We start from the raw sequence: 176,521 nt of genomic DNA, 5'->3' as shown, positions 1-176,521 counted from the left end.
GGTGCGAAACGTTCCTGGTTCAAATGAAATGTGGTCACACAATTTCGGTAAAGGTCAGGCAGTTTTAGGTCTCCTAAAACTGAAGGGTTATATCGAGAAGTCGAATGAGGAGGTAACTCTCTGAAAGGCTTCCCCTGCGTCGAGTAGCACGCAGATTAGTAAGAAAAAGCGTGTTATAAGCTCGGCTAATAGGCGTGAGAATTTACCGTAACAGTCCGGCTGACGAAAGCCTACCCGATGGGGTGGTGTAAATCATGATGCTTGGGTTGAACAGATATGGTGAGAATGCAATGTAAATACAATAAGATACTGTATTGCTGGCGAACCTCTGAATGTACGGGTCTAGACGCGCGTTATATAGAAATGTATTTACTACCAGATGTAGGGTTAGCTGTGGATGAGTAAGAATCAACTATATAAAAATCCATCTTGTGTTACAGGCACATGCAATGCTAACAGGCTCATAGGAGGCACCTAAGTTTGTTCCATAATAGATATAATTCAACGTTGTAAGCTGATAACGTGGAGGGCTTATTCCCGATGAAGCGTTGGAAAGGAAAATAGGCGTGAGAATAGCGACTATATAACTTTCCTTCATATCAGGGAAAGTGGTGGCACAGTACCGTTGAAGCGTGTAATGAACGTGGAGGGATAGCCACTAGACTAATAAAAGATTCATTCAACCATGCAAGACAGTTCTTCAACGATTAATAAGGTTCTTGTAAGACTAATAGAGGTTCAGCTCCGAAGGAGCCACCGACTTGTTAAAACGAAAGAAACTGAGGCACAACGAGTATTATGATATGCAATATCATTTTGATTCTTTATACGCTCAAAGTGCTGATGGTCAAAATTTTTATGGATTACTCGATTTAATGCAATCCGATGAAAACATTCGATTAGCTTATCGTAATATTAAACGAAATACCGGCAGTAGAACGGCTGGATATGATGAATTAACGATTGAGGATATAAGTCAATTGTCCGTAGTGGAAGCTGTATCAACGATACAAAGGATGTTTGAACGTTATACACCCAAAGCCGTTCGTCGGGTTTTTATCCCGAAGGCAAATGGGAAAACACGTCCATTAGGGATTCCGACCATTTGGGATAGATTATTCCAACAGTGTATTCTTCAAGTGCTTGAGCCAATTTGTGAAGCAAAGTTTTACAAACACAGCTATGGTTTTAGGCCGAATCGCAGTACACATCATGCAAAAGCTAGGTTCGAGACGCTCATTAATCGGGCGTGTTTATATCACTGTGTAGACGTCGATATTAAAGGGTTCTTTGACAATGTAAATCATGCCAAACTATTAAAACAAATGTGGTCGCTTGGTATTCGTGATAAGGCACTGCTCTCTATTATCTCGCGTCTTCTAAAAGCTGAAATTATAGGGGAAGGATTCCCAACCAAAGGCACCCCCCAAGGGGGTATATTATCGCCCCTGTTATCTAACATTGTATTAAATGAATTAGATTGGTGGGTTAGTAAACAATGGGAAAGTCTAGAAACACGAAAACCATATAAATCGTATGCTGGCAGATACAATGCATTGAAAAAATCGAACTTGAAACACTGCTATATTGTAAGATACGCAGATGATTTTAAAATTCTTTGTCGCACTCGATCGCAAGCGATAAAAATGCATTATGCAGTGAAAGATTTTCTTCAAACAAGGCTTCACCTTGAAATTAGTGAGGAAAAATCAAAAGTGGTCAACTTAAAGAAAAACTCATCAGAGTTTTTAGGATTTCGTCTTAAGGCACATCGGAAGCAGACGAATAAAAGAACTCTTTACGTTGCACGATCACATATGACCAAAAAGTCACTCGATAATGCACAGATAAATCTTAAACAAGCAATAAAGGTAATTCAGAAACACCAATCACCTGAAAATGTTTGGCGATTCAATACGGTAATAATGGGAATACAGAATTATTATTCCGCAGCATCGCACATCACATTAGACTTAAATAAGCTGAGCGGTCGTCTTAATAAAGCGTTATTCAATCGTTTAAACGAAATGAGGAAAGAAGCAACGTTTCAGGAACTCACAAAAACCTTACGGAAACGGTACAAGGGTTATGAATGTAAACTTTATAAAATAAAAGGAATGGTACTTGTCCCAATCCATGCCCAACGTTGTAAGGTGAATCTTAATTTTTCTCAATCAATCTGTAACTACACTACCGTAGGTAGAAATAAAGTCCACCAAAGTTTGCGGTCGATTAATAAACAAACACTTGCTTATGTGATGAAACAATATATACCAAGTCGTTCCATCGAATACAATGATAATCGGATTAGCCGATTTATTGCGCAATACGGGAAATGTGCCATTACAGGAATTGAATTAGACCAGGGCGATTGGCACTGTCATCATAAAACACCGTTCCATCTCACACAAGACGATTCATACGGAAATCTAATGATATTGCGCCAATCTGTTCATCGTCTCATTCATATGAAAAATCAAGAGAAAATACAAGTGCTTTTAAACGTGCTTAAGTTAAATGAAAAACAACTTAAAAAGGTAAATGATTTGCGTGAGCAATGTCTGAACGAAGCTATCTGATTCTACATTTCATCTTGCATATACATAAAAATACTGAATGAATTGGATTAGTTGGAGCGCCGTATGCTGGGAAACTCGCACGTACGGTGTGAAGTGGGGGAANTGCTTAAGTTAAATGAAAAACAACTTAAAAAGGTAAATGATTTGCGTGAGCAATGTCTGAACGAAGCTATCTGATTCTACATTTCATCTTGCATATACATAAAAATACTGAATGAATTGGATTAGTTGGAGCGCCGTATGCTGGGAAACTCGCACGTACGGTGTGAAGTGGGGGAAAAGCCGGCGATAACGTCAAAAGCTTACCTATCACTATAATAAGGAGCATAAAAATAATCAAACTTTATTAAAAACGATAGCTTTTTATATGCAGTGAAATCAAAAGTTTTAGAGTGATTTATAATCAAACTTTATTCTAAATCAAAATGAGTTGGGTTAATTTTTTGTATTTATATACTTGCAATTTGCAAGTAAGTGAGGTACAACTGATTTATAATGTGTATAAAATTGGAAATGAGATGTGTGAATTTATCTTTATGAGTACACTTTAAAGCATGAGTGCATAGTTTATTATCCGTGTATCGTACATATTTGCTGATTAGATAAATGGTTAATTTTTTATTATTTTTTCTTTTTAATATTTGCAAAATACAAATAATTAGGGGGATAATATGAAAGAGACACTTGATACTATTGTAATTGGTGGGGGCCAGGCTGGGCTTGCTTCGGGTTATCACTTACAGAAGAAGGGACTGAGTTTTTTAATTTTGGAGGCAAGTGATCGGATAGGAGGATCTTGGCCAAGTTATTATGACAGTCTTAAGTTGTTTTCTCCAGCAGGCTATTCCTCAATGCCAGGCCTGAAGTTTTCTGGCAATCAGAATCGTTATCCGTAGCGAGATGAAGTCATTCGATATCTACAGGATTATAAAACAAAGTTTGAATTGCCGGTTTTAATTAATCAGAGAGTAGATTTCATTGAAAAAGATGGGAAAGGATTTGTTATTCGAACAAAGTCAGGAGAAATATTTAGGGCTCTAACTATTATTAATGCTACTGGCTCATTTAACAATCCATTCATTCCAAAAGTAGCAGGAATGGAGGCTTTTCAGGAAGATACACACCCTTCTTCAGAGTATCGAAATTCGAAACCATTTCACAACCAAAGAGTAGTCATTGTAGGCGGTGGTAATTCTGCTGTACAGATTGCAGTTGAATTGGCTGAGGTGAGTCGAACAACTTTAGCTGTGCGCCAACCGATCCAATTTGTGAAACAACGTATATGGGGGCTTGATTTACATTTTTGGCTAAAATTAATTGGTTTTGATACTTTTCCGTTCTGGCGATTCGGGAAAACTGCTCCGAGGTCAAATGCGGTGAATGATACGAATCGATACAAAGAACGAATAACTGCAGGAAATCCAAATCAACAATCAATGTTTACATCCTTTTATGAGAGAGGAGTTATTTGGCCGAACGGGAAAAAGGAACTTGTAGATACTGTAATCTACGCAACAGGCTTCAGACCTAATGCTCCATATCTACAAACGATAGGTGCGCTTGACGAAGAAGGCAGGCCTTTGCATAAGGCAGGCATTAGCAATGTTCCGGGTATTTATTTTGTGGGGTTAGAAGGGCGGCGTTCCTTTGCTTCTGCTACATTAAGGGGAGTAGGGCGGGATGCACAGTTTGTTGTGAAAAAAATAGTGAAACATTTTAAATAGTGATATTCAATCTTTGCCTAGAGTGGGTTTTATGAAACATTTTCTTGTGTGAATGTGTTCTTTAGTTGTTCAACGGTATATCTAGAAAATACGCTGTTGTTCTTGTGTAAAAGGAAAGAATAGGTTAATCGAAAAAAGGTTGCAATTTGCAAGTAATAGTATTATTATATCATTAGCAACTAATCAATGATTGTTGTTCGATTTTTAAATAATACTTGCAAATTGCAAATAAATACATTTATATACTAATTAGTGAGGTGACTATCATGGAACAAAACTTAAGAGAGATTTTTCAAATATTCAGTAGACGTTTTGGCTTTTTAAATAAAAACTGCTGCCAGGCGGGGGGCCATGAGATTTCTCTTGTCCAAAGTCATATTCTGTATGAAATAGATCGCCAACATCATCCATCAATTCAACAAGTGGCTGAAACATTGGGAACAGATATAACTACTTTTAGTAGGCAAGTTCAATCTCTCGTTAAGATAGGTCTTGTTTCGAAAACACCTGATCCTATTGATAGAAGAATCTTCATCTTATCTCTTACTGCAGAAGGAAAAGAAGTAGCAGATAATATTGATAACCAAATGAATCAATTTTTAGAATGCGTATTTTCTAACATGAGCCAAGATGAAAAAGCAACGGTTATTCATGCTATTCACTTGCTGAATAAGAACATGGAGAAAACCAATAAGTGTTGTACTACCCCATTAGGGTAATACAACTTTGATAAATACTTGCAAGTTGCAAATAAATATCAGCGATACTTGCAATTTGCAAATAAATATCGGCAATACTTGCAATTTGCAAGTAAATATCAGTAATACTTGCAAATTGCAAATAATAGAGGAGTGGAAACATGATTAAAGAAATTTTAAGCCAATTTTTTATTATCGCATTAGAACTAACAGCTCTATTTGTTGCTATCTCGTTTGCGGTTAATCTTTTACAATCGATAGTGCCATACGAGAAGATTAATAAATATCTCTCTGGGAAGAATACTTTTTTAGGAGTAGTAGCAGCTTTAGTTTTTGCTTTTGTTACACCTTTCTGTTCATGTTCAACAATACCTGTAGTTGTGAACTTGTTGAATAAAAAAGTACGTTTTGGAATTGTTATGGTGTTCTTATTCTCGTCACCTTTATTAGACCCAACGATTATTACGCTTATGGGTGCGATGCTAGGCGTGAAAGTTGCTGTGACATATACCGTTATTACAGCTATTTTCTCTGCTGTTGTGGGGCTTCTTTTAGAAAAGTTAGGCTTTGAAACAGCTGTTAAAAATGTCAAAATGAGTGGTTATCATGAAGGCGAAATGAAATTTAGTTTTAAGGATGCTGCAAAAGAAACACTCAATCTGATGAAGACGGTGTATCCATACTTACTATTTGGGGCAGCAGTTGGTTCTGTTATTCATGAAGCTGTTCCAACAGAATGGATTACGACTTATCTAGGGGGAGACAAATGGAGGTTCGTACCTATCGCAGCTGTTATTGGTATTCCGTTATATGTTCGTATTGAAACAATGATTCCATTATCAAAAATCTTAATAGCCAAGGGAATGGCATTCCCACCTGTTATGGCTCTTATGATCGGTTCGGTGGGAGCAAGCATTCCAGAGGTAGCATTATTAAATTCGATCTTCCATAAACGCTTAGTAGTTGCTTTTGTAGCTTCTGTAATAACAATGGCTACTCTTTCTGGATTCTTATTCTACATCATTTAAAGGAGGTGAACAAATTCATGTTTAACATTTTCAAGAAATCAAAGAAAGATAATGATTGTTGCAATGTGAAAATTGAAGAAGTAAAAGAAGATAAGAAGTCTTGTTGTAACGTGAAAATTGAAGAAGTAGTGGAATCAGAAGATAACAAAACTTCGAATTTGAAAGCTTCATCTAGCTGCTGTTCCACTAAAACAGAATAAACATGTAAAACCTGAGAACCTACAAAGTAATGTGTTCTCAGGTTTTTTTAAAAGTTAAATGTAGCTTTAGAATAAAGAGTGATTAAAAAAACTCTTCAACCTTTATTTAACAACAAATAGAAAAGCTCTATTTTGAAATAAGATAGATCAAAATTGAGTTTCTCTTATAATGAAGTATAAATTATTTATAAAAAGGTTTGTTATTTAAATACTAGGATGATGATCCTCTTCTTCTGCAGACACTGCATCTGCTTTGGTAGGATGAACTGTACCAAATGGATGGTTAGGAGGAGCATATATCGAGTATAGTTTAAGCGGAATACTACCTGTATTGGTTAGATTATGCCAAGTCCCAGCAGGTATCATTATTGCAGAATCATCGAAGACGTTTCTTTCAAAATTTAAACTATCTTTACTCGCGCCCATTTGAACAATCCCTTGACCTTGTTCAATACGTAAGAATTGGTCGACGTCAGGATGTATTTCTAAACCGATATCTTCGCCAACATTGAGACTCATTAAAGTAACTTGTAAATGTGTTCCTGTCCATAAAGCAGTACGATACGTATTATTTTGCTTCGTTGCTTCATTTATATCAACGACATATGGTTTTGGTCCATAATCTTTTAACATTAATTTACTATCACTATCGGAAAATCGATAAGGTTCAAACTTGCTTGCAAGAGCCACCTCATTAGGATAAGGCCAGTAAAAAGATTGCATTCCATAATTATACATAGGTACCGTAGGATAATTAGAGTGAGGGTATTGATACATATAAGGAACAAAGTACATTTTTCTAAACCCCTTTACAGTTTTTTAGATTATCCTATGCAACTTGCTAAGGGAATGTACTAATATTCAAATGGATACAATTTCAAAAGAGAGCGCTGTTAGCCTAAACATTTATTAAGTCGATTTTGCAGAAAGATTAACAAGCACTCTTAAATTAATCTGCCCCGTAAAATCATCTAAACCCAATTTGAAAATCTGGAGTAACAGAATTCAACCATCTTGCATATAATTATAAATAAGAGTATTCTTATATAAGAGAATAGTTATATAGAAGGAGCGATAATGTGAATTCAATAATTAAAATGGAAAAACAATTAAAGGCTGTTAGTGACATCAATCGTTTAAAGATTTTAGCTTGCTTAAAGCAAGGAGAAGTTTGTGTATGTGATTTTGTCGATGTTTTACAAGTTTCGCAACCGGCAGTAAGTCAACAATTACGCAAGTTGAAAGAGGCAGGAATTATTTTGGAAAGAAAGAAAGGGACTTGGAAACATTACCGATTGAATGAAGAACAAACTACATATATACAAGCTGTACTTGATGAATTAGAGCCTATTTCTTATCAGCATTGTGGACCCGATTGTTCTTCAGAAGTAGGAGTTGATTGAACATGGAGAAGTCACTTACGAAACAGCTTTCAATTTTGGATCGTTATTTAACTGTTTGGATTTTTGTCGCGATGGGTATTGGCGTTGTACTTAGTATCACTATGCCGAATATAGGTGAAGCGCTGGAATCAATGTCTATTGGAACAACATCCATCCCCATAGCTATAGGTTTAATTATCATGATGTATCCACCCCTTGCAAAAGTAAAGTATGAGGAAATGTGGCGAGTATTTAAGGACTGGAAGGTACTTTTGTTATCGTTACTTCAAAACTGGTTACTTGGACCATTCTTAATGTTCTTTTTAGCTATCATCTTTTTGCATGATTATCCCGAATATATGGCTGGGCTGATTATGATTGGTTTGGCACGCTGTATTGCAATGGTCATCGTTTGGAATGATTTAGCAAGAGGAGATCGTGAATATGTAGCAGGACTTGTTGCCTTTAATTCAATTTTTCAAATAGCAACGTATTCAATTTTTGCTTACTTTTTCTTAAATGTATTACCTGGTTGGTTTGGTTTAGAAAACTTTAATGTTTCTATTTCTATGTGGGAAATTACGAAAAGCGTACTTATTTACTTAGGGATTCCATTTGCTGCGGGATTCTTAACACGCTGGCTAGGCATCAAAATAAAAGGTAGAGAGTGGTACGAGGAAAAATTCTTACCGAAGATTTCCCCACTCACTTTAATTGCATTACTTTTCACAATTGTGATGATGTTTGCATTGAAAGGTGAACAATTAGTGGAATTACCTCTCGATGTCTTACGTATAGCGATTCCATTATTTATTTACTTTGTTGTGATGTTTGCAATTTCTTTCTTTTCTTCTCGCAAGGTAGGTGCATCTTATCCTGTCACAGCAGCTCTATCATTTACAGCTGCTAGTAACAACTTCGAGTTAGCGATTGCTGTTACTGTTGGTGTTTTTGGTCTTCACAGTGGTGTTGCTTTTGCTGCGGTTATTGGACCACTTGTCGAAGTACCTGTACTTATTGGTCTTGTATGGGTTGCGCTACGTTGGCAAAAGAAATATTTTAAAACAATTAAACTATAAGGAGCATTTTTTATGACAAATACACTTTATTTCTTATGTACAGGGAATTCATGCCGTAGTCAAATGGCGGAAGGGTGGGCAAGAAAATTGTTGCCTGCCGAATGGACAGTTAAAAGTGCTGGTATTGAAGCGCATGGTGTAAATCCAAATGCCATCAAAGCAATGGCAGAGGTAGGAATCGATATTTCTGACCAAACATCTGACTTAATCGATCTTGAGACATTAAACAATGCAACACTTGTTGTTACACTTTGTGGGGATGCAGCTGATAAATGCCCGATGACGCCACCGCACGTTCGTCGCGAGCATTGGGGATTTGAAGATCCAGCAAAAGCTTCAGGTACGGATGAAGAAAAATGGGCTGTCTTCCAAAACGTACGTGATGCTATTGGAAAACGTATTGAACAATTCGTAGCTGAGGAGCTGAAATAAATTGAAGGAAATTCATATTTACGAGCCAGCCATGTGCTGTTCAACAGGTTTATGTGGACCGACAATTGACCCTGAATTATTGCGTATGTCATTTGTGATGAACAATTTAAAGAAAATAAAAAATAGAAGCCGAACGATTTAATCTTACAAATGAACCGAATGCCTTTGTGGAAAATTAAGCTGTCAATGCATTATTAATGTCAGAAGGTATGGATGCCCTCCCTGCAACTTTTGTTGATTTTGGGCTACTTTGTAAAGGGAAGTACCCTACAAATGAACAATTTTCACACTGGTCAGGACTTTCAGAAGAAGAATTAGTACAAAAACCAAAAGTACGTTTGTCACTAAAGGGAGATCGTAACCATGGAACGCTTTACAAGAAGTCAATTTCCCGATACACCTTTTCTCTTTTTCACAGGGAAAGGGGCGTTGACTTGCAAAAAGATGGATTCCAACCGGAAGTAGTAAACTAAAGTGAAAAACGCTGTGGGATAATCTCACAGCGTTTTTATATGGAAACAGATTATTCTTTCGTAAATCATACCGAGAATTGTTGATATAAGGATAAACAGTTAGTATCTACTTTTATTTTAAGATTCAATTAATATTTGTACATATTGAGCACAATTTCGGTCAAGTGGTTGACATTCATTGGTATCAACAGGTATTCTTGGAAATGGACGTGTTAATTGAGAATGTTTTTCGTTTGAATTAAATATCTTTTCTGGAAAACATCGAGAGTTTAATGTGTTTCACCTATAATATTTTTATGTAATAAATATTTGTAATTTCATAATGAAAAATGGAGAGTGCGGCATATGAAGAAAATAATGATGTTGTTCATGCTAACTAGTATGATCGCATTGAATTTGGCTTTACCACAAGCATCCGCTCAACTTGCTGATGGTGCATATTCTGTTAAGTACCAGGTGAATAAACCAGAGAGTAATTCAGCGTCGATTGCGAATGATTACTTCGTAAAACCAGCAAAAGTAACCGTGGAAAATGGTGTATCTACTATACAAGTTACATTAAAAAATAGCGCATGGATTACTAAATTTCAACCTCCTGGTGGAGCAACAGTTGTAAACGAGGATAAAAGTGCTGATACACGTATTGTACAATTCACAGTAAAAGATTTATCAAAACCAGTTGTTACAGCTATGAAAATTGATATCAATGATATTGATTATCATCATGAATATAGTGTTTCATTAGTATTTGATGCAGCGTCTGTAGGTGGCGAGTCTACAGCTAGCATTAATACAACTTCAAATTCGATAGCTACTTCAGAAAGTCAAGTGTCTAATCCACAAACAAGCGATGCAACACCATACTTATTAATCACGGCTTTAGCTGGATCAGCATTTTTACTTTATAGAAATAAAATTCAACCAAAAACGGAGGATCAATAATGACTAAAAAACGTCAATCACGCGCAACAAAAATCGTACTAGCTTCATTACTAGCGGCATCACTATCAATCCCATCATTTGCATCTGCTGATGTAGGTGGAACAATTAATGTTAATGGGACAGAGGCAACAACTCGTGCTGTAGAAGCACAAGACGGTAAAACAGTAACATTTAAAACGTTTAAACCAGGTACAGAAGAAGCAGGCTATATGGACAAATACTTTGCAGGAACTGGCGTGCTTGTTGAAAAAGATGGTACATATACTGTGAAATTAACGATACCAGCGAACTTTAGTAAAATGATTCCTGGTTTCCAAGTGAAACAAGGAGACAAATATGTTGATGTGATAATTGAAGCACAAGCAGACGGCTCAAGTGTTGTATCATTCCCAGTGGATCCAAAAGTTAAAACAGCTGCAAAAGTACATGTAGTAGTTGCAGCAGCGAGTATGGATAAATGGTATGACTTTGACTTCCAACCTGTTGTAGCTGAAGGCCCTACTGAAGAAGTTGAAACACCTGCAGAAGAAGTAGAAGAAGCAGAAGAAGTAGAAGAAGCGGGTGTAACAGTTTACAAAGATGGCACTAAAGAAGAGTCAATCATGAAAAATTACATTGATTCAACTGTAGATGTATCTGAAAAAGATGGTAAATATGTTGTAGAGATGTTATTCCCTAAAGGTCAGTATATCCAATCATTTAAAGTAGCTGGTAAGGACGCTGTACTAAAAAGCGAAGACAAAGCAACAAACGAACGTATCTACACATTTGAAGTAGAAGATTTAACAGCATTAACAACTGCACAAATTCATATTATCGTTGATGAAGCAGGCGTAAAATATGATTCTAATCACACTGTTCAATTCAGCTTTGATGTAGAAGGTGAAGTTGAAGAAACGCCAGTACCAGAACTACCAGAAGAGAAACCAACTGTTACAAATCCATTTAGCGATATCGACAACAACGAAAACAAAGAAGCAATCTTAAATCTTCTGGCTTTAGATATCGTGAAAGCGGCAGATAAATTCAATCCAAATAACAAACTTACTCGTGCACAATTTGCTTTAATGATTGCACGTACGTTAGAGCTGAAATCGACAACTGATGCTGGCTTCGAAGATGTAAAAGGCTTAGAAGCTGAACGTGTAAACGCAATTAATGCACTTGCTGAAGTAGGAATTGTTGAAAAACGTGAAAAATTCAATCCTAACGCAACATTAACGCGTCAACAAGGTGCTTTAATGATTTATCGTGCAATCGATGCTGTTACTGAAGAAGAATTAGAGATTGAAATTTCATTACCATTCGCTGACGTAGCAACAATCGCTAACGAAGAAGCGAAAAAAGCATTCTCATTATTAAACAAAGCAGGTATTATGACTGGTTCTGTTGCGAAAGATGGTAAAACTTACATCAACGCAAACCAACCATTAACTCGTGCTCAAATGGCAAAACTATTAAATAACTCTTTAGAATTCTTTTATGAAGAAGTAGAAGAAACAACAGAAGCAGTAGAAGAAAAAGCAGTAGAAGAACAAGCAAAATAAGTACTAAAATAGCAACTTCCTCTCTCATCTAGTTGAGGGAGGGAGTTACTATTGTTTCTATAGAAATTGGAGGAAATCGCATGATGTTATTGAATAGAAAAGCCTTTCTTCGGGTGGTTGTTTGCACCATTTTTATGGTATTTACCTCACAATTTTTATGGATAAATGCACAGGCAGAAGAAGGATTCGTCATCAAAAATGGCGATTATCAAGTTGAACTAAGTTTTCCATCACTAGAAGGAGAGCAACAAGAAAGTTTTTTCAATAAAGAGGCTACACTCAGTGTGAAGAACGGGCTCTACCAGTTGTCCTTGCAAATGATTTATCCAGATATCATCACCGATATACAAATCATGCAATTAGAAAAAACATTATCTTACATGTTCGATAAGAATGAAAATTTAGTTCAATTTGATATGAATAATTTAACGCAGCCAATTACGATAAGTGGTTCAGTAATGCTTCCATTTGACGAGGAAGCGATTTCTTTTACGGAACAACTAATGCTAAATATGGATTCGCTCAAATTAATAGAAGAAATACCACCATCCATCTCGGAAGAAGAAACGCCTATAGATCAGGTTGAACGCCCTAAAAAAGAGTGGTCGTTGGACTATTTGTTGTTAGTAGATGGAAAATCGGAACCGTCAACGATGAATACATATGTAAATCCTACTGCGAAAATCATTAAACAAGACGATAAATATTATGCACAAATGACGATCTTAAAATCTGCTTGGATAACAAGTTTTACTGTAGAACAACAGGGCGAGCAGTTGGAACCTAAGTTGATTTCACTTATTGATAATGTCAGGGTCGTACAATTTGAAGTAGCGGACTTTGAAGAGCTACAACGTATATGGGTAAAAGTTGATATTCCTGAACTTGATTATCATCACCAATATTTTGTAGATTTACAATTTGATAAGGAACAAGTCGCAAAGTTTTTAGAAAAGTCATTTGAAGTGGAGAATCCCGAGCAACCAAAAGAAGAGAATACACCAAGGCCTCCAGAGCAAGTTATAGAAAAAGAAATCACAAATGATATGGCGATTGCTGTGAAAAGACCAGCTACTGTATCATCGAATATATCACCGGATTTGGTCTTTAATGGTACGCCTAAAGGTGACACATTAGCATTTGATCGTACATTAGATGAAGGTAAAGAAGAGGCTGTTGAAGAAATAGGTGGGGAAGATATTACAGCAGAAACAAATGTTGAACAGGCGATTACTGATGATACCGAGCAGCAACTTGCTCAATTAGATAAAGTGAAAATCGGTTTACTTGTTGCGATTTGTGTATTATCAGGCTTGATGCTTGTGCGACGAATAAAAAATGCAAAACAAGTGACGAATGATGAGGAATAAGTGGAGGATTATAACATGAAAAAGAAGTGGAAACTATTTTTGTTATTCACGACGCTTGCGGCATTATTTATAATTGCTGGTTGTAGTGGTAGTGATGACAAAGAAAAAGTAGATACAACAGCCGAGAAGAAAGAAACAACTGGCGAAAGCGAAAATCGGATTGTTGCTGGTACGGTCGTGATTGCTGAAGTTTTAGATCAGCTAGAATTAGATGCAATTGCCGTACCACAAACAGAAAAAGAATTATCTGCACGTTTTGATGGTCTACCAACCATTGGAAACGCAATGGAACCAGATATGGAAATCGTGAAATCTTTAAATGCAACAGATGTATTATCAGTTTCAACATTAGAATATGATTTACAAGATAAATTCGAGCAATTAAAAATTCCTGTGAACTTTTTAAATTTCCAAAGTGTAGATGCAATGCTTGAAGAAATACAAACATTAGGTGAACGCTATGACCGTAATGTCCAGGCAGAAGAATTAGTCGCAAGCTTACAAAAAAATATCGACGCTGTACAAACAGTCGCAGCCAATAAAGAAGGTCCTCGCGTGTTAATTTTACTTGGAATTCCTGGTAGTTATTTAGTAGCGACGGAAAACTCTTATGCAGGGGATCTTGTGAAACGTGCTGGCGGTATCAATGTTATGGAAGGGCAAGATGCCGAATATTTAGCTTCGAATACAGAGTATCTACATAATAGTAATCCAGATATTATTTTACGATTATCACACGGCATGCCAGATGAAGTGGTAAAAATGTTCGACGAAGAATTTAAAACAAATGATATTTGGAAACATTTCAGTGCCGTGAAAAATGGTAAAGTGTATGATTTAGAAGAAGAGTTATTTGGTACAACAGCTTCACTACAAGTACCAGAAGCTTTAGGTCAACTTATGGAAATTTTCTATCGTTAATAAAAGGGTGAAATGACGCTTGTGTAGTGGGGGGACCTTGCTATACAGCGCTTTTCTTCTATATTTAGCCTGTTGCGAATTTAATTAATAAAAGGAAGTCAAATATGACAAAAAAAATTGTGAGTTTTACGACAGTAATTGTGTTATTACTTGTGTCAATGATCTATTCAGCATCGACTGGTAGTATTAAGATGGGCTTTTTTGAATTTATAGGCGCATTATTTGACGAAGGAAATAGTCAGATGGAAGCAATACGAGATTTACGCTTCCCACGAATAATTGTGGCATTATTTGCTGGTGCTGCGCTTTCGGTTTCTGGGGTGTTATTGCAATCTGTGATGCGTAACCCACTAGCAGATGCAGGGGTCATTGGTATTTCCTCTGGTGCTGCCTTTGTACAGTTATTTATTATTTCATTTTTCCCAGCATTATTTTTTATGACGCCAGTGCTTGCATTTATGGGGGGAGCTTTTGCCTGTACACTCGTTTTTGTGTTGTCATGGAAATCAGGCTTAAGTCCGTTAAAGTTAATATTAGTAGGGATTGCCATCAATGCGATGTTTACGGGTTTAACTGAGGCATTTATTAGTTTAGGTGGATCATTAAATACATCGGCTTCTAGTGTTGTCGGTTCGAATTTAACGATGCGTACATGGAGTGACGTATTAACGATTGTGACATATGGTTCTGTGGGGCTCATTGGTGCCTTTGCCTTATTTGGTTGGTGTAATCTGCTTGTGTTACAGGATAAAACGGCAAAAAGCTTAGGATTTAATGTAGCGCGTGCAAGATTAATCATTGCCGCTGTTGCGGTATTATTATCAGCAGTTTCGGTAGTAGTAGCGGGGGTCATCTCCTTCGTTGGTTTACTTGTGCCACATATAGCACGTCGCTTTGTTGGCTATGACCATAAGGTGCTGATTCCATTTACTGCGTTAGCAGGCGCATTATTAATATTAGTGGCAGATACGATTGGACGAACAATTGTCGCACCAATAGAAATTCCAGCTTCAACAATTATGGCGATTATCGGAGGTCCATTCTTAATATTCCTACTACGAAAAGAGTGATGACATATGGAAATACAAGATATTATCGTATCGCATGATAATACTCAAAATCATTTAGATGGTGTATCGACTACGATTCAAAAGGGAAAAATTACGACCATCATTGGACCAAATGGCTGTGGGAAATCGACATTACTGAGTGTCATGTCACGTAATAATATACCCAAATCAGGCCATGTTTCCTTAGAAAATAAAGATTTAATACAATATAAGCCAAAGGAATTTGCCAAAAAATTAGCGATCGTCTATCAGCAAAATGATGTACCAAAGGATTTAACGATTGAAAAATTAGTCAGCTTTGGTCGCCTTCCGCATAATACAATGTTAAAAAAAAATCACGAAGAGGATTCAAAGGCGATTAACTGGGCACTTGCTTGTACAAATTTACTAGATAAGCGTCACAATGATTTAGAGGCATTATCAGGAGGAGAACGTCAGCGTGTGTGGATTGCGATGGCACTTGCGCAGCAATCAGAGATCCTGTGTTTAGATGAACCAACAACCTATTTAGATATTTATTATCAAATTGAGTTGTTAGAGCTTGTCAAAACGTTAAATGAAGAACATGGCTTAACAATTGTCATGGTACTACATGATATAAATCAGGCGATTCGTTATAGCGATCATATTATTATGATGAAGACAGGGCAGATTGTTGCTGAGGGGGCTCCTCGCGATGTAATTACGAAGGAAGTTATTAAAGAAGTGTACAGTGTAGATGCGATTTTCAATGAGGATAAAAAACTCGGCCTTTACATGGTGCCTCTTGGTATTTAAGAAGGTGGAAAGATGAAAAAATGGAGATCTAAGCTATTAACTTTGGTGTATTTAGCCGTATTTTTATATTCTGGACTTGCACTTGTAAAGTATTTGTATACATATTATGAGGCGTCAAAATCCTTAAAGGAAGTACAGGAAATTTATGAAACGACATTAGAAACTATTGGCGAAGAACTGGAAGTAGAACCACTTCTGACGGAAGGTTTATTATCGGAATATAAGATTCGTCCGCAATTCGAGGATTTGCAAGCAGTGAATGAACATATTGTTGGTTGGATTTCAGTGGATGGTACGAAACTCAATAATCCAATATTACAAACAGAAAATAATGATTTTTATTTAGATCATAATTTTAGAGATAACTATAGCCGTGCTGGTAGTGTCTTTATGGATTATCGCAATGATGTAACGGACATGAATCGTAATACAATTTTATATGGGCATGCGATGAAAAATGGCACAATGTTTGGTAGCTTGAAAAATTATTTGCAGCAGGAATACGTAGATACACATAACAAAATATATGTAGATACATTATATGAAGGCTATGATATTGAAGTGTTCGCTGCCTATGAAACAACAATCGATTTTTATTATATTGAAACAGAATTTACAACGGATGAAGCGTTTTTAGAATTTATAGAGGAAGTAAAAGAAAAGTCGGTTATTCAGACGGATGTTGAAATCGGATTAGACGATAAAATTGTCACACTTTCTACATGTAAGGACTCGGTTATGAGCGACGATCAACGCTTTGTTGTGCAAGGGAAATTAGTGAAGCGGTAAAAAAGAGAAACAGTCTTATCGGATTATCTTAGAATTAGCACGATTAATAGAGCAAGTTGTCGATGCAAACATTCACTAGGGATTTCTTTGTTTACGAGTAAGGAAATTATTTTTAGAAAAAACAAAATGATTACTTGACGTAATTAATTTATCAATGTATAGTAAGTTACATAAAGTAAGTATTTTTTGTAACTTAAACAGTCATCTTTGAAACTCAACTGAAGTAACTGCAGATGTTTCACTTTTTTACCGAAGGGGAACATAATTAGTGTAGTTACTTCATATTTTAACATATATCTCGAAATCGAGATAAAAAACATTTCAATTGGAGGAATTTACAATGACAAAATGGAATATCGATTTAGGACACTCAGCAATTAACTTTCAAGTAAAACATATGATGGTTTCAAAGGTAAAAGGTGTATTTGAATCTTACACAGCGGACATCGAAGCGGCGGATCTTGCAGATTTATCAACTGCAAATATTAGCTTCAATATTGACACTGCGAGCATCAATACGCGTAGTGAAGATCGTGATAACCACTTAAAATCTGGTGACTTCTTTAATGCAGATGCATACCCAACAATCACATTTACATCAACAAGTATTACGAAAAAGTCAGATGATGAATATGCAGTTACAGGTGATTTAACAATTAAAGACGTAACTAAATCAGTAACATTTGATACTGAATTTAACGGTAAAGGTACAAACCCTTGGGGCCAAGAAGTATACGGCTTTGAAGCGGAAACAAAAATTGATCGTGAAGAATTCGGTTTAACATGGAACGCAGCATTAGAAACAGGTGGCGTACTTGTTGGAAAAGATATTAAAATAACAGTTGAATTAGAAGTTAACCCTGCTTGATTAACTAAAGATTGACTAAAGGAGAGGCGACTAGGCTTCTCCTTTTTCATGCTTGTTTGCATATTTATCTCTAAATTCGCATATAAAACATCATATTGTTTTTGGGGGCGAGAGTATGAATGTTCTAGTGACAGGTGGATATGGTTTTATAGGTAGTGCAGTAGCTCGACGTTTTTATGAAGAAGGCGCTAATATTTTTATTATTGATAATTTAAGCACTGGACATTTACGGAATTTTGAATTTCCGCATAAATCGTATTTATTGAATGTGGAAGATGAAGTTTGCGAGCATTTCTTCAAGGAAGTGACGTTTGATGTGGTAGTTCATTGTGCAGCTCAAACCAGTGTACAGCTATCAATTCAAGAACCAATGAAGGATATTTTAACGAATATTGTAGGGCTTAGTCAGATGCTTTATTTATCGTCTAAATATAAGGTGAAGCATTTTGTATTTGCCTCTTCAGCTGCTGTATACGGTGATAGTCATTATCCACCGCTGGAAGAAACAGATACTAGTGAGCCTGTATCAATGTATGGATTAAATAAAAGTATTGGCGAAACATATTGTGAAAAATGGCGACAAGATTACGGTCTACAAACACTTATTTATCGATTTGCCAATGTGTATGGACCAAAGCAACCAGCAATAGGTGAGGCTGCTGTAATTCCAAGTCTGTTAAAAAGTAGTCTGGAGGAACACCCTTTTACCATTTTTGGGGATGGTCAACAAACAAGAGATTTTATTTATGTGGATGATATAGCCGATGCCATTTTTGCTGGTGTTGAGGTGGGACTCCAGGGCGTATTTAATGTTGCTACAAATGAGGCATGGTCGATTCAACAAGTCATTTTACTTTTACAACATTTAAATTATCCGTTAGAAGTTCAATATGCACCGGCTCGTGAAGGTGATATTGAACATTCTTTTTTATGCAATGATAAGCTGGCAAATGCTATTGGTTGGAAACCCCGTGTATCGTTAGTAGATGGAATTCAACGAACGATTGAGGCTATGGAAAATGAGAGAATCGTAGAGATTTAAAATACTGCAATAGGGTGTATTACAGTAAGTAATATGCCTTTTTTAGTGTGTAAATATTGTATAATATACTATTAAAGGGTGAATTCCTAGTTGAACGGAGGGTATAACATGTTAGTAGATTTTAGAGTAAAAAACTGCCTAAGCTATAAAGAAGAAACACTATTTTCGATGGTAGCTGGCAAACGTATACGAAAATTAAAAGATACACATACAATAAAAATAAAATCACTACGCCTTGTAAAAAGTGCGTTTATTTTTGGACCAAACGGCAGTGGGAAATCGAATTTATTTGCGGCGATTAAAGTGCTACGCACACTCTTGTTTAATTTTGAAAATTTAAATAGTGTGAAGCAGTTACGCCTACCCTATCAGCCGTTTAAACTCGGTGGTGTTAGTGAATCTCCTTCTGAATTTGTAATTTCTTTAATGTTAGATGGATCATTGTATGACTACGAAATACATTACAATGCTGAGAAAGTGCTATATGAGCGTTTAACGAAAATAGATGAAATGCAGGAAGAAAAACTATTTTTGCGTGCGTGGGATGCAAATACGCAAGACTATACCTACGAAACAGCACAGCTTTCGCATCAGGAACTCACAAAATATACACGTAATAATACGGCATTTTTATCGGTCTTAAATGTATTCAATGATGCCGATGCAGCGAAGATTTTCGAGTGGTTTTTACATAAAGTTTTATTCCTCGATGAGGCACATCGATTGTCCAATCATCCGCTAATTCGTAAGTTGGAGGAAGAACCATTTAAACAAGAAGTGATCAAGCTGTTAAAGATTGCAGATTTCTCCATTCAAGATGTGACTGCAAGACGAGTTGATCGCAAAGAGAAAAATATAGTTAGCTATGACTTTGATGGAGAAGATACTGTTATTCAAGAGGTCGATATCGATTTGCATTATTTATCGTTTGATAATGAGGGAACACCGCTTGGCACGGAGACGATTAACTGGACAATGGATTCAAAAGGTACAGTACGCATGCTACATTTAGCGTGTGTCATGGTAGATGCATATAGTAAGGGAAAGACCATATTCATAGATGAATTTGATACAGCTTTCCACGTTTCAATTTGTGAATTTTTAATGGCTGTCATGAACAGTAGACGAAATGAGTGTAATCAATTCATTGTCACAAGTCATGAAATTGATTTACTTGATCAGCCACTACGCTCGGACCAAATTTGGTTTGTGAATAAAAATTTTAAAAACGAATCTGAGCTGTATTCTCTATTTGATTTTGCTGAATTACAAAATAAACGTGGGGACATTTCCTATGCAAAGCGTTATTTAAAGGGAGAATTCGGTGCAACACCGGTCATTAATGAATATTTGTCGAGCGAATATTTAGGTGAAGCGGAGGTACATGAGTAGTGAGAGTTCGTAAAAGAGGGAATTTAGCATTACGTAAAACGATTTTAATTTATTGTGAGGGAGAAACAGAACGCATTTATTTTGAACAAATGAAACTATTAAAGCGCTCCAAAATGGTCAGTGTTAAAATCAAAAACGTAAAGCGCTCTGCGATCAAGTTAGCACAGCACGCGTATCGAGATTCAAGCTACCAACCTTTTGATGAAGTGTGGATTGTGTTTGATAAGGATGATCTAACGGAAAAGCAGTTAGACGAAGTAAATGCTTTTTGTGAGGAAAAAGACATTAAAATTGCGTATACGAATGAAGCGTTTGAACTTTGGCTTTTGTTACATTTTGAAGCAGTAGAAGTGTCAGAACCATATCCCCGTGCGGTGCTCAACAATAAATTGGAGAAGCATCTTGGTGTAACACGCTACTTCCGTCACAAGGGGAATGTGTCGCTCATTTCTCCAATTGCCTTACGTCATGAAGTTGCCATTAAAAACTGTATGGGAATGATGGCACTACGTACTACAGATAGCCGAGAAAACCCGTATTGTAATGTACATGAAATGATTAAATACATATTTTAGCTTTTATTTGTGTGAGCGTTCAATGACCAATGAAAAAACCTTGAAAGGCATATCGCCAATCAAGGTTTTCCTATTTTCTATTTAATGTTGCATAATTTGTGATTTAGCATTTGGTTCTTTTTTATTTAAGAAAAATACAAGAATCCAACCAATCACTGCCATACCAGTCGCGACAACGAACGTTGCTGCGTAGCCTGATATAAGGGCATCAGAGGCAATCGTGCTTTGCATTGTTGCTGGATCTAACCCACTGTACTTTTCCATATCAGGTGTAAAGTTTTTGGCAGTTTGCGACATAATCGTAATTAAAATAGCTGTACCAATCGAAGCACTCACTTGCTGCATCGTATTAGCCATGGCAGAACCATGGGCATTCAAAGTTTGTGGTAGCTGATTCAAGGCATGCGTCATAATCGGCATCATCCCTAATGATAGACCGAACATACGAATAGCGTACATCGTTGTCAGCATTGTCATTGAAGAATCAGAAGAAAGCGTCGTAAAGTAGAATGTTGTGATAATCACGATAAGCATTCCAGGTACAGCCATTTTGCGAGCGCCTAATTTATCAAATAAAATACCTGAAACAGGCGACATAATCCCCATAACAATTGCTCCAGGCAGTAGCATTAAACCAGAATCAATGGCAGATAGACCACGAGCAGTTTGCACATACATCGGTAACAATGTTTCAGCACTGATCATAGCAATGATCACGAATGCACTTATAATGACACCTAATGTGAAGTCCTTATTTTTAAACACGCGGAATTCTAATAAAGGTGTTTCGAGACGAAGCTGTCTCCAAGTAAATAACGCTAAAATAATAAAACCACCTATAATACAAGTTAGCACAAGTGTATCTGTCCATCCACGCGAAGCACCAGAGCTAAATCCGTATAATAATCCACCGAAACCAAATGAAGACATTAAAATAGATAAAACATCGACTTTTGGATTTGTTCGTTCAGTTACATTAGAAATAAAGAAAATTGATAAAATCAGTGTTAAAATCGCAATCGGTAACACTGCGTAAAACAGCATGCGCCAATTAAAATACTCTACCAAGTAACCGGATAGTGTTGGCCCAATGGCAGGTGCAAATGAAATAACGAGTCCCATCATCCCCATTGCCGCTCCGCGTTTATCGATAGGGAACATGGTTAACAGGACAGTCATCATGAGAGGCATCATGACACCAGAGCCCATTGCTTGCACGATACGAGCAATTAATAGAAGTGTGTAAGAGTCTGAAAAAGCAGCCACAGCTGTACCGAATGTAAAGACAGCAATTGCTGAAATAAAGATTTGGCGAGTTGTAAACTTCCCGATGATAAAGGCTGATATTGGGATCATTATGCCGTTTGTCAGTAAGAACGCAGTTGTCAGCCATTGTACCTGCGTTTCATCAATGGAAAAGTGGACCATGATTTCAGGTAATGCTGTTGCCAGTAGCGTTTCATTTAATAATGAAAAGAACGCACCGAACAGCATAACGACCAACATAGGCCCTTTTTTAACATGTGTAAATGGATCATTCGAAGTCATAAAATTTCTCCTTGTCTAAATCGTTGTTCATTTATTTACTAGAGTGAGTCGTTCCAATTTTTTATTTGAAGGTTATCAATATTTACTAGCTTATTAGCGTAGTTTCTATTGTCGCATGTTAAAATAACCTCCACTTTATATTGGTCGGATTTGATAAAACGTATTCTTTGTTTTTCTAGGTAGATTGTTAATATATCATCTTTATCTTCATAATTCTTAAATAAAGCATTCAATATTTTTTTATCCTCTTTTGTTAGTTCTCCATAGATCATTACTTCAGAGATACCGCTAATTTCATTATCTAGACTGTTGGGTACCATATACTTTTTCATATAATTCTTTGTTTTCTCATCATCTAATTGTTGAAGAAAGAATTGGAAAGGTACGCCTTGGAATTCAGGTAAATATAAATTACGCCAAGGCATCGTCTTTTTTAGAAGATTGAAAAACCAACGAAATTCTAATGGTTTTGGAGGAGCAACATCTATATTCTGATGAAGTAGTTTTTGGTAGGATTCATCTATGTCAGTAACTTCTAAACAAAAGCCAATTAGGCCCCTATGCCCATCAAGATACTTCGTAGTCCAATCTTTTAACCAACCTCCACCGCCTTTCGTTTTAATTCTCACAAACTCAAAATATTCATTCCCAATCCATATATTTGAAACCTTAAATCCTTTTGTGCCTTTTCCCTTTTTAGGGTTGTATGGTAAACCAATGGAATGAATTTTTTCAATGATGTCTTTATCCTCGTGAACGGATCTATCTACATTGACAACTAAATGATCAATTTTCAAAGAAGCACCTCACTTTATTAAAATGTATTTTATGTCCATATCATTAAAACAAGCATTGTTTATATTCAAAAGAAACGATTTGGTACTATAGTGAACTATTTATAAAAAAGTGGTTTTAAGAAATGGAAATATTCATCCAATTCTGCTGTGCATTGATTAATTAAAGTATTAAAGACATCAATATCATAATTGGATTCTTTTAATTGTAGGTTATAATGACTGGAAATACCGTCCAAAACCCATTTAATCGTATTCAGTGCATATTTTGTGTCTATTTCTTCTTTGAAAAGTGAATAATCAATATCGGTCAAAAGCTTGTCATAATTATATTCTTCTTTAAGAGATTGTTTTTTTTCAAGCTCAGACGTTACTTCGGGGCTTTTTTCGATGCTTACCATTTTCATAAAGTTGAAGAATGCAGGATTTTGTTGAACTATATTCATTTGCATTGAGATTATTTGCTTATAACGCTGAAAAACATCTGGTTCAGTTAAATCTAATTCAGCAAAAGTTGCTTCAGCATACTTATCCAATACATACTCAAATAAAAAGAGATATAAGTTTTTTTTGTTTCCGAAATAATGAAATAGAAGCCCTTTTGATATGCCAGCTTCCTTCACAATCGCATTTGTTGAGGCATTATCATACGAGTGCTTTGAAAATTCATTTAATGCTGCATTAATAATACTACGTTGCTTTTCTTCGTTTGCTTTTATAAATGATGGATGCAAAATAATCCTCCTCTCGTGATTATTGACCAGTGTGGTCATTTTATCAGGAATTGACTTGTGTGGTCAATGTTTTTATTTTAAAAATCTCCAAGTATGTTTCTATATTAAAAACATATATTGTGTATTGGGCATAGATGAATTGAAAATCGTTAAGTAAGGAAAGGGGATTTCGTGGACAAATCTTGGTCGAATCAGGGAAAAGATGCAAATGGTGATGCTAAGGATCAACAGCTTGAACAGTTTCGTGTAAATAATGATGGTAAAAAGATGACGACCAATCAAGGCATAAAAATTTCAAATGATGAGGATTCTTTAAAGGCGGGAGTACGTGGTCCAACATTAATGGAAGATTTTCACTTTCGGGAGAAAATCACGCACTTTGATCATGAGCGTATACCGGAACGTGTTGTCCATGCAAGAGGGTATGCAGCGCACGGAGAATTTGAGTTATATGAATCCATGCAAGAATATACAAAAGCTGGATTCTTACAAAAGGTAGGTGCAAAAACGCCTGTTTTTTTAAGGTTTTCTAATGTTGTTGGGAGTCTAGGTTCGGTGGATACAGCTCGAGATGTACGAGGATTTGCAGTGAAATTTTATACGGAAGAAGGCAATTATGATTTAGTCGGTAATAATATCCCGGTGTTTTTTATCCAAGATGCCATCAAGTTTCCTGATTTAATCCATGCGGTGAAGCCAGAACCACATAATGAGATGCCACAAGCTGCTTCTGCACACGATACATTTTGGGATTTTGTAGCCAATAATCAGGAAACTGCACATATGATTATGTGGCTTATGTCGGATCGGGCTATTCCAAAAAATTATCGAATGATTGAAGGATTTGGTGTGCATACATTCCGTTTCATAAATGAGAAGGGAAAGTCGAGATTTGTAAAGTTTCATTGGAAACCGATTTTAGGCGTTCATTCTCTTGTTTGGGATGAAGCGCAAATTATTGCTGGGAAAGATGCTGATTTTCAACGAAGAGATTTATGGGAGTCTATTGAAAATGGTGATTTTCCACAGTATGAGCTAGGTATACAAATGATTGAGCAGGAGGAAGAATTTAAATTTGATTTTGATATTCTGGATGCAACAAAAATTTGGCCTGAGGAAATAGTTCCTGTGAAAATTATTGGTAAGATGACATTGAATCGTAATGTTGACAATGTTTTTGCTGAAACAGAACAAGTCGCCTTCCACCCTGGTAATGTTGTGCCCGGCATTGATTTTACAAATGATCCGCTGTTACAAGGTCGTTTATTTTCTTATTTAGATACACAGCTAATTCGATTAGGCGGACCGAATTTTGCTGAAATTCCAATCAACCGACCGATATGCCCAATCCATAACAACCAACGTAATGGCTTTAGTCGGCAAACGATTAACGTAGGGAAAGTAAGTTATCATAAAAATTCACTCGCAAATAATACCCCTTCTTCATCTAGTGCAAGTGAAGGTGGGTTTGTTCATTATGAAGAAAAAGTGGAAGGGCGTGTTACCCGAGCACGAAGTAAATCCTTCGATGACCATTTTTCACAAGCAAGGCTTTTTTGGAACAGTATGTCACCACCGGAAAAACAACATATCATCAATGCTTTTAGTTTCGAGCTAGGGAAAGTGAAAAGTCAATCTGTTCGGCAACAGACTGTTAATATGTTTGGCCATGTAGATAAAGAAATGGCAACAATTATTGCTATCAATGTGGGGGTGAACAAACCAATCGGTGAGCAATCAAACGTTACCGCGTCATCTCCTGCGTTGAGCCAAGAAAATACCATAAAACTTCCACAAACACTTAAAGTCGGTGTGCTGATTGGTGATGGATTCGATGCTACTGAAGTAAGTAATGTGTTAAAAACGTTAACAAAGTATGGTGTTAGATATAGTTTAATTGCTGAGCGATTAGGTGCAATCAAAAGTAAGGAAGGCGTCCAATTAATGGCGACGGAAACCTATCTAACAACAGATTCGGTTTTGTTTGATTCTTTATACGTTGTCGGTGTAAGGGCTGATAATCAAGCAAAATTCAATCAAGATATCCTGATTTTCATCAATCAAGCATTTCGTCACTATAAGCCTATTGGCGTTGCAACAACGGGCTTGCCGTTCTTTAGTGCATCAAACGCGAAACTTGGCCCTGGTGTTGTGGTAGCTACTGGTAATGCTGATTTTGGGAAAAAATTTGTAGATGCGATTGCACAGCAACGTTTTTGGGATAGAAACATCTATTAGACATATAAGACAATCGGGGTGGCTTAAAGGGAATTTTGAGCTACCCTGTTTTCCATTTGTGAGAATGTGTAAAAAGATGACTTTTGCCAATTGGTTCTATGAGTTACTATTACTTTCGTATATAATTAAAGGTAAATATTCCTTGGAAAGGAAAAATAATAATGTGTTTTAGTAAAAAAATTTTTATCTTTGTTTTTCTTCTAAGTTTAATTGTAGTTGTTACTGATGATGCACTAGCTACACAGCCGACGAAATTTTACGAATCTAGTAATGCAAAAGGAATCACGGTCATTAACTACCATTCATTTGGTGACTATCAGGAAATTGCCAATATTAATATCTCTCAGAAACTGTTTCGGGAGCAGTTAATGATGCTAAAAGAAAATGGCTATACGGTGATTTCAGAGCTGCAATTAATTGCTTATTTACAGGGACATGGTCGTATCCCAGAAAAATCAGTGTTTTTGACAATAGATGATGGATACGAGAGTGTATATACCATTGCGTATCCCATTTTAAAAGAAATGGGGATGCAGGCGACATTGTTTGTTATTGTGAAAGATATGGAAACGGGTTCGAGAAAAGGTGTGCCTATGTTGAACTGGCCGCAGCTAAAAGAAATGGCTGATTCAAATGTGATTCACCTAGGAAGTCATACATATGATTTACATTGGAGAGGCAACAATGATTCTCCGAAATATGAAGCGATGATTCTCAATCAAACAAAAGATGGACAACCTTTGACGAATGAACTTCGTCAACAAATGATAGTAGAGGATATCACAAAAGCTCGTATGTTAATTGAACAATATACAGGTAAGAAAACGTCTTCCTTTGCGTATCCATATGGGGCATATGATACGTTTGCTGAGCGAGCAATTAAACAAGCAGGATACTTAATCGATTACTCTACTGAGGAAGGTTATAATACGTTTGGAAGTGGCACGGTTCATATTAAACGTATCGATTCGAGCAATCGTGTAAGTGCCGAGACATTGAAAAAAATATTGGAAAAACAGCAAATATTAGCGGAGCAACAATATAAGAATAGAGATATTCAGGTGGAGGCACATGTTTCACCGACAAATGTTGCAATCAAGGCATGGCTTAAAAGTGATATGAATACTAAAGTGCTACAAGCGAAAGAAGCCCGTTTTGAATTATACAAAACGGTAAAAGGTGAACGCCAACTACAACGGAATTTTGGGCGTTATTGTGTGTTATCTAGCGAGAGTTTACGCGTGATGACGACAGAGGAAAACATAGAAGCTTACGAGGCAGGTAGCTACTCGATCAAAACTATTATCGTAAAGAAAGATGGGAGTAAAGAGGTATATTGGGTTAATTTTAAACGTTAAGGAAACGGGGCACGTCCATGGCGTGTTCCTTTCTTCATAGATATAAGCCGGAAGTCGATAAATTGAGAATGAGTGATGATAAATGCTGAAATGTTTCCGGCAAACGGCAATTGATGGACGATAATGCTTAGAGAATTACTGTTATATATGAAAATATTCCTACCATTGCATTCAAATTTTGTAAATGATAAGGTGGTAGATGAGGTGAATTTTTTGGAAAACTTTGATTTAGCAGTTATTGGCGCTGGTCCGGGAGGATATGTAGCAGCCATACATGCGGCAAAAAATGGTATGAAAGTAGCATTAGTAGAGCGAGGGAAAGTTGGAGGCGCTTGCTATAATGTAGGCTGTATACCTTCGAAAATACTATTAGAGCATAGTAAGCTTGTGCAGGAAATCGAACGCGGCAAAAGTTGGGGTATTGAAACATCTACAGTGAATATTAATTTCCCGCGTCTGATGCAGCGAAAAGATGCTGTGATTGCCGAGTTACTAGCAAATATTGAAGGATTTATTGCCAACAATCAAATCACATTTTATCGTGGGGAAGCATCAATGACACAGGATTTAACAGTTACTGTCGGAACAGCAACATTTACAGCAAAAGATATCATTTTAGCAACAGGCAGTAAGCCATTTGTGCCACCATTTAAAGGTTTAGAAACGGCAACATATTATACAACTGATACGTTTTTTGACATGAAGGAGTTACCAAAGCAGTTAACGATTATTGGTGGCGGCGTAATCGCGGTAGAAATGGCATTTAGCTTAGCTCCACTTGGCACAAAGGTAACGATGCTTAATCATAGCCTAGATGTTTTACAAACAGAAGAGCCAGACGCGCGTCCTATTATTCGTGAAAGAATGACAAAACTAGGGATTGAGCTTGTTACGGACTTCCAGTTTGATTTTTTCAATGGTAGTGAAATTCATACGTCTAAAGGTGTTTATACATACGAAAATTTATTATTTGCGACGGGTCGCCGTCCAAATACCGAAATTGCAGAAAAACTTGGATTAGATTTTGATGGACGTTTAATTGCTGTTAACGAGCATCTTGAAACGAGCCAACCGCATATTTATGCGATTGGAGATTTGGTAGGAGGATATCAACTGGCGCATGCGGCAAGTGCAGAAGGTTTGCATGTTGTTGAACATATTTTAGGTCAGGAGCCGACAACTATTGATCAAACTTTGATTCCTCGATGTGTGTACACACATCCTGAAATAGCAACATTTGGCTTACAGGAAGACCAAATCGATGAAGCTTATATGATGATGAAAATCCCAATTCGTACGAATCCTAAAGCATTAATGGAAGGTAACGTGAACGGCTTTGTGAAGTTGTTAGCTACTAAAGGTGAGGGATGTATTTTAGGTGCTTGCGTTGTAGGAGATGGCGCAACAGAAATACTAAATACCATACTAGCAACGAAAAACGCAGGCGGTACAGCAGCTACATTGGCTCAAATGATTTTCCCACATCCGACTATATCAGAGCATATCGGCGATGTAACAAAAGCGGTATTTGGAAAGGCAATCCATATGTAAGTAAACGAAATCACAGTTCGATATAAAGAACTGTGATTTGTATTTTCTATCATTGCTTTAGTTACTCAATGATAGTGAAATGAATACAGGTTTTAGATACATACTCTAGAATTTTCTGAAAATAAGCCGATATTAATGGTGATACGAGACCATTCGGAGGGAATATTATGTCCATTTTAGATAGTTTAAAGCGCGTGAAAAAAGAGTTATTGGACCAAAAGCATCCATTTGCACTGGAGGATGTTCAATTTCGTCAAACCTATGCAATTGGTTATGCCCTACTGTTATGTGTAAAAGGCTACCCTAGCGAGATGGTAAAGGATGATTTGAAAAAGCTGGTGGCATTATTAGATTTACCTATGGAATTTAAAAAGCAGGCAATTCAAGTTGCACTTCAAGCAGAAGATGAAACTGTACATAAAGTATTGCAGGTTTTAAGTAAACCAATTTATAAATATTTCTTCATGCTAGATCTATATAGTCAAGCACAAAAAGATCATAAAATTACAGAAAAAGAACAAGAAATACTTGTGCTTTTTGAAGAGCTTTTGCAACTAAACTATGCAGAAATCCATTTTATTCGTGGCTTCCGTTTAGCGATGCTGCGTAATGATGTGGAGGTTGGCTTAAAGGTTGTACAAGCTGCATTAGAACAAAATGTGGTTGTACCTATTACATCACTTAGCTACTTCCTACCAAATTTTGTTTACCAAGATCGTATGGCACAAATGACTTTATTAACGGGTCAAAAACGAAAACTTAGTTATGCCACAGTCCTTACTGGCGACGTCATTGTTAGCAAGGGCGCTGAGCTTGATTTAAATGGTATGGAGGTAACTTTCGCAAATAATGCTTCGATTATCGTAGATGGAGGTACATTAAAAGCGGATGGTGCACGCTTTATGGCGTCAATGGACGCAAATAAAACAATGCTATCATTACGAAATATTCCTCAATTGAAAATAGAGAATGCTCAATTCTTCGGTGGCAATATTGTAAGAGCGATGGAAATGAACAATGCACATGTAGAATTGGACAGTTGTTTATTTGAGAAATGCTTCGATGAGGAGCGTGGTGGTGCTGTGTATTTTACAAATAGTGAAAGTTTTATTTTACGTAATTGTGTATTTGCATATAACTCATCACTTGGTAAAGGTGGCAGTATGTATATTGCAGGAACAGAAGCTGCACATATGAAATCACGTAATTTCTTTGGTTTTATTTCAGGTGGTAAAGTGAAAAAAGTAAAACTTATAATGGAAGGCTGTAGTTTTAAAGAGAGTCGCTCGCAAATGAGTGGTGCGTTACATATGTACGATGCTGAAATCATCTTAAAAAATACGGATTTCGAAGTATGTACATCTCAGTCAGGTGGTGCGGCCGTCGATACGCTAAACTGTAAATTTGAAGGTAGTGGCAATACATTTACAAAATGTAAAGCGGCTATCAATGAAGCAGTTGTCGTTTTAGGTAGTGCTAAGCTCGAAAATGAAACAGGCTTTGGAAAATTTGAAACATGTGAGCCCAAAAATATTTTGTATAAATAAATGCTGAAAGCGCATCTTAGGAGTCAATCCCTACGATGCGCTATTTTTAATTTAAATTAAGCGGTTCAACCTTTTTTTGCTCTTCTAGATCTGCTACCGAAAGATATAAAAAAGCCTCGTCCTGCAATAGATGTACTTTTTCTTCATTAATCCCATGAGCAAGTGCACCTGAAAAAATGGATTCCCACCAAGTTTCTGTCATCATCATAAATAATTCCCCCATTCGATTGTATTTATGTAATAGCACATTTCCCTTGAAGTAAATCGTCTAAACATGTTGAATAAAAAGACCTATAATTTTTTTTGTTTTCACCGAACCTTTCCAAAAAGAGGATTTTTAGCAACTAATGTTGTATCGTATAGACAAAGATAGTTTGTTTCGAATGCTAAGATTTATGTATGATATTTTTAAAAAAGGGGTGTTTATTTATGAATTTTACTGAACAAGATGTAGAAAACATGATTGCACAGCAACGTCAATTTTATTTTTCGCGTGCAACAAAAGATGTTAATTTCCGTAAAGAGCAATTAATTAAGTTGAAAGCGACCATTGTAAAATATGAGAAAGAGGTCTTAGATGCATTGTATTTAGATTTACGAAAAAGTGAATTTGAAGCATATGCGACAGAACTAGGTATTGTGCTCGACAGCATTTCGTATATGGTGAAGCATGTAGATGAGTGGATGAAGCCGGAAGTGGTAAAAACACCTATCCATTTACAATTAGGTAAAAGCTCTATTGTGCGTGAACCATATGGTGTAACACTAATAATCGGTCCGTTTAATTATCCATTCCAACTTGTAATGGAGCCACTTATCGGTGCAATTGTTGGTGGCAATACCGCCATTGTAAAGCCGTCGGAAACATCTGTTCATACAGCTGCGATTGTGAAAAAAATTATTGAAGAAACATTTGATGCCTCTTACGTGCGTGTTGTGGAGGGCGAAAAAGATGAAGTCACAGCGCTTATTCATGCGTCGTTTGATTATATTTTCTTTACGGGTAGTGTCGCTGTAGGAAAAGTGGTTGCACGTGCTGCTGCAGAGCGTTTAACTCCGATTGCACTTGAACTTGGTGGGAAAAGCCCAGCAATCGTTGACCAAACAGCCAACTTAGAAGTAGCGGCTAAGCGATTGGCATGGGGTAAATTCACAAATACAGGGCAAACATGTGTTGCACCTGATTATGTACTTGTACATAAAGATGTGTATGAGTCATTTACGAAGATATTAAAGAATACGATTCGATCGTTTTATGGAAGAAATGCGCTGAAGAGTCCTGATTACGGTCGTATAGTAAATGTGAGACAATTTGATCGACTACAGCAAATCTTAGTTGAAGAGCGTGACTCGATTACGTATGGTGGTCGTACTGATCGAGATGATTTGTATATCGAGCCAACCGTTATTGAGCATGCCAATTGGACAAGTCCATCTATGCAGGACGAATTGTTTGGTCCAATTTTACCGATTATGATGTATGACGATTTACGAATCGCTATTCATCAAATCCGCCAATTACCGAAGCCATTAGCAGCGTACTTCTTCTCAGAACACGAAAAGGCAATTAATTACTTTTTAGAAGAATTGCCATTTGGTGGAGGTTGTATTAATGATACAATTACACATGTTGGGAATATGCACTTGCCGTTTGGCGGTGTAGGGCCTTCAGGCGTAAAAGCTTATCATGGTAAGGCAAGCTTTGAAAATTTCACACATGCGAAATCTATTTTGAAGAAATCATCGAAGTTAGAAACTAATGTATTATTTCCACCATATAAACAAAAAGTAAAATTAGTACGTACCATTATGAAATAAGGAAAAAAGCTATCTCCACCGTAACTGGTTGGAGATAGCTTTTTTAAATGGAGGGCAATTGGATTTTGATGGTTGTACCATGTTTTTCTTTGCTATCGATTTCAATCATTCCACCATAATCTCGGATGATTTTATTGGTAATAAGCATACCAAGTCCTGTGCCTGTCGCTTTTGTGGTATAAAAAGGATCGAAAATACGTTCCAAAAGATCTTCTGACATACCAATACCATTATCAGAAATAGCAATATGAATGATATTATGTGTTGCTCGATTAATAGAAAAGTCGATTTTCCCCTCAACATTGTGCATATCAATTGCTTCCATAGCATTTTTTATAATATTAATAAATACTTGCTTTAGTTGATTTTCATTGGCGAGGACCAAATTCTGCACGCTGTTCAGGTTCAATGAGAACGTAATGCCTCGATTTAAAAATTCTAATTGAAAGAAATCACTGATGTTTTTTATCGTTTCATCGATCGAAACATTTTTTAACTGCTTTGCTTGTGGCTTTGATAGTACTAAAAATTCACCGATGATTAAATTAATGCGCTCAATTTCCGATTGAATAGTTTCAGTATAGGAATGATAAGGGGAATCATTATCGCTATTCATCATTTGGACAAAGCCAGAAATAACGGTAAGCGGATTACGAATTTCATGCGCTACGCCTGCAGCGATTTCCCCTGCTAATTTAAGTTTTTCAGATTGAAGTATAAGTTTTTCATTTTCCTTCTCATGTGTAATGTCACGAGAAATAACAGATGTCGCAACCATCTTTCCATCCAAATCATATATAGGTGACAACGAAATTGCGACATCAAAGACAGTGCCATCTTTCCGCATATCTTTTGTTTCTAGCAACTTAATGCTCTTACCTTCTAATAAATTTAGACAACGGTTTTCTGCATCGATCCTATTTTCCGGTGGAACAAAAAGGTTTATTTTGCCGACACATTCAGCGCGCTTCCAACCGTATACTTCTTCAAAAGCAGGATTGACATCAATAATACGGTTATCCAAGTCGAATACAGCTATGCAGTCATTTGCATGCTCAAAAAACAAATGCATATACGCTTTTTGTGAAAATTGTTCCTGCTCTTTTTGTAAATTCATTTGTTCGCGTTTTTGCCAACTAGGCTTTATATATTGCGTTTGAATCCACCAAATTATCGTTAGTAGTAGGATGACAAAAATAAAGGTATTTAAATACTGTGTGTTAATAATTGTTTCTTTAGAAATTTGATGTTGAAAAGAAAGGAAAATAATTTCAATTAAAGTGAAGATACTAATGATAATATTAACTTTTAGAGATTGATAAATAGAAATTAGTATTAGATAGAAAATGAAACCCATGAAATTAATCAAAGAAATATAGTGAATGTTCATATAGAGAATGGTTATATTTCCGCAAGTAATAATAATCCATTGCATGATGACGGGATTAACTTTCAGCATCATCCCAATAGTAGGTGGAATGAAAAATATGAGTAGTGCCAATAGTAGAACATAAAAACTTCCGTTTAAACTGAGCATGGCAAAAATACAATGTGTAAATATGGCTGCCATTAAAGAGAGAAAAACAATTTCATTGCGCATTCGTAACAATACAATCTGTTGCAATCGTAACACCTCAAATTACCAAAGTTACATTAATAATACAACAATAATGAGTGTCGATAAATGACGTATTTTGTTATGATAAGAAAAATATAATACTTTTCAAAAATGGTAGCGTTTACATTGAAAAATCATGTGTTGAGGCATTTCATTTATGAGTCGATAAGTAGTAAAATAAGTTCAATAGATAGTGGGGGTATTCATTATGTCAAATATTGTCGAAAAATCATTAATTAACTTTATTCAGTAAAAGGCTCCTATTTTTATAAATGGTGAGGAGAATACTGGTTTTGACTTTTATGCAGTGGACGTTCAAACGCCGACTGAATAAAGTTAAAGCCTCCGGCAGATGTCACAGATTTTGTACCGAAAGCGTAGCGGCAAGTACAAATACGCCGAGGCGTAATGGATTAAACAACAAAATTTGATAAAGTGAATGTAGAGATTGATTGGAGGACTATGAAATGTATGCAGAGGAATTGTTGAGTGCATTACCTTTGAAAAAAATTATTGGTGAATTACCAGATCAAGTGAGCGATATTGTGGTGGATTCACGTGGCGTACAGCCAAATAGCATGTTTGTTTGTATAAAGGGCTATACGGTAGATGGTCATGAGTATGCGGAGAAGGCAGTAGAGGGTGGCGCAACCATCGTTGTCACAGAGCGCAAACTACCTTTGGCTGATTCTGTTGCACAAGTTATTGTAAAAGATACAGATCGTGCAGTTGGTTTACTCGCTGCGAAGTTTTTTGATTATCCATCAAAGGATATTACGATGATTGGTGTAACAGGTACAAATGGTAAAACATCAGTTACAGGTATTATTCAAAACATCATGCAAGGCATGGGCGAAAAATCTGCGCTGACAGGCACAATTGGCTTTAATTTAAATGGTATTTTATATGAATCTTCGAATACCACAAGTGATGCACTTTCAACGCAACAAATGATATTCCGTGCAAAAATGGAAGGTTGTCGTTTAATGACAATGGAAGTTTCTTCACATGGTTTAGCATTAGGTCGATTAGCTGGTGTCGACTATGATGTAGCAATTTTTACGAATCTCTCACATGACCACCTTGATTTCCACGGTACGATGGAGGAATATGGACACGCAAAAGGTCTTTTGTTTTCTCAACTTGGACAGGATTTAGAAAAAAATAAATTTGTCGTATTAAACGCAGACGATCCTTGGTCAGAGCGGTATGCAGCGATGACACCATTCCCTGTGTGGACTTATGGTTTACAAAGCGAAACAGCTGATTTCCGTGCTGTGAATTGCCAGTATCATGACTATATGACATATTTTGATGTTGAGACAGCAGAAGGAACATACCCAGTGAAAATGCACTTACTTGGTGAGTTTAATGTATACAATGTACTAGCGGCGATGGTGTCATTTTATGGACGTGGTTACTCAATGGAAGCAATCATTGAGCAGGTTGAGCAATTACCACCAGTAAAAGGTCGAATGGAAAAAGTGCCAACTGACTTACCAGTGAAAATTTTTGTCGATTATGCCCATACACCAGATGCTATTGAGAAAGCAATTGCTGCTGCTGAACCGTATAAAAAAGGAAAGCTGATCTTTTTAGTCGGGACGGGTGGAAATCGAGATAAATCGAAACGACCAGCAATGGCGGAAAAAGCGTCTGCTGCAGATTATGTGATTTTAACGACAGATGATCCTCGCTATGAGTCGTATGACAGTATTACGAGTGATCTTGCGAAAGGCATGCTACATGAAAATTACGCTTGTATCGGGGATCGTGCGGAAGCGGTGCGTCATGCCATTTCAATAGCGGAACCAGACGATATGATTATTTTTGCAGGTAAAGGTCATGAAGATTATCAAATTATCGAGAATACAAAATATCCACATAGCGATGCAGAAATTGCTGTGGAGGCAGGTCGTTTGAAATTTGTTTAAATTTAAGTAGTGAAAGTGAATAAAATGGTACAAACTAACAAAAATGGTCTTTGTGAAGTGTTGAAAACCTTTTAGTATATGGCTAAAAGGTTTTCTTTTTGAATTATTAAGTAAAAAGGTTGTGCAGAGGGTAAGCCTTCTTTTATTATTAGTAGGTATGAAAAAAGGAGAATGTGAAAATGACTTCAAATTTAGAACAAGATATATTATCACGTCGTACGTTCGCCATCATCAGTCACCCGGATGCTGGTAAAACGACGATTACAGAAAAACTTTTGCTATTCGGTGGTGCGATTCGTGACGCTGGTACCGTAAAAGGGAAAAAATCAGGCAAATTTGCGACGTCTGACTGGATGGAGATTGAAAAACAACGTGGGATTTCAGTAACATCTTCTGTTATGCAATTTGACTACAATGGCGCTCGTGTGAATATTTTAGATACACCTGGGCACCAAGATTTCTCAGAAGATACGTATCGTACACTAATGGCGGTGGATAGTGCGGTAATGATTATCGATGCAGCGAAAGGGATTGAAGCACAAACGTTAAAGTTATTTAAAGTTTGTAAGATGCGCGGTATTCCAATCTTCACATTCATCAATAAATTAGACCGTCAAGGGAAAGAGCCACTTGAGCTAATTGAAGAATTAGAAGAAGTACTTGGCATTAACGCTTATCCAATGAACTGGCCAATCGGTATGGGGAAAGAATTCCTGGGCATTTACGACCGTTACAATAAACGTATTGAACAATTCCGTACAGATGAAGGCGAACGTTTCTTACCAATTGATGAAAATGGCGAGCTAGCAGTTGATCATCCGATGAAAGTAACTTCTTACTACACGCAAGCGATGGATGATATCATGCTACTGAACGAAGCTGGTAATGATTACTCGGAAGAAAAAATTCGTCGTGGTGAATTAACACCAGTCTTCTTCGGTTCAGCTTTAACAAACTTTGGGGTACAAACATTCCTTGAAACATATTTGAAGTTTGCACCAACACCACAGCCTCGTATTACTGAAGATGAGCAATACATTGATCCCGTGGAGTATGGTGAATTTTCTGGTTTCATTTTCAAAATTCAAGCGAATATGAACCCTGCGCATCGTGACCGTATCGCCTTTGTACGTATTGTATCAGGTAAATTTGAACGTGGTATGAACATTACATTATCTCGTACTGGAAAGTCATTCAAAGTAACGCAATCTACACAATTCCTTGCAGATGATCGTGAAACTGTTGACGAAGCAGTTGCTGGAGATATTATCGGTTTATATGATACTGGGACATATCAAATAGGAGATACAGTCGTCGGTGGTAAGAAAACCTTCCTTTTTGAAAAATTACCACAGTTTACACCGGAGCTATTCGTCCGTGTTACAGCGAAAAATGTTATGAAATCGAAGCAATTCCATAAAGGGATTTTACAATTAGTGCAAGAGGGTGCAATACAATACTATAAAACCCTGCACACTGAAGAAGTTATTCTTGGGGCAGTAGGACAATTACAATTCGAGGTATTCGAGCACCGCATGAAAAACGAATACAATGTTGACGTAAAGATGGAGCCAATCGGTTCTAAAATTGCACGTTGGATTGAAAACGAAGACGATGTCAAAGAGTCGATGTCTTCTAGCCGTTCAATGCTCGTAAAAGACCGCTTTGACAATTATGTATTCTTATTTGAAAACGAATTTGCTATGCGCTGGTTTGCTGACAAAAACGAAAACATCAAATTATATAGCCTTCTATAAAAATGAAACACGAATCGACATTTACGCGATTCGTGTTTTTTTACAAGGAAAAAGGGATAAGAATGTTGAATATATACAGTATCAGGAAATTATCTGTAGAAAATCCTCCTTTTCGGCAATGATGAAAAGAAGTGAAGAAAAAGGAGTTAAATAAATATGCGTATAAGTAATTTTTCCATCAAGAGACCTGTATTTACAATTGTGACAATGTTGCTTGTCATTATATTGGGCGGCGTTTCGCTATTGAAAATACCTGTCACACTCATTCCGGAATTAAATCCCCCGATTGGTGTTGTTGTGACGAGCTATCCTGGTGCGAGTCCGACAGAAGTCAATGAGAAGGTGACAAAGCCTTTAGAGGCAACTCTCGCTACATTGCCAGGCATAAAAAAGGTGCAATCGACGTCGCAAGAAGGTGCAAATTTAATTGTCCTTGAGTTTAATTGGTCGACTAATATTGAGGATGTACAACTTGATATTTTGCAGCGATTAGATATGACACCATTACCAAGTGATGCAGAAAACCCTAGTTTTTTGAAATTTGACCCAGCTCAATTCCCGATAATTCAGCTTTCATTACGTGCGGAAAATAATGATGTCGATGTGCGTGTTTTAGCAGAAGCTCTAGAGAAAGAGCTTCGACGTATAGAGGGCGTAGCGAGTGTAAACGTATCTGGTAAGCTTGTTGAAGAGGTACAAGTGACGCTTGATGAAGCAAAGCTTGTCGATAAGGGCTTAACACAGGCAGACGTCGTGCAAATTATTCAAACGAATAATGTTTCACTGCCAGGTGATCCAGTATCTACTGATGAAGGAAAAATGTTAACAACGCGTATTTTAAGTACATTAACGTCACCAGAGGATATCGCAGATTTAATTGTATCGGTGAATCCTTTAGACGGTAAGACGTTAACTGTTGGTGATGTTGCGATGGTAGAGCGCACAGAACAAGCATCTACCACTGAGACGCGTGCTAACGAGCATCCAGCTGTATTAATGTCAGTACTTCAAGAGTCAGGTACGAATACGGCGGAAGTGTCAGAGGCTTTCCAAAAGGCATTAGACGAGCTATTGAAAAAGGAGCAATTTAGTGGTATTGCGGCTGACATTTTAGTAGATCAAGGCGATTACGTAAATTTAGCGATAAATAATATCGGTACGTCTCTGCTGCTCGGTGGTCTATTTGCTATGATTATCTTATTTGTCTTTTTACGAGGAGTGAAAAGCCCACTTATCATTGGCATCGCGATTCCGTACTCGGTTATTGTGACATTTGTTTTAATGTTTTTTGCAGATTTCACACTCAATATTATGACTCTCGGTGCATTAGCGCTTGGTATTGGGATGCTCGTCGATAATGCAATTGTTGTTATTGAAAATATTGAACGGCAATTAGGGCTTGGCAAGGACCCAATTGAGGCTGCAAAGCTGGGAACAAAGGAAGTGGCGATGGCAATTACTGCGTCAACTATGACGACGATTGCTGTCTTTATTCCAGTCATGTTCATTGAAGGATTGATTGGACAAATATTTACTGAGTTTGCACTAACAATTTCTTTTAGTTTACTTGCTTCTTTATCGGTCGCATTAACTGTTGTGCCTATGATGGCAAGTCGATTGCTCAAAACAAAGTCTGAAAATATTAATGAAATTCGTAGAGAATCGAGGTTCTACAAGGGCTACCAGTCGTCGATTGTTTGGGTATTACACCATCGCTTCCTTGTACTGGCAACGGCTGTTGTACTCTTTGCGGTATCTCTATTTGGTTTACTGAAAATCGGAACAGAATTTTTGCCTGCAACAGATGAAGGATTTGTATCCGTAAGTGTTAATCTTGAAAATGGGGCTGCGGTGACTGAGACAGAAAAAATAGTTGCAACAATCGAAGATAGACTGAAAAAAGAGGCAGAGGTTGATGTCTATGTTAGTTTAATCGGTGGTACGCAACAGTCACAATCACGTGGACAAACAAGTGCAAACCAGGCGGAAATGTATGTGAAATTAGTACCGTTAGAGGAACGGGAACGTTCAATTTTTGAATTTGTAGAAGAGGTTGAACAGGATTTACAATCAGAGATTGGAGAAAAAGCGGAAATTGCATTCAATGTAGCGACGTCTTCAGGTTCTGCTCCGAATACACTAACGTTCCGTTTAACTGATTCGAACGAACAACGTTTACATGAATCGGTTGAAAATGTACAACAGGAGTTACTAAAAATCGACCGGGTAACAGATGTTTCAAATGATTTGGAAAATACGTTGCAGGAAATTCAAATTGAAGTCGATCGTGAAAAAGCCAAGGATTACGGTTTTGTGCCGGCGCAAATTGCTCAAACAGTCAATCAAATGACCAGAGGCCAGTTGACGACACAAATGATTGTTGAGGATGGTACTGTATTATCGGTGTACACGAGCTTCGGACAGTCGTTTAATGAAAGCATCGAGGCACTAAAAGCTATGCAGTTACGCTCGCCAGCAGGTTTATTTGTAAAGTTAAATGACATTGCAGATGTATCTGTACAAGAAGGTCCAGTATCAATAAGACGATCAGATCAAGCGGCCGCGGTTGCATTTTTCGTCGATTATGAAACGAAGGAATCGCTAGGTGGTATTTCAGATTTAGTGGATAAGGCACTTGAGAAAGCGGAACTACCACCAGAAACGCAAGTAGTTTTCAGCGGTGATCGAGAGCTTTATGATAGCGCAATAGATGATATGTTACTTGCTGTGGCACTTGCAATTGTGCTCGTTTATATCGTTATGGCTGCCCAATTTGAGTCCTTTAAATATCCGTTTGTTATTATGTTCACAGTTCCTCTAATGATTATCGGAGTAGCTATCGCACTGTTTGTGACGAATACGCTGTTAGGTGTGACATCCGTTATTGGCATATTAGTGCTCGTCGGTATTGTTGTTAATAATGGTATAGTGCTTGTTGATTATATTAATCAGCAAAAGGTGGAGGGCATATCGACATATGAGGCGATTTTACTTGCCACACAAGATCGATTACGACCAATTTTAATGACAGCATTAACAACGATTTTGGGCTTACTTCCGCTTGCATTGGGGATTGGTGAGGGGACAGAAATGAACCAACCAATGGGGATTGCAGTGATAGGAGGACTTGTCGTATCAACATTGTTGACCTTATATATTGTGCCAATTGTATATAGTTTGATCGATAAAGAAACGAGAAAATTATCGTAATTTGATGTAAGGGGGAATTGGGGATGGGTGTTCATTTTTTTACTGGTTTTCCGGGGTTTATTACGAGCCAAATCATTCGAGAGTTATTTCGGAAAAATAAAACGCAAGAAGTTATTGTGGTTGTTTTACCGGGTGAAATGCTTAAAGCAGATGCTGAAAAGAAGAGAATTTTAGGGGAGTTTCCTGCAGGTGTGATTCGCATTGTAGAAGGGGATATTACACTACCTAATATTGGTTTTGGTAATCAAATTTCACAAGAAATTATACCTCAGATAGAGGTATTATGGCATTTAGCTGCGATTTATGATTTAGCTGTACCACGAGATCTAGCATGGAAAGTTAATGTACACGGAACGGCAATGGTAAATGATTTTGTACGCTCGTTACCCAATTTGAAGCGTTATATGTATTTTAGTACTGCTTATGTAGCAGGGACACGTGAAGGCGTGTTATGTGAAGATGAACTCATTCGTCCTCATGCATTTAAAAACTACTACGAGGAAACGAAGTACGAGGCAGAGCATCGTGTAGAGGATTTAAAAGCTGAAGTGCCCTTGACAATTATTCGACCAGGCATCGTGCGTGGCCATTCTGAAACAGGTGAAACGATTAAATTTGATGGACCCTATTTCTTTTTAAATATGGTGGATCGATTAAAGTGTTTACCATTCATTCCGTATGTAGGACAGTCGAATTCTACCATTAATGTTGTGCCGGTCGATTATATTATAAATGCTGTGACGTTTTTAGCCGATGAACCGAGTGCAGAAGGAAAGACATTGCATTTAACTGATCCGAATCCACATCCCATGCAGGAGGTGTACCGGATGATGGTAAAGTTTTTAACAAATCATTATCCGAAGGGACGATTCCCATTAACACTTGCAAGAAAATCACTACAAGTACCATTTGTGCGAAAAAAATTAGGTGTAGAGCAGGAAACACTAGATTATTTAACGTGGAATGCAGAGTTTGATGCGACAGAAGCAGTGGCCATTTTGCAAAAGGGCGGTATTACTTGTCCAGACTTTTTGCAGACGATGCCAATGATGATTGAGTTTTATCTAGCACATAAAGAAGATGAAAGCTTTCAAATTCAGATTAAATAGTGAGAAGAAATTTTTGTCAATAAATAATGATAGTGATATAATAATGTTGCAAAAGAGATAGATTCCAATGGCGATTTGTCAAAGGAAAGTAATTATCAGATGAGAGCATTGCATCTGGTTTTACATATGCTATTGAGATGTAACATCAACATATTTCATGTACCAAGTGTAAAGTGACAGGTACAGAATACTTTTTGTGCTAGATGCGAAGCCGATAGCCATAATACTTTTATCAAGACTTTTGCCATTTCATAGGCTGAAGTCTTTTTTTTGTTCATTACTATGAAATAAGGTTTAGCAATGAATAAGTAAGAAGCTTCTATTTGGGGTATACAGAGTTTGAAGGAGGGAAATAATATGGAAACAATCTTATTGCAATATGGTTGGGTACTTATTGTACTTATCGTATTAGAAGGTTTACTAGCAGCTGATAATGCAGTCGTTATGGCTGTTATGGTCAAACATTTACCGATGGACCAACAGAAAAAAGCATTATTTTACGGACTTTTTGGGGCGTTAATATTCCGCTTTTCAGCCCTTTTTATCATTACGATTTTAGTGAACTATTGGCAGATTCAAGCGATTGGGGCCGCGTATTTATTGTTCATGTCCGCGAAAAATATTTATGATTTAAAGAAACATAAAAATGAACAAGAGGATGAACTTGTGCAAAAGCCAGTGAAAAAAGGTTCAGGCTTTTGGATGACGGTTATCAAAGTAGAGCTAGCAGATATTGCATTTGCCATTGACTCTATGCTTGCTGCAGTTGCGATCGCCGTCACTTTACCGCATTTAGGAAACTTTGATATTGGTGGTATTAACGGTGGGCAATTCGTTGTTATGTTAATTGGTGGCTTCATAGGAGTTATTATGATGCGTTTTGCGGCACAATGGTTTGTCAAAGTATTAAATGACTATCCTTCTCTTGAAACTGCTGCATTTTTAATTGTTGGATGGGTAGGTGTTAAATTAGTTGTATTAACACTAGCACATGAAAAAGTAGGTATTTTACCAGCAGAATTCCCCCATTCAACTGCCTGGGAATTAACCTTCTGGTGTGTACTTCTAGCCATTGCACTTGGCGGTTATCTAGTAGGTGTTCGCAAAAAAAAATAACCAAATTAGTAATTTGAGGGGCAGTTTATACTGTTCCTCTTTCTTTTTTGAAGCTTTTTTTCTATACTGATATCAAGTCTGACAACTTAAGAAGGAAGGGGATGATGAGGTGCCATGGAAAAAATCAACAAGTAGAATAGCGACACCGTTTCAATTACTCGTCTCCTATTATTTTATAGCAATTGCAATTTCATTCTTACTATTACGTATTCCAGGTGTACATAAGCCTGGAGTAGATGTATCTCTATTAGATAGTTTATTTACGGCGGTGAGTGCCGTCAGTGTAACTGGGTTAACAACGATTACTATTTCGGAAACCTACTCTACATTTGGGCTTGTCATGTTACTTTTGATTTTACAACTTGGGGCAATTGGTATTATGTCACTTGGTACATTTGTTTGGCTACTTGTCGGAAAAAAAATCGGTATGCGTGAACGCCAACTAATTATGATTGATCACAATCAATACAATTTATCCGGTGTCGTTCAACTTATTCGAGAAATCGTGAAAATATTGCTCGTTATTGAATTAGCGGGTGCATTTATTCTTACTATACATTTTATGAACTACTTCGATACATTTGATAAGGCGCTTCTTCATGGTGTGTTTGCAGCGATTTCAGCTACGACAAATGGTGGATTCGATATTACTGGTATGAGCTTGTTACCGTTCCATAACGATTATTTTGTCCAGTTTATTACGATGATATTAATTGTGCTCGGTGCAATTGGATTCCCAGTATTAATCGAAGTGAAAGCATTCTTACGCAACCGGCATGCTAATTTCCGCTTTAGCTTATTTACGAAAATCACAACGTCTACGTATGCCATTTTATTTGTCGTCGGTGCACTTGTTATATTACTGCTCGAATCATTTCAATCATTTAAGTATATGCCGTGGCATGAAGCACTTTTCTCTGCAATGTTTCAATCTGTCTCTACAAGGTCAGGTGGATTAACAACATATGATGTGACGACATTTAGTGAAGCAACTAGTATTTTTATGAGCTTTTTAATGTTCATTGGCTCTTCACCTAGTTCAGTAGGTGGGGGAATACGAACGACTACTTTTGCCATCGCAATTTTGTTCTTAATTACATTCGCACGCGGGAAAGAGCATATTCAAATATTTGGGCGTGAAATTCATTTAATTGATGTATATCGATCGTTTGTCGTAATTTTAGTAGCATGCTTTATGGTATTAATTGCTACAATGATTTTGCTTATCACAGAACCAAATGCAACGCTTACGCAAATTATTTTTGAGATTACCTCGGCGTTCGGAACCTGTGGAATGTCATTAGGGATCACTTCAGATTTATCTGTTGCGGGTAAAGTAATTATCATGATATTAATGTTCATTGGACGTGTTGGTTTAATTTCCTTCCTATATACACTCGGTGGTGGTGGGAGAGGAAAGAAAACAAATTTCCACTATCCTAAGGAACGTGTCATTATCGGCTAAACAAAATGGGCTATCTCAAAGAATTTGGGATAGTTCTTTTTTATGAAAAACATGATGAAAAGTAAAGTGATTTTTCAGGTGTGTTGATTAGAGAAATATTAGGTTGTTATTCAGCTGTAAATTGGTTATCCAACACACCTGGTGGTTTTTAATGTATTAATTAAAGATATACCGATGTATGCATAGTATAGAAAGAAAAGATTGTTGAGGATTTAAAATATTGCGAAATAAACAAAAGAAAACGCTATTCCTCCGTAACAAGAGAGATTAGCGTTTTTTACTTAAATAGAATTAAATGTTGCAAAATATGGAGACTGACCATGACGGAAATAAGTTAATAGATATCCGCTTTTTGGTGTGATTTTTCCTTTTGTGAAATCTTGATAATCCACATTATGAGGAATAACGAGCGTATGTTTGAACAATTCTTTTTCAGAAAGATTGAAGTTGGCAAATTCTTCACCAGCAATTGCAGGATTTTCTCGTAGGGCTGCGTAAATGGCCTTTTGTTGTTCTTCTGATGGTCTTTCTGTCCACCATAGCTTGCGTGGTTGGAATTGCTGAACCATTAAAAAATCAAGCTGCATTAGGCTCTGTACGACTTGTACATCGACGCCTTCGATAGTCGCTAAAAATTCAAGTAAACGTCTGAATAAATCTTCAAGTTGATGGCCAATACGTGACCACCCCTTCGTTTCCCAATACGTACCGAAGTTTTGGAAGAAATCAAAAGGTGATTCAAATACTTCTGTTACCAAGTATTCAATTGTATTGTCCATGCGGTGATCATTCCAATATTTTTCTAATACATCTTCTGCGTGTTTAATGCGTACAATATCATCGAATGTCAGTACATTATTTGAGAAAATTTCATATGGTGATACGTCAACGTACGTATAACCAAATTTCTCTGCCTCTAGACGTAGGCCTGTCCCGCGAAGCAACTTTAAGAAACCAAGTTGTAATTCTTCAGGACGCATGGCAAACACATCATTAAATGTTTGGCGGAAGCTTGCGTAATCTTCTTCGGGTAAGCCAGCGATTAAATCTAAATGCTGGTCTATCTTACCACCCTCTTTGACCATTGTTACTGTGCGTGTTAGTTTTTCAAAGTTTTGTCGACGTTGTACGAGTGTATTTGTTAAATCATTTGTTGATTGGACACCTATTTCAAAACGGAATAAACCTTTTGGTGCATTGTCATTTAAAAATTGAATAACCTCTGGACGCATGATATCTGCTGTAATCTCAAATTGGAATACAACGCCAGGCTTATGTTCATCAATTAGAAATTGGAACATTTCCATCGCATAGCTACGGCTAATATTGAATGTACGATCAACGAATTTAATCGTGCGAGCACCGTTATCCATTAAATAGCGAATGTCTTCTTTAATTTTTTCACGGTTAAAATAGCGAACGCCCACTTCAATAGAAGAAAGACAAAATTGGCAACTAAATGGGCAACCACGACTCGTTTCAATATATTGAATGCGTTTAGCTAAATGTGGTAAATCCTCTTCGTAACGGAATGGGCTAGGCAATTCACGTAAATCCACTTTTGGTGCTTGTGGATGAATTCGTATTTTGCCATCCTCTAAATAACAAATCCCAGGGACATCCTCAAGAGGGATTTCACGGTTGAAATAGCGCAGTATTTGTTTAAAGGAAACTTCACCTTCACCCATCATTAAATAGTCAATTTCGTCGATTCGACGCAGCCAATGATGAACATCATAAGAAACTTCTGGTCCACCTAATAAGATTTTGACATCAGGACAGACAATTTTTAACATTTTAATGACATTTATAGTCTCTTCTATGTTCCAAATGTAACAGCTGAATCCAACGACATCCGGTTTTTTTTGAAATAAATCTGAAACGATATTAAAAGCCGGGTCTTTAATTGTATATTCAGCGAGTGTCGGATTGAACTCGGGAAGAGCTGCCCCCTTTAGATACCGTAATGCTAAATTTGTGTGAATATATTTTGCGTTTAATGTAGCTAATATAATGTTCATGCAATAATCTCCTTTTCAACCTAATTGTATCAGTCAAATAGCTGATAAACAATATAATCCTTTTTACCTATTTTAATTATGAATGTTCTGTGAAATAATTAAAATTATTTAAATTTACAAAATTTTGTAATAAAAGATGCGCACTGTCATAAAGTAAAGTGAAGACTATAGTTAAATTTATAACTAAGTTACTCTCTTGAAAGGCTCGGTGAAAAATTTGGAACAGAATAATATAACTCAATGTTTTGATAACGTATTGAAGAACTCATTATCGCCAATATTTATTCTAAGTAGCTCAAGAAAAATTTTACAAGTAAATGACCTAGCAATTAAACAATTTAATATTAACCTAGCTTATAATGGATTTTTAGTAATGGACGAGCCATCGAATTTGAAGTGGCCACATTTCGTAAAACACTTAAAATATATAAAAGAAGCCGAAGAAACATTTTACATTCGAACGGCTACTAATGAATATAAGCTGGTGCAATTTAAATGCCACTACCATGTTAAAAATGAAGAAATCGTTGCTCATGCTACTATACTTAATCATAATGATGATAGTGCATATGATTTGTATTTTAAGCAAACGAACTATCGATTTACTTTATTTAGCGCCTACGATAAACTTCCTCACGGTATTATTTTAACCAATGCAAACGATACGATTTTTGATTTAAATAACTACGCGGAAATGTATTTGAAAAAAGAAAAAGCTCAGTTATTAGATAATGCCCATAAAAGCATTTTTGAATCATTTAGTTTGAAAAATAGTGATCTCTCTACCTATTTTAGTAATCTCACAGAAGAACAGTTTGCGACTATTCATGTAGTTGATAAATCGCAACCTAATAAGCCCTTGTATTATGAAATTTCTAGTGCTTACGATAATAAAAGAAATTTAATCGTTACAACTATACATGATGAAACGGAAAAAATAGAACTGCAACAAAAGGTAGAACATCAACAGTCCTTAAATGTTGTAGGCCAAATGGCGGCTAGTATTGCACATGAAATTCGTAATCCTTTAACATCATTAAAAGGCTTCACGGATTTATTAAAGGTAGATGCTACAGAGGAAGCGCAAATGTATTTATCGGTGATAGATAGTGAGCTTCAACGTATGGACCAAATATTATCAGAACTATTGATGCTGTCAAAACCCGCCAATAATCGTTTGGAATTATTGGAATTTGATAAGCTTGTACAGCATGTAATTGATTTTATGATGCCAGATGCACTTATGAAAAATGTGATGATACAGTTGGTTTCATCACCTATGAATGTGCTAATTGAAGGAAATGAAAATCGCCTAAAACAAGTAGTTATGAATTTAATAAAAAATGCAATTGAATCTATGTACAACGGTGGAACGGTTCTAGTAGAAATGCGTGTTAATAGTGGTTCACTTTTGGAATTATCTATTACGGATGAAGGTTCAGGGATGACTAGTGACACAATTGAAAATTTATTTCAGCCATTCTATACAACGAAGACAACTGGTACAGGATTGGGTCTACCTTTTGTGAAAAAAGTAATTGAGGAGCATGATGGTGAGATTGTAATAGAAAGTGAATTGAAAAAAGGCACTCGTTTTAGTCTGCATTTACCGATTCATACGTTTGATCCACTAGAGTCGTTGGATTCTAATATCAAGAATTCCAACTATTTAGTGACGTAATCTAATTAGTTTTAAACAGAGAGGGTCACTGGGAGATCAAATGGTTGAGTATGATGCTTTTGACAATTCTTTTCCGAAATCGCTATAATGGCAAGATAACGTAGGAATTGAAAGGACAAGGTCATGACTTCAGAGAATATTAAACAATCTTTAAAATTATATATTGTACTATCCCGTGCACATAAAGCCATTAATGAAACGACTAATCAATTTTTTCAGGAAAATGGATTAAATCCAACAGAATTTGCTGTCTTGGAGTTACTTTATCATAAGGGGCGTCAACCTTTGCAGCAGATAGGTAATAAAATCTTGCTTGCAAGTGGGTCCATTACGTATGTAGTTGATAAGTTAGAAAAAAGAGGATATTTACTTCGCGTTTCCTGCCCGGCTGATCGTCGTGTAACATATGCTGAGATTACAAAAGAGGGAGAGGCATTTATGGCAGAGGTGTTTCCAAACCACGAACAGCATCTTCATGAATTATTAAGTGTTTTAACAAGCGAAGAAAAAGATGAAGCGATTAAGCTACTAAAAAAATTAGGATTGTCCATTAAAGATTTGTCCTATTAAAAAAACCTTACGATGCGTATCGTAAGGTTTTTAATGATGTATTTGTAAGGACCTTCTCGAACTGCCTATCTGGCGTTCAGAGGAGGTTTAACGCTGTTTTTAATTATTTTTGTGTAATTGTTGCTGCCATTGCAAGCATAGCTGCTGTTAAATCTTGTGTATTGTTATCATGAATCGTTAGTTTTACTATTAATCCATCTTTTTCAATAACAACCCCAACTACTTTTTCGGTATCAAAATCAACTACATAGCCTTCAACTTTTTTCGCATCTTTGAAGACGCCTAATTCGTCCGGAGATAATGGAGTTGTATCACCCACAGCGTTCATATAATCTACTAAAGATGACTTCACATTGTCAAAACTAGTGTCAGTAGTAGATACGGATTCGATACGCATAAATACTTCGTCATCTTCATTTGAGACGATTATATCTTTACCAGGTTCTTCTTGTGAAAGTGTAAATCCTGGTAATTGGTGTAATTTATAGCCCTGATCAACACTTTGAGATTCTGTAGCTGTTGCTTTTTTATCAGCACCCTTTTGCACATAAGTTATTTCTTGTTCTTGTGTAGAAGGTGTGTTAGTAGCTGAGCCTGTTTGTTCAGGCGTTTCTTGCGTTTCGTCTACAGATTCACTGTCTGAAGGTGTTTGTTGTGACGCCGAATTTGATGGGTCATTTTGTGAAATGTCAGAATCCTCTGTCTTATCACTTGTGTTACAACCTACAACTAAAATGGCTGTAAGTAATAATGCAAGCATAGACAATAATTTTTTTTGCATGAAAAGCCCTCCCTTTCTTATAGAACGATGTAAGGTGATAAAATGTTTCCAGATTTTAACCTAACTCAGCAAATGTTTTATGTGGCGAAAGTGCAACGTCAGCCACAAATGTTTTATGTAGCGAAAGCGCAGCGTCAGCTACAAATTTTTCATGTGGCGAAAGTTTTGCGCCAGCCACAAAATTTCTCATTTACATAAGTAATAGGCTGAAGACCGTTTTCATACTTAATTTAAAGGGTGCTGAATCAGGTTAAAACATCCGTCGAATGCCACAAAGTATTAGAGGCATTAGTGGAGCAAGCTAGATTAAAATTTGGGCGTAATGTTTTCTGCGACAGACGTAATTACACCTAGCCGTAATTGAATGTTATTATGTTAATGGTAATACTAAAAATAATAATAGTACAAATACGACATGGGCTACAATAATAAGTGGCATACTTTTACGCCATTCATACAAGAAGCCCCATATGATGCTCGTCACGAATGCTGCAATCATACCAAGTATAAAGCCACTTAAAGCAATTGAAAGGGCACATAAGACGGCTGTTACAAGGACGGCAAATACCGGACGCATAAAACGCTTAAGTTGCTGTTGAACGTATCCACGCCAGAATAGTTCTTCACCAATTGCTACGATAAAAATAAGAAACACATAATGCCAAATATTTTGCGGGCCGTAATCTGATAAAAATTTCTGTACAGAGCGCACTAAGCTATCATTAATTAATGGAGCAAGCCAATAGCCAAAACGAATAAAACCATAAGTAATGGTACCGTAGCCTATACCAAAAAGTAAAAATTTCCATGTAGGTAACTGATCTTCGATTGTACCTGCAAGGATTGCGATAGCGATGCATACCAGAAGTGTAAAGGTATATAAATACCAGAATACAGCTTGATTAGCAAAAGTAAATGCGAGCATGCCATAAGTGAATAATAAAGAAAGAAGAAGTAGACTTTTTTGTTTTGAATTTAGTATCATTCATACAACCTCCAATTTCTATATTATCAAAAAAAAAGTCCCTTATCATCAATAAAGACAAATAGGGACTATTCAGACTATTAAGCTTCACTATTATTTAAAATTTTGTATCGCTTATGATTGACAACCGTTTTTTCTTCAATTTCTAGGGAATCGAAGTTTTCCATATATGTTAGATCAACGATTACCGAATTTTCATTTACTTTTTCTACAATACCTTGTAAACCATCTTTAAACTCGATAATATTTCCAACTTCAGCTATTTTCACAGACAGTCAGCTCCTTCATCGACTAATAATATACAGTTTGCAATAAAATAATGAAAACGTAAAGCTTTTTTTGAATAATTCATAATTTTTTACACAAAAATATATACAAGAGAAAGGAAGAAGAAAATGGAAAACTATGAAGAGATGCTTCAACAACTAAAAGAAGGGAAAATTGAAAACATTGAAATCGATAAAGACCAATTTTATGAATTTCGCGAGGTGTTGGTAAAACATCCTCTATTTAAACACTATAGAGGAGATGCAAAACAAAATGGAAAAGTGATTTATACGTACATGGAAGTACCTAGAAGTTAAATGTCGAACATTGTCGTAAGTTAATGGCTGTTGTAAAGTGAGAAGAAATGTATAATAATGGTATGAGTTATTTGTCTTCAGGAGGGTTGTAGAATGGTTAATCTACTCTTAAAACAAATGGAGCAAGCCCGTGAAATGATGATTCGCTCAGGTGTAGAAAAAGGATTGCAGAATGCAAATACTATACGCTTGAGTCGTCAATTAGATCAGTTAATAAATACTTATTATGAAGAACAACTTTTGACAGAGTCAGTTCCGTTAAAATGCATTAAGAGTTTGAGTGAAAATACAAATTTGGCTAGTATAGAAAGTAACGTAGGGGGACATACTTAGTTTGAACACAGTAACATTCTCATTTCCCCCTTTAGAGCAGCGATATCACGTCGTTGCTCTCTTTTTATGTTTACTCGGTATATATGCGAATATCAGTGTTTGTATTACAAAAATAAGAATAATTTGAATTTTTATAACCATTAAATTACACTTGTGACATATATAAATTAAGGAGTTGTTTACTTATGGAAAAAGAGCGTATTGCTTTCGTTGGGACTGGAGTTATGGGCGCCAGTATTGTCAAGCATCTGTTAACTAATGGACATGAAGTAACTGTCTATACACGTACAAGAGAAAAAGCAACACCACTTGTGGCATTAGGTGCTAAATGGGCAAGTTCTCCTGCAGAAGCGTTTGCAGGAAAAGATATAGCATTTACGATGGTCGGATATCCAAGTGATGTAGAAGAAGTGTATTTTGGAGAAAATGGTTTATTTCAATCAGCAAAGGCTGGAAGTGTTGTTATTGACATGACAACTTCAGAGCCGACTTTAGCAAAGAAAATTTATGCACATGGGAAATCTTTAGGAGTAACTGCTTTGGATGCACCTGTTTCTGGCGGTGATATTGGAGCACAAAATGGTACATTATCAATTATGGTTGGTGGCGATGTAGAAACATTTAATAAGGTATCACCAGTATTGCAGCACTTTGGCACGAATATCGTTTACCAAGGTGAGGCTGGTGCGGGACAACATGCAAAAATGTGTAATCAAATTGTGATTGCTTCAGGCATGATTGGTATTTGTGAATCTTTAGCATATGGTTTAAAGGCAGGGCTAGATCTAACAACTGTTCTACAATCAATTTCTTCAGGCGCTGCCGGTTCATGGGCATTGAGTAATTTGGCACCTCGTATGGTAGTCGAAGATTATGCTCCTGGTTTTTACATAAAACACATTGTGAAAGATATAAAAATTGCTTTAGATGAATCAAAAAGAATGGGGATTACTTTACCAGGCTTAGCACTAGCGTATGAAATGTATGACAAGCTCATTGAAGCGGGCTACGGAGAGGAAGGCACACAGGCTTTAATAAAATATTACAAATAATAGGTAGCGTAAAAACAACTTGTCTCATCGTTTTTTGAGACAAGTTGTTTTTAAATATAGGTCTGTAAAGTATTATTTAATTTTTCTAAAAAGGTATTTTTTCGTTAAGTCGGAATTAGTTTAGTAGTGTAGGATAAAAAAGGGGGGATTTTGTGAAACAAAGGCAAGCGGGTGAAGTGCAACATCGAAGTCAGCTAGCATTGTATTTATCTTTACCAATTTTGTCTTGGGCATTTTATGATTTTGCCAATACTATTTTTTCATCCAATATAAATACAGTATTCTTTCCGTTTTACATGGATGAGGTATTAGGCACGAATGAAGTGATGCAGCAAGTAGCAAGTACATTCATTTCTTATGCAAATGCGATTGCAAGCTTTTTCCTCGTCATTTTTTCACCGTTGTTTGGCGTATGGATTGATAATACTGGCTACAAAAAACGTTTTATCGTGTGGTTCGCATCGATTTCTATATTCTTTACATTTATGATGGGTGTGTTGGCAGATCTTCCATTGGCGACGACTATTTCAGGTGTACCTCTCAGTTTATTTTTAGTAGTGGTGAGCTTTGTTATCGCTAAATTTTTCTTTAATTCAAGTCTCGTATTTTATGATTCTATGATGGGAGATTTGGGCACAAAAGAAGAAATGCCACTTATTTCTGGATATGGTGTAGGTATTGGCTATCTAGGGACTATTTTTGGATTACTTGTTTATTTATATGTTGGCGAGTCGGATTTCCATCGAGCCTTTATTCCAACGGCGATTTTGTACTTATTATTTTCATTACCATTATTTTTTATTAATAAGGATACACCAATACCAAAGGCACAGCGTAAGACGACGAAGTTTTTTGATGGCTATAAGGAAATTATTCAGACGTTTAAAGATATGAAACAGCATAAAGCTATTTTCACCTTTATGATTGCGTATTTCTTTTTAAATGATGCAATTGCTACAACGATTGCTATGATGGCTGTCTATGCAACAACTATTGTAGGTTTTTCTTCAGGGCAATTTATCATTCTCTACTTAGTGTCTACAATATCAACCATTATTGGATCAGTTGCTTTTGGGTATATCACAAAAGCAATTGGGGCCAAACGAGCGATAACAATTGTAGCGTTATTAATGATTATTGCATTAGTTTTTGCCGTCTTTGCTACAGAACAATGGATGTTTTGGATTGCTGGTAGTATGTTTGGTATTTCGCTTGGCTCGATGTGGGTAACTTCTAGAACTTATATTATTGAGCTATCTCCAGATGAAAAACGAGGTCAATTTTTTGGCTTGTTTGCATTTTCGGGAAAAGTATCTTCAATTATCGGTCCTGCTGTATATGGAACGGTAACATTATGGATGAAAGATTACGGTACTTTAGCAAGCAGAGTCGCGTTATCGACATTAATTTTGATGACGGTAATTGGCTTGTTTGTTCACTTAAAAGTGCATGATAAAAATGGAAATATCAAGTAGGAGAAATGTATCTGCTATGATACAATTGATTTATATTTTAGAAGTTGAATAGAAAGGAGCGGGCTTGCTTTGGAACATAAAGGCATCTTATTAGAAAGTGGTACAAATGAACTAGAAATCGTTGAATTTGAAGTAGCCAACAATAAATTTGGTATAAACGTAATTAAGGTGAAAGAAATAATTCAACCAATTCAAGTAACATTTATTCCACACGCGCACCCGCATGTAGAGGGAATTATTCAATTACGAGGTGAAGTATTACCAGTAGTTGATATGCTACGAGTATTAGGTATTCAAAATGTAGAACGTAATCCGCAGCAGAAGTATATCGTTGCGGAGTTTAATAAACAACGAGTTGTATTCCATGTAGATAATGTAACGCAAATTCATCGTATTTCATGGAATCAAATCGAAAAACCTTCAGATATGTATCAAGGTGGTACGTCACAAGTAATCGGTGTTATTAAGCAAAATGAACAAATGATTCTATTACTAGACTTTGAGAAAATTATGGTGGACATTAATCCTGATTCTGGTATTAGTGTAGAGTCGGTGAAAAAATTAGGTAAACGAAATCGTTCAGAAAAACGAATTTTAATCGCGGAGGATTCGCCGTTATTACGAAAGCTATTGTTCGATACGATGAATGAAGCAGGCTATGTCAATGTTGAATTTTTCGAAAATGGTCGTGATGCTTACGAATACTTAGAATCATTAGTTAAAAATGGTGGTGATGTGAGTGAGCATATTCAATTAGTCGTTACTGATATTGAAATGCCACAAATGGATGGTCACCATTTAACACGTAAGATTAAAGAGCATCCATTACTGCAAAAACTACCAGTTATTATCTTCTCTAGTTTAATTACCGATGACCTACGTCATAAAGGTGATAAAGTAGGTGCGGAAGACCAAATTAGTAAACCAGAAATCGCAGAACTTGTATTACGTATAGATCAACTTGTTTTGTGATAAATCGTAAAATATAATTCTGTTGAGCTCGTTGAAGTAGGCTAATGTCTCCTGTGAATGTCAAAGATCAAGGCACTAGCCAATGCTCATTGGCATTCATCCGAAAACGGCAAATTAACTCGTATTAGTGAAGCCTAAGTATGATACACAATCAGGACACAATTACGCGGATGCGTAATTGATATAAGTGTACCCTCAATTTAAATAATTGGTATCCTGAAAGAATGTAAATAAGAAAAAAAACCGGATGCCTTTTAGGTTCCGGTTTTTTTGTATAAAAGCCAACGAGCATGGTAAAAGATAGTGTGAATTACTTGCATTCAAAAAAATTGCTATGATTTTCTCACGGAGGAAGTGAACTATTTGGATATTTTGAAAACGGCCATTATCGATATCGGCTCAAATACTATTCGTTTGGTTCTTTATCTTTATGATAAAGAAGAAGGGCTTCGTGAATTAGGAAATATTAAAACAGTGGCACGTCTACGAACGTATATCCTACCTACAGGAGAAATGTCTGAGGAAGGAATACAAGTGCTAACTGAAACATTATTAACGTTCAAAGCAATGCTTGATGATTTTGAAATTGTAGATGTAAAAGCCGCAGCAACCGCCGCTATACGCCAGGCGACTAATCGAGATAGTATTATAGCGCGAATGAAGGAATATACGGGTATCCAAATTGAGTTGTTATCAGGTGAGGAAGAGGCATACTACGGTTATATGGCGGTTGCTTATTCGATGGGGACACCTTCTGCCATAACAATTGATATTGGTGGAGGTAGTACTGAAATTACCTTGTATAAGGATAAGCAGCTTCTAAACACGCATAGCTTCCCTTTTGGAACAGTGTCTTTAAAACAGAACTTTGTAAAAGGAGATATTCCAAATAGTAGTGAAAGAAAGGAACTAATTGACTTTGTGAAAGAACAGTTTCTGTCACTCCCTTGGATTCAAGGTGTTCAGTTACCCATTATTGCAATTGGTGGTAGTGCGAGAAATATTGCACAAATTCATCAGCAAAGGCGTGCGTATCCAATTGCCAGTGTACATGGTTATGAAATCCCAAAGCAAGACATAGATGAACTGAGTAACTATTTAGGCAATATGTCTTTTGATGCATTAAAGCAATTGGACGGGCTTTCAACAGATCGTGCCGATATTATCGTACCTGCATTAGAGGTTTTTTGTGTTCTGATGGAGGTTGTACAGAGTGAAGTGTTTCAGCTAACGAATAAAGGATTACGAGAGGGTCTTATACTCCAGCGGATTTTAAAAAGTGATGAGCAAGCTTTCGACAAATACAAGGTGTTTGAGGGAAACGCTAGGAGGCTAGCAAGACAATATGGTCGTGCCGAGATTGAAATGGATTATTTAAGGGATTTGGTAGATCAGCTATACCGGGAGTGCTGTCATTTAAATTATTTAACTTTCAACGCCCAAGATTTACAGTTAATACGTAAAGCCGCGAAGGTATTTAATATTGGTGAATATATAGAACTAAACTCAGCCAGCCAACATACTTTTTACTTAATTGCCAATCAATCAATTGACGGATTGAATCATAAGGAACGTGTGCAATTAGCTCTTCTAGCCTCTTATAAAAATAAAGATTACTATCAACGTTTTGCCTCACCTTTTACGGGGTGGATAAGTCGAGAGGAATATCGTAAAACGCGTGATTTCGGTGCTATGTTAAAATTTGTTTATGCATTAAATGTTTCGAAACGAAATGTTGTTCATACTATTAAAATGCATAAAGATAATGACTTTGTTAGGTTAGATATTTTAGTCGAAAAAAATGTTGCCGCTGAAAGATATCAAGCGGAGCGTCATAAAAAGCATTTAGAGCGTGTATTAAAAACGGCAATCAAAATAAATTTTATTGAAGAAGGGTGGAAACAAAATGACAACTGAAGTAACGAAAAATAGTATAAATGCAGAAGAGTATTTGCAAGAGCAAATCAATTTATTAGAGGAAATCGCCAAACCACAATACTATAATAACCGTGAACTAAGTTGGCTTGCCTTCAATGAGCGTGTTTTAGAAGAAGCGGAGGATGTAAGTAATCCTCTGCTAGAACGCTTAAAGTTTTTAGCGATATTCAGTTCGAATTTAGACGAATTTTTCATGGTACGAGTAGCAGGCTTGCAAGATCAAATTCGTGCAGGTTTCCATAAAGCTGAAAATAAATCAGGTCTGACTCCGAAAGAACAATTAGCGAAAATCGCAGAGCGTACGCAAGCATTAGTACGTCGTCAAACAGAAGTATATCGTCATTTAATTTATGATTTATTACCTCAACATAATGTACATATTGCAGATATGAAGGATTTGAATAGCACTCAAAAAGCATTTATCAACGAGATGTTTGCGGAGACAATTTTCCCTGTATTAACACCAGTAGCCGTTGATGCATATCGGCCTTTCCCAACGCTAATCGGGAAAACATTGAATATATTGGTATTATTAGAGCAAGATGAAATAGAGTTAGAAAATCGTGAAAAGGTAGCGATTGTACAGGTGCCATCTGTACTTGATCGTTATATTAAAGTACCTTCTGCTGAAGGGGAGACAGTTATCGTTTTACTGGAAGATGTGATTGTTGCTCATATTGAAAAATTATTTTTGGGTTATAGTGTAAAATCTGCTCAGGCCTTCCGTTTAACACGTAATGCAGATTTAACGATTCATGAAGAAGGCGCACGAGACTTACTTGTAGAAATTGAAAAAGAGCTGAAAAAGCGCAAATGGGGCGTAGGAAGTCGCCTTGAAGTTCGTGTAGGTGAAATGAATGATGAAGTATTAGCCTATTTACTCGATGAATTCGAAATCGAAGAAGCGGATGTATTTCACATTGATGGCCCACTGGATTTAACCTTTATGTTCTCCTTTGTCAAAGGCATTTCGGTCGGCCGTGAGCATTTAGAATATGAAAGCTTTATTCCACAACCACCATTAGATTTACAGTCTGATGAAAATATTTTTGAAAAAGCGTTGCTACAAGATATTTTCTTCCATCACCCGTACGAGTCATTTGCACCGATTGTGGACTTTATTACCGAAGCCGCAGTTAATCCGAATGTACTGGCGATTAAGCAAACACTATATCGAGTAAGTGGAAACTCACCTATTATTCAAGCATTAAAGTTAGCTGCTGAAAATGGCAAGCAAGTAACTGTGTTAGTGGAGTTAAAAGCTCGTTTTGACGAGGCAAATAATGTGCATTGGGCGAAGGAACTTGAGCAAGCTGGCTGTCTTGTAATTTACGGCATGAATAATTTGAAAACCCACTCCAAGATCACACTCGTTGTTAGTCGTCGAAACGGCAAAATCGAACGCTTCGTGCATCTTGGTACAGGGAACTATAATGATGCAACAGCAAAAATATATACGGATATGGGGATTATTACATCCGATAAAGAATTTGGGATTGATGCAACAAACTTTTTCAACTTCTTAAGTGGTTATACAGAAAAGCCGAAATTTAATCATTTAGTGGTTGCTCCGTTTGATATCCGTGATGAGTTTATTCTTCTGATTGACGAAGAAATTGCTTGTCATAAACAGTATGGTAACGGATTTATTCGCGCGAAGATGAATTCATTAACCGATAAAGATTTAATGATGAAACTATATGAGGCGTCGATTGCAGGTGTTCAAGTTGAACTAATCATTCGTGGTATTTGCTGTATTCGCCCAGGAATACCGGGCATTAGCGATAATATTACGGTGACAAGTATTGTAGGTCGCTTCCTTGAGCATTCCCGTATTTATTGGTTCCATCATAATGGGGAAAATAAAGTATACCTTTCATCAGCGGATATGATGACTCGAAATATGATCAAACGTGTAGAAATTTTATTCCCAGTGTATGCAAGTGAAGCAAAAAAACGTATTATTGACATAATGAACAAACAACTAGAAGATACAGCGAAAGCACGTATTCAAGACTCGAATGGGAAATATCATTATAAAGAGTTTGACCGTGGTGAAGATCCAATTAATAGCCAAGAAATTTTCTTAAAAGATGCGCTAAAGCCTACAATAGACGAAGAGTAGCTTTCCTTTTACGTAATCGAATATTGTACAGGCTCTGCTTAATGGGGGAAAAGATGGATAAAATAAAAGATAATGTAGGGCAAGATGTATATTATCATCAACTGGCAAAGTTAAATCCATTTGATGCAATTGTCTTTTTAAGACAAAAAGATACCAGGGAATTTGAAGTTGTTTACCGTAACGATAAAGTGGCTTCTTTAATAGAGTTAAATGATGAGCATGCTATTGAAGCAACACAATTTTTTACGGAACTGTGCTGGGAAAAATTATTAACTATCTTTATGCAAGAGTCAGGTAGTATTCAAACAATTAAATTTTTAAAAGGGCAAGAAACGCAAAAACTTGATGTAAGTGTTCAACATTTAGATGGGAATGTATCTGCTATTATTTTTCGTGAAATACGAGATAATACTGTAATGGCTTATGGACAGCCATATTTACAGTTTGTTGAACAACATGTTAATCCTGTGTTAACAACCGATTTACAGGGGCATATAATTTATCAGAATGCAGCAGCAACTTCTTTATTGTTGCATCAACAAGTAAGCATTATTGGGCAAAATATTTTTTCAATATTAGAAAAAAGGTATGTGAGTGAATTTAAGTTATTATTCGAAAAAACATTAGAAGGTTCTGCATTTGGTATGCCGAAGTGTTTATTTAAGGACCAACTACTAAGCGAAGAACCTTTTTTCTTACGTACCCATCCAACATATTTTAATGGTGAAATAGTAGGTATTCATTTATTTATTAAAGAAGCGAAAGCATTTATGAATGATCATGAGACTTTTTATTATTTGGCTTTAATGGATGAGCTGACGGGTATTTGGAATCGAAAAGCGTTCAAGGAGCATTGGCTACAACATCTGAATGATAGTAAAACTAATAAACAACAGGCTGCGCTTATATTAATCGATATTGATCGTTTTAAAAAATTTAATGAGTCACTAGGTGAAAGTCAAGGTGATGAATTAATGCGCATGTTTAGTAATAGACTGAGTGAGTTAAGCCATTCAAAATGCTCAGTATATCGCTATAATAGCGATGAATTTATTTTTCTATTAAAGGATGCAACATTTGAGAAAATTGAAAAAGTAGCGAGTGAACTATTGGAGGCATTAAAACAGCCGTTTATTATAGATGGTCAGGAATATTTTATCAGTGTTTCCATAGGTATATCCCTTAGTCCGGCGGATGGTAATGATTTAGAAACGCTTGTACGTAAAGCCGACCAAGCACTATTTTCAGTAAAAGAGCATGGACGATCCCATTTTCGTTATTTCCGGGATGATATGACAACTGCGTTTCCGAATGAAGCTTTAATGGAGTCACATTTACGCCGTGCCATTGAATTTGATGAGTTAAGTATCCATTTACAACCTCAAATAGACTTAACGACGAATAGAATAGATAGTTTTGAGGCATTATTGCGCTGGAATAACAGAAAATTTGGCTTCGTTTCACCTGCACAGTTTATTCCAATTGCTGAGGCATCAGGCTTAATTATTAATATTGGCGACTGGGTTATAGAGGAAGTATGTCGTTATCAAAAAGAATGGAAAGATCTTGGATATCGGCCTGTTCGCATTGCTGTCAATATATCGCCAAAGCAGTTTAGAAGAGAAGATTTCGCACGAAAAATAAATGATGCTTTGAACAAATATGATGTAGAACCTACGTTATTGGAAGTGGAAATTACAGAGAGTTCGATGACGAATGTGAATGAAACGTTTTCGATTTTATCTGACTTAAAACACTTAGGTGTACATGTATCAGTTGATGATTTTGGCACTGGGTATTCTTCTTTAAGCTATTTAAAGAAATATCCAATCGACACAATTAAAATCGATCAGTCATTCATAGCAGATATAGCGAAAGATGAAAAAAATGAAGCGATTATTAAAGCAATTATTTCAATGTCGCATAATTTAGGGCTAGAAGTCGTGGCTGAAGGCATTGAGGAACTGTTTCAGGTTGCCTTTTTAAAACGTTATCGCTGTCAAAAAGGGCAAGGATATTTATACAATAAGCCTTTGTCGGTAGAAGCGGTAATTGAACAATATTTTGTTAATTGAAAGAAAATGTGATGCATTGTAAATGAGGCACTGAAAAGTCCATAGCGTTTCACATTGTGAGGTATTCGACGATTTAATCGTCGAATACCTCGCTTTTTTTGAGGGCATTGAAAAACGCTATAGTTAAAAAGGCTCTACACCGAAATCTGTACTTGACAGCACATTACACTCCAGACGGACGCTTTCCACGGTGGCCTTGAAATATGAATAAAGCATAGGTAAAGAGATGTTTCAATGTTAGATATCTCTGTGTATTACATAAAAAGATTAAATCAATAATAATGTAAAAACACTAATACAGTTGCATGATCAGCCGCGATAAGTGATTTATATATGAAATGTTTAAGAGTCGACTTCTATGATAATAGGGAATTGGCTTTTTTTATAGTAATAGAAAATTTAAATATATGCTATAAATATATGTTTATTGTAGATAAAATGAGACATTTCCAGTAATTTGTAGTAACATAATGAATAGCAATTCATTTTTAATTTTCGCAAAGGGGGAAATGGTATGTTACAGGGGAAAACAATCATTATTACAGGTGGATCTAGTGGAATGGGTCTTTATATGGCGAAGCAATTTGTTGCTGAGGGTGCCAATGTTGTCATTACAGGACGTAATGAAGAGCGTTTAGCAGAAGCGAAAACATTTATTTCAGAAGCAGGCAATGCAATCGAGACATTCCAAATGGATGTCCGAGTACCAGAACAAGCAGAAGCAATGGTGGCGTTTGCAGTAGAAAAGTTTGGACAAGTAGATGGGCTTGTCAATAACGCAGCGGGGAATTTTATCGTAAGAGCTGAGGAATTGTCTCCAAATGGCTGGAAATCTGTGATTGATATTGTATTAAATGGTACTTTTTACTGTTCATCAGCTGTAGGGAAGTACTGGATTGAACATAAAATTAAAGGCTCTATGATTAATATGGTTGCCACGTATGCATGGAATGCAGGTGCAGGAGTCATTCATTCAGCTGCGGCGAAAGCAGGTGTTTTATCAGTGACAAGAACACTAGCTGTTGAGTGGGGAAAACAGTATGGTATTCGAGTAAATGCGATTGCACCAGGGCCGATTGAACGTACGGGTGGAGCATCTAAGCTTTGGGAATCAGAAGCAGCTGCTGCACGTACATTAGATTCTGTACCGTTAAATCGTATTGGTACACCAGAAGAGATTGCAGATTTAGCGACATTTATGATGTCAGATAAAGCAAGTTATATGAACGGAGAATGTATCACATTGGATGGTGGACAATGGTTAAATCCATACCCGTTTTAATAGAATTTCCTGAATAGAGAGCTACGGGTTTAACGCATACTAATAGGCAAAGAAAGGAGTTTTGCCGATGGGTATGTGGTTAATACCGCTTCTGATCACGGTTACTGTTATTAGTGTCATTTCATTTGTTTCGACGTTACGGATTGCAAAAATGACGTCAGAACGACAATCAGAAATGGATACACCGATTTCTGAAACTGTTGAAGAGTATTCAACGGTGCTGAATCCGGTTGTTTGGGTATATGCACTTTTTTTTGCATTTACAGGTGTAATGATTTTTTATTATTGGAGCCAAGCAGGGTATTGAAATAGAATGTTGTAACGAAAGTATCAAATTTGCGTGAGCGAATTTGGTACTTAATTTTTGCTCGAAACGCTGAAATAATTCGTGGTTATAATAAAATTCTTCTCGGCCTTGTCACGGTCATTAAAGGAAAAATTATGATATGATAAAGGAGAAGCATCCTGTTCTGCATCGTTGGGACAGAAAAGGAGAAGAAGTTCATGATTTCAACTAACAGCAAGGATTTATTAGCAATGCCAATTAGTGATTTTATTATTTCATCCGAAAAGGTTGCACATGTTCAAGTTGGAAATAGTGCAGAGCATGCTCTATTGGTGCTAACGCGTACAGGGTATTCATCAATTCCTGTATTAGATATGAAATACCGTCTTCAAGGTTTACTAAGTATGAAGATGATTACTGAAGCGATTTTAGGACTTGAGCATATTGAATATGAAAAACTACCTGACATTAAAGTAGACACAATTATGGATAAAAATTTGGCCGTATTAAAAACAACAGATACATTCCAACGAGCCTTAGATTTAGTCATTAACCATGCATTTTTATGTGTGGTCGATGAAGAAGGTTTGTTTGCTGGCATTTTGACGAGACGTGTTATTTTAAAGCAATTAAAAAAATATATTTACCAAAAGGAAAACTAGTTTAGGAGGGGCTCAAAGAAAACATTGAGTCCCTTTTCTTATGAGTAGGAGGATACTCTTGTGACGGCAACAGAAGCAGAAATATTGAAAATTTTAGCAGAGGAACGCAATATGCGTAAGGCAGCGGAGCGATTATTTTTATCGCAGCCTGCTCTTTCACAGCGTTTACAATCAATTGAAAAAGAGTGGGGAACACAGCTGTTTATTCGTTCACAAAAAGGGCTGACAGCAACCCCGGCTGGAGAGCTGGTCATTTCTTATGCGAATGAAATGATTGCAAAAAAAGAAGAAATTTTTGAAATGATTCAGTCACTGACAACAAAAGTAAATGGTACATTGAAAATAGCGTGTGCATCGATTGTCGGACAAAACTGGCTACCAAAAGTGTTAAAGGATTTCGTAACAAGATATCCTGAGGCCAAAATTTCACTGATGACAGGCTGGAGCTCCGAAATTGTCAAGGCATTGTATGAAGGCGAGGCGCATGTTGGGATTGTAAGGGGACAAGTCGATTGGCGGGGGGAGAAAATTCACCTATTCCGAGATACGCTGTATTTAGTAGACCAGGAGCTGAAAACGATTGAGGATGTCTTAACGACTGATCGTCCATTTATTCAATTTAAAAGTGATTCGAACTATTATCAAGAAATTCAACAGTGGTGGCAGCGACATTTTGCATCTAATCCTAGTCGACAAATTTTAGTCGATCAAATTGAAACATGTAAACAAATGGCATTAAACGGAATAGGTTATGCGATTTTACCGTCGATTACATTGAATGAAGATGATGGAGTGAATAAAATTGCGCTCATGAACAATGAAAAGGAATTTGGTTTAACACGGGATACATGGTTAATCGGTTATGAATCTTCATTTGAATTGCGGCAGGTAGAAGCATTTGTAGAAGTCGTACAGGATCATGCTCGTTGTTTATTTGATTATACGAAATAAGTGGAAGGACTCTGAGGTTTTTAGAGTCTTTTTCATGTTCACCATCTTTAAATTCTTAAGAGTTTATGAATATTCATGAAGAAAAAATAAGAAATGGAACAAAATGTTTTTAAAAACGTATAATTATGTAAATGTCTTTCAGGACTAGTAGAAAAAAAGGGGTTGAGCTTTTGATAAAAACGAAAATACCAGTACTTGTACTATTATTTATGCTTGTTATGAGTTTAGTGCTACCTGTATCACAGGTGAGTGCGGCACCAAGTTTAGAGGTACAGGCGACAGCTGGTATCAATGGTAAAGCGAAATATCAATCTGTAGTGCCCATAAAAATTACAGTGAAAAATAACGGCACTGATTTTTCAGGGGATATGGCCATTAACGCTCAAAATACCCACGAAATCGGGTCAGCGTTGATATTTTCACTTGATTTAGCCGCAGGAGAAGAAAAAACATTTGAGCTCTATTTGGATGGCCTAGCTGACTATGGTTCTTCAAATGACTCGAAATTATTTGCCTTTTATGAGGGTGGCATTGAAAAGGGAAAAATCGTGTCTTATAAAGGGACGGAACAATTACAAGCAAATTTCCTTGAGCCATCTTCTACGTTTATTTATACGTTAACGGAAAAAAGTGACCGTTTGGCAGCTTACTTACGATTATCACAAGTTACATCATCAAGTAATGTAGAAATATTCAATTTAAATCAGTTAAAGGATTATACATTACCAGATGATGCACAGGGCTATGCGATGGCTAATGTTATAGCAGTCGATGAATTTGCACTGGTAGATTTATCGCAGAAACAACAGGAAGCATTGCTAAAATGGGTGCAAGAGGGAGGTAAGTTATTACTTGGGGCCTCTGATCAAGTAGAAGCAACAGCTGGTATTTTTAAAGAATTTTTACCGTTAACATTGTCACAACAAACGACAACTGTTTCAGTTGAAAGTTTAACGAAGTTGTCTGGAGGCGGTACTTTTACTAGTCCTATTTCAGTTTATACAGCAACTGAAAATTCAGGTAGTACCCGAGTATTAGCGAACGAGGCTACAATTTTGGCTGCTAAGAAAAAAGTAGGTGGTGGTGAAATTATACAGACGACGTTCTCGTTAGGTGACAATCCATTAGCATCAATGGATGGCTATGCTACTTTAACAGCTAAAATGTTAAACATCCAAAATTCAATGCAGCAAGGGGATATGAATGGCAATTCGACGATGGATAGGGTTTCTTATGAGTTGCGTTCAGTAAATGAATTATTCCCTTCTTTTGAAGTATCAGTCACTTATATGCTAGTCGTTATTATTCTATATATTTTAATTATTGGACCACTCCTTTACTTTGTATTGAAAAAAATGGACAAACGTGAGCATGCTTGGTGGATTATTCCTGCTATTTCTATTATGTTATCCGTTGCACTGTTTATTTTTGGGGCGAAGGATCGTCTTATGCAGCCACAAGTACAACAGTCCGCCTTTTATAAAGTAAATGAGGATAAGAGTGTAAGTGGATATTATGTAGAGTCGATTTTAACGAATCGTGGTGGTGATTTTGTTGTAGAGACTGATACAAATACAACAGCAGTCGCGTTCCGAAATCGGAATAATATTGATGGTAGTATGAAAAATCTACATGAATCATCGTATATAAAGGAGCATCCAAATGGCTCGACGTTAACATTACGTGATTTAAGCTATTGGTCTGTTCAATCCTTTACAGGGAAAACAGCTACACAAAATATTGGTAATATGGATATTGATATTACGCTAAAAGATGAAAAACTATCAGGAACGGTAAAAAATAATTTCCCATTCGTTTTAAAAGATGTCACGTTGATATCAGGCATTAAAGAAGTGAAGCTTGGCGATATTGAGCCAAATGAAACACTGCATGTTGATCAAGCGTTAAAAACGACAGTTCTGCAAAAACCAATGACGTATGGTAACAACAGTTATATGTATCCAGCGAAGAAAGAAGAGATAGATCCACTTCGTATTGAGAGTATGAAATCTATGGCACTATCACTCACAGAAAATGATGAATTGCCTGTGTTGACAGCTTGGGCAGATCAAGCGATTGCTGGGGTTGAACTTGATTCAAGTGCTAATATGGCGCCTATTTCTTATTTTGTTCAGCCATTTGAAGGTAAGGTAGAGCTAACAGGACCGTTTACAATGAAGCGTACGAACTTAACATATACCGTGGGTACTCAATCGGCGAATGGATACTTTGAAATGTATGACGAGCAATTGAATACTGGATATATGCAAGAGGGGTCGTATGATGTGAAGATTGCATTGCCAGAGAATTTTATGACTTCAGTCCAATCATTCGATGAGCTAACGGTTTCGAACAAAGATACGAAGCGTATGGAGTTATTTATCTGGAATAATGAAAAGAGCGCATTTGAGGCATTAACCGATACAAACCAAGTATTTACTGAAAACATTAATCACTATTTTGATCAAGAGGATGAAGTTTTACTTCAAATTAAATTTGGGCCAGACCAAACAGGTGAACCAACGACATTACCAGAACTAGAGTTGAAAGGAGTTGCGAAATAATGATAGAAATTCGTGAGTTAACAAAAAAATACGGCTCCTTTACAGCATTAGATCAATTGAATTTATCTCTTGAGGAAGGTATTGTTTTCGGTTTTGTTGGCTCAAATGGTGCTGGGAAATCGACGACGTTTTCTATTTTAGCAACATTACTTTCGCCAACGTCTGGTGATGCGCTTATTAACGGTAAAAGCGTTGTGACAGAGCCGGAAGAAGTGCGTAAGCAAATTGGTTATATGCCAGACTTCTTTGGGGTTTATGACCAATTAAAAGTCGATGAGTATTTAGATTTTTACGGAGCAAGTTATGGTATTCGTGCTGCAGAGCGTAAAGTGTTAATCCCGCAGTTATTGGAACTTGTAAATTTAACAAATAAGCGTTATGACTATGTTGATTTACTGTCACGGGGGATGAAACAGCGTTTATGTTTAGCGCGTGCGCTCATTCATGACCCGAAAGTATTGATTTTAGATGAACCTGCATCTGGGCTTGATCCACGTGCACGAGTAGAAATGCGCGATATTTTACGTGATTTAAAATCGATGGGTAAAACAATTTTAATTTCATCACATATTTTGCCGGAACTTGCGGAGATGTGTGATGAGATTGGTGTAATTGATAACGGTAAACTTATAGCGCACGGTAATGTAGCAACGATCCAAGCACAATTGCAAGGTGAAAAGCGAATTGTAGTGAAGGTAGCCGAGCGTTTACATGAAGTGCGTACATTCTTTGAAGAGGATTCGATGATTTCTGCTATTGATATCGTGGATAATCGCTCAGAAATTGCGTTTAATTACCGGGGTACTGAGGCCGATCAGGTGGCATTACTGAAAAAAGCGATGCTTGCGGATATGCCAATTTATGCGTTAAGTGAAGAAGAAAAAGATTTAGAGGATGTCTTTATGTCGATAACGAAGGGAGCGGACAGTCAATGATGGAACGATTTTATAATCCAGTACTCGTAAAAGAATTGAAGTTGCGCTTCCGTTCTTTTAAAAGCTTTTCGGGTTTAATGTTTTATTTATCCGTTATTAGTATTTTTATAGCGGGTTTTTTACTACTAACGACTGAATTTACAGGTAAAGGTTTCTTTAGTCCGGACATGAGTTTTATGATGTTTGCCGTATTGACTATTGTGCAAATGGCACTTGTCCTGTTCATTACTCCAAGTTTAACAGCGGGAGCCATTAGTAGTGAACGAGAAAAGCAAACCTTGAACATTTTACTGACAACGACACAAAGCTCAACCCAAATTATTATTGGGAAATTATTTTCGTCCGTTGCCTTTTTAGTATTAATGCTAGTGGCAGGACTACCATTGTACAGTTTGGTGTTCTTATTTGGTGGTGTATCACCATCGCAGTTAGTGTCTATCTTTTTATTTTATTTAGTGACAGTGATTGCGATTGGTAGTATTGGTGTGATGTTCTCCACGATTACGAAGAAAACAATTGTTTCAATGATTGCGACGTACGGATCGATTATTTTCTTAGGTGGGATTACGGCGTTTTTCTTCTTTTTAACAATGGCCTTTCACCAAATGGGGAGTGCAACGGGGGCAAGTTCGTCCTTTATGACTTATTTTTGGGCATCCATTAACCCTGGTGCATTAATGTTAACACTTATTTCACCATCAATAGGCGATGCGTTAATCGAGCTAACAGGGATTGAATTGCCTGTCTGGGTGACTTATTTAATTGTTTATGTACTTATTATTGTCTTTAGTTTAACGGTGGCTATAAAAAAATTACGCCCCAATATGAAAAGTAATCGATGAGCTGCAGCCTCTTTGGCCTGAAGCGAAAAATAAAGTAGAATTTCTTAATGCTCTACTTAAGAAGTTGCATTCGTCAGTGAAGGAAGAAGATATGAATGTGGCGCAGTTATTAAAGGAATGAGAAAGCGTTCATAACGAAAAATAATAAAACCGATGGCACATGTTTGAATTTGTGTACCATCGGTTTAAATTATTTTAATTAATAATCAGACCTATCGAAGATCGAATGGAGAATATACAAATAGATTTAGTATTACAATGTTGTGTTAAGTTTTTTTACAAATACAGTTTTTTGTAGACTTTTTACAATAACTACTCCTAGGATTGCACCAATCATACTAGAGGTCAAAAAAGCAGGCATGAAAAAGATGGCAGCTACCGAAGTCCCCATTAATAGGTGAGAATAGGGTACAGCTACGAGAGAAGCGAGTATACCTGTGCCAAACATTTCGCCAGCACCAGCTAACCAGATCTTTCCGCTGTATTTATAGGCTAGAGATGCAAGTAACGCGCCGATGACACTCCCAGGAATAGCTAAGAGGGAGCCTGTGCCTGTTAAAATACGAATGATGGCCGTTACAAAGGCTATCATGACAGCAGGTAAAGGTCCGAGCAAGATGGCGCTGATGACATTAATGGCATGTTGCACGGGATAGGCACGTGCAATCCCTGTTGGAATCGAGATGAACGTTGAGCCTGCCACTGCTATAGCAACTAATAATGCCATGATGGTAAGTTTTCGAATAGACAAATCTTTCACTCCTTTTGAATTCATAAAAAAAAGCCGCTTCCCCATAACGGTAGGAAGCGGCCTTGCATTTTAAATATCACAAAAAGCAAGTGTCGCCACTTTCCTACGCTAGTGTGAACTAGATCAGGTTCAAAGGGTCCGTATATGCAATACACGTCTCAGCCTTAAAAAGACTCCCCTAGTGGTCATGAAGCGATTTGATTTTTCATTAATACTGTACCATATTGCTAAAAATAGTCAATTAACTTTAAGGTTAATTAGAATCGGGCTTCATCAAATGTGGTGCTTTTTTCATTGTCCAAATAAGGGCAAGAAGGAAGCAAGTAAATAAAATGATGGCACCAAAAATGTAAGGACTGTTAATATTCCAATCGAATAATAAACCAGCTAGAGCAGGGCCAATCATATTACCTAGGCTCATATATGCATTGTTGAGCCCGGCGGCAAAGCCTTGTTCGCTGCCAGCTAATTTGGAAATCAGTGTGTTAACGGCTGGTCGAATAAGCGTTGTTGCCGTAGAGAAAATTGTTGCAACAACTAACATTAATGCAAAGCCTGATACAAATAAAATTAAGAAGATGGCTATTGATGCAACCAGTAAATTGACTAATACAACCTTCATCTCACCGAAACGTTTAAATAGAGGTGTAATGATAAACATTTGAACAACGACACCTACTGCACCACCAACTGTTAGTAAGATTGCAATATCCGTTGGTGTGTAGTTAAATTTCTGTGTGACGAATAAAGATAGAGTCGTTTGGAAATTGGCGATTCCGAACGAGAAAACAAGCATAATGAGAAGCATAACAAAGTAGGGCATTTTAACGGAATGCACCATTTGCTTAGCGAGATTATCCTGTTTTTGTGCTTTTTGTGTTGTGCTTGGTTTTGTATTTGGTAACAACACGAATGATAATATTGCCGCAAAAAATGCCGCAGCGCCAGCCATATAAAATGGGAAGTGTAGACTTACTTTAGATAAGAAGCCACCAATACCAGGTCCAATCATAAAGCCAAGAGACATAGCTGCCCCGAGCAACCCCATTCCTTTACCACGTTCTTCATATGTAGTGACATCGGCTACAAATGCCATAATTGGGGGTGCGATGAATGCTGAACCTAAACCTCCTAAAAAGCGTGCGACAAAGAGCATCCATACTTCTGTAGAAAGTCCGAAAGCAATTTGTCCAAGACCTGTAATCACAAGACCGAAAATGATTAGATTTTTACGGCCGTATTTATCTGATAGGTTTCCGGCAATTGGCGAAAATACAAATTGTGCTAATGCAAATGTTGCAATGAGCATGCCGAGCACTTGTCCTGCTGCACCAAAAATCTTCAAATACTCAGGCATGACAGGAATGATGATACCAATAGTTCCCATCGCGATGAACATATTAAACATTAAAATATATAATGCTGCTTTATTTGATGTCTGTTGGGCCATTTTTTAGCCTCCTTTTAGCTTAATCTATTCAAATATACTACAGTCTAACATAATGGGTATTAAGTTACTATTGACTTAAAGTCTGACTTAATGCTTTTAGTCTAAATTGCAAAAAGCTATCACTCCAGTGATTAACTGGGGTGACAGCTCTATTATAAAAGATAAGAAAGTATAAGTATTCATCGATGTCTAGGCATTCGCGCCGCACGCTCGAGGTCGCGGTCTGCTCCCTCGGGCGAAAGTGGTGGAGCGTTTACTTTCGCTTCGGGCTCACAAGCAGCTTGTCGCATGCGGACGGGCGCGAATGCACTTTTCTTAATTTAACGAATACTCATTTTAAATTCTAAAAACAGTTCGTTGTATTTACCTAAATAATCAGGTCCTAAGTTTTTATAGACCTCTAAAGTGTCGCGTTGTTCTTCAGTTGGGTAATAACGTTCATCAGTCACAACTTCTTCGTCCATTAACGCCATTGCTGCAATGTTTGGTGTTGAATAGCCAACAAAATCAGCATTTTGCGCACCTGAATCAGCATCTAACATGAAGTTAATGAAGGCATGTGCACCATCAATATTTTTCGAAGTTTTTGGAATGACCATATTATCAAACCATAAGTTCGAGCCTTCTTCTGGTACCGCAAAGTCTAAATCTTCATTTTCATACATCATATCGGCTGCTTGGCCTGACCAAGTAAGTGCAACTGTCGCCTCGTTATTAATCATTAACGGTGTAATTTCATCTCCAATAATGGCTTTCACGTTTGGCGCAAGCTTAATTAACTTATCCGTTGCAGAACGTAACTCATTGTTATCTAAAGAGTTTAATGAGTAACCTAGGCTGTTTAAACCCATACCGATCACCTCACGAGCACCATCTACTAAAAAGACAGTCCTTTTTAAAGAAGGATCCCATAAATCTTCCCAAGAAGAGAAGTCTAAATCACCGACTAAACTAGGATTATAGACAATCCCAACTGTACCCCAAAAATACGGAACAGAATATTTATTGTTGTCATCAAAAGGTAAATCTAAAAAGTATGGGTCAATATTTTTCATGTTCGGAATTTTTGAATGGTCAAGAGGAATCAGTAAATCTTCCTCTTTCATTTTTTCAATCATATATTCAGAAGGAATCGCAATATCGTAAGCAGTTCCACCTTGTTGAACTTTTGTCATCATAGCTTCATTCGAGTCAAATGTTTCGTAAATAACATGGATCCCTGTTTCTTTTTCAAATTGCTTTAGTAAATCAGGATCGATGTATTCGCCCCAGTTAAAAATGGTTAGCGTATCTTTGCCGCTTTTTCCGCTACCAGCACTCATTGCGTTCCCAGCATACATTAAAAGGGCGGTAACGACAATAATGGCGATTGTTGCTTGAATTAATGACTTCATTAATGTCCCCCCGTTCTTTTACTTGTACGACTTGTCACGAAGTAATAACCGATGACAATTAACACAGTGACGAAGAATACTAAACCAGAAATCGCATTAACGGTTAAGGAAATTCCAGCACGTGCCATCGAGTAAATTTCAACTGACAGCGTACTGAAGCCGTTACCCGTTACGAAAAATGTAACCGCAAAGTCATCTAAAGAATACGTTAAAGCGAGGAAGAATCCTGCGAAAATACCCGGCTTAATATACGGTAAAATGACGCGCATCATGACATCTTTTCTTGTCGCACCTAGGTCAAGTGCCGCATCAATTAAAGACTTGTTCATTTCAAGTAATTTCGGTAATACCATTAAAACAACGATTGGTACACTAAACGCAACGTGCGCTAGTAGTACAGATGCAAAGCCTAACTTAATGCCGACCATTGTGAATAAAATTAAAAAGCTAGCCCCGATAATCACGTCTGGGCTGACGATTAACACATTGTTTAACGATAATAATGTATTGCGCATTTTTGAATCTTTCACAGTCATAATACCGATCGCACCTAGTGTACCGATAATTGTTGAAATTAATGCCGATAGCAATGCTACGATAACAGTATTAATTAAAATAACAAGCAATCGAGTATCCTCGAAAACAGCTTTATAGTGGTCAAACGTGAATGATTCAAAGTTATTCATCGAGCCGCCGCTATTAAAGGAGTAAAAGATTAAGTAAAAAATGGGTGCATACAAGACGATAAAGACAATCGCTAAATACACTTTTGCCGATGTTGTAAGTTTAGTCATCGTACGCGACCTCCTTTATTCTTTTGGCCTGTTATTAACATAATGATGACCATGAATAAAATTAGGAATACAGCGATTGTCGAGCCCATACCCCAATTTTGAGTAACAAGGAACTGTTGCTCAATAGCTGTACCAAGCGTAATCACCCGGTTACCTGCGATTAAACGTGTAATCATAAATAGTGATAATGCTGGGATAAAGACAACTTGAATGCCTGCTTTTACGCCGTCCATTGTTAGTGGTAACACGACACGACGGAATGTAGTAAAGGCAGAAGCTCCTAAATCACGTGCTGCATAAACCAGTGTTGGATTTAAACGATCTAATGAGTTGAAAATCGGTAATATCATAAACGGAATGAAAATATAGACGGATACGAAAACAAAGCTAATATCAGTAAATAGCATTTGCTTCGGATCAAAGCCTAGAACCTCAATAAAAGCGTTAATAGGACCATAGAGACCGAAAATCCCGATAAATGCGTACGTTTTTAATAGTAAGTTAATCCAAGATGGAATAATTATTAGTAGTAACCAAAGTTGCTTATGCTTTGTTTTTGTTAAGAAATAAGCTGTTGGGTAAGAAATTAATAATGTGAAGAATGTAATTAAAAACGCATACCAAAACGAGCTTAATGTCATTTTTAAATAAACCGATGTAAAGAACGCTTTATAGTTTTCGAGCGTGAAATTGCCATGTAAGTCTAGTAGGGAATAGTATACAACAAGGGCAATCGGCGCGATAACGAAAAATGCAATCCATAATACGTATGGAAATAAGGCAGATTTTGAAGCCTTAGTTTGCATCTTCGTCGTCTCCATACGCTTCTAAACGTTTATCGAACTCTTCTTCTGTTTCGTTTAAGCGCATTACATGAATCGCTTCCGGATCGAAGTCTAAGCCGATTTTTGCCCCTACATCTGCTTTCTTTAGTGAATGTACCAACCACTCATTGCCGTCCTCATCATACGTAGAAATTTCGTAGTGAACACCACGGAATAATTGTGTATCAACTGTTACGATTAATTTCCCTTTATCCGCCGTTGTAATTTCTAAATCCTCTGGTCGAATGACAATGTCAATTTTCTCGTTTGCTTTCATCCCTTGGTCAACACACTCAAATACTTTACCCGTAAATTTCACCTTAAAGTCTTCAATCATTTCACCTTGTACGATGTTCGATTCACCGATAAAGTCTGCTACGAAACGGTTAATTGGTTCGTCATAAATATCTACTGGTGTTCCAGATTGTTGAATTTCACCTTCACTTAAAACGAAAATTTCATCACTCATGGCAAGCGCTTCTTCTTGGTCATGTGTAACGAAAACGAAAGTTTTGCCAAGGCGTTGTTGTAACTCACGTAATTCGTATTGCATTTCTGTACGCAGTTTTAAGTCTAGTGCAGAAAGTGGTTCATCGAGTAAAATAACTTCTGGATCATTGACAATGGCACGTGCAATCGCGACACGTTGACGTTGACCACCGGACATCTCAGAAATTTCACGGTTACCATAGCCAGCTAAATTTACAAATTTCAGAGCTTCTGTTACACGTTCTTGTACTTCTTTTTCAGGTTTCTTTTGAATACGTAAACCGAATGCAACATTTTCAAAGACATTTAAATGGGGGAATAGCGCATAGTCTTGGAATACTGTATTTACTTGGCGCTCATTGGCAGGTACTGAGTTGATTTTTTTATCATGAAAGAACACATTTCCTGTTGTTGGCTCAGTGAACCCAGCGATAATACGAAGAATTGTAGTTTTCCCACAACCTGATGGGCCAAGTAATGTATAGAACTTTCCTTTTTCTAGTTCTAAGTTAATGTTTTTTAAGACGACAGTGCCGTCACTATATGATTTTGAAACATTTTCAAAACGAATAATTGTATTCGATGTCATTGATGCGCCTCCTTAAGCTATAAATACGAATCTGTTGCGACGAGTAGAATTTTTGTCTCATCGTCATGAGCATTAACTATTTGATGATGGGCCGCCGCGTCGAAATAAACGGCATTGCCTTCACTTGCGATATATTGTTCTTTCCCTAAAATGAGACGAATGCGTCCTTTGACAACATAAATAAATGTTTCAGATAGTGAAGGTTCGAATTGTTTAAACTCTCCGCTAGCTGCCAGCGTTAAGAATATAGGTTCCATTTCTTTTTCGTTTGATGTTGGAATAAGCCATTGAATCTCATACTTTTTATCTTCGTCAGTGTAAGTCGATTGGTCTTCTTCGGTATAAACGACTTTTTGTTCAGGTGCCTCATCATCGAAAAATTCTTTAGGTGTTGAGCCTAATACTTCTAATAATGAAAAAAGCGTCTCAATAGAAGGTGAATTTAAGTCACGCTCCAATTGTGAAATATAGCCTTTACTTAAATCTGTTCGTTCGCCAAGTTCTTCTTGGGTGAGACCTTTTGTCAAACGAAGTGCTTTGATTTTACTTCCGATTTGCATCTTTTCCCTCCTCGAAGAAGTTTAGCAATTATAAACATCGTATAATAGAAGTTTACTTTAACAAAACTTTTAGTTTACAAAAACATTATTATTATACATAATCCAAAAAAAAATGCAATGGTTTTAGCGCAAAAAGCACAGTTAAAAATTCATACACAATTAGACGAAATTACCATTATTAAAAAATGTATTATTGTAGAAAATAATTGAATAAGCTAGCGAAAATTCAAACCTTATTATCAGAATAATTATATAAGTCTAAGCGTATATAACACTGTTCTTAAAAACGAGTAATACCGTGAAGTGTCGTGCGTTGAAAAAGCTACCTATCTTTGTTATGGTAGAGAATGGATTCGCAACAGTAGCGAATGGACCATTTTACATATTCGAATTTGGAGGGAATTAACATGGCAGAACGCATGGTAGGCAAACAAGCACCAGACTTCACAATGGAAGCAGTACTTGCTGACAAATCTTTCGGTAAAGTATCTTTAGAAGAAATCAAAGGGCAAGACAAATGGACTGTACTTTTCTTCTATCCGATGGACTTCACTTTTGTATGTCCAACAGAAATCACTGCAATGAGCGATCGTTACGATGAGTTCGAAGACTTAGATGCAGAAGTAATCGGTGTTTCAACTGATACAATCCACACGCACTTAGCATGGATTAACACAGACCGAACACAAAATGGTCTTGGGGAGTTAAAATACCCATTAGCAGCTGATACAAATCACAAAGTTGCAAAAGACTATGGCGTTTTAATCGAAGAAGAAGGTATCGCACTTCGCGGTCTATTCATCATCGATCCAGAAGGCGAATTAAAATATCAAACAGTGTTTGACAACAATATTGGCCGTGACGTAGATGAAACTTTACGTGTGCTTCAAGCATTACAAACTGGTGGCCTTTGCCCAGCAAACTGGCGTCCAGGTCAAGCAACACTATAATTTGATCTGTAGCGTTTTAACGCGACAGACAACCTCTGGCGGATGTCACAGATTTTGAATGGAGTTAATTGCGTAAGCGCAATACAAAATCTGGACGCATTGTTTTTCTGCGCGAAAGCGAATTGATAACAAAGCGTCAGCGGCAAATACGCCAAGGCGAATTTGACTAACAATTTGAATCCCCACGGCTTTTGTTGTGGGGATTTTTCAAACGATAAAGGAGGATTTTATTTATGAAACTTCGTGAACAAATGCCTGAACTTACAGGCGCAACAACTTGGTTAAACGGTGAAGTAACAAAAGCTGATTTAGTTGGAGAAAAACCAACACTAATTCACTTTTGGTCTGTAAGTTGCTATTTATGTAAAGAAGCAATGCCGGAGGTTAATAATTTTCGTGACCAATATAAAGATGAGCTAAACGTTATTGCTGTGCATATGCCTCGCTCTGAGGAAGATACTGATTTAGAAACAATTAAAGCAGTGGCTGCTGAGCATGACATTACGCAACCAATCTTTGTTGACAACGAATTGAAATTAACAGACGCATTCGCAAACCAATACGTACCAGCGTATTTTGTGTTCGATAAAGACGGGCAACTTCGTCATATGCAAGCTGGCGGTAGCGGCATGAAAATGCTTGAAAAACGTGTAAACCGTGTACTAGACGAAATGCGTAACGCATCAGCTGAATAAGGTTTTAGGGCGAGGATGATTTGTAAATCCTCGTCTTTTTTATCCCTACGTACGGTTAAGACATTGCTTAATGAATAGCCTACTAAAAAACACAGTATTGTCTTTTGCTTTTTGCGATACATATATCAGTGAATGCGGTACACTTGGAGCAGTAGTAGTATGCGAAGGAGTTTAATTATGATGAAAAAAGAATTTGTCGTTATTGGATTAGGACGTTTTGGGGGCAGTATTGTTCGTGAATTAATGAGTTTAGGTGCGCATGTAATGGCGATAGACAATTCATCAGAACGAGTGGACGAGTTTGCTTCCATTGCCACTCAGGCAGTTATAGCTAATTCAACAGATGAGTCAGTACTTACTTCACTAGGCATTCGTAACTTCGAGCATGTCATAGTAGCAATTGGTGAAGATATTCAGGCAAGTATTTTAACAACCATTATCTTGAAAGAACTAGGTGTAGCGCAAATTACTGTAAAGGCACAAAATGATTATCATGAAAAAGTACTGCGGAAAATTGGTGCAGATGTTGTGGTCCATCCAGAGCGTGATATGGGTATTCGTATTGCCAATAATATGATGTCGAACACTGTACTCGATTATTTAGAGCTGTCTGATGAACACTCCATTATGGAGATAAAAGCCAATGATGCAATTGCTGGTTACTCAGTAATCGATCTGGACATTCGTGCGAAATATGGCATAAACATCGTCGGCATTAAACGGGGCAATGAAATTATTGTTTCTCCGCAGGCCAGCGATAAAATTTTGCTAGGTGATATTATGCTCGTAATTGGTGCAGACGTTGATATTAACCGCTTTGTAAAAAAAGCGTTACATGGATAAGGTGAGTGTATGACAAAGCGAAGATGGCGTCTTTTACTATTTGCAGTCATTTTACTTGTAGGAGCCTTCACGATGCAGTTTCGTGAAAAAAACGAAGAAGAAGCGATTGTAAATATTTTGAATCATGCCAAAGAGCGTGATGCGTTAGAATTACTCCAGAATGGGACAAGGTTAGCACGTGTAGAAGGTGCAGACCTTGAGTCGTATATGGAAAAAAATCCACTAAGCCATGTAAGAGATATTTCAAAAAAAGAACGCAGCTTGTTTGAGGAACTGCCTACCTATCATATTGTGTATGAAGTAGATGGTGAGCCGTTGTATGAGGTCGACATTTTAAAAGTAGCGATACGTTCAGAAATGAGCGAAGAGTTACAAAATATGTTGTTCACGGTGAACGGAAATCAGTATGTAATCTATTGGGCTGATGAGAAAAAGGTACTTGAACAATCGACGAATACTCAGCGCTTACTTGAGCAATACGGCAAGTAAAAAGGGTAGTGGAACAGCACCATGCTGTCACCACTACCCTTTATTTTTTTAGGATGTCACACTTGTTTTACCTTGAAGCGCATTTTCTTGCATACTTACGTCAAATTCTTTTTCTGATTTAGAAATGACAACACATGCTACACCATTACCGATTAAATTCGTTACGGCACGAGCTTCTGACATGAAGCGATCAACCCCGATTAATAGCGCAATTCCCTCAACAGGAATCATTGGGAAGGCTGCAAGAGTAGCGGCTAGTGTGATGAAACCAGAACCTGTTACACCTGCTGCACCTTTTGATGTAATCATTAGGATCCCAAGTAATGTAATGATTTGAATCCACGTTAAGTCCATTCCGTAAGCCTGTGCAATGAATAACGCCGCCATTGATAAGTAAATGGAAGTGCCGTCAAGGTTGAAAGAGTAACCAGTTGGTACGACTAAGCCCACAACTTGTTTTGAACATCCGAAGTTCTCTAATTTACGCATCATGGAAGGTAAAGCAGATTCAGATGATGAAGTCCCGATTACCAAGAATATTTCATTTTTCAGATAGGCGATAAATTTGAAAATATTAAAACCAAAGAATTTTGCAATTGAGCCTAACACGAATACAACGAACAAGAACATTGTAAGGTACACTGATGCCATTAATAATCCTAAATTACTTAATGATTCTAAACCAAAGTTACCAATTGTATAAGCCATGGCACCGAATGCACCGATTGGCGAAATTTTCATGACCATTCCAACGATCTTGAAGAAAATTTCTGCTACTTGTTCAAAGAATGTAATAACTGGTCTTGCAGGTGCGCCGATTGAAGCAGCCGCTAAACCAAATAGTATTGCTGAGAATAATACTGGTAGTAAATCACCATTTGCTAATGCACCCACTACGTTATCTGGAATGATGTTGTAAATGAAGGCACCTAAACCTTTATCAGTTTCTTCAGCTGCTGTTGTATATTTTGAAATGTCTGCATCAGCTGCCCCTGTTGTATCTAGGCCAGTACCAGGGCTTACGATTAATGCCACTGCAATACCGATTGCGAGTGCAATTGTAGATACGATTTCGAAGTAAAGTAATGCTTTCCCTCCGATTTTACCAACCTTTTTCATATCACCCATGCTACCAATACCAATGACAACCGTTAGGAAAATGATTGGTGCAATTAACATTTTAATCAGCTTAATGAATAAGTCTGCTAAGATTTTAAGACTTGCGCCGAATTCCGGGAACATCGCACCAACGATGATACCTAATAGGATGGCTATAATAACTTGAACGGTTAAATTTTTTAGTAATTTCATTTCCGGCACCTCTTATCTAAATATTCTATTTGTTATCGCTTTCAAACTTGCTGACATTATCATAGCGAATATTATTTTAAAAAAGAGGTTTAGAAAATAAGGAACATAACGTTCATTAAGTACATCAAACAGAAAATTAACGAAAATGTAGAGGTTTCAAGTGTTCAAGCTGTTATGGTACGGAGTAAATAATGTAGAATTGTTATAATACAAAAATATTGAGGGTAGTCATTATTAGCTTTTATACTGCTTATTTGTAATATTGTTCATTAAGTTTAGTACTAGTTGTGGTTATACATTTTAGTAGTGGAATTGTAAAAATAATATTTTGACGATAGTCTATTAAGAATATTACTATATTATAGTAGTGATTTGGAAACTCGAAAAGAAAATTTCATGTAACAATCAGATAGATGACACATTGAACAGTAATAAATAAGAAAGGAGGAATTACTAAATGGTGAAAATGCCTGTAAATGGGAAAATACTTTTAGTGACGTTTTTAATTATTTCTTTTTCCTTTTTACTTGGTGGGATTTTTGTGCTTAGTAATCTACTTTCTGAACAGGAAAAGGATTTTGAACAACGTGCAATGCTTGTAGCGCATACTGTTTCGAATATGCCAGAGTTGAGTGCTCATTTGAAAAATACGGATGTTAAAGAAGCAGCTACAAATGTCAACGCGCTTGTCGAGGGAATTCGGATTATAAACAAAGCAGAGTATATTGTCGTAATGAATATGGATCGTGTGAAGCTTTCACATCCGACATCTGAGGAACTAGGTAAGCGCAGTGAATCGACGGATTTAAATGCTGCATTTAGTGAACATTACTATATTTCAAAAGCTCTAGGAGAAGCAGGCATGATGATACGTGCGTTTGTGCCTGTCATTGATGATACGAAAACGCAGGTGGGCATTGTTATCGTCGGTTATCAAGTCCCAACATTCATAAAAATGATTGAAAGTTATGGTCAGGAAATACTTATCACGGTACTGATGTCTCTGATTCTTAGTATTTGGGGCGCTTATACGCTTGGAAAACACATAAAAAAACAAATGTTTGGACTTGAACCACATGAGATTGCCAAAATGTACGTTGAACGAACTGAAACATTTAATGCAATGCATGAAGGTATCATTGCTGTTGATAAGACGATGAACATTACAATTTTTAATGAAAAAGCTGGTGATATTTTAGGTGTAGGGATGGAAACGGAGATTTACATTGGTAAGAAAATATATGATGTATTGCCAGATACACGTCTACCTGAAATTGTGGAAACCGGTACAGCAATTTATAATCAGGAACTATACATTAACTATCATAGTATTTTAAGTAACCGTGTACCGATAAGTGTGAACGGTGAGATTGTTGGTGCGGTTGCAATGTTTAAAGACTTAACTGCGGTGAAGAAGCTCGCTGAAGAGGTAACCGGGGTTAAAGCGTTCGTTCAGGCCCTGAGAGTGCAGACACATGAGCATAAAAATAAATTACATACAATTGCCGGTTTATTGCAGCTAGGCCATACGAAGCAGGCGCTTGAATATGTTACAACGGCGACGGAAAGTGAAGCATCCTTAACAAAATTTTTAAATGAACGCTTCCGTAATGAAAATATTTCAGGCTTGCTATTGAGTAAGGTCAGTTATGGGAAAGAATTAGGCATACAAGTGGAGATTGATCGACAGAGCCATTTCAAAAGTTTTCCCCCGTTATTAGACCATCATGATTTTGTTGTATTATTTGGGAATTTAATCGAAAATGCTTTCGAGGCATTAAACGTTTTATCAAAGGCAGATAAGTATGTATCGATTTCGGTTGATGAGCATGATGGCATTCTCGCTATTGCTGTTTCTGATAATGGTATTGGAATGAGTGAAGAGGTGCGGGTTCGAATGTTCGAAAATGGCTTTTCGACTAAGGGAAGTGAAAATCGAGGCATCGGCTTGCATTTAATTCAAGAAATTGTGAAAAAAGGACATGGAGAAATTGAAGTAAATAGTGAACCCATGGAAGGCACGAGTTTTTTAATAATGTTTGAGTTAGGAGAAAATAATGATGGATACAATACACGTATTACTAATTGAAGATGATCCAATGGTACGAGAGGTGAATAGGCAATTTATCGAGCGTATTGAAGGATTTAAGCTTGTTGGCTATGCAGGTAATGGGATTGAAGGACTTGAAAAAGTTAAGGATTTGAAGCCAGATTTGGTGTTTATGGATATTTTTATGCCGGAGCAGGATGGTATGGTGACGTTAGGGAAAATTCGTGAGGAGCATCTGGTTGTCGATGTTATTGCAGTGACAGCGGCTAATGATATGCCAACTATACAAAGAATTCTGCATCTTGGTGTCTATGATTACATTATGAAGCCTTTTACATTTGAGCGAATTGAGCAAACGTTAAAAAATTATCAAGCATATAAAATTAAAATGAAGGATATGCAAGATTTAACGCAGCATGATCTTGATCATTTAATGCAACAACGATTGCCAGAGCTTCAAACTTCTCCGGTAGCAAGCCAGAAGATTGAAATTGAGGAATTACCGAAAGGTTTTAATCGTGCAACATTAGATAAAGTATTGGCGTATATAGAGGAAAGTAAGAAAGCCGTATCTGCGGAAGACGTAGCGAATTATATTGGAACTGCTCGCGTAACTGCCCGTCGTTATTTAGATTTTTTAGAAAAACAATCAAAGTTAAAGGTAGATATTCAATACGGGAATGTCGGTCGCCCTATTCACCGCTATTATATTTAATACAAAAGGCCCTATAAGATAGACTTGTTCACTTGTCTATTTTATAGGGTGTATTTTTATAAAGCAGCTTGCTCTTGTTTGCATCAAGAGTTGTAGCGCGTATCAGTAGAAGATGTATTTTTAGTTTTCTTTTTATTTTTTTCATCCTTTACTTTCTCGTTTAATTCTTCGACAGGTATTGGATCTACTGTTTTCATGTCTTCATGCATATCAAAAATACTTTCTTTTTCGGTATTTAACACGTCGGGATTATTAGTTTTACGTGTTTTGGCTTGTTGTTTGTTATCCATTCAAAATCACCTCTTACTATTTAATTCACGAATTGCCTAGAACTTAAACATGTTGCTACTCAACTACTAGGTTCTTTTGGATTTGATGCTCCAGCTACTAATAATGTTTTGCTACGGAGTAAGACAAATCCTTGTATACATAATAGTAAACCAGTCCCTATTAGCAACCATTCTATTTGAATAACGTCTGCGATTGGTCCGAATATAAGCATACCTAATGGCATCATAGACGTTGAAATCATTCCTAAAACACCAAATACTCTACCTAGATAATCCCCCTCAACTTTCTCTTGAAGCAAGACTGTTGCGGGTATATTAAAGATTGGTATGGCCAAACCAACTATACCCATGAAAATTAGGTATAGCCAAAAAACAGGGATAATTCCTAGCGAAAATGTAGAACCCCCTATTAAAAGAGCCGCTAATGTCATCGTATGAACCTTGTTTTTAAAGCCTCCCCATGAAGCCATGAAGATTCCACCAATCAACATACCTAATGCAAAAGTTATTTCTATTGCTGTTAGACGCCAAACATCGTTACCGAAGCTACGTGTTACTTGTAGTGGCGTTAAAAAAGAAACGGGGGCTGCTAGGATGAAGAAGAATGCAAAGAACAGAAAAAACTTTTTCAGAAACTCATGATTTTTGATATATGTGAACCCTTGTTGCAAGTCATTAAAATAGCTCGTTGTTTGCTTTTGTAATGCTTTTGCATGTGCTGGGATGTCCAAAAATACAAGTAATGTAAGGATGGCTATAGTTGCAGTAATGACATCTATAAATAGAATAGCTTCAATCGAAGCCATTGTAAGTAGTGCGCCACTGGCCATCGGAGATACGAGCATAACAATTGCTTGAATACTACCATTTGCACTATTTATTTTTGTTAACTTTTCCTCGGGCACAATTTGAGGAAGAATGGCACCAACAGCAGGAGTTTGAATACCTGCTCCAATCGCACGCACGGCAGATATCACAAAGAGCAACCAAAGTGAATCATGGCCCATTAAAAACAAGATAGCTAAAATAAGCGTAGAAATCGCTATCAAACCATCTGACAAGATGATTAATATTTTTCGATTGTATCGATCGGCCCAGACACCCGCAATCGGGGAAAGGAAGAAAGTAGGTACGAATCCGCAAATGATGGAAATTGTCATCATAATGCCAGACTGTGTGTTTAGTGTGATATACCACATGATGGCATACTGTACTAAAGACGATCCAAAAAGCGATATTGTCTGACTTCCTAAAAAGAGAACAATATTTCTTTTCCAATTATCCATTATATGTTCATTTGTTTGTGTCATTTTTACACATCCTTTTCTTTTAATAGAAGTCCAACTAGCAAAACTCAGATTTATAACGTTATGGAAACACAAATATAAAAAGCCTATTTTCTCTAGTGTTATAAGTGAGAAATTAAGCTTTAATTATTTCAGAAAAGGGCGCCTGACTGGTGAATAACAAATTTAACTGTGGTTCAACAATATACGTTTAGAAGGATAAATCAAATCACCTTGAATTGGTTCGAGATTATCTTTAAAACGGATACAGATTGATTTTCCATTCAAATAATTTGGTGAATTCATTACTTGAAAATGCAGATGGGTTTCTGTTGAATTACCTGAGTTCCAATATAAACCAATAACAGGACCTCTGCTTACTCTTTCTCCTTCTTTAACAATGATAGAATGACATTTTAAATGAGCAACCATACTATACTCATTACTTAAGTGTTCAATGATTATACAGTTTCCTTCAGGCTGTTCTACTGGTTTAATGCTTTTTTTAATTCAGGGCTCGCTTTAAATACACCAAAAACCTTTATTGATTTTATCGTTTTACTTGCCAACTCTACATCTATATCTTCTTTTAAAACCAACATGCCTACTACTTTAATATCCAATACTTTATTGTTCTCAGCTACTTGCTCTAGTGTTTTTCGATCATAATACGTTATTCCTATTAGAAATGCTTTATCAGTTATAACTTTTTCAATAACTTTAGAGTGTGAAGTTAATTGATTACGTATCGCTGTTTTAATAAAATCAGTTCGGTTTGAATAAAAACCTTGTTCTACTAATAAATCCACTTGCCCTAGATCTACTACATTCATATTAATTGTGATTTTTTCCGTTTCTGCCATCTAAACATCATCCTTTTACTATTTAATTGATTATTAGTAATATTCTAACATATAAAAATGAGAAAAACATCCATATAACATCTATAGAGATGGTATATGGATGTTTTTTTATTGGCATATAATGTTCAAGAATATGAAAAGAGTACGTTTCTTATTCACGAAAGACGATATCATAACGTGGCACTTCGTTGTTATCAACAGAAGGGAAGGGTGCATCCCTAAAAAAAGCGAGGACAGTTCCAAAAATGGAATGTCCTCGCTTTCGTTATAATTTTAATTCTCTTTTAAATCTTTACGATTTTTCTTGAACATTTTTGATAATACCTCGTATACGATCGGTACGATGACAAGTGTTAGTAATGTAGAACTTGTTAATCCACCAATAACTGTTACAGCAAGGCCTTTTGAAATTAAGCCGCCACCAGCAGCACCGAATAACATCGGTACTAATGCGCCGATTGTTGCGATGGCAGTCATTAAGATAGGTCGTAAACGTGTTGCACCTGCTTCGAGGATTGCATCACGCATTGTCATTCCGTCGCGTTCCATGTGGATAATACGGTCAACGAGTACAATTGCATTCGTGACCACAATACCAATTAACATGAGAAGACCCATCATTACTGATACTGAAATTGTTTCGCCTGCAATAAAGAGACCTACAAATGAACCAATTACAGCGAATGGTAATGAGAATAGAATGGCAAATGGAGCAATCCCTTCACCGAATGTTACGACTAAAATGAAGTAAACAATCGCAATTGCTGCAAGCATTGCTACACCCAATTGTGTAAATGTTTCTTCCATATCAGCTGCTACGCCGGCAACACCAACTGTCACACCTTTTGGTAAATCTAATTTATCAATAGCTGCATCTACTTCAGATGTTGCTTTTGAAATATCTTTATCTAAAATTGTACCAGATACTGTTGCATAGTATTCACCAGCACTACGAGATAAAGTATTGAATGCAGTACCTTCTTCAACTGTTACTAAATCAGAAAGTGGCATTGTTGTACCTAGTGCAGTAGGAATTTGCGTTGCTAGCACGTCATCAATTGATGAGGCAGCTGCAGTTTTTTCTTTTTGTACGACAACTTCAAGTTCATTGCCGTCTGTTTGAAGCGTCGTTAACACTTCTTTTGTAGATGTTGTGTTTAATGCCATGACAATTTGGCCAGTCGTTAAGCCGTATTGCAGCACATTTGCTTGATCTACTTTAAATACATACTCTACGTATGGATCTTCCATACTTGTTGAAACATCTTCAAGGCGTTTATTATCTTTCATAACGTCTTCTACCATTTTTACAGCTTTACTTAGTTTATCTAAATTTTCACTGTAGAATGTGTAGCTAACTTCATTTGAAGACATGGACATTGCCGAGAAGTTCTGGCTCTTCCATTCGCCAGATTGGCCAATATTGAAAACATATTCTTCGATTTCTTCGCGAGCTGCTGGGAAGTCTTTCATATCCGGATCGAAAATTAGATACATTAAGGCACCGCCAGAGCCGCCACCCATCATCATTGATTGCATATCGGCACTGTCACTATCTGTAACAGATAATTGTAAAATGTCGATATCTTCATTTTTCATTAATTCTTTCTCAACGACTTCAATATTTGCTAAAGTCTCATCTTTTAACTCACCTGTAGCTGGTGTGTACGTTAAGTACATCACTTTTTCTTCTTCACTACCCATGAAGCTGAATCCAATTAGAGGTGTTAATGCTAAACTGCCGACTAATAATAAGATTGAGATCACAGATGTAATGATTTTATGGTTTAAAGCTTTTTCTAAAATGCCTTTGTACCAAAGTGCTAGTTTGCCAACTTCTTTATGGTTACTTGCAGTTTTCGTACCATATAATTTCTTCTTAAATAAGAAGTGGGATAGGGCTGGTACAATAGTAATCGCTACAAGGAGGGAAGCCCCAAGTGCGAATGTCATTGTTAATGCGAATGGCATGAATAATTCTCCGACCATACCACCAACGAAAATAAGTGGTGCGAATACCGCAACCGTAACTAACGTTGACGATGCAATCGGTTTAAACATTTCAATGGTTGCTTCTCGGATTAATGCACGACCTGTTAGTTTTTCGTTTTCAAGATGCATACGACGATAAATGTTTTCTACTACAACGATGGAGTCATCGATTACACGACCAATCGCTACCGTAATAGCACCCAAAGTCATAATATTTAATGAAATATCCATCCAGTTTAATAGCAAGAGTGCCATAAACAATGATACTGGTATAGAAATGATTGAAATAATAGTTGATTTAAAATCTCTTAGGAATAGCAGAATAATTAAAACTGCGATTAAACCACCGAATACTGCTTTTTCAATCATTGTGAAAACGGAATCTTCAATTGGTTTTCCTTGGTCAAGCGAAATATCAATGATTAATCCGTCGATATTTTTTTGTTCTTCTTTAATTAAATCTTTTACTTGGTTAACGACATCTACTGTATTGTCTGCTTGACCTTTAATAATTTGAATGGCAATTGCATCTTCGCCATTTGTACGTGATATCGATTGAACTTTACCAACTGTTTCAATTGTAGCGATATCACTCAGTTTTACAAATGGTGATGGGTTTGTTGCGCTAGGTGTGACAGGGATGAGCATTTCTTTCAACTCATCTAATGTTGTGAATTTTCCGTCAACAGCAACCGCTTGCTCGCCTTCTTTAAATTCATATAAGCCTAATGAAATAGCCATATCACTTGCTTGAATCATCTGCTTTACTGAGTCTTCAGTTAGCCCAAGCTCAGCCATTTTTTCTTCGTTATACGTAAAAGCTACTTCTTCAATATGTTGGCCTGTAATGGTAGCAGAGGCAACACCATCGATTTTTTCGATTTCTGGTAAAAGAATATCTTGAACTGTTGATGTCAGCTCAACGATGTCTTCTTTTGAGCTACTAACTGAAAGAGCGATGACTGGCATCATGTTCATACTAATTGCGGTAATCATAGGTGTTTGAGCACCCTCAGGTAAGCTCACATTATCTAATGCCGATTCAAGTTGGCGCTTTTTTTCTTCCATATCGACGCCGTAATCGTATTCCACTTGCAGACTAGCAATATTCGAACTTGAATTCGAATAAATAGCCTTAACGCCATCGAGACCCTCGATCGCTTTTTCAAACGGTATCGATACATCGTCCATTACTTTTTCTGGAGTTGCACCCGGATATACGCCCATAACCATTAAATACGGTATCGAAATATCCGGAATTGTTTCCATTTTCATACGAGTACTTGAATAGATACCCGAGACAGTGATGATAATTGTTAGTAACCATACTGCCAATTTGTTTTTCAATACGAAATTAACTAAACCTTTCACTTTCACACCTACCCTTTATTGACTTACTGGATTCAATTATTTATACTAATGACCAATTAGTCATTTGTCAACGATATGCCCTAGGAGCGATTTATAATTATGATGAAAAAACAATTAATCATGGAAAAAGCATTTGAACTTTTTTCAGAACAAGGCTTTGAAGCTACGTCAGTTCAGCAAATAACAGAACGTTGTGGGATTTCAAAAGGAGCGTTTTATTTATCATTCAAAACAAAAGATGAGCTAATTTTCTCTATGATTGACCACCATATGCAACAATTTGTTGCTGATATTGACCTTGTAGTCAGAAATGTTGTGAATAAGCAGGATTTATTGGTTGAATTTTATAAAAGTATTTTTAAGAACTTCAAAAAGCATTCTAAATCAGCTCGTATTTTTATGAAGGAGCAGGGTTTAACGGCTAATAAGGAGTTGTTTAAGAAGGTAAATTCTTATGAAATAATGATGACGCAATCGATACTTTCTATGGTTGAAGAACTCTATGGAGTAAAATTGCAGGATATCAAGTATGATCTTGTCTATTGCATAAAAGGGTTTGTGAGAAGTTATTCAGAGTTGTTTATGTTTTATGATTTGCCAATACATGTAGATGAATTAGCGTCTTCGTTGGCTGAAAAAACAAATATTTTAGCTCAAAACATGACCAATCCTTTTATTACGAAAGAATTAGCGCAAATCGTGGAAAGTCCATTTGACCAGGAAATTTCTACAGATAAGCTAAAAGAATTACTCGACCAAAATATTCAAGGTTTAGAAGAATCGATTGAACGAGAATCATTGGTGCTTTTGAAAGAACAAATTGAGCAACAAACGCTAAGTAAAACAATTATTAAAGGTCTGATTGAAAATATTCGCCATTTAACAGACTGTAAATGGACGGCTTATGTGCTCATTAAATATTTTGAATTATAGCATCGTTTTTCGTGTGCGAAGTAACAGATAGAATTGTTCACAAGTAAAGCTGAACAATTCTATTTTTTTTTGGTAATGCATGCAATGCTTCTGTAGCACTTTGTAAGGGTTCGTTGATGCATAGCAATCGCTCAAGGTAACACGTGACATCCGCTGGCAGTGAAAGTTCTTCCTGCCAGCTTTTTTCTTTATGTGAAGTCGGTTTGTAAGTCGAGTAAAGTAAAAATAATAAAAAATGCCCGACAAAGTATAAGTCGCTAATATGATTTTCAGCTCGCTTTGGATTACGAATAGAGGCGAAATTGACCTCTTTCATATAGGTAGCGAGCCCGAAGTCGATGATATGGAGATTGCCTTCTACAAGTAGGATATTAGGGATACGTAAATCTCGGTGTACGATGCCTTTGTTATGTAAGGTGATGATATGGGTTAACAACTGTTCCAGAATCGTAAGTGCTTCAGAAGTTGTAAATACTTGCCCATCCTGAAAAATTAGTTGTTCGAAAGTTTGCCCATCTAAATAGGCCATCACAAAAAACGGTATGTTTTGAATTCTACCTGTCATCTTAATAGAAGGGATGAAGGTCATTGCTAATTGTTCGAGCATTTGAATTTCCTGCATAAACTTATGCCTAGTTTTTTTATTGTGAAGGTGCTTAGGGCGTAAACATTTCAATACATACTGATCTTCGGAAGAAGTCTCTTCAATTAAGTAAGTGCGACCATATGAGCCGTAGCCAAGTAAGTTGATAAATGTGAAATCAGTATGCTTTGTAATATAGTGTTGAACTTCCTGATCGAACTTATTTTCACGTGATTTTTGCCACCACATTAGCTGCTGAAGAAGCTGTTTGAGCTAAAGAAGGTACGTGAGCTTTTACGATGGCCGCTTTTATAATGTTTGTGACCATAATGATTATGACGCTTTGAATATTTGCGTCTACTGCTTGATGAATGGCGTCGATGACTTGATGATGTACCTTTTAATAAGGATTTAATGATTTTACCTAGCATAAAGTCGCTCCTTTATTGTGTTTGTATTACTATATACGAAAAAAAAAATAAGAGGTTTCGTTATTTCTAAAATAAAATATAAAAAAGAAGCTACGCGAATTTTGCGTAGCTTCTTCGATTATAGAAGAGTTATACTTCCATAATTATTGGTAAAATCATAGGGCGACGTTTAGTTTTCTCAAATAGATAAGGTCCTAGAACGTCTGTAATTTCATTTTTCAGTTCAGTCCATTGTGGCGTTTTGCCTTGAATTGAACCGTTTAAATGACGATTTAACATTTTTTGCGCTTCGTTAATCATTGTACCTGATTCACGCATGTAGACGAATCCACGTGAAATAATGTCTGGTCCAGAAACCATTTTCTGTTGTTGCGTGTCCACGCTAACGACAACGATTACTAAACCTTCTTCAGAAAGAATGCGGCGATCGCGTAAAACGATATTGCCAATGTCTCCAATACCATTACCGTCAATATATACATCGCCAGAAGGGATGCGACCGGTAACATTTGCTTCATTAGTACTTAAGGCAAGAACGTCCCCATTTTCCATAATGAATGTATTTTCAATTGGTACATCACAATTCTCTGCTAAATGCGTATGCATTTTTAACATACGGTATTCACCATGAATAGGCATGAAAAATTTAGGTTTCATTAGACGTAACATCAGTTTTTGTTCTTCTTGAGAACCATGACCTGAAGTATGGATATTATTGAGTGCACCGTGTATAACCTCAGCGCCTGCACGGAATAATAAGTTGATAATTTTATTTACGCTTACTGTATTACCTGGTACCGGTGAAGATGAGAAGATTACAGTATCGCCAGGTTGGATTTGAATTTGACGATGTGTACCGTTTGCAATACGAGAAAGTGCTGCCATTGGCTCACCTTGAGAACCTGTACATAAAATCATTACTTCATTGGCTGGTAGGCGATTAATGCTTTGTGCATCAATGAATGTATCCTTGGGTGCATTAATATAGCCAAGTTCGCGACCGATGGTAATAGCATTATCCATTGAACGACCAAATATGGCAATTTTACGACCGTATTTTATTGCTGCGTCTGTAGCCTGTTGTAGACGATGGATATTTGACGCAAACGTTGCGAAGATGATACGACCATCCACTTTGCGGAAAATGTCATCAATGCTTTTACCAACAGTTCGTTCAGACATTGTAAAGTTAGGTTTTTCAGCGTTTGTACTATCAGATAGTAAACAAAGTACTCCGTCACGGCCGATTTCAGCCATTTTTGTTAAGTTGGCTGGTTCACCTACAGGCGTAAAGTCGAATTTAAAGTCACCTGTATGCACGATGTTTCCGGGTGGTGTTTTAACCACAACTCCGTAAGCATCTGGAATACTGTGTGTAGTTCTAAAGAAGCTGACAGATGTTTTTCGGAATTTAATAACATCTTCTTCTTTAATTTCAATTAGCTTTGTTGTACGTAGAAGGCCGTGTTCTTCTAGTTTATTACGTAGTAAACCGAGTGCTAGCTTACCACCGTATACTGGAATATTTACTTGGCGTAGTAAGTAAGGAATTCCGCCGATATGATCTTCGTGTCCGTGCGTAATAAATAGCCCTTTGATTTTATCGACATTGCGTACCAAATACGTATAATCTGGAATTACATAGTCGATACCAAGTAAATCGTCTTCTGGGAATTTAATGCCGGCATCAATTAAAATAATTTCGTCTTGAAATTGAACGCCATAAGTATTTTTGCCGATTTCGCCCAGTCCGCCGAGCGCGAAAACAGCTGCTTGGTCATTCTTAACAAACTTCATGTTTGTCAAATTTCCTCCAAGACAAAGTTCGGACTAGCTTGTTCGTAATCTAGGTAGTTACCTTCAAGCAGTTGAATGAACTCAATGTTGTAATCACGGTCTTGTAACTTTTGACGTACTTCGCGCTCTGAAGTAGCTTCAAGATATAGACTTTTAGTGTTTTCGCGAACTGGAATGTCATTTGCTTTTTCTTGATAATAAACTTTGTAAATCATGGTTTACTCTCCTTTATTTGCGTACATTATTATTGCATATTAACCTATTACCACACACGTTCTACAAGAAAAAATCGCGAATTTCTAGTATAATGTTATAGAAATGAGCGTTTGACTTTCTTGTACCTCATTACTTAAATTGTTCAATTCTCAACAATGATAAGTAACGAGACAGTGGTTGCGCATAGGCAAATAAATGCATTTCCTTTATATTATCACGCAGCTACTCTAAAATAAAGAAAAGCCCTTCAAATAATGAAGGGCAAATGTTAGGCAATTGATTTTTTACCGAGTAGGCCGCGAAGTTGCTTTAACAATTTTTGTTTAAGTTTCTTCATCATGGCACATCACTCCTTAGGACCATTATATTGAAAAAAATGTTATTTGTAAAGTAATTATCCTTCATTTTCGAAAATTCGAATGATTCAGAAAGGAATTGTCCAATGAGAAAAATATTATTTTTTGATGTAGATGGAACACTTTATAATAGTTCAAAACAATTACCTGATTCGGCGAAAGCTGCATTACTAGAAGCGCGTAACAATGGATATGAACTGGCAATTGCGACAGGACGTGCACCGTTTATGATTCAATCATTACTTGATGAACTTGACATCAATACGTATGTGACGTTTAACGGGCAGTATGTTGTTTACCAAGGTGAGGTTGTCTACGCTGGTGGCATAGAAAAAGAAATTTTGGGTCAGATTATAGCTTTTGGTGAAGCGCGTAACGAGCCAGTCGTTTTTCTTGATGACAAGCAGATGATTGCTTCTATTGGTGACAATGATAAGGTTGCTGAAAGTTTAAATACGTTAAAATATCCGTACCCTAATCTCGACTCTTCTTATTATATGCAGCATGATGTCTATCAAACACTTATATTTATGGAGGAGAAAGATGAAGAGTTGTATCGTAAAACTTTCCCAGATGTACAATTTGTGCGTTGGCATAAGTATTCTTGTGACATTTTGCCAAAAGGAGGTTCAAAGGCTGCTGGTATCGAGAAGTTACTTGCCAAGATGAACTTGACAATGGATGATGCAATTGCCTTTGGTGATGGCTTGAATGATGTCGAGATGTTAGAGGCGGTTGGTGTCAGTGTAGCTATGGGGAACGGGCACGACAAAGCGAAGGCAGTCGCTACACATATTGCAGATCACGTAGATGCGGATGGCCTTGCGAAAATAATGCGACAGTTAAAAATTATTTAATATAGTAGTTTATGTGAAGTTATATCGGTGTGGAATTTAAAACGCGTTCCTACCCATTTCTTAAATAAAATGAAAAGCCATCATGTATAGTCTGCTATACATGATGGCTTTTTTAGTCGCGATCATATGGTATGGAATTTGGTACTTCAGCATATGGATTTTTCTCGTTTATGCGATCATAGAACATTACACCGTTTAAATGGTCTAATTCATGTTGGAATGCGATAGCGGCTAGTCCTTTTAGGCGCATTTTTTTCTCTTCGCCGTCAACTGTTTTAAATTTAACTGTAATACGCGCATGTCTCGGTACATATCCGGGAACATTACGGTCAACTGAAAGGCATCCTTCACCAGCAGTGAGATATGTGCTTTCAACAGAATGGCTCACAATTTTTGGGTTAATGGCAGTAAAGCTTACTTGTTCGCCGCTATCATCTTTTAAATGTAGTGCAAACATACGGTGCAAGCTATTTACTTGGTTGGCAGCTAAGCCGATACTACCACGTAAATTATATTTTTCAATCATTTCGGGGTCTTGGCTATTTTTTACGTATTGTAGTAAATCCTCAGCTAATTGTTTAGTCTCTTCAGATAAAGGGAATTTTACTTCTACAGCTTTTGTGCGTAACGTCGGATGGCCTTCACGAATAATATCATCCATTAAAATCATTTGTAGATCTTCCTTTCGATCACTCTGTGCGTTTTTTACTAGTATACCTCACTTTTTAAAGCATTCAATGAAAAATGACTTCGATAAATTATTTTCTATTCGTGATAACTTTGGACGATTCGGGGTAATCTACAATTGTATTTTCTGTCCAGAAACGTAATGGTGTTGTGGAGAAAGTGAGTTGTTGTAATACAGATTATATTTACTTATGGTACAGAATGGAACAGTATATGATTAGTTTTTTTAAAGAAAAATGTTTGTTATCATACGTATTATTTGATTGACCGACAATATTTTATTCAGTATACTGAGTGCTAAGAAGTAGTTGTACTATTGAAAAAACGATTTATTTTAATACAGTTGAAAGGGAGATGTGACTTATGAGCAAGAAAAACAATAATATGTTTGATCCAAAACAAACGCTAGTTGAAATTGAAGAAAAATTCGAAATGTTTCAAATACTGAATGAGGACGGAGAAATTGTCAATGAACAAGCTGATCCGAAATTATCGGATGAAGAGTTAGTAGAATTAATGACTCGTATGGTTTATACACGTATCTTAGATCAACGTTCAATCTCTCTGAATCGACAAGGTCGTTTAGGTTTCTATGCACCGACAGCTGGTCAAGAAGCTTCACAATTAGCATCCCATTTTGCTTTAGAAAAAGAAGACTGGATTTTACCAGGTTATCGTGATGTTCCACAAATTGTATGGCATGGACTGCCACTTGAGAAAGCGTTTTTATTCTCACGTGGACATTTCGTTGGAAACCAAGTTCCTGAAGGTGTAAACGTTTTAGCACCACAAATTATTATTGGTGCACAATACATTCAAACAGCTGGGGTGGCACTTGGTCTTCAAAAGCGCGGTAAAAAAGCAGTAGCTGTTACGTATACAGGTGATGGTGGTTCATCACAAGGAGATTTCTACGAAGGTATTAACTTTGCAGGTGCGTTTAAATCACCAGCAATTTTCATCGTACAAAATAACCAGTTTGCGATTTCAACACCACGTGAATCGCAAACAGCAGCAAAAACGCTTGCTCAAAAAGGTGTGGCGGCCGGTATACCGAGTATTTTAGTAGACGGAATGGATGCGCTTGCAGTTTACGTAGCAACACGTGATGCGCGTGAGCGTGCAGTTAACGGTGAAGGTCCAACTTTAATTGAGACAATGTGTTACCGCTATGGCCCACATACAATGGCTGGTGATGATCCGACGCGCTACCGTACATCAGATAAAGATAGTGAATGGGCATTAAAAGACCCGTTAGTCCGCTTCCGTAAATATTTAGAAGCAAAAGGTTTATGGGATGAAGCGAAAGAAGAATCTGTGATTGAGCGTGCTAAAGAAGAGATTAAAGAAGCTATTAAAAAAGCAGATGCAACGCCAAAACAAACAGTAACGCAATTAATGGATAATATGTATAAAGGCGAAATGCCTTCGAACTTAAAAGAACAGTATGAAATCTATAAAGAGAAGGAGTCGAAATAACCTATGGCACAAATGACAATGATTCAAGCAATTACAGATGCACTTCGCGTGGAATTAAAGAACGATGAAAACGTTCTTGTATTCGGAGAAGATATAGGCGTTAATGGCGGGGTATTCCGAGCAACTGAAGGCTTACAAAAAGAATTCGGTGTGGATCGTGTATTCGATACACCGTTAGCTGAATCGGGTATTGGTGGCTTAGCAATCGGTCTTTCTCTACAAGGTTACCGCCCTGTACCTGAAATTCAATTCTTTGGCTTCGTTTATGAAGTGATGGACTCAATTAGTGGTCAATTAGCACGTATGAGCTATCGTAGCGGAGGCGTGTATAATGCACCAGTAACAATTCGTTCACCATTTGGTGGTGGGGTACACACACCAGAAATGCACTCAGATAGCTTAGAGAGCCTAATGACTGCTCAACCTGGTTTAACAGTGGTTGTGCCATCAACACCATATGATGCAAAAGGTTTATTAATTTCATCTATTCGTAATGATAATCCAGTTATTTTCTTAGAGCACTTAAAATTATACCGTTCGTTCCGAGAAGAAGTGCCGGAAGAAGCTTACACAATTCCGCTTGGTAAAGCAGATGTGAAGCGTGAAGGGAAAGACTTAACAATTATCGCGTATGGCTTAATGGTTCATGAAAGTTTAAAAGCGGCGGAAGAATTAGAAAAAGAAGGTCATTCCGTAGAAGTCATTGACTTACGTACAATTCAACCACTTGATATTGAAACAATTATCGCATCTGTCGAAAAAACAGGGCGTGCAATCGTTGTACAAGAAGCACAAAAACAAGCAGGAATTGCAGCGAATGTTGTTGCTGAAATTACAGAGCGTGCCATTTTAAGTTTAGAAGCACCAGTACTACGTGTTGCAGCACCGGATACAGTGTACCCATTCCCACAAGCTGAGGGCGTATGGTTACCGAACTTCAAAGACGTAATGGAAACAGCAAAAAAAGTTTTAACATTCTAAAGGCAAAGAGAAAGGAATGGTTTAAATGGCATTTGAATTCCGATTACCAGATATTGGGGAGGGCATTCATGAAGGAGAAATTGTGAAATGGTTCGTCAAAGCTGGAGACACAGTAAAAGAAGACGACATTCTTTGTGAAGTTCAAAACGATAAAGCAGTGGTAGAAGTTCCGTCTCCGGTAGATGGGAAAGTTGAAGAAATATTAGTAGGCGAAGGTACAGTTGCAATTGTAGGTGATGTCTTGATTCGGTTGGATGCTCCAGGTTACGAGGATTTAAAACTAAAAGGTGATGATCATGCGGCTGCGAAAGCTGAAGCGCAAGTACAAGCACCAGAAGTTGAAAAAGCACCAGTAGCAGAAGCTGCACCTGCACCTGCACCTGTAAAGGAAGAAGATAAAGATACAACTAAACGTGTAATTGCCATGCCTTCAGTTCGTAAATTTGCTCGTGAGCATGATGTCGATATTCACATGGTAGCAGGCACTGGAAAAAATGGTCGTATCTTAAAAGAAGATATCGAGAATTTCCTAAATGGTGGTGGCGTAGCGCAAGACGTTGACGCATCAACTGCAACAGGGGAAATGACGGTAGAACATGAAGCATCAACTGTAGCAGCACCGGTCGTACTTGAAGGTGAATTCCCTGAAACACGTGAGAAGATGTCTGGCATTCGAAAAGCAATTGCAAAAGCAATGGTACACTCGAAACAAACTGCTCCGCATGTTACACTAATGGATGAAGTTGATGTAACAGAACTTGTGGCACATCGCAAAAAATTCAAAGAGATTGCTGCTGAAAAAGGCGTGAAATTAACGTACTTACCATACGTAGTGAAAGCGCTTGTGTCCATGTTACGCGAATTCCCAGAATTTAACCGTTCATTAGATGATGCGACACAAGAAATTATTCAAAAGCATTACTACAATATCGGAATTGCTGCAGATACAGAAAAAGGCTTACTCGTACCAGTTATTAAACATGCAGATCGCAAATCGGTTTTTGCAGTATCTAATGAAATTAATGAACTAGCGACAAAAGCACGTGATGGCAAACTTGCACCACATGAAATGAAGGGTGCATCAATGTCTATTACAAATATCGGTTCAGCAGGAGGACAATGGTTTACACCAGTAATTAATCATCCTGAAGTAGCGATTTTAGGAATTGGCAGAATTTCTGAAAAACCTGTAATAAAAAATGGTGAAATTGTAGCTGCACCTGTGTTAGCATTATCATTGAGCTTTGACCATCGTATGATCGATGGAGCCACTGCACAAAATGCTTTAAATCACTTGAAGCGTTTGTTAAGTGAGCCAGAATTATTATTAATGGAGGCGTAACAAAATGGTAGTAGGAGATTTCCCAATCGAAACAGATACTCTTGTCATTGGTTCAGGTCCTGGAGGATACGTAGCTGCAATTCGTGCAGCTCAAACTGGCCAAAAAGTAACAATCGTCGAAAAAAATGTACTAGGTGGCGTGTGCTTAAACGTAGGTTGTATTCCATCAAAAGCATTAATTTCAGTTGGTCACCGTTTTGAACAAGCTAAACATTCAGATGACATGGGTATTATCGCTTCTGATGTAAAATTAGACTTTTCAAAAGCACAAGCATTCAAAGACAGCGTTGTCAAAAAATTAACTGGCGGTGTTGAAGGCTTACTTAAAGGCAATAAAGTTGAAATCGTACAAGGTGAAGCTTACTTCGTTGATGCTCATTCAGTACGTATCATCAATGGTGAATCTGCTCAAACTTACACGTTCAATAATGTAATTTTAGCAACTGGTTCTCGCCCTGTTGAAATTCCAACATTCAAATTCACTGATCGCGTACTAAGCTCTACAGGTGCACTTTCTTTACAAGAAGTTCCTGGTAAATTAGTCGTTATTGGAGGCGGTTACATAGGTACTGAGTTAGGTTCTGCTTATGCAAACCTAGGTGCTGAAGTAACAATTATTGAAGGCGGAAAAGATATTTTAGCAGGCTTTGAAAAACAAATGACTCAAATCGTGAAAAAAGGCCTTAAAAAGAAAGGCGTTGTAATTGAAGTAAACGCATCTGCTAAAGGCGTTGAAGAAACAGAGAATGGCGTAGTCGTAACGTATGAAGTTGGCGGAGAAGAGAAAAAAGTTGAAGCTGACTACGTATTAGTAACGGTTGGCCGTCGTCCGAATACAGACGAAATGGGCCTTGCTGAAGTTGGTATCGAATTCGGCGAGCGTGGTCTCATTAATGTCGACAAACAATGCCGCACAAATATTCCGAATATTTATGCGATTGGTGATATTGTTGCTGGACCGCAACTTGCACATAAAGCATCTTACGAAGGTAAAATTGCTGCTGAAGCAATTGCTGGCGAAAAATCGATTGTGGATTACTTAGCAATTCCTGCTGTATGCTTCACAGATCCAGAAATGGCAACTGTAGGTTACAATGAAGAACAAGCAAAAGCAGAAGGCATTGAATATACTGCAGCTAAGTTCCCATTTGCTGCAAATGGTCGTGCACTTGCACTTAACCAAACAGATGGCTTTGTGAAGCTTGTTGCACGTAAAGAGGACGGTTTATTAATCGGTGCTCAAATCGTAGGTGCTGGTGCATCCGATATGATCGCTGAAATGGGCTTAGCTATCGAAGCAGGCATGACTGCTGAAGATATCGCTCTGACAATTCACGCACACCCAACTTTAGGTGAAATTACAATGGAAGCTGCTGAAGTATTACTTGGCAACCCAATCCATATCGTAACGAAAAAATAAAAGAATACTTATGTAAGGCTACAAAGCAAAAGTGCTTTGTAGCCTTATTTTTATAGCATCTAAAATTAAAGATTCTTAGGTATTATGTCAATTTTTGAAGCTGTTTTTGGTATGGAGTTCTTCCAATCATTTTAGTAATAGAGGGTAATTGGACCTTAACCAAATTTATCTCCTCTTTTCTTTTTATATGAATGATTGTAGTAAAAATACTAGATAGCATATAAGATAGTATTATAAATATTCTAATAATTCAGTAGGGGTGAAGAGAATGGAATTGGGATTACAAGGTAAAGTAGCGATCATTACAGGTTCAAGCAAAGGGATAGGTTATTATACGGCAATGCAACTTGTGAAAGAAGGGGCGAAAGTTGTTCTTTGTGCACGTGGGGAGAAGCAGTTACAAGTTGCGGCTGCTTGCATTAAAAATGAAACTGGTGAAGATGTATTAATTGTACCAACAGATATTATGAAAGAAAAAGACTGTAAGGAACTGATTGAGCGCACAGTATCACATTTTGGACGGCTTGATATTTTAGTAAATAATGCTGGTACGGCATCAGCGAATCCATTTGAATCTGTTAGCAGTGAGTTATGGCAAGCGGATTTAGATTTGAAAGTGTTTGGTGCAATTCATTGTTCAAAATATGCCGCGCCCCATATGCGTCAAGTTGGTGGGGGTGCGATTGTCAATGTAACGGCTGTAATGGCTAAAACACCGCCAGCAAGTTCATTGCCCACAACAGTTAGTAGGGCTGCGGGACTTGCGTTAACAAAGGCGATGAGTAAAGATTTGGGGAAAGATAATATTCGTGTGAATTCTGTCTGTATCGGGCTTATTCGAAGTGATCAAATCGAGAAAAAGTGGAAATCTGAAGCGCCAGATCTAACTTGGGCAGAGTACTCGCAAAAAGTGGGGCAAAACATTCCTTTAGGGCGAGTTGGAGACACTGAGGAAGCAGCGAATGTCATTACGTTTTTAGTATCAGATGCTGCGAGCTATGTTTCGGGCACAGCTGTTAATATCGATGGTGGTTCAGGCCACGCTTTATAAATACATAAAAGAGTGAAGAGAAATCGGTTCTCTCCACTCTTTTTTATGCTTCTTCGTTGATAAGAACATTTTTACCGCGCATCTTCATGAAAATTGGCACGAGTAACCAAGATACTGCCACAATTAGAAATACCAATGATAATGGTTTAGTTACGAAAATTGAGAAATCACCATTGGAGATCGTTAGTGCACGACGCATATTATTCTCGATCATCGGTCCCAAAACAAGTGCAAGTACTAGGGGGGCTACTGGATAGTCGTTTTTAGCGAAAAGGTAACCAAGTACACCACAAGCAAGTAATAAATACAAATCAAATGTTGTATATTGCACTGCGTAAACACCGAAGAACGATATAGCTATAATAATAGGTAATAAATATTTTTTAGGCGTTTCAATAACTTTTGCAAACACACGCACAAGTGGCATGTTTAATATTAATAACATTAAGTTACCGATAAACATACTTGCGATTAAACCCCAAGCAACCTCAGGATGCTCATCAAATAATAACGGACCTGGCTGAATATTGTACATAATAAGTGCGCCCATTAAAATAGCAGTAGTACCCGAACCAGGAATACCTAATGTTAATAATGGAATCATTGCACCACCTGATGCTGCGTTGTTAGCTGATTCTGGCCCAGCTACACCAGCAATATGGCCTTGACCGAATTTCTCGGGCGTTTTACTGAATTTTTTCTCGGTAATGTAAGAAAAGAATGAAGCAAGTGTTGCTCCTGCACCAGGTAAAACACCGATAAAAAACCCTAAAAACGAGCCACGCGCAATTGGTATCGCACTATCTTTTAAATCTTGTTTTGTTGGTAAAATACGATTAATCTTCGCGATTTGACCGTCATCATCGTCTTTTTCAAGAATGGTTTTGAATACCTCACCTAAGGCAAATAAGCCGACAGCGATTGTCAAAAACTCAATTCCAGAGAACAGCATTGGTTGACCAAATGTAAAACGTTCGATACCAGATACAGCATCGATCCCAACCGTACCAAGCATTAAACCAAGAACTGTCATGATTAACGCTTTTGTAATTGAGCGTCCAGCAAGTCCACTAACTGCTGCAAGTCCTAATAACATTAAAGAAAAGTATTCGGCAGGACCGAATTTAAGTGCAATACTTGATAATGGCTTTGCTAATAGAACAAGACCAAGCAATGAGACGATCCCCGCGCAAAACGAGCCAATCGCCGCAATAGAAAGGGCACTACCAGCACGACCTTGTTTCGCCATTTGATAGCCATCTAGTGTTGTAACAACAGAAGAAGATTCACCTGGCGTGTTTAACAGAATAGAAGTTGTTGAGCCGCCGTACATAGCTCCGTAATATACACCGGCAAGTAAAATGATGGAACTTGCAGCGGCGGCTTCAGTTGGAAGTCCTGACGTCAATGTCGCAGTAACTGGAATGAGCAAAGCAACCCCACTCATGGGACCTATTCCAGGTAGTACCCCAACAGCAGTTCCGATAATAACGCCGACGAAAGCGAATAATAAATTTTGCCACTGAAAGGCAACCGCAAAGCCGTCAGCTAAAAATTGCAATGTTGACATGTTTTCACTCCTTTACATTAAAAAGTTGGGAAACTAGGCAAAGAGCCCCCTAGAATAACTGAAAATAAATAATAAATGCCAACTGAAAAAGCAACTGAAATAATGACTGAAGATATAATTTTTCCTCGTTCCATCGTTTGGAAGCCGATTAATAAAAAGATAAAAGTCGTAATCACGTAACCTACTATTTCTAGGAAGAATACATAGGCAAGTGCGCTCACAAATAATAACAAAAACTTCTTTATTTCAATGGAAGATGTCTTTGAAGGTGTTTCTGGACCTTTTGCTAATCTTGCTTTTACAGCCTGTCTCCAAGTCTCATAAAAGAGACGTAAGCTAAGTAATACCAGTACAATACCCAAAGCTAATGGAAAGGTTTTAGGCCCCACTGCAGATCCATATGCACTATCAGAAATTTGTGTTGCTTGTGCGATAAATAAAATACCAATGATGAATAATACAATACTCGTCATTTTATCGAATGTTTGGCTCAATCGTTTTGCACCTCCTATTGAGAAAAGCGACTATAAAAGTCGCTTTTTTTATTTATTTCTGCATATCTAAAGCTGTTAATAGCTCAACGATTGTTTCATTTTGTTCATCTAAATATTTTGTGAATTCTTCTGCGTTGCGGTACTCACTTTGCCAGCCATTACGCTCTACTTCAGCTTTCCACTCGTCTGTTTCTGACATTGCTTGTAATTTTTCAGACCAGTATGCTACAGCGTCCTCAGACATATTTTTCGGTCCGAAAATACCGCGCCAAATTGTAAACTCTTCATCAATACCCGCTTCTTTAAATGTTGGTACATCAGCTAGTTCACCTTCTAAACGCTCTGAAGAACTTACAGCTAGCACACGTACATCACCTGATTTTACATAAGTAGCAATTGTCGAAGCATCTGTAGCGATTACATCAGCGTTTCCACCTAGAAGTGCAGCAACAGCTTCACCACCGCCATCATAAGAAACATATTTAATCGTTTTTAAATCGATTCCTGATTTAAATGCAGGAATAATTCCTACTAAATGGTCCATAGATCCTGGTGCGGAACCACCAGCTAATGTTACATCTTGTGGTGTTGTTTTCAATGCATTCAACACGTCATCAAGAGTTTTGTAAGGAGAATCATTTTTAACAACGATTGCACCGTAGTCGCGTGTTAATTGTGCTAGAGGAGTCGTATCTTTATACCCAAATTTACTGTTTCCTTCAGCTTTTTCATTATTAATTAAGATTGGTGGTGATTTTACCATTAGCATGTAATCATTATCGGCTTCTTTTGTTGCATAAGTCGCCATAAATACTGCGCCACCGCCACCAGGTTTGTTTTCAACTTGTATTGATTTTTCAATAAGTTTTGTATCATTCATCGTTTTAGCAACTGCACGAGCTGTTAAATCCCAGCCGCCTCCAGCACCAGATGGAGCAACAATTGTTAGATTGTTTTTCGGATAGTCACTTGCTGTTTTTTCTCCCTTGTCCCCAGCATCAGAAGAATCGGATGATGAACAGCCTGCTAAACCAGCTAGTAAAAGTCCAGCTGCTGCAAACTTCGTCAATGTTTTCCACATAAGAAATCCCCCTTATTAAATAAAAATAGTAGCGCTGCATTTGCAAGCGCTACCATAAATTTACCGTATATTTAGACGATAACAATATTATGAGAATAATGTTAATTTGTTTCATTTTGTTCATAAAGTTTATTGGGTGATAAAGTATCGACGTTCTGGACGACCGACTGTTCCATATGTGAGTTCGGTGTGTGCCTGTTTTTGTGTAACGAGAAACTCCAAATATCGTCGAGCTGTTGAGCGGCTGACACCGATGTTTTTACCTAATTCTTCTGCAGTGGTCCCATTCTCGATTATATTTAAATGACTGATTACATGATTCATTGTTGTTGGATCGATGCCTTTTGGTAACAATGGTGACAATTCGATTTTTTCCTTAGATGGTGCTTTAGGCCACAGTTGTTGAATTTTATCCTGTGTGAATTTTTCATTATTTTGTAGTATAGAATGTTTCATGCGGAATTTTCCGATGCTTTCCTTTAACTGCTCGAAAGTAAAGGGTTTTAAAATATAATCCGTTACATTTTTTCGATAAGCGACTTGTACAATATGCGCTTCAGTTGCAGCTGTAATCAATATAATGTTGCTAGATGGTCGCATTTCTTGAATTTTATCAATTAAATCGATGCCGAGTATATCAGGTAAAAATACATCTAATAAAATAAGTTGCGGTGAAAAAGACATGAGCCAGTCAATGGCCTCCTCACCGGTATTTGCACAAGCAATTACATGGAATCCTTCAATTTTTTCTAAAAAGCGACGATGCACGTCAGCAACACGTACATCATCCTCGATAATTAATACTTCTATCGCCTGCATTTTCTACAAATCCCCCTTTGCTAATAGATACAATGAATAAAGCGCCACCTAAATCTCCTTCTCCAAGAGCAAGTGTTCCATTTAAATCGTGAACACTAGAAATAACTTTACGTAAACCATAGCCTCTAAATTTGGAATCTTTTGTCGAAATATTTTCTGAGAAAAGAACTTCCAGTTTTTCTTGTGCCAATCCATTACCTGTATCTTCAACCTCAATTAATATTTCTTCCCCATTATCAAAAATGAAAAGTCTGACTATGGGCGGTCGATCTTTGTTTTTTTCAACTTCTTCAAAAGCATTCGTCAATAAATTTCCCATGATGGAGATAATGAGACTTTTTTCGATGTTTTCAGGTAAAGTTTCTAAATAACTGTCTTCATCGAAAATAAGTTTAACTTTCAATTCACGTGCTCGATTGAAAAAACCAATAATGAGCCCATTTAAAAATGGATCTTTCACATGGTTCCTGATGAACTGAGTTAAAGAAGACTGACCTTGTACCTCTTTATGAATAATAGATAGTGCTTCATCTGAGGCGTTCAATTGAATCAGCCCGGATATGGTATAAAGAATATTGTTAAATTCATGTGTTTGTGCACGTAATGCCTCGGTATATTGCTTTACTTGTGATAATTCAATCGCCAGGTGGTCAATTTCAGATTGCAGTCGAAAACTAGCAACAGCACCAACAATGTTCCCCTTGACCTTCATAGGTACTCGGTTCACTATTACTTCATTCCCATTAATGATCATTGGTTTATCAAGTTGTTTTCTTCCGTCAGTAAGTACTTCAAGAAGGTGCGTGTTTGGAACATGTAGCTCAATACTTTCGCCGATAACCGAATCTTTGTCGGATAAATGTAGAATTTTTGCGGCTGCGTTGTTTAATGTTGTAATCTCACCTTTATGATTGACGGTAATAATTGCTTCTCGTACAGATTCAATCAACGCATTTTTCTCAGTGAAAAGATTTGCGATTTCATTTGGCTCGAGATTGAAAATTTGCCTCTTGATGCTACGAGATAAAAAAATGGAACCAAAAATCCCGATTATTAGTGCAACCATCATAATATAAAAAATATTGTCGAGATATTGCGAAAATAAATTGTCCATCTCACTTGTTAAGTAGCCAATTGACACGACACCGAGAATCGTGCCGTCAGTGTCGAACACGGGCGCTTTTCCTCGGATTGACTCACCTAAGGAGCCTTCCGCAATCGAAATATAAGACTCACCACCTAATAATGCTCGGTCATTGTCGTCACCTACCATTGGTTTGCCAATTCGGTCTGTAACCGGGTGGGAGTAACGAATCCCATCTTCATTACCGATTACTACATATGCCGCTTCAGTTGTGTTCATAATATTTATACTAATTTTTTGAAGTGCTTCAGATGGATTTTCTGTTTTAAATGCAGCTAAAACATCACCGCGATCAGCAGTAGTTTCTGCTAAATAGAGAGCGCGTTTTCCGAGTTGTGTTTGCAAAGCATCGGAAATTGTAAAATAAAATAATATCCCTGCAAAGGTTACAATAATTAGAATAAAAAAACTAATAGAGTAGGAAAATCGCGTTTGTAGTTTTAATGGTTTAATAATAATCTATCATCTCACTTCGTCAATATTGCGAAAATTGTTAATAGTTATTTTCATAGTAACAGTAATTAACTTACATAATCTACGGTAGTTTTAAAAAAATCTGCAATGGGGTGTAAAAGGATTCTCGCTTATAATCCAAGTCGTGGGTTATTTATTTGTTATTGTATTAGGTTGTTTATGAGCATATAGATGTTATTCAAAGAGAATAGCTTCAAAGGATTTATAGATTATGGTGGATTTATCGTTCTTTAAGTGGTGTTTTTGCTATTACTTTTCCAATATTGTAATAGACAGAAAATTTCATCAGATGTAAAATGAACGTGAGGAGGTGAAAAGTGGCAAAAAAATGAACAGGATTTTGCTGCGTTATCAATGAAAATTATTCGTATTATTGTTCAGATTGGTATATTAAATATTTTTTACTACATAGGTGTTGGGATTGTATCATTATTAAACTTACCTCTTCCAGCAAGTGTAATAGGCTTACTACTGCTTGCCATCTCCCTACAATTTAAGATTATTAAAGTAGAGTATATCCAGGATGGTGCTGGCTTTTTAATTGGTGTTTTAACATTGTTTTTCATCCCGGCTACGGTTGGAGTCATCGATTATCCTCAGCTTTGGACGACAACTGGCTTACTCGTAATGCTAGCTGTAACGGTAAGTACATTAATTACGATTTATGTTACAGGTTCAATTAGCCAAGTAATTGAGAAGAAAGAAGCTGCTAAAAAGGAAGCAACTGTAGAAAAAGCGAAAGGGGGAGTCACAGTTGAATGAAATTATCGTAGTACTTGGAACTGTTGGTTTATTTATGCTTTTAACAAAATTTTATCAACGCTTCCCACATCCGTTAACAATTCCGCTAGTAACAACAACTTTAGTAAGTGCATTAACTTTAGTCATTTTTAAAATTCCATACGAAACATATATGGAGGGAGGCGAATGGCTTCAAAAAATGCTAGGACCTGCAGTAGTGGCACTAGCCTATCCTCTATACAATCAACGAACGATTGTTATGAAATATAAGTATTCGATATTGTCAGGGATTTTTATTGCTATGGTGACAGGCTTAATGACCATTTACTTGATGTTGAAATGGATTGGTGCTGATGATAGTTGGATGTTCACAGCGTTACCTAAATCATTAACAACACCTGTTGCTATGCAAGTGAGTGAAACGATTGGTGGAATTGCGCCTTTAACAGCTGTTTTTGTTATGCTAGCAGGTTTTGTTGGTGCCATAATAGGACCTCTTGTTATTAAATATGGCAAGATTGAATCGGCTGTAAGTAGAGGTGTGTCGGTTGGGAGTGCTTCGCATGGTGTAGGGCTTGTGAAATTAAAAGATTACGGAGAACAAGAGTTATCGGTAGGTTCACTTTCGATGGGATTAACGGCTATTGTCGGTGCGTTTCTATGTCCGCTATTTGTATACATATTTATGTAGAAAAAGGAGGTGTCTCAAATGATTATTGAGACACCTCCTTTTAAATTTTCGAATGATAAACCGAATCGTGTGACCAAGAATTTTATGAAGTACTTGTTCACCGTTAAGATTAGTGATTTCAGCTTAACTGAGGCTTCGAGAGTTACTTTAAAGTGAAAATGTCCTTGTTAAATGATTGCTTTACGTTCTTTAATAACACGAATCGTCTGTAAAGTATTATCCTCGGGACCTTGTACAGGGAGCCCAGCTTCAATATTCATTTTAATATATTGAATATTTTCCTCAGTAATTATTTCCCCAGGAATAAATATAGGAATACCTGGCGGATAAACCATGATGAATTCGGCACAAATACAGTTATGCGCTTCGGCAAGTGGTACAACCTCTGTATCTGCATAAAAGGCATCACGTGGTGACATCGCTAGCGCAGGGATTTCTGGTACGGACACATGTGTTTCTTTAATCGCAGCATCCGAGTCGTGCGCCTTTGACATACGTAGTAATGCATTAACGAGTAGGTTCATTTCTTTCTTTGTGTCGCCAAGTGTAACAAGGCATAAAATATTGTATAAATCCGACAGTTCAACCTCGATATTAGCATTATGACGTAACCATTCCTCGGCTTGATGACCTGAAATACCTAAATCTTTTACACTGATAAGTAGCTTTGTCGGATCCATATCAAATGTTGCTGAAGAATGTAATTTCTCTTTACCAACACATGTTAAATGTGGAATTTGATTAATACGTTTACGTGTATCTTTGGATAAGCGGATAGCATCATCGATTAAATCATGGCCATGAATCGCTAGCTGTCGTCGTGCTGTATCTAGTGATGCTAATAATGGATACGACGTGGATGTCGTCGTCAGCATTGAGAAAACAGCTTGTACACGTTTTGCTGAAATACGTCCTTCGCGTAAGTTTAGTATAGAACTTTGTGTCATAGAGCCACCAAGTTTATGGACACTCGTTGCAGCCATATCTGCACCTGCTTGCATCGCTGATAAAGGTAAATCGTCATGGAATTTAATATGTACACCATGGGCTTCGTCTACAACTACAGGAATATTTCGGCTATGTGCAAGTTCGACAATCCGTTTTAAGTCTGCTGCAAAACCGAAGTAAGTTGGATTGATAACAAGTAATGCTTTGGCTTCAGGGTACGCATTCAGCGCTTTTTCTACAGCCTCGGCAGAAATGCCGTGCGAAATTCCGAGCTCACTATCGACTTCTGGGTGAATGAAAATGGGTATTGCGCCAGCAAAAACAATTGCTGACATAATGGATTTATGAACATTCCGTGGTACTAGAATCTTATCACCTGGACCGACGACGGTCAGAATCATCGTCATAATCGCGCCACTAGTACCTTGAACGGAAAAGAATGTATGGTCAGCACCAAAGGCTTCTGCTGCGAGTTCTTGTGCTTCTTTAATCGCACCTTTTGGTGAATGTAAATCGTCTAGTGGAGCAATGTTAATTAAATCGATTGATAAAACGTTGTCGCCGACGAATTCTCGGAAAGCTGGGTCCATTCCACGCCCTTTCTTATGGCCTGGAATATGGAACTGAATTGGATGTCTGTTCCGATGTTTCAATAATACGTCGAACAATGGAGTCTCTAATTGTGACAACGCAGGTACCACCTCACTTTTTTAATATTAAGAAAACAAATGAATTATAGCACCTAACGAGTTGTGTGAATAGACTTATAATTAAAAAATAAAGGAATTTTCTATGAATTTCGAGAAATACTTATTGTAAGAAAGGGGAGATTATATGAATTGGAATACACGAGTGACTGAGTTATTAGGGGTTAAATATCCAATTATTCAAGGAGGATTAGCATATTTAGCGTATGCAGATTTAGCGGCAGCAGTGTCGAATGCAGGAGGACTTGGCCAAATTACAGCAATGAGTTTACGCGATGCAGATTTACTGCGTGCTGAAATTCATAAGGTACGCACACTGACAGATAAGCCATTTGGCGTCAATTTTGCAATTGGTTTACATGGTACAGGCTACGAGGATATGGTGCGTGTTGCAGTAGAGGAAGAAGTGCCTGTTGTCACGATGACAGGTGGCAACCCTGCACCAATTTTCGACATAATGGCAGGGACAAATATAAAAAAATTAGTGCTTGTTGCTGCGCGTAGACAAGCACAAAAGGCTGAAGAGCTTGGTGCCGATGCGGTAATGGTCGTAGGACAAGAAGGTGGCGGTCATCTGGGACGAGATGATGTCGGTACAATGGTACTTGTGCCTCAAGTTGTCGATAGTGTGAAAATACCAGTCATTGCTTCAGGTGGTATTGGTGATGGACGTGGTTGGATGGCAGCGCATGCGTTGGGTGCAGAGGGCATTGAAATGGGTACACGCTTTATTGCAACAAAGGAATGTGTTGATGCTTCGGAGGCTTACAAGGAAGCACTTCTTAAAAGCTCTGAAGCAGACACAACGGTGATAAAACGGTCGATTGGTGCACCAGCTCGGGCAATACGTAGTGAGTTCACCGAGAAAATTTTAGAAATTGAACGTACAACACCGACTTATGAGGCTTTAAAAGATTATATTAGCGGTGAGGCGAATAAGCGGTTTATTTATAATGGAGAGAAGGATGCAGGAATCGGATGGGCAGGACAAGTGACCGGTATGATTCACGATATACCAACGGTGGAAGAGCTTTTAACGCGAATGGTTGCGGAAGCGGAAAGTATCCGGGTAAAATGGAGTCAGTAATGTAAAGGTGGTTTGTCTAAATGGAATATTCATATCCGTTTTCAATTGATTGGTCGACAGAGGAGATTGTTGACGTTATAAAGTTTTTTGAAGGTATCGAGCAAGCTTATGAAAAGGGCATTAAACGTGAAGTGATGATGGCGAAATATCGTCGTTTTAAAGATATCGTTCCCTCTCAAGCAGAAGAAAAAACAATTTTCCGTGAGTTTGAAGAAGCGAGTGGCTATGTGAGCTATCCTGTAATCAAGCAAGCAAAAGAGGCGGCAGATGGTACGACGATTAAGGTTGCTCCAAAGCAGCGTCGTTAAAAAAGTTCTAAAGTTAGTGGTGTTGAGGTTTTTTATGTTCTGTTTAATATCTAAATCTAAGGGAAATGAAAGAAAGTATATATTGAACTAAAGATTCTAGTGAGTAAGCAAGACTGTGGACATTCGAGCTCAGTCGGAACGGAAATAAACCCCAAGTTAAGGTGATGAGCCTGAATATATAATACATACTCATTTATGAGTATGTATTATAAAATTATTATTTTGAATGAGAAGTAGTGCTGTTTTCTAGCACTACTTTTTTTTGCCATTCAAAAAATTATGACAATTTTTAGTCGTATTAATTTTCTCGGATAGGTGTTGTAGGCAGTTTAACGGTCATAGTATGAAAGAAAAGGAAGTTGCATCATCAAGTGATGTGGCAACTTCCTAGGATTTATAAACAATATAAAGGCTTCATTAATTGTAGAGATAGTACCTGTTTTGAAAAATCAAAAAATATTTTTATTTTCCATGTTTGCGGGAATAAAAAAAAGTTAATTACTAAAACTACATAAATATACGCACTTAGTTATTTGTAATAGTGCTGTAAATAGGTAGCAATACATCGAATGTTTCCTCGATCAAACGATGCAAGTCATCAGCAGACAGTTTAATTGCTTGTTCCCGTGGAATATGACGACCCACTAAAAATTCGCCTTTTTTCACATCGCGTAAACGTACAAGTAATTCCTCGAGCTTTTCCTCCTTTGCTTCGCTTAGAGGGATTGCTAAAGGTGACATATGATCACCAGAAACGATGAAATAATTTGGTAATTCATTGAAAAGCGTTTTTTTCGCTAATAATCGTTCCGCAAACATATTTTTTTGAGGAGCTTCATAAATGATTGCTAAAACGATGAATAAATGTGTGCCCCAAAGACCAATCTGAAAATGTGGAAGTGCTTTATAGCCTCTTTTGTAAGGAGCAAAGGCAACCCAACTATCTTTTGGAGGATTGACGGTACGGCGCGCATGCTTTGCTACATGAGCGTGGAATTCTTCCCCTAATTTGCTAGAAAAGTAAGTGGAAAACTCCTCTCCAAGTATATTGAATTTTGGTCGTACTAAGGAAATTAGTGCATCCATTCGTTGTTCTAAGCCATTTATTTGAAAAACATCGAAGTCCTGATTAGTCCATTGTGTTTTTTGCATTTTTAATAATTCCTTTCGGTTTTTAGGTTTATTTTATTAAGTTTTTGGGGAAAAATCTTATTACAGCAACTTTATCGAAAACAATAGGGTTTTGTAAAAAAATAAATTAAAGGAAGTGATTTTTATGAAACAGATCGTAAAAATTATACGTAAAGTTGACATTGAAAAGCAATATAAACACATCTTACAATTAGAGATAGATTATGAATTGTCGTCTTTATTCTCTGCGATGAATGAGCAGAATGAGGGTGAGATTGAAAAAAGTAAAAAGCGACTTGCTGAAATTAGAGAAGAGCTTGAGGGTTTGCACGCTTATGCGTAACGGCAATTATATACCAATTTAAAAATCGCTTGCTGAATATTCCGACAGCAGGTGATTTTTGTCGTTATAAAGAGTAAAATAGAGAATATATCATAATAGATAACGTTATTAGGTATTGGTTCTATTCGAAAGGTGGGTTTTTATGGATTTACAACTTATCGATCAATTTGCGAAAAATATTATTTTTGAAGCTGGAAGACGTATTCGAACAGCATTTACTTACGATTTAGTCGTAGAAACAAAATCAAACGCTAATGACTTAGTGACAAACATTGACCGTGAGACAGAATTATTCTTGATAGAGAAAATTAAATCATTTGATTCGACGCATAAAATAATTGGAGAAGAGGGCATGGGTGAAAAAGTAGATTCATTAGAAGGTGTTGTGTGGATTATTGATCCAATTGATGGAACGATGAATTTTGTGAAGCAACATCGACATTTTATGATTTCGATTGGGATCTTTGTCGACGGTATAGGGAAGCTCGGTTACATATTTGATGTCATGCGTGAAGATTTATTCTATGCAATTGAAGGTGTAGGTGCTTGGTATAATGACTCTCCTTTGCGCAAACTGCAGCCGGTGAAAATTGAAGAGGCAGTGATTGGCATTAATGCAAGTTGGGTAGCGCCCAATCGACATATTCATCATGAAAAAGTCATTGAACTCGTAAGAAAAGTTCGTGGGACACGATCATATGGTTCAGCAGCGATGGAGATAGCTTTTGTCGTGAGTGGGAAGCTAGATGCGTATGTATCTATGCGTTTATCGCCTTGGGATATCGGCGGCGGTACGATCATTGCGAAGGAAGTGGGGGCTATTGCGACAAACCTTCGTGGAGAAGGTTTTGATTTCTTCCATCAAGATACATTTATTATTGCAAATCCGTCTATTCATCAAGAATTACTGGAGAAATATATTGTACAATACGATTAAAAAACGTACCTAGAGAAAGCTACACTTCTCTAGGTACGTTTTTCTTATTTATAAAAGTCCTTGCTCGCGGAATTTACGCTTCATTTTAAATGCTGTCATGAAAACGACACATGTAGCAACAATTCCTGCTAATATACCAAACCAACTACCTAAAGCAACAGAATAACCAATAGCACACATAGCTAAAACAGCCGCCAATGCATAGATGCCCATAACTATTTTCGCACGATTCATAGCTGTGCCCCCTAAATTATTGTTAATTTTCTACTGTAAAAATATATTTTTAGAATGATAGATATTCTATTCAGGACATTATCATCCTTCCTGTGCTATAATATCACAGTTAAACATTCGAAAAAAGAATATGGAGTGGAAAAATGACAAACTTACGTCAAGATCTTCGCAATATCGCAATAATCGCCCACGTCGACCACGGTAAAACTACTTTAGTCGATCAATTATTAAAACAATCAGGTACATTCCGTTCAAACGAACGTGTTGAAGAACGTGCAATGGACTCTAATGATATTGAACGCGAACGCGGTATTACGATTTTAGCTAAAAATACAGCAGTAAACTATGAAGGAACTCGTATCAACATCCTTGATACGCCTGGACACGCTGACTTCGGTGGTGAGGTAGAGCGTATTTTAAAAATGGTTGACGGCGTTGTACTAGTTGTCGATGCGTATGAGGGTTGTATGCCTCAAACACGTTTTGTACTGAAAAAAGCATTAGAACAACGTTTAACACCAATCGTTGTTGTTAACAAAGTAGACAAAGATTCAGCTCGTCCACTAGAAGTAGTAGATGAAGTACTTGAATTATTTATCGAGTTAGGTGCAGATGAAGATCAATTAGACTTCCCTGTTGTCTATGCTTCAGGTGTAAATGGTACAGCTTCTTTAGACGCTGACCCATCGAAACAAGAAGAAGATATGACATGTCTATTCAAAAAAATTATTGAAGCTATTCCAGCACCAATCGATAACTCAGAAGACCCATTACAATTCCAAGTGGCTCTACTTGACTATAATGACTTCGTTGGGCGTATCGGAATTGGTCGTGTATTCCGCGGAACAATTTCAGTAGGTCAACAAGTATCTCTTATGAAGTTAGACGGTACAGTGAAAAACTTCCGTGTAACGAAAATCTTTGGTTTCTTCGGTTTAAAACGTGAAGAGGTAGAGACAGCTAAAGCTGGTGATTTAATCGCCGTATCAGGTATGGAAGACATCAACGTAGGTGAAACAGTTTGCCCAGTTGAGCACCCAGAAGCACTTACTCCTTTACGTATCGATGAGCCAACTTTACAAATGACTTTCTTAGTAAACAATTCTCCATTCGCTGGTCGTGAAGGGAAATGGGTTACTTCTCGTAAAGTAGAAGAGCGTTTACGCGCTCAATTACAAACTGACGTATCTTTACGTGTTGAAGATACTGATTCTCCAGATGCTTGGACAGTTTCAGGTCGTGGAGAGCTTCACTTATCAATCCTTATCGAAAACATGCGTCGTGAAGGCTTCGAATTACAAGTGTCTAAACCACAAGTAATCGTACGTGAAATCGACGGTGTGAAATGTGAGCCATTCGAGCGCGTTCAAATCGATGTTCCTGAAGAAAATGTTGGTTCAATTATTGAATCAATCGGTACACGTAAAGGTGAAATGCTAGATATGGTGAACAATGGCAGTGGCCAAGTTCGTTTAACATTCTTAGTACCAGCGCGTGGATTAATCGGTTATACAACTGAATTCATGTCGATGACAAAAGGTTTTGGTATCATCAACCATACGTTCGATTGCTACCAACCATTAATCCCAGGTAAAATTGGTGGCCGTCACCAAGGTGTACTAGTTTCAATGGAAACTGGTAAAGCAACAACTTATGGTATGATGCAAATTGAAGACCGTGGTACACTATTCTTAGAGCCAGGTACAGAGATTTATGAAGGTATGATCGTTGGTGAAAATACACGTGACGCTGATATCACTGTAAACATCACAAAAATGAAACAAAAAACAAACATCCGTTCAGCCAATAAAGACCAAACGAATGTTATTAAAAAACCACGTATCTTGTCTCTAGAAGAAGCACTTGAATATTTAGGTGATGACGAGTATTTAGAAATCACACCAGAATCTATTCGCCTTCGTAAAAAAATTCTAGATAAAAACGAACGTGAGAAAGCAGCGAAAAGAGTACGTAGCACTGAAGTATAATTTTCCGCTGTCATGAAAGGAAGAGGAGTCTTGGATATGAAGTCCGCTTTAATGGGTGAACTGAATGTTATTCAAGTTGCTGCACCAGCAAATGCAGGAGAAACAGAATTTGTATTTAGCCGTATGGCTGGGATTACTCGTTTTTTATATGAAAACCTGCCGAGCTATAACATGGCTGGATACGCTGTTTTCATTCTTGTATTTTTACTTTCCACGCTTGTCTATAAATTAGGCTTTGCGAAGAAACTGAAAATGTCACAAAATATCGTAATTTACGTATTCCTGTTTGTGGGATGTATTATGCTGACATTTTTAGCGCTATTCCTGCCGATGGTTGAAGGACTAATCGTAGCAGCGTTAATTTTAATTCTGTACAAAACGCGTTTATGGCGTGAGAAAAGAGAAGAGCAACGAGCTGCGAATTAATGATAGTAGCTCGGCTCCTATGAAAGCAGTCTTAGCATAGTAATGTGCTAGGACTGTTTTTATTTTCATTCAACTCACCATCGCTACTGGTGGTGAGTTGAATGAAAATAAAGACTTTGGCGGATGTCACAGATTTTGCTTAAAATGCTAGCACCGAAAATGCTCCGCGTGAATAAGTTAATGTCGATAGGCAATTTCATCAATCAAGGAGGAAAAAAGAATGCGTTGGCTTAAAAAGGGCTTTTTGTTTAGTGTGATAGCTTTGTTACTTCTTTCATTGACAGCATGTAATACAGGAGAGCTTCAAAAAGTAAAAGTTGGAGAAGTAACGCGCTCGATTTTCTATGCACCACAATACGTAGCACTTGAAAAAGGCTTCTTTGAAGATGAAGGACTTTCCGTTGATTTACAAACCATTGCCGGTGGTGATAAAACGATGACAGCATTGTTATCGGATGGTATAGATATTGCTTTAGTCGGCTCAGAGACTTCTATTTATGTAACAGCTCAGGGTACGAATGACCCTATTCAAAATTTTGCACAGCTGACACAAACAGATGGTACATTTTTAGTGGCTCGTGAAAAAATGGAAAATTTCTCTTGGGAAGAATTAAAGGGTTCCGTATTCCTTGGGCAACGAAAAGGTGGTATGCCGCAAATGGCAGGAGAATTTGTCTTGAAGAAACACGGTATTGACCCTTCAAAAGATTTAACATTAATTCAAAACATTGATTTTGCAAATATTTCTACAGCATTTGCATCAGGGACGGGTGATTTTGTACAGTTATTTGAACCAACAGCGAGTGTGTTTGAAAAAGAAGGGAAAGGTTACATCGTTGCTTCGTTCGGCACAGAGTCAGGGCACTTACCTTATACATCGTATATGGCGAAAGATAGTTATTTAAAAGAACAAGATAAAACGGCTCAAAGCTTTACAAATGCCTTAAAAAGAGCGCAAGATTTTGTTCAGGAAAAAAGTGCAGCTGAAGTAGCTGAAATTATCCAGCCATATTTTGAAAATATTGATGTGGCGCTCATTGAAACAGTTGTAGAACGTTATAAATCACAAGGTTCTTATGCAACAGACCCGATACTAGATGAGGAAGAGTGGGAAAACTTGCAGGCGGTTATGGAGGAAGCCGGTGAACTTCCGCAACGCGTAGAATATGAAGAGCTTGTAAATACAACATTTGCTAAAAAGGCTGCAAAGTAATGGACTTTCTACAGCTTGAGAATATTCACCATAGTTATTTTTCAAGCAAAGAGGCAAAAGAAGTTTTATACGATATAAATTTATCCATTCGTGAAGGTGAGTTTGTGTCGTTTATCGGGCCAAGTGGTTGCGGAAAAACAACGTTATTATCTATTATTGCTGGGTTGTTTCCTGCAACGGAAGGTAAAATATTGATTGATGGGGAAGAAATAGCGGAACATAATAAATCACTCATTGGCTATATGCTTCAGCAAGATTATTTATTTCCTTGGAAAACGATCGAAGACAATGTTACCATCGGATTGAAATTAACTGATCGCCAAAATAAGACACATAAAGTAACAGCGAACGCCCTCTTACAAGAAGTCGGCTTACCCAATGTTGGACGTTATTATCCGCGGGAATTATCTGGGGGGATGCGCCAGCGTGTCGCTTTAGCGAGAACATTAGCTGTTAATCCTAAAATTTTACTATTAGATGAACCATTCTCTGCTCTGGACTATCAATCGAAACTGAAGCTTGAAGATTTAGTAGTGGAAACTTTAAAAACTTATCATAAAACAGCAGTCCTTGTTACACATGATATTGGCGAAGCGATTGCAATGAGTGAACGGGTTTTCTTATTTTCAGCAAATCCAGGTAAGTTGCATAAAGTTTTCGATATACCGAAAGAACTCCAAGGACTATCTCCATTTGATGCAAGGCAACATCCATCGTATGGAGGAGTTTTCCAATCGATTTGGAAGGAGCTTGAAAGCCTTGGATAATACATTATTTGAACGGTATCAGAAATCACTAAAAAAAGAACGGCGCTTTGTGAGACTCTATCAATTAGTTATATTGCTACTGTTTTTTGGCGGGTGGGAGTTGTTTTCGAGAAATGATTGGATTGACCGTTTAATCTTTAGCTCGCCGTCTCGTGTTTGGCTAACTTTCGTCGAAAAGGTTAGCGATGGCACATTGATGATACACGTAAGTGTTACGCTGATGGAGACGGTTGTCGGCTTTATCGTCGGAACGTTACTCGGTACATTGCTTGCAATGGTATTATGGTGGTCGCCGATGATATCGAAAGTATTAGATCCGTATTTAGTCATTTTAAATGCAATGCCGAAAGTAGCGCTTGGTCCGATTTTAATTGTTGCACTTGGACCAGGGTATATTTCGATTATGGCGATGGGTGCACTGATTTCAGTCATTATTACAACCATTGTCGTATACACCGCCTTCAAAGGGGTTGACCCGAACTATAGCAAGGTGATGCAAACATTTGGAGCGAAGAGATGGCAAATATTTAAAGAGGTTATTTTGCCCGCTTCTTTTCCAACAATTATCTCGACATTAAAAGTAAATGTAGGGTTATCATGGGTAGGAGTAATTGTAGGAGAATTTTTAGTTTCTTCAAAAGGACTTGGCTATTTAATCATTTACGGCTTCCAAGTGTTTAACTTTAATCTCGTGCTAATGTCGTTACTAATAATCGCGGTTTTTGCGACGATTATGTATCAAGTTGTTGAGTTAATTGAAAAGAAGCTTATTAAAAATCAAGATTAAATCATAAAACAGGGTGTCTCGAATAGGAGACACCCTGTTTTTAAAATTCTTTATCCATTTGTGGAGAAGAACGGTAGAAGCGAAAGTTTCCTGTTTCAATTCTTGCCGTTGTATTTTCTGCAATGCGAGTGTGACATACGTCGCACATATACGTATTAATCGGTCGATTTCGTAATTTTTTTGCTAACGGTAAATCGTCGTCTAATTGGCCAATTGTATCGCAGATGACACATTTTACGCGCATAGTATTTCCTCCCTATTCAGCACGAAAGGCTAAAACGTGCTTGATTGGATTGTCGATATTTGCTCCGTTGCCGAATATTACATGAACAGGACCATCTTCAGTGAGCGGCTTACCATCTTGGCTATATTTTAAAATAAATGTATGAGCTTCTTCAATTGTGAAGGTATACTCTTCGCCATCTTTACATTCAATGACGATTTTTGTCGCTTCAGGTTTAATCTCGGCATTTTTCAAAAAATGGTGTAATTCAATACCAAAAGTACCTGTTTCCATACCTTTACGGTCAAATTTCCGTTCTGATTTTAATGTTGGAGGGAAAGTTGCGCCTTCCATAATTTCACGTGACCAGTGTGCTCCGACTTCGCGCATATATTTTGTATCGGCATCTTCCTCTTCTTCTTTTGGGTTGAAGTGAGTCTTTAAATCTAATTTACGATCATCGAAGATCCATACTGTCGGATCTAATGTAAGTTGGTATGTAACTGCGCCTTTAATAGGAATAATTATTTCCATGTTAGAAGTCCTCCTCAAATCTTGTATATCCAAGAAATAGTATAACGCTAATTACCTGAGATAATAAAGAAATATAAATCGAATTCTCTATTTTATGGTGAAGACACTTGCAATTTTAGCAACTAAAAGATAAACTTTATTAAGATAGAATCGAAGAAATATCAGATAATGGGGGCGTCCTCATGGATACGAAATCACAAACTTCTTTTCAAGAGAAGGCTTTGGAACTTTTAGTTGCTGATGCAGATAAAATTGCTCGCCTCATTCGAGTACAAATGGATCACTTGACAATGCCACAATGCCCTTTATATGAAGAAGTATTAGATACACAAATGTTCGGCCTATCACGTGAAATTGACTTTGCTGTGAAGCTAGGACTTATTGAACGCGAAAAAGGCAAAGGAATTCTCGATTCACTCGAGAAGGAACTTTCTGTACTACATGACGCGTATACAGACAAATAAAAAGAAAAAACTCAAAACGCAATGTGCGATTTGAGTTTTTTTTCTAGAACGAGGTTCTCGCAATGAATAAATATTTAAAACGATATGCTCAAAATTTTGATTATCCATTATTTTTCACGGTATTATTGCTAAGTTTGTTTGGATTAGTAATGATTTATAGCTCTAGTATGATGGTAGCGATTGTGCTAGAAGACGAAGCGCCAGACTACTTTTATGCAAGACAAGTGAAAAATTTAATAGTAGCGTTTTTGGCGTTTGCAGTAGCAGCCTTTTTCCCGTATAAACACTATGCAAACAAAAATATTATGTTATTGCTTACAGTTGTATTAGTTGTGTTATTTACTTGGGTAAAAGTAAAAGGTATTGGCGGGGAGTTAGGTTCACAAAGCTGGATTAAAGTACCTGGATTAGGTAGTTTCCAACCTTCTGAATATGCGAAACTATTTATTATTTTATACTTTTCTGCGGCTTTTTATCGCAAGGCACAAAAATATACATTTGAAAAACTACAGCCAACTGAAATATTTTATCCGATTCTTCTATGGATTTTGGTCGTTGCTTGTGTAGCTTTTGAAACAGATTTAGGAGCCGTAATTATTTTATGTGGAATTGCGATTTCAGTTGTCGCTGCAAGTGGTATACCATTTAAGACATTTTGGAAATTCTTTGGTGTATTAGGTGCGTTTGGTGGTATTATTTTAGCCATACTCTTTACATTAAAAGGCGATATATTAACAGATAGTCGTATCGGGCGAATTAAATCCTATATTAATCCATTCGATTATGAAGATGGGTCGGGGCATCAGGTAGTCAATGGCTATTATGCGATTGGCGGAGGTGGCTTAGAGGGTAGAGGGTTAGGTCAGTCCATACAAAAATTAGGGTATTTGCCAGAACCACAAACGGATTTTATTATGGCGATTATTATGGAGGAGCTCGGTATCTGGGGTGTTCTCATCGTCTTAGGTGGTTTAGGCTTTATAATATATAGAGGTTTTTCTATCGCACTACGTACAAAAGATCCATTAGCACGCATGATTGCGGCTGGTATAGCTAGTTGGATTGGCTTCCAATCATTTATTAATCTTGGCGGTGTAACTGGGTTAATCCCGTTAACCGGTGTCACGCTACCTTTCATTAGTTATGGCGGGACATCTATAATCATGCTATCTTTAGCTATGGGGATATTAGTAAATGTTTCCATGTTTGAAAGGGTAGAAAGAAAAAAAACAATTTCATAAGGAGGATTCCAATGAGTCCAATGGGTCCAATCAACAAGATTCTTGTAGCAAATAGAGGAGAAATCGCAATTCGTATTTTCCGTGCATGTACGGAGCTTAAGATTAACACTGTCGCAATTTATTCCCGTGAGGACAGTGCTGCTTTCCATCGTTTTAAAGCAGATGAAGCATATTTAGTAGGTGCTGGTAAGAAACCGATTGATGCGTATTTAGACATCGAGGGCATCATTGCAATTGCAAAAGATGCTAATGTTGATGCGATTCATCCTGGATATGGTTTTTTATCTGAAAATGTTGATTTTGCACGCCGTTGTGAAGAGGAAGGTATTACGTTCATCGGACCAACGTCCAAACATCTAGACATGTTTGGTGATAAAGTGAAGGCTCGTGAACAAGCTGTTAATGCGGATATTCCAGTAATCCCAGGTACAGATGGACCTGTTTCTTCTGTTGAAGAGGTGCTCGCATTTGGTGATCAACATGGTTTCCCTCTTATGATTAAAGCTGCTTTAGGTGGCGGTGGTCGTGGCATGCGTGTCGTACAAACGAAAGATGATATTCAGTCGGCTTATGACCGTGCCAAATCAGAGGCAAAAGCGGCGTTTGGGTCAGATGAAGTTTATGTAGAAAAATGCATATTAAATCCGAAGCATATAGAAGTTCAAATTATTGGGGACAAGGAAGGCAATATCGTGCATTTATATGAGCGAGATTGTTCAATTCAACGTCGTCATCAGAAAGTTGTAGAAATCGCACCATCGAACTCGATTTCAGAAGATTTAAGAAATAGAATTTGTGATGCAGCTGTTAAACTAATGCAAAATGTCTCGTACATAAATGCTGGGACAGTTGAATTTTTGGTCGCGGGTGAAAATTTTTATTTCATCGAAGTAAACCCTCGTATTCAAGTAGAACATACAATCACAGAAATGATTACTGGGATAGATATTGTCCATGCACAAATTAAAGTAGCGGCTGGATATAGTCTGCATAGCGAGGAAATTCATATTCCGAAGCAGGCGGATATCCCGTTATTTGGCTTTGCGATTCAAGCGCGAGTGACTACTGAAGATCCTACAAATGGTTTTATGCCAGATACAGGAAAGCTTATGGTATATCGTTCTAGTGGTGGCTTTGGGGTACGATTAGATGCAGGAAACGGCTTCCAAGGTGCTGTTGTCACACCTTATTATGATTCATTACTTGTGAAAATTTCGACATCTGGTATGACGTTTAAAGAAGCTGCAGCGAAAATGGACCGAAATTTAAAAGAGTTCCGTATTCGTGGGGTGAAAACAAATATTCCATTTTTAAATAATGTGGTCGTGCACGAAAAGTTTTTATCGGGTGCATTTGATACAAGTTTTATCGATACAACTCCTGAATTATTTGAGTTTCCTGAACGTAAAGACCGTGGGACAAAGCTGTTAAGCTATATCGGAAATGTCACGTTAAATGGCTTCCCGGGTGTAGAGAAGAAGGCAAAGCCCATTTTTACACAGCCTATTAAGCCAATAGTAGACTTGCATGGACAGCCTTTATCAGGAACGAAACAAATTTTGGAGTCACAAGGTGCTGAAGGGCTTGCGAAATGGATTTTAGCGCAAGATGATGTTTTGTTAACGGATACTACATTCCGTGATGCCCATCAATCATTACTTGCTACACGTGTCCGTTCGCAGGATATGTACCAAATTGCAGATGAAACAGCGCGTATGATGCACAACTACTTCTCGCTAGAAATGTGGGGCGGGGCAACATTTGACGTAGCGTACCGTTTCTTAAAAGAAGATCCGTGGGAACGTTTAGCAAAATTAAGAAAACAAGTTCCGAACGTGTTGTTCCAAATGTTACTACGTGGTGCAAATGCAGTAGGATATACGAACTACCCAGATAATTTAATCCGTGAATTTATCGCAGAATCAGCAGAATCAGGTATTGATGTATTCCGTATTTTCGATAGCTTAAACTGGATTAAAGGAATGGAAGTAGCCATCGATGCAGCACGACAGTCAGGTAAAGTAGCAGAAGCTGCAATCTGTTACACTGGTGATATTTTAGACGATTCACGAGCGAAATATTCAGTACAATACTACAAAGATATGGCGAAAGAGCTAGAGGCAACAGGTGCGCATATTTTAGCAATTAAAGATATGGCCGGTTTACTGAAGCCAGAAGCGGCATACCGTTTAATTTCTGAGCTAAAAGAATCTACAAGTTTACCAATTCATTTGCATACCCATGATACAAGTGGTAACGGAATTTACTTATATGCAAAAGCAATTGAAGCAGGTGTGGATATCATTGATACAGCACTTGGTTCGATGGCAGGTTTAACATCCCAACCAAGCGCTAACTCACTCTATTATGCAATGAAGGGCAGTCAGCGTGAGGTACGTGCCGACATTGAATCTCTTGAAAAACTTTCTTATTACTGGGAAGATGTGCGTAAATACTATAAAGATTTTGAGAGCGGAATGATGAGCCCACATTCTGAAATTTATGTTCATGAAATGCCAGGCGGGCAGTACAGTAACTTACAGCAACAAGCGAAAGCAGTAGGACTAGGCGATCGTTGGGATGAAGTAAAGCATATGTATTCACGTGTGAACTTACTATTTGGTGACATCGTGAAAGTAACACCGTCATCAAAAGTGGTTGGCGATATGGCTCTATTCATGGTTCAGAATGATCTGGACGAAGATAATGTCCTGACTAAGGGACAACAGATTGACTTCCCAGACTCGGTTATAGAATTCTTCCAAGGCTATTTAGGACAAGCTCATGGTGGTTTCCCAAAAGAACTGCAGAAAGTGGTATTAAAGGATCGTGAAGCAATTACAGTACGTCCTGGTGAGCTGTTAGAGTCTGTAAATTTCGAACAATTAGAAGCCGTTTTAGAAAGTAAATTGAATCGTTCTGTGACAAAAAAAGATGTTTTAGCATATGCGCTTTATCCGAAAGTATTTGAAGAATATTCAAAAATAGTTGATTCCTTTGGCAATATTTCCGTATTAGATACACCTACATTTTTATATGGTTTGAAATTAGGTGAGGAAATTGAAGTGGAAATTGAAAAAGGAAAAACGCTTATTATTAAACTAGTATCAATTGGTGAGCCGCAGCATGATGGGACACGGGTTATGTACTTCGAGTTAAACGGTCAATCTCGTGAGCTTGTTATTCAGGATATGACGGTTGAAGTAGATGGTAGCATTGCGTTAAAGGCTGATCCAAGCAATCCAAATCAAATTGGTGCAACGATGCCAGGTACGGTATTAAAAGTAGTAGTATCTAAGGGTAGTACAGTAAAACGTGGTGACCACTTACTTATTACTGAAGCCATGAAGATGGAAACGACTGTACAAGCACCGAAAGACGGTGTTGTCAAAGAGGTTTATGCGACTGCAGGCGATGCCATTTCAACAGGTGACCTTTTAATTGAAATTGAATAATGACTAACATATAAAAGCTATTACACGGCTTAGACAGCGTGTTAATAGCTTTTTTACTTATTTTTATATTTAGAAAAATTCGATAGTCTAACACTACAAGTATTAGTGGATCAATCAGGAAATTTTGTTAAGGTGATAATCGTCTATCAAGCGACACAACCAAATATAATGTGAGATTAATTGAGATAGCTCCTACAGAACATGGACGCCATATTATAAATTAGTAGAAGAGGGTAGACAAAGCACTAATTAGAGGTGTTGTGTCATGTACTAGCGGTTGGAAAAGAAATAAGGGGTATCCCAAATGAATTCTGTATATGAATTCGTAAAGGTAATTCAAGGTGCGAGTGGCTCGGAAACTACAAAAAAAGAATAGAATTACCTAAAAAAAATCGACATACATTTCCATGTACTGTCGATTTTTTGAAATTATTTACCTTTTCTCATTATGGTTACTACGTGAAACGAGCATAATCATGTAACAAAGTAAACCAAATAAGAGTGAAATGAGTAATGAATGAACTAAAGCAATTGTTAAGTTTAATCTTGTCAGTACGACTAACATACCGGCTATAACTTGTAATACAACGATACTGAAGGCAATGATCCAGCCCCAATAAATGACGCGTTGATCTTTGTATTCTTTTACTGCATGCCACGTTATGTATGCAATCCAGATGAAAATAATAAGAACAGCGAGGCGATGTCCCATTTGTACCCACTCATACATGTTATTTGGTAATCCAAATGGTGTTTCATTGTAACAAAACGGCCAATCTGGACAGACCAAACTTGAATCTGTATGACGTACAAGAGCGCCTGTATAAACGACTAAATAAGAATAAATTGTGACAGCAATCGTGTGCCAACGTAATTTTTTTCCAATAAACACTTGGTCAGCATCAAACTTTCTATCAACTTCAAAAACTATCATAGAAAGAAGTAGAACGGCTGCGAAGGAAATAAGTGAAATTCCGAAATGAAGTGCTAAAATGAAATCTCCTTGGCCCCATAAAACTTGAGCTGCACCAATTAAAGCTTGTGCAATTAAGAAAAACATCGCTAAAGACCCTAAAAATTTTACTTCACGAATATGACCGAGTTTACGCCAAGTCCAAATTGTTAACCCGAGAATTGAAATCGATACGACACCTGTTACGACACGATGTGAAAATTCGATTAATACTTCCGGTGTAATTTCTTTTGGAATAAGAGAACCGTTACAATCCGGCCAGTTTCGACCACAGCCCAAGCCACTATCTGTTTTCGTCACGAGTGCCCCACCAATCAAAATGAAGAGCATTCCAACCGAAGCGGCAACAGCAAACCACTTCATGTATCTGTTGTGTTGCATAAAATAATTCACCTACTTTATCTGTCCACATTATACCTTCGCATAATGTTACTGCTACTAGATGATAACGAAAATAATTGGAAAAAACAACTTGTAAAGAGGTTACAATAATAGATGTTGGTTCCAATTCACAAATTGTTCATAATTTCGTGCTTTAACCTTCACAATTCAATTTAGTAAATGATTTACTATAGATATGATGATTTTAATTATTTTTCTAGACGAGAGAAATTTTGCAACTTCACCTAAATTTCACTAAACGTCTAGAAATCAATCGCAAATTTCGCTATAGTTATGGTTAGCGGAATATGCTTACAAAAATGAAAGGAGAGGTATCATGTCAAACAGTCGTACATTGGCGGCTACTAGAAATACTGAACCGGGAACAACATCCGTTGTAAAAGATTTCTTTGCACTAATAAAAATTGGAATCGTTAACTCGAATCTTGTCACAACATTTACAGGGATGTGGTTGGCCTTCCAGTTTACTGGTGGACATTTCTTGCAAGAGTTAGATGTTATCTTCTGCACGATGTTAGGTGCAGCGCTCATTATTGGTGGTTCTGGCGCGATGAATAACTTCATCGACCAAGATATTGACCCGATAATGAAAAGAACGAAGGCAAGACCGACAGTTACTGGTAGATTTAAACCGAGTTTTGTATTGACTATTGCCCTCTCATTTTTATTTGTAGGTGAAATTTTGTTATTTGCGGCATCATTTGCGGCCGGCATGTGGGGACTAGCAGGGATACTTGCTTATGTAGTTCTATACTCAATGTGGTCAAAAAGGAAGCATGTTAGTAACACGATTGTAGGAAGTATTTCAGGAGCAATTCCACCGATCATTGGTTGGGCAGCTGTTGAACCTGCTCTTAGTTCAGGAGCAATTGCTTTATTTCTCATTATGTTCGCTTGGCAGCCACCGCATTTTTATGCGCTAGCGATGAAACGAACAGAAGAATATCGTGCGGCTAATATTCCAATGCTACCCGTTGTAAAAGGGTTTAAACGAACGAAGTACTCAATGGTTTTTTGGATTCTTTTATTATTACCGTTACCGTTCCTTTTACCCGAGCTTGGAGGAGGCTTTTTACTCCTTGCAACAGCATTGAATGTAGGCTGGTTAATTCTAGCGCTTAAAGGCTTTACAGCAAAAGATGATTTAAAATGGGCAAATAAGATGTTCATATATTCTTTGAATCATATGACGATTTTGTTTGTATCTATGATTATCTTTGCAGTGTTTAGCTAACTACTGGAATTCTTTCTTTCTAAAAGAATTCACATAGACAGAACCAATGTCCTAGGAACACATGAAAATACAACAAAGAAAGAGGGGTTTAATTAAGCTATGATGAAAGGGCTTAAAAAGTGGCGTCTTTTTTCACTACTAACGGTGATGATGGTCTTCCTTTCTGGATGTGGTGAAGAATATCTTTCTACACTGAAACCATCTGGTGAAGTAGGTAAAGAACAATTAAATTTATTACTGTTGACTACTGGAATCATGACGCTAGTAGTAGTAGTAGTATCAGTTATTTATTTACTTGCATTCGTAAAGTTCCGTCGTTCTAAAGTAGGCGAAAACGTTATTCCAAAGCAAGTAGAAGGAAGTCACACTCTTGAAATAATTTGGACAGTTATTCCAATTATTTTATTATTAATTATTGCTGTACCAGTTGTTACTGCTACTTATAAATTTGCGGATGTTGCTGCAATGGACGAAGTAGACGAAAATGGCAACAAAACGGCTCTTACAGTTAATGTAACTGCAAAACTTTACTGGTGGGAGTTTGAATACCCTAACCAAGGGATCATTACTGCTCAAGAATTAGTAGTACCAACTGGTGAAAAAGTTTACTTTAACTTAAAAGCTGCTGATGTTAAGCACTCATTCTGGATTCCTGCAATAGGCGGTAAAATGGATACGAACGTAGAGAATGTAAACAAATTCTACCTAGTATTCGACAAAGAATCTGAAGGTCTTAAAGACGGCGTATTCTATGGTAAATGTGCGGAGTTATGTGGTCCTTCACACGCTCTAATGGACTTCAAAGTTAAATCATTAAGCCCGGATGCATTCGACGCATGGGTTACTTCAATGCAAGAAACAGAAGGACAAACTGCTGACAAAGAATCTTCGGATCTTGGTGAAGCAACATTTGCTAATAGCTGTTTAGGCTGTCACGCAGTGTCAGGTTCAGGTTCAGCTCCAGGAATGGGCCCTAACTTAACGACATATGGTGACCGTAACCGTCTTGCTGGTTTCTTAGATCATACAGAAGAAGATTTAAAAGCATGGATTAAGGATCCTGCAGAATTCAAACCAGGTAACTTAATGATGAATGCTGATGGTACTGCTCCAATCTACGGCAACTTATCTGACGAAGAAATTCAAGCTCTTGCAACTTATATCATGGGCTTATCTGTCGAAAAATAATTATTAGTTTATGTTACAAACTTTGAAGGAGGTAAAAGTTGTGAGCTCACATACACAGAAAAAGAGCTTCGGAGCATCTGTCTGGGATTACATTACTACTGTTGACCATAAAAAGTTAGCAGTCATGTATTTATTAGCCGGTACATTGTTCTTTGCTATCGCTGGTTTTGAAGCGTTATTAATGCGTATTCAGTTAATGAAGCCAAATAACGATTTCATTTCAGCTGGTTTTTTCAATGAATTATTAACAATGCACGGAACAACAATGCTATTCCTAGCTGCGACTCCGTTGCTATTCGCATTTATGAACATGCTTGTGCCATTACAAATTGGTGCACGTGACGTTGCATTCCCATTCCTTAACTCTTTAGGGTTTTGGTTATTCTTCCTAGGTGCGGTATTCCTTCACCTGTCATTCTTCATGGGTGGCGCTCCTGATGCGGGCTGGACTTCTTATGCATCATTATCTCTATATTCCCCAGGTCATGGTATTGACTTCTATGTACTTGGTTTGCAAATTTCTGGTTTTGGTACGTTAATCTCTGGTCTTAACTTCATTGTTACGATTATTACAATGCGTGCTCCAGGTATGACATTTATGCGTATGCCATTATTCACTTGGACTGCGCTAGTATCAAGTGCTTTAATCTTATTCGCATTCCCTCCACTTACAGTTGGTCTTGTATTAATGTTATTCGACCGTATGTTTGGTGGTAACTTCTTTGACCATACTATGGGTGGTAACACAGTTATTTGGGAACACTTATTCTGGATCTTCGGACACCCAGAGGTTTATATCTTAGTATTACCGGCATTCGGTTTATTCTCTGAGATTATTCCAACGTTCTCTCGTAAACGTTTATTCGGATACTCTTCAATGGTATTCGCAACAATCTTAATCGGTTTCCTAGGCTTCATGGTTTGGGCTCACCATATGTTCACAACTGGTCTTGGGCCAACGGCGAACGCAATTTTCGCTGTTGCAACAATGGCAATTGCCGTTCCAACAGGTATGAAAGTATTCAACTGGATCTTAACGATTTGGGGCGGATCCATTAAGGTTACAACACCAATGCTTTATGCACTTGGTTTCATCCCGTCGTTCGTAGCTGGTGGTGTTACGGGGGTCATGCAGGCATCTGCACCTCTTGACTATCAATTACACGATTCTTACTTTATCGTAGCGCATTTCCACTACGTAATCGTTGGTGGTATCGTTACAGCTTTATTCGGTTCAGCGCACTTCTACTGGCCAATTTTCTTCAACCGTATGTTAGACGAAAAATTAGGAAAATGGACTTTCTGGGTATTCTTCATTGGTTTCCATTTAACATTCTTCGTACAACATTTCCTTGGTTTAATGGGTATGCCACGTCGTGTATTCACTTACATGGAAGGTCAAGGTTGGGATCAGTTCAACTATATTTCAACAGTCGGTGCGGCAATGATGGGCGTAGGGGTTGTTATGATGGTAATCAACTGCTTATTGTCAATCAAACGTCCACCAGCGGGTCGAGATCCATGGGGCGATGGCCGTACGTTAGAATGGGCTATTCCACAGCCAATTCCATTCTATAACTTCCGTCAAACTCCACTTGTTCGTGGATTAGACCCATACTGGATTGAAAAGCAAGAAGGTAACAAAGAGGGTATGATATATGCTGAGCCACTAGGTGACATCCATATGCCAAACAACTCTGCACTTCCATTTGTCATTTCTCTTGGTTTGTTTATCGCTGCATTTGGTGCTCTTTATAGCCCACTAGGTGTTGCAGAGGATTCACGTACATGGGCAATTCCAGTACTTATAATTGGTCTATTAATTACATTTGGTGCTATGATTGTTCGTTCTGTGAAAGATGATCATGGATTCCACTTACACAAAGAAGAAATTCTTGAAATTGAAGAACAACTTTACGGCAAAGGAGGAAAAAAATAATGGATTACAACACTAAATTTACTCCTCATACTTGGCCAGATCATCCTGAACAAGCAACAATGGAAGGTAAAAATAAAGTTGTTGGTTTCTGGATTTTCCTTGCCTGTGAAGTTGTACTTTTCGCAAGTTTATTTGCAACATACTTAGCACTTAAGAACAAAGGGCCTGCGGGCATGGAGTTCTCAACGCAAGAATTATTTGAATTACCATTAGCATTTGCAATGACGATGTTACTTTTAACATCATCATTAACGTCTGTTTATGCAATTTACCATATGCGTAACTTTAACTTTAAAGCTATGCAAACTTGGTTAGCTATAACATTACTTTTAGGCTTAGGCTTCTTATGTCTAGAAATCTACGAGTTCTATCACTATGTGCACCTTGGTTTCACATTTAGCCAATCTGCATTCTCAACTGCGTTCTATACGCTAGTTGGTACGCACGGTGCCCACGTAACTTTAGGTCTAATTTGGTTTACAACATTAATGATTCGTAACGCTAAACGTGGTCTTAACTTGTATAATGCACCGAAATTCTTCGTAGCTGCTTTATACTGGCACTTTATCGATGTAGTTTGGGTATTCATCTTCACAGTAGTATACTTGATGGGAGTGATCGGATAATATGTCACACGATACACCTGTAGTTGCTAAGTCTCAAGCGCAGTACGAGTATGATCGTCATCACAATGCCGTTCATATGCGTAAACAAGTAATTAACTTTGCGATCATGATTTTCTTAACGTTCATCGCGTTCGCAGTAGTTGCAGCTGATTTTTCACCATATTTAATAGCACCTTTCGTTTTGTTATTGGCAGGTATTCAAGTAGTGCTTCAACTTTACGCATTCATGCATTTAGAAGATAAAAAAACTCACTTCGGTGGCGTTATTGCCTTCTTCATGTGGTTTGGTATTCTTCTAGCATTCACTTTCTTCCTTGCGTTCTTAACGATCGTTTGGTGGTAATTATTAAGAAAGCACGTACTCTACTTTTGTAGGGACGTGCTTTCTTTGTTTTAACAACGAAAAAATTGGGAAATTGTTCACGGTTCGTTCATTGCAGTTCACAAGCATGCGCTTTATAATAGGAGTACTGAAGTTCAAAGGAGTGCGTTTAATATGTCACTTAGTATATTTGGTTTCCAAGCATTATGGAGCCCATATTTAATAGGAGTTCTCGTTTTCATAACAGGATTGTATTTTTTAGTAACAACAAAATGGAGAAAAGACTTTAAGGTAAACGAGCCTTTGAAAAAGGAAGAGGCTATATACTTCCTATTAGCCATGGTGACAATTTATATTATTAAAGGGTCTCCTTTAGATTTAATGGCACATATTATGTTTACTGTACATATGGTGCAAATGGCTGTGTTATTGTTACTTGTACCAATCTTTATTATCAAGGGGATTCCTTGGTGGTTGTGGAAGGTTGCGATTGAAGCACCAGTTGTAAAACCATTATTTAAAGTACTTACGTTACCTGTAGTAGCTGTTTTAGTCTTTATCGGTCTATTCTCGTTTTACCACTTACCATCTGTCTTAGATTACATTAAGTTAAACGAAACATTACATGGTACATACACATTTGTATTGTTTATTTCTGCAGTTTTAATGTACTGGCCACTAATTCAAAAAATGCCAGATCGCGAGCAAATGAAGCCGCTTTATAAATTGGGCTATATTATTGCCAATGCGGTATTGATTACACCAGCTTGTGCACTTATTATTTTTGCGCCAGAGCCTATGTATGCAACATATACGAGTGGTGATGCTTGGTTGCAAGCGATGGAGCTATGTGTACCAGCGTCTACTTTATCAGGGTTATCGCTATCTGGTCCCGAGTTATTTACAGATATGAAAGCTGTAGAGGATCAACAACTTGGTGGAGTAATAATGAAAATTTTACAAGAGATTATTTTTGGCGTATTACTTGCTACTATCTTCACAAGATGGTATCGTTCTGAACAAAAAGATCCAGATAAAATTACTGCAGATGCATTAAAAGCTCACCAAGAGAAATGGGAAAGCGAACATCAACATCAACTATAAAAATAGAAAATTTATTATGTTTAAGGGGTTTTGTAAATGAGTTTAGAATTGTTACCTACTATTAGTACAACGTTCATCGTCATAAGTGCGGTGTTGGTGGCAATAGGTTGGGGCTTAATAATAAAAGGCAAAGTAGAAGCGCATAAAAAAGTGATGTTGGCTGCAGGTGCTGCTGCCCTTACTTTCTTCATTATATATGCTTCACGTACAATCTTTATCGGAAATACGGCATTTGGTGGCGGAGATCATTTAAAACCGTACTATACATTTTTCTTAATATTCCACATCACTTTAGCCACATCTGGAGCTGTTTTCGGTCTTGTCAGTATTATTTCAGGTTTAAAAACAAATTTGAAATTGCACCGTCGAATTGGACCTATAACAAGTATTATTTGGTTCTTTGTAGCAATTACAGGTGTAATGGTTTACTGTCTTCTATACGTACTATTTGAGCCAGGTGAAACAACGTCAGTTATTAAAGCAATTTTAGGTTTCTAATAATTTTATCTCCCATCTTACTCTTCAGTAGGTGGGAGATTTTTTGATGGTGGTGGGTTAACGAGTGTAATAATTATGACGATAAGCAATGGTCCGATTAATATCCCAATAAAGCCAAAGATTTTGAAGCCAATGAACATCGAAATAAGCGTAGAAAGTGACGATAATCCAATTTGATCACCAATAATTTTTGGTTCAATCATACGACGAATTAAAAATAATAGGACTGTCAAAATGATTAGAGCAATTGCAAAAAAATACTCTCCTGTAACTACGTTATAGATGGCCCATGGACCGAGTAGTATAATTGAATCTAAAAAGGGAATAACGTCGAGTATAACGAGCAGAAGTGCTAATATAAATGGGAATGGCATCTTTAATAAGAAGAATGCCAAAGATGCTACAGTGAAAATACATATTGCCACTAATATTTGCGCCTTGATAAATCCAAATAACGCCATTTTTACACGCTGTGCAATGAGTATTATCTTTTGTTGGTGATGGAATGGAACTGGTGACAATAATCGTTTATTAATAGAAGGTAGCTCTAAAAGCAGCATATATAAAACAATCCAATAAATAAATACATCAAATAGTAATGTTGGTAAATGTGTAATAAAGGCTGCCCAGTAATTCAAATTTGTCAGTGAAAAGGCGAGATTTTCCAAAGAAATGAGACCGTGGGAAATAAGCATTTGAATTTGTATTACAAGCTCAAGAGGTAAAGGATGTGTATAAACAGCGAGTTTGGATTGAATTTGAATCCATATCGCTGACAATTGGTTGGTGAATTCAGGGAAATGAATTAAAAAGGCTGAAAATTGCTTCCATGCTATATACCCCACAAGTAGACATAATAAGATACTGATTATAAAGAAAAATACAAAAAAGATGGAAACATTGGCACTTCTTTTGAAACGAAATCTTTTTCCTAATTTTTGAACAACAGGCTCCAGCAGTAGGGCAGTTAAATAGGCAAGTAGGATAGGGAGCGCTAGGGACATCAACCAAAGAATGATGATACCTATCGAAATAAGTATAATTGGATGTCGAAAAAAGGGTTTTTGGAAAAAGGATATCATTGTCATCACCTACATCATTTGAAAGATGTTGTTAGTATGAGGAGAAATATGTTTTTTACAAGAGGAAAATAAGAAAAGTGCTAAAGTACCTGCGATTTTAAAGTAACCTCGAGGATGCGGCGCATTAGCCTAGACAAAAATAAAAAAGACTGGGTATCCAGTCTTTAAAGGTAGTTATGCATGGATTTGAAATGCTTCTAAGTCTAATTTAACTTTAGTTAAAATCTCTTCACATTTTTTCACAAGGTGTGCTGGGAATACTTCACCGTCACCATATTCTACACCGTGTGGATAGTAGTATTTACCGATAACTGGTTTCATTAATGTTAGGACTGCATCATGTGCACCAACATCACCAGACTTAGCATATGCGAATACACGAAGATAGAAACGACCTTCACGAGTATCGAAACGACGGTCGAATGTCATACGTTCGTAATCCCAGCCACCATCGCATTCAAGACCGTTTTTGTTCATTACGCTTTCGATTAATTCTTGGTCAGCTGTCAAATTTTCAAGGTTAGTATTTTCAAAATACATCTAATAATCCTCCTTTAGCTTTTCGTACATATAATACGCTCATTTTTATAATAGAGCATATTCGACATTGTTGCAATGACAACATTGTGTCAACGCACTTACAATTGATATAATAAATACCAATATTGGTGATGAGAAGGAGTATCATATGAAAGCTTTATTTCGCATACTATTAGCTTGTGTAACAATTGCATTTATCGGCTATATGTTTTTTAATTCAGCTCGTGAAAATGAGCCGTTAGAAGGTCCAAATGCGAATTCGAATGTAATTCCAAAAACAGAATTAGAACAACCTGTAGAAGGTGCGATACCACGCCCGCAAAGTGGTTTGTCGACATTTATCGGCCAAAACGTAGTTGAAGTACTAGATCAATTTGGGGAGCCAGTCAGAAAAGAGCCATCAGCATTTGGTTACGATTGGTGGGTATACAAGACAAGTGCTGAAACGTTTTTTATGGTTGGTGTACAAAATGATATTGTGACGCAAGTATACATAGCGGGTGATAAGCTAGATACGACTCCTTTTAAAATTGGCCAAAAGCGAGATGAAATTTATCGTATGACGATAATTGACTTTGAAGTTGCGGCGAATGTCGATGATAATATTTTCATTTTCTCAATGAATGAGGAAGATATGCAGACGCGCTTACTTGTTAAATTCGATGACATTTTTGCGCAGTTGTATATTGATGGGGAAACAAGCGAATTGCAAGGTATACGCTTTACAGATAGTAAAACGCTAGTTATTCATCAACCATATGAAATGATTTATCAAGGTGAACTGGTTACACCAACTCCGCCATCTTCATTTTTACAGCAGGATATTAACGCAGCAAGTGCCGCGCAACTAGATGATTTAATCAATATCACACGCGTCCATCATAAGTTAGCTCCTTTAGAAATTGACAAGTCACTTAAAGAAGCCGCAAAAATGCATAGTGAGGATATGAAAGTACAAAACTTCCTTTCACATGAATCACCGACATATGGAGATTTGAAAAAGAGATTAGAAAAACATGAAATAGCCTTTAGTGATGCACATGAAAATCTGGCGACAGCCTATTTCGATGCGATTGAGGCGATGCATGGATGGCTCAATTCAGTAGAACATCGTAAGGTAATCATGAATGAGAAATACACTGTAGTTGGTTCTGGAGTATATTTAAATTATTATACCCAAATCTTCATTGAACCTTCAAAAGATAGGGTAAGTAGTGATGAGCAAGACATTAAATTACCTGTTGAAGGACAGGAAGATATCAATAAATAAATTAAAAGCGGCGTACACGTTTAGATTGTGTACGCTGCTTTTTTTCGTCACCACGTTACAATCGCCGACATATGATAGGGAAACTAAGGGAAAGGAGTTGTATGATGCAATTAGCAGAACTGTTAAAGGAATGGCCTTGTACCGTTACAGGGGGCTCAATTCGGACGATTATTTCAGGGGTAGAGGATTATGCACAGGCAGTAAAGCCAGGTGATATTTTTGTGGTACGTAAAGGTGTCAAAACAACTGGTAGTCGATTTGTAAAAGAAGCATTGGAAAGAGGTGCTGTCGCAATTGTGTCAGAAGAAACTATGACACTTCCTACAGATGATAAAAAAATACCTCTCGTATGGGTTCCTAATACAGCGTTGTTTTTATCGTATGCAAGTGCAAAATTATCGTATTTCCCAGCAGAAGCCTTAACTGTCATTGCAGTGACAGGAACAAATGGGAAAACAACAGTCAGTCACTTTATCAGTCAATTACTAAGAGCTTTACATAAAAAAGTAGCAGTAATCGGAACAGTGGGCTATTTCATTAATGGCCAAAAACAACAAACGATTTATGAACAACTAACGACATTACAGGCGAAGGAACTACATCCCATTTTAAAGGAATGTGTGTCAGCTGGCGTCACGCATGTAGTACTAGAAGCCTCTTCAATGGGCTTGCAGCAATATAGACTCGACCATTGTGATATTGATTGTGGCGTTTTCTTGAATTTATCAGAGGATCATTTAGAAGATCATGGTGGAATCGAAGCATATAAACGCGCAAAAAAAAGACTAGCAGATTTATCAAAGAAACTTGTATTAAATGGTGATGATAATTTTTGTCGTTCCGTAGGGATTTATGATAAGAAAAAGGCATGTGCATTTGGTTTTGAGAACCACAATGATTTACATGTGCAAGTAGTTGGTGAAACGTTCGGGAAAACGACATTATGTTTGCAGACTGGTGTGAGTGAGCATATTGTGGCAATTCCTTTTGTAGGCCGTTATCATGTTCAAAATACGATCGCGGCATTAATGGCTGTCTGGCGTCTTGGCTGTCCAATAGAAGATATAATTACGCATATGTGGAATTTGAAATTACCAGAAGGGCGGCTTGAAAAAATAGATAATCCATTAGGCATTGACGTATATGTCGATTATGCGCATACGGCAGAGGCATTACAGGCCGTCTTGCAAACCTTTGATGATAAAAAAACGATTTTTCTTGTGTTTAGTTGTGGTGGAAATCGAGACAAAGCAAAGCGTTTCGCAATGGGAGCTGTTGCAAGTAAATTTGCTGACGTTATCTTTTTAACGACTGATAATCCACGTGATGAGGATCCTATTGTTATCAATGAAAGTATTATAGCAGGTTTTTCCGAACAACAGTATTATGAAGTTTATTTAGATCGGCAAGTTGCAATTCATCAAGCGTTATCGAAGGCGAAAAAAGGCGATATTGTGCTTGTTGCTGGAAAAGGACATGAACGAACACAGCAAATGAAAAATCAAATGATCCCCTTTTCCGACCAACAATGCATTCAAGATTATTTTGCCAATCTTACGACGGGCGACGTTTAATAACGAAGAAGGAAGCCGTTGCGATGGCTAGCTTACGTCCAGTCTCATCCTCGATATCACATTCCATCACTAATGTTTGGCGCCCTTTATGCACAAAACGTCCACGAGCAATCAGTTCTTTATTTGTTGTGGTTGCGATATAAGAAATATTGATAGTTGTAGTAACAACGTTAAAGCCTTCAGGTACAGAACGAGAAGCGAGCCCTCCCATTGCTGCATCGGCAATCGTTGCAATAATTCCTCCGTGTGGTACTTTAATCGTATTATGAATAACAGGTGTAATGGGTATACGTACTTCACTTTCTTCTGGCTTAAACTCTCCCACCATATGAAGTGCAGCATTAATGTAACGACGATGGATACCTTGTTGTTTATCGCGAAGTCCACCTAATAAATGATGTAGTACTTCTTCGTCTTCTTCTGAACTATTTTGTAATATATCTGCTAATAGGTCTTCGATTTGTTCTTTAGATGATAAAACCAATTGTAAAAACTCCTTTGTAACTTAAATTTCAATAATTTTAAATTACCATAAAATCTGTTATGATGGGAAAGAGATTGGGGGAATTAACGATGATGATGACCTCTGAATGGGCAATCATTTTAGATATGGCCGATGAGCTTTGCGAGATGATTCTATCCTCTGAACCTGCGAATGAGCTACAGCACGCGTATAATGCCGTTTATAGCGATGCACAATTAGTAGAAGCTATTCAAGCATTCGGACGCATGAAAGAGCAATACGAAGATGTACAACGTTTTGGGAAATATCATCCTGATTATCATACAATCATGAAGTCGATTCGTCAGCAAAAGCGCGAACTCGATTTAAATGAAAAAATTTCAGCGTTAAAACTAGCTGAAAACGACTTTCAAGATTTGCTTGATGAAATTAGCTTACTTATAGGTAAAACCGTATCTGAAGCGGTGAAAGTTCCTGTAAGTAATCCGTTTTTCGCATCAAATTCTGCTTGCGGAAGTGGCTGTGGGTCAGGTGGCTCTTGCTCTTGCTCGGCATAACGATGGAAGAAGTGTAGGTACTACACTTCTTCTATTTTTTTTGTGTCAAAAAAAATGTATAGTAAAAGTGTAAGAAAAGTTCAAACAGGGGGGCTATACATATGAAAATTTACCGAATTGCAGTGATACCAGGGGATGGCATAGGAAAAGAAGTTGTCCCGGCAGCAATGGAAGTACTCGACAAGGCAGCACTACTAGATGGCAGTTTTCAATTTGAATGGACAACATTTCCGTGGGGCTGCGAATATTATTTAGAAACAGGCAAAATGATGCCAGACGATGGTATTGACCTATTAAAAGGGTATGATCAAATTTTCTTAGGCGCTGTAGGTATGCCAGACCTTGTGCCAGACCATATTTCACTTTGGGGCTTACTCATTAAAATTCGTCGTGAGATGAAACAATCTATTAATGTGCGCCCAGCAAAATTATTACAAGGTTTACCTTCGCCATTGCGTAATCCAAATGGGTTTGACTTTGTGGTCGTTCGTGAAAATTCTGAAGGAGAATATTCAGAAAGTGGGGGTCGCATCCATAGTGGTCAGGACGAGGTGGCAATTCAAAATGCGATTTTCACACGCAAAGGAACAGAACGTGCGATGCGTTATGCCTTTGAGATGGCAAAAGATCGTCGTCAGCATGTTACAAGTGCTACAAAATCAAATGGTTTAACGTACAGTATGCCGTTTTGGGATGAAGTATTTGCAGAAGTTGGAAAATATTATGGCAACATCGGGCAAACAACTAATCATATTGATGCATTAGCTGCGTTTCTAGTGATGAAGCCACAAGTGTTTGATGTGATTGTTGCTTCGAATTTATTTGGAGATATATTAACGGATTTAGGTGGGGCGATTATGGGGAGTATCGGGATTGCGCCAGCTGCCAATTTAAATATTGAACGTGAGTATCCGTCGATGTTCGAACCCGTTCATGGCTCTGCGCCGGATATCGCAGGAAAAGGTATAGCAAATCCACTTGGACAAATTTGGACAGGGAAAATGATGCTCGATTTCTTAGGCTATCCAGATGTAGGAACAAAGGTGTTAAATGCTATTGAAGAAACGTTAGCACAAGGCGTGAAAACAGGTGATTTAGGCGGAACAGCTAATTTACGTGAAGTAACAGAAGCCGTGCTCAATAACTTACAATAGCTAATAGCGAAAAGAGCGTCCCATAAGCCGAAATTCGACTTTGGATACGCTCTTTTTTATTGGTATTTTTGTAGTAAAATCATTGCTATATCAGGACGGTCGGTAATAATGCCTTTAGCGCCATTTCGAATCAACTTATTCATGGTTACTAAATCGTTGATTGTCCAATAATGAACAGGAATATTGAGATCGTTTAAAAACTGAATGAACTTTGGCGAATCGAGTGCAACAACACCAGATTTTGTAGGAATCTGAAATACATCCACTTTTGGATGATATAAATGTCCGAACTGGCTAGAAAAAGCAGTGAATGCTTTTCTTATATCTGATTCACCTGCGCCAAGTGCGACACGGTTTTGAGCATATAAATTAAAACGATCCACTTGTTCCCCGTAGAAGCTTGTCACAACAACGCGGTCCTCTACACCGAGCTCTTCAATTAAACGCCATAGTTTAGACGGCATTAAACTACCTTCATACGTATCAGGTGCATCTTTTATATCAATACTTACTAACATATTAGAATATGTTTCTAGTAATTCACGTAGTGTCACAACGTCCACTTTCTGACCGCGGAATGTAGTATTGCCTTCTAAATCTTCAAACTGGTAGCCATGGTTAAAGGCATTAATTTCTTCTAATGTCATTTCAGCTACTAGACCAAAACCATCTGTTGTACGGTCAATAGTAGCATCGTGGAATACAATAATTTCTTCATCTTTTGTTAAACGAATGTCGATTTCAAAGCCATCAACGCCTAATTGTGCAGATTTTTCGAAAGCTGGCATCGTATGCTCAGGTGCCAAATGAGTACCACCGCGATGTGCGAGTACAATTGGACGATCAAATTGTAATGCTGATTTTCCTTCGCGCTGTTGCGGTTTAGAAATAGCTTTACTTCCTGCCCAAGCAGCCGCACTAGCAGCTGCAATGGCAATTGCTATTTTTGTTTTCTTACCCATATTCGTCCTCCTTAACAATCATCTTCTTCATTAAAGGCACTAAATAAATAACTTTATTTGAAAAAAGTGAATAAAATTCTGTCAACAAATAACTCTATGCATTTCCATTATAACGGAAAAACCATCCAGTTGTCAGCTAAACTCTGTTGCTATCATTTTCCGGTGTATGGTATTCTTTTAGATAAGAAATGAGGGAATACTATATGAACGAACGACAAGGGCTTATCGTTTACGTCCATCAATTAAAACATGCTAAATCACTTCGGAAATATGGTCATGTTCATTACATTTCTCGCAAGCAAAAATATGTGGTGATTTATTGCGATCGAGAGGATATTGAAACGATGATTACAAAAATACAACGCCTTCCTTTTGTGAAAGACGTTGTGGAATCTTTTCGTCCTTTCCTTAAAACAGAGTTTGAAAATGCTAAACCTGATAAGGCAAAGGAATATGATTATAAAGCAGGTCTATAATATTAAGTTAAAGCAGGAATATAGTGATGTAGTCTCATTATTCCAATAAGGTATTGATAAAATAGTTTTGACTCCGAAAATATAGAAGAGTGCTTTATTTCTACAACTACAGCTTTTCTGCCGAGTTGTTCAATACAATCTTCGAACATCATTTGGCGTTTTGATGGCTTGTCTTCATTGAAAGGAATACCTTCACGACAAATGTAAATAGGCATGAATTTACTGTCATTCGCTGGTTTAAGGGCAACTGCTAAAGAAGAAACTGTTTTTTTATCTTTTGTTGATGTAAGAATGAAGGCTTGATGGAAGCGGTTCTGATTGGTTTTAATAATCTCAAGAAGCTCGTATACATCGCCATAGCCTTCACCTAGTTCTATAAATTGTTGTGGCATACTATTTGCACATCCTTTCCAATACACATAGTATCATGCTACGGGAGGTCTAGCATATGAAATTTGCATTGAGTTTTTTTTCCATATTAGCGTTAATTATAACAGGTACATTATTTTTTCAATATCAGGCATATTCATTTGAATTAGAAACAGGTAATGGCGAATTCCACTATTCGCAAGAAATTGAGATTGTTTATCGTGAAAATAGTTTGGATGTCAGGCAGCATTTTAAGAATTTGCCTAATCAAAAAGTGAAAATAAAATGGCCGGAAAATGCAGTGAATCCAACTTGCTTCATTGACAATAAAAACAGTTGTAACCGTTTGTCAGAAGAAATGACATATTTTAAAACAGGTGATACAAAGGCGCAATCCGTTTCGTACATAATTCCACTTGAGGGTGGCTTACAAGATAAAATGTTGATTCAAGATGTATTTGCTACATTAATAAATGGCGAAACATCTTACTCTGTTGTACATATTTCAACAGACGGTAAGACTGAAGGACAATGGGTAACAGGTTTGCCGTTAATAGGGCAACAACAGTTATCGCTTGTAAACTACATAATGTTTAGTGGAAGTGGTGCAGTGCATGATTTATATTGGCAAGCAGGGGATTTACAAATGCAAAAACAAACACCTGTATTATCGATTTATGCTAAGCAAGCGATATCCAACGAATTTTTAAAAGCACTCGAAAGCATACAATTTTTAAATGATGAGCATATTTCTATTATACAAGAGCAAAATCCAGTTACTGAGCATGATGATCGAATATTATTCTTACCAGAATTAACGACTAAGGCAGTAGAACAACAGGTTATTCTCTCGCAAATTAAGTCGGAGCTTGAGTTTAAGGATGCGCCAGAGTGGTTAATAGAAGTTGTAGCGTCGTATTTAGTAAGTGGCTCTATTGGCTCTGATAAAGCAAAAGAAATGATAGAAATATTAAAAGAGTACATGTCTGATGACCAAGAGCGTGCATGGCAAGAAGCTGTGAAAAGCTTGGGTGAAGAACCGATATCTCCGGCTAAAATGGATGAGCTTTTATCGGAAGTATTAGCAATGAAAACATCTTATTTTGAGTTAAATGTCGCAAATGAAAATAGTGTTTACCCATTATTATTTGAAGATGGACGAAGCGTGTATATAGACGAGATCATTAAAGAAGATGTAAATATTATTTTATACGAAGGACAAACTTTATACACTGCTGATACACTATTGCCGCATTTAGGTTACACTGCTGGTGAAGGGGAAAATGGTTACTATGTGAACAGTGATACACGTACATTCCGATTCCCAAAAGAACCAGGATTTTATGTATTTAATCAGCGTAGATATTCAACGATTTCTGAACCGATACTTAAAATTGCCGATCGTTATTATGTAGAAGAAGCGTGGTTACAACGTCTATTCTTTGTTGAATTGCAAAAAAGTGAAAATCGTATACAAGTGTTAACACAGTAACAATAATAGTAAGTATAAAAAGCGACACGTTTGTGTTGCTTTTTACTACTAAGTAGTAAAGGAAAGTATGGTGAAGTTGCATCTATGAGAGTAGTAGCGGGAGAACGTAAAGGCATGCCGTTAAAGGCAATTACAGGAAATACAACGAGACCGACAACAGACAAAGTAAAGGAATCGATTTTCAATATCATTGGTCCGTTTTTTGATGGGGGGACAGCGCTCGATTTATTTGCTGGTAGTGGCGGGCTTGGCATTGAGGCGCTAAGTCGAGGTGCTGAGCATGCAGTTTTTATTGAGAAGGATTTCAAGGCCTTTCAAGTACTACAAGAAAACATTCAAAAATGCCGATATGAAGAGTATTCAGAGCTTTTCCGCATTGATGCAAAGCGTGCTGTGAAGGCACTATTAAAGCGCGAAGTCAAATTTAAATTGGTGTTTTTGGATCCGCCATACCATCACAAAGAGTATTATGACTTAGTGCAGATACTTGTCGACAATGATAAAGTGCAAGAAGATGGTATCATTTTATGTGAACATGCGAAGGAAGTGGAGCTGCCACAAAACTTTAATGCCTTCACATTACAAAGACAAGAAACATACGGTGGAACGATTATTTCCGTATATCGTTGTACTGGGGAAGAGGGAGAATAAGTTGTCAGATAAAATTGCTGTTGTTCCTGGAAGTTTTGACCCTGTTACATTTGGTCATTTAGACATTATTAAACGAGCTGCGGATATTTTTGATGTTGTATATGTGGCTGTATTAAATAATTCATCGAAGCAACCATTGTTTTCGGTAGAAGAGCGCATGGAATTGATGGCGGAGGTTACAAAAACGCTACCGAATGTGCGTATTGAATCTTCATCTGGGCTACTTATCGACTATGCCAAAGATAAGAGCGCTAAAGCGATCGTACGTGGTCTACGTGCGGTATCGGACTTTGAATATGAAATGCAAATTACATCCATGAATCGTTTTCTGGATGAAACGATAGAAACATTTTTCATTATGACGAAAAATCAATATTCATTCTTAAGTTCAAGCATTGTCAAAGAAGTGGCGAAATATGGCGGCGGTGTACGTGATCTTGTACCTGATTGTGTTGAACAAGCGTTAAAAGAAAAATACGGTTTTGTAAAGTGAAAAAAGCACATGTTCCTATTCGGGCACATGTGCTTTTTCGTCTATAGAAAAAATAACGCATAAACGGTTGGTACGACGATGATACTAAGTAGTCGGAATTTAATATATGGACGAACGGAGAGCTTGGCTGATTTGGCGATAACAAAAATTTGAAGATGAATACTAACACTTTGCATCGTCAAGAGAATGACAACGAATAATGGTAAATACGGGTGTGAGGGAAAAGTTGTAATGGTCATTTTTATGCCATTTGTTACTTCTAATACGGCTGCAATCAAAAATTCTAATGATTGCGGTAGGCCAGGAACCAATTCGACTAAGCTTTTTTGAACAATCGTTTGAATAGCTGTGAAAAAAATAACTGTTGTCCCGACTAGCAGTAATGTAGGGGCTGTTTCCTTAATACTCTCTGAAAAAGGTGATGCATGTAGTGGTGTATTGTGAACCGAAATAGTGGGAGGTGCTGTTTTGCGAAATAAAAAATAGCCGCTTATTAAACAACAAATATTAAAACTATGTAATAAACATAAAAACAACCACCCAAACGTATTGTTTTGTAATAAATCAAGACTAACAAAGCCGAGTACAAAAAGTGGACTAGGCGCATGACAAACAGCTAATAAAAAGTTTGCTTCTTTTGGATGAAGCTGCCCACTGTTTTTTAAGTAAACAATTGTTGTTGCGCCTGTAGGATAGCCGCCAAGAGCGCTAATTACGTATGCTTGTACGTACAGAGAAGCTCTTTTTGTTTTGGTGCGAAGCGGTGCAGTTAAACGCAGTAGCCATTGTGTAAGTATGAGATAAGGGAGTAAATATGGGAAGAGGGCTTCCATAAATAGCTGAAGACCTAAATCTGTTCCAGTATGAGCGGTCTGTGGAAATAACAATAGTAATAGAATAAGAAGTATGCAGAGCAATATTTGGATTGTCGCAATCATCATATCATCTCGTTTCAACTTTTTGTCATTCACATAGGCAAATGCTAAAATCAATATATGTGTAAAAGGTGAGAACAATGAACAAATGATTTGATTGCGTCTAGGGGGTGCCTTTAATTATGAAGAAAAAAATTAGTTTATATGTTGTGTTTTTATTATTGATTGCTTTTTTATCGTTGTATCGAATAGACGCATATATTATGAAACCAGGAAGTGCCTACGAGGTCAGCGAATTTGTAACCGTTGCAGATGGTGATAAAGATGATGAAGGGTCGTTGAGCCTGATGACTGTTGCGATGCAACAAGCAACACCTGTGACGTATTTATGGGCAAAAACTCAAAAGTACCAAAAATTAATGGATATCAACCAAGTGAGGAATCCGTTAGAGGATAATGAAGAATATAATGTTCGCCAATTAAAGCTCATGTCAGATTCACAGTTTAATGCAAAATACGTAGCCTTCAAGAAAGCTGGGCTAGATGTTGATGTTAAATTTGAAGGAGTTTTTGTATTAAATGTTCTTGATGGTGGCTCATCAGACGGTATTTTAAAAGCTGGTGATGAAATTGTCAAAGTTGATGGACAAAAAATTGAAAATCAAGCAATGCTTGTAGAACTGTTAAAAAAGAAGCGAATTGATGATGAAGTAAAAATACAATTTGTACGCAATAAAAAACAACAGGAAGAAACGCTTACGTTAAAAGAAATTCCAGGTACTGAAGAAAAACGTGCTGGTTTAGGGATTACGTATGCAGAAAGTAAAACAATTGAAACAACACCAGAAGTGTCCATGAGAACAGAAGATATTGGTGGACCGTCAGCTGGTTTAATGTTCACACTTGAAATTTTAAATCAGTTATTACCTGAGGATTTAACTAAGGGCTATAAGATTGCGGGTACTGGTGAAATGAATATAGATGGTAAAGTTGGTCGCATCGGCGGAATTGACTATAAAGTCATTGCGGCTGACCGCGATGGCATGGAGATTTTCTTTGCCCCAGAAGACGAAATTTCGCCTGAACTAAAGGTGAAGTATCCTGAGTTAGAATCGAATTATGCAACGGCGGTTAAAACAGCCGAAGACATTGGCACGAAAATGAAAATAGTCCCTGTGAAAAACATTGATGATGCGATTAACTATTTAGAAAAATTGGAACCAAAATAAAAAAATGGCGCACTGCATGGAGTCATGTAGTGCACCATTTTTTTATTTCGGTAAAAGGGTATTGTTGGAAATATACAAAAGCTCACTTATCTAATTATTTAAAACGAATTGGTGGTGTTTGATAGTCTTTTGGGAGTTTATGTGAAGAACCACTTGACTCAACGCTAAAATTATAAATTTCCGCAACGTGAAGGTCGATAGCAAGCATTTTATCTTCGGTCGCGGCAACACGGCTAACAAGTGGTAATGTGAATTCTTTTTTATGTCTTCCCAAATAGTGCTGTCCTTGTGCTGTCATACCAAGTAAGCGAATTGTCGTTGGTGTATCAAATGAATGCAATTGCTCCTTTGTAAAACCTGTATAAATATGAGTAAGCATCCGTTGTAATCGTGTCCACGTATAGCGTTTGGATTTTATCTTTTCCATAAAAGTTTTGAATGTATCGCTTGTTTTAGCAGCTTTCAAAAGGGCGTGCTCGATACCTTCTGTCACTTCAGCGTAACGTGTTAATTCGTTTGGTGAATGACGAATAATTGTAAATTGCAGGAGTGGCCAAAAGGACTCCCAACTGGCAAATCGTGTATGCTGTTCATGCCAATTGCATAAATATTCATAAGAAGATTCTGGTAATACATTTTTAACACCTTCCAATGAACCCGTTTCAGCGAGTTCCTTACGTATACCTGTTGCACTGGCAATGGAAGCTCCCTCTTTTAAATCGTCATGATAGCCAGCTGCTACTCGTGGAATCGTTAGTGGCTGGATGGGGCTACCTATTCTGTCGGCGGCTTCTATATAATGGAAGCCTAAAATATTATTTGGTTGTGCTAAATCAATGTATGTTGCAGGATGATTTTGAGTAAGCTGTTCATAGGCGTAATGAAGACTTTTCGGAAAACTTGCTCCAGTTTGTAAGCTTGATCTAACAAGCGAGTCGTATTCGTCTCGGTGCTGTTTAATGAGATGGTATGTATTTAAAAAAGGTTGAACAGAACCATCCTCACTGCCAAAGACAAAGGAATCACAGCGAATAGCTGTAAGAAGAGAAATCGCCCCCTTTGCGAAATCAGTAGCTGATGCGGTACTATAGACATATGGTAGCTCTATGACAATATCGACACCGCTAGCGAGTGCCATTTGTGTGCGTGTCCATTTATCAACCATGGCAGGTTCACCACGCTGTAAAAATGAACCACTCATTACGGCAATGACGATATCTGCTTTTGCTGCTTGTTTTGCCTGTTCTAAATGATAAGCATGTCCATTATGAAATGGATTATATTCAACAACAATGCCGACTGCTTGCATAACTTAAACCTCCTTTAAATGTATTCACCAAATGTTTTGTGGGTAGAATCTGGACGTATTACGCTGACGTGTAATTGATAATATGTCTAATTATAAGCGGGTTTTCAAGTGGTGACAAGAAATTATCTTGACATCTATTTTCACACAATATATAATCAACAGTGTTGTCTCGAGGTGATTAAACGAATGAAATGGTCAATTCATCAATTATCTAAATACCGCCAAGACGGAATGCCAATTGATGCCTATGTACAGTTGGACGAAGTGATGGAGCGAAACCAGGATATTCGTGCGATTTCGCCCGTTCATGTAAAAGGGCTATGTACTTTTGGTGCATCGCAAATGACTTGTCAGTTGACAGTGACAGCCACGTTAACACTTCCATGTGCACGCACGTGGGAAGATGTTGAGTTTCCTATCGAAATCGAAACAGTTGAAATATTCAGCTGGGTTGATGAAGAAAAACGAGGGGAAGATGACGGTGATATTCACTATCTTGATGGTGATGTTATCGACATGAAGCCAGTTCTTGAGGAGTTAATTCTTCTTGAGGTGCCAATGCAAGTATTCAAAGAGAATACCGAAGGACAAGTGCATGGTGGCAAAAACTGGACTTACGCAACGGATGAAGACGTAGCACTTCACAAAAAAGCTGACGAACCAAAATTGGATCCAAGACTGGCTGCTTTAGCTAAGTATTTTGATCAAACAGACGAATAAACGATCTGTAAGGAGGTGCCATCAATGGCTGTACCATTTAGAAGAACTTCTAAAACTGCAAAAAGAAAGCGTCGTACGCATTTCAAACTATCTGTACCTGGTATGGTAGCTTGCCCTAACTGTGGTGAAGCTAAACTATCACACCGTGTTTGCAAAGCTTGCGGACAGTACAAAGGTAAAGAAGTAGTAAGCAAATAATTCAGTGTTTGCTCACTTAAAAGGCTAGTAGAGAGACCATGGCTCTCTACTAGCCTTTTTTTATGCTTTAATATGACGGAATTTTGCGTTAATAACGAAAAAATATATAGTGCGATAATAGTTGTATGATACAATTTACTGTATAAAACAAAGGGGGAGTAGGAATGGCTTATATAATTGACAATGAAGATGGCATCATTACGTTTACGATTAATCGAGAAGAAAAACATAATGCTGTAAACAATGAAGTAATGAATGGTTTACAAGAAGTAATTACATATATTCATGCACATAATGATGTGCGTTTTTTAGTTGTAACAGGAGCGGGTGAGAAATCATTTTGTTCAGGTGGCGATTTATCAGAATTTCATTCGCTTGAAACGGAAGATGAAGCATTCGTTATGCTTAGTAAGATGGGGAAAATTTTATATGATCTAGCTACTTTACCAGTACCAACGGTTGCACTGATAAACGGAACGGCAGTAGGTGGAGGTTGTGAGATTGCGACAGCTTGTGATTTTCGTTTGGTTGCGAGCCATGCGAAATGCGGCTTTATTCAAGGTACTCTAGCTATTACGAGTGGCTGGGGTGGCGGTACCTACTTGTTCGAAAGGGGCTTACGTCACGACCGTGCGATGAAGATGCTTGTGGATGCGAAGAGGTACCCAGCGGATTTACTATATGAAATTGGCTGGGCAATGCGTGTCTTTGAAGGTTCAAAAGAAGAAGCGTTAGATGATTTTACTGAGCATATGCGTAAAATCCATCCGTCTGTGCATAAAGCATATAAGGAAATTGAACTTCGTAAATGGCGTGAGCGTAATATGTACGAGCGTGTGATGGAAGAGGTGCGTACATGCGCAAAACTTTGGGAAAGTGAAGCGCATCATCAGGCGGTCAAAAATTTCTTAACGAAGAACAATAATAAATAATATTTTAGGTTCTTTATCGTAATTTGTACTTGATTCTAATAGGAGTATTGTTTAGAGCAGAAGAATCCCGTGGGAAGGGATTCTTCTGAAAGTGCATATTTTGGTATAGAGCCATATTTTATAGGCAATGATTATTGTAACTTACAATAATCATTGCCTTTTTTCGTAGAATGATTCTATTTTGTTCGCCAAAGCATATAGTAGTAAAAAATGCGAGGGTGATAGATTATGGAACTTAAAAAAAGAAAAGATCAATGGACGAAGGATGACGATGAAAGATTAGCGGAAATCGTGTTGCATAATGTGCAAAATGGTAAAACACAGTTAGAGGCATTTGAATTAGCTGCGGAAGAACTTGGACGAACGAAGCAGGCGTGTGGTTTTCGTTGGAATAAAACATTGCGTGGACAATATAGCCAGTCGTTATCCGCTGTGCGCAATCAACCACAACAATCGATGCGTAGTCATTTGAAGTTAGCGTTGACAAGTTTTGATGAATTAACTGAGGCCTATCAAAGTCTTGAGGTGCAGCATCGAGAATTACAAAATGAACACGAAAAGTTAGTGAAATGGTTACAACAGGGGTATTCACTAATGAAAGATTAGTGGTTTGGAAAGAAAGCAAAAAGGGACTAAGTAAGGATATCTAAAATAAGGTCGATGATATTTTTATGTAGGTCGATCTTTTGCGATTCTAGTACTGATTTCGCATATTTAGAACTGAAACAAATCCCGTTACTGTATCGAAAACATCTCGTAAATCCTGTATAATAAAAACACCTGCGAAGGTCTGCCATCTAGTTGGCAGGCCTTTTGCGCATAAGAAAGCGGGGAGATTTTTTGAATGTGGTTGTTATAGGAGCGGGTGCTGTCGGTATGCTGACGACAAGTTTTTTAGCGGAGGCTGGTATACATGTGACGGTAGCTGTTAGAAGACCAGAACAGGCACAGGAATTAAATAAAGTAGGTTTGAGACGAGTCAATTTTGATGGTACAAAGACGCGAAGTAAAGTTGTTGCGACAACTAGTTTAAGTACATTACCTCATCAAAATTTAGCCGTAATCGCTGTTAAATACGGTCAATTACATACGATTTATGAGGAACTGTCAGCGTTACCGAAGGACATCCCGTTACTATTTATGCAAAATGGTTTAGCGCATTATGAGGAGGCCCTAAAATTACAACAAGAGACGATTGCTTTTAGTTCTATTGCGTTTGGTGCGCAAGTGGAAAATAATACGACGGTCTTACATAGAGGACAAGGTATGTGCAAAATTGCAATTGCTCGCGGAGACAAGACACTTTTCTTAAGGCTTCAGCAAATGGTTAATCCTGCTTTTCCAATTACATTAGCGCAAAATGCAGAGCGAATGCTGTTTGAAAAGGCGGTGTTAAATAGTTTAATAAACCCGTTAACTTCCATTTTGCAAGTGAAAAATGGAGAGCTATTAACGAATAAGCAGACGTTTTTGTTAGTGCAGACTTTATATAAAGAGTTAATAGATGCTTTTCCGGGCCTTGAATCTACCGTGCCATTTTCTGATGTTGTTGCGTTATGTGAAAAAACGGCAGCTAATACGTCGTCAATGCTAGCAGATCGTTTAAATGGGAGAAAAAGTGAAATCGACACGATTGTAGGTGCGGTTTTACGAAAGGCTTTAAATAATGGGCACACATTACCGACTTTGCGCACATTCTATCATCAAGTACTAGCAATTGAGGAGAGTGGTGAACGGAATTGAAAGAATTTTTACATATCCTTATTAGTATAATGATTTTTTGTCCTGTGCTTATTTTTGTGCTTGTTTTTTTCATAGGGCGGAAAATAAAGATTAAAGGAACGCATGCATTCGGAGCCGCATCGGATGTGACGACATTTTTTTTATTTTTTTCAGTACCACTTGCAATCGGTGCAGTATGGCAAGTAAATGTTGGTGTATTTGTAGTAATAGTAGCAGTCTTTATGGCGATGATTTTTACATATGTAGACTGGCGAACAAAAAAAGAGATTGAAGTTAAAGCATTATTACGAAAAATTTGGCGCTTTTTATTTTTATTATTAAGTGCAGCGTATATTATTATTTGTGTAGTGGGAATAATTCAATCCCTTGTAGAATATTTACAGGACATATAAGCATTTTCTTTTCATGTTGTTGAAGAAAGCGTTAAAATAATAGAATTAATAGAGTGTAAATATCGAATTAGATGATTTAGTGAGTAGAGGAGTTTATGTTAAATGAAACAGGAGTCAATCCAAATACCTGTGCGAAATCGTGTGCTAGCAGACTATTGGTCGCCAAACACTGCCATTCATACATTTTTTGAGTACGAATATAGTGACGGGTCATTTAAAAAGCGAGCGGCATATTTAGAACAGCAGATGAAGGACCAAACTGAGTTAACGACGATTATTCGTCAATTTATGGAGCCGTTAGGTATATCGGATAAAATAAATGAGCATTTAAAACAATTAGAGCAAGGTGCACTTGTTGTTGTTGGTGGACAGCAGGCGGGAGTTTTAACAGGTCCTCTATACTCTGTAAATAAGGCGATTTCAGTTATTGCGTTAGCGAAAGAGCAAAGTGCAAAACTTCAGAGACCAGTCGTACCGATTTTTTGGATTGCAGGAGAAGATCATGATTTAGAAGAAATTAATCACACATACACAATAAGTGGAACGAGTGTTAGAAAACGTGCGTATGGTGAGCGTTCAAAACGTAAAACAATGGCCTCATCAACAGCTTTAAATCAAGAAGCGATGACTCAATTTATGAATACAGTTGTGAAAGATTTTGGGGAAACAGCTTATACTGAAGGAATCAGAAAACATTTGCGAGATGCATTGAGAGAGAGTGATACGTTTACCGATTTCTTTGCTCGTTTAATGAATCATTTGTTCAAACACGAGGGTTTACTGATGATTGATGCCGCTGATACGAAATTCCGACAATATGAAAGCCAAAACTTTACGCATATTATTCGGAATAACGAAGAAATTGCTCAGGCTGTAACAGTGCAAGAACAAGCATTCGATAAAGCAGGATATGGGACGCCGATTTTTTCTACAAGTGAAGCTGCCAATCTATTTTATGTAAAAGATGGTGAACGCCATTTACTAGAACGACGACATGATCAATTTGTGAATTTAGCAGCAAATATAAAGCTATCGAGAGAAGCGTTATTGGAAATTGCTGAAATTCATCCCGAACAGTTGAGTAATAATGTGATCACAAGGCCATTAATGCAGGAAATGACATTACCGGTACTAGCCTTTGTTGGTGGGCCAGGAGAGCTTGCCTATTGGGCAACGCTAAAAGAGGCTTTTTCTGTACTGGGCTTACAAATGCCGATTTTTGCACCACGACTTCACATAACGCTAATTACTAGACAGGTAGAACAACTACTGAAAGAATATGATTTATCAGTCGAGGATGTTTGGGATGGCAAAGCGATGCAATTAAAAGAACAGTTTATGGCTGCTGTGCAAGACGAAGAAGCGAATCGCCAAATTCAGACAATGCAACAACTAATTAGTGAAAAATTCGAGGAGCTTGAAGCGCATTTAGAATCGCAACAAATTCCGTTAGATAAAATCATCATGAAAAATAAAGAAAATCATTTAAAGCAATTTAATTATTTGCAGCAAAAAATTGAACAAACAGTACTTACGAAACATGAAGCAACCATCCGTAAGTTTATGATATTGCAAAACGAACTATATCCAAATGACTCGTTCCAAGAGCGTTCTTATAATCCATACCAGTTTATGAATGAGTTTGGACCTAGTTTAATTGCTGAAATGTTAGAAAAACCGTATGACATCGGAAATCACCACTATTTACTTTTTTTGTAATGGTAATAAAATGAGTGTAAATACCTAATTGAATCATAATGTAATATATAAATTTGATAATGGATATCGATTGTCATGATGGAAAGGGAGCTACTCTATTAAGAGTGGCTCTTTTTTTATGCCATTTATCACATATCAAATAATTTGCTAAAGGTCTATTCACACATTAATTATAAAAATGTCAAGTTTTTTTTAAAATAAGTGGAGGAAAGTGGGGGGATGTGGTACATTATTTACTAAAGTGGGGTGAGTAGTATGTTCATGGGAGAATATCAACACTCTGTTGATGCGAAAGGACGGTTGATCGTGCCGGCAAAATTTCGTGAAGCTTTAGGCGAAATGTTCGTTGTCACACGTGGTCTTGATAACTGTCTATTTGGCTATCCTATGAATGAATGGCGAAAACTCGAAGAAAAATTAAAAAGCTTACCGATGACCAAGAAAGATACACGTGCATTTGCGAGGTTTTTCTTTTCAGGGGCAACGGAAGTTGAAATAGACAAGCAAGGCCGAGTAAATATTCCTTCTACTCTTATCGCACATGCGCATCTTGAGAAAGAGTGTGTCGTGCTAGGTGTATCGAATAGAATTGAAATCTGGGCTAAAGATGCTTGGGAGATTTATTTCATTGAATCTGAACAATCTTTCAATGAAATTGCAGAAAATATGATTGGCTTTGATTTTTAGTTAAAAAGAAAGGCCTGGAGGGAGCGATTAGTATGTTCGATCATACAACCGTGCTATTGAAAGAAACTGTTGACGGGTTGAACATCGATCCTGATGGAGTATATGTGGACTGTACGCTTGGCGGAGCAGGGCACAGTGAATATTTAGTACAACAATTATCAGAAAAGGGTCGTCTCATTTGTTTTGACCAGGATACGACGGCTATTGAAAATGCAAAAGTTCGTTTAGCACCTTATATAGATCGTGTCACATTTGTGCACTCGAATTTCCGTTATTTAAAAGAAGAATTACTAGCTTTAAATATTGAAAAAGTGGACGGCATTTTATATGACCTTGGCGTATCTTCACCACAGTTGGATACTCCTGAGCGTGGGTTTAGCTATCATCATGATGCACCGCTTGATATGCGTATGGACCAGACGGCACCACTGTCAGCATTCAATGTTGTCAATGAATGGGCATATGCGGATTTAGTCCGTATTTTCTTCCGTTACGGAGAAGAGAAATTTTCAAAACAAGTAGCCCGCAAAATTGAGGAAGCACGTAAAACGGCACCAATTGAAACAACTGGACAACTTGTAGAACTTATTAAAGAAGGTATTCCTGCGGCTGCACGTCGTAAAGGCGGGCATCCAGCGAAGCGTATTTTCCAAGCGATTCGCATTGCTGTGAATGATGAGCTAGGTGCAGCAGAAGACTCACTTGTAGATGCTATTGAAATGATTGGTGTTGGAGGACGCATTAGCGTGATTACGTTCCATTCATTAGAGGATCGCTTATGTAAGACGATTTTTAAAGAAGCTTCGTCACTACCTGAATTACCACCGAATTTACCGGTGATTCCAGACTATATGAAACCGACTTTAAAGCTTATATCAAGAAAGCCGATTTTACCTTCAGAAGAGGAGTTAGCAGTTAATAATCGTGCACGATCAGCGAAGCTTAGAGTGGTGGAGAAAATTAACGACAAAGGACGTGAGTAAATGGCAGCAGTACGTGTAAGGCAACAACAGCAACAGCATGTGCAACAACCAGTAGCACCACCTAGTCCAAAACCCACCATTAAACGTCGCAAACAAACGAACCAAAAGTTTGAAAAAATGATGTTACTTATTTTAGTAGGCATTGTTGCGGTACTATCAATCGTTGTATTAAATAAACAGGCAGCTATTCAAACGACGAGTATGGAAATTCAAAAAATCGAAACACAAGTAGAAGAGATATCAAGACAGAACGTAGATTTGACGGTTCGCGTAAGTGAACTTTCTACATACGATAACATATGGAAAAAAGCAGAAGAACTCGGTTTAACTCAAAATGAGAAAAATGTAAAGGTAGTGCCGGGAGAATGAAAAAAAAGAGATTTCGATTCCAATGGGGAGCCTTTCTATTATTAATTTTTTATGGAGGGCTCTTTTTCCTATTATTCACAAGAATGGTCACACTGCAGGCTACTGGGGAAGTGGAAGGACAAGCATTAGCAGCAAAGGCTGCAGCGAAATATCAAAAAGAGAGTGCTATTACCGCTAACCGAGGGAAAATCTATGATACTAATGGCAAAGTTATAGCTGAGGATACACTTAGCTATCGACTAATTGCGGTTGTTAATGAAAGTGCAACAACTAACCCAGAAAAACCTCGTCATGTTGTCGATGCTAAGAGAACTGCAGAAATATTGGCAGAATATTTAGAGCCGGAGATGGATGAAGAGGCAATCTATAGCCGACTAACGAAACTTAAAAGCGACGGTAAAAAACCCTATCAAGTTGAATTTGGTAGTGCAGGTCGAGGGATTAGCCATGAAATCATGAACAAAATAAAAGAAGAAAATTTACCGGGTATACTGTTTGTAAGTGATTTAAAACGTTATTATCCGAATGGTGTTTTCGCGTCTCATCTCATTGGCTTTGCGCTAAAAGAGGAGAACGAAGATGGTACGGTGACAACAAAAGGTAAAATGGGTCTTGAGAAAACGTACGACGAGGTGTTAACTGGCGAAAATGGGAAAGTCGAATACCAGACCGATGCATTCCGATACTTACTGCCAAACAGTGAAAAAATGATAACGCCAGCTAAAGATGGCGATGATATTTATTTAACGTTAGATAAAACGATTCAAAGTTTTGTAGAAGATGCTATGACACGTGTAGAAAAAGAGTATAATCCTGAGTCTATGTCAGTAGTTGTGGCAGATCCGAAAACAGGGAAAATTCTTGCGATGTCACAGCGTCCAACATTCAACCCTGATACGCGCTCAAGTGAAAATATGAAGTGGTTAAACGAAGTCATTGAGGAAACGATTGAGCCGGGTTCGACGATGAAGACCTTCACACTTGCTTCTGCTATTGATACAGGGAAATGGGCGCCGAATACGAAGTTTAAGTCAGGACAATATACAATTTTAGACCGGACGATTCGAGATCATAACCAAGTCGGTTGGGGCCCAATTACTTATTTAGAGGGCTTCCAGCGTTCATCCAATACAGCGATGGCAAATTTATTAAAACTTATTGGTGATGATGTTTTTCTTGATTATTTAGGTCGTTTTGGATTTGGTCAAAAAACGGGTATTGATTTACCGAATGAAGCAACTGGGACCATCTTATCGCAATATCCGATTCAACGCGTGACAACAACATATGGCCAAGGTTCAACAGTAACACCGATACAGCTTATTCAAGCAATGACAGCTATCGCGAACGATGGGAAAATGATGCAGCCATATGTAATTGATAGAATTGTAGATTCATCTACAGGAGATGTTATAGAACAACATGAACCAATTGAAAAAGGACAACCGATATCAGCAGATACTGCGAAGCAAGTACGAGAAATACTAGCTTCTACATTAACGTCAGAATTTGGAACAGCAAAGCACTTTGTATTAGAAGAATATCACGTAGCAGGTAAAACGGGTACGGCGCAAATACCTAAAGCTAATGGGGCTTATTCATGGGGAAATGACGAGTTCCTATATTCGTTTTTAGGTATGGCACCAGTAGATGACCCACAGCTAATTATGTACGTGTCTGTTACAAAACCAAAGTTAAAAGGAAAGCAGGGCTCTATACCGGTTTCTGAAATATTTAATCCAGTAATGCAAAATAGTTTGAAACATTTAAATATTAATCCGGATGATGTCAAGGCAGTGGATCGTGTAGCTACTCAAGATTACACGGGCCGAAATGCAGAAGCGGTACAGGTAGAGCTTGCAAATGATGGCTTGCAACCAGTTATTGTAGGTGGCGGTGGTGAAATAATTGAGCAATATCCAAAAGGTGAGCATAAGCTTATGGAAAGTAGTTTTGTATTTTTGAAAACAGCAGGAAATAGTACATTACCAAACTTTACGGACTGGTCGCTACGAAATGTTCTGGTGTTTAAAATGATGTCCGGCTTAAATATTGAGGTGGTAGGAGAAGGGTTTGCTGTCAGTCAAAGTGCGTCTGCTGGTACAGTTATTTCAGATAGTGCACCAATCGTCGTTAAGCTCGAAACGCCTGCTGAAAGCTTAATACCAGATGTAGAAGCTCCTTCAGAAGGTGAAATTGAAAATATAGAGATTGAATAGATATTGAATAGAAGTCCACTTCATTTCATACGTTGTAAAAAACAAGGTGTGATGTCGAATGAAGTGGATTTCTATCCATTCAAAAAAGCGATTACGTTTGTTGTATGTATTATTTATATGTCTGACGGCGGCGGTAGTGATTCGGCTTTTCTTCTTACAGGTTTTTGACCAAAAGGAATTAACGAAAAAAGCTGAGGAAAACTGGGACCGTGAGATTCCATTTGCCAATGAAAGAGGACATATTACAGATCGGAATGGGGAAAGTATTGTAACCAATAAACTTGCACCGACGTTATATTTTATGCCGTCCCAAAGCAAGGATATTGAAGGAGCAGCAACAAAAATTGCGCAGGTACTTGAAGTGGATGAACAAACTCTTTTAGAAAAGATGCAGAAGAAGGCATATTTAGTGAAGTTGGCACCTGAAGGGAAGAATATCCCCTATGAAAAGGCTGTTGAACTGCAAGGTTTGCAGATAGAAGGCTTATATAGTGGTGTTGACTATTTACGGGATTATCCATACGGTACAATGTTATCACGTTTTCTTGGCTTTACAGGCTATGATGCGCAGGGACTGGCAGGTATTGAGTATGAATATGATAAACTTTTGCAAGGAAATGCTTCAGCCATCCGCTTATTTACAGATGCGAGAGGGAACAATTTACCGAATGTAGCAAGTGCTTGGAAGGCTGGCGATGATGGAGCCACGGTAGAGTTAACGATTGATGTGGATGTACAGCAAGTGGTAGAGCGTGAGTTGTCTCAGGCAATGGAGCGATACGAAGCGGACCAAGCAATGGCGATTGCGATGAATCCCAACACGGGTGAAATTTTAGCACTTTCCTCATATCCAACCTTTCATCCAGCCAAGTACCAGTCAGTAGAACCAGCGATTTATAATCGAAACTTACCAGTGTGGATGGCGTATGAACCTGGTTCTACCTTTAAAATCATTACATTAAGCGCAGCATTAGAGGAAAACCTAGTAGATTTAGAGAATGAAAGGTTTTATGATCCAGGCTACACGATGGTTGCAGGTTCGAGACTTCGCTGTTGGAAGCGTGCAGGACATGGGGATGAAACATTCCTTCAGGTCGTAGAAAACTCCTGTAACCCAGGCTTCATAGAGTTAGGACAACGACTAGGGAAGGATCGACTAATGCAGTACATTAAAGATTTTGGTTTTGGTGAAAAAACGGGTTCGAGTATTGCTGGTGAAGCTTCGGGGATACTATTTTCGAAAGATGCATTTGGGCCTGTCGAGCAAGCAACTACTTCATTTGGTCAAGGCGTCGCGGTAACACCAATTCAGCAGGTACAGGCAGTTGCGGCTGCGGTAAATGGCGGTAAGCTATATACACCGTATGTCGTGAAGAAAATATACAATCCCCAAAATGGCGAAGTCATTAAAGAGACAGAGCCGACTGTGAAAAGACAAGTCATTCGTGAAGAAACATCAGCAAAAGTACGTGCTGCTTTAGAGTCTGTTGTAGCAAACGGTTCTGGACGACAAGCATTTCGCGATGGTTTACGTATTGGCGGTAAAACGGGTACAGCACAAAAAGTAGAAAATAATCGCTATATTGACGGCAATTACATTGTATCTTTTATTGGTTTTGCCCCGGCAGATAATCCGCAAATTGTAGTGTATGTAGCAATCGATAATCCAAAAAAGACGACACAATTTGGTGGTGTAGTAGCAGCGCCGATTGTTGGTCAAATTATTGAGGATATTGCGCCTTTTGTAGGAATTGAAAAATCTACTGAGCAGTTAGAAAAAGCTTACCGTTGGCCAGATCCAATTACAGAAAAAATGCCAAACTTTATAGGTCAAACAAAGGATGACATAGCAAAACAACATTATCCTTTTAGAATTGAGTGGCATGGAGAAGGGACAAAAATTGGTAGTCAATTACCTGAAGTAGGAAGCGTTATCGCACAAGATGGCATAATTCATTTATATTTAGTAAAGTAACGTAACTTTGCCTTTAAAAATAGAGAAAGAACAACTATTATTATGAAGGGCAGTATTAAATATATTATGGTTTTAACTTTCTCCATAAAGGGAAGAAGTTAAACAAGATTTAAAGGAGATTTTTTAATGGAACTAGCAACAACGCTTACCATTTTAGCTATTGCTTTTATAGTAACAGTTATTTTGGCACCAATTAGTATACCCCTTCTACGTCGCTTGAAATTTGGGCAAAGTATTCGTGAAGAAGGACCACAATCCCATATGAAAAAAGCTGGTACACCGACGATGGGTGGCATGATCTTTTTATTGGCGATCATTATTACGACAGTTGGTGTCGGCAGCTATTTAGATTTATTCACAACGCATACAATTGTTTTATTAATTGTGTTAGTAGGGTTTGGTGTTATTGGCTTTTTAGATGATGGTTTAAAAGTTATTTTTAAACGTAATTTAGGTTTAACATCCATTCAAAAATTGATTGGGCAAATTATTATTTCGATACTTGTCTATTTCTTATTACATGTAGCATCATTTGACACAACGTTAGCCATTCCGTTCACAGATTGGTCAATTGACCTAGGCATTTTCTATGTGGCCTTTTTAATTTTCTGGCTCGTTGGTTTCTCGAATGCGGTTAATTTAACAGATGGATTAGATGGTCTCGTAGCAGGGACAGCTTCCATTTCATTTGCGGCATTTGGTGTTATCGCTCTATTCCAAAACCAAGCTGATATCGCAGTATTTACATTTGCAGTAACGGGTGCATTACTAGGGTTTTTACTTTTTAATGCAAATCCTGCGAAGGTGTTTATGGGTGATACAGGTTCACTTGCACTTGGTGGGGCAATTGCAATGGTCTCGGTATTAGTAAAAGAAGAGCTTTTATTATTATTAATCGGGCTTGTGTTTGTCATTGAAACATTATCCGTTATTCTACAAGTGGGAAGCTTTAAAATTCGTAAAAAACGTATTTTCAAGATGAGTCCAATTCATCACCATTTTGAATTATCTGGTTGGTCAGAATGGAAAGTTGTCCTTGTATTTTGGTCAACTGCTTTAGGAGTAGCATTGATTGCAGTCTTAACGGAGGCGTTATTATGAGAAATTACACAGATTTACAACATAAAAAAGTGCTTGTTCTAGGTTTAGCTAAAAGTGGAGTAGCAGCAGCGGAAATCTTACATGAGCTTGGTGCATTTGTAACAGTCAATGATTCAAAACCATTCGATGAAAGCCCAGATGCACAGGGACTACTTCAAAAAGGTATTACAGTCATTTGTGGTCGTCACCCAGAGGATTTACTTGATGAAGGTTTTGAAATAGTGGTGAAAAATCCAGGGATTCCTTATAGCAATAAAATTGTGGCGGATGCACTAGGTCGTGATATTCCTGTATGGACAGAGATTGAGCTCGCTTATTTAATTAGCGAGGCTCCGTTTATTGGGATTACAGGTTCGAACGGTAAAACAACAACTACGACCCTTATTTTCGAAATGCTTGAAAGTGGTGCTAAAAAGCCATTAATAGCAGGGAATATCGGAACTGTAGCTTGTGGTGTGGCTAAAGAAGCTGTTGAGGATAATATTATTGTAACAGAACTTTCTTCATTCCAATTAATGGGTACGAAAACATTTAAGCCAAAAATCGCTATTTTAACAAACCTGTATGACGCGCATTTAGATTACCACGGTACATTTGATATGTATGCAGAGGCCAAATTTAATGTGACCCGCAATCAAGATGAAAATGATTATTTTATCTACAATGCTGACCAACCTATCGTTGTTGGTTATGCGGCGCAATCTAAAGCGAAAAAAGTGCCGTTTTCTTCTAATGGACGAACAGAAGAAGGTATTAGTGCAGATGAAACAACAATCTACTGGCAAGGTGAGCCTTACATGGAACGTGCAAATATAGCTCTTCCTGGTAAGCACAACTTAGAGAATATTCTAGCTGCTGTAGCCGCTTGTATTTTAGTAAATTGTGATAAAACAAAGATGGAAGAAGTATTAGAGACATTTGCAGGCGTCCGCCATCGTACGCAATTTGTAGGTGAATGGAACGGCCGTAAAGTTTACAACGATTCAAAAGCAACAAATTGCTTGGCGACGAAGAGCGCATTAGAAGCTTTTAAAGCGCCAATTATTCTTCTTGCTGGTGGTTTAGATCGTGGACATTCATTTGAAGAACTGCGTCCATGTATGGATCATGTAAAAGGGGTTGTCGCATTTGGTGAAACAGGCTTACGCTTTGTCGAATTTGCGAAATCTTGTGGTGTACAGCAAACGGTCATCGCACAAAATGTAGAGGACGCAGTGCATTATGCAGCACCAATGTCGGATGAAGGCGATATTATTTTACTTTCACCAGCATGTGCAAGTTGGGACCAATATGATAGTTTTGAGATTCGCGGCGACGCTTTTATTGATGCTGTAATGAAGCTGTAATCAGCTTGTAATTATTTTAGAATATACTTAACTTGGAAGGATGGCATTACTGAGAGGTAAAGAAAGCTATTTATTGCTCATAACAACGTTGATGCTATCAATAATCGGCATTATTTTCGTCTATTCTGCTGGCACGTATTGGAGTGCTATTCATTATAGTGAAAAAATGCCGTTTTATATGAAGCAAAGCGTATACTTCGTTGTAGCTATTGTAGTGTTTTTCGTCACCATTCGACTAGATGCTCTTAAAACGAAGTCCTTTTGGAAAATGGCCTATGTATTTTCTTTAATTTTACTTGTACTCGTTTTGATACCGGGAATTGGCCTTGTCCGTAATGGCTCACAAAGTTGGATTGGGCTCGGGCCATTAACAATTCAACCAGCAGAACTTGTCAAAATAACCGTCATCGTATATATGAGTCACATTTTAGCAGAGCATAAAACTGGCAAACCTATTGTGAATTGGCGACATGGTGCAATTTTATTGTTACCAATTGTACTCATCATGTTGCAACCAGATTTTGGTTCTGTTTTTATCCTAGTCGTATCAGTATTTTTGTTGTTTTTTGTAGCAGGCTATCCATTAAAGCTCTATGGATTATTTATTGTGGTAGGTATTGCGGGGTTAGCGACTTTAATCGCAACAGCACCTTATCGATTGAAACGAATAGAAGCATTCCTTGATCCCTGGGTAGACCCCTTGGGCAGTGGCTTTCAAGCAGTACAGTCATTAATGGCAATCGGTCCGGCAGGTATTTTCGGACATGGTTTTGGGCAAAGTAGGCAAAAGTTTTTATATTTACCAGAGCCTCAAAACGACTTTATTTTCGCGATTATTTTGGAAGAAGTCGGTTTGGTAGGTGGGTTGGCCATTGTCGCATTATTTGTGCTTGTTTTGTATGCTGGCTATAAATTAGCGGTCCAAGCGAAGACAAGAACGGCCTTTTACGCCATCATAGGACTTGTAACAATGTTAAGTGTGCAAGCTTTTTTAAATATAGCTGTTGTAATCGGATTAGTGCCCGTAACGGGGGTAACACTGCCTTTTATTAGCTACGGAGGCACATCATTAGTAACAATGTGGTTAATAATAGGTATTATTTATCAATTAGCAAAATAAATATAAAGGAGGGAGTGCATAATATGGAGAAGGTAATTGATATTGAAGATCGTATACCTACACTAAAAAAACGTCGGAAGAAGCGAACAAATCGTAAATTTATAGTGTTGATATTACTTTTCTTTTTTGTATTATCTGTACTCCTTTATTTTCAATCCCCTTACAGTGACATAAAAAGAATACATGTCAATGGCGCATTTTTAGTCAATGAAAATTATTATGTTGAGGCAAGTAAGATTTTAGAAGGACAGTCGATGTGGGGCTTCAAAGTAAAAGATGTAGAGGAAGCAATATTGAAGGATGAATGGGTTCAAGATGTACAGGTAAAACGTAATTGGTTACGCGATGTAACGATAGAAGTGGAAGAATGGAAAAAGGTTGCTTACTTAGCGCGTGATGGTAATTACTACCCGTTACTTGAGAATGGCAAGCGCTTTGAACAAGCTGATGAAAACATACCGATAGATGCACCCGTCTTTATCGGCATTACTAGCAAAAAAAAGATTAATAAGCTTGTTGAACAATTAGCTATCTTAAAACCTGAAGTTCTTGCTTTAATTTCTCAAATTAATTCAAATGAAAGTGAAACTAATCCAAATGCCATCAAACTCTACATGAATAACGGTTATGAGGTACGTGCAGTTATTTCGAATCTAGCAGAGAAGCTCAATTATTACCCGTCGATGGTAGCGCAAATTTCACAATTAGAAAAAGGTGTTATTGATTTAGAGGTCGGCTCTTCTTTCAAACCGTACAATAGTGCATACAACCAAGTGGAGTTGGATATGGGAGAAGATGGAGAGATGACCGAGCAGGAAGTGACTGAAGATGAGCAACAAGAAGAATAGCAAGGGGAACTTCTTATCTAGAAAACAGTTTGAGTTATTAATCGTATGTATAACAACAGGGTTTATCATCGGCTATTCGTACAATCAAGCAAAAGATAACAAAATGTCTAGTCCGTTAAATTCACAGCTTTTTGCACAAGAGGATTCATATCGGGAAGAGTTAATTGAACAGCAAGAGCGCAATAAAGAGCTTGCAGAAGAATCCAACCGTTTGCAAGAAAAAATCCGCGAGTATGAAAAAAAGTTTGCTTCTAACGAAAATGAATATGAACAGCTTGTGGAAGAAGCAGAGGATTTGCGATTATTATTAGGGAACTTAACAGGAGAGGGAAAGGGCATCCGTGTGACATTACAGGATGGTGAATACGATCCGACTTCAGTTAATCCTAATGACTATATTGTGCATGAAAGTCATGTGTTTAAAGTGTTAAATGAATTGAAAATTTCGGGTGCACAAGCTATCACCATTAATGGCCAACGTTTAATGGCAAATTCCTTTATACAATGTAATGGACCTGTCATTACAGTTGATGGTAAACAACATCCAGCTCCTTTTGTCATAGAGGCAGTAGGAGATTCAGCAACGTTAAGTGCTTCGTTAAACCTAAAAGGCGGGGTAATCAATCAATTACTAAACGAAAATATCGTCGTAACGGTGGAAGAAAACCAAAAATTGATAATGTCAAAAGTAAAAGTAGAAAGTTAATACGATACATCTAGGTGGGGGCAGTTTTGAAAAGAAATATGTATACCCGAATAACGATTGTACTATTTATTATCGGCCTAATGATGGCGGTACAATATAATACCATTCGTAAACCAGCTGAGCGAGATACCCGAGATATTTGGGCTATTCGTGAGGAACTATCTGAAGAAAAGAAACAGCATTCAGCTTTATTGGCAGAAATTCGTTCACTAGATGATGTCGTGAATCGCTATGAACAATCTGAGGAAACGAATATGCAAGCTGTATTAAATGAAACCGTTGAAAGTTTAAAACAGCAAGCGGGGCTAACAGACGTTACTGGACCGGGTGTGATATTACGTATTGAACTTGCACCAGAATTAGTAGCGATGGGTTATGAAATCGAAGAAATATCTCCAGATTTACTTATTCAGTTAACAAACTCCTTATTCAAATATAGTGCGACGAACGTGGCGATTGATGGGAATCGAATTGTGCATACGACAGCTATACGGGATATCAACGGGGAAACAACTGTAAACAGTGTGCCATTAAGCTCACCGCCATTTGAAATTCACGTTGGTACAAATTCGTATAAAGATGCAAAAAAGATGTACAATTCTTTACAAGCCTCTACGTTTATCGACTCATTTTATTTAGATAACTATAATCTAATCATTGAAGAACCGACGTATGAATTAACGATTCCAGCATTTGAAAATTCGTTAACGAATGATTACTTAACAGAAGCTAAAAAAGGAGAATAGCATATGTGGCTACCATTTTTAGGTTTACTACTAGGAATTGCCTTTGGTTTATTAACGAATATTCAAATTCCAACAGTTTATGAAAATTATTTATCAATTGCAGTATTAGCTGCATTAGATACTTTATTTGGCGGTATTCGAGCTCAATTACAGCAAGTATATGACGATAAGGTATTTATGTCTGGCTTTTTCTTTAACATTATGCTCGCCGCGGGGTTAGCATTCTTAGGTGTTCATTTAGGCGTAGATTTATATTTAGCAGCGATTTTCGCTTTTGGCGTACGTTTGTTCCAAAATATAGCAATAATTAGGCGTATACTACTAACTAAGTGGGATGAAAAACGTCATAAGAAAAAAATATATCCATAAAATAAGAGAAAAATTGACTTTATTACTCGATTTGCTTAGACATTATGCCGGATTTACAATAGAATGAAAATATGAGCATTTTCAAGGAGGTGCAGCGAGTTGAATCAGCAAGAATTATATATATCTCTTGATATTGGGTCATCCTCTATCAAAGTATTAATTGGTGAAATGAGTGACGGTCAATTACATGTAATTGGTGTTGGAAATGCTAAATCAAATGGTATTCGAAAAGGGGCAATTGTTGATATAGATGCAACAGTACAATCTATTCGTAAAGCAGTAGAACAAGCAGAACGAATGACAGGCTATAAGATTGAAGAAGTAGTCCTTGGAGTTCCTGCTAACCAAACCATGTTACAGTTAGTAAAAGGTGTTGTAGCTGTCAGTAGTGAAAATAGAGAGATTACAGATGATGATTTAGACAGAGTAGTAGAGTCTGCACAAGTCATGTCTATACCTCCTGAACGTGAACTAGTGAATATAATACCAAGACAATTTATTGTAGATAACTTAGATGAAATTAAAGATCCGCGTGGCATGATTGGTATTCGTCTTGAAATGGACGCCACAATGATTACAACGTCTAAAACGCTTCTACACAATGTACTTCGGTGTGTAGAACGCGCGGGTTTAAGTATCAGAGAAATATATCTGCAACCACTCGCAGCAGGTTTCTTTTCTTTAACCGAAGACGAAAAAAATCAAGGAACGGCTTTTATTGATTTAGGAGGCGGTTCAACGACAATTGCAGTATTTGAAGATGGGCTGTTAACACATACAGGTGTTATACCTGTCGGTGGTGATCACATTACAAAAGACTTATCGATTGTATTAAAAACACCTACTGAGCAAGCAGAACAAATCAAGCAACAATTTGGACATGCCTTTTATGATGATGCTTCAGACGATGAGTTATTTGAAGTACCAGTTGTCGGTACAGATTCAAAAGATCAATACAGCCAGCGTTATATTTCAGAAATCATCGGGGCTCGTTTAGAGGAAGTATTTGAGCTTATAATTGATGAATTAGCTCGTTTAGGTGTTCGTGATTTACCGGGTGGTGTTGTTTTAACAGGTGGTGTAGCTCAACTTGAAGGGATTGCACCTTTAGCACGTCAAGTATTGCAAACTCGAGTTAGAATTTATACACCTGATTATATTGGCGTTAGAGAGCCTTCATTTACGACAGCGGTTGGACTTATCCGTTACGCCTATTTAGAAGACGATTTTTATGGGAAAAATACGATTACACACCCGATTGAATATGCAACGGTAGGAGCTCAAACTGTTAGTTCTAAAAAACAAGAATATGCACCAACAGAGCCTAGAGGCAGTGTAATTGGAAAAGCTAAAAAATTTCTTGATAAATTTTTTGATTAATGAGAATGCGTAATGGATGAAATAGAGTCGAGTTACCGTGGGAGGAAAATAGTATGTTAGAATTTGATACAAGTATCGATCAACTTGCAGTTATAAAAGTAATTGGTGTCGGTGGTGGTGGTAACAATGCTGTAAACCGAATGATTGAGCATGGTGTACAAGGTGTTGATTTCATTGCAGTAAATACCGATTCACAAGCTTTGAATCTATCAAAGGCAGAATCGAAAATACAAATTGGAACAAAGCTTACGCGTGGTCTGGGTGCAGGAGCAAATCCTGAAGTTGGGAAAAAGGCTGCTGAGGAAAGCCGCGAACAATTAGAAGAAGTACTACGTGGTGCAGATATGGTATTTGTCACTGCTGGTATGGGTGGTGGTACTGGTACAGGAGCTGCCCCTGTTATTGCTCAAGTTGCACGTGATTTAGGTGCTTTGACAGTTGGGGTCGTGACAAGACCATTCACATTTGAAGGACGTAAACGTCAAACACAAGCAATTGGCGGTATTAATGGCATGAAGGAATCGGTAGATACTTTAATCGTTATTCCAAATGATAAGCTTTTACAAATCGTTGATAAATCAACACCGATGCTTGAAGCATTCCGTGAAGCGGACAATGTACTGCGTCAAGGGGTACAAGGTATTTCAGATTTAATAGCAACACCTGGACTTATTAACTTAGACTTTGCTGACGTAAAAACAATTATGTCTAACAAAGGCTCTGCTTTAATGGGAATCGGTATTGCAACTGGTGAAAATCGTGCTGCAGAAGCTGCGAAAAAAGCAATCTCAAGTCCACTTTTGGAATCTTCAATTGATGGTGCTAAAGGCGTGTTAATGAATATTACAGGTGGCTCAAACTTAAGTTTATTTGAAGTACAAGAAGCAGCAGATATCGTTGCTTCAGCTTCTGATGAAGAAGTAAATATGATTTTCGGTTCTGTTATTAATGAGAACTTAAAAGATGAAATTATCGTAACAGTTATTGCGACTGGCTTCACAGAAGAAAATTTACAACCACGTGTTCCTGCACGTCAAACGTTGAACGCTAGTCGTCAAGCTGCGCCTCAACAACAAGTGCCTGTTCGTGAACACCGTCAAGAAGTACATGTTCCGCAAGAACAGCCACGACAAAATCACCAAAATTATGCACAAGATGATACGTTAGAAGTACCTGCGTTTTTACGAAATCGAAAAAATCGCGGTTAATTAGCATAAAAGATATATTAGTAAGGTCCGTATTTTACATTTGTAAAATACGGATTTTTTTTGTGTTTTAAAATGTAAGGAAAGCATATTTTTTGTCAAAATGTTTTTAAGATTCCCTTCTACTGTTTGACAATTTTTGTGTAAATTACGTGCTAAATTAGTAACTAGGAGGCGGCTGTTATGTATGGAGAATGGCTGGTGCTCATTAATACGCTTTATAATCTGGCGATACTCAAGTTTGCAGCAAAGGTGACAGGAGTTCATGTAAAGAATAAGAGACTATTGATGAGCTCGATTTGTAGTAGTTTGATTGCTGTTATTGGTGGACAAACGCTAATGATTACGTTGTTGAGTTTTATTGTACTAATTGGCATTGCTTTTCGTTTTAAATTACGTAGCTTTCAAAAGCAAGGGCCTATTGTATTGACAGCAACAGTCGTAGTGGGAGGGCTACTAACAGCATTACAACCGTACTTAAAAAACCTTTCTGTCATACATTTCATTCTGATTTGCTTCTTGTTAGCGGTAGGTAATTTAGTTGTTTTTTATAAACAGTGGGGTTTTGTAAAGCTTGAACGTTTGAGTGGTCAATTTGTCTATGAGACAACTTTAAAGATTTTTGGTGAAACGATTCCTCTTTCGGCTTTTGTCGACACAGGCAATCAATGTATAGAACCACTGTCTGGAAAACCAGTCCACTTTGTATCGTATACAGCTTTGCGCCCAAATATACCGGCTACTATAAAAAAAGCATTATCAGAATGGCAAGAAACAGATCCGTATAATGTGTCGATGTTTTCGCCAGATTATCAGCGGATTATAAGGTTTATTCATGTCAATACGGTGCAACAACAGTCAGTTGTACTAGGTTTTCGCTTTGATGAATTGCATATCAAAGGAAAGTCGTCGCAAGTGAAAACGAATGAATATATCGTCTTGACAAAAAAGGCGAAAAATTTTCCGCATAGTACAGCAGCGATATTACATTTTTCAGCGCTTTCAAATAAATCATAGAGGGGGAAAACTATTGCTTCTTAGGCTACTTGCTAGCTTGAAAAAATTATGGGGTAAGTTTCGTAGTAGTGAGACATACTATATAGGAGGTAATGATTCATTGCCAGTGCCATTAAGTCGAGAAGAAGAAGTGTCAGTCATTGCATCCTTTATGAACGGCGATTTACGAGCAAGAGATACACTAATTGAACGCAATTTACGTCTTGTTGTCTATATTGCGAGACGTTTTGATAATACAGGAACTCCGATAGAGGACTTAATTAGTATTGGATCGATTGGTCTTATAAAAGCGATTGAAACGTTTAATACTGATAAAAATATTAAGCTAGCTACTTATGCTTCACGTTGTATTGAAAATGAAATTTTGATGCATTTGCGTAAAACGAGCCGTATGAAAGGCGAGGTTTCACTAGATGAGCCACTAAATTCAGATGCGGATGGAAATGAGCTACTACTGTCGGATATTTTGGGGACAGAGGAGCATATTATTTTAGATAATGTTGAGAAAAAAATTGAGCGTCAGCATATGTTCCATGCGATTAATCTTCTTGGAAAGCGCGAACGTTATATTATGGAATGCCGTTTCGGCTTAAATGGAAAAATTGAAATGACGCAAAAAGAAGTAGCTGATCATTTAGGTATTTCACAGTCTTATATTTCTCGTCTTGAGAAAAAAATTATTCAAGATTTACGAGAAAATTTAAATCAACCAATTTCGTAAGTAGGAAATATTGACCTACCTAAAATTGGCTATAACTTTTGTGCATATTCTTATTTCTTCAGGACAAACTGATGTCACGGTTTAAGTCAGAGAACAACATCCGGAGGAATCGAATATGCGAACAAAAGTAGATCTTTGCGGCTTAGATACATCGACTTTGCCAATATTAAAACATGAGGAAATGAAGGCACTCTTCATTCGCTTACAAGCAGGAGAAACAGAGATTAGGGAAGAGCTTGTCATGTGTAATTTAAGATTGGTGCTTAGTATTGTTGGACGATTTGCCTATAGGGGAGAACAGGCAGATGATTTATTTCAAGTAGGAAGTATAGGACTTATGAAAGCCATTGATCATTTCGATTTGAAGCATAATGTAAGATTTTCAACATATGCTGTACCAATGATTATTGGTGAAATTCGTCGCCATTTACGCGACCATCATGCGTTACGTGTATCGCGTTCATTGCGAGATATTGCCTACAAAGCTATGCAGGCGAAGGAGCAATGGATTACAGATAATTTACGAGAACCAACAATTGAAGAAATTGCTGGAATGATTGATATGAAAAAGGAAGATGTCTTGTTTGCTTTAGATGCTATTCAAGACCCTGTATCATTGCAAGAGCCAATTTATGCAGACGGTGGTGATGCTGTCTATATGATGGATCAACTTCGTGATGATGCCATATCTGAAGATCAGTGGGTTGCTTATGTTTCGGTGAAAGAGAGCCTACAAAAGTTAGATGAACGTCAGCAAATGATATTAGCAAAACGTTTTTATTTCGGCGAAACACAAACTGAAATTGCTAAAGAACTTGGAATTTCACAAGCGCAAATCTCACGCTTGGAAAAAAATGCGATTGAAACGATGCAGAAAGATTATAAGTAAGTAGACAATGCGCACCCGAGATTTCGGTGCGCATTTTATCTTCTTTCAGAAACTTTTCATATACGAAAGCGAAGCGACAGCAACAATTTTTTTATGCGAAAGCGAAGCGACAGCAACAAGTGTAATTACGCCGAGACATAAATAATCGAGGAGGGAAACGAATGCGTTTTTCTGTTTTACAGCAAAAGGAAGTAATTGAAGCGGGGAATGGACGTTTTTTGGGCTTTGTAGTAGATGCAGAAGTGTCAAAAGAGACTGGTTATGTGACAGCATTTATGATTGCGGAACCACGTAAGTATCTTGGGTTTTTTAGAGGTGAAGAGTCTGTTAGAAAAGTTTTTATGAAGGATGTACTGGTCGTCGGAAAAGATGTCATATTAGTAAAGTCACTTTCATAGATATTTAGGCATTTGTGCCGATTGAGTGTAGATAGATGGAAAATATCCTTTTTCTAATAGGTCAGTCTATTTATTGATAAATAAAGCATTGCTTGTTACAATGAAAGAAACTAATGTTGTAAAGTTGGGAAAAATAGTGACTAAAATTTCAACAAATTTAATTAGAATTGAAGAACAAATAGTAGCTGCAAAAAAACAAGCGCACCGAGAAGAGGATAATGTACACATTATCGCTGTTACGAAAGAAGTTTCTGTTGAAAGAACACAGGAGGCAATTGGTGCAGGTCTACAGCATTTAGGAGAAAATCGTCCTGAAGGCTTGATCAATAAAATCACAGCTATTGACGAACCTGTACATTGGCATTTTATTGGTTCATTACAAACAAGAAAAGTAAAACAGGTTATTAATCAAATTGATTATTTACATTCGTTAGATCGATTGAGCCTAGCAGAAGAAATAGAAAAAAGAGCGATAGAGCCTGTGAAATGTTTTGTTCAGGTAAATGTTTCAGGTGAAGAAACAAAGCATGGCTTAAATGCAGATGAAGCTTTATCATTTATTGAATCTTTAAAAGACTTTACGAAAATTAAAGTTGTTGGATTGATGACAATGGCGCCAAATACAGAAGATGAGTCGGTAATTCGCTCTGTTTTTAAGCAATTAAAACAATGTCAACAGCAAATAGCCGATCAAGGATTAGCACACGCACCTTGTACCGAGTTATCAATGGGCATGTCGAATGACTTCCAAATTGCGGTAGAGGAAGGAGCTACATTCGTTCGAGTTGGAACGGCTCTTGTTGGAAATGAAAGAGGGGAACAGGATGAGCATGAAAAATAAAATTAAAAATTTCTTTTATCTCGAGGAAGAAATAGAAGAAGAAATCACGCAAGCTCCTATTCAACAGCAACAGCAACCAATTCAAACAATGAAGCCTAAAAAAATGATGAAGGACCGTAAAGCGCCTATTCATGAAGTAATGCAACAAAGTGACGAAACGAGCAATAATATTGTGAGTATTCAAGCTGCAATGTCCTCTAAAGGTTCTAAAGTGGTATTAGTAGAGCCTAGAATCTATGCGGAGGCACAGGATATCGCGGAAAACTTGAAAAATAAGCGTGCAACAATCGTGAACTTACAACGTATTGACCGTGAGCAAGGAGTTCGTATTATCGATTTTTTAAGTGGAACTGTATATGCACTTGGCGGCGATATTCAACGTATTGGCAAAGATATTTTTCTTTGTACACCTGATAATGTAGAAGTATCAGGTGAAATTTCTAATTTTATTATTGACGATAACTAAAGAGCGAGGATTGTAGGATATATGATTCAGATTATAAATCTAATAGCGATTGCATTTAATGTTTATTCATTCATGTTAATAGCTTATATTTTAATGTCTTGGGTACCAGCTGCCCAAAATTCATCAATTGGACGTATGCTTGAAAAAATGTGCGAGCCGTATTTAGGTATTTTTAGGAAGATTATTCCGCCGATTGGAATGATTGATATTTCTCCGATTGTAGCAATCTTCTTGTTGAATTTTATTCAAAGGGGACTTTTCATAGTTATTGCGAAAATTTACTCTATGTTTTAGTTGAAAACCCTCACTAATGGTGGGGTTTTTTTATTGGATAGGTACTTATAAAGTAAGGAGAGAGTTGAGGTGATATTAATTGGAACATTTAATACAGCATTTTAGAAAGGATGAACAGCCTTTCATTGAACAGGTCATGAGTTGGCAACGTGAAATAGAAGATCGCTATGCGCCAAAGTTAACTGATTTTTTAGATCCGCGACAGAGATTTATCGTGTCGGCCATTTTGGGACAAACGAATGAATTAAAAACGGCGAGTGCAGGGCTATTTGAAGATGCGGAACGTCAGCGTATGCTTGTTTTTCCGTCCTATTTTGAGCCACAAGAAGACGATTTTCAAATGGCTGTTTTTACAATTCATTATCCAGCTAAATTTGTTCAACTCCGTCATCCAGATGTGTTAGGTGCACTGCTATCACTTGGTTTAGATCGTAGTAAATTTGGGGATATTCGTGTGAACGAACGACAAGTACAATTTGTGGTGGCACACGAGGTGGCGGATTATGTACGATTACATTTAACGGGTATTGGTAAAGTAAAGGTGCATATAGAGTCGATAAAAGAGACAGAGCAACTAATTCAAAATGAAGATGAGTGGCTAGAAGAGTCACATACCGTTTCGTCTATGCGTTTAGATGTCATTTTAGCAACTGTATTAAATATTTCCCGTCAAAAGGCCCAGTCTTTGATTACAGGGAATAAGGTACGGGTAAACTGGACAGAGAGAGATGCTGTCGCTTTTGAATTACAAGAGGGCGATATCATATCGGTAAGAGGTAGTGGCCGAGTGAAAGTAATTATGACAGAAGGACGAACAAAAAAAGATAAAATTCGATTGCAAATCGGTCGATTGACTCAAAAAAGCTAAAAACCTTGTAAATTTCATTAATTTATACTGTTAAGTTGTTGGAACAATTGTATAATAGTGAGAACGAATGTACATGTAAAGGAGAGAAGGATTGTATGCCATTATCACCTATTGATATACATAATAAGGAGTTTACTAAATCTTTCAGAGGTTATGCAGAAGATGAAGTAAATGAATTTTTAGATCAAATCATTAAAGACTATGAAATTTTGTTGCGTGAAAAGAAAGATGTTGATAAGCAATTAGAAATGGCTTTAGAACAAACGAAATATTTTAGTTCTTTAGAAGAAACGTTACAAAAGTCGATTGTTGTAGCTCAAGAAGCTGCCGATGAAGTGCGTCGGAATTCTCAAAAAGAGGCAAAACTAATTGTCAAAGAAGCTGAAAAAAATGCGGATCGTATTGTCAATGAAGCATTAACGAAAGCTCGAAAAGTTACAATAGAGATAGATGAATTAAAAAAGCAGTCAAAAGTTTTCCGAAATCGTTTCAAAATGTTGGTAGAAGCACAGCTTGATTTATTAAATACAGATGATTGGGAACACTTACTTCAATATGATATCGGCTTGACAGAGATTCAATCGACTGTAGAAGATACTAGAGAGCAGGACGATGCTTGAGAGCCGTTATGAAGTAATTCCACTTGACGTCATCCGTTCATTTTCATATACTTTGTAACAGTAGTTATTTTAAATAGACTTCATATAGGCGAAGATGGAAACAGTATTTGTTAGGAGCAGTAATAGCGATTTGGGGATAGTGTGAGCCCGAACAAGCAACTAACAAAGAAAATCATTCCTGAGCTAAATAACTGAACTAATAGTAAGTTATTTCGTGGCGCACGACGTTAACGTGCTTTCAAGAGGTAGTATAATTGTATACTGCAACTAGGGTGGTACCGCGAGTTCAAGCTTCTCGTCCCTTTTAGGGATTGAGGGGCTTTTTTCTTTGCAAAGAAATAATAAAAAGTGGCTAACATTATTTTAGCGACAAGTTGATTGCAACCTCTCGGAATGGGGCATGAATGCCTCAATAATCATTAGAAAATTAGGCTCAACACCAAAATCTGTTCTTGAATTATTAATCGATTAAAAGCCCGTAGTAGAATGTGCGGTCAAGTACATGTTTTGAAAAAAGAGAAGAAATTGAAGGAGGAATATTAAATGGTAGAGTATAAAGAAACGTTATTAATGCCGAAAACAGATTTCCCAATGCGTGGGAATTTACCGGCTAATGAACCAAAAATGCAAGAAAAATGGAATGAGATGGACATTAACAAATTACAAATGGAGCGCACAGCAGGTCGCCCAGAATTTGTTTTACATGATGGTCCTCCATATGCAAATGGAGATATTCATATCGGGCATGCGCTAAACAAAGTCCTTAAAGATATGATTACTCGTCAACGTTCTATGACTGGCTACCACGTGAATTATATTCCAGGTTGGGATACACATGGTTTACCAATCGAGCAAGCATTAACAAACAAAGGTGTAAAACGTAAAGAAATGTCAGTTGCTGACTTCCGTCAACTTTGTGAAGAATATGCATACGAACAAATCGATCGTCAACGCACGCAGTTCCGCCGTCTAGGAGTTCGCGGTGATTGGGAAAATCCATACATCACATTAAAACCTGAATTCGAAGCGCGACAAATCGAAGTATTCGGCAGAATGGCTGAAAAAGGTTACATCTACAAAGGCTTAAAACCAGTATATTGGTCACCATCTTCAGAATCAGCACTTGCTGAAGCAGAAATCGAATACCAAGATGTAAAATCAGCATCTATTTATGTTAGCTTTGCGATTAAAGATGCAAAAGGCGTTGTGCCAGCGGATGCTAAATTCATCATCTGGACAACAACACCTTGGACATTACCAGCAAACTTAGGGATTTCAGTAAACCCGGAATTCACATACGTTGTTGTAGCGGTAGAAGATAAGAAATTCATCATTGCTAAAGACCTATTAGAATCTGTATCGACTGCACTTGAGTGGGCGTCATATGAAATCGTACAAGAAGTAAAAGGGCAAGAAATGGACCGCATCGTAGCACAGCATCCATTCTATGACCGTGAATCACTTGTTATGGTAGGTGAGCATGTAACAGCTGAAGCTGGTACTGGTTGTGTTCATACAGCTCCTGGACACGGGGAAGACGACTACAACATCGGTAAATTATATGATTTACCAGTTCTTAGCCCAGTGGATAACCGTGGCTGCTACACAGATGAAGCACCAGGCTTCGAAGGTGTTTTCTACAATGATGCCAATAAAATGGTTACAGCTAAATTAGAAGAAGTGGGTGCTTTAGAGAAATTGAGCTTCTTTACGCATTCATACCCACATGACTGGCGTACGAAAAAACCAGTAATTTACCGTGCAACACCGCAATGGTTTGCTTCAATTGATGCCTTCCGTGATGAACTACTTGCAGCAGTAAAAGCAACAACGTTTACATCTGCTTGGGGAGAAACGCGTCTTTACAACATGATTCGTGACCGAGGAGATTGGGTAATTTCTCGTCAACGTGCGTGGGGTGTACCTATCCCAATTTTCTACGCAGAAAATGGTGAGCCAATTATCACACCAGAAACGATTGCCCACATTTCTGCATTATTCCGTGAGCACGGATCGAATATTTGGTTCCAAAAGTCAGCGAAAGAGTTACTTCCTGAAGGCTTTACACATGAAGGTAGCCCGAACGGTGAATTCACAAAAGAAAATGATATTATGGACGTTTGGTTCGACTCAGGTTCTTCACACCAGGGTGTGCTAGTAGAGCGCGGCATGAAATATCCTGCTGACCTTTACCTAGAAGGCTCTGACCAGTACCGTGGTTGGTTCAACTCGTCACTAATCACAAGTGTTGCAATTAACGGCTATGCTCCTTATAAAGGCTTATTATCTCATGGCTTCGTTTTAGATGGAGACGGTCGCAAAATGAGTAAATCTTTAGGGAATGTTATCATCCCTGAAAAAGTAATGAACCAATATGGTGCAGATATCCTACGTCTTTGGGTAGCATCTGTTGATTACACTG

At 37.5% G+C, this 176,521-nt stretch carries 168 protein-coding genes, 1 pseudogene, 1 riboswitch and 1 other annotated feature (1 of these 171 only partly in view); of the genes and pseudogenes, 123 read left to right on the top strand and 46 right to left on the bottom strand.

The window, feature by feature from the left end; all coding sequences use genetic code 11:
- Positions 1-761 precede the first annotated feature (761 nt).
- From ltrA to AEA09_RS14695, 5 genes and pseudogenes are all read left to right on the top strand, one after another.
- Positions 762-2,579, top strand: coding sequence for a group II intron reverse transcriptase/maturase (ltrA, locus tag AEA09_RS14715; protein ID WP_483806700.1), 1,818 nt, complete (start codon positions 762-764; stop codon positions 2,577-2,579).
- A gap of 671 nt (positions 2,580-3,250) precedes the next feature.
- A pseudogene (locus AEA09_RS14710) lies at positions 3,251-4,303 on the top strand (flavin-containing monooxygenase).
- Between the two features lie 266 nt (positions 4,304-4,569).
- Positions 4,570-5,022 (top strand): MarR family winged helix-turn-helix transcriptional regulator, encoded by a 453-nt coding sequence (locus tag AEA09_RS14705; RefSeq protein ID WP_053584578.1) that lies wholly within the window; start codon positions 4,570-4,572, stop codon positions 5,020-5,022.
- Positions 5,023-5,162: 140 nt separating this feature from the next.
- The gene (locus AEA09_RS14700; protein ID WP_053584577.1) at positions 5,163-6,029 is read left to right on the top strand and encodes a permease; all 867 of its coding nucleotides are present in this window, start codon (positions 5,163-5,165) and stop codon (positions 6,027-6,029) included.
- A 17-nt stretch (positions 6,030-6,046) separates the two neighbouring features.
- Positions 6,047-6,229, top strand: a complete 183-nt coding sequence (locus AEA09_RS14695; RefSeq protein ID WP_053584576.1) for a hypothetical protein — start codon at positions 6,047-6,049, stop codon at positions 6,227-6,229.
- A 204-nt stretch (positions 6,230-6,433) separates the two neighbouring features.
- Here AEA09_RS14695 and AEA09_RS14690 read toward each other — a convergent pair whose 3' ends face one another.
- Positions 6,434-7,024, bottom strand: coding sequence for a cupin domain-containing protein (locus AEA09_RS14690; RefSeq protein WP_053584575.1), 591 nt, complete (start codon positions 7,022-7,024; stop codon positions 6,434-6,436).
- Between the two features lie 302 nt (positions 7,025-7,326).
- On the opposite strand from AEA09_RS14690, the gene AEA09_RS14685 reads away from it, so the two are divergent.
- The 16 genes from AEA09_RS14685 to AEA09_RS14615 all read left to right on the top strand — a co-directional run bounded on the left by AEA09_RS14685 (position 7,327) and on the right by AEA09_RS14615 (position 20,888).
- The gene (locus AEA09_RS14685) at positions 7,327-7,632 is read left to right on the top strand and encodes an ArsR/SmtB family transcription factor (RefSeq protein WP_053584727.1); all 306 of its coding nucleotides are present in this window, start codon (positions 7,327-7,329) and stop codon (positions 7,630-7,632) included.
- A gap of 2 nt (positions 7,633-7,634) precedes the next feature.
- Entirely contained in the window at positions 7,635-8,690 is a 1,056-nt protein-coding gene (gene arsB, locus AEA09_RS14680; protein WP_053584574.1) for an ACR3 family arsenite efflux transporter, read from the top strand.
- A gap of 12 nt (positions 8,691-8,702) precedes the next feature.
- A complete protein-coding gene (arsC, locus tag AEA09_RS14675; RefSeq protein ID WP_053584573.1) occupies positions 8,703-9,122 on the top strand; it encodes an arsenate reductase (thioredoxin) in 420 nt (139 codons plus the stop codon).
- 1 nt (position 9,123) lies between these two features.
- Positions 9,124-9,264: an arsenic metallochaperone ArsD family protein gene (locus AEA09_RS20525; protein ID WP_281176738.1), complete on the top strand. Its 141-nt coding sequence runs from the start codon at positions 9,124-9,126 to the stop codon at positions 9,262-9,264.
- A gap of 55 nt (positions 9,265-9,319) precedes the next feature.
- The gene (locus tag AEA09_RS20520) at positions 9,320-9,595 is read left to right on the top strand and encodes an arsenic metallochaperone ArsD family protein (RefSeq protein ID WP_281176737.1); all 276 of its coding nucleotides are present in this window, start codon (positions 9,320-9,322) and stop codon (positions 9,593-9,595) included.
- Positions 9,596-9,940: 345 nt separating this feature from the next.
- Entirely contained in the window at positions 9,941-10,537 is a 597-nt protein-coding gene (locus tag AEA09_RS14665; protein ID WP_053584572.1) for an NEAT domain-containing protein, read from the top strand.
- Complete coding sequence (locus AEA09_RS14660; RefSeq protein WP_082332664.1) at positions 10,537-12,084, top strand: NEAT domain-containing protein; 1,548 nt, start codon at positions 10,537-10,539, stop codon at positions 12,082-12,084. Before AEA09_RS14665 ends, AEA09_RS14660 begins: the two co-directional genes overlap by 1 nt.
- Positions 12,085-12,164: 80 nt before the next feature.
- Positions 12,165-13,454: an NEAT domain-containing protein gene (locus AEA09_RS14655; RefSeq protein ID WP_053584571.1), complete on the top strand. Its 1,290-nt coding sequence runs from the start codon at positions 12,165-12,167 to the stop codon at positions 13,452-13,454.
- Positions 13,455-13,469: 15 nt separating this feature from the next.
- On the top strand, positions 13,470-14,375 hold the full coding sequence (isdE, locus tag AEA09_RS14650; protein WP_053584570.1) for a heme ABC transporter substrate-binding protein IsdE: 906 nt from the start codon (positions 13,470-13,472) through the stop codon (positions 14,373-14,375).
- A gap of 104 nt (positions 14,376-14,479) precedes the next feature.
- The gene (locus AEA09_RS14645) at positions 14,480-15,445 is read left to right on the top strand and encodes a FecCD family ABC transporter permease (protein ID WP_053584569.1); all 966 of its coding nucleotides are present in this window, start codon (positions 14,480-14,482) and stop codon (positions 15,443-15,445) included.
- Positions 15,446-15,451: 6 nt separating this feature from the next.
- Positions 15,452-16,222 (top strand): ABC transporter ATP-binding protein, encoded by a 771-nt coding sequence (locus AEA09_RS14640; protein WP_053584568.1) that lies wholly within the window; start codon positions 15,452-15,454, stop codon positions 16,220-16,222.
- Between the two features lie 12 nt (positions 16,223-16,234).
- Positions 16,235-17,011, top strand: coding sequence for a class B sortase (gene srtB, locus AEA09_RS14635; protein ID WP_053584567.1), 777 nt, complete (start codon positions 16,235-16,237; stop codon positions 17,009-17,011).
- Positions 17,012-17,351: 340 nt separating this feature from the next.
- Positions 17,352-17,879 (top strand): YceI family protein, encoded by a 528-nt coding sequence (locus AEA09_RS14630; protein WP_053584566.1) that lies wholly within the window; start codon positions 17,352-17,354, stop codon positions 17,877-17,879.
- Positions 17,880-17,994: 115 nt separating this feature from the next.
- Positions 17,995-18,921, top strand: a complete 927-nt coding sequence (locus AEA09_RS14625) for an NAD-dependent epimerase/dehydratase family protein (protein WP_053584565.1) — start codon at positions 17,995-17,997, stop codon at positions 18,919-18,921.
- 108 nt (positions 18,922-19,029) lie between these two features.
- Positions 19,030-20,313 carry an AAA family ATPase gene (locus AEA09_RS14620; RefSeq protein WP_053584564.1) on the top strand — a complete coding sequence of 428 codons (1,284 nt, stop codon included), beginning with the start codon at positions 19,030-19,032 and terminating at the stop codon, positions 20,311-20,313.
- Positions 20,313-20,888 carry an RloB family protein gene (locus AEA09_RS14615; RefSeq protein WP_053584563.1) on the top strand — a complete coding sequence of 192 codons (576 nt, stop codon included), beginning with the start codon at positions 20,313-20,315 and terminating at the stop codon, positions 20,886-20,888. The genes AEA09_RS14620 and AEA09_RS14615 overlap by 1 nt, the downstream gene beginning before the upstream one ends.
- An 81-nt stretch (positions 20,889-20,969) precedes the next feature.
- On the opposite strand, the gene AEA09_RS14610 is transcribed toward AEA09_RS14615, so the two are convergent.
- The 3 genes from AEA09_RS14610 to AEA09_RS14600 all read right to left on the bottom strand — a co-directional run bounded on the left by AEA09_RS14610 (position 20,970) and on the right by AEA09_RS14600 (position 23,964).
- Complete coding sequence (locus AEA09_RS14610; RefSeq protein ID WP_053584562.1) at positions 20,970-22,436, bottom strand: MDR family MFS transporter; 1,467 nt, start codon at positions 22,434-22,436, stop codon at positions 20,970-20,972.
- A gap of 38 nt (positions 22,437-22,474) precedes the next feature.
- Entirely contained in the window at positions 22,475-23,233 is a 759-nt protein-coding gene (locus tag AEA09_RS14605; RefSeq protein WP_053584561.1) for a VOC family protein, read from the bottom strand.
- A 95-nt stretch (positions 23,234-23,328) separates the two neighbouring features.
- Positions 23,329-23,964 (bottom strand): TetR/AcrR family transcriptional regulator, encoded by a 636-nt coding sequence (locus AEA09_RS14600; RefSeq protein WP_053584560.1) that lies wholly within the window; start codon positions 23,962-23,964, stop codon positions 23,329-23,331.
- 171 nt (positions 23,965-24,135) lie between these two features.
- Here AEA09_RS14600 and AEA09_RS14595 point away from each other — a divergent pair, with 171 nt between their 5' ends.
- The 4 genes from AEA09_RS14595 (at position 24,136) to AEA09_RS14580 (ending at position 30,658) form a co-directional block, all read left to right on the top strand.
- Positions 24,136-26,202, top strand: a complete 2,067-nt coding sequence (locus AEA09_RS14595) for a catalase (RefSeq protein WP_053584559.1) — start codon at positions 24,136-24,138, stop codon at positions 26,200-26,202.
- Between the two features lie 161 nt (positions 26,203-26,363).
- The gene (locus tag AEA09_RS14590) at positions 26,364-27,560 is read left to right on the top strand and encodes a polysaccharide deacetylase family protein (protein ID WP_053584558.1); all 1,197 of its coding nucleotides are present in this window, start codon (positions 26,364-26,366) and stop codon (positions 27,558-27,560) included.
- Between the two features lie 213 nt (positions 27,561-27,773).
- Positions 27,774-29,111 (top strand): dihydrolipoyl dehydrogenase, encoded by a 1,338-nt coding sequence (gene lpdA, locus AEA09_RS14585; protein WP_053584726.1) that lies wholly within the window; start codon positions 27,774-27,776, stop codon positions 29,109-29,111.
- 167 nt (positions 29,112-29,278) lie between these two features.
- Positions 29,279-30,658 carry a right-handed parallel beta-helix repeat-containing protein gene (locus AEA09_RS14580; protein ID WP_053584557.1) on the top strand — a complete coding sequence of 460 codons (1,380 nt, stop codon included), beginning with the start codon at positions 29,279-29,281 and terminating at the stop codon, positions 30,656-30,658.
- Between the two features lie 46 nt (positions 30,659-30,704).
- Here the strand turns inward: AEA09_RS14580 and AEA09_RS20110 are convergent, their stop codons facing one another.
- The gene (locus AEA09_RS20110; RefSeq protein WP_169778072.1) at positions 30,705-30,866 is read right to left on the bottom strand and encodes a hypothetical protein; all 162 of its coding nucleotides are present in this window, start codon (positions 30,864-30,866) and stop codon (positions 30,705-30,707) included.
- A gap of 221 nt (positions 30,867-31,087) precedes the next feature.
- On the opposite strand from AEA09_RS20110, the gene AEA09_RS14575 reads away from it, so the two are divergent.
- Complete coding sequence (locus AEA09_RS14575) at positions 31,088-32,476, top strand: aldehyde dehydrogenase (protein ID WP_053584556.1); 1,389 nt, start codon at positions 31,088-31,090, stop codon at positions 32,474-32,476.
- A 43-nt stretch (positions 32,477-32,519) separates the two neighbouring features.
- Here AEA09_RS14575 and AEA09_RS14570 read toward each other — a convergent pair whose 3' ends face one another.
- Positions 32,520-34,100 carry a two-component system sensor histidine kinase NtrB gene (locus AEA09_RS14570; protein WP_053584555.1) on the bottom strand — a complete coding sequence of 527 codons (1,581 nt, stop codon included), beginning with the start codon at positions 34,098-34,100 and terminating at the stop codon, positions 32,520-32,522.
- A 461-nt stretch (positions 34,101-34,561) separates the two neighbouring features.
- Here AEA09_RS14570 and AEA09_RS14565 point away from each other — a divergent pair, with 461 nt between their 5' ends.
- From AEA09_RS14565 to AEA09_RS14540, 6 genes are all read left to right on the top strand, one after another.
- On the top strand, positions 34,562-36,028 hold the full coding sequence (locus AEA09_RS14565; protein WP_053584554.1) for a UDP-N-acetylmuramoyl-L-alanyl-D-glutamate--2,6-diaminopimelate ligase: 1,467 nt from the start codon (positions 34,562-34,564) through the stop codon (positions 36,026-36,028).
- A 179-nt stretch (positions 36,029-36,207) separates the two neighbouring features.
- Complete coding sequence (locus tag AEA09_RS14560) at positions 36,208-37,785, top strand: peptide chain release factor 3 (RefSeq protein WP_053584553.1); 1,578 nt, start codon at positions 36,208-36,210, stop codon at positions 37,783-37,785.
- Positions 37,786-37,941: 156 nt separating this feature from the next.
- Complete coding sequence (locus tag AEA09_RS14555) at positions 37,942-40,995, top strand: efflux RND transporter permease subunit (RefSeq protein WP_053584552.1); 3,054 nt, start codon at positions 37,942-37,944, stop codon at positions 40,993-40,995.
- Between the two features lie 23 nt (positions 40,996-41,018).
- Positions 41,019-42,104: an SDR family oxidoreductase gene (locus AEA09_RS14550; protein ID WP_053584551.1), complete on the top strand. Its 1,086-nt coding sequence runs from the start codon at positions 41,019-41,021 to the stop codon at positions 42,102-42,104.
- A gap of 357 nt (positions 42,105-42,461) precedes the next feature.
- Complete coding sequence (locus AEA09_RS14545; RefSeq protein ID WP_053584550.1) at positions 42,462-43,220, top strand: TerC family protein; 759 nt, start codon at positions 42,462-42,464, stop codon at positions 43,218-43,220.
- 109 nt (positions 43,221-43,329) lie between these two features.
- Entirely contained in the window at positions 43,330-44,685 is a 1,356-nt protein-coding gene (locus AEA09_RS14540; protein ID WP_053584549.1) for a TrkH family potassium uptake protein, read from the top strand.
- Between the two features lie 281 nt (positions 44,686-44,966).
- Here AEA09_RS14540 and AEA09_RS14535 read toward each other — a convergent pair whose 3' ends face one another.
- The gene (locus AEA09_RS14535; RefSeq protein WP_053584548.1) at positions 44,967-46,706 is read right to left on the bottom strand and encodes a B12-binding domain-containing radical SAM protein; all 1,740 of its coding nucleotides are present in this window, start codon (positions 46,704-46,706) and stop codon (positions 44,967-44,969) included.
- A 208-nt stretch (positions 46,707-46,914) separates the two neighbouring features.
- On the opposite strand from AEA09_RS14535, the gene AEA09_RS14530 reads away from it, so the two are divergent.
- A complete protein-coding gene (locus AEA09_RS14530; protein ID WP_245622850.1) occupies positions 46,915-48,387 on the top strand; it encodes a PAS domain-containing sensor histidine kinase in 1,473 nt (490 codons plus the stop codon).
- A gap of 123 nt (positions 48,388-48,510) precedes the next feature.
- Entirely contained in the window at positions 48,511-48,957 is a 447-nt protein-coding gene (locus AEA09_RS14525) for a MarR family winged helix-turn-helix transcriptional regulator (protein WP_053584546.1), read from the top strand.
- A gap of 103 nt (positions 48,958-49,060) precedes the next feature.
- Here the strand turns inward: AEA09_RS14525 and AEA09_RS14520 are convergent, their stop codons facing one another.
- The 4 genes from AEA09_RS14520 to AEA09_RS14510 form a co-directional block, all read right to left on the bottom strand.
- A complete protein-coding gene (locus AEA09_RS14520) occupies positions 49,061-49,738 on the bottom strand; it encodes a hypothetical protein (protein ID WP_053584545.1) in 678 nt (225 codons plus the stop codon).
- 55 nt (positions 49,739-49,793) lie between these two features.
- Positions 49,794-49,916 carry a hypothetical protein gene (locus AEA09_RS20515; protein WP_281176736.1) on the bottom strand — a complete coding sequence of 41 codons (123 nt, stop codon included), beginning with the start codon at positions 49,914-49,916 and terminating at the stop codon, positions 49,794-49,796.
- Positions 49,917-50,108: 192 nt separating this feature from the next.
- Positions 50,109-50,723 (bottom strand): CPBP family intramembrane glutamic endopeptidase, encoded by a 615-nt coding sequence (locus AEA09_RS14515; protein ID WP_053584544.1) that lies wholly within the window; start codon positions 50,721-50,723, stop codon positions 50,109-50,111.
- Between the two features lie 80 nt (positions 50,724-50,803).
- Positions 50,804-50,992, bottom strand: coding sequence for a YkvS family protein (locus AEA09_RS14510; RefSeq protein ID WP_053584543.1), 189 nt, complete (start codon positions 50,990-50,992; stop codon positions 50,804-50,806).
- A gap of 126 nt (positions 50,993-51,118) precedes the next feature.
- On the opposite strand from AEA09_RS14510, the gene AEA09_RS14505 reads away from it, so the two are divergent.
- The 15 genes from AEA09_RS14505 (at position 51,119) to AEA09_RS14435 (ending at position 68,799) form a co-directional block, all read left to right on the top strand.
- Positions 51,119-51,307: a hypothetical protein gene (locus tag AEA09_RS14505; RefSeq protein WP_053584542.1), complete on the top strand. Its 189-nt coding sequence runs from the start codon at positions 51,119-51,121 to the stop codon at positions 51,305-51,307.
- 93 nt (positions 51,308-51,400) lie between these two features.
- Positions 51,401-51,640: an aspartyl-phosphate phosphatase Spo0E family protein gene (locus AEA09_RS20675; protein ID WP_053584541.1), complete on the top strand. Its 240-nt coding sequence runs from the start codon at positions 51,401-51,403 to the stop codon at positions 51,638-51,640.
- A gap of 185 nt (positions 51,641-51,825) precedes the next feature.
- A complete protein-coding gene (locus AEA09_RS14495) occupies positions 51,826-52,692 on the top strand; it encodes an NAD(P)-dependent oxidoreductase (RefSeq protein WP_053584540.1) in 867 nt (288 codons plus the stop codon).
- Between the two features lie 152 nt (positions 52,693-52,844).
- Positions 52,845-54,167, top strand: a complete 1,323-nt coding sequence (locus tag AEA09_RS14490; RefSeq protein WP_053584539.1) for an MFS transporter — start codon at positions 52,845-52,847, stop codon at positions 54,165-54,167.
- A 69-nt stretch (positions 54,168-54,236) separates the two neighbouring features.
- Entirely contained in the window at positions 54,237-55,139 is a 903-nt protein-coding gene (locus AEA09_RS14485) for a chemotaxis protein (protein ID WP_053584538.1), read from the top strand.
- A gap of 363 nt (positions 55,140-55,502) precedes the next feature.
- Positions 55,503-57,056: a Ppx/GppA family phosphatase gene (locus AEA09_RS14480; RefSeq protein WP_053584537.1), complete on the top strand. Its 1,554-nt coding sequence runs from the start codon at positions 55,503-55,505 to the stop codon at positions 57,054-57,056.
- The gene (locus tag AEA09_RS14475; protein ID WP_053584536.1) at positions 57,046-59,202 is read left to right on the top strand and encodes an RNA degradosome polyphosphate kinase; all 2,157 of its coding nucleotides are present in this window, start codon (positions 57,046-57,048) and stop codon (positions 59,200-59,202) included. The genes AEA09_RS14480 and AEA09_RS14475 overlap by 11 nt, the downstream gene beginning before the upstream one ends.
- 53 nt (positions 59,203-59,255) lie before the next feature.
- On the top strand, positions 59,256-61,277 hold the full coding sequence (locus AEA09_RS14470) for a putative bifunctional diguanylate cyclase/phosphodiesterase (protein ID WP_053584535.1): 2,022 nt from the start codon (positions 59,256-59,258) through the stop codon (positions 61,275-61,277).
- Between the two features lie 514 nt (positions 61,278-61,791).
- On the top strand, positions 61,792-62,559 hold the full coding sequence (gene fadH, locus AEA09_RS14465) for a 2,4-dienoyl-CoA reductase (protein WP_053584534.1): 768 nt from the start codon (positions 61,792-61,794) through the stop codon (positions 62,557-62,559).
- Between the two features lie 67 nt (positions 62,560-62,626).
- Positions 62,627-62,866 (top strand): hypothetical protein, encoded by a 240-nt coding sequence (locus tag AEA09_RS14460; RefSeq protein WP_053584533.1) that lies wholly within the window; start codon positions 62,627-62,629, stop codon positions 62,864-62,866.
- 197 nt (positions 62,867-63,063) lie between these two features.
- The gene (cbpB, locus tag AEA09_RS14455) at positions 63,064-63,507 is read left to right on the top strand and encodes a cyclic-di-AMP-binding protein CbpB (RefSeq protein WP_053584532.1); all 444 of its coding nucleotides are present in this window, start codon (positions 63,064-63,066) and stop codon (positions 63,505-63,507) included.
- Positions 63,508-63,567: 60 nt separating this feature from the next.
- Positions 63,568-64,458 (top strand): transcriptional regulator CcpC, encoded by an 891-nt coding sequence (locus AEA09_RS14450; protein WP_053584531.1) that lies wholly within the window; start codon positions 63,568-63,570, stop codon positions 64,456-64,458.
- Between the two features lie 170 nt (positions 64,459-64,628).
- Entirely contained in the window at positions 64,629-67,022 is a 2,394-nt protein-coding gene (locus AEA09_RS14445; protein WP_053584530.1) for a hypothetical protein, read from the top strand.
- On the top strand, positions 67,022-67,957 hold the full coding sequence (locus tag AEA09_RS14440; protein ID WP_053584529.1) for an ABC transporter ATP-binding protein: 936 nt from the start codon (positions 67,022-67,024) through the stop codon (positions 67,955-67,957). The genes AEA09_RS14445 and AEA09_RS14440 overlap by 1 nt, the downstream gene beginning before the upstream one ends.
- Entirely contained in the window at positions 67,954-68,799 is an 846-nt protein-coding gene (locus tag AEA09_RS14435) for an ABC transporter permease (RefSeq protein ID WP_053584528.1), read from the top strand. Before AEA09_RS14440 ends, AEA09_RS14435 begins: the two co-directional genes overlap by 4 nt.
- A 253-nt stretch (positions 68,800-69,052) precedes the next feature.
- On the opposite strand, the gene thiW is transcribed toward AEA09_RS14435, so the two are convergent.
- The 7 genes from thiW to AEA09_RS14400 form a co-directional block, all read right to left on the bottom strand.
- A complete protein-coding gene (thiW, locus tag AEA09_RS14430) occupies positions 69,053-69,550 on the bottom strand; it encodes an energy coupling factor transporter S component ThiW (RefSeq protein ID WP_053584725.1) in 498 nt (165 codons plus the stop codon).
- Positions 69,551-69,633: 83 nt separating this feature from the next.
- Positions 69,634-69,740: riboswitch (TPP riboswitch) on the bottom strand.
- A 63-nt stretch (positions 69,741-69,803) separates the two neighbouring features.
- A complete protein-coding gene (locus AEA09_RS14425) occupies positions 69,804-71,000 on the bottom strand; it encodes an MFS transporter (RefSeq protein ID WP_053584527.1) in 1,197 nt (398 codons plus the stop codon).
- Positions 71,001-71,320: 320 nt separating this feature from the next.
- Positions 71,321-72,394, bottom strand: a complete 1,074-nt coding sequence (locus AEA09_RS14420) for an ABC transporter substrate-binding protein (RefSeq protein WP_053584526.1) — start codon at positions 72,392-72,394, stop codon at positions 71,321-71,323.
- Positions 72,394-73,188 (bottom strand): ABC transporter permease, encoded by a 795-nt coding sequence (locus AEA09_RS14415; RefSeq protein ID WP_053584525.1) that lies wholly within the window; start codon positions 73,186-73,188, stop codon positions 72,394-72,396. The genes AEA09_RS14420 and AEA09_RS14415 overlap by 1 nt, the downstream gene beginning before the upstream one ends.
- Positions 73,185-73,994 carry an ABC transporter permease gene (locus AEA09_RS14410; protein WP_053584524.1) on the bottom strand — a complete coding sequence of 270 codons (810 nt, stop codon included), beginning with the start codon at positions 73,992-73,994 and terminating at the stop codon, positions 73,185-73,187. Before AEA09_RS14410 ends, AEA09_RS14415 begins: the two co-directional genes overlap by 4 nt.
- Positions 73,984-75,090, bottom strand: a complete 1,107-nt coding sequence (locus AEA09_RS14405) for an ABC transporter ATP-binding protein (RefSeq protein WP_053584523.1) — start codon at positions 75,088-75,090, stop codon at positions 73,984-73,986. The genes AEA09_RS14410 and AEA09_RS14405 overlap by 11 nt, the downstream gene beginning before the upstream one ends.
- A gap of 17 nt (positions 75,091-75,107) precedes the next feature.
- Positions 75,108-75,650 carry a helix-turn-helix domain-containing protein gene (locus AEA09_RS14400; RefSeq protein WP_053584522.1) on the bottom strand — a complete coding sequence of 181 codons (543 nt, stop codon included), beginning with the start codon at positions 75,648-75,650 and terminating at the stop codon, positions 75,108-75,110.
- A gap of 407 nt (positions 75,651-76,057) precedes the next feature.
- Here AEA09_RS14400 and AEA09_RS14395 point away from each other — a divergent pair, with 407 nt between their 5' ends.
- The 4 genes from AEA09_RS14395 to AEA09_RS14380 all read left to right on the top strand — a co-directional run bounded on the left by AEA09_RS14395 (position 76,058) and on the right by AEA09_RS14380 (position 78,627).
- Complete coding sequence (locus AEA09_RS14395) at positions 76,058-76,600, top strand: peroxiredoxin (RefSeq protein WP_053584521.1); 543 nt, start codon at positions 76,058-76,060, stop codon at positions 76,598-76,600.
- Positions 76,601-76,833: 233 nt separating this feature from the next.
- Positions 76,834-77,295: a TlpA family protein disulfide reductase gene (locus AEA09_RS14390; RefSeq protein ID WP_053584520.1), complete on the top strand. Its 462-nt coding sequence runs from the start codon at positions 76,834-76,836 to the stop codon at positions 77,293-77,295.
- 180 nt (positions 77,296-77,475) lie between these two features.
- A complete protein-coding gene (locus AEA09_RS14385; protein ID WP_053584724.1) occupies positions 77,476-78,138 on the top strand; it encodes a potassium channel family protein in 663 nt (220 codons plus the stop codon).
- 9 nt (positions 78,139-78,147) lie between these two features.
- Positions 78,148-78,627, top strand: a complete 480-nt coding sequence (locus AEA09_RS14380; protein ID WP_053584519.1) for a hypothetical protein — start codon at positions 78,148-78,150, stop codon at positions 78,625-78,627.
- Between the two features lie 48 nt (positions 78,628-78,675).
- Here AEA09_RS14380 and AEA09_RS14375 read toward each other — a convergent pair whose 3' ends face one another.
- Positions 78,676-79,938, bottom strand: coding sequence for a dicarboxylate/amino acid:cation symporter (locus AEA09_RS14375; RefSeq protein ID WP_053584518.1), 1,263 nt, complete (start codon positions 79,936-79,938; stop codon positions 78,676-78,678).
- A gap of 457 nt (positions 79,939-80,395) precedes the next feature.
- Here AEA09_RS14375 and AEA09_RS14370 point away from each other — a divergent pair, with 457 nt between their 5' ends.
- Together AEA09_RS14370 and AEA09_RS14365 are read left to right on the top strand one after the other, a co-directional pair.
- Positions 80,396-82,027 carry an ATP-binding protein gene (locus AEA09_RS14370; protein WP_053584517.1) on the top strand — a complete coding sequence of 544 codons (1,632 nt, stop codon included), beginning with the start codon at positions 80,396-80,398 and terminating at the stop codon, positions 82,025-82,027.
- A complete protein-coding gene (locus tag AEA09_RS14365; protein WP_053584516.1) occupies positions 81,999-82,703 on the top strand; it encodes a response regulator in 705 nt (234 codons plus the stop codon). The genes AEA09_RS14370 and AEA09_RS14365 overlap by 29 nt, the downstream gene beginning before the upstream one ends.
- An 83-nt stretch (positions 82,704-82,786) precedes the next feature.
- Here the strand turns inward: AEA09_RS14365 and AEA09_RS14360 are convergent, their stop codons facing one another.
- The 5 genes from AEA09_RS14360 to AEA09_RS14345 all read right to left on the bottom strand — a co-directional run bounded on the left by AEA09_RS14360 (position 82,787) and on the right by AEA09_RS14345 (position 88,505).
- Positions 82,787-82,993, bottom strand: coding sequence for a hypothetical protein (locus AEA09_RS14360; RefSeq protein ID WP_053584515.1), 207 nt, complete (start codon positions 82,991-82,993; stop codon positions 82,787-82,789).
- Between the two features lie 59 nt (positions 82,994-83,052).
- The gene (locus tag AEA09_RS14355) at positions 83,053-84,303 is read right to left on the bottom strand and encodes an MFS transporter (protein WP_156312166.1); all 1,251 of its coding nucleotides are present in this window, start codon (positions 84,301-84,303) and stop codon (positions 83,053-83,055) included.
- A 162-nt stretch (positions 84,304-84,465) separates the two neighbouring features.
- Positions 84,466-84,744, bottom strand: coding sequence for a M23 family metallopeptidase (locus tag AEA09_RS20670; RefSeq protein ID WP_425412008.1), 279 nt, complete (start codon positions 84,742-84,744; stop codon positions 84,466-84,468).
- 20 nt (positions 84,745-84,764) lie between these two features.
- Positions 84,765-85,142 (bottom strand): CopG family transcriptional regulator, encoded by a 378-nt coding sequence (locus AEA09_RS14350; RefSeq protein ID WP_053584514.1) that lies wholly within the window; start codon positions 85,140-85,142, stop codon positions 84,765-84,767.
- A gap of 273 nt (positions 85,143-85,415) precedes the next feature.
- The gene (locus AEA09_RS14345; RefSeq protein WP_053584513.1) at positions 85,416-88,505 is read right to left on the bottom strand and encodes an efflux RND transporter permease subunit; all 3,090 of its coding nucleotides are present in this window, start codon (positions 88,503-88,505) and stop codon (positions 85,416-85,418) included.
- A 99-nt stretch (positions 88,506-88,604) separates the two neighbouring features.
- On the opposite strand from AEA09_RS14345, the gene AEA09_RS14340 reads away from it, so the two are divergent.
- A complete protein-coding gene (locus AEA09_RS14340; protein WP_053584512.1) occupies positions 88,605-89,438 on the top strand; it encodes a TetR/AcrR family transcriptional regulator in 834 nt (277 codons plus the stop codon).
- A gap of 37 nt (positions 89,439-89,475) precedes the next feature.
- Here AEA09_RS14340 and AEA09_RS14335 read toward each other — a convergent pair whose 3' ends face one another.
- The 3 genes from AEA09_RS14335 to AEA09_RS14325 all read right to left on the bottom strand — a co-directional run bounded on the left by AEA09_RS14335 (position 89,476) and on the right by AEA09_RS14325 (position 92,464).
- Positions 89,476-90,270 carry a serine/threonine protein kinase gene (locus tag AEA09_RS14335; RefSeq protein WP_053584511.1) on the bottom strand — a complete coding sequence of 265 codons (795 nt, stop codon included), beginning with the start codon at positions 90,268-90,270 and terminating at the stop codon, positions 89,476-89,478.
- A gap of 311 nt (positions 90,271-90,581) precedes the next feature.
- Positions 90,582-92,249: a ribonuclease J1 gene (rnjA, locus tag AEA09_RS14330; protein WP_053584722.1), complete on the bottom strand. Its 1,668-nt coding sequence runs from the start codon at positions 92,247-92,249 to the stop codon at positions 90,582-90,584.
- Between the two features lie 5 nt (positions 92,250-92,254).
- Positions 92,255-92,464, bottom strand: a complete 210-nt coding sequence (locus AEA09_RS14325; RefSeq protein ID WP_053584510.1) for a DNA-dependent RNA polymerase subunit epsilon — start codon at positions 92,462-92,464, stop codon at positions 92,255-92,257.
- Positions 92,465-92,907: 443 nt separating this feature from the next.
- Between AEA09_RS14325 and AEA09_RS14320 the strand changes: the two genes are divergently transcribed.
- On the top strand, positions 92,908-93,678 hold the full coding sequence (locus tag AEA09_RS14320; RefSeq protein WP_053584509.1) for a Cof-type HAD-IIB family hydrolase: 771 nt from the start codon (positions 92,908-92,910) through the stop codon (positions 93,676-93,678).
- 112 nt (positions 93,679-93,790) lie between these two features.
- On the opposite strand, the gene def is transcribed toward AEA09_RS14320, so the two are convergent.
- Positions 93,791-94,348: a peptide deformylase gene (gene def, locus AEA09_RS14315; protein WP_053584508.1), complete on the bottom strand. Its 558-nt coding sequence runs from the start codon at positions 94,346-94,348 to the stop codon at positions 93,791-93,793.
- A gap of 380 nt (positions 94,349-94,728) precedes the next feature.
- On the opposite strand from def, the gene pdhA reads away from it, so the two are divergent.
- The 5 genes from pdhA (at position 94,729) to AEA09_RS14290 (ending at position 100,638) form a co-directional block, all read left to right on the top strand.
- Positions 94,729-95,844 carry a pyruvate dehydrogenase (acetyl-transferring) E1 component subunit alpha gene (gene pdhA, locus AEA09_RS14310; protein WP_053584507.1) on the top strand — a complete coding sequence of 372 codons (1,116 nt, stop codon included), beginning with the start codon at positions 94,729-94,731 and terminating at the stop codon, positions 95,842-95,844.
- 3 nt (positions 95,845-95,847) lie between these two features.
- Positions 95,848-96,825, top strand: a complete 978-nt coding sequence (locus AEA09_RS14305) for an alpha-ketoacid dehydrogenase subunit beta (RefSeq protein ID WP_053584506.1) — start codon at positions 95,848-95,850, stop codon at positions 96,823-96,825.
- A gap of 25 nt (positions 96,826-96,850) precedes the next feature.
- Positions 96,851-98,167 carry a dihydrolipoamide acetyltransferase family protein gene (locus AEA09_RS14300; RefSeq protein WP_053584505.1) on the top strand — a complete coding sequence of 439 codons (1,317 nt, stop codon included), beginning with the start codon at positions 96,851-96,853 and terminating at the stop codon, positions 98,165-98,167.
- A 4-nt stretch (positions 98,168-98,171) separates the two neighbouring features.
- Entirely contained in the window at positions 98,172-99,587 is a 1,416-nt protein-coding gene (gene lpdA / locus AEA09_RS14295; RefSeq protein WP_053584504.1) for a dihydrolipoyl dehydrogenase, read from the top strand.
- A gap of 268 nt (positions 99,588-99,855) precedes the next feature.
- The gene (locus tag AEA09_RS14290; protein WP_053584503.1) at positions 99,856-100,638 is read left to right on the top strand and encodes an SDR family NAD(P)-dependent oxidoreductase; all 783 of its coding nucleotides are present in this window, start codon (positions 99,856-99,858) and stop codon (positions 100,636-100,638) included.
- A gap of 43 nt (positions 100,639-100,681) precedes the next feature.
- On the opposite strand, the gene AEA09_RS14285 is transcribed toward AEA09_RS14290, so the two are convergent.
- The 5 genes from AEA09_RS14285 to AEA09_RS14265 all read right to left on the bottom strand — a co-directional run bounded on the left by AEA09_RS14285 (position 100,682) and on the right by AEA09_RS14265 (position 106,091).
- A complete protein-coding gene (locus AEA09_RS14285; protein WP_053584502.1) occupies positions 100,682-102,208 on the bottom strand; it encodes a tripartite tricarboxylate transporter permease in 1,527 nt (508 codons plus the stop codon).
- A 17-nt stretch (positions 102,209-102,225) separates the two neighbouring features.
- On the bottom strand, positions 102,226-102,702 hold the full coding sequence (locus AEA09_RS14280) for a tripartite tricarboxylate transporter TctB family protein (RefSeq protein WP_053584501.1): 477 nt from the start codon (positions 102,700-102,702) through the stop codon (positions 102,226-102,228).
- A 52-nt stretch (positions 102,703-102,754) separates the two neighbouring features.
- Positions 102,755-103,783 (bottom strand): tripartite tricarboxylate transporter substrate binding protein, encoded by a 1,029-nt coding sequence (locus AEA09_RS14275; RefSeq protein WP_053584500.1) that lies wholly within the window; start codon positions 103,781-103,783, stop codon positions 102,755-102,757.
- 129 nt (positions 103,784-103,912) lie between these two features.
- Positions 103,913-104,602, bottom strand: coding sequence for a response regulator (locus tag AEA09_RS14270; RefSeq protein ID WP_053584499.1), 690 nt, complete (start codon positions 104,600-104,602; stop codon positions 103,913-103,915).
- The gene (locus AEA09_RS14265; RefSeq protein ID WP_245622849.1) at positions 104,568-106,091 is read right to left on the bottom strand and encodes an ATP-binding protein; all 1,524 of its coding nucleotides are present in this window, start codon (positions 106,089-106,091) and stop codon (positions 104,568-104,570) included. Before AEA09_RS14265 ends, AEA09_RS14270 begins: the two co-directional genes overlap by 35 nt.
- 483 nt (positions 106,092-106,574) lie before the next feature.
- Here AEA09_RS14265 and AEA09_RS14260 point away from each other — a divergent pair, with 483 nt between their 5' ends.
- The gene (locus tag AEA09_RS14260; RefSeq protein WP_053584497.1) at positions 106,575-106,982 is read left to right on the top strand and encodes a CidA/LrgA family protein; all 408 of its coding nucleotides are present in this window, start codon (positions 106,575-106,577) and stop codon (positions 106,980-106,982) included.
- Positions 106,975-107,652: an LrgB family protein gene (locus AEA09_RS14255; protein ID WP_082332659.1), complete on the top strand. Its 678-nt coding sequence runs from the start codon at positions 106,975-106,977 to the stop codon at positions 107,650-107,652. Before AEA09_RS14260 ends, AEA09_RS14255 begins: the two co-directional genes overlap by 8 nt.
- A 167-nt stretch (positions 107,653-107,819) precedes the next feature.
- Here AEA09_RS14255 and AEA09_RS14250 read toward each other — a convergent pair whose 3' ends face one another.
- On the bottom strand, positions 107,820-109,289 hold the full coding sequence (locus tag AEA09_RS14250; RefSeq protein ID WP_053584496.1) for an aminotransferase class I/II-fold pyridoxal phosphate-dependent enzyme: 1,470 nt from the start codon (positions 109,287-109,289) through the stop codon (positions 107,820-107,822).
- Positions 109,290-109,434: 145 nt separating this feature from the next.
- On the opposite strand from AEA09_RS14250, the gene AEA09_RS14245 reads away from it, so the two are divergent.
- Together AEA09_RS14245 and AEA09_RS14240 are read left to right on the top strand one after the other, a co-directional pair.
- Complete coding sequence (locus AEA09_RS14245) at positions 109,435-110,394, top strand: NAD(P)H-dependent flavin oxidoreductase (protein ID WP_053584495.1); 960 nt, start codon at positions 109,435-109,437, stop codon at positions 110,392-110,394.
- Positions 110,395-110,414: 20 nt separating this feature from the next.
- Entirely contained in the window at positions 110,415-110,702 is a 288-nt protein-coding gene (locus tag AEA09_RS14240; protein WP_053584494.1) for a UPF0223 family protein, read from the top strand.
- A 525-nt stretch (positions 110,703-111,227) separates the two neighbouring features.
- On the opposite strand, the gene AEA09_RS14235 is transcribed toward AEA09_RS14240, so the two are convergent.
- Positions 111,228-111,854: a YktB family protein gene (locus tag AEA09_RS14235; protein WP_053584493.1), complete on the bottom strand. Its 627-nt coding sequence runs from the start codon at positions 111,852-111,854 to the stop codon at positions 111,228-111,230.
- Positions 111,855-111,978: 124 nt separating this feature from the next.
- On the opposite strand from AEA09_RS14235, the gene AEA09_RS14230 reads away from it, so the two are divergent.
- Together AEA09_RS14230 and AEA09_RS14225 are read left to right on the top strand one after the other, a co-directional pair.
- Positions 111,979-112,176, top strand: a complete 198-nt coding sequence (locus AEA09_RS14230; protein ID WP_053584492.1) for a hypothetical protein — start codon at positions 111,979-111,981, stop codon at positions 112,174-112,176.
- A gap of 142 nt (positions 112,177-112,318) precedes the next feature.
- Entirely contained in the window at positions 112,319-113,113 is a 795-nt protein-coding gene (locus tag AEA09_RS14225; protein WP_053584491.1) for an inositol monophosphatase family protein, read from the top strand.
- Between the two features lie 48 nt (positions 113,114-113,161).
- Here AEA09_RS14225 and AEA09_RS14220 read toward each other — a convergent pair whose 3' ends face one another.
- Positions 113,162-113,347, bottom strand: a complete 186-nt coding sequence (locus AEA09_RS14220; protein ID WP_053584490.1) for a DUF5325 family protein — start codon at positions 113,345-113,347, stop codon at positions 113,162-113,164.
- Between the two features lie 143 nt (positions 113,348-113,490).
- Here AEA09_RS14220 and typA point away from each other — a divergent pair, with 143 nt between their 5' ends.
- The 5 genes from typA (at position 113,491) to AEA09_RS14195 (ending at position 118,528) form a co-directional block, all read left to right on the top strand.
- A complete protein-coding gene (gene typA, locus AEA09_RS14215) occupies positions 113,491-115,335 on the top strand; it encodes a translational GTPase TypA (RefSeq protein WP_053584489.1) in 1,845 nt (614 codons plus the stop codon).
- 51 nt (positions 115,336-115,386) lie between these two features.
- Positions 115,387-115,761 (top strand): YlaH-like family protein, encoded by a 375-nt coding sequence (locus AEA09_RS14210; RefSeq protein ID WP_053584720.1) that lies wholly within the window; start codon positions 115,387-115,389, stop codon positions 115,759-115,761.
- Positions 115,762-115,981: 220 nt separating this feature from the next.
- Complete coding sequence (locus tag AEA09_RS14205) at positions 115,982-116,974, top strand: ABC transporter substrate-binding protein (protein ID WP_053584488.1); 993 nt, start codon at positions 115,982-115,984, stop codon at positions 116,972-116,974.
- Positions 116,974-117,741, top strand: coding sequence for an ABC transporter ATP-binding protein (locus AEA09_RS14200; RefSeq protein WP_053584487.1), 768 nt, complete (start codon positions 116,974-116,976; stop codon positions 117,739-117,741). Before AEA09_RS14205 ends, AEA09_RS14200 begins: the two co-directional genes overlap by 1 nt.
- A complete protein-coding gene (locus AEA09_RS14195; protein WP_082332657.1) occupies positions 117,734-118,528 on the top strand; it encodes an ABC transporter permease in 795 nt (264 codons plus the stop codon). Before AEA09_RS14200 ends, AEA09_RS14195 begins: the two co-directional genes overlap by 8 nt.
- A 40-nt stretch (positions 118,529-118,568) precedes the next feature.
- Here the strand turns inward: AEA09_RS14195 and AEA09_RS14190 are convergent, their stop codons facing one another.
- Together AEA09_RS14190 and AEA09_RS14185 are read right to left on the bottom strand one after the other, a co-directional pair.
- A complete protein-coding gene (locus AEA09_RS14190) occupies positions 118,569-118,772 on the bottom strand; it encodes a YlaI family protein (protein WP_053584485.1) in 204 nt (67 codons plus the stop codon).
- A 12-nt stretch (positions 118,773-118,784) separates the two neighbouring features.
- Positions 118,785-119,285, bottom strand: a complete 501-nt coding sequence (locus tag AEA09_RS14185) for a molybdopterin-binding protein (RefSeq protein WP_053584484.1) — start codon at positions 119,283-119,285, stop codon at positions 118,785-118,787.
- 182 nt (positions 119,286-119,467) lie between these two features.
- On the opposite strand from AEA09_RS14185, the gene AEA09_RS14180 reads away from it, so the two are divergent.
- The 3 genes from AEA09_RS14180 (at position 119,468) to pyc (ending at position 124,445) form a co-directional block, all read left to right on the top strand.
- Positions 119,468-119,749 (top strand): Fpa/YlaN family protein, encoded by a 282-nt coding sequence (locus tag AEA09_RS14180; protein WP_053584483.1) that lies wholly within the window; start codon positions 119,468-119,470, stop codon positions 119,747-119,749.
- Between the two features lie 62 nt (positions 119,750-119,811).
- Entirely contained in the window at positions 119,812-120,990 is a 1,179-nt protein-coding gene (locus AEA09_RS14175) for an FtsW/RodA/SpoVE family cell cycle protein (RefSeq protein ID WP_053584482.1), read from the top strand.
- 20 nt (positions 120,991-121,010) lie between these two features.
- Positions 121,011-124,445, top strand: a complete 3,435-nt coding sequence (gene pyc, locus AEA09_RS14170) for a pyruvate carboxylase (protein WP_053584719.1) — start codon at positions 121,011-121,013, stop codon at positions 124,443-124,445.
- A 433-nt stretch (positions 124,446-124,878) separates the two neighbouring features.
- Here the strand turns inward: pyc and AEA09_RS14165 are convergent, their stop codons facing one another.
- Positions 124,879-125,799, bottom strand: coding sequence for a COX15/CtaA family protein (locus AEA09_RS14165; protein WP_053584481.1), 921 nt, complete (start codon positions 125,797-125,799; stop codon positions 124,879-124,881).
- 337 nt (positions 125,800-126,136) lie between these two features.
- Here AEA09_RS14165 and cyoE point away from each other — a divergent pair, with 337 nt between their 5' ends.
- The 7 genes from cyoE to AEA09_RS14130 all read left to right on the top strand — a co-directional run bounded on the left by cyoE (position 126,137) and on the right by AEA09_RS14130 (position 132,731).
- Positions 126,137-127,054, top strand: a complete 918-nt coding sequence (gene cyoE, locus AEA09_RS14160) for a heme o synthase (protein WP_053584480.1) — start codon at positions 126,137-126,139, stop codon at positions 127,052-127,054.
- Positions 127,055-127,153: 99 nt separating this feature from the next.
- Positions 127,154-128,242 (top strand): cytochrome c oxidase subunit II, encoded by a 1,089-nt coding sequence (gene coxB / locus AEA09_RS14155; RefSeq protein WP_053584479.1) that lies wholly within the window; start codon positions 127,154-127,156, stop codon positions 128,240-128,242.
- Between the two features lie 40 nt (positions 128,243-128,282).
- Positions 128,283-130,181 carry a cytochrome c oxidase subunit I gene (gene ctaD, locus AEA09_RS14150; protein ID WP_053584478.1) on the top strand — a complete coding sequence of 633 codons (1,899 nt, stop codon included), beginning with the start codon at positions 128,283-128,285 and terminating at the stop codon, positions 130,179-130,181.
- Positions 130,181-130,807: a cytochrome (ubi)quinol oxidase subunit III gene (locus tag AEA09_RS14145; protein WP_053584477.1), complete on the top strand. Its 627-nt coding sequence runs from the start codon at positions 130,181-130,183 to the stop codon at positions 130,805-130,807. Before ctaD ends, AEA09_RS14145 begins: the two co-directional genes overlap by 1 nt.
- Position 130,808: 1 nt before the next feature.
- The gene (locus AEA09_RS14140; RefSeq protein WP_053584476.1) at positions 130,809-131,150 is read left to right on the top strand and encodes a cytochrome C oxidase subunit IV family protein; all 342 of its coding nucleotides are present in this window, start codon (positions 130,809-130,811) and stop codon (positions 131,148-131,150) included.
- 153 nt (positions 131,151-131,303) lie between these two features.
- On the top strand, positions 131,304-132,233 hold the full coding sequence (ctaG, locus tag AEA09_RS14135; RefSeq protein WP_053584475.1) for a cytochrome c oxidase assembly factor CtaG: 930 nt from the start codon (positions 131,304-131,306) through the stop codon (positions 132,231-132,233).
- A gap of 36 nt (positions 132,234-132,269) precedes the next feature.
- The gene (locus AEA09_RS14130; protein ID WP_053584474.1) at positions 132,270-132,731 is read left to right on the top strand and encodes a DUF420 domain-containing protein; all 462 of its coding nucleotides are present in this window, start codon (positions 132,270-132,272) and stop codon (positions 132,729-132,731) included.
- Between the two features lie 17 nt (positions 132,732-132,748).
- Here AEA09_RS14130 and ytvI read toward each other — a convergent pair whose 3' ends face one another.
- Entirely contained in the window at positions 132,749-133,813 is a 1,065-nt protein-coding gene (ytvI, locus tag AEA09_RS14125; protein ID WP_082332656.1) for a sporulation integral membrane protein YtvI, read from the bottom strand.
- Positions 133,814-133,987: 174 nt separating this feature from the next.
- Entirely contained in the window at positions 133,988-134,353 is a 366-nt protein-coding gene (locus AEA09_RS14120; protein WP_053584473.1) for a YugN family protein, read from the bottom strand.
- Positions 134,354-134,501: 148 nt separating this feature from the next.
- Between AEA09_RS14120 and AEA09_RS14115 the strand changes: the two genes are divergently transcribed.
- Positions 134,502-135,623 carry a CAP domain-containing protein gene (locus AEA09_RS14115; RefSeq protein ID WP_053584472.1) on the top strand — a complete coding sequence of 374 codons (1,122 nt, stop codon included), beginning with the start codon at positions 134,502-134,504 and terminating at the stop codon, positions 135,621-135,623.
- Between the two features lie 101 nt (positions 135,624-135,724).
- Positions 135,725-137,197 (top strand): UDP-N-acetylmuramoyl-L-alanyl-D-glutamate--2,6-diaminopimelate ligase, encoded by a 1,473-nt coding sequence (locus AEA09_RS14110; protein WP_245622847.1) that lies wholly within the window; start codon positions 135,725-135,727, stop codon positions 137,195-137,197.
- Here AEA09_RS14110 and AEA09_RS14105 read toward each other — a convergent pair.
- A complete protein-coding gene (locus AEA09_RS14105) occupies positions 137,178-137,681 on the bottom strand; it encodes a PaaI family thioesterase (protein WP_053584470.1) in 504 nt (167 codons plus the stop codon). The genes AEA09_RS14110 and AEA09_RS14105 overlap by 20 nt on opposite strands.
- A gap of 89 nt (positions 137,682-137,770) precedes the next feature.
- On the opposite strand from AEA09_RS14105, the gene AEA09_RS14100 reads away from it, so the two are divergent.
- Together AEA09_RS14100 and AEA09_RS14095 are read left to right on the top strand one after the other, a co-directional pair.
- Positions 137,771-138,217 (top strand): YlbF/YmcA family competence regulator, encoded by a 447-nt coding sequence (locus tag AEA09_RS14100; RefSeq protein ID WP_053584469.1) that lies wholly within the window; start codon positions 137,771-137,773, stop codon positions 138,215-138,217.
- Positions 138,218-138,318: 101 nt separating this feature from the next.
- Positions 138,319-139,371 (top strand): tartrate dehydrogenase, encoded by a 1,053-nt coding sequence (locus AEA09_RS14095; protein ID WP_053584468.1) that lies wholly within the window; start codon positions 138,319-138,321, stop codon positions 139,369-139,371.
- Positions 139,372-139,427: 56 nt separating this feature from the next.
- On the opposite strand, the gene AEA09_RS14090 is transcribed toward AEA09_RS14095, so the two are convergent.
- Positions 139,428-140,333: a glycerophosphodiester phosphodiesterase family protein gene (locus AEA09_RS14090; RefSeq protein ID WP_053584467.1), complete on the bottom strand. Its 906-nt coding sequence runs from the start codon at positions 140,331-140,333 to the stop codon at positions 139,428-139,430.
- Between the two features lie 203 nt (positions 140,334-140,536).
- On the opposite strand from AEA09_RS14090, the gene AEA09_RS14085 reads away from it, so the two are divergent.
- Positions 140,537-140,809, top strand: coding sequence for a YlbG family protein (locus tag AEA09_RS14085; protein WP_053584466.1), 273 nt, complete (start codon positions 140,537-140,539; stop codon positions 140,807-140,809).
- 2 nt (positions 140,810-140,811) lie between these two features.
- On the opposite strand, the gene AEA09_RS14080 is transcribed toward AEA09_RS14085, so the two are convergent.
- Positions 140,812-141,201, bottom strand: a complete 390-nt coding sequence (locus AEA09_RS14080) for a DUF7147 family protein (RefSeq protein WP_053584465.1) — start codon at positions 141,199-141,201, stop codon at positions 140,812-140,814.
- 56 nt (positions 141,202-141,257) lie between these two features.
- Between AEA09_RS14080 and AEA09_RS14075 the strand changes: the two genes are divergently transcribed.
- From AEA09_RS14075 to coaD, 3 genes are all read left to right on the top strand, one after another.
- Entirely contained in the window at positions 141,258-142,670 is a 1,413-nt protein-coding gene (locus tag AEA09_RS14075; RefSeq protein WP_053584464.1) for a hypothetical protein, read from the top strand.
- An 84-nt stretch (positions 142,671-142,754) separates the two neighbouring features.
- Positions 142,755-143,321, top strand: a complete 567-nt coding sequence (gene rsmD / locus AEA09_RS14070; RefSeq protein WP_053584463.1) for a 16S rRNA (guanine(966)-N(2))-methyltransferase RsmD — start codon at positions 142,755-142,757, stop codon at positions 143,319-143,321.
- A gap of 1 nt (position 143,322) precedes the next feature.
- Positions 143,323-143,814 carry a pantetheine-phosphate adenylyltransferase gene (gene coaD, locus AEA09_RS14065; RefSeq protein ID WP_053584462.1) on the top strand — a complete coding sequence of 164 codons (492 nt, stop codon included), beginning with the start codon at positions 143,323-143,325 and terminating at the stop codon, positions 143,812-143,814.
- 41 nt (positions 143,815-143,855) lie between these two features.
- Here the strand turns inward: coaD and AEA09_RS14060 are convergent, their stop codons facing one another.
- Entirely contained in the window at positions 143,856-144,770 is a 915-nt protein-coding gene (locus AEA09_RS14060; protein ID WP_245622846.1) for a hypothetical protein, read from the bottom strand.
- 101 nt (positions 144,771-144,871) lie between these two features.
- On the opposite strand from AEA09_RS14060, the gene AEA09_RS14055 reads away from it, so the two are divergent.
- Positions 144,872-145,918, top strand: a complete 1,047-nt coding sequence (locus AEA09_RS14055; RefSeq protein ID WP_053584460.1) for a SepM family pheromone-processing serine protease — start codon at positions 144,872-144,874, stop codon at positions 145,916-145,918.
- A 94-nt stretch (positions 145,919-146,012) separates the two neighbouring features.
- On the opposite strand, the gene AEA09_RS14050 is transcribed toward AEA09_RS14055, so the two are convergent.
- Positions 146,013-147,227 carry a nucleotidyltransferase gene (locus tag AEA09_RS14050; protein WP_053584459.1) on the bottom strand — a complete coding sequence of 405 codons (1,215 nt, stop codon included), beginning with the start codon at positions 147,225-147,227 and terminating at the stop codon, positions 146,013-146,015.
- Positions 147,228-147,413: 186 nt separating this feature from the next.
- On the opposite strand from AEA09_RS14050, the gene AEA09_RS14045 reads away from it, so the two are divergent.
- The 31 genes from AEA09_RS14045 to ileS form a co-directional block, all read left to right on the top strand.
- Positions 147,414-147,947 carry a YceD family protein gene (locus AEA09_RS14045; RefSeq protein ID WP_053584458.1) on the top strand — a complete coding sequence of 178 codons (534 nt, stop codon included), beginning with the start codon at positions 147,414-147,416 and terminating at the stop codon, positions 147,945-147,947.
- A 24-nt stretch (positions 147,948-147,971) separates the two neighbouring features.
- The gene (rpmF, locus tag AEA09_RS14040) at positions 147,972-148,145 is read left to right on the top strand and encodes a 50S ribosomal protein L32 (RefSeq protein WP_010858320.1); all 174 of its coding nucleotides are present in this window, start codon (positions 147,972-147,974) and stop codon (positions 148,143-148,145) included.
- A gap of 164 nt (positions 148,146-148,309) precedes the next feature.
- The gene (locus AEA09_RS14035; RefSeq protein WP_053584457.1) at positions 148,310-149,077 is read left to right on the top strand and encodes an enoyl-CoA hydratase/isomerase family protein; all 768 of its coding nucleotides are present in this window, start codon (positions 148,310-148,312) and stop codon (positions 149,075-149,077) included.
- Between the two features lie 228 nt (positions 149,078-149,305).
- Entirely contained in the window at positions 149,306-149,683 is a 378-nt protein-coding gene (locus AEA09_RS14030; protein ID WP_053584456.1) for a transcriptional regulator, read from the top strand.
- A 240-nt stretch (positions 149,684-149,923) separates the two neighbouring features.
- Positions 149,924-150,820, top strand: coding sequence for a ketopantoate reductase family protein (locus AEA09_RS14025; RefSeq protein ID WP_245622845.1), 897 nt, complete (start codon positions 149,924-149,926; stop codon positions 150,818-150,820).
- On the top strand, positions 150,817-151,212 hold the full coding sequence (locus tag AEA09_RS14020) for a DUF3397 domain-containing protein (RefSeq protein WP_053584454.1): 396 nt from the start codon (positions 150,817-150,819) through the stop codon (positions 151,210-151,212). Before AEA09_RS14025 ends, AEA09_RS14020 begins: the two co-directional genes overlap by 4 nt.
- A gap of 102 nt (positions 151,213-151,314) precedes the next feature.
- The gene (bshC, locus tag AEA09_RS14015; RefSeq protein ID WP_053584453.1) at positions 151,315-152,931 is read left to right on the top strand and encodes a bacillithiol biosynthesis cysteine-adding enzyme BshC; all 1,617 of its coding nucleotides are present in this window, start codon (positions 151,315-151,317) and stop codon (positions 152,929-152,931) included.
- A gap of 255 nt (positions 152,932-153,186) precedes the next feature.
- Positions 153,187-153,618, top strand: a complete 432-nt coding sequence (mraZ, locus tag AEA09_RS14010) for a division/cell wall cluster transcriptional repressor MraZ (RefSeq protein WP_053584452.1) — start codon at positions 153,187-153,189, stop codon at positions 153,616-153,618.
- A 32-nt stretch (positions 153,619-153,650) separates the two neighbouring features.
- A complete protein-coding gene (gene rsmH / locus AEA09_RS14005; protein ID WP_053584451.1) occupies positions 153,651-154,601 on the top strand; it encodes a 16S rRNA (cytosine(1402)-N(4))-methyltransferase RsmH in 951 nt (316 codons plus the stop codon).
- Positions 154,602-154,970 carry a cell division protein FtsL gene (gene ftsL2, locus AEA09_RS14000; RefSeq protein ID WP_053584450.1) on the top strand — a complete coding sequence of 123 codons (369 nt, stop codon included), beginning with the start codon at positions 154,602-154,604 and terminating at the stop codon, positions 154,968-154,970.
- Complete coding sequence (locus tag AEA09_RS13995) at positions 154,967-157,189, top strand: penicillin-binding protein (RefSeq protein ID WP_053584449.1); 2,223 nt, start codon at positions 154,967-154,969, stop codon at positions 157,187-157,189. Before ftsL2 ends, AEA09_RS13995 begins: the two co-directional genes overlap by 4 nt.
- Positions 157,190-157,247: 58 nt before the next feature.
- The gene (locus tag AEA09_RS13990) at positions 157,248-159,164 is read left to right on the top strand and encodes a stage V sporulation protein D (protein ID WP_053584448.1); all 1,917 of its coding nucleotides are present in this window, start codon (positions 157,248-157,250) and stop codon (positions 159,162-159,164) included.
- Positions 159,165-159,290: 126 nt separating this feature from the next.
- Positions 159,291-160,265: a phospho-N-acetylmuramoyl-pentapeptide-transferase gene (mraY, locus tag AEA09_RS13985; RefSeq protein ID WP_053584447.1), complete on the top strand. Its 975-nt coding sequence runs from the start codon at positions 159,291-159,293 to the stop codon at positions 160,263-160,265.
- Positions 160,262-161,611, top strand: coding sequence for a UDP-N-acetylmuramoyl-L-alanine--D-glutamate ligase (gene murD, locus AEA09_RS13980; protein WP_053584446.1), 1,350 nt, complete (start codon positions 160,262-160,264; stop codon positions 161,609-161,611). Before mraY ends, murD begins: the two co-directional genes overlap by 4 nt.
- A gap of 40 nt (positions 161,612-161,651) precedes the next feature.
- Positions 161,652-162,731 carry a putative lipid II flippase FtsW gene (gene ftsW, locus AEA09_RS13975; RefSeq protein WP_053584445.1) on the top strand — a complete coding sequence of 360 codons (1,080 nt, stop codon included), beginning with the start codon at positions 161,652-161,654 and terminating at the stop codon, positions 162,729-162,731.
- Positions 162,732-162,754: 23 nt separating this feature from the next.
- Positions 162,755-163,579 (top strand): cell division protein FtsQ/DivIB, encoded by an 825-nt coding sequence (locus tag AEA09_RS13970; protein WP_053584444.1) that lies wholly within the window; start codon positions 162,755-162,757, stop codon positions 163,577-163,579.
- The gene (locus tag AEA09_RS13965) at positions 163,560-164,285 is read left to right on the top strand and encodes a DUF881 domain-containing protein (protein WP_053584443.1); all 726 of its coding nucleotides are present in this window, start codon (positions 163,560-163,562) and stop codon (positions 164,283-164,285) included. The genes AEA09_RS13970 and AEA09_RS13965 overlap by 20 nt, the downstream gene beginning before the upstream one ends.
- Positions 164,286-164,311: 26 nt before the next feature.
- Entirely contained in the window at positions 164,312-165,031 is a 720-nt protein-coding gene (locus AEA09_RS13960) for a DUF881 domain-containing protein (protein WP_053584442.1), read from the top strand.
- 3 nt (positions 165,032-165,034) lie between these two features.
- Positions 165,035-165,400 carry a small basic family protein gene (locus AEA09_RS13955; protein ID WP_053584441.1) on the top strand — a complete coding sequence of 122 codons (366 nt, stop codon included), beginning with the start codon at positions 165,035-165,037 and terminating at the stop codon, positions 165,398-165,400.
- 99 nt (positions 165,401-165,499) lie between these two features.
- Entirely contained in the window at positions 165,500-166,780 is a 1,281-nt protein-coding gene (gene ftsA / locus AEA09_RS13950; protein ID WP_053584440.1) for a cell division protein FtsA, read from the top strand.
- Between the two features lie 53 nt (positions 166,781-166,833).
- Positions 166,834-167,988, top strand: coding sequence for a cell division protein FtsZ (gene ftsZ / locus AEA09_RS13945; RefSeq protein WP_053584439.1), 1,155 nt, complete (start codon positions 166,834-166,836; stop codon positions 167,986-167,988).
- 180 nt (positions 167,989-168,168) lie between these two features.
- Positions 168,169-169,002 carry a sigma-E processing peptidase SpoIIGA gene (locus AEA09_RS13940; RefSeq protein ID WP_053584438.1) on the top strand — a complete coding sequence of 278 codons (834 nt, stop codon included), beginning with the start codon at positions 168,169-168,171 and terminating at the stop codon, positions 169,000-169,002.
- A gap of 13 nt (positions 169,003-169,015) precedes the next feature.
- Complete coding sequence (sigE, locus tag AEA09_RS13935) at positions 169,016-169,723, top strand: RNA polymerase sporulation sigma factor SigE (protein WP_053584437.1); 708 nt, start codon at positions 169,016-169,018, stop codon at positions 169,721-169,723.
- Positions 169,724-169,838: 115 nt separating this feature from the next.
- The gene (gene sigG, locus AEA09_RS13930; protein ID WP_053584436.1) at positions 169,839-170,612 is read left to right on the top strand and encodes an RNA polymerase sporulation sigma factor SigG; all 774 of its coding nucleotides are present in this window, start codon (positions 169,839-169,841) and stop codon (positions 170,610-170,612) included.
- A gap of 161 nt (positions 170,613-170,773) precedes the next feature.
- Positions 170,774-171,010 (top strand): YlmC/YmxH family sporulation protein, encoded by a 237-nt coding sequence (locus tag AEA09_RS13925; protein ID WP_053584435.1) that lies wholly within the window; start codon positions 170,774-170,776, stop codon positions 171,008-171,010.
- A gap of 136 nt (positions 171,011-171,146) precedes the next feature.
- Positions 171,147-171,851, top strand: coding sequence for a YggS family pyridoxal phosphate-dependent enzyme (locus AEA09_RS13920; protein WP_053584717.1), 705 nt, complete (start codon positions 171,147-171,149; stop codon positions 171,849-171,851).
- Positions 171,835-172,317, top strand: coding sequence for a cell division protein SepF (locus AEA09_RS13915; RefSeq protein WP_053584434.1), 483 nt, complete (start codon positions 171,835-171,837; stop codon positions 172,315-172,317). Before AEA09_RS13920 ends, AEA09_RS13915 begins: the two co-directional genes overlap by 17 nt.
- A gap of 21 nt (positions 172,318-172,338) precedes the next feature.
- Positions 172,339-172,611, top strand: a complete 273-nt coding sequence (locus AEA09_RS13910) for a YggT family protein (protein WP_082332655.1) — start codon at positions 172,339-172,341, stop codon at positions 172,609-172,611.
- A 79-nt stretch (positions 172,612-172,690) separates the two neighbouring features.
- On the top strand, positions 172,691-173,479 hold the full coding sequence (locus tag AEA09_RS13905) for a YlmH family RNA-binding protein (protein ID WP_053584433.1): 789 nt from the start codon (positions 172,691-172,693) through the stop codon (positions 173,477-173,479).
- A gap of 95 nt (positions 173,480-173,574) precedes the next feature.
- Positions 173,575-174,099: a DivIVA domain-containing protein gene (locus tag AEA09_RS13900; RefSeq protein ID WP_053584432.1), complete on the top strand. Its 525-nt coding sequence runs from the start codon at positions 173,575-173,577 to the stop codon at positions 174,097-174,099.
- An 82-nt stretch (positions 174,100-174,181) separates the two neighbouring features.
- Positions 174,182-174,405, top strand: a binding site (T-box leader).
- A 237-nt stretch (positions 174,406-174,642) separates the two neighbouring features.
- Positions 174,643-176,521, top strand: the 5' portion of a protein-coding gene (gene ileS / locus AEA09_RS13895; protein ID WP_053584431.1) for an isoleucine--tRNA ligase. 878 nt of this gene lie beyond the right edge of the window; 1,879 of the gene's 2,757 nt are visible here — the first part of the coding sequence; it begins with the start codon at positions 174,643-174,645; the stop codon falls past the right edge of the window.

This window comes from Lysinibacillus contaminans (genome assembly GCF_001278945.1).
In the GTDB taxonomy this organism is placed as follows: domain Bacteria; phylum Bacillota; class Bacilli; order Bacillales_A; family Planococcaceae; genus Lysinibacillus; species Lysinibacillus contaminans.
Note: the sequence above shows the minus strand (reverse complement) of the source record. Positions and strands in the feature narration are given on the sequence as shown.

Coding starts and splice junctions, on each gene's coding strand:
- AEA09_RS14665 (WP_053584572.1), top strand. CDS start 9,941: ATGAAGAAAATAATGATGTTGTTCATGCTAACTAGTATGATCGCATTG.
- AEA09_RS14205 (WP_053584488.1), top strand. CDS start 115,982: ATGCGTTGGCTTAAAAAGGGCTTTTTGTTTAGTGTGATAGCTTTGTTA.
- sigG (WP_053584436.1), top strand. CDS start 169,839: ATGCGAACAAAAGTAGATCTTTGCGGCTTAGATACATCGACTTTGCCA.
- AEA09_RS14185 (WP_053584484.1), bottom strand. CDS start 119,285: ATGGAAATAATTATTCCTATTAAAGGCGCAGTTACATACCAACTTACA.
- fadH (WP_053584534.1), top strand. CDS start 61,792: ATGTTACAGGGGAAAACAATCATTATTACAGGTGGATCTAGTGGAATG.
- AEA09_RS14245 (WP_053584495.1), top strand. CDS start 109,435: ATGAATTGGAATACACGAGTGACTGAGTTATTAGGGGTTAAATATCCA.
- AEA09_RS14270 (WP_053584499.1), bottom strand. CDS start 104,602: ATGCAGGCGATAGAAGTATTAATTATCGAGGATGATGTACGTGTTGCT.
- cyoE (WP_053584480.1), top strand. CDS start 126,137: ATGTCAAACAGTCGTACATTGGCGGCTACTAGAAATACTGAACCGGGA.
- AEA09_RS14630 (WP_053584566.1), top strand. CDS start 17,352: ATGACAAAATGGAATATCGATTTAGGACACTCAGCAATTAACTTTCAA.
- ytvI (WP_082332656.1), bottom strand. CDS start 133,813: ATGATATCCTTTTTCCAAAAACCCTTTTTTCGACATCCAATTATACTT.
- AEA09_RS14365 (WP_053584516.1), top strand. CDS start 81,999: ATGGATACAATACACGTATTACTAATTGAAGATGATCCAATGGTACGA.
- AEA09_RS20110 (WP_169778072.1), bottom strand. CDS start 30,866: ATGATGATGACAGAAACTTGGTGGGAATCCATTTTTTCAGGTGCACTT.
- AEA09_RS14520 (WP_053584545.1), bottom strand. CDS start 49,738: ATGCAAAAAAAATTATTGTCTATGCTTGCATTATTACTTACAGCCATT.
- AEA09_RS14340 (WP_053584512.1), top strand. CDS start 88,605: ATGATGAAAAAACAATTAATCATGGAAAAAGCATTTGAACTTTTTTCA.
- AEA09_RS14335 (WP_053584511.1), bottom strand. CDS start 90,270: ATGTGGTGGCAAAAATCACGTGAAAATAAGTTCGATCAGGAAGTTCAA.
- AEA09_RS14325 (WP_053584510.1), bottom strand. CDS start 92,464: ATGATTTACAAAGTTTATTATCAAGAAAAAGCAAATGACATTCCAGTT.
- typA (WP_053584489.1), top strand. CDS start 113,491: ATGACAAACTTACGTCAAGATCTTCGCAATATCGCAATAATCGCCCAC.
- AEA09_RS14525 (WP_053584546.1), top strand. CDS start 48,511: ATGACTTCAGAGAATATTAAACAATCTTTAAAATTATATATTGTACTA.
- AEA09_RS14035 (WP_053584457.1), top strand. CDS start 148,310: ATGGCTTATATAATTGACAATGAAGATGGCATCATTACGTTTACGATT.
- AEA09_RS14655 (WP_053584571.1), top strand. CDS start 12,165: ATGATGTTATTGAATAGAAAAGCCTTTCTTCGGGTGGTTGTTTGCACC.
- AEA09_RS14260 (WP_053584497.1), top strand. CDS start 106,575: ATGAAAATTATTCGTATTATTGTTCAGATTGGTATATTAAATATTTTT.
- AEA09_RS14565 (WP_053584554.1), top strand. CDS start 34,562: ATGTATGCAGAGGAATTGTTGAGTGCATTACCTTTGAAAAAAATTATT.
- AEA09_RS14410 (WP_053584524.1), bottom strand. CDS start 73,994: ATGCAAACTAAGGCTTCAAAATCTGCCTTATTTCCATACGTATTATGG.
- ftsL2 (WP_053584450.1), top strand. CDS start 154,602: ATGGCAGCAGTACGTGTAAGGCAACAACAGCAACAGCATGTGCAACAA.
- ftsW (WP_053584445.1), top strand. CDS start 161,652: ATGGCATTACTGAGAGGTAAAGAAAGCTATTTATTGCTCATAACAACG.
- AEA09_RS14200 (WP_053584487.1), top strand. CDS start 116,974: ATGGACTTTCTACAGCTTGAGAATATTCACCATAGTTATTTTTCAAGC.
- arsC (WP_053584573.1), top strand. CDS start 8,703: ATGACAAATACACTTTATTTCTTATGTACAGGGAATTCATGCCGTAGT.
- AEA09_RS14360 (WP_053584515.1), bottom strand. CDS start 82,993: ATGGATAACAAACAACAAGCCAAAACACGTAAAACTAATAATCCCGAC.
- AEA09_RS13970 (WP_053584444.1), top strand. CDS start 162,755: ATGGAGAAGGTAATTGATATTGAAGATCGTATACCTACACTAAAAAAA.
- AEA09_RS14580 (WP_053584557.1), top strand. CDS start 29,279: ATGTCCATTTTAGATAGTTTAAAGCGCGTGAAAAAAGAGTTATTGGAC.
- AEA09_RS14235 (WP_053584493.1), bottom strand. CDS start 111,854: ATGCAAAAAACACAATGGACTAATCAGGACTTCGATGTTTTTCAAATA.
- AEA09_RS14210 (WP_053584720.1), top strand. CDS start 115,387: ATGGGTGAACTGAATGTTATTCAAGTTGCTGCACCAGCAAATGCAGGA.
- AEA09_RS14645 (WP_053584569.1), top strand. CDS start 14,480: ATGACAAAAAAAATTGTGAGTTTTACGACAGTAATTGTGTTATTACTT.
- AEA09_RS14055 (WP_053584460.1), top strand. CDS start 144,872: ATGAAGAAAAAAATTAGTTTATATGTTGTGTTTTTATTATTGATTGCT.
- AEA09_RS14095 (WP_053584468.1), top strand. CDS start 138,319: ATGAAAATTTACCGAATTGCAGTGATACCAGGGGATGGCATAGGAAAA.
- ftsZ (WP_053584439.1), top strand. CDS start 166,834: ATGTTAGAATTTGATACAAGTATCGATCAACTTGCAGTTATAAAAGTA.
- AEA09_RS14165 (WP_053584481.1), bottom strand. CDS start 125,799: ATGCAACACAACAGATACATGAAGTGGTTTGCTGTTGCCGCTTCGGTT.
- AEA09_RS14560 (WP_053584553.1), top strand. CDS start 36,208: ATGACTTCAAATTTAGAACAAGATATATTATCACGTCGTACGTTCGCC.
- bshC (WP_053584453.1), top strand. CDS start 151,315: ATGAAACAGGAGTCAATCCAAATACCTGTGCGAAATCGTGTGCTAGCA.
- AEA09_RS14305 (WP_053584506.1), top strand. CDS start 95,848: ATGGCACAAATGACAATGATTCAAGCAATTACAGATGCACTTCGCGTG.
- cbpB (WP_053584532.1), top strand. CDS start 63,064: ATGATTTCAACTAACAGCAAGGATTTATTAGCAATGCCAATTAGTGAT.
- AEA09_RS14140 (WP_053584476.1), top strand. CDS start 130,809: ATGTCACACGATACACCTGTAGTTGCTAAGTCTCAAGCGCAGTACGAG.
- AEA09_RS14350 (WP_053584514.1), bottom strand. CDS start 85,142: ATGGCAGAAACGGAAAAAATCACAATTAATATGAATGTAGTAGATCTA.
- AEA09_RS14590 (WP_053584558.1), top strand. CDS start 26,364: ATGTGTTTTAGTAAAAAAATTTTTATCTTTGTTTTTCTTCTAAGTTTA.
- AEA09_RS13990 (WP_053584448.1), top strand. CDS start 157,248: ATGAAGTGGATTTCTATCCATTCAAAAAAGCGATTACGTTTGTTGTAT.
- AEA09_RS14300 (WP_053584505.1), top strand. CDS start 96,851: ATGGCATTTGAATTCCGATTACCAGATATTGGGGAGGGCATTCATGAA.
- AEA09_RS14115 (WP_053584472.1), top strand. CDS start 134,502: ATGAAAGCTTTATTTCGCATACTATTAGCTTGTGTAACAATTGCATTT.
- AEA09_RS14225 (WP_053584491.1), top strand. CDS start 112,319: ATGGATTTACAACTTATCGATCAATTTGCGAAAAATATTATTTTTGAA.
- AEA09_RS20675 (WP_053584541.1), top strand. CDS start 51,401: ATGGTTAATCTACTCTTAAAACAAATGGAGCAAGCCCGTGAAATGATG.
- AEA09_RS13900 (WP_053584432.1), top strand. CDS start 173,575: ATGCCATTATCACCTATTGATATACATAATAAGGAGTTTACTAAATCT.
- AEA09_RS14415 (WP_053584525.1), bottom strand. CDS start 73,188: ATGACTAAACTTACAACATCGGCAAAAGTGTATTTAGCGATTGTCTTT.
- AEA09_RS14460 (WP_053584533.1), top strand. CDS start 62,627: ATGGGTATGTGGTTAATACCGCTTCTGATCACGGTTACTGTTATTAGT.
- AEA09_RS14575 (WP_053584556.1), top strand. CDS start 31,088: ATGAATTTTACTGAACAAGATGTAGAAAACATGATTGCACAGCAACGT.
- AEA09_RS13910 (WP_082332655.1), top strand. CDS start 172,339: ATGATTCAGATTATAAATCTAATAGCGATTGCATTTAATGTTTATTCA.
- AEA09_RS14110 (WP_245622847.1), top strand. CDS start 135,725: ATGATGCAATTAGCAGAACTGTTAAAGGAATGGCCTTGTACCGTTACA.
- AEA09_RS14080 (WP_053584465.1), bottom strand. CDS start 141,201: ATGCCACAACAATTTATAGAACTAGGTGAAGGCTATGGCGATGTATAC.
- AEA09_RS14440 (WP_053584529.1), top strand. CDS start 67,022: ATGATAGAAATTCGTGAGTTAACAAAAAAATACGGCTCCTTTACAGCA.
- arsB (WP_053584574.1), top strand. CDS start 7,635: ATGGAGAAGTCACTTACGAAACAGCTTTCAATTTTGGATCGTTATTTA.
- AEA09_RS14275 (WP_053584500.1), bottom strand. CDS start 103,783: ATGTGGAAAACATTGACGAAGTTTGCAGCAGCTGGACTTTTACTAGCT.
- AEA09_RS14555 (WP_053584552.1), top strand. CDS start 37,942: ATGCGTATAAGTAATTTTTCCATCAAGAGACCTGTATTTACAATTGTG.
- AEA09_RS14545 (WP_053584550.1), top strand. CDS start 42,462: ATGGAAACAATCTTATTGCAATATGGTTGGGTACTTATTGTACTTATC.
- AEA09_RS14030 (WP_053584456.1), top strand. CDS start 149,306: ATGGAACTTAAAAAAAGAAAAGATCAATGGACGAAGGATGACGATGAA.
- AEA09_RS14610 (WP_053584562.1), bottom strand. CDS start 22,436: ATGACTTCGAATGATCCATTTACACATGTTAAAAAAGGGCCTATGTTG.
- AEA09_RS13925 (WP_053584435.1), top strand. CDS start 170,774: ATGCGTTTTTCTGTTTTACAGCAAAAGGAAGTAATTGAAGCGGGGAAT.
- AEA09_RS14045 (WP_053584458.1), top strand. CDS start 147,414: ATGAAATGGTCAATTCATCAATTATCTAAATACCGCCAAGACGGAATG.
- AEA09_RS14320 (WP_053584509.1), top strand. CDS start 92,908: ATGAGAAAAATATTATTTTTTGATGTAGATGGAACACTTTATAATAGT.
- AEA09_RS14495 (WP_053584540.1), top strand. CDS start 51,826: ATGGAAAAAGAGCGTATTGCTTTCGTTGGGACTGGAGTTATGGGCGCC.
- AEA09_RS20520 (WP_281176737.1), top strand. CDS start 9,320: ATGTCAGAAGGTATGGATGCCCTCCCTGCAACTTTTGTTGATTTTGGG.
- AEA09_RS14690 (WP_053584575.1), bottom strand. CDS start 7,024: ATGTACTTTGTTCCTTATATGTATCAATACCCTCACTCTAATTATCCT.
- AEA09_RS14175 (WP_053584482.1), top strand. CDS start 119,812: ATGAATAAATATTTAAAACGATATGCTCAAAATTTTGATTATCCATTA.
- AEA09_RS14620 (WP_053584564.1), top strand. CDS start 19,030: ATGTTAGTAGATTTTAGAGTAAAAAACTGCCTAAGCTATAAAGAAGAA.
- AEA09_RS14375 (WP_053584518.1), bottom strand. CDS start 79,938: ATGAAATTACTAAAAAATTTAACCGTTCAAGTTATTATAGCCATCCTA.
- AEA09_RS14535 (WP_053584548.1), bottom strand. CDS start 46,706: ATGAACATTATATTAGCTACATTAAACGCAAAATATATTCACACAAAT.
- AEA09_RS14370 (WP_053584517.1), top strand. CDS start 80,396: ATGGTGAAAATGCCTGTAAATGGGAAAATACTTTTAGTGACGTTTTTA.
- AEA09_RS14425 (WP_053584527.1), bottom strand. CDS start 71,000: ATGGCCCAACAGACATCAAATAAAGCAGCATTATATATTTTAATGTTT.
- AEA09_RS14230 (WP_053584492.1), top strand. CDS start 111,979: ATGAAACAGATCGTAAAAATTATACGTAAAGTTGACATTGAAAAGCAA.
- ctaG (WP_053584475.1), top strand. CDS start 131,304: ATGTCACTTAGTATATTTGGTTTCCAAGCATTATGGAGCCCATATTTA.
- isdE (WP_053584570.1), top strand. CDS start 13,470: ATGAAAAAGAAGTGGAAACTATTTTTGTTATTCACGACGCTTGCGGCA.
- AEA09_RS14220 (WP_053584490.1), bottom strand. CDS start 113,347: ATGAATCGTGCGAAAATAGTTATGGGCATCTATGCATTGGCGGCTGTT.
- AEA09_RS14130 (WP_053584474.1), top strand. CDS start 132,270: ATGAGTTTAGAATTGTTACCTACTATTAGTACAACGTTCATCGTCATA.
- AEA09_RS14355 (WP_156312166.1), bottom strand. CDS start 84,303: ATGACACAAACAAATGAACATATAATGGATAATTGGAAAAGAAATATT.
- murD (WP_053584446.1), top strand. CDS start 160,262: ATGAGAAATTACACAGATTTACAACATAAAAAAGTGCTTGTTCTAGGT.
- pdhA (WP_053584507.1), top strand. CDS start 94,729: ATGAGCAAGAAAAACAATAATATGTTTGATCCAAAACAAACGCTAGTT.
- AEA09_RS14705 (WP_053584578.1), top strand. CDS start 4,570: ATGGAACAAAACTTAAGAGAGATTTTTCAAATATTCAGTAGACGTTTT.
- rpmF (WP_010858320.1), top strand. CDS start 147,972: ATGGCTGTACCATTTAGAAGAACTTCTAAAACTGCAAAAAGAAAGCGT.
- AEA09_RS14385 (WP_053584724.1), top strand. CDS start 77,476: ATGAAAAAAGAATTTGTCGTTATTGGATTAGGACGTTTTGGGGGCAGT.
- AEA09_RS14390 (WP_053584520.1), top strand. CDS start 76,834: ATGAAACTTCGTGAACAAATGCCTGAACTTACAGGCGCAACAACTTGG.
- AEA09_RS14285 (WP_053584502.1), bottom strand. CDS start 102,208: ATGTCAACATTGCAATTTTTAGCTGACGGCTTTGCGGTTGCCTTTCAG.
- AEA09_RS14420 (WP_053584526.1), bottom strand. CDS start 72,394: ATGAAGTCATTAATTCAAGCAACAATCGCCATTATTGTCGTTACCGCC.
- AEA09_RS14685 (WP_053584727.1), top strand. CDS start 7,327: ATGGAAAAACAATTAAAGGCTGTTAGTGACATCAATCGTTTAAAGATT.
- rnjA (WP_053584722.1), bottom strand. CDS start 92,249: ATGAAGTTTGTTAAGAATGACCAAGCAGCTGTTTTCGCGCTCGGCGGA.
- AEA09_RS14700 (WP_053584577.1), top strand. CDS start 5,163: ATGATTAAAGAAATTTTAAGCCAATTTTTTATTATCGCATTAGAACTA.
- AEA09_RS14660 (WP_082332664.1), top strand. CDS start 10,537: ATGACTAAAAAACGTCAATCACGCGCAACAAAAATCGTACTAGCTTCA.
- AEA09_RS14240 (WP_053584494.1), top strand. CDS start 110,415: ATGGAATATTCATATCCGTTTTCAATTGATTGGTCGACAGAGGAGATT.
- AEA09_RS14085 (WP_053584466.1), top strand. CDS start 140,537: ATGAACGAACGACAAGGGCTTATCGTTTACGTCCATCAATTAAAACAT.
- AEA09_RS14695 (WP_053584576.1), top strand. CDS start 6,047: ATGTTTAACATTTTCAAGAAATCAAAGAAAGATAATGATTGTTGCAAT.
- AEA09_RS14075 (WP_053584464.1), top strand. CDS start 141,258: ATGAAATTTGCATTGAGTTTTTTTTCCATATTAGCGTTAATTATAACA.
- AEA09_RS13915 (WP_053584434.1), top strand. CDS start 171,835: ATGAGCATGAAAAATAAAATTAAAAATTTCTTTTATCTCGAGGAAGAA.
- AEA09_RS14625 (WP_053584565.1), top strand. CDS start 17,995: ATGAATGTTCTAGTGACAGGTGGATATGGTTTTATAGGTAGTGCAGTA.
- AEA09_RS14120 (WP_053584473.1), bottom strand. CDS start 134,353: ATGTATTTTGAAAATACTAACCTTGAAAATTTGACAGCTGACCAAGAA.
- AEA09_RS14050 (WP_053584459.1), bottom strand. CDS start 147,227: ATGCAAGCAGTCGGCATTGTTGTTGAATATAATCCATTTCATAATGGA.
- AEA09_RS14380 (WP_053584519.1), top strand. CDS start 78,148: ATGACAAAGCGAAGATGGCGTCTTTTACTATTTGCAGTCATTTTACTT.
- AEA09_RS13955 (WP_053584441.1), top strand. CDS start 165,035: ATGTGGCTACCATTTTTAGGTTTACTACTAGGAATTGCCTTTGGTTTA.
- mraY (WP_053584447.1), top strand. CDS start 159,291: ATGGAACTAGCAACAACGCTTACCATTTTAGCTATTGCTTTTATAGTA.
- AEA09_RS13940 (WP_053584438.1), top strand. CDS start 168,169: ATGTATGGAGAATGGCTGGTGCTCATTAATACGCTTTATAATCTGGCG.
- AEA09_RS14190 (WP_053584485.1), bottom strand. CDS start 118,772: ATGCGCGTAAAATGTGTCATCTGCGATACAATTGGCCAATTAGACGAC.
- AEA09_RS14290 (WP_053584503.1), top strand. CDS start 99,856: ATGGAATTGGGATTACAAGGTAAAGTAGCGATCATTACAGGTTCAAGC.
- mraZ (WP_053584452.1), top strand. CDS start 153,187: ATGTTCATGGGAGAATATCAACACTCTGTTGATGCGAAAGGACGGTTG.
- AEA09_RS14395 (WP_053584521.1), top strand. CDS start 76,058: ATGGCAGAACGCATGGTAGGCAAACAAGCACCAGACTTCACAATGGAA.
- AEA09_RS13995 (WP_053584449.1), top strand. CDS start 154,967: ATGAAAAAAAAGAGATTTCGATTCCAATGGGGAGCCTTTCTATTATTA.
- AEA09_RS14145 (WP_053584477.1), top strand. CDS start 130,181: ATGGATTACAACACTAAATTTACTCCTCATACTTGGCCAGATCATCCT.
- AEA09_RS13965 (WP_053584443.1), top strand. CDS start 163,560: ATGAGCAACAAGAAGAATAGCAAGGGGAACTTCTTATCTAGAAAACAG.
- AEA09_RS14405 (WP_053584523.1), bottom strand. CDS start 75,090: ATGACATCGAATACAATTATTCGTTTTGAAAATGTTTCAAAATCATAT.
- coxB (WP_053584479.1), top strand. CDS start 127,154: ATGATGAAAGGGCTTAAAAAGTGGCGTCTTTTTTCACTACTAACGGTG.
- lpdA (WP_053584504.1), top strand. CDS start 98,172: ATGGTAGTAGGAGATTTCCCAATCGAAACAGATACTCTTGTCATTGGT.
- AEA09_RS14550 (WP_053584551.1), top strand. CDS start 41,019: ATGGGTGTTCATTTTTTTACTGGTTTTCCGGGGTTTATTACGAGCCAA.
- AEA09_RS14515 (WP_053584544.1), bottom strand. CDS start 50,723: ATGATACTAAATTCAAAACAAAAAAGTCTACTTCTTCTTTCTTTATTA.
- srtB (WP_053584567.1), top strand. CDS start 16,235: ATGAAAAAATGGAGATCTAAGCTATTAACTTTGGTGTATTTAGCCGTA.
- AEA09_RS14180 (WP_053584483.1), top strand. CDS start 119,468: ATGGATACGAAATCACAAACTTCTTTTCAAGAGAAGGCTTTGGAACTT.
- AEA09_RS14090 (WP_053584467.1), bottom strand. CDS start 140,333: ATGGGTAAGAAAACAAAAATAGCAATTGCCATTGCAGCTGCTAGTGCG.
- rsmH (WP_053584451.1), top strand. CDS start 153,651: ATGTTCGATCATACAACCGTGCTATTGAAAGAAACTGTTGACGGGTTG.
- AEA09_RS14100 (WP_053584469.1), top strand. CDS start 137,771: ATGATGATGACCTCTGAATGGGCAATCATTTTAGATATGGCCGATGAG.
- rsmD (WP_053584463.1), top strand. CDS start 142,755: ATGAGAGTAGTAGCGGGAGAACGTAAAGGCATGCCGTTAAAGGCAATT.
- AEA09_RS14470 (WP_053584535.1), top strand. CDS start 59,256: ATGGATAAAATAAAAGATAATGTAGGGCAAGATGTATATTATCATCAA.
- AEA09_RS14640 (WP_053584568.1), top strand. CDS start 15,452: ATGGAAATACAAGATATTATCGTATCGCATGATAATACTCAAAATCAT.
- def (WP_053584508.1), bottom strand. CDS start 94,348: ATGATTTTAATGGATGATATTATTCGTGAAGGCCATCCGACGTTACGC.
- AEA09_RS14435 (WP_053584528.1), top strand. CDS start 67,954: ATGATGGAACGATTTTATAATCCAGTACTCGTAAAAGAATTGAAGTTG.
- AEA09_RS14400 (WP_053584522.1), bottom strand. CDS start 75,650: ATGCAAATCGGAAGTAAAATCAAAGCACTTCGTTTGACAAAAGGTCTC.
- AEA09_RS14505 (WP_053584542.1), top strand. CDS start 51,119: ATGGAAAACTATGAAGAGATGCTTCAACAACTAAAAGAAGGGAAAATT.
- pyc (WP_053584719.1), top strand. CDS start 121,011: ATGGGTCCAATCAACAAGATTCTTGTAGCAAATAGAGGAGAAATCGCA.
- AEA09_RS14475 (WP_053584536.1), top strand. CDS start 57,046: ATGACAACTGAAGTAACGAAAAATAGTATAAATGCAGAAGAGTATTTG.